General features: G+C 72.3%; 195 protein-coding genes, 2 tRNA genes, 6 rRNA genes and 1 pseudogene (1 of these 204 running past the window's edge). 62 read left to right on the forward strand and 142 right to left on the reverse strand.

Features of this window, described 5'->3' with window-relative positions; translation table 11 throughout:
- Nucleotides 1-4: 4 nt before the first annotated feature.
- The 14 genes from AB5J54_RS17655 to AB5J54_RS17720 all read right to left on the reverse strand — a co-directional run bounded on the left by AB5J54_RS17655 (nt 5) and on the right by AB5J54_RS17720 (nt 18,288).
- Complete coding sequence (locus AB5J54_RS17655) at nt 5-1,063, reverse strand: NAD-dependent epimerase/dehydratase family protein (protein WP_369144870.1); 1,059 nt, start codon at nt 1,061-1,063, stop codon at nt 5-7.
- Nucleotides 1,064-1,201: 138 nt separating this feature from the next.
- Nucleotides 1,202-1,300 carry an AURKAIP1/COX24 domain-containing protein gene (locus AB5J54_RS17660; protein ID WP_003948845.1) on the reverse strand — a complete coding sequence of 33 codons (99 nt, stop codon included), beginning with the start codon at nt 1,298-1,300 and terminating at the stop codon, nt 1,202-1,204.
- A 163-nt stretch (nt 1,301-1,463) separates the two neighbouring features.
- Entirely contained in the window at nt 1,464-1,673 is a 210-nt protein-coding gene (locus AB5J54_RS17665; RefSeq protein WP_015034391.1) for a helix-turn-helix domain-containing protein, read from the reverse strand.
- A 127-nt stretch (nt 1,674-1,800) separates the two neighbouring features.
- On the reverse strand, nt 1,801-2,616 hold the full coding sequence (locus AB5J54_RS17670) for a phosphatase (protein ID WP_369144871.1): 816 nt from the start codon (nt 2,614-2,616) through the stop codon (nt 1,801-1,803).
- 94 nt (nt 2,617-2,710) lie between these two features.
- On the reverse strand, nt 2,711-3,886 hold the full coding sequence (locus AB5J54_RS17675; protein WP_369144872.1) for an acetoin utilization protein AcuC: 1,176 nt from the start codon (nt 3,884-3,886) through the stop codon (nt 2,711-2,713).
- Nucleotides 3,855-5,054 carry an MFS transporter gene (locus AB5J54_RS17680; protein WP_369144873.1) on the reverse strand — a complete coding sequence of 400 codons (1,200 nt, stop codon included), beginning with the start codon at nt 5,052-5,054 and terminating at the stop codon, nt 3,855-3,857. The genes AB5J54_RS17675 and AB5J54_RS17680 overlap by 32 nt, the downstream gene beginning before the upstream one ends.
- A 43-nt stretch (nt 5,055-5,097) precedes the next feature.
- On the reverse strand, nt 5,098-5,745 hold the full coding sequence (locus tag AB5J54_RS17685) for an HAD family hydrolase (protein ID WP_369144874.1): 648 nt from the start codon (nt 5,743-5,745) through the stop codon (nt 5,098-5,100).
- 67 nt (nt 5,746-5,812) lie between these two features.
- Nucleotides 5,813-5,929 (reverse strand): 5S ribosomal RNA (gene rrf / locus AB5J54_RS17690).
- Between the two features lie 72 nt (nt 5,930-6,001).
- Nucleotides 6,002-9,120 (reverse strand): 23S ribosomal RNA (locus AB5J54_RS17695).
- A gap of 284 nt (nt 9,121-9,404) precedes the next feature.
- Nucleotides 9,405-10,930: ribosomal RNA gene (locus AB5J54_RS17700) — 16S ribosomal RNA — on the reverse strand.
- A 576-nt stretch (nt 10,931-11,506) separates the two neighbouring features.
- Nucleotides 11,507-11,623, reverse strand: a 5S ribosomal RNA gene (rrf, locus tag AB5J54_RS17705).
- A gap of 82 nt (nt 11,624-11,705) precedes the next feature.
- A 23S ribosomal RNA gene (locus AB5J54_RS17710) occupies nt 11,706-14,824 on the reverse strand.
- 286 nt (nt 14,825-15,110) lie between these two features.
- Nucleotides 15,111-16,636: ribosomal RNA gene (locus AB5J54_RS17715) — 16S ribosomal RNA — on the reverse strand.
- The 16S, 23S and 5S rRNA genes sit together here, the layout of an rRNA operon.
- Before the next feature lie 635 nt (nt 16,637-17,271).
- On the reverse strand, nt 17,272-18,288 hold the full coding sequence (locus AB5J54_RS17720) for a GlxA family transcriptional regulator (protein ID WP_369144875.1): 1,017 nt from the start codon (nt 18,286-18,288) through the stop codon (nt 17,272-17,274).
- Nucleotides 18,289-18,362: 74 nt separating this feature from the next.
- On the opposite strand from AB5J54_RS17720, the gene AB5J54_RS17725 reads away from it, so the two are divergent.
- Complete coding sequence (locus AB5J54_RS17725) at nt 18,363-18,953, forward strand: cysteine hydrolase family protein (protein ID WP_369144876.1); 591 nt, start codon at nt 18,363-18,365, stop codon at nt 18,951-18,953.
- Between the two features lies 1 nt (nt 18,954).
- On the opposite strand, the gene proC is transcribed toward AB5J54_RS17725, so the two are convergent.
- The 5 genes from proC to AB5J54_RS17750 form a co-directional block, all read right to left on the reverse strand.
- On the reverse strand, nt 18,955-19,764 hold the full coding sequence (proC, locus tag AB5J54_RS17730) for a pyrroline-5-carboxylate reductase (RefSeq protein ID WP_369144877.1): 810 nt from the start codon (nt 19,762-19,764) through the stop codon (nt 18,955-18,957).
- A gap of 84 nt (nt 19,765-19,848) precedes the next feature.
- Nucleotides 19,849-20,586 (reverse strand): ABC transporter permease, encoded by a 738-nt coding sequence (locus AB5J54_RS17735; protein ID WP_369144878.1) that lies wholly within the window; start codon nt 20,584-20,586, stop codon nt 19,849-19,851.
- Nucleotides 20,583-21,389, reverse strand: a complete 807-nt coding sequence (locus AB5J54_RS17740) for an ABC transporter ATP-binding protein (RefSeq protein WP_369149376.1) — start codon at nt 21,387-21,389, stop codon at nt 20,583-20,585. Before AB5J54_RS17740 ends, AB5J54_RS17735 begins: the two co-directional genes overlap by 4 nt.
- Nucleotides 21,390-21,642: 253 nt before the next feature.
- The gene (locus AB5J54_RS17745) at nt 21,643-22,137 is read right to left on the reverse strand and encodes a hypothetical protein (protein WP_369144879.1); all 495 of its coding nucleotides are present in this window, start codon (nt 22,135-22,137) and stop codon (nt 21,643-21,645) included.
- Between the two features lie 35 nt (nt 22,138-22,172).
- The gene (locus tag AB5J54_RS17750; protein WP_369144880.1) at nt 22,173-22,445 is read right to left on the reverse strand and encodes an SH3 domain-containing protein; all 273 of its coding nucleotides are present in this window, start codon (nt 22,443-22,445) and stop codon (nt 22,173-22,175) included.
- Between the two features lie 150 nt (nt 22,446-22,595).
- Between AB5J54_RS17750 and AB5J54_RS17755 the strand changes: the two genes are divergently transcribed.
- Nucleotides 22,596-24,764 (forward strand): protein kinase, encoded by a 2,169-nt coding sequence (locus tag AB5J54_RS17755; protein WP_369144881.1) that lies wholly within the window; start codon nt 22,596-22,598, stop codon nt 24,762-24,764.
- A gap of 80 nt (nt 24,765-24,844) precedes the next feature.
- On the opposite strand, the gene ilvD is transcribed toward AB5J54_RS17755, so the two are convergent.
- From ilvD to AB5J54_RS17775, 4 genes are all read right to left on the reverse strand, one after another.
- Entirely contained in the window at nt 24,845-26,698 is a 1,854-nt protein-coding gene (ilvD, locus tag AB5J54_RS17760) for a dihydroxy-acid dehydratase (protein ID WP_369144882.1), read from the reverse strand.
- Nucleotides 26,699-26,911: 213 nt separating this feature from the next.
- The gene (locus AB5J54_RS17765; protein WP_369144883.1) at nt 26,912-27,523 is read right to left on the reverse strand and encodes a TetR family transcriptional regulator; all 612 of its coding nucleotides are present in this window, start codon (nt 27,521-27,523) and stop codon (nt 26,912-26,914) included.
- Nucleotides 27,520-28,383 carry a sugar phosphate isomerase/epimerase family protein gene (locus tag AB5J54_RS17770; protein WP_369144884.1) on the reverse strand — a complete coding sequence of 288 codons (864 nt, stop codon included), beginning with the start codon at nt 28,381-28,383 and terminating at the stop codon, nt 27,520-27,522. The genes AB5J54_RS17765 and AB5J54_RS17770 overlap by 4 nt, the downstream gene beginning before the upstream one ends.
- Nucleotides 28,384-28,530: 147 nt before the next feature.
- On the reverse strand, nt 28,531-29,463 hold the full coding sequence (locus tag AB5J54_RS17775) for a Ppx/GppA family phosphatase (RefSeq protein ID WP_369144885.1): 933 nt from the start codon (nt 29,461-29,463) through the stop codon (nt 28,531-28,533).
- Nucleotides 29,464-29,594: 131 nt separating this feature from the next.
- On the opposite strand from AB5J54_RS17775, the gene AB5J54_RS17780 reads away from it, so the two are divergent.
- A complete protein-coding gene (locus AB5J54_RS17780) occupies nt 29,595-30,392 on the forward strand; it encodes a hypothetical protein (RefSeq protein ID WP_369149377.1) in 798 nt (265 codons plus the stop codon).
- Here AB5J54_RS17780 and AB5J54_RS17785 read toward each other — a convergent pair.
- Entirely contained in the window at nt 30,389-32,158 is a 1,770-nt protein-coding gene (locus tag AB5J54_RS17785; protein WP_369144886.1) for a hypothetical protein, read from the reverse strand. The genes AB5J54_RS17780 and AB5J54_RS17785 overlap by 4 nt on opposite strands.
- A 173-nt stretch (nt 32,159-32,331) precedes the next feature.
- Here AB5J54_RS17785 and radA point away from each other — a divergent pair, with 173 nt between their 5' ends.
- Nucleotides 32,332-33,738 (forward strand): DNA repair protein RadA, encoded by a 1,407-nt coding sequence (radA, locus tag AB5J54_RS17790; RefSeq protein ID WP_369144887.1) that lies wholly within the window; start codon nt 32,332-32,334, stop codon nt 33,736-33,738.
- Between the two features lie 218 nt (nt 33,739-33,956).
- On the forward strand, nt 33,957-35,015 hold the full coding sequence (gene disA, locus AB5J54_RS17795; protein ID WP_369149378.1) for a DNA integrity scanning diadenylate cyclase DisA: 1,059 nt from the start codon (nt 33,957-33,959) through the stop codon (nt 35,013-35,015).
- A 29-nt stretch (nt 35,016-35,044) separates the two neighbouring features.
- On the opposite strand, the gene AB5J54_RS17800 is transcribed toward disA, so the two are convergent.
- A complete protein-coding gene (locus AB5J54_RS17800; RefSeq protein WP_369144888.1) occupies nt 35,045-35,884 on the reverse strand; it encodes a hypothetical protein in 840 nt (279 codons plus the stop codon).
- 224 nt (nt 35,885-36,108) lie between these two features.
- Here AB5J54_RS17800 and AB5J54_RS17805 point away from each other — a divergent pair, with 224 nt between their 5' ends.
- From AB5J54_RS17805 to cseC, 6 genes are all read left to right on the forward strand, one after another.
- Nucleotides 36,109-36,792, forward strand: coding sequence for a phosphatase PAP2 family protein (locus AB5J54_RS17805; RefSeq protein ID WP_369144889.1), 684 nt, complete (start codon nt 36,109-36,111; stop codon nt 36,790-36,792).
- A 33-nt stretch (nt 36,793-36,825) separates the two neighbouring features.
- On the forward strand, nt 36,826-37,752 hold the full coding sequence (locus AB5J54_RS17810; RefSeq protein WP_369144890.1) for an A/G-specific adenine glycosylase: 927 nt from the start codon (nt 36,826-36,828) through the stop codon (nt 37,750-37,752).
- Nucleotides 37,753-37,947: 195 nt separating this feature from the next.
- Complete coding sequence (locus tag AB5J54_RS17815) at nt 37,948-38,520, forward strand: SigE family RNA polymerase sigma factor (RefSeq protein WP_369144891.1); 573 nt, start codon at nt 37,948-37,950, stop codon at nt 38,518-38,520.
- 41 nt (nt 38,521-38,561) lie between these two features.
- On the forward strand, nt 38,562-39,254 hold the full coding sequence (locus AB5J54_RS17820) for a hypothetical protein (protein ID WP_369144892.1): 693 nt from the start codon (nt 38,562-38,564) through the stop codon (nt 39,252-39,254).
- Nucleotides 39,255-39,338: 84 nt separating this feature from the next.
- Complete coding sequence (gene cseB, locus AB5J54_RS17825) at nt 39,339-40,040, forward strand: two-component system response regulator CseB (protein WP_369144893.1); 702 nt, start codon at nt 39,339-39,341, stop codon at nt 40,038-40,040.
- Between the two features lie 9 nt (nt 40,041-40,049).
- The gene (gene cseC, locus AB5J54_RS17830; protein ID WP_369144894.1) at nt 40,050-41,366 is read left to right on the forward strand and encodes a two-component system sensor histidine kinase CseC; all 1,317 of its coding nucleotides are present in this window, start codon (nt 40,050-40,052) and stop codon (nt 41,364-41,366) included.
- 56 nt (nt 41,367-41,422) lie between these two features.
- Here the strand turns inward: cseC and AB5J54_RS17835 are convergent, their stop codons facing one another.
- On the reverse strand, nt 41,423-43,006 hold the full coding sequence (locus AB5J54_RS17835) for an MDR family MFS transporter (protein ID WP_369144895.1): 1,584 nt from the start codon (nt 43,004-43,006) through the stop codon (nt 41,423-41,425).
- A gap of 101 nt (nt 43,007-43,107) precedes the next feature.
- Here AB5J54_RS17835 and AB5J54_RS17840 point away from each other — a divergent pair, with 101 nt between their 5' ends.
- Complete coding sequence (locus tag AB5J54_RS17840) at nt 43,108-43,662, forward strand: TetR/AcrR family transcriptional regulator (RefSeq protein ID WP_369144896.1); 555 nt, start codon at nt 43,108-43,110, stop codon at nt 43,660-43,662.
- 14 nt (nt 43,663-43,676) lie between these two features.
- On the opposite strand, the gene AB5J54_RS17845 is transcribed toward AB5J54_RS17840, so the two are convergent.
- On the reverse strand, nt 43,677-44,378 hold the full coding sequence (locus tag AB5J54_RS17845; RefSeq protein ID WP_369144897.1) for a M23 family metallopeptidase: 702 nt from the start codon (nt 44,376-44,378) through the stop codon (nt 43,677-43,679).
- A gap of 476 nt (nt 44,379-44,854) precedes the next feature.
- Between AB5J54_RS17845 and AB5J54_RS17850 the strand changes: the two genes are divergently transcribed.
- Entirely contained in the window at nt 44,855-47,818 is a 2,964-nt protein-coding gene (locus AB5J54_RS17850; protein ID WP_369144898.1) for an NACHT domain-containing NTPase, read from the forward strand.
- Nucleotides 47,819-47,886: 68 nt separating this feature from the next.
- On the opposite strand, the gene AB5J54_RS17855 is transcribed toward AB5J54_RS17850, so the two are convergent.
- Entirely contained in the window at nt 47,887-50,409 is a 2,523-nt protein-coding gene (locus AB5J54_RS17855) for an ATP-dependent Clp protease ATP-binding subunit (protein ID WP_369144899.1), read from the reverse strand.
- A gap of 461 nt (nt 50,410-50,870) precedes the next feature.
- On the opposite strand from AB5J54_RS17855, the gene AB5J54_RS17860 reads away from it, so the two are divergent.
- Nucleotides 50,871-51,458 carry an SCO3374 family protein gene (locus AB5J54_RS17860; RefSeq protein ID WP_369144900.1) on the forward strand — a complete coding sequence of 196 codons (588 nt, stop codon included), beginning with the start codon at nt 50,871-50,873 and terminating at the stop codon, nt 51,456-51,458.
- Here AB5J54_RS17860 and AB5J54_RS17865 read toward each other — a convergent pair.
- The 10 genes from AB5J54_RS17865 to AB5J54_RS17910 form a co-directional block, all read right to left on the reverse strand.
- Nucleotides 51,437-51,772 (reverse strand): Lsr2 family protein, encoded by a 336-nt coding sequence (locus AB5J54_RS17865; RefSeq protein WP_030324199.1) that lies wholly within the window; start codon nt 51,770-51,772, stop codon nt 51,437-51,439. The genes AB5J54_RS17860 and AB5J54_RS17865 overlap by 22 nt on opposite strands.
- A 154-nt stretch (nt 51,773-51,926) precedes the next feature.
- Nucleotides 51,927-52,445 (reverse strand): amino-acid N-acetyltransferase, encoded by a 519-nt coding sequence (locus tag AB5J54_RS17870; protein ID WP_369144902.1) that lies wholly within the window; start codon nt 52,443-52,445, stop codon nt 51,927-51,929.
- A gap of 15 nt (nt 52,446-52,460) precedes the next feature.
- Nucleotides 52,461-52,880, reverse strand: coding sequence for a BlaI/MecI/CopY family transcriptional regulator (locus AB5J54_RS17875; protein ID WP_369144903.1), 420 nt, complete (start codon nt 52,878-52,880; stop codon nt 52,461-52,463).
- Between the two features lie 113 nt (nt 52,881-52,993).
- Nucleotides 52,994-53,164 (reverse strand): hypothetical protein, encoded by a 171-nt coding sequence (locus AB5J54_RS17880; protein WP_369144904.1) that lies wholly within the window; start codon nt 53,162-53,164, stop codon nt 52,994-52,996.
- 14 nt (nt 53,165-53,178) lie between these two features.
- Complete coding sequence (locus AB5J54_RS17885) at nt 53,179-53,751, reverse strand: hypothetical protein (RefSeq protein WP_369149379.1); 573 nt, start codon at nt 53,749-53,751, stop codon at nt 53,179-53,181.
- Nucleotides 53,752-53,866: 115 nt separating this feature from the next.
- Nucleotides 53,867-54,673 (reverse strand): type III pantothenate kinase, encoded by an 807-nt coding sequence (locus tag AB5J54_RS17890; RefSeq protein WP_041129832.1) that lies wholly within the window; start codon nt 54,671-54,673, stop codon nt 53,867-53,869.
- Nucleotides 54,673-55,692 (reverse strand): carboxylating nicotinate-nucleotide diphosphorylase, encoded by a 1,020-nt coding sequence (gene nadC, locus AB5J54_RS17895; RefSeq protein ID WP_369144905.1) that lies wholly within the window; start codon nt 55,690-55,692, stop codon nt 54,673-54,675. Before nadC ends, AB5J54_RS17890 begins: the two co-directional genes overlap by 1 nt.
- The gene (locus AB5J54_RS17900; RefSeq protein ID WP_369144906.1) at nt 55,693-57,387 is read right to left on the reverse strand and encodes an L-aspartate oxidase; all 1,695 of its coding nucleotides are present in this window, start codon (nt 57,385-57,387) and stop codon (nt 55,693-55,695) included.
- Nucleotides 57,384-58,454, reverse strand: a complete 1,071-nt coding sequence (gene panC, locus AB5J54_RS17905; protein WP_369144907.1) for a pantoate--beta-alanine ligase — start codon at nt 58,452-58,454, stop codon at nt 57,384-57,386. Before panC ends, AB5J54_RS17900 begins: the two co-directional genes overlap by 4 nt.
- Entirely contained in the window at nt 58,451-59,416 is a 966-nt protein-coding gene (locus AB5J54_RS17910) for a Rossmann-like and DUF2520 domain-containing protein (protein ID WP_369144908.1), read from the reverse strand. Before AB5J54_RS17910 ends, panC begins: the two co-directional genes overlap by 4 nt.
- 126 nt (nt 59,417-59,542) lie before the next feature.
- On the opposite strand from AB5J54_RS17910, the gene AB5J54_RS17915 reads away from it, so the two are divergent.
- Nucleotides 59,543-60,715 carry a low specificity L-threonine aldolase gene (locus tag AB5J54_RS17915; protein ID WP_369144909.1) on the forward strand — a complete coding sequence of 391 codons (1,173 nt, stop codon included), beginning with the start codon at nt 59,543-59,545 and terminating at the stop codon, nt 60,713-60,715.
- A gap of 71 nt (nt 60,716-60,786) precedes the next feature.
- Here AB5J54_RS17915 and AB5J54_RS17920 read toward each other — a convergent pair whose 3' ends face one another.
- Nucleotides 60,787-60,990, reverse strand: coding sequence for a hypothetical protein (locus AB5J54_RS17920; RefSeq protein WP_369144910.1), 204 nt, complete (start codon nt 60,988-60,990; stop codon nt 60,787-60,789).
- A 132-nt stretch (nt 60,991-61,122) separates the two neighbouring features.
- On the opposite strand from AB5J54_RS17920, the gene AB5J54_RS17925 reads away from it, so the two are divergent.
- Nucleotides 61,123-62,211 carry a DUF5937 family protein gene (locus AB5J54_RS17925; RefSeq protein WP_369144911.1) on the forward strand — a complete coding sequence of 363 codons (1,089 nt, stop codon included), beginning with the start codon at nt 61,123-61,125 and terminating at the stop codon, nt 62,209-62,211.
- 114 nt (nt 62,212-62,325) lie between these two features.
- Here AB5J54_RS17925 and AB5J54_RS17930 read toward each other — a convergent pair whose 3' ends face one another.
- Nucleotides 62,326-63,000 carry a response regulator gene (locus AB5J54_RS17930; protein WP_369144912.1) on the reverse strand — a complete coding sequence of 225 codons (675 nt, stop codon included), beginning with the start codon at nt 62,998-63,000 and terminating at the stop codon, nt 62,326-62,328.
- A 22-nt stretch (nt 63,001-63,022) separates the two neighbouring features.
- On the reverse strand, nt 63,023-64,225 hold the full coding sequence (locus AB5J54_RS17935) for a sensor histidine kinase (RefSeq protein WP_369144913.1): 1,203 nt from the start codon (nt 64,223-64,225) through the stop codon (nt 63,023-63,025).
- Nucleotides 64,226-64,325: 100 nt separating this feature from the next.
- Here AB5J54_RS17935 and AB5J54_RS17940 point away from each other — a divergent pair, with 100 nt between their 5' ends.
- Nucleotides 64,326-65,309: an SAM-dependent methyltransferase gene (locus tag AB5J54_RS17940; protein WP_369149380.1), complete on the forward strand. Its 984-nt coding sequence runs from the start codon at nt 64,326-64,328 to the stop codon at nt 65,307-65,309.
- Between the two features lie 44 nt (nt 65,310-65,353).
- Nucleotides 65,354-66,496: an NADH-quinone oxidoreductase subunit D gene (locus tag AB5J54_RS17945; protein ID WP_369144914.1), complete on the forward strand. Its 1,143-nt coding sequence runs from the start codon at nt 65,354-65,356 to the stop codon at nt 66,494-66,496.
- Between the two features lie 292 nt (nt 66,497-66,788).
- Here AB5J54_RS17945 and AB5J54_RS17950 read toward each other — a convergent pair whose 3' ends face one another.
- The 4 genes from AB5J54_RS17950 to AB5J54_RS17965 all read right to left on the reverse strand — a co-directional run bounded on the left by AB5J54_RS17950 (nt 66,789) and on the right by AB5J54_RS17965 (nt 70,281).
- Nucleotides 66,789-67,784: a hypothetical protein gene (locus AB5J54_RS17950; RefSeq protein ID WP_369144915.1), complete on the reverse strand. Its 996-nt coding sequence runs from the start codon at nt 67,782-67,784 to the stop codon at nt 66,789-66,791.
- 130 nt (nt 67,785-67,914) lie between these two features.
- Complete coding sequence (locus AB5J54_RS17955) at nt 67,915-68,913, reverse strand: ABC transporter substrate-binding protein (protein ID WP_369144916.1); 999 nt, start codon at nt 68,911-68,913, stop codon at nt 67,915-67,917.
- A 5-nt stretch (nt 68,914-68,918) separates the two neighbouring features.
- Nucleotides 68,919-69,593: an ABC transporter permease gene (locus AB5J54_RS17960; protein WP_369144917.1), complete on the reverse strand. Its 675-nt coding sequence runs from the start codon at nt 69,591-69,593 to the stop codon at nt 68,919-68,921.
- Nucleotide 69,594: 1 nt separating this feature from the next.
- Nucleotides 69,595-70,281 (reverse strand): ABC transporter permease, encoded by a 687-nt coding sequence (locus tag AB5J54_RS17965; RefSeq protein ID WP_369144918.1) that lies wholly within the window; start codon nt 70,279-70,281, stop codon nt 69,595-69,597.
- 142 nt (nt 70,282-70,423) lie between these two features.
- Between AB5J54_RS17965 and AB5J54_RS17970 the strand changes: the two genes are divergently transcribed.
- On the forward strand, nt 70,424-71,437 hold the full coding sequence (locus tag AB5J54_RS17970) for an ABC transporter ATP-binding protein (protein WP_369144919.1): 1,014 nt from the start codon (nt 70,424-70,426) through the stop codon (nt 71,435-71,437).
- Here AB5J54_RS17970 and AB5J54_RS17975 read toward each other — a convergent pair.
- A complete protein-coding gene (locus AB5J54_RS17975) occupies nt 71,434-72,546 on the reverse strand; it encodes an alpha/beta hydrolase (RefSeq protein WP_369144920.1) in 1,113 nt (370 codons plus the stop codon). The two genes, AB5J54_RS17970 and AB5J54_RS17975, sit on opposite strands and share 4 nt — an antisense overlap.
- Before the next feature lie 165 nt (nt 72,547-72,711).
- Here AB5J54_RS17975 and AB5J54_RS17980 point away from each other — a divergent pair, with 165 nt between their 5' ends.
- The 6 genes from AB5J54_RS17980 to AB5J54_RS18005 all read left to right on the forward strand — a co-directional run bounded on the left by AB5J54_RS17980 (nt 72,712) and on the right by AB5J54_RS18005 (nt 77,533).
- Nucleotides 72,712-74,547: a phosphatidylglycerol lysyltransferase domain-containing protein gene (locus AB5J54_RS17980; RefSeq protein WP_369144921.1), complete on the forward strand. Its 1,836-nt coding sequence runs from the start codon at nt 72,712-72,714 to the stop codon at nt 74,545-74,547.
- 28 nt (nt 74,548-74,575) lie between these two features.
- On the forward strand, nt 74,576-75,436 hold the full coding sequence (gene folP / locus AB5J54_RS17985; RefSeq protein WP_369144922.1) for a dihydropteroate synthase: 861 nt from the start codon (nt 74,576-74,578) through the stop codon (nt 75,434-75,436).
- Nucleotides 75,433-75,921 (forward strand): nuclear transport factor 2 family protein, encoded by a 489-nt coding sequence (locus AB5J54_RS17990; RefSeq protein WP_369144923.1) that lies wholly within the window; start codon nt 75,433-75,435, stop codon nt 75,919-75,921. Before folP ends, AB5J54_RS17990 begins: the two co-directional genes overlap by 4 nt.
- A gap of 121 nt (nt 75,922-76,042) precedes the next feature.
- Nucleotides 76,043-76,402: a dihydroneopterin aldolase gene (gene folB, locus AB5J54_RS17995; RefSeq protein ID WP_116160313.1), complete on the forward strand. Its 360-nt coding sequence runs from the start codon at nt 76,043-76,045 to the stop codon at nt 76,400-76,402.
- Nucleotides 76,399-76,998: a 2-amino-4-hydroxy-6-hydroxymethyldihydropteridine diphosphokinase gene (folK, locus tag AB5J54_RS18000; RefSeq protein WP_369144924.1), complete on the forward strand. Its 600-nt coding sequence runs from the start codon at nt 76,399-76,401 to the stop codon at nt 76,996-76,998. Before folB ends, folK begins: the two co-directional genes overlap by 4 nt.
- Nucleotides 76,999-77,047: 49 nt before the next feature.
- Nucleotides 77,048-77,533 carry a DUF3180 domain-containing protein gene (locus tag AB5J54_RS18005; RefSeq protein WP_369144925.1) on the forward strand — a complete coding sequence of 162 codons (486 nt, stop codon included), beginning with the start codon at nt 77,048-77,050 and terminating at the stop codon, nt 77,531-77,533.
- 3 nt (nt 77,534-77,536) lie between these two features.
- On the opposite strand, the gene AB5J54_RS18010 is transcribed toward AB5J54_RS18005, so the two are convergent.
- From AB5J54_RS18010 to dacB, 7 genes are all read right to left on the reverse strand, one after another.
- Nucleotides 77,537-78,526, reverse strand: a complete 990-nt coding sequence (locus AB5J54_RS18010) for a hypothetical protein (RefSeq protein ID WP_369144926.1) — start codon at nt 78,524-78,526, stop codon at nt 77,537-77,539.
- A gap of 69 nt (nt 78,527-78,595) precedes the next feature.
- Complete coding sequence (gene folE / locus AB5J54_RS18015) at nt 78,596-79,201, reverse strand: GTP cyclohydrolase I FolE (protein ID WP_369144927.1); 606 nt, start codon at nt 79,199-79,201, stop codon at nt 78,596-78,598.
- Between the two features lie 99 nt (nt 79,202-79,300).
- Complete coding sequence (gene ftsH, locus AB5J54_RS18020) at nt 79,301-81,319, reverse strand: ATP-dependent zinc metalloprotease FtsH (RefSeq protein ID WP_369144929.1); 2,019 nt, start codon at nt 81,317-81,319, stop codon at nt 79,301-79,303.
- 172 nt (nt 81,320-81,491) lie between these two features.
- Entirely contained in the window at nt 81,492-82,031 is a 540-nt protein-coding gene (gene hpt / locus AB5J54_RS18025) for a hypoxanthine phosphoribosyltransferase (RefSeq protein WP_030219931.1), read from the reverse strand.
- Nucleotides 82,032-82,072: 41 nt separating this feature from the next.
- Nucleotides 82,073-83,071, reverse strand: coding sequence for a tRNA lysidine(34) synthetase TilS (tilS, locus tag AB5J54_RS18030; RefSeq protein WP_369144930.1), 999 nt, complete (start codon nt 83,069-83,071; stop codon nt 82,073-82,075).
- Between the two features lie 208 nt (nt 83,072-83,279).
- Nucleotides 83,280-84,419: a zinc-dependent metalloprotease gene (locus AB5J54_RS18035; RefSeq protein ID WP_369144931.1), complete on the reverse strand. Its 1,140-nt coding sequence runs from the start codon at nt 84,417-84,419 to the stop codon at nt 83,280-83,282.
- Nucleotides 84,420-84,478: 59 nt separating this feature from the next.
- Nucleotides 84,479-85,798, reverse strand: coding sequence for a D-alanyl-D-alanine carboxypeptidase/D-alanyl-D-alanine-endopeptidase (gene dacB, locus AB5J54_RS18040; protein WP_369144933.1), 1,320 nt, complete (start codon nt 85,796-85,798; stop codon nt 84,479-84,481).
- A gap of 102 nt (nt 85,799-85,900) precedes the next feature.
- On the opposite strand from dacB, the gene AB5J54_RS18045 reads away from it, so the two are divergent.
- Nucleotides 85,901-86,392, forward strand: coding sequence for an inorganic diphosphatase (locus AB5J54_RS18045; RefSeq protein WP_015034462.1), 492 nt, complete (start codon nt 85,901-85,903; stop codon nt 86,390-86,392).
- A gap of 115 nt (nt 86,393-86,507) precedes the next feature.
- On the forward strand, nt 86,508-88,166 hold the full coding sequence (locus AB5J54_RS18050; RefSeq protein WP_369144934.1) for a threonine/serine exporter family protein: 1,659 nt from the start codon (nt 86,508-86,510) through the stop codon (nt 88,164-88,166).
- 9 nt (nt 88,167-88,175) lie between these two features.
- Here AB5J54_RS18050 and AB5J54_RS18055 read toward each other — a convergent pair whose 3' ends face one another.
- Nucleotides 88,176-88,868 carry a DedA family protein gene (locus tag AB5J54_RS18055; protein ID WP_369144936.1) on the reverse strand — a complete coding sequence of 231 codons (693 nt, stop codon included), beginning with the start codon at nt 88,866-88,868 and terminating at the stop codon, nt 88,176-88,178.
- Nucleotides 88,869-89,019: 151 nt separating this feature from the next.
- On the opposite strand from AB5J54_RS18055, the gene AB5J54_RS18060 reads away from it, so the two are divergent.
- Nucleotides 89,020-89,388, forward strand: coding sequence for a YbjQ family protein (locus AB5J54_RS18060; RefSeq protein ID WP_351177667.1), 369 nt, complete (start codon nt 89,020-89,022; stop codon nt 89,386-89,388).
- A gap of 3 nt (nt 89,389-89,391) precedes the next feature.
- On the opposite strand, the gene AB5J54_RS18065 is transcribed toward AB5J54_RS18060, so the two are convergent.
- Nucleotides 89,392-90,153 carry a MerR family transcriptional regulator gene (locus AB5J54_RS18065; RefSeq protein WP_369144937.1) on the reverse strand — a complete coding sequence of 254 codons (762 nt, stop codon included), beginning with the start codon at nt 90,151-90,153 and terminating at the stop codon, nt 89,392-89,394.
- 136 nt (nt 90,154-90,289) lie between these two features.
- Here AB5J54_RS18065 and AB5J54_RS18070 point away from each other — a divergent pair, with 136 nt between their 5' ends.
- A complete protein-coding gene (locus tag AB5J54_RS18070; RefSeq protein ID WP_369144939.1) occupies nt 90,290-91,573 on the forward strand; it encodes an ion channel protein in 1,284 nt (427 codons plus the stop codon).
- 22 nt (nt 91,574-91,595) lie between these two features.
- On the opposite strand, the gene AB5J54_RS18075 is transcribed toward AB5J54_RS18070, so the two are convergent.
- From AB5J54_RS18075 to AB5J54_RS18105, 7 genes are all read right to left on the reverse strand, one after another.
- Nucleotides 91,596-92,657 (reverse strand): exo-alpha-sialidase, encoded by a 1,062-nt coding sequence (locus tag AB5J54_RS18075; RefSeq protein ID WP_369144940.1) that lies wholly within the window; start codon nt 92,655-92,657, stop codon nt 91,596-91,598.
- Nucleotides 92,658-92,916: 259 nt separating this feature from the next.
- On the reverse strand, nt 92,917-93,681 hold the full coding sequence (locus AB5J54_RS18080) for an ABC transporter permease (protein WP_369144941.1): 765 nt from the start codon (nt 93,679-93,681) through the stop codon (nt 92,917-92,919).
- Nucleotides 93,678-94,628, reverse strand: a complete 951-nt coding sequence (locus tag AB5J54_RS18085; RefSeq protein ID WP_369144942.1) for an ATP-binding cassette domain-containing protein — start codon at nt 94,626-94,628, stop codon at nt 93,678-93,680. The genes AB5J54_RS18080 and AB5J54_RS18085 overlap by 4 nt, the downstream gene beginning before the upstream one ends.
- Nucleotides 94,629-94,717: 89 nt before the next feature.
- Entirely contained in the window at nt 94,718-95,332 is a 615-nt protein-coding gene (locus AB5J54_RS18090) for a PadR family transcriptional regulator (RefSeq protein ID WP_369144943.1), read from the reverse strand.
- Nucleotides 95,333-95,371: 39 nt separating this feature from the next.
- Nucleotides 95,372-95,914: a DinB family protein gene (locus tag AB5J54_RS18095; protein WP_369144944.1), complete on the reverse strand. Its 543-nt coding sequence runs from the start codon at nt 95,912-95,914 to the stop codon at nt 95,372-95,374.
- Between the two features lie 92 nt (nt 95,915-96,006).
- Nucleotides 96,007-97,464, reverse strand: coding sequence for an aldehyde dehydrogenase family protein (locus AB5J54_RS18100; protein WP_369144945.1), 1,458 nt, complete (start codon nt 97,462-97,464; stop codon nt 96,007-96,009).
- Nucleotides 97,465-97,526: 62 nt separating this feature from the next.
- Nucleotides 97,527-98,399: a helix-turn-helix domain-containing protein gene (locus AB5J54_RS18105; protein ID WP_369144946.1), complete on the reverse strand. Its 873-nt coding sequence runs from the start codon at nt 98,397-98,399 to the stop codon at nt 97,527-97,529.
- A gap of 340 nt (nt 98,400-98,739) precedes the next feature.
- On the opposite strand from AB5J54_RS18105, the gene AB5J54_RS18110 reads away from it, so the two are divergent.
- Nucleotides 98,740-99,237, forward strand: a complete 498-nt coding sequence (locus AB5J54_RS18110; protein ID WP_369144947.1) for an ATP-binding protein — start codon at nt 98,740-98,742, stop codon at nt 99,235-99,237.
- A gap of 65 nt (nt 99,238-99,302) precedes the next feature.
- On the opposite strand, the gene AB5J54_RS18115 is transcribed toward AB5J54_RS18110, so the two are convergent.
- The 4 genes from AB5J54_RS18115 to rpmG form a co-directional block, all read right to left on the reverse strand.
- Nucleotides 99,303-99,515, reverse strand: coding sequence for a DUF397 domain-containing protein (locus AB5J54_RS18115; RefSeq protein WP_063992029.1), 213 nt, complete (start codon nt 99,513-99,515; stop codon nt 99,303-99,305).
- A 197-nt stretch (nt 99,516-99,712) separates the two neighbouring features.
- Complete coding sequence (locus tag AB5J54_RS18120; RefSeq protein WP_369144948.1) at nt 99,713-100,843, reverse strand: GTP-binding protein; 1,131 nt, start codon at nt 100,841-100,843, stop codon at nt 99,713-99,715.
- Nucleotides 100,843-101,097 carry a type B 50S ribosomal protein L31 gene (locus AB5J54_RS18125; protein ID WP_369144949.1) on the reverse strand — a complete coding sequence of 85 codons (255 nt, stop codon included), beginning with the start codon at nt 101,095-101,097 and terminating at the stop codon, nt 100,843-100,845. The genes AB5J54_RS18120 and AB5J54_RS18125 overlap by 1 nt, the downstream gene beginning before the upstream one ends.
- Before the next feature lie 8 nt (nt 101,098-101,105).
- Nucleotides 101,106-101,270, reverse strand: coding sequence for a 50S ribosomal protein L33 (rpmG, locus tag AB5J54_RS18130; RefSeq protein ID WP_369144950.1), 165 nt, complete (start codon nt 101,268-101,270; stop codon nt 101,106-101,108).
- Between the two features lie 63 nt (nt 101,271-101,333).
- Here rpmG and rpmB point away from each other — a divergent pair, with 63 nt between their 5' ends.
- Together rpmB and rpsN are read left to right on the forward strand one after the other, a co-directional pair.
- Nucleotides 101,334-101,570 (forward strand): 50S ribosomal protein L28, encoded by a 237-nt coding sequence (rpmB, locus tag AB5J54_RS18135; RefSeq protein ID WP_369144951.1) that lies wholly within the window; start codon nt 101,334-101,336, stop codon nt 101,568-101,570.
- Complete coding sequence (rpsN, locus tag AB5J54_RS18140) at nt 101,570-101,875, forward strand: 30S ribosomal protein S14 (RefSeq protein ID WP_369144952.1); 306 nt, start codon at nt 101,570-101,572, stop codon at nt 101,873-101,875. Before rpmB ends, rpsN begins: the two co-directional genes overlap by 1 nt.
- Nucleotides 101,876-101,899: 24 nt before the next feature.
- Here rpsN and AB5J54_RS18145 read toward each other — a convergent pair whose 3' ends face one another.
- From AB5J54_RS18145 to AB5J54_RS18170, 6 genes are all read right to left on the reverse strand, one after another.
- Complete coding sequence (locus AB5J54_RS18145) at nt 101,900-102,625, reverse strand: hypothetical protein (RefSeq protein ID WP_369144953.1); 726 nt, start codon at nt 102,623-102,625, stop codon at nt 101,900-101,902.
- Nucleotides 102,622-103,206 carry a SigE family RNA polymerase sigma factor gene (locus AB5J54_RS18150; RefSeq protein WP_369149381.1) on the reverse strand — a complete coding sequence of 195 codons (585 nt, stop codon included), beginning with the start codon at nt 103,204-103,206 and terminating at the stop codon, nt 102,622-102,624. The genes AB5J54_RS18145 and AB5J54_RS18150 overlap by 4 nt, the downstream gene beginning before the upstream one ends.
- Before the next feature lie 82 nt (nt 103,207-103,288).
- Nucleotides 103,289-103,876, reverse strand: coding sequence for a hypothetical protein (locus AB5J54_RS18155; RefSeq protein WP_369144954.1), 588 nt, complete (start codon nt 103,874-103,876; stop codon nt 103,289-103,291).
- A 96-nt stretch (nt 103,877-103,972) separates the two neighbouring features.
- Nucleotides 103,973-106,039 carry an FUSC family protein gene (locus AB5J54_RS18160; RefSeq protein WP_369144955.1) on the reverse strand — a complete coding sequence of 689 codons (2,067 nt, stop codon included), beginning with the start codon at nt 106,037-106,039 and terminating at the stop codon, nt 103,973-103,975.
- A 56-nt stretch (nt 106,040-106,095) separates the two neighbouring features.
- A complete protein-coding gene (locus AB5J54_RS18165; RefSeq protein ID WP_369144956.1) occupies nt 106,096-107,211 on the reverse strand; it encodes a DUF2786 domain-containing protein in 1,116 nt (371 codons plus the stop codon).
- Nucleotides 107,208-107,600, reverse strand: coding sequence for a winged helix-turn-helix transcriptional regulator (locus AB5J54_RS18170; protein ID WP_369144957.1), 393 nt, complete (start codon nt 107,598-107,600; stop codon nt 107,208-107,210). Before AB5J54_RS18170 ends, AB5J54_RS18165 begins: the two co-directional genes overlap by 4 nt.
- A gap of 145 nt (nt 107,601-107,745) precedes the next feature.
- Between AB5J54_RS18170 and AB5J54_RS18175 the strand changes: the two genes are divergently transcribed.
- The 4 genes from AB5J54_RS18175 to AB5J54_RS18190 all read left to right on the forward strand — a co-directional run bounded on the left by AB5J54_RS18175 (nt 107,746) and on the right by AB5J54_RS18190 (nt 112,048).
- Nucleotides 107,746-108,567 (forward strand): NAD(P)H-binding protein, encoded by an 822-nt coding sequence (locus AB5J54_RS18175; RefSeq protein ID WP_369144958.1) that lies wholly within the window; start codon nt 107,746-107,748, stop codon nt 108,565-108,567.
- Between the two features lie 87 nt (nt 108,568-108,654).
- A complete protein-coding gene (locus AB5J54_RS18180; RefSeq protein WP_369144959.1) occupies nt 108,655-109,422 on the forward strand; it encodes an ABC transporter ATP-binding protein in 768 nt (255 codons plus the stop codon).
- Nucleotides 109,416-111,524, forward strand: coding sequence for an FtsX-like permease family protein (locus AB5J54_RS18185; protein WP_369144960.1), 2,109 nt, complete (start codon nt 109,416-109,418; stop codon nt 111,522-111,524). Before AB5J54_RS18180 ends, AB5J54_RS18185 begins: the two co-directional genes overlap by 7 nt.
- A 227-nt stretch (nt 111,525-111,751) precedes the next feature.
- Nucleotides 111,752-112,048 (forward strand): hypothetical protein, encoded by a 297-nt coding sequence (locus AB5J54_RS18190; RefSeq protein ID WP_369144961.1) that lies wholly within the window; start codon nt 111,752-111,754, stop codon nt 112,046-112,048.
- Here the strand turns inward: AB5J54_RS18190 and AB5J54_RS18195 are convergent.
- On the reverse strand, nt 112,036-112,599 hold the full coding sequence (locus AB5J54_RS18195; protein WP_369149382.1) for a GNAT family N-acetyltransferase: 564 nt from the start codon (nt 112,597-112,599) through the stop codon (nt 112,036-112,038). The two genes, AB5J54_RS18190 and AB5J54_RS18195, sit on opposite strands and share 13 nt — an antisense overlap.
- 29 nt (nt 112,600-112,628) lie before the next feature.
- A complete protein-coding gene (locus AB5J54_RS18200; protein WP_369144962.1) occupies nt 112,629-113,555 on the reverse strand; it encodes an NADP-dependent oxidoreductase in 927 nt (308 codons plus the stop codon).
- Between the two features lie 148 nt (nt 113,556-113,703).
- Here AB5J54_RS18200 and AB5J54_RS18205 point away from each other — a divergent pair, with 148 nt between their 5' ends.
- Nucleotides 113,704-114,948 (forward strand): LuxR C-terminal-related transcriptional regulator, encoded by a 1,245-nt coding sequence (locus AB5J54_RS18205; RefSeq protein WP_369144963.1) that lies wholly within the window; start codon nt 113,704-113,706, stop codon nt 114,946-114,948.
- A 347-nt stretch (nt 114,949-115,295) separates the two neighbouring features.
- Nucleotides 115,296-116,987, forward strand: a complete 1,692-nt coding sequence (locus AB5J54_RS18210) for a bifunctional 3'-5' exonuclease/DNA polymerase (RefSeq protein WP_369144964.1) — start codon at nt 115,296-115,298, stop codon at nt 116,985-116,987.
- A 46-nt stretch (nt 116,988-117,033) separates the two neighbouring features.
- Here the strand turns inward: AB5J54_RS18210 and AB5J54_RS18215 are convergent, their stop codons facing one another.
- Together AB5J54_RS18215 and AB5J54_RS18220 are read right to left on the reverse strand one after the other, a co-directional pair.
- Nucleotides 117,034-118,305: a hypothetical protein gene (locus tag AB5J54_RS18215; protein WP_369144965.1), complete on the reverse strand. Its 1,272-nt coding sequence runs from the start codon at nt 118,303-118,305 to the stop codon at nt 117,034-117,036.
- A gap of 48 nt (nt 118,306-118,353) precedes the next feature.
- Complete coding sequence (locus AB5J54_RS18220; protein WP_369144966.1) at nt 118,354-118,863, reverse strand: SigE family RNA polymerase sigma factor; 510 nt, start codon at nt 118,861-118,863, stop codon at nt 118,354-118,356.
- Between the two features lie 121 nt (nt 118,864-118,984).
- On the opposite strand from AB5J54_RS18220, the gene AB5J54_RS18225 reads away from it, so the two are divergent.
- A complete protein-coding gene (locus AB5J54_RS18225; RefSeq protein WP_369144967.1) occupies nt 118,985-119,365 on the forward strand; it encodes a DUF6479 family protein in 381 nt (126 codons plus the stop codon).
- Nucleotides 119,366-119,444: 79 nt separating this feature from the next.
- On the opposite strand, the gene AB5J54_RS18230 is transcribed toward AB5J54_RS18225, so the two are convergent.
- The 8 genes from AB5J54_RS18230 to AB5J54_RS18265 all read right to left on the reverse strand — a co-directional run bounded on the left by AB5J54_RS18230 (nt 119,445) and on the right by AB5J54_RS18265 (nt 128,466).
- Nucleotides 119,445-120,083: a pyridoxamine 5'-phosphate oxidase family protein gene (locus tag AB5J54_RS18230; RefSeq protein WP_369149383.1), complete on the reverse strand. Its 639-nt coding sequence runs from the start codon at nt 120,081-120,083 to the stop codon at nt 119,445-119,447.
- Between the two features lie 169 nt (nt 120,084-120,252).
- A complete protein-coding gene (locus AB5J54_RS18235) occupies nt 120,253-121,593 on the reverse strand; it encodes a lysine N(6)-hydroxylase/L-ornithine N(5)-oxygenase family protein (protein ID WP_369144968.1) in 1,341 nt (446 codons plus the stop codon).
- A gap of 28 nt (nt 121,594-121,621) precedes the next feature.
- A complete protein-coding gene (locus AB5J54_RS18240) occupies nt 121,622-122,866 on the reverse strand; it encodes an APC family permease (RefSeq protein WP_369144969.1) in 1,245 nt (414 codons plus the stop codon).
- A 281-nt stretch (nt 122,867-123,147) separates the two neighbouring features.
- Nucleotides 123,148-125,244, reverse strand: a complete 2,097-nt coding sequence (locus tag AB5J54_RS18245) for an FAD-dependent oxidoreductase (protein WP_369144970.1) — start codon at nt 125,242-125,244, stop codon at nt 123,148-123,150.
- Nucleotides 125,237-126,841, reverse strand: a complete 1,605-nt coding sequence (locus AB5J54_RS18250) for a class I tRNA ligase family protein (RefSeq protein WP_369144971.1) — start codon at nt 126,839-126,841, stop codon at nt 125,237-125,239. The genes AB5J54_RS18245 and AB5J54_RS18250 overlap by 8 nt, the downstream gene beginning before the upstream one ends.
- Entirely contained in the window at nt 126,838-127,317 is a 480-nt protein-coding gene (locus tag AB5J54_RS18255; protein WP_369144972.1) for a cupin domain-containing protein, read from the reverse strand. The genes AB5J54_RS18250 and AB5J54_RS18255 overlap by 4 nt, the downstream gene beginning before the upstream one ends.
- Before the next feature lie 47 nt (nt 127,318-127,364).
- The gene (locus tag AB5J54_RS18260; protein ID WP_369144974.1) at nt 127,365-128,264 is read right to left on the reverse strand and encodes a hypothetical protein; all 900 of its coding nucleotides are present in this window, start codon (nt 128,262-128,264) and stop codon (nt 127,365-127,367) included.
- Between the two features lie 4 nt (nt 128,265-128,268).
- Nucleotides 128,269-128,466, reverse strand: a complete 198-nt coding sequence (locus AB5J54_RS18265) for a hypothetical protein (RefSeq protein WP_369144975.1) — start codon at nt 128,464-128,466, stop codon at nt 128,269-128,271.
- Nucleotides 128,467-128,673: 207 nt separating this feature from the next.
- On the opposite strand from AB5J54_RS18265, the gene AB5J54_RS18270 reads away from it, so the two are divergent.
- Nucleotides 128,674-129,837, forward strand: coding sequence for a LuxR C-terminal-related transcriptional regulator (locus AB5J54_RS18270; RefSeq protein WP_369144976.1), 1,164 nt, complete (start codon nt 128,674-128,676; stop codon nt 129,835-129,837).
- A 102-nt stretch (nt 129,838-129,939) separates the two neighbouring features.
- Nucleotides 129,940-130,692, forward strand: a complete 753-nt coding sequence (lepB, locus tag AB5J54_RS18275) for a signal peptidase I (protein WP_369144977.1) — start codon at nt 129,940-129,942, stop codon at nt 130,690-130,692.
- Nucleotides 130,693-130,816: 124 nt separating this feature from the next.
- On the opposite strand, the gene AB5J54_RS18280 is transcribed toward lepB, so the two are convergent.
- From AB5J54_RS18280 to AB5J54_RS18295, 4 genes are all read right to left on the reverse strand, one after another.
- Nucleotides 130,817-130,890, reverse strand: a tRNA-Thr gene (locus AB5J54_RS18280).
- A gap of 85 nt (nt 130,891-130,975) precedes the next feature.
- A complete protein-coding gene (locus tag AB5J54_RS18285; protein ID WP_369144978.1) occupies nt 130,976-132,520 on the reverse strand; it encodes an alpha/beta hydrolase in 1,545 nt (514 codons plus the stop codon).
- A 65-nt stretch (nt 132,521-132,585) separates the two neighbouring features.
- Nucleotides 132,586-133,788 carry a DNA polymerase III subunit delta' gene (locus AB5J54_RS18290; protein ID WP_369144979.1) on the reverse strand — a complete coding sequence of 401 codons (1,203 nt, stop codon included), beginning with the start codon at nt 133,786-133,788 and terminating at the stop codon, nt 132,586-132,588.
- Between the two features lie 81 nt (nt 133,789-133,869).
- Nucleotides 133,870-134,043 carry a hypothetical protein gene (locus tag AB5J54_RS18295; protein ID WP_369144980.1) on the reverse strand — a complete coding sequence of 58 codons (174 nt, stop codon included), beginning with the start codon at nt 134,041-134,043 and terminating at the stop codon, nt 133,870-133,872.
- A gap of 162 nt (nt 134,044-134,205) precedes the next feature.
- On the opposite strand from AB5J54_RS18295, the gene AB5J54_RS18300 reads away from it, so the two are divergent.
- Together AB5J54_RS18300 and AB5J54_RS18305 are read left to right on the forward strand one after the other, a co-directional pair.
- Complete coding sequence (locus AB5J54_RS18300) at nt 134,206-135,390, forward strand: sensor histidine kinase (RefSeq protein ID WP_369144981.1); 1,185 nt, start codon at nt 134,206-134,208, stop codon at nt 135,388-135,390.
- Entirely contained in the window at nt 135,378-136,022 is a 645-nt protein-coding gene (locus AB5J54_RS18305; protein WP_369144982.1) for a response regulator, read from the forward strand. Before AB5J54_RS18300 ends, AB5J54_RS18305 begins: the two co-directional genes overlap by 13 nt.
- Before the next feature lie 10 nt (nt 136,023-136,032).
- Here the strand turns inward: AB5J54_RS18305 and AB5J54_RS18310 are convergent, their stop codons facing one another.
- From AB5J54_RS18310 to AB5J54_RS18375, 14 genes are all read right to left on the reverse strand, one after another.
- The gene (locus AB5J54_RS18310) at nt 136,033-138,456 is read right to left on the reverse strand and encodes an FtsX-like permease family protein (protein ID WP_369144983.1); all 2,424 of its coding nucleotides are present in this window, start codon (nt 138,454-138,456) and stop codon (nt 136,033-136,035) included.
- On the reverse strand, nt 138,453-139,229 hold the full coding sequence (locus AB5J54_RS18315) for an ABC transporter ATP-binding protein (protein WP_369144984.1): 777 nt from the start codon (nt 139,227-139,229) through the stop codon (nt 138,453-138,455). The genes AB5J54_RS18310 and AB5J54_RS18315 overlap by 4 nt, the downstream gene beginning before the upstream one ends.
- Before the next feature lie 87 nt (nt 139,230-139,316).
- Nucleotides 139,317-142,649 carry a dTMP kinase gene (gene tmk, locus AB5J54_RS18320; protein ID WP_369144985.1) on the reverse strand — a complete coding sequence of 1,111 codons (3,333 nt, stop codon included), beginning with the start codon at nt 142,647-142,649 and terminating at the stop codon, nt 139,317-139,319.
- A 103-nt stretch (nt 142,650-142,752) separates the two neighbouring features.
- Nucleotides 142,753-145,596 carry a type I DNA topoisomerase gene (gene topA / locus AB5J54_RS18325; protein ID WP_369144986.1) on the reverse strand — a complete coding sequence of 948 codons (2,844 nt, stop codon included), beginning with the start codon at nt 145,594-145,596 and terminating at the stop codon, nt 142,753-142,755.
- Between the two features lie 272 nt (nt 145,597-145,868).
- The gene (locus tag AB5J54_RS18330; protein ID WP_041129895.1) at nt 145,869-146,066 is read right to left on the reverse strand and encodes a hypothetical protein; all 198 of its coding nucleotides are present in this window, start codon (nt 146,064-146,066) and stop codon (nt 145,869-145,871) included.
- Nucleotides 146,067-146,252: 186 nt separating this feature from the next.
- Entirely contained in the window at nt 146,253-147,071 is an 819-nt protein-coding gene (locus AB5J54_RS18335; RefSeq protein WP_369144987.1) for an ABC transporter permease, read from the reverse strand.
- Between the two features lie 14 nt (nt 147,072-147,085).
- Nucleotides 147,086-147,889, reverse strand: coding sequence for an ABC transporter permease (locus tag AB5J54_RS18340; RefSeq protein WP_369144988.1), 804 nt, complete (start codon nt 147,887-147,889; stop codon nt 147,086-147,088).
- Nucleotides 147,886-149,010 carry an ATP-binding cassette domain-containing protein gene (locus tag AB5J54_RS18345; RefSeq protein WP_369144989.1) on the reverse strand — a complete coding sequence of 375 codons (1,125 nt, stop codon included), beginning with the start codon at nt 149,008-149,010 and terminating at the stop codon, nt 147,886-147,888. Before AB5J54_RS18345 ends, AB5J54_RS18340 begins: the two co-directional genes overlap by 4 nt.
- A gap of 60 nt (nt 149,011-149,070) precedes the next feature.
- Nucleotides 149,071-150,075, reverse strand: coding sequence for an ArsR/SmtB family transcription factor (locus tag AB5J54_RS18350; RefSeq protein ID WP_369144990.1), 1,005 nt, complete (start codon nt 150,073-150,075; stop codon nt 149,071-149,073).
- Complete coding sequence (locus tag AB5J54_RS18355) at nt 150,072-151,637, reverse strand: methyltransferase (RefSeq protein WP_369144992.1); 1,566 nt, start codon at nt 151,635-151,637, stop codon at nt 150,072-150,074. Before AB5J54_RS18355 ends, AB5J54_RS18350 begins: the two co-directional genes overlap by 4 nt.
- Before the next feature lie 135 nt (nt 151,638-151,772).
- Nucleotides 151,773-152,429, reverse strand: a complete 657-nt coding sequence (locus AB5J54_RS18360) for a small secreted protein (protein ID WP_369144993.1) — start codon at nt 152,427-152,429, stop codon at nt 151,773-151,775.
- 161 nt (nt 152,430-152,590) lie between these two features.
- Nucleotides 152,591-154,915 (reverse strand): sodium-translocating pyrophosphatase, encoded by a 2,325-nt coding sequence (locus AB5J54_RS18365; protein ID WP_369144994.1) that lies wholly within the window; start codon nt 154,913-154,915, stop codon nt 152,591-152,593.
- A 135-nt stretch (nt 154,916-155,050) separates the two neighbouring features.
- Complete coding sequence (locus tag AB5J54_RS18370) at nt 155,051-155,509, reverse strand: ATP-binding protein (protein ID WP_369144995.1); 459 nt, start codon at nt 155,507-155,509, stop codon at nt 155,051-155,053.
- A 15-nt stretch (nt 155,510-155,524) separates the two neighbouring features.
- Nucleotides 155,525-155,878, reverse strand: coding sequence for an STAS domain-containing protein (locus tag AB5J54_RS18375; protein ID WP_015034520.1), 354 nt, complete (start codon nt 155,876-155,878; stop codon nt 155,525-155,527).
- Nucleotides 155,879-155,958: 80 nt separating this feature from the next.
- Here AB5J54_RS18375 and AB5J54_RS18380 point away from each other — a divergent pair, with 80 nt between their 5' ends.
- Nucleotides 155,959-158,466 (forward strand): DEAD/DEAH box helicase, encoded by a 2,508-nt coding sequence (locus AB5J54_RS18380; protein ID WP_369144996.1) that lies wholly within the window; start codon nt 155,959-155,961, stop codon nt 158,464-158,466.
- Nucleotides 158,467-158,502: 36 nt separating this feature from the next.
- On the opposite strand, the gene AB5J54_RS18385 is transcribed toward AB5J54_RS18380, so the two are convergent.
- From AB5J54_RS18385 to ssd, 7 genes are all read right to left on the reverse strand, one after another.
- Nucleotides 158,503-158,997 carry an Rv3654c family TadE-like protein gene (locus AB5J54_RS18385; protein ID WP_369144997.1) on the reverse strand — a complete coding sequence of 165 codons (495 nt, stop codon included), beginning with the start codon at nt 158,995-158,997 and terminating at the stop codon, nt 158,503-158,505.
- Nucleotides 158,994-159,350 carry a TadE family type IV pilus minor pilin gene (locus AB5J54_RS18390; protein WP_369144998.1) on the reverse strand — a complete coding sequence of 119 codons (357 nt, stop codon included), beginning with the start codon at nt 159,348-159,350 and terminating at the stop codon, nt 158,994-158,996. The genes AB5J54_RS18385 and AB5J54_RS18390 overlap by 4 nt, the downstream gene beginning before the upstream one ends.
- Nucleotides 159,337-159,543 carry a DUF4244 domain-containing protein gene (locus tag AB5J54_RS18395; RefSeq protein ID WP_369149384.1) on the reverse strand — a complete coding sequence of 69 codons (207 nt, stop codon included), beginning with the start codon at nt 159,541-159,543 and terminating at the stop codon, nt 159,337-159,339. Before AB5J54_RS18395 ends, AB5J54_RS18390 begins: the two co-directional genes overlap by 14 nt.
- A gap of 119 nt (nt 159,544-159,662) precedes the next feature.
- Nucleotides 159,663-160,430, reverse strand: coding sequence for a type II secretion system F family protein (locus AB5J54_RS18400; protein WP_369144999.1), 768 nt, complete (start codon nt 160,428-160,430; stop codon nt 159,663-159,665).
- Entirely contained in the window at nt 160,427-161,305 is an 879-nt protein-coding gene (locus AB5J54_RS18405; protein ID WP_369145000.1) for a type II secretion system F family protein, read from the reverse strand. Before AB5J54_RS18405 ends, AB5J54_RS18400 begins: the two co-directional genes overlap by 4 nt.
- Nucleotides 161,302-162,489: a TadA family conjugal transfer-associated ATPase gene (locus AB5J54_RS18410; RefSeq protein WP_369145001.1), complete on the reverse strand. Its 1,188-nt coding sequence runs from the start codon at nt 162,487-162,489 to the stop codon at nt 161,302-161,304. Before AB5J54_RS18410 ends, AB5J54_RS18405 begins: the two co-directional genes overlap by 4 nt.
- On the reverse strand, nt 162,486-163,568 hold the full coding sequence (gene ssd, locus AB5J54_RS18415) for a septum site-determining protein Ssd (protein ID WP_369145002.1): 1,083 nt from the start codon (nt 163,566-163,568) through the stop codon (nt 162,486-162,488). Before ssd ends, AB5J54_RS18410 begins: the two co-directional genes overlap by 4 nt.
- A gap of 573 nt (nt 163,569-164,141) precedes the next feature.
- Between ssd and AB5J54_RS18420 the strand changes: the two genes are divergently transcribed.
- The gene (locus tag AB5J54_RS18420) at nt 164,142-165,008 is read left to right on the forward strand and encodes an HAD family hydrolase (protein WP_369145003.1); all 867 of its coding nucleotides are present in this window, start codon (nt 164,142-164,144) and stop codon (nt 165,006-165,008) included.
- A 480-nt stretch (nt 165,009-165,488) separates the two neighbouring features.
- Here the strand turns inward: AB5J54_RS18420 and AB5J54_RS18425 are convergent, their stop codons facing one another.
- Complete coding sequence (locus AB5J54_RS18425; RefSeq protein WP_369145004.1) at nt 165,489-166,331, reverse strand: oxidoreductase; 843 nt, start codon at nt 166,329-166,331, stop codon at nt 165,489-165,491.
- Nucleotides 166,332-166,433: 102 nt separating this feature from the next.
- Here AB5J54_RS18425 and AB5J54_RS18430 point away from each other — a divergent pair, with 102 nt between their 5' ends.
- Nucleotides 166,434-167,420 (forward strand): ATP-binding protein, encoded by a 987-nt coding sequence (locus tag AB5J54_RS18430; RefSeq protein WP_369145005.1) that lies wholly within the window; start codon nt 166,434-166,436, stop codon nt 167,418-167,420.
- Between the two features lie 91 nt (nt 167,421-167,511).
- Here AB5J54_RS18430 and AB5J54_RS18435 read toward each other — a convergent pair whose 3' ends face one another.
- Entirely contained in the window at nt 167,512-168,816 is a 1,305-nt protein-coding gene (locus AB5J54_RS18435; RefSeq protein ID WP_369145006.1) for a hypothetical protein, read from the reverse strand.
- A gap of 308 nt (nt 168,817-169,124) precedes the next feature.
- Between AB5J54_RS18435 and AB5J54_RS18440 the strand changes: the two genes are divergently transcribed.
- From AB5J54_RS18440 to AB5J54_RS18465, 6 genes are all read left to right on the forward strand, one after another.
- On the forward strand, nt 169,125-171,584 hold the full coding sequence (locus AB5J54_RS18440) for a SulP family inorganic anion transporter (RefSeq protein WP_369145007.1): 2,460 nt from the start codon (nt 169,125-169,127) through the stop codon (nt 171,582-171,584).
- Nucleotides 171,585-171,777: 193 nt separating this feature from the next.
- The gene (gene acs / locus AB5J54_RS18445; RefSeq protein ID WP_369145008.1) at nt 171,778-173,733 is read left to right on the forward strand and encodes an acetate--CoA ligase; all 1,956 of its coding nucleotides are present in this window, start codon (nt 171,778-171,780) and stop codon (nt 173,731-173,733) included.
- Nucleotides 173,734-173,968: 235 nt separating this feature from the next.
- Nucleotides 173,969-175,360, forward strand: coding sequence for a Na+/H+ antiporter NhaA (gene nhaA / locus AB5J54_RS18450; protein WP_369145009.1), 1,392 nt, complete (start codon nt 173,969-173,971; stop codon nt 175,358-175,360).
- Between the two features lie 75 nt (nt 175,361-175,435).
- Nucleotides 175,436-175,921: a phage holin family protein gene (locus tag AB5J54_RS18455; protein WP_369145010.1), complete on the forward strand. Its 486-nt coding sequence runs from the start codon at nt 175,436-175,438 to the stop codon at nt 175,919-175,921.
- Nucleotides 175,918-176,853, forward strand: a complete 936-nt coding sequence (locus AB5J54_RS18460; protein WP_369145011.1) for an alpha/beta fold hydrolase — start codon at nt 175,918-175,920, stop codon at nt 176,851-176,853. The genes AB5J54_RS18455 and AB5J54_RS18460 overlap by 4 nt, the downstream gene beginning before the upstream one ends.
- 121 nt (nt 176,854-176,974) lie before the next feature.
- A complete protein-coding gene (locus AB5J54_RS18465; RefSeq protein ID WP_369145012.1) occupies nt 176,975-177,166 on the forward strand; it encodes a hypothetical protein in 192 nt (63 codons plus the stop codon).
- Between the two features lie 52 nt (nt 177,167-177,218).
- Here AB5J54_RS18465 and AB5J54_RS18470 read toward each other — a convergent pair whose 3' ends face one another.
- The 3 genes from AB5J54_RS18470 to nth all read right to left on the reverse strand — a co-directional run bounded on the left by AB5J54_RS18470 (nt 177,219) and on the right by nth (nt 180,349).
- The gene (locus tag AB5J54_RS18470) at nt 177,219-178,418 is read right to left on the reverse strand and encodes a MarP family serine protease (protein WP_369145013.1); all 1,200 of its coding nucleotides are present in this window, start codon (nt 178,416-178,418) and stop codon (nt 177,219-177,221) included.
- 79 nt (nt 178,419-178,497) lie between these two features.
- Entirely contained in the window at nt 178,498-179,202 is a 705-nt protein-coding gene (locus tag AB5J54_RS18475; RefSeq protein ID WP_369145014.1) for a CoA pyrophosphatase, read from the reverse strand.
- An 82-nt stretch (nt 179,203-179,284) separates the two neighbouring features.
- Entirely contained in the window at nt 179,285-180,349 is a 1,065-nt protein-coding gene (gene nth / locus AB5J54_RS18480; RefSeq protein WP_369145015.1) for an endonuclease III, read from the reverse strand.
- 185 nt (nt 180,350-180,534) lie between these two features.
- Between nth and AB5J54_RS18485 the strand changes: the two genes are divergently transcribed.
- Complete coding sequence (locus AB5J54_RS18485; protein ID WP_015034542.1) at nt 180,535-181,209, forward strand: Crp/Fnr family transcriptional regulator; 675 nt, start codon at nt 180,535-180,537, stop codon at nt 181,207-181,209.
- Between the two features lie 83 nt (nt 181,210-181,292).
- Here AB5J54_RS18485 and AB5J54_RS18490 read toward each other — a convergent pair whose 3' ends face one another.
- From AB5J54_RS18490 to AB5J54_RS18510, 5 genes are all read right to left on the reverse strand, one after another.
- On the reverse strand, nt 181,293-182,177 hold the full coding sequence (locus AB5J54_RS18490) for a prohibitin family protein (RefSeq protein WP_369145016.1): 885 nt from the start codon (nt 182,175-182,177) through the stop codon (nt 181,293-181,295).
- Between the two features lie 90 nt (nt 182,178-182,267).
- Nucleotides 182,268-183,098, reverse strand: coding sequence for an MBL fold metallo-hydrolase (locus AB5J54_RS18495; protein WP_369145017.1), 831 nt, complete (start codon nt 183,096-183,098; stop codon nt 182,268-182,270).
- Entirely contained in the window at nt 183,095-183,991 is an 897-nt protein-coding gene (locus AB5J54_RS18500; protein WP_369145018.1) for an NUDIX hydrolase, read from the reverse strand. Before AB5J54_RS18500 ends, AB5J54_RS18495 begins: the two co-directional genes overlap by 4 nt.
- Nucleotides 183,992-184,077: 86 nt before the next feature.
- Nucleotides 184,078-184,548 carry a RidA family protein gene (locus AB5J54_RS18505; protein ID WP_369145019.1) on the reverse strand — a complete coding sequence of 157 codons (471 nt, stop codon included), beginning with the start codon at nt 184,546-184,548 and terminating at the stop codon, nt 184,078-184,080.
- Nucleotides 184,545-184,703 carry a DUF4177 domain-containing protein gene (locus AB5J54_RS18510; protein WP_015034547.1) on the reverse strand — a complete coding sequence of 53 codons (159 nt, stop codon included), beginning with the start codon at nt 184,701-184,703 and terminating at the stop codon, nt 184,545-184,547. The genes AB5J54_RS18505 and AB5J54_RS18510 overlap by 4 nt, the downstream gene beginning before the upstream one ends.
- A gap of 122 nt (nt 184,704-184,825) precedes the next feature.
- On the opposite strand from AB5J54_RS18510, the gene AB5J54_RS18515 reads away from it, so the two are divergent.
- Both AB5J54_RS18515 and AB5J54_RS18520 read left to right on the forward strand, forming a co-directional pair.
- A complete protein-coding gene (locus AB5J54_RS18515) occupies nt 184,826-185,788 on the forward strand; it encodes an ArsA family ATPase (protein WP_369145020.1) in 963 nt (320 codons plus the stop codon).
- Between the two features lie 185 nt (nt 185,789-185,973).
- Complete coding sequence (locus AB5J54_RS18520) at nt 185,974-187,254, forward strand: ArsA family ATPase (protein ID WP_369149386.1); 1,281 nt, start codon at nt 185,974-185,976, stop codon at nt 187,252-187,254.
- Between the two features lie 99 nt (nt 187,255-187,353).
- Here AB5J54_RS18520 and AB5J54_RS18525 read toward each other — a convergent pair whose 3' ends face one another.
- From AB5J54_RS18525 to AB5J54_RS18535, 3 genes and pseudogenes are all read right to left on the reverse strand, one after another.
- Nucleotides 187,354-187,698, reverse strand: coding sequence for a WhiB family transcriptional regulator (locus AB5J54_RS18525; RefSeq protein ID WP_181924596.1), 345 nt, complete (start codon nt 187,696-187,698; stop codon nt 187,354-187,356).
- Between the two features lie 455 nt (nt 187,699-188,153).
- Nucleotides 188,154-188,564, reverse strand: a complete 411-nt coding sequence (locus AB5J54_RS18530) for a hypothetical protein (RefSeq protein WP_369145021.1) — start codon at nt 188,562-188,564, stop codon at nt 188,154-188,156.
- A gap of 58 nt (nt 188,565-188,622) precedes the next feature.
- Nucleotides 188,623-189,810: pseudogene (locus AB5J54_RS18535) on the reverse strand (IS110 family transposase).
- A 481-nt stretch (nt 189,811-190,291) separates the two neighbouring features.
- On the opposite strand from AB5J54_RS18535, the gene AB5J54_RS18540 reads away from it, so the two are divergent.
- Complete coding sequence (locus tag AB5J54_RS18540) at nt 190,292-192,529, forward strand: transglycosylase domain-containing protein (protein WP_369145022.1); 2,238 nt, start codon at nt 190,292-190,294, stop codon at nt 192,527-192,529.
- 68 nt (nt 192,530-192,597) lie between these two features.
- Here the strand turns inward: AB5J54_RS18540 and AB5J54_RS18545 are convergent, their stop codons facing one another.
- On the reverse strand, nt 192,598-193,062 hold the full coding sequence (locus tag AB5J54_RS18545) for a GatB/YqeY domain-containing protein (protein ID WP_369145023.1): 465 nt from the start codon (nt 193,060-193,062) through the stop codon (nt 192,598-192,600).
- Nucleotides 193,063-193,136: 74 nt separating this feature from the next.
- Between AB5J54_RS18545 and AB5J54_RS18550 the strand changes: the two genes are divergently transcribed.
- The 3 genes from AB5J54_RS18550 (at nt 193,137) to AB5J54_RS18560 (ending at nt 194,942) form a co-directional block, all read left to right on the forward strand.
- The gene (locus AB5J54_RS18550) at nt 193,137-194,075 is read left to right on the forward strand and encodes a metallophosphoesterase (protein WP_369145024.1); all 939 of its coding nucleotides are present in this window, start codon (nt 193,137-193,139) and stop codon (nt 194,073-194,075) included.
- A 17-nt stretch (nt 194,076-194,092) separates the two neighbouring features.
- Nucleotides 194,093-194,830: a Pr6Pr family membrane protein gene (locus AB5J54_RS18555; RefSeq protein WP_369145025.1), complete on the forward strand. Its 738-nt coding sequence runs from the start codon at nt 194,093-194,095 to the stop codon at nt 194,828-194,830.
- A gap of 38 nt (nt 194,831-194,868) precedes the next feature.
- Nucleotides 194,869-194,942, forward strand: a tRNA-Pro gene (locus tag AB5J54_RS18560).
- A 210-nt stretch (nt 194,943-195,152) separates the two neighbouring features.
- Here AB5J54_RS18560 and AB5J54_RS18565 read toward each other — a convergent pair.
- From AB5J54_RS18565 to AB5J54_RS18630, 14 genes are all read right to left on the reverse strand, one after another.
- A complete protein-coding gene (locus AB5J54_RS18565) occupies nt 195,153-196,469 on the reverse strand; it encodes an MFS transporter (protein ID WP_369145026.1) in 1,317 nt (438 codons plus the stop codon).
- Nucleotides 196,470-196,548: 79 nt separating this feature from the next.
- A complete protein-coding gene (locus AB5J54_RS18570) occupies nt 196,549-197,805 on the reverse strand; it encodes an ATP-grasp domain-containing protein (RefSeq protein ID WP_369145027.1) in 1,257 nt (418 codons plus the stop codon).
- Nucleotides 197,802-198,821 carry a methyltransferase gene (locus tag AB5J54_RS18575; RefSeq protein WP_369145028.1) on the reverse strand — a complete coding sequence of 340 codons (1,020 nt, stop codon included), beginning with the start codon at nt 198,819-198,821 and terminating at the stop codon, nt 197,802-197,804. The genes AB5J54_RS18570 and AB5J54_RS18575 overlap by 4 nt, the downstream gene beginning before the upstream one ends.
- A 61-nt stretch (nt 198,822-198,882) precedes the next feature.
- Entirely contained in the window at nt 198,883-199,077 is a 195-nt protein-coding gene (locus AB5J54_RS18580; RefSeq protein WP_369145029.1) for an MbtH family protein, read from the reverse strand.
- Complete coding sequence (locus AB5J54_RS18585; protein WP_369145030.1) at nt 199,074-199,802, reverse strand: DUF6875 domain-containing protein; 729 nt, start codon at nt 199,800-199,802, stop codon at nt 199,074-199,076. The genes AB5J54_RS18580 and AB5J54_RS18585 overlap by 4 nt, the downstream gene beginning before the upstream one ends.
- Nucleotides 199,799-201,682: an amino acid adenylation domain-containing protein gene (locus tag AB5J54_RS18590; protein ID WP_369145031.1), complete on the reverse strand. Its 1,884-nt coding sequence runs from the start codon at nt 201,680-201,682 to the stop codon at nt 199,799-199,801. The genes AB5J54_RS18585 and AB5J54_RS18590 overlap by 4 nt, the downstream gene beginning before the upstream one ends.
- Nucleotides 201,679-203,022 (reverse strand): cytochrome P450, encoded by a 1,344-nt coding sequence (locus tag AB5J54_RS18595; protein ID WP_369145032.1) that lies wholly within the window; start codon nt 203,020-203,022, stop codon nt 201,679-201,681. The genes AB5J54_RS18590 and AB5J54_RS18595 overlap by 4 nt, the downstream gene beginning before the upstream one ends.
- 1 nt (nt 203,023) lies before the next feature.
- Nucleotides 203,024-203,923 (reverse strand): phytanoyl-CoA dioxygenase family protein, encoded by a 900-nt coding sequence (locus AB5J54_RS18600; RefSeq protein WP_369145033.1) that lies wholly within the window; start codon nt 203,921-203,923, stop codon nt 203,024-203,026.
- Between the two features lie 29 nt (nt 203,924-203,952).
- Entirely contained in the window at nt 203,953-208,605 is a 4,653-nt protein-coding gene (locus tag AB5J54_RS18605; RefSeq protein WP_369145034.1) for an amino acid adenylation domain-containing protein, read from the reverse strand.
- Nucleotides 208,602-211,625: a type I polyketide synthase gene (locus AB5J54_RS18610; RefSeq protein WP_369145035.1), complete on the reverse strand. Its 3,024-nt coding sequence runs from the start codon at nt 211,623-211,625 to the stop codon at nt 208,602-208,604. The genes AB5J54_RS18605 and AB5J54_RS18610 overlap by 4 nt, the downstream gene beginning before the upstream one ends.
- A complete protein-coding gene (locus AB5J54_RS18615; RefSeq protein WP_369145036.1) occupies nt 211,622-217,858 on the reverse strand; it encodes an amino acid adenylation domain-containing protein in 6,237 nt (2,078 codons plus the stop codon). The genes AB5J54_RS18610 and AB5J54_RS18615 overlap by 4 nt, the downstream gene beginning before the upstream one ends.
- Before the next feature lie 107 nt (nt 217,859-217,965).
- The gene (locus tag AB5J54_RS18620; RefSeq protein WP_369145037.1) at nt 217,966-218,709 is read right to left on the reverse strand and encodes a thioesterase II family protein; all 744 of its coding nucleotides are present in this window, start codon (nt 218,707-218,709) and stop codon (nt 217,966-217,968) included.
- Nucleotides 218,710-218,974: 265 nt separating this feature from the next.
- Nucleotides 218,975-219,169: a hypothetical protein gene (locus AB5J54_RS18625; RefSeq protein ID WP_369145038.1), complete on the reverse strand. Its 195-nt coding sequence runs from the start codon at nt 219,167-219,169 to the stop codon at nt 218,975-218,977.
- Between the two features lie 100 nt (nt 219,170-219,269).
- Nucleotides 219,270-219,641, reverse strand: coding sequence for a hypothetical protein (locus tag AB5J54_RS18630; protein ID WP_369145039.1), 372 nt, complete (start codon nt 219,639-219,641; stop codon nt 219,270-219,272).
- 140 nt (nt 219,642-219,781) lie between these two features.
- Between AB5J54_RS18630 and AB5J54_RS18635 the strand changes: the two genes are divergently transcribed.
- The gene (locus AB5J54_RS18635; protein WP_369145040.1) at nt 219,782-220,783 is read left to right on the forward strand and encodes a LuxR C-terminal-related transcriptional regulator; all 1,002 of its coding nucleotides are present in this window, start codon (nt 219,782-219,784) and stop codon (nt 220,781-220,783) included.
- A 17-nt stretch (nt 220,784-220,800) separates the two neighbouring features.
- Here the strand turns inward: AB5J54_RS18635 and AB5J54_RS18640 are convergent, their stop codons facing one another.
- Entirely contained in the window at nt 220,801-221,499 is a 699-nt protein-coding gene (locus AB5J54_RS18640) for a 4'-phosphopantetheinyl transferase superfamily protein (protein ID WP_369145041.1), read from the reverse strand.
- 82 nt (nt 221,500-221,581) lie between these two features.
- Nucleotides 221,582-222,460 (reverse strand): glycosyltransferase family 2 protein, encoded by an 879-nt coding sequence (locus tag AB5J54_RS18645; RefSeq protein ID WP_369145042.1) that lies wholly within the window; start codon nt 222,458-222,460, stop codon nt 221,582-221,584.
- A gap of 233 nt (nt 222,461-222,693) precedes the next feature.
- Between AB5J54_RS18645 and AB5J54_RS18650 the strand changes: the two genes are divergently transcribed.
- Nucleotides 222,694-223,776 carry a protein kinase gene (locus AB5J54_RS18650; RefSeq protein WP_369145043.1) on the forward strand — a complete coding sequence of 361 codons (1,083 nt, stop codon included), beginning with the start codon at nt 222,694-222,696 and terminating at the stop codon, nt 223,774-223,776.
- Nucleotides 223,777-223,791: 15 nt separating this feature from the next.
- On the opposite strand, the gene AB5J54_RS18655 is transcribed toward AB5J54_RS18650, so the two are convergent.
- The gene (locus tag AB5J54_RS18655; protein WP_369145044.1) at nt 223,792-224,073 is read right to left on the reverse strand and encodes a hypothetical protein; all 282 of its coding nucleotides are present in this window, start codon (nt 224,071-224,073) and stop codon (nt 223,792-223,794) included.
- Nucleotides 224,074-224,246: 173 nt separating this feature from the next.
- On the opposite strand from AB5J54_RS18655, the gene AB5J54_RS18660 reads away from it, so the two are divergent.
- Nucleotides 224,247-226,085 carry an alkyl/aryl-sulfatase gene (locus tag AB5J54_RS18660; RefSeq protein WP_369145045.1) on the forward strand — a complete coding sequence of 613 codons (1,839 nt, stop codon included), beginning with the start codon at nt 224,247-224,249 and terminating at the stop codon, nt 226,083-226,085.
- Nucleotides 226,086-226,130: 45 nt separating this feature from the next.
- On the opposite strand, the gene AB5J54_RS18665 is transcribed toward AB5J54_RS18660, so the two are convergent.
- A complete protein-coding gene (locus AB5J54_RS18665; protein ID WP_369145046.1) occupies nt 226,131-227,138 on the reverse strand; it encodes a YdcF family protein in 1,008 nt (335 codons plus the stop codon).
- A gap of 68 nt (nt 227,139-227,206) precedes the next feature.
- Nucleotides 227,207-227,998 carry the 3' portion of a tetratricopeptide repeat protein gene (locus AB5J54_RS18670; protein WP_369145047.1) on the reverse strand. 645 nt of this gene lie beyond the right edge of the window, so 792 of the gene's 1,437 nt are visible here — the last part of the coding sequence; the start codon falls outside the window, past its right edge; the stop codon is at nt 227,207-227,209.

Genomic DNA, 227,998 nt, shown 5'->3' on the forward strand with positions numbered 1-227,998 from the left:
CTCCTCAGGCGCCGTGGTGAAGGGTGGAAGCGTCAGTGGTGCCGAGCCGCCCGGCGAGCCGGTCCACCGCCCCGGCGAGCAGCTCGGGCGGCAGCAGCCCCGGTCCCCGCCCCCGCGCGAAGTCCGCGAGCGCCTCCGCGGTCGAGTAGCGCGGCGAGAAGCCGAAGACCTCCCGCGTCTGGACGGTCGAGACGACCCGGCCGTGGGTGAGCAGCCGGATCTGCTCGGGCGCGAAGTCGGTGATCCCGACCGTACGGAGGGCGGTGCCCACCCAGGTGACCGCGGGCAGCAGCACCGGCACCGTCGGCCGCCCGAGGCGCCGCGCGCACTGGGAGAGCAGCAGCACCCCGTCCCCGGCCACGTTGAACGTGCCGCTGTTCTGGGTCGCCCTGCGGGGTTCGTGCGCCGCCAGGCGCAGGACGTCGATCACGTCGTCCTCGTGGACGAACTGCAGCCGCGGGTCGTAACCGAGGACGGTCGGCAGCACCGGCAGCGCCAGGTACTCGGCGAGCGGGGAGTCGATCCGGGGCCCGAGGATGTTCGCGAACCGCAGCACGCACACCGCCACGTCCGGCCGGCGCCGGGCGAAGCCCCGGACGTACCCCTCGACCTCGACGGCGTCCTTCGCGAAACCGCCGCTCGGCAGGGACTTCGCGGGCGTCGTCTCGGTGAAGACGGCCGGGTCCCGGGGCGCGGAGCCGTAGACGCTCGTACTGGACTTGATCACCAGGCGCCGGATCCGCGGCGACTTCTGGCAGGCGCCGAGCAGCTGCATGGTGCCGATGACGTTGGTCTCCTTGACCGACGTCCGGCCGCCGCCGCCGAGCGCCGTACCGGTGACGTCCAGATGGACCACCGTGTCGACGTCGTGCTCGGCGAGGACCTTGGCGATCTCCGGCCGGCGGATGTCCGCCCGTACGAACTCGGCGGCGCCGAGCTGGTGCGCGGGGTCGACCGCGTCCACGGCGATCACCCGCTCCACCTCCGGGTCCCGCTGGATCCGCCGCACGAAGCGGCCGCCCAGATGCCGGGCGGCACCGGTGACGAGCACGACCTTGCCCAAAGCAGCGCCTTCCGTCCGTCACTCCCGTTGGTCGACACCGTAGCGCCTCGACATTTCCACGGGATAAAAGCGTGGCCCTCCACCGCGAACGGTGAAGGGCCACGCCTGACGCACGAACGCTGCGAAGCAGCTGTCGCCTTACTTCTTGTTGCGACGCTGAACGCGCGTGCGCTTGAGCAGCTTGCGGTGCTTCTTCTTCGCCATCCGCTTGCGCCGCTTCTTGATAACAGAGCCCACGACTACCCTCGCTCACTTCTCGGAACATCCCCGCCTCCCGGCGGGGATCGGTGCGGGGCGTCTGGGCCCACACGACCTACGTCGGCCTAGCCTACCGTCCCGAGCACCGCGCAAGTAATCCGAGGGCCGGACTCCGCTCACCAGCTGTTCGGCCGCGCGCTCGCTACGCGGTCCCCACCCCCACGAAGGACTCCCGCAGGTACTCGTGAACGGCCTGTTCCGGCACCCGGAAGGACCTGCCCACCCGGATCGCCGGCAGATGACCGCTGTGCACCAAGCGGTACACGGTCATCTTCGAGACGCGCATCACCGAGGCGACTTCCGCCACGGTCAGAAACTTGACCTCGTTGAGAGGTCGTTCGCCAGCAGCCATGACCCACCTGTACCTTCCGCCGCGACGCCCACCGGCTTCCCCTCCGGTGACTCTTCGTCGCCGAGCGCTCACGCTCCAGACTAGGGGCGGGTGGTACGAGTGGGGAAGAGGAGCTGCCATCGGCCGTTTACCGTGACAGACACGCTCGATTGAGTACATAGCGCGTCAGCGGGAGGTACGAGTCGGAGCGCACGCCGTCATCAAGCGGAACGGCCACCGACACCTGCCCCTCCGCCTCACCGACGAACAGCGCCGGATCATCCGTATCGGCGAGACCGATGGCCTCGATACCCAGCTGACCTGCCCCGCAGACCCATCCGTGGTCCCCCACCACGAGCTCCGGCAACGGCCCGCCACACTCCGCGGCGCTCTCCAGCGCGGCCCTAACCGGCAGCGGCGAATGGGAGTGCGCCCCCGGCGCGCGCCCGTCCCCGGTCGGTCCGGGTTCCCGTACCAGGGCGACCCCCCGTACGTAGTCGAGGAGGTACGTGCGTACGCCGAACCGGGTCGTTATGTCGACACATCGCCCCTGCGCCGGTGTGAGGACAAGACATCCCGCCGCCGACAAGGCGTCTGCGAGAGCGACGTAGAAACCGAGCAGACGGTGCGGATGCCCCGTCCCCAGAAGCACCGGAACCCGCCGCGCCGCCGCCGCGCCCAGCCGCGCCGCGAAGGCGTCGAGCCCGCGCACCGTACGCTCCGGATCGATGACGTCCGGCCCCGACCGGTGCGCCGGATCCCCCGACACCCCGCACTTGTCGGCCATCAGCCGCAGCAGCCCGGCCTCGTCCCACCCCCAGGCCGGGTCGAGCCCCAGCAGCACCCGCGGATCACGCGCGGCGAAGAGCCGATAGCTCCGCAGGTTCTCCTCCCGCGAGGTCGCCACCCTGCCCGCCAACCCCGCGTCCAACAGATGCGCCCGCAGCGCCCCGGTACTCAGCACCCGTCCGATGCTGCCCGAACACCGCCGGCCGGGGATCCAAACCTCCCCGACACCCCACCGTCGGCGTAACGCCCAGGAGAACGTTCTAGACCGCCTAGGCCAGCAGCCCCCGCAGCGGAAAAGCCGCCTTCCGCGTCGCGAGCACGGCCTGGTCGAGCCGGTCCGCCGGGTCGTACCCCTCGGCCCAGTCCCGGAAGCCCACCGGCCACCGCCCGTCCGTCATCCGCGCCGGCCCCAGCTGCCGGGTCCGCGCGTACACCTCGTCCCGCCACGAGGCCGGGATCACCGACTCCGGATCCACCGGAGCGTGCGCCGCGATCCCCACCAGATGCGTCCACGACCGCGGTACGACGTCCACCACCGCGTACCCCCCACCCCCGAGCGCCAGCCACCGCCCCTCCGCGTACGCGTGCGCGAGCTCGTGACAGGCCTCCTGCACCGCCCGCTGCGCGTCCAGCGACACCGCCAGGTGCGCCAGCGGATCCTCGAAGTGCGTGTCCGCCCCGTGCTGCGTCACGAGCACCTGCGGCCGGAAGTCCGCGAGCAGCTCCGGTACGACCGCGTGGAAGGCCCGCAGCCACCCCGCGTCCCCCGTCCCCGCCGGCAGCGCCACGTTCACGGCCCCGCCCTCACCGGCCCCCGCCGCACCCGTCTCCTCGGGCCACCCCGTCTGCGGGAACAGCGTCCGCGGATGCTCGTGCAGCGAGACCGTCAGAACCCGCGGGTCCTCCCAGAACGCCGCCTGCACCCCGTCCCCGTGGTGCACGTCCACATCCACGTACGCGACCCGCTCCGCGCCCAGCTCCAGCAGCCGCGCGATCGCCAGCGAGGCGTCGTTGTAGATACAGAACCCGGAAGCCGACCCCGGCATCGCGTGGTGCAGCCCGCCCGCGAAGTTCACCGCGTGCGAGGCCTCCCCCCGCCAGATCGCCTCCGCCGCCCCCACCGACTGCCCGGCGATCAGCGCCGACACCTCGTGCATCCCGGCGAACGCCGGATCGTCGACCGTGCCGAGCCCGTACGCCTGGTCGGCACGGCGCGGATCCGCCGACGCCGCCCGCACCGCCGCCACATAGTCCTCGCGGTGCACGAGCCGCAGCGTCGAGTCCCCGGCCGGCTTCGCCGCCACCACGTCCACCGCCCGGTCGAGCCCATAGGCCCGCACCAGCGACATCGTCAGCGCGAGCCGTACCGGATCCATCGGATGCTCGGACCCGAAGTCGTACTGCGTGACAGCTTCATCCCACATCAACAGTGCGCGGCCGCTCATGCCCGCCACCGTATCGGGCCTCCCGCGAACCGAACGACGTGGCATACACCACCGTCACCAGGACCAGCGCCATCGGCACCACCATGGCCCCCCGATAACTCCACGCGTCCCCCAACGCCCCCACCAGCGGCGACCCGACGAGAAACCCGACGTAGTTGAAGACATTGAGCCGCGCCACGGCCGCGTCACTGTCTCCCGGGAACAACCGCCCCGCCGCGGCGAACGTCTGCGGCACGATCACGCTCAGCCCGAACCCGAGCACCGTGAACCCGGCGATCCCCGCCCACGCCCCCGGAGCCACCGCGACCACCGCGAACCCGAGACCCGCGAGCACCGCCCCCGCCCGGACGACCACGACGGCCCCGAACCGCCGCACCCCGAAGTCCCCGACGGCCCGCCCGAGCAGCGTCGTCACCATGTACGCGTTGTACGGCACGGTCGCCAGCTCCTCCGAGCTGTGCAGCACGTCCTGGAGGTACTTGGCACTCCAGTTGGAGACGGTCGAGTCCCCGATGTACGCGAAGGTCATCACCAGACAGAGCGGCAGCAGCAGCTTGAAGACGACACCGCTCCCCTTGGCGCCCTCGGCCTCCGCCACCGGCTCGCCCCCGCCGGCCACGTACCAGCGGCTGCCGACGAACGCGACGGGCAGCAGCACGGCCACCACCGGCAGGTACGACACGAACAGCGACAGATGCCAGTGCGCCCCCACCCAGGCCAGCGAGGCCCCCGCGATCCCGCCCAGGCTGTACGAGGCGTGGAAACCGAGCATGATGCTCCGCCCGTACGCCCGCTGGAGGCTCACCCCGAGCATGTTCATCGAGGCGTCCAGGGCACCCACGGCAAGACCGAAGAGCCCGAGGGCGATCGCGGCGTGCCAGAGCTCGGACCCCAGCCCCACGGCGAGAAGGGCAAGCAGAACGAAGGGCTGCGCCCACCGCAGGACCACCGCGGGACCGACCCGGGCGACGACCTTCTCGGTCACCACACTCGCGACACCCGCCAGGATCGGCACAGCAGCCAGGAAGGCCGGCAGCAGCCCGTCCGAGATCCCGTACTGGTCCTGGATCGCCGGTATTCGCGTCACGAGCAGGGCGAAGGTGACCCCCTGCACGAAGAAACTGACCGCCAGGGATCCCCGCCCACGCCTCAACCGCGCATCCGTCATGGCGGCACAGCGTACGGCCGGAACCTACCGCTGGGTAGATGGATCACGACCCCAAAATCGCGAGAAGCTCGTCCATCTCCCTGAAGAACCCCTTGGCCCCCCTGAGCTTGGGCTCCGGCGTCATCGCCGTGAACCCGTACACGTCCATCCCGGCCGCCAGGGCGGCCTGGACCCCGGGCCCGCTGTCCTCGACGACCACGCACCGCTCCGGGGCGACCCCCATCCGCTCGGCGGCGTGCAGAAACAGGTCGGGCCACGGCTTCCCCCGGCCGACGTCCTCGGCGCTGAAGACGACCCCGTCCCTGAAATGCACATCGAGCCCGGTCTTCCGGTGCCCGACCCGGATCCGCTCATGGCTCCCCGAGGAGGCCACACAGTACGGAACGCCGGCCGCGGCCAGCCCCTTGAGCACGTCCCCGGCCCCGGCCACGGGCTCCAACTCCGCCTGGAACGCGGCGAACACGCGCGCGTGGAAGACGTCATCGAAGTCCTCGGGCAGCCTCCGCCCACTCCGCTCCTCGACCAGCTCATGGATGCGGTGCATGGCGGACCCCATGTAGTCCCGCACCGACTCCTCGTACGTGGTGGGATGCCCGAGCTCCGTCAGATAGCCGGCCAACAGGGTGTTGGAGATCGGCTCGCTGTCCACGAGCACACCGTCGTTGTCGAAGATGACCAGGTCGTATCGCATGGACACAGCGTAGAACGCAAAAAAGCCTCAACCCCCGGACGATGTCCAGGGGTTGAGGCTAATAATTGTTCGGCGGCGTCCTACTCTCCCACAGGGTCCCCCCTGCAGTACCATCGGCGCTGAAAGGCTTAGCTTCCGGGTTCGGAATGTAACCGGGCGTTTCCCTAACGCTATGACCACCGAAACTCTATGAAGTTGAACTCAACCGGCAAGGGAGTTCATTGCTTCAGAACTAACACAGTGGACGCGAGCAACTGAGGACAAGCCCTCGGCCTATTAGTACCGGTCAGCTCCACCCATTACTGGGCTTCCACATCCGGCCTATCAACCCAGTCGTCTACTGGGAGCCTTACCCTCTCAAGGAGGTGGGAATACTCATCTCGAAGCAGGCTTCCCGCTTAGATGCTTTCAGCGGTTATCCCTCCCGAACGTAGCCAACCAGCCATGCCCTTGGCAGGACAACTGGCACACCAGAGGTTCGTCCGTCCCGGTCCTCTCGTACTAGGGACAGCCCTTCTCAATATTCCTACGCGCACAGCGGATAGGGACCGAACTGTCTCACGACGTTCTAAACCCAGCTCGCGTACCGCTTTAATGGGCGAACAGCCCAACCCTTGGGACCGACTCCAGCCCCAGGATGCGACGAGCCGACATCGAGGTGCCAAACCATCCCGTCGATATGGACTCTTGGGGAAGATCAGCCTGTTATCCCCGGGGTACCTTTTATCCGTTGAGCGACGGCGCTTCCACAAGCCACCGCCGGATCACTAGTCCCGACTTTCGTCCCTGCTCGACCCGTCGGTCTCACAGTCAAGCTCCCTTGTGCACTTACACTCAACACCTGATTGCCAACCAGGCTGAGGGAACCTTTGGGCGCCTCCGTTACCCTTTGGGAGGCAACCGCCCCAGTTAAACTACCCATCAGACACTGTCCCTGATCCGGATCACGGACCGAGGTTAGACATCCAGCACGACCAGAGTGGTATTTCAACGGCGACTCCACCATGACTGGCGTCACGGCTTCAAAGTCTCCCACCTATCCTACACAAGCCGAACCGAACACCAATATCAAACTGTAGTAAAGGTCCCGGGGTCTTTCCGTCCTGCTGCGCGAAACGAGCATCTTTACTCGTAGTGCAATTTCACCGGGCCTATGGTTGAGACAGTCGAGAAGTCGTTACGCCATTCGTGCAGGTCGGAACTTACCCGACAAGGAATTTCGCTACCTTAGGATGGTTATAGTTACCACCGCCGTTTACTGGCGCTTAAGTTCTCAGCTTCGCCCTGTCGAAACAGAGCTAACCGGTCCCCTTAACGTTCCAGCACCGGGCAGGCGTCAGTCCGTATACATCGCCTTACGGCTTCGCACGGACCTGTGTTTTTAGTAAACAGTCGCTTCTCGCTGGTCTCTGCGGCCACCCCCAGCTCACGGAGTAAATCCGATCACCAGGCGTGGCCCCCCTTCTCCCGAAGTTACGGGGGCATTTTGCCGAGTTCCTTAACCATAGTTCACCCGAACGCCTCGGTATTCTCTACCTGACCACCTGAGTCGGTTTAGGGTACGGGCCGCCATGAAACTCGCTAGAGGCTTTTCTCGACAGCATAGGATCATCCACTTCACCACAATCGGCTCGGCATCAGGTCTCAGGCTTAATGTGTGACGGATTTGCCTATCACACGCCCTACACCCTTACCCCGGGACAACCACCGCCCGGGCTGGACTACCTTCCTGCGTCACCCCATCGCTTACCTACTACCACCTTGGGTCGACGGCTCCACCACTTTCCTTTCCCCGAAGGGTCCGGAACGGCTTCACGGCCTTAGCATTAATGGGCTCGATATTGGGCGTTTCAAAGCGGGTACCGGAATATCAACCGGTTGTCCATCGACTACGCCTGTCGGCCTCGCCTTAGGTCCCGACTTACCCTGGGCAGATCAGCTTGACCCAGGAACCCTTAGTCAATCGGCGCACACGTTTCTCACGTGTGTATCGCTACTCATGCCTGCATTCTCACTCGTGAACCGTCCACAACTCGCTTCCGCGGCTGCTTCACCCGGCACACGACGCTCCCCTACCCATCACAGCGGGCGTTGGCCCTCATGCTGCAATGACACGACTTCGGCGGTACGCTTGAGCCCCGCTACATTGTCGGCGCGGAATCACTTGACCAGTGAGCTATTACGCACTCTTTCAAGGGTGGCTGCTTCTAAGCCAACCTCCTGGTTGTCTCTGCGACTCCACATCCTTTCCCACTTAGCGTACGCTTAGGGGCCTTAGTCGATGCTCTGGGCTGTTTCCCTCTCGACCATGGAGCTTATCCCCCACAGTCTCACTGCCGCGCTCTCACTTACCGGCATTCGGAGTTTGGCTAAGGTCAGTAACCCGGTAGGGCCCATCGCCTATCCAGTGCTCTACCTCCGGCAAGAAACACACGACGCTGCACCTAAATGCATTTCGGGGAGAACCAGCTATCACGGAGTTTGATTGGCCTTTCACCCCTAACCACAGGTCATCCCCCAGGTTTTCAACCCTGGTGGGTTCGGTCCTCCACGAAGTCTTACCTCCGCTTCAACCTGCCCATGGCTAGATCACTCCGCTTCGGGTCTTGAGCGTGCTACTGAATCGCCCTATTCGGACTCGCTTTCGCTACGGCTTCCCCACACGGGTTAACCTCGCAACACACCGCAAACTCGCAGGCTCATTCTTCAAAAGGCACGCAGTCACGAGATACAGCAAGCTGTATCCGACGCTCCCACGGCTTGTAGGCACACGGTTTCAGGTACTATTTCACTCCGCTCCCGCGGTACTTTTCACCATTCCCTCACGGTACTATCCGCTATCGGTCACCAGGGAATATTTAGGCTTAGCGGGTGGTCCCGCCAGATTCACACGGGATTTCTCGGGCCCCGTGCTACTTGGGTGTCTCTCAAACGAGCCGTACAGATTTCAGCTACGGGGGTCTTACCCTCTACGCCGGACCTTTCGCATGTCCTTCGCCTATCCATACGGTTTCTGACTCGTCTCACAGCCGGCAGACTGTGAAAGAGAGATCCCACAACCCCGCATGCGCAACCCCTGCCGGGTATCACACGCATACGGTTTGGCCTCATCCGGTTTCGCTCGCCACTACTCCCGGAATCACGGTTGTTTTCTCTTCCTGAGGGTACTGAGATGTTTCACTTCCCCTCGTTCCCTCCACATGCCCTATGTGTTCAGGCATGGGTGACAGCCCATGACGACTGCCGGGTTTCCCCATTCGGAAACCCCCGGATCAAAGCCTGGTTGACGGCTCCCCGGGGACTATCGTGGCCTCCCACGTCCTTCATCGGTTCCTGGTGCCAAGGCATCCACCGTGCGCCCTTAAAAACTTGGCCACAGATGCTCGCGTCCACTGTGTAGTTCTCAAACAACGACCAGCCACCCGTCACACACCACCTAAGCGGTGCTTTACCGGGGCCGGCATCCTCGAAGGCATGACCTTACGGCCGTACCCTCAGACACCCAACAACGTGCCAAGCACACTCTTCAGAACTCTCGTCACGTTCCACGCCGAAGCAGTACTTGTGAAGGAGACATCCGAGTGTGCCAACTAATCAACGTTCCACCCATGAGCTGACCGTGCAGAACGTTTGCCTGCAATCGGTACTGTGCTCCTTAGAAAGGAGGTGATCCAGCCGCACCTTCCGGTACGGCTACCTTGTTACGACTTCGTCCCAATCGCCAGTCCCACCTTCGACAGCTCCCTCCCACAAGGGGTTGGGCCACCGGCTTCGGGTGTTACCGACTTTCGTGACGTGACGGGCGGTGTGTACAAGGCCCGGGAACGTATTCACCGCAGCAATGCTGATCTGCGATTACTAGCAACTCCGACTTCATGGGGTCGAGTTGCAGACCCCAATCCGAACTGAGACCGGCTTTTTGAGATTCGCTCCGCCTCACGGCATCGCAGCTCTTTGTACCGGCCATTGTAGCACGTGTGCAGCCCAAGACATAAGGGGCATGATGACTTGACGTCGTCCCCACCTTCCTCCGAGTTGACCCCGGCGGTCTCCTGTGAGTCCCCATCACCCCGAAGGGCATGCTGGCAACACAGGACAAGGGTTGCGCTCGTTGCGGGACTTAACCCAACATCTCACGACACGAGCTGACGACAGCCATGCACCACCTGTATACCGACCACAAGGGGGGCACTATCTCTAATGCTTTCCGGTATATGTCAAGCCTTGGTAAGGTTCTTCGCGTTGCGTCGAATTAAGCCACATGCTCCGCTGCTTGTGCGGGCCCCCGTCAATTCCTTTGAGTTTTAGCCTTGCGGCCGTACTCCCCAGGCGGGGAACTTAATGCGTTAGCTGCGGCACCGACGACGTGGAATGTCGCCAACACCTAGTTCCCAACGTTTACGGCGTGGACTACCAGGGTATCTAATCCTGTTCGCTCCCCACGCTTTCGCTCCTCAGCGTCAGTAATGGCCCAGAGATCCGCCTTCGCCACCGGTGTTCCTCCTGATATCTGCGCATTTCACCGCTACACCAGGAATTCCGATCTCCCCTACCACACTCTAGCCTGCCCGTATCGGATGCAGACCCGGGGTTAAGCCCCGGGCTTTCACACCCGACGTGACAAGCCGCCTACGAGCTCTTTACGCCCAATAATTCCGGACAACGCTTGCGCCCTACGTATTACCGCGGCTGCTGGCACGTAGTTAGCCGGCGCTTCTTCTGCAGGTACCGTCACTTTCGCTTCTTCCCTGCTGAAAGAGGTTTACAACCCGAAGGCCGTCATCCCTCACGCGGCGTCGCTGCATCAGGCTTTCGCCCATTGTGCAATATTCCCCACTGCTGCCTCCCGTAGGAGTCTGGGCCGTGTCTCAGTCCCAGTGTGGCCGGTCGCCCTCTCAGGCCGGCTACCCGTCGTCGCCTTGGTAGGCCATTACCCCACCAACAAGCTGATAGGCCGCGGGCTCATCCTTCACCGCCGGAGCTTTCCACCGCAGGAGATGCCTCCCGCAGTCGTATCCGGTATTAGACCCCGTTTCCAGGGCTTGTCCCAGAGTGAAGGGCAGATTGCCCACGTGTTACTCACCCGTTCGCCACTAATCCACCCCGAAGGGCTTCATCGTTCGACTTGCATGTGTTAAGCACGCCGCCAGCGTTCGTCCTGAGCCAGGATCAAACTCTCCGTGAATGTTTACCCGTAATCGGGTCAGACACTCGCGTTGAGCGGGACAGTCATGCCGGAATATGGCCGACCGTCCACAGCGTCCTCGCTGTAGTGTGCCACCCCGAGGGGTGGACTTTTTCAAAGGAACCTCGACCATCCGAAGATGGACGGGGTATCAACTAATCTGGCGTTGATTTTTGGCACGCTGTTGAGTTCTCAAGGAACGGACGCTTCCTTTGTACTCACCCTCTCGGGCTTTCCTCCGGGCTTTTCCCTTCGTTCCGAAGTCTATCAGATCTTTTCGACCCGATTTCCTCGGTGCTTTCCGGTCCCTTTTGCTTTCGCTCCGGGCCCTTCCGGCTTGTCCGACTCTATCAGATCCTCGCGGTCCTGATTTCCTCGGTGCTTTCCGGTTCCTTCGCTTGCGCTCCGGTCCCTTCCTGCGTCTACGACTCTACCAGATGTTTCGGGTCCCGATTCCCACTCCGGCGGGCGGCCGGCGGGCCCTGGTGCCGGCCCGAGCTGGGCTCGCCGGCGTGAATGGTCCCGGAACGCAGAAAAGCCCCGCACCATGAGGTGCGGGGCTTTCCCACAATGATTGTTCGGCGGCGTCCTACTCTCCCACAGGGTCCCCCCTGCAGTACCATCGGCGCTGAAAGGCTTAGCTTCCGGGTTCGGAATGTAACCGGGCGTTTCCCTAACGCTATGACCACCGAAACTCTATGAAGTTCACGAACCGCCGCACCCCGCAGGGGGCGTGTTCGTTGCTTCAGAACTAACACAGTGGACGCGAGCAACTGAGGACAAGCCCTCGGCCTATTAGTACCGGTCAGCTCCACCCATTACTGGGCTTCCACATCCGGCCTATCAACCCAGTCGTCTACTGGGAGCCTTACCCTCTCAAGGAGGTGGGAATACTCATCTCGAAGCAGGCTTCCCGCTTAGATGCTTTCAGCGGTTATCCCTCCCGAACGTAGCCAACCAGCCATGCCCTTGGCAGGACAACTGGCACACCAGAGGTTCGTCCGTCCCGGTCCTCTCGTACTAGGGACAGCCCTTCTCAATATTCCTACGCGCACAGCGGATAGGGACCGAACTGTCTCACGACGTTCTAAACCCAGCTCGCGTACCGCTTTAATGGGCGAACAGCCCAACCCTTGGGACCGACTCCAGCCCCAGGATGCGACGAGCCGACATCGAGGTGCCAAACCATCCCGTCGATATGGACTCTTGGGGAAGATCAGCCTGTTATCCCCGGGGTACCTTTTATCCGTTGAGCGACGGCGCTTCCACAAGCCACCGCCGGATCACTAGTCCCGACTTTCGTCCCTGCTCGACCCGTCGGTCTCACAGTCAAGCTCCCTTGTGCACTTACACTCAACACCTGATTGCCAACCAGGCTGAGGGAACCTTTGGGCGCCTCCGTTACCCTTTGGGAGGCAACCGCCCCAGTTAAACTACCCATCAGACACTGTCCCTGATCCGGATCACGGACCGAGGTTAGACATCCAGCACGACCAGAGTGGTATTTCAACGGCGACTCCACCATGACTGGCGTCACGGCTTCAAAGTCTCCCACCTATCCTACACAAGCCGAACCGAACACCAATATCAAACTGTAGTAAAGGTCCCGGGGTCTTTCCGTCCTGCTGCGCGAAACGAGCATCTTTACTCGTAGTGCAATTTCACCGGGCCTATGGTTGAGACAGTCGAGAAGTCGTTACGCCATTCGTGCAGGTCGGAACTTACCCGACAAGGAATTTCGCTACCTTAGGATGGTTATAGTTACCACCGCCGTTTACTGGCGCTTAAGTTCTCAGCTTCGCCCTGTCGAAACAGAGCTAACCGGTCCCCTTAACGTTCCAGCACCGGGCAGGCGTCAGTCCGTATACATCGCCTTACGGCTTCGCACGGACCTGTGTTTTTAGTAAACAGTCGCTTCTCGCTGGTCTCTGCGGCCACCCCCAGCTCACGGAGTAAATCCGATCACCAGGCGTGGCCCCCCTTCTCCCGAAGTTACGGGGGCATTTTGCCGAGTTCCTTAACCATAGTTCACCCGAACGCCTCGGTATTCTCTACCTGACCACCTGAGTCGGTTTAGGGTACGGGCCGCCATGAAACTCGCTAGAGGCTTTTCTCGACAGCATAGGATCATCCACTTCACCACAATCGGCTCGGCATCAGGTCTCAGGCTTAATGTGTGACGGATTTGCCTATCACACGCCCTACACCCTTACCCCGGGACAACCACCGCCCGGGCTGGACTACCTTCCTGCGTCACCCCATCGCTTACCTACTACCACCTTGGGTCGACGGCTCCACCACTTTCCTTTCCCCGAAGGGTCCGGAACGGCTTCACGGCCTTAGCATTAATGGGCTCGATATTGGGCGTTTCAAAGCGGGTACCGGAATATCAACCGGTTGTCCATCGACTACGCCTGTCGGCCTCGCCTTAGGTCCCGACTTACCCTGGGCAGATCAGCTTGACCCAGGAACCCTTAGTCAATCGGCGCACACGTTTCTCACGTGTGTATCGCTACTCATGCCTGCATTCTCACTCGTGAACCGTCCACAACTCGCTTCCGCGGCTGCTTCACCCGGCACACGACGCTCCCCTACCCATCACAGCGGGCGTTGGCCCTCATGCTGCAATGACACGACTTCGGCGGTACGCTTGAGCCCCGCTACATTGTCGGCGCGGAATCACTTGACCAGTGAGCTATTACGCACTCTTTCAAGGGTGGCTGCTTCTAAGCCAACCTCCTGGTTGTCTCTGCGACTCCACATCCTTTCCCACTTAGCGTACGCTTAGGGGCCTTAGTCGATGCTCTGGGCTGTTTCCCTCTCGACCATGGAGCTTATCCCCCACAGTCTCACTGCCGCGCTCTCACTTACCGGCATTCGGAGTTTGGCTAAGGTCAGTAACCCGGTAGGGCCCATCGCCTATCCAGTGCTCTACCTCCGGCAAGAAACACACGACGCTGCACCTAAATGCATTTCGGGGAGAACCAGCTATCACGGAGTTTGATTGGCCTTTCACCCCTAACCACAGGTCATCCCCCAGGTTTTCAACCCTGGTGGGTTCGGTCCTCCACGAAGTCTTACCTCCGCTTCAACCTGCCCATGGCTAGATCACTCCGCTTCGGGTCTTGAGCGTGCTACTGAATCGCCCTATTCGGACTCGCTTTCGCTACGGCTTCCCCACACGGGTTAACCTCGCAACACACCGCAAACTCGCAGGCTCATTCTTCAAAAGGCACGCAGTCACGAGATACAGCAAGCTGTATCCGACGCTCCCACGGCTTGTAGGCACACGGTTTCAGGTACTATTTCACTCCGCTCCCGCGGTACTTTTCACCATTCCCTCACGGTACTATCCGCTATCGGTCACCAGGGAATATTTAGGCTTAGCGGGTGGTCCCGCCAGATTCACACGGGATTTCTCGGGCCCCGTGCTACTTGGGTGTCTCTCAAACGAGCCGTACAGATTTCAGCTACGGGGGTCTTACCCTCTACGCCGGACCTTTCGCATGTCCTTCGCCTATCCATACGGTTTCTGACTCGTCTCACAGCCGGCAGACTGTGAAAGAGAGATCCCACAACCCCGCATGCGCAACCCCTGCCGGGTATCACACGCATACGGTTTGGCCTCATCCGGTTTCGCTCGCCACTACTCCCGGAATCACGGTTGTTTTCTCTTCCTGAGGGTACTGAGATGTTTCACTTCCCCTCGTTCCCTCCACATGCCCTATGTGTTCAGGCATGGGTGACAGCCCATGACGACTGCCGGGTTTCCCCATTCGGAAACCCCCGGATCAAAGCCTGGTTGACGGCTCCCCGGGGACTATCGTGGCCTCCCACGTCCTTCATCGGTTCCTGGTGCCAAGGCATCCACCGTGCGCCCTTAAAAACTTGGCCACAGATGCTCGCGTCCACTGTGTAGTTCTCAAACAACGACCAGCCACCCATCACCCTGATCCAAAGAACCAGGTTCACTGGGGCCGGCATCCTCGAAGGCATGACCTTACGGCCGTACCCTCAGACACCCAACAACGTGCCAAGCACAGTCCGTTCCTCGAATCCCGTGTTCCACGCCGAAGCAGTACTAGCGGTTTCTCGTCACTGACTGTGCCAACTAATCAACGTTCCACCCATGAGCTGACCGTGCAGAACGTTTGCCTGCAATCGGTACTGTGCTCCTTAGAAAGGAGGTGATCCAGCCGCACCTTCCGGTACGGCTACCTTGTTACGACTTCGTCCCAATCGCCAGTCCCACCTTCGACAGCTCCCTCCCACAAGGGGTTGGGCCACCGGCTTCGGGTGTTACCGACTTTCGTGACGTGACGGGCGGTGTGTACAAGGCCCGGGAACGTATTCACCGCAGCAATGCTGATCTGCGATTACTAGCAACTCCGACTTCATGGGGTCGAGTTGCAGACCCCAATCCGAACTGAGACCGGCTTTTTGAGATTCGCTCCGCCTCACGGCATCGCAGCTCTTTGTACCGGCCATTGTAGCACGTGTGCAGCCCAAGACATAAGGGGCATGATGACTTGACGTCGTCCCCACCTTCCTCCGAGTTGACCCCGGCGGTCTCCTGTGAGTCCCCATCACCCCGAAGGGCATGCTGGCAACACAGGACAAGGGTTGCGCTCGTTGCGGGACTTAACCCAACATCTCACGACACGAGCTGACGACAGCCATGCACCACCTGTATACCGACCACAAGGGGGGCACTATCTCTAATGCTTTCCGGTATATGTCAAGCCTTGGTAAGGTTCTTCGCGTTGCGTCGAATTAAGCCACATGCTCCGCTGCTTGTGCGGGCCCCCGTCAATTCCTTTGAGTTTTAGCCTTGCGGCCGTACTCCCCAGGCGGGGAACTTAATGCGTTAGCTGCGGCACCGACGACGTGGAATGTCGCCAACACCTAGTTCCCAACGTTTACGGCGTGGACTACCAGGGTATCTAATCCTGTTCGCTCCCCACGCTTTCGCTCCTCAGCGTCAGTAATGGCCCAGAGATCCGCCTTCGCCACCGGTGTTCCTCCTGATATCTGCGCATTTCACCGCTACACCAGGAATTCCGATCTCCCCTACCACACTCTAGCCTGCCCGTATCGGATGCAGACCCGGGGTTAAGCCCCGGGCTTTCACACCCGACGTGACAAGCCGCCTACGAGCTCTTTACGCCCAATAATTCCGGACAACGCTTGCGCCCTACGTATTACCGCGGCTGCTGGCACGTAGTTAGCCGGCGCTTCTTCTGCAGGTACCGTCACTTTCGCTTCTTCCCTGCTGAAAGAGGTTTACAACCCGAAGGCCGTCATCCCTCACGCGGCGTCGCTGCATCAGGCTTTCGCCCATTGTGCAATATTCCCCACTGCTGCCTCCCGTAGGAGTCTGGGCCGTGTCTCAGTCCCAGTGTGGCCGGTCGCCCTCTCAGGCCGGCTACCCGTCGTCGCCTTGGTAGGCCATTACCCCACCAACAAGCTGATAGGCCGCGGGCTCATCCTTCACCGCCGGAGCTTTCCACCGCAGGAGATGCCTCCCGCAGTCGTATCCGGTATTAGACCCCGTTTCCAGGGCTTGTCCCAGAGTGAAGGGCAGATTGCCCACGTGTTACTCACCCGTTCGCCACTAATCCACCCCGAAGGGCTTCATCGTTCGACTTGCATGTGTTAAGCACGCCGCCAGCGTTCGTCCTGAGCCAGGATCAAACTCTCCGTGAATGTTTACCCGTAATCGGGTCAGACACTCGCGTTGAGCGGGACGGTCATGCCGGAATATGGCCGACCGTCCACAGCGTCCTCGCTGTAGTGTGCCACCCCGAGGGGTGGACTTTTTCAAAGGAACCTCGACCATCCGAAGATGGACGGGGTATCAACTAATCTGGCGTTGATTTTTGGCACGCTGTTGAGTTCTCAAGGTGCGGACGCTTCCTTCGTTCCTGTTTCCAGGCCCTCCGGGCGCTTCCTTCGTTTCCGACTCTATCAGATCTTTCCGATCCGATTTCCTCGGTGCTTTCCGGTCCCTTTTGCTTTCGCTCCGGGCCCTTCCGGCTTGTCCGACTCTATCAGATCCTCGCGGTGTCTGATTCCCAGTCAGGGGGCTTGTCTTTCCGGCTGTTGGGCCGTTCCGACGAGTGAGACTTTAGTGGATTCCCTGCCCTCGACGCTAATCGAGGGGGCTGCGCTCAAACCTTCGAACGCGGATTCCTCATTTCGCAAAAACGCACGGAAAGCATGACGGCACGACAAAGCGCCGGTTGTTTCTGTGGATCTTGCGGAATGGTTGTCCGGGGCCGACCGGAGTCGGTGCTCACGTCGGACAACTCGGAGAACCTTACGGATCGGGGGGTTCCGTGTCAACCCTGGTCCGTGGGGGTTCCTCTGCTCGGGTGACGGAAGGCGTGGCGGTAGTCGCGGGGGCTGGTGCCCAGGTGGGAGGCGAAGTGCTGGCGCATCGTGACCTCGCTGCCGAAGCCCGCTCGGCGGGCCACCTCGGGGAGGGGGTGGTCGGTCCGTTCGAGGAGCTTCTGGGCTGCCGCGACGCGCTGGGTGATGAGCCAGTGGAGGGGGGTCGTTCCCGTCGTCGCCTGGAAGTGGCGGGCGAAGGAGCGGGGGGACATGCCGGCGAGTGCGGCCAGGCTCGCGATGGTGTGGGGTTCGGCGAGGTGGGCCAGGGCGTGGGCGCGTACGGCGGCGAGGGCGTCGGCGTCCCGGTCGGCGCGGGGTGTGGGGTGCTCGATGAACTGGGCCTGGGTCCCCGTGCGGAAGGGGGCGGTGACCATCGAGCGGGCGACCGTGGCGGCGGCTTCGGCTCCGTGGGCGGTGCGGACGAGGTGGAGGCAGAGGTCGATGCCCGCTGCCGTGCCGGCCGAGGTCCAGATGCCGGTGTCCTCGACGAAGAGGGCGTCCGGTTCGACCTGGACGGACGGGTGGAGGGCGGCCAGGGTGCTCGCCAGGTGCCAGTGGGTGACGGCTCGGCGGCCGTCCAGGAGGCCCGCGCGGGCGAGGACGAAGGCGCCGGCGCAGAGCGAGGCGACCGGGATGCCGGCGGTGTGCGCGCGGCGGAGGGCGTCGAGGACGGGGTCCGGGAGGTCGGCGTAGGGGTCCTCGATGCCGGGGACGACGACCAGGTCGGTGGGGGTGAGGTCGTCGAGCCAGCTGAGCGGGCGGTCGGGGGTGAGGGTGAGGCCGCCGCGCAGGGGGATGGGGGTGTGCGGGTCGGTGGCGGTGCGGCGGAGTTCGAAGGGCGGGACGCCGCGGAGGGTGCGGTCGCTGTCCCAGACCTCGGTGATGACGGAGATGTCGAAGGCTCTGATGCCGGGGAAGGCGAGGAGCGCGATGCGTTGGCGGTGGGGTGGCGGCGTCCGTGACACCTTGGCAGTAAAGCATCGATCGCTGGCTTTCGTACCTCTGGGAGCCGGCTGTCTCCGGCGGGAGGATCGTTGTCATGGAGATCAACGAGAACGCAGCGCTGGTGGTCGTCGACGTGCAGAAGGGCTTCGAGCAGGAGTTCTGGGGGCGGCGGAACAACCCTGAGGCCGAGGCGAACATCGCGGCTCTGATCGATGCCTGGCAGGAGACGGGGCGTCCGGTCGTCTTCGTACGGCACGACTCGCTGCAGGCGGGTTCGCCGCTGGAGCCGGGGACCGAGGGGAACGAGTTCAAGGACTTCGTCGAGGAGCGGCGGGGGAAGGGGTCCGGCCCGGAGCTGTTCGTGACGAAGTCCGTGAACTCCGCCTTCTACGGGGAGCCGGATCTGGATGCCTGGCTGAAGGGGGCGGGGGTCGGGCAGTTCGTCGTGGTCGGGATCCAGACCAACATGTGCAACGAGACCACCGCCCGGATGGGCGGGAACCTCGGGTACGACGTGCTGTTCCCGCTGGACGCGATGCACACCTTCGACCTGGCCGGGCCGTTCGGCTGGGCGCAGACGGCGGAGGAGCTGACCCGGGCGACGGCGGTGTCGCTGCACGGCGGGCGGTTCGCCCGGGTCGTGACCACGGAGGACGTGCTGAAGGGTGCGGCCGCGGCCGCTTAGGTCAGCTGTTGCCGGAGGCGAGCTCGCGGCTGCGGTCGCGGGCCGCTTCCAGTGCGGCGATCAGGGCGGCCCGTACGCCGTGGTTCTCCAGTTCGCGGATGGCGCTGATGGTGGTGCCGGCCGGGGAGGTGACCGCCTCGCGGAGCTTGACCGGGTGCTCGCCGCTGTCGCGGAGCATCACGGCGGCGCCGATGGCGGCCTGGACGATGAGGTCGTGGGCCTGGGCGCGGGGCAGGCCGAGGAGGATGCCGGCGTCGGTCATGGCTTCGACGAGGAAGTAGAAGTAGGCCGGGCCCGAGCCGGAGAGGGCGGTGGCCGCGTCCTGCTGGGACTCGGGGACGCGGAGGGTCTTGCCGACGCCGCCGAAGATCTCCTCCGTGTGGGCGAGGTGCTCGGGGGTGGCGTGGCTGCCGGCCGAGATGACGGACATGCCCTCGTCGACGAGGACGGGGGTGTTCGGCATGACGCGGACGACGGGGGTGCCGGCGGTGAGGCGGTCCTCGATGAAGGAGGTGGGGATGCCCGCCGCCGCGCTGATGACCAGGCGGTCCGCGGTGACGTGGGGAGCGAGCTCGTCGAGGAGCCGGCCCATGTCCTGGGGCTTGACGGCCAGGATGAGGGTGTCGGCGCGCTTGGCGGCCTCGGCGTTGGTGACGGTCTCGACGCCGTAGCGGGTGCGGAGTTCCTCGGCGCGTTCGGCGCGGCGGGCGGTGACCAGGAGGTTCGCGGGGCGCCAGCCCGCGCGGATCATGCCGCTGAGGAGCGCTTCACCGATCTTGCCGGTGCCGAGGACTGCGACGGTCTGGGTCATGGGTCTGTTCACCTCGCCGGAGGGGGCCTTTTCGACATCCTTTCACCGGTGGGGCCCGGGGTGCGTGGGGTGTCCGAGGGGCGGTCAGGCGGTGCGGCGGCGGAGGGTGGCGGCGCCGAGGCCGAGGACGAGGACGGCGCAGCCCGCGACGACGAGGGCGTCGCGGACGAAGTCGGGGGTCATGTCGGGGTGGTGGAGGACCTCGTTCATGCCGTCGACGGCGTACGACATGGGGAGGACGTCCGAGAGGGCCTCCAGGGCGGGGGCCATGCGGTCGCGCGGGGTGAACAGGCCGCAGAGCAGGAGCTGGGGGAAGATCACGGCCGGCATGAACTGGACGGCCTGGAACTCGGACGCCGCGAAGGCGGAGACGAAGAGTCCGAGGGCGGTGCCGAGCAGGGCGTCGAGGAGGGCCACCAGGAGCAGGAGCCACGGGGAGCCGATGACGTCGAGGCCGAGGAACCAGAGGGCGAGGCCGGTGGCCAGGAGGGACTGGAGGACGGCGACGAGCCCGAAGGCGAGGGCGTAGCCGGCGATGAGGTCGGCCTTGCCGAGGGGCATGGCGAGGAGGCGTTCCAGGGTGCCGGAGGTGCGTTCCCTGAGGGTGGCGATGGAGGTCACCAGGAACATCGTGATGAGCGGGAAGATGCCGAGGAGCGAGGCGCCGATGCTGTCGAAGGTGCGGGGGCTTCCGTCGAAGACGTAGCGGAGCAGGAAGAGCATCAGGCAGGGGACGAGGAGCATCAGGGCGATCGAGCGCGGGTCGTGGCGCAGCTGGCGCAGGACGCGGGCGGAGGTGGCGAGGGTGCGGTTCGCGTTCACGGTCGCTCCTGGTGGGCGGCGGTTCGGGCGGCTCGGGTGTTCGCCGCGTCCACGAGGTGCAGGAAGGCCTCTTCGACGGTGGCCGTGTCGTTGCGGCGGCGGAGGTCGTCGGGGGTGTCCTCGGCGAGGATCTCGCCCTCGCGCATGAGGAGGAGCCGGTGGCAGCGCTCGGCCTCGTCCATGACGTGGGAGGAGACGAGGAGGGTGGTGCCGCGGTCGGCGGCGAGGCGGTGGAAGAGGTTCCACAGGTCGCGGCGGAGGACGGGGTCGAGGCCGACCGTGGGCTCGTCGAGGACGAGGAGTTCCGGGGTGCCGAGGAGGGCGACGGCGAGGGAGACGCGGCTGCGCTGTCCGCCGGAGAGCCTGCCGGCGAGGGAGCCGGCGTGGTCGGCGAGGTCGACGTCCTCGATGGCCCGGTCGACGGCGGCGCGGCGGTCGTGGCGGTGTTCCCGGCCGCGGCCGGGGAGCAGGACGGCGGCGAAGTAGTCGAGGTTCTGGCGGACGGTGAGGTCGTCGTAGACGGACGGGGCCTGGGTGACGTAGCCGATGCGGGAGCGGAGGGTGGGGTCGCCGGCGGGGCGGCCGAGGACCTGGAGGGTGCCGGTGATCTTGGCCTGGGTGCCGACGATGGCGCGCATGAGGGTGGTCTTGCCGCAGCCGGAGGGGCCGAGGAGGCCGGTTACCTGGCCGGTGGGGACGGTGAAGTCGATGCCACGGAGGGCCTGGCGGTCGCCTCGTGTGGCGGTGAGGTTCTGGGCGGTGATGGCCGGCGTGTCCGTGGCCTCGCCCGCCGGGTTATTCATCATGCGATGAATAGTGGGGCTGGGGGTGCGGGGCGTCAAGGACCTGGGCGGGGTCGGTGGGCTGCCGTCGGTGGGCTGCGGGAGTGCGGAATCGCGCCGCGCTCGTGGTGCGGGTTCGGGCGCGGAACGCGGAGGCGCCGCTGGGCGCGCCGTCCCGTGTGCCCACCCTCCCCCCAAGCTCTCGGCTTCTCTCTAGCAGGGGGGACCCACACGCCCCAGCGGGACGATTGTCCACACGGGGGTGGGCAAGGTGTTACTTGCGCTTCGGCTTCTTGCGGGTTGCTGGGTTGCCCGTGCGGGTGTTGCGGCGCTTCTCGTACTGCGCCACGGCCGTCTCGTGCTCCGTGCGGTGCAGTTTTTCGCCCGGGGCCTCTACGAGGCAGCGGGCCGCGTAGGCGAGGAGGGCGCCGATGAAGCCGATCGCCTTCAGGCTGCGGAGGGACTCCTCGCGGGCCGGGTCGGCCGGGCGGCGGACGAAGCCTTCCCAGGTCTTGGCGAAGGCGATGGCGCTGCAGATGGCGAACATGAGGACGACGAGCGTGTTGACGATGCCGCCGACGTCGGCGATCTGCAGGCCCTCGTAGGCGAAGCGCAGCACGAAGCAGGCCGCGACGGCGGCGGCGAGCGCGCCGGCGGCGAGGCCGGCGCGGCGCAGTGCGTAGTGGCCGCTGTGGTCGACCCAGGTCGTGCCGAAGAAGCGGATCTCCTCCGGCTGCGGTCCGGTCTTCGTCTGCTCTTCGTCGCTCACAGGGTCGATTATCCCCGGGCGGTGGTGGTGCGGGCTCAGATGCAGCGCGGTGCGACCATCTTGTCGCTGCCCGTGTGGACGTAGGCGTCGGAGACGTACTCGCCCGGCGCGATGCTGTCCCAGATGTTCGTCGTGCCGTACGGGCCGCTGACCCACTCGCCGTACTTCTGGCACTGGATGGCGACGGTGACTCCCTGCGCCAGGACCCGGACGATCGGGTACTTGGTGCTCGGTCCCGAGCGCACGTTGACCCGGTACCCCGGTGCGACCTCGTAGCGCGTGGTCATGGTGTCCTCCCCCTGTGGCACGAACGGTGGCGCAAAAGCGCCCCGCCGAGTTTCACTCTCCGCGACGCGCAGGCTAGCAAGCCCCACCGACATCGCGGGTGCCATGGACTAGGCTCCGGCGTGTTCGCGCGCACGTGCGCGCGATGTGACGGGGACTCACGGGGGTGGGCGATGCCACCGTTGCGCGGTACCGGTGCCGACCGGGAAGCGGAGGAGCCCGAATACGCGGGCGACTACCGCCTCCAGGCATGTCTGGGGGCCGGCGGCATGGGCGTCGTGCACCTCGCGTCCTCCGCCTCCGGGCTGCGGCTCGCGGTCAAGGTCGTGCACGCACGGTATGCGGAGGACCCCGAGTTCAGGGCGCGTTTCCGCCAGGAGGTCGCGGCTGCCCGCCGGGTCAGCGGGGCCTTCACCGCGCCGGTCGTCGACGCCGACCCCGATGCCGTACGCCCCTGGATGGCGACCCTCTACGTGCCCGGCCCCACCCTCGCCGACCAGGTGAAGCGGAACGGTCCGCTGTCCCCGGCCGAACTGCGCCGGCTCACCGCCGGGCTCGCGGAGGCGCTGCGCGACATCCACCGGGCCGGGGTCGTCCACCGGGACCTCAAGCCCAGCAACGTCCTGCTGACCGACACCGGCCCGAAGGTCATCGACTTCGGGATCTCCCGGCCCGTCGACAGCGATCTGCACACGGAGACCGGCAAGCTCATCGGCTCGCCGCCGTTCATGGCGCCCGAGCAGTTCCAGCGGCCGCGCGAGGTCGGGCCGGCGGCGGACGTCTTCGCGCTGGGCTCGGTGCTCGTGCACGCGGCGACCGGGCACGGTCCGTTCGACTCGGACAGCCCGTACATCGTGGCGTACCAGGTCGTCCACGACGAGCCGGACCTGACGGGGGTGCCGGCGGACCTGGCGCCGCTCGTCGCCCGCTGCCTCGCCAAGGAGCCGGTCGAGCGGCCGACCCCGGCCCAGATCATGCAGGCGCTGCTGCCTCCCTCGTACGCGGCCGACGCCTTCATACCGGCACAGCGGCGGCGGCCTTCCCTGCCGGAGGGCGACAGCGGCCCCGCGCCCGCGTGGGACGCGGACACGCCCGTACGGGCCGCCACGCCGGCCCCGCCCCTCCGCCGGCCGCGCTTCGGCGGGCGGATCCGGCCGCGCCCGACGATCGCCGTCGCCGCCGCGCTCGCGCTGACCGCGGCCGGCCTGTACGCGGCACTCAGCCGGCCCGCGGACCGCGGGCCCGAGACCCCCACGCGCCCGGACGAGGTGGCCACCTCCTTCGCCGGCTGGCACACCCCGCTCCAGGAGCACGGCCCGGCGGCCGCGCCCGCCTGCGCCCACGACGCGGGCGCGCTGTACTGCGCGGCCCGGGGCATCGGCATCGCCCGGCTCGACCCGGTGACCGGGCAGATCCTCTGGTCGCGGACCGCGCCCGTGCAGGAGACCCCGGACGCCCCCGTGTTCCTCGCGGACGGACTGGTCGGGGCCGCCGATCCGACGGCTCCCCTGCGGGCGTACGCGGCCGGCGACGGCACGCCCGGCTGGACCGCGGGCGGGAAGCTCCCCGAGGTGTACCGGCCGGCCGGTACCGCCGTCGTCCTGGCCGACGGCGTCGGCGGCATCCGGGCGATCGACGCCCGGAGCGGCAAGGAGCTGTGGCGGCACGGCCTGACCGGTTTCACGGCCCCCCTCCTGGGGTCGTACGACGCGCCGTCCGGGCTCCTCACGGTGTCCGAGAGCTCCCTCGACGGGACGCGCACGCGGGTCGGCGCGATCCGGCCCGCCACCGGCGAGCTGGTCCGGCAGTGGAACCTGGACGGCGACCTCGACCCGCTGGGCCGCAGCGGCGACGGCACGCTCGTCCTCGCGTCCCTCTACCAGTCCACGCTCGTCGACTCCCTGGTCCTCGTCGGACCCGGCGACGGCGACGACGCCCCCGTGCGCAAGGTGCACCTGCCGTACCGGATCGACCTCCGGGGCATGGCCGTGCGCGGCGCCGTCGTCCATCTGCTCGACGCGGCCGGGCGCCTCACCGCCGTCGACACCGCCGCGCCGAAGGGCCGGGTGCTGTGGGATCTGGAGACGGCCGCGGGCAACGTCTCCACGCCGGTCCTCGGACCGGGCGACCGGCTGTACTTCTCCGTCCAGGACGGCCGACTGATCGCTGTGGACACCGCGCGCGGGGCGATGATCGGCCAGACCAGGCCCCGGATGCAGAACGGCCGCCTCGGGTACGCGCCCCTGGTGCCCGCGCCGCTCGTCGCCGGGGACCGGGTCTTCGGGACGGCGCCGGACGGCTCCGTGTTCGCGGTGGACGCGCGCGACCCGGCGTCCTGGTGAAGGCCGACTGACACGTACGTACGACGGAGGGGAGCGGGCTCCGGGCCCGCTCCCCTCCGTCGTGCGTCTCCCTGCCGGGGTCAGCCCAGCTTCGTCACGTCCCGGACCGCGCCCTTGTCGGCGCTCGTGGCCATCGCCGCGTACGCCCGCAGCGCCGCCGACACCTTGCGCTCACGGTTCTTCGGCGCGTACACGCCACCGAGGGCCTCGCGGCGGGCCGCGAGGGTCTCGTCGTCGACGAGCAGCTCGATCGAGCGGTTCGGGATGTCGATGCGGATGCGGTCGCCGTCCTCGACGAGCGCGATCGTGCCGCCCGAGGCCGCCTCCGGCGAGGCGTGGCCGATGGAGAGGCCCGAGGTGCCGCCGGAGAAGCGGCCGTCGGTGACGAGCGCGCACGCCTTGCCCAGGCCGCGGCCCTTCAGGTACGAGGTGGGGTAGAGCATCTCCTGCATGCCGGGGCCGCCCTTGGGGCCCTCGTAGCGGATGACGACGACGTCGCCCTCCTTGACCTCCTTGAGGAGGATCTTCTGGACGGCCTCGTCCTGCGACTCGCAGACGACGGCCGGGCCCTCGAAGGTCCAGATCGACTCGTCGACGCCGGCGGTCTTCACGACGCAGCCGTCGACGGCGAGGTTGCCGTGCAGGACGGCGAGGCCGCCGTCCTTCGAGTACGCGTGGGCGGCGTCGCGGATGCAGCCGCCGGCCGCGTCCACGTCGAGGGCCTCCCAGCGCTCGGACTGGGAGAACGCGGTCGCGGAGCGGACGCAGCCGGGGCCCGCGTGGAACAGCTCGACGGCCTCGTCGGAGGCGGCGCCGCCGCGCACGTCCCAGGTGTCCAGCCATTCCTTGATGGAGCGGGAGTGGACGGAGTGGACGTCCTCGTTGAGCAGGCCCGCGCGGTACAGCTCGCCGAGGATGGCCGGGATGCCGCCGGCCCGGTGCACGTCCTCCATGTAGTACGTGCGGTCCTTGGCGACGTTCGGGGCGACCTTCGACAGGCAGGGCACCCGGCGGGAGACCTCGTCCATGTCCGGCAGGCCGTAGTCGACCTCGGCCTCCTGGGCGGCGGCGAGCAGGTGCAGGATCGTGTTGGTCGAGCCGCCCATGGCGATGTCGAGGGCCATGGCGTTCTCGAAGGCGGCTCGGGTCGCGATCGAGCGCGGCAGGACGGAGGCGTCGTCCTCGTCGTAGTAGCGACGGGTGATGTCGACGACCGTGCGGGCCGCGTCCTCGTACAGCCCCTTGCGGGCGGTGTGGGTGGCGAGCAGCGAGCCGTTGCCGGGGAGGGAGAGGCCGATGGCCTCGGTCAGGCAGTTCATCGAGTTGGCGGTGAACATGCCGGAACAGGATCCGCAGGTCGGACAGGCGTTCTCCTCGATCCGGAGCATGTCCTCGTCCGAGATCTCGGGGTTCACGGCGTCGGACATGGCGTCGACCAGGTCGAGCGTGCGGACCGTGCCGTCGACCAGGACCGCGCGGCCGGCCTCCATCGGACCGCCGGAGACGAAGACCGTCGGGATGTTGAGGCGGAGGGCCGCCATCAGCATGCCGGGGGTGATCTTGTCGCAGTTGGAGATGCAGATCAGGGCGTCGGCGCAGTGCGCCTCCACCATGTACTCCACGCTGTCGGCGATCAGGTCGCGGGAGGGCAGGGAGTAGAGCATGCCGCCGTGGCCCATGGCGATGCCGTCGTCGACGGCGATCGTGTTGAACTCGCGGGCGATGCCGCCGGCGGCGGTGATGGCGTCGGAGACGATCCGGCCGACCGGCTGGAGGTGGGTGTGGCCGGGGACGAACTCCGTGAAGGAGTTGGCCACGGCGATGATGGGCTTCCGGCCGATGTCCGCGCCGGGTACACCGGAGGCGCGCATAAGGGCGCGGGCGCCCGCCATGTTGCGGCCGTGGGTGACAGTGCGGGACCTCAGCTCGGGCATCGTCGCTCGCTCCTCGTGATGGGTGTGCTTGCATTCGAGCGTACGCCGACGCTCCAAGATCCGGACATGGTGTCCGACATTCGGGACGGGTGTTCAGGTCTCGGACGGTCCGCCGACCGGGGGCCCGCTTCGGACGGTCGGCCGGCGCGGGGGGTCGGGCTTCGGACGGTCGGCCCGCTCGGGGCCGGGGTTCTGACGGTCGCCCGCTCGGGGTCAGGCTTCGGTCAGGTAGCGCTGGAGGGTCGGGGCCACCTGCTCGACGATCCGCTCCGGGTCCGCCGAGGCCAGCGGCTCGACCTGGATCACGTACCGCATGATCACGATCCCGATCATGTGGGAGGCGGCCAGCTCCGCGCGGAAGCCCGGGTCCGGTACGTCGAGCTCGGCCGCGATCCGCTCCAGGAGCCGGCGCAGCACGAAGGTCCGCAGCACCTTGGCCGCCGCCTCGTGGGTGAGCGCGGAGCGGACGATCGCGAGGAGCGGGGCGCGGGACGCCGGGTTCTCCCAGACGCCGATGAAGAAGCGCGCGAGCCGTTCGCCGATGGCCTCGCGGGGGCCGCCGAGGATGGCCGGGACGACGGCCGTGGGCTCGAAGGAGACCTCGATGGCGGCGGCGAAGACCTCGTCCTTCGTGCCGAAGTAGTGGTGCACGAGCGCCGGGTCCACCCCGGCGGCCTTGGCGATGCCGCGGACCGAGGCCTTGTCGTAGCCGCGCTCGGCGAACTGGGCGCGGGCCGCCTCCAGGATGCGTGTCCGCGCGCCCGGACCGCTCTCCTCCTCGGTACGGGACGGGCGGCCGCGCCGGCGCGGGGCCGGGTCGGTCATGGGCGGGGGGCCCGTTCGGTCGGGCGGGCGGCCGTGCCCGGGGCGGGGCGCGCGGCCGGCGAGGCGAGGTGGAGCCGGGTGAAGGCGAGGGCCTCCGCGAGGTCGGCCTCGCGTTCGGCGGCTGACATCGCGCGCCGGGTGTTGACCTCGATGACGACGTGCCCGTCGAAGCCGGTGAGCGCGAGCCGCTCCAGAAGTTCGGCGCAGGGCTGGGTGCCGCGCCCCGGGACGAGGTGCTCGTCCTTGGCTGAGCCCTTGCCGTCGGCGAGGTGGACGTGGCCGAGCCGGTCGCCCATGCGGTCGATCATCGCGAGGGCGTCGGTGCGGGCGGTCGCGGTGTGCGAGAGGTCGACGGTGAAGTGCCGGTAGTCGTCCTTGGTGACGTCCCACTCGGGGGCGTACGCGAGCATCTCGCGGTCCTTGTACCGCCACGGGTACATGTTCTCGACGGCGAACCGGACGTCCGTCTCGTCCGCCATCCGCCAGATGCCGGTCACGAAGTCCTTGGCGTACTGGCGCTGCCAGCGGAACGGCGGGTGCACGACGACCGTCGACGCGCCGAGCTTCTCGGCCGCCGCCTGCGCGCGCTGGAGCTTGACCCACGGGTCGGTGGACCAGACGCGCTGGGTGATGAGGAGGCAGGGGGCGTGCACGGCCAGGATCGGGACCTGGTGGTAGTCCGAGAGCCGGCGCAGCGCCTCGATGTCCTGGCTGACCGGATCGGTCCACACCATGACCTCGACGCCGTCGTACCCGAGGCGCGCGGCGATCTCGAAGGCCGTCGCCGTCGACTCCGGATAGACCGAGGCCGTCGACAGGGCGACCTTCGCATCCGGGATGCGCACCACTGGTTCTGCCACGGGGAACAGCGTACGGGGCGGGCCGGGGGGCCGGGGGGTGGTTCCGGTCACGCCCGGGCCCGTACGTGACGCGGCTCGCGGGTGCTCCCGGCCGTGCCCGGCCCGTGCTCCGGGACTGTTGCCGGCAGTGCTGCGGGACCGTTGCCGTCAGTGCTCCGGCAGGTGGTCCAGGCGGCGCAGGATGACGCCCTCGCGCAGGGCCCAGGGGCAGATCTCCAGCTCCTCGACGCCGAGCAGGTCCATCGCGCCCTCCGCGACGAGCGCGCCCGCGAGGACCTGTCCGGCGCGGCCCTCCGAGACGCCGGGCAGGGCGGCCCGCTCGGGCACGGTCATCGCGGCGAGGCGCGGGACCCACTCCTCCAGGGCCTTGCGGGACAGGATCCGCTGGACGTAGAGGCCCTCGCCGGAGCCGGGGGCGCCGGCGATCCTGGCGAGCTGCTTGAAGGTCTTGGAGGTGGCCACGACATGGTCGGGGCGGCCGAAGCGGCTGAACTCGCCGACCGTACGGGCGATCTGCGCGCGCACATGGCGGCGCAGGGCCTTCACGTCGGCGGTGTCGGCGGGGTCGCCGGGCAGCCAGCCCGCCGTGAGGCGGCCGGCGCCGAGGGGGAGGGAGACCGCCGTGTCCGGGTCCTCGTCGATGCCGAAGGCGACTTCGAGGGAGCCGCCGCCGATGTCGAGGAGGAGCAGTTTGCCGGCGGACCAGCCGAACCAGCGGCGGGCGGCGAGGAAGGTGAGCCGGGCCTCCTCCTCACCGGTGAGGACCTGGAGGTCGACCCCGGTCTCGTCCTTCACGCGCGCGAGGACCGCGTCGGCGTTGCTGGCCTCGCGCACCGCGGAGGTCGCGAAGGGCAGCACCTCCTCGCAGCCCTTGTCCTCGGCGGCCAGGAGCGCGTCCCGCACGGTCGCGATGAGCCGCTCGACGCCGTCGGGCGCGATCGCGCCCCGCTCGTCGAGCAGTTCGGCGAGCCGCAGCTCCGCCTTGTGCGAGTGGGCGGGCAGCGGCCGGGCGCCGGGGTGGGCGTCCACCACGAGCAGGTGCACTGTGTTCGAACCGACGTCGAGGACTCCGAGTCTCATGGGCGGAACGCTACTGCGCGGAGCCACATACGCTTGGTGTTGTGCCAAAGACGAAGAAGGCGAAGCAGGACAAAGACCGTGGCGGCGACGGCGGCGTGCAGGCGGCCAGGACCGCGCACGCGGCGAAGGCCGTGAAGGCGGTCAAGGTCGGGAAGCAGAAGCGGGCCGAGGCCGAGGAGCCCGACGAGAAGGGCCTCGACTTCGCGCGCGCGTGGGTCGAGTTTCCCGATCCGGCCGACGAGGAGCAGGTCTTCCGCTGTGACCTGACCTGGCTGACCTCCCGCTGGACCTGCATCTTCGGCAACGGCTGCCAGGGCATCCAGGAGGGGCGCGCCGACGACGGCTGCTGCACGCTGGGCGCGCACTTCTCCGACGAGGACGACGAGAAGCGGGTCGCGGAGCACGTGGCGCGGCTCACCCCTGAGCTGTGGCAGTTCCACGACGTCGGCGCGGAGTCGGGCTGGGTGCAGCTCGACGAGGACGGCGACCGGCAGACCCGCCGCTGGGAGGGGTCCTGCATCTTCCAGAACCGGCCCGGTTTCGCGGGCGGTGCGGGCTGCTCGCTGCACATCCTGGCGATGAAGGAGGGCCGGGAGCCGCTGGAGACCAAGCCGGACGTGTGCTGGCAGCTGCCGGTGCGGCGGACGTACGACTGGATCGACCGCCCCGACGACAGCAAGGTGCTCCAGGTGTCGATCGGCGAGTACGACCGGCGCGGCTGGGGTCCGGGCGGTCACGACCTGCACTGGTACTGCACGACGGCGTCGTCGGCGCACGTCGGCGGTGAGCCGGTCTACGTCTCGTACCGGCCGGAGCTGGTCGAGATGATGGGCGAGGAGGCGTACGGGGTCCTGGCCGGGCTGTGCGAGGCGCGGCTCGCCTCGCAGCTGCCGCTGGTGGCTCCGCATCCGGCGGATCCCGCCCCCTAGGAGGGTGGTCCCTCCGTCGACGGCGGGGTCGTGCCCGGGTCCGAGGTCGTGGGCGGGGGTTCCTCGGTCGTCGGGGGCGGGGTGGTCGGTTCCGTCGTCGGCTCGGTGGTCGGCGGCGGGGTCGTGGGCTCGGTCGTGGGCGGGGTCGTCGGCTCCGTCGTGGGCGGGGTCGTGGGCGGTGTCGTCGGTTCCGTGGTGGGCGGGCTGGTCGGCGGGGTCGTCGGTTCCGTCGTCGTGACCGGCGGGGGTGTGATGACCGGGCCGGTCGGCGGCTTGGCGGGCCGGTAGCCGTCGATCCTCACCTCCGCGCCCGAGGGGTTCACGCCCACGCGCGCGCTCCAGGGGCCGACGGGTTCGCGGGCGTGGTCGACGCGGACGGTGATGGTGATCTTCTCGCCGGGGTGGAGCGTGCCGGAGGCCCGGCTCACGTACAGCCAGGGGGCGTCCGTCCACAGCGACCAGTCGACGGGCGAGCCGCCGGAGGCGGTGAGCGTGAGCACGGTGAGGTCGCCGCGGCCGGTGGCGGCGACGGTGATCCAGCCGGCGGCGGCTTCGCCGGGCCGGGCCGGGCCGGTGGGGCCGCCGGGGCTGACGACCTCGACGGAGACGTCGGGGGCGCGGCTGCCCTGGGTGAAGCGGGGCTCGGGGGTGGTGCGGGAGTTTCCCGCGTTCTCGTAGCGGTCGCCGTCCGGGCCCACCGGTTCGTCGGCCTCGCGCGCACTGATCCTGCGTCCGTCGTGGCCCGCGGTGTCCGTGTCCGGGGTGCCGCGGTAGGAGGTCCAGAGGGCGAGGACGGGGGCGGCGACCACGGCGGCGACGACGGTGGTGGTCACCGCTCGGGCCCGCATCCGGTCGCGGCGGGCGACGTGGTCCTTCGGGTCCATGGGGAAGCCGGTCGGCGCGAAGCGCGGGGCGCCGGCACGCGCGCGCGGGACGTGCAGCATCGCCATGTACGCGGCGGCCCGGGGCGCTTCGACGAGGGGCAGCCGGTCCGCGGGGAGGGCCGAGGCGCCGGGCCAGGGGCCCGCGGCGCCGACGCGCTCGGCGGCGCGGCGACAGCGGGGGCAGTCGTCGACGTGCCGGACGAGTTCGGCGCGCAGGGCGGCCGAGAGGAGCACCTGGTGGTCGCCGGTGAGCCGGGCGACGGTGGGGCAGCTGCCGGTCTCGACGACGGCGAGGGCGGCGCGGGTGCGCTCGACCTCGCAGCCGGCGGTGGCGAGGAGTTCGCGGGCGGCGAGCGGGTCGAGGGAGAGCACGGCGGCGACCTGGCGGTGGCTGAGGCCGTGCCGCACGGCGAGCTCCAGGGCCTCGCGCTGCTCGGGCGTGGTGCCGGCCGCCTCGGGCCAGGCGAGCTGGGCGAGCTCGGCGCGGCGGCGCTCGGCGGTCTCCTCGGAGACCCGGGGCGGCTCGGGGGCGGTGACGGCCGGGCGGCCGGTGTGGGCGCCCTGTCGCTTGCGGCGCTGCTCGCCGAGGCTGCGCAGGCAGGCCCAGCGGGCGAGGGCGTACAGCCAGGCCGTGCGTCCGTCCTCGTCGGAGGGGCAGCGGCCGTGGTGGCGCTCGGCGACGGCGAGGACGTCGCCGAGGACGGCGGTGGCCGTGTCGTGGTCGCAGAGCACGGAGAGGCAGTACGTGAAGAGGCCGTCGAGGGCGGCCTCGTAACGGGCGGGGGGACGCCGGCCGAGCGTGCGCGGTCCCTGGTCCGTGGCGCGGTGCGCCCGGTGTGCGCCGGTGGTGCGTGCGGGGGATTCCAGCCTGCTGCTCGTCACTGGGTGACCGTAGGCAGGGCGGGGGGCACTCTTCGTACCGGTTGCTCCATTCTCATTCTTACGGGTGAAGGTATCGCTCGAAAGGGGACAGGAACCCGGCGTTCCGGTGCCGGCGGGCTCCCCCTGTGGACGGCCAGGGCCCGTTGTCGGTGGCGGCGGATACGGTGTCGCTCATGGCTGCCCGTACGAAAACCGCCAAGGACCGGCCGTCCTACCGCTGCACCGAGTGCGGCTGGCAGACGGCCAAGTGGCTCGGCCGCTGCCCCGAATGCCAGGCCTGGGGGACGGTCGAGGAGTACGGCGCGCCCGCCGTCCGGACCACCGCGGCGGGGCGCGTCTCCACCGCCGCGGTTCCCATCGGCCAGGTCGACGGCCGGCAGGCGACCGCCCGGTCGACCGGCGTCGACGAGCTGGACCGGGTCCTCGGCGGGGGCCTGGTGCCCGGCGCCGTCGTGCTGCTCGCGGGCGAGCCCGGCGTCGGCAAGTCCACGCTCCTGCTCGACGTGGCGGCCAAGGCGTCGAGCGACGAGCACCGCACGCTGTACGTCACGGGCGAGGAGTCCGCGAGCCAGGTCCGGCTGCGCGCCGACCGGATCAACGCGCTCAGCGACCATCTGTACCTGGCGGCCGAGACCGATCTGTCCGCCGTCCTCGGGCACCTCGACGCCGTGAAGCCCTCCCTGTTGATCATGGACTCGGTGCAGACCGTCGCCTCCCCCGAGATCGACGGCGCGCCCGGCGGCATGGCCCAGGTCCGCGAGGTCGCGGGAGCCCTCATCCGGGCCTCCAAGGAGCGCGGCATGTCGACGCTCCTCGTCGGCCACGTCACCAAGGACGGCGCCATCGCGGGCCCGCGGCTCCTGGAGCACCTGGTCGACGTCGTGCTGAGCTTCGAGGGCGACCGGCACGCGCGGCTGCGCCTGGTCCGGGGCGTGAAGAACCGGTACGGGGCGACCGACGAGGTCGGCTGCTTCGAGCTGCACGACGAGGGCATCACGGGGCTCGCCGACCCCTCCGGGCTCTTCCTGACCCGGCGCGACGTGGCCGTGCCCGGCACCTGTCTGACGGTCACCCTGGAGGGCCGCCGTCCGCTCGTCGCCGAGGTGCAGTCGCTGACGGTGGACTCCCAGATCCCCTCCCCGCGCCGGACGGTGTCGGGTCTGGAGACCTCCCGGGTCTCGATGATGCTGGCGGTCCTGGAGCAGCGCGGCCGGATCAGCGCGCTGGGCAAGCGGGACATCTACAGCGCGACCGTCGGCGGGGTGAAGCTCACCGAGCCCGCAGCCGACCTGGCGATCGCGCTCGCGCTGGCCTCCGCCGCGAGCGACACCCCGCTGCCGAAGAACCTGGTCGCGATCGGCGAGGTCGGGCTCGCGGGCGAGGTGCGGCGGGTGACGGGGGTGCAGCGGCGGCTCGCCGAGGCGCACCGGCTCGGGTTCACGCACGCGCTGGTGCCGGGCGATCCGGGGAAGGTGCCGGCGGGGATGACGGTGACGGAGGTGGGGGACGTGGGGGACGCGCTCCGGGTGTTGCCGCGGAGCCGTCGGGCGAAGGCGCCTCAGGAGACGCCGGGCCACTGAAACAGGGCACGCCCCTAGGGGCGGAGGCGCAGGACGGGGAGCCGTTCCGGCGGGGGCGCCCGTCCTCCCCCTGACTCCGTCCGGGGGGACCCCCACACCCCCGAGGAACGCATGCCCACAACCCCCGCGGGGTGGTGTCGCTAGACTTTGCCCTGGTCTCGCCCATCCGTACGAGCCGGAGGAGTGCAGTGGCAGCCAAGGACGGCACCGAAGCGCTGATGCGCGCCGCCCTGAGCGCGGTCGCGCCGGGTACCGCGCTGCGCGACGGCCTGGAGCGGATCCTCAGGGGAAACACGGGCGGTCTCATCGTGCTCGGCCTGGACAAAGCGGTCGACTCGATGTGCACCGGCGGCTTCGAGCTGGACGTCGAGTTCACCGCCACGCGCCTGCGTGAGCTGTGCAAGCTCGACGGCGCGCTCGTCCTCGACAAGGACATCACCAAGATCCACCGCGCGGGTGTGCAGCTGGTCCCGGACGCCTCCATCCCCACGGAGGAGACCGGCACCCGCCATCGCACCGCGGACCGGGTCTCCAAGCAGTGCAAGTTCCCGGTCGTCTCCGTCTCGCAGTCGATGCGCCTGATCGCGCTGTACGTGGGCGGTGAGCGCCGCGTCCTGGAGGAGTCGGCCGCGATCCTGTCCCGCGCCAACCAGGCGCTCGCGACCCTGGAGCGGTACAAGCTCCGGCTCGACGAGGTGGCCGGCACGCTCTCCGCCCTGGAGATCGAGGACCTGGTCACGGTCCGGGACGTCACCGCGGTCGCGCAGCGCCTGGAGATGGTCCGCCGGATCGCCACCGAGATCGCCGAGTACGTGGTCGAGCTCGGCACCGACGGGCGACTGCTCTCGCTCCAGCTCGACGAGCTGATCGCGGGCGTGGAGCCGGAGCGCGAGCTGGTGATCCGGGACTACGTGCCGGAGCCGACGGCGAAGCGTTCGCGGACGGTCGCCGAGGCGCTCACCGACCTGAACGCGCTCACCCACACCGAGCTGCTCGAACTTCCCGTGGTGGCGCGGGCCCTCGGCTACAGCGGTTCGCCGGAGACCCTCGACTCGGCGGTCTCGCCGCGCGGCTACCGGCTCCTGGCGAAGGTGCCGCGGCTGCCCGGCGCGATCATCGAGCGACTCGTGGAGCACTTCGGCGGGCTGCAGAAGCTCCTCGCGGCGAGCGTGGACGACCTGCAGACCGTCGACGGCGTCGGCGAGGCCCGGGCCCGCAGCGTCCGCGAGGGCCTGTCGCGGCTCGCGGAGTCCTCGATCCTGGAGCGGTACGTCTAGGGCCTGTCTTCCGGATCAGCCCGCACCGCTCAGTCCTTCGCGAGCCTGAACGAGGCCGGGGGCACCTTCGTACCCGGCATCGTGGCTTCCGCCAGGTACGTGCCGGGGCCGACCTGGCCCGCCGGGGCGCTCGCGCACTGCGGGGCGCTGCGGCCGCGGTCCCATTCCACGGTGTGGGTGATGGTGGCGTGCGCGGGGACGCGCAGCAGGACCGGGTCGCCGGGGCGCGGGCAGTCGGCGGTGGACCAGACCTCGTCGTCCCGGTCGTCGCTGATCGTCAGAACCGCGCTGCGGGGCCCGAAGTCGGCCTTGCAGGTGGTGTTCGAGGTGTTCTTGGCGACGAGGTGGAAGCGGGGCTTCTCCCCTGCCTCGTAGGCGAGCTTGCTGGTGCGGAGCGTCAACTGCAGTGCTCCCGCAGGGCAGTTCGGGAGCGGGGAGTCGGCCGGGACCTGCTGGCCCGCGCCGGTGCCCGCGCCTCCGTCGCCACCGGCTCCGTCGGTGTCGCCGTTCTTGCCGGTGCCCGCGGTGGTCGAGCCGCCACCCGCGTCCGTACCGGCGTCGGCGCCCGCGCCGTCGTCCGTACCGGAGCCCGCGGAACCGCCGTTGGCGCCGGAGTCTCCCGACTCGTCGCGTCCGCCGGGCTGTTGGCTGATCGCCGGGCCGGTGCCGGAGGGTCCCGGGGTGATCGAGGGCGGGGTCGGCGACGAGCCGTTGGCGGCGTCGTTCGCCTTCTTCCCGCCGCCGTCACCCGAGGTGACGGCCCACACGGCGAGCAGCGCGAGAAGCGCAACGAGGCACAGCGCCACCGCCCTCCGTCGCCAGTAGATGGTGGAGGGAAGCGGCCCGACCGGATTGCGCAAAGATCCCACGACCCGAACCTTACGAGAGATCCGGCCCAACTCCCGCCCCACCCGCCGCCCGAGACCTCAAGTTTTGCCGATGATCACATCCGTGGGTTCCGGGAACTTTTCCCGCGACCCCGCCGGAAACCGTAGGCAACCGGCGCGAATCGCAGCCCCCCACTTTCGTCGGGGGTCGCTCTGGCCGTTGGCCCGGGGCGGCGGACTCCGGATTCCGGTTAGCGTCATGCACCATGAACACGCTCCTCGACCTCTCCGACCGTCTGTATCTCGACGTCGCCGACTTCGCCCACTCCACGCCCCACTGGTTCCAGTGGCTCGCCGAGGTGTGGACGGAGCTCGGGCTGCTGCTCTTCGGCGTGCTGTTCCTCGCCGGCTGGTGGCGCTCCCGGGAGGGGTCGAGCCGGGCGATGGCGCTCGCGCTGCTCGCACCGGTCGCGACCGGTTTCGGTTATGTGGTGAGCGAGGCCCTGAAGTCGCTGGTCGACGAGGAGCGTCCGTGCCGGGCGGTCGCCGGAGCGCCCGTCTCGCTCGTCGCCTGCCCGCCGCACGGCGACTGGTCCTTCCCCAGCAACCACTCGGCCATCGCGGGCGCCGCCGCGATCGCGCTCGCCCTGTCGTGGCGGGGGATCGTCTGGCTGACCGTGCCGATGGCGCTGCTCATGGCCTTCTCGCGGGTCTTCGTGGGTGTCCACTACCCGCACGACGTGACCGTCGGTCTGCTGGTCGGCGCCCTGGTCGCCTTCCTCGTGATGCGGCTGGCGGAGCGGCCCGTACGGGCTCTGGTGGAGACGGCCCGGTCGAGCCGCAACGCGTCCGTGGTGTGGTGCGCGGGGCGCGGGCCGAGTGCGCACGCCTCCGCGCACGCCCCCGCGCGCTCCGAGCGGCGCTCGCGGGCACGCCACGGCGCGTACTGATCCCGCCGGGGACGTGCCAGGATCGGGGGTGCCATGACTTCCATCGACACTCCCCCCACGTCCGAGGCCCCCGTCCCGCCGGCGCTCCCCGCCGAGCTGCACGGGCCCGTCCTCGCCTGGTTCGACCGGCACGCCCGCGACCTGCCCTGGCGCCGCCCCGAGGCCGGTGCCTGGGGCGTCATGGTCAGCGAGTTCATGCTCCAGCAGACCCCGGTCGTCCGGGTCCTCCCGGTGTACGAGCAGTGGCTGGCGCGCTGGCCGCGCCCGGCCGACCTGGCCGCCGAGGCCCCCGGCGAGGCGGTCCGCGCCTGGGGCCGGCTCGGCTATCCGCGCCGGGCGCTGCGGCTGCACGCGGCGGCCGTCGCCATAACGGAACGGCACCACGGCGACGTACCCCGTGACCACGGTCAGCTGCTCGCGCTGCCCGGCATCGGCGAGTACACGGCGGCGGCGGTGGCCTCCTTCGCGTACGGGCAGCGGCACGCCGTCCTGGACACCAATGTGCGCCGGGTCTTCGCGCGGGCGGCAGCCGGCGTCCAGTACCCGCCGAACGCGACCACGGCCGCCGAGCGGCGGCTCGCCCGCGCGCTGCTGCCGGAGGACGAGTCGACGGCGTCCCGCTGGGCGGCCGCGTCCATGGAGCTGGGCGCGCTGGTGTGCACGGCGAAGAACGAGGACTGCGGGCGCTGCCCGATCGCCGAGCGGTGCGCCTGGCGGCTGTCGGGGAAGCCGGCGCACGACGGGCCGCCGCGGCGGGGCCAGACGTACGCCGGGACCGACCGGCAGGTGCGCGGCCGGCTCCTCGCCGTACTGCGGGAGTCGGCGGAGCCGGTGGCGCAGGCGGCCCTGGACGCGGTCTGGGACGAGCCGGTGCAGCGGGCCAGGGCCCTGGACGGCCTGGTCGCGGACGGTCTCGTCGAGCCGCTGGACGGCGGCCGGTACCGGCTCCCGCTGTCCTGATCCGCCGGGTGGGCTCCCGAGGCCCGTTCTCCTCGGGACAGGGCGCCGAAACCTTCTCCTCCCCCGCTGTTACACAACCGATGGGTAGCCGTGCGTCGACCGACGGCTGCCCCGCACAGCCCCGTGACAACCGCTCCGTAGCGTCATCGACGACACGAGGAACGAAGCAGGTCACGGGGATCGGAGGCGGTTCGGATGAGGCACGGCGAGGTGCTCGACTTCGAGGAGTACGTACGCACGCGGCAGGACGCGCTGCTGCGCAGCGCCCGCCGTCTCGTGGCCGACCCCGTCGACGCCCAGGACCTCCTCCAGACGGCCCTCGCCCGGACGTACGGCCGCTGGGACGGCATCGCCGACAAGTCCCTCGCCGACGCCTACCTGCGCCGGGTCATGATCAACACCCGGACGGAGTGGTGGCGCTCCCGCAGGCTCGAAGAGGTGCCCACCGAGCAGCTGCCCGACGCGAGCATCGACGACCCGACCGAGCAGCACGCCGACCGCGCCCTCCTCATGGACGTCCTGAAGGTCCTCGCGCCCAAGCAGCGCAGCGTCGTCGTCCTGCGGCACTGGGAGCAGATGAGCACGGAGGAGACGGCGGCGGCGCTCGGCATGTCGACCGGTACGGTGAAGTCGACGCTCCACCGCGCGCTCGCCCGGCTCCGCCAGGAGCTGGAGAGCCGTGACCTCGACGCCCGTGCCCTGGGGCGGACCGGGGAGCGGGCGACCGTACGAGGTGACGAAGGGGGGCGGGAGCGGTGCGCGGCCTAGACGGCGAACCCGACGGCAGATCACACGCGGACCATCACGGGGTGAGCGGCGGCGACGACCGGTACGAGACCGGCCGCCGCCGCCGGCGCCGTACCGTCAAGGCGGCGAGCGTCACGGCGACGGCCGGGCTCGTCGCCGTCGGGCTGTCCCTGGCCGCCTGCTCCACCGGCGGCACCGGCTCCCGCGACGAGGGCGCGGCCCGCACCGACGGGATCGCCGCCGCGGCGCCCACGCCGTCCGTCTCCGCCACCGCGGGACCGCAGTCGGCCGAACGGGTGGATCCGATCGCGCTCCTGAAGGCCGATCCGAAGATCGGGCAGCGGTTCAAGAGCGATCTGAAGCCGTGCGTCGCGGACGCGTACCCGGTGGACGCCTCCTACGGCAACCTCACCAACGCCCCCGCCCCCGACGTCGTCGTCAACGTGATGACCTGCGGTGACGCCGTCGGCATCGGCACGTACGTCTACCGCAAGCAGAGCGACCGGTACGAGAACGTGTTCATGACGGAGGACGCGGCGGTCTACGCCACGATCGACCGGGGCGATCTCGTCGTCACCAAGCAGGTGTACGCGAAGGGCGACCCCGTCGCGTACCCCTCGGGCGAGGACGTGATCACCTACCGGTGGTCGGGCAACAGGTTCACCCAGCACGACTGGGTGCACAACGACTACAGCCAGGCCGTCGGCGACGGCGAAGGCACGCAGCCCGCGCCGAGCGCGCCGCCCGCCGGCTGAGCCGTGGACCGGGAGGCCGACCCGACCGGGAGGCCGACCGAGCCGTGGCACGAGAGAACGCACCGACCCCGAAGGGCACGCACGATGGCCGAAACCCATGTCCTGTTCGTCGAGGACGACGACGTCATCCGTGAGGCCACCCAGCTCGCCCTGGAGCGGGACGGCTTCCGGGTGACCGCCATGCCCGACGGGCTCTCCGGCCTGGACGCCTTCCGGGCGCAGCGGCCCGACATCGCCCTCCTCGACGTGATGCTGCCGGGCATGGACGGCGTCAGCCTCTGCCGCCGCATCCGCGACGAGTCGACCGTGCCGGTCATCATGCTCTCGGCGCGCGCCGACTCGATCGACGTCGTGCTCGGCCTGGAGGCCGGGGCCGACGACTACGTCACCAAGCCCTTCGACGGCTCGGTCCTGATGGCCCGCATCCGGGCCGTGCTGCGCCGCTTCGGACACGCGGGCGGGGTGGGCGCCGGTGAGAGCGAGGAGTCTGCGGACGCCGGCGGGCTGCTCTCCTTCGGCGACCTGGAGGTCGACACCGAGGGCATGGAGGTCCGTCGGGGCGGGGCGCCGGTGGCGCTCACCCCGACCGAGATGCGGCTGCTCCTGGAGTTCTCGTCGGCGCCGGGCACCGTGCTGTCCCGGGACAAGCTCCTGGAGCGGGTCTGGGACTACGGCTGGGGCGGGGACACCCGGGTCGTGGACGTCCATGTGCAGCGGCTGCGCGCCAAGATCGGCCAGGACCGGATCGAGACCGTGCGCGGCTTCGGCTACAAGCTCAAGGGCTAGCCGGTGCAGGTGAAGCTGTTTCCGCTCCGTACCGGGGTCCGCTGGAAGATCGCCGTCGCCATCGCGGCGGTCGGCGCGCTCATCGCGGTCACCCTGAGCGTCGTCGTGCACAACGCCGCCCGCATCTCGATGCTCGACAACGCGCGCGAGGTGCAGATGGAGCGGCTGCTCTTCGCCCAGCGGATGTACGAGACGTCGAAGCCGAAGGAGCCCCGCTTCGGCACGAAGATCAACGATCCGGCGCTGCCGCCGCAGCTCGACCAGCTGATGCGGGACAAGCGGCGCGGGACGTATGTGCAGGAGCACCGGCACGGCGGGCCGCCGGACGTGTGGGCGGCCGTGCCGCTCGCCAACGGCGACGTGCTGTCCCTGCACATCCCCTTCGCCGACCGCAGCGCGACGATCATGAACGATCTGGACCGGGCCCTGGTGATCGGCTCGGTGTCGGTGGTCTTCGGCGGCTGCGCGCTCGGCGTGCTCATCGGCGGGCAGCTGTCGCGGCGGCTGCGGAAGGCCGCCGTCGCGGCCGGCCGGGTGGCCCAGGGCAATACGGACGTCCGGGTGCGGGATGCCGTCGGCGGAGTCGTACGGGACGAGACGGACGACCTGGCGTGGGCGGTGGACGCCCTGACCGACGCCCTGAACGAGCGGATCGAGGCCGAGCGCCGGGTCACGGCCGACATCGCGCACGAGCTGCGCACCCCCGTCACGGGGCTGCTCACGGCGGCCGAGCTGCTGCCGCCGGGGCGTCCGACCGAGCTCGTACGGGACCGGGCGCAGGCCATGCGGACGCTGGTCGAGGACGTTCTGGAGGTGGCCCGGCTCGACAGCGCCTCGGAGCGGGCCGAGCTCCAGGAGATCGCGCTCGGCGAGTTCGTGGAGCGGCGGGTGCGGGCGCTGGACCCGGAGGTCGAGGTCCGGGTCGTGCACGAGTCCTGGGTGAACACCGACCCGCGCCGCCTGGAGCGGGTCCTGGGCAATCTCCTCGCCAACGCGGCCAAGCACGGCAAGCCGCCGGTCGAGGTCACCGTCGAGGGCCGGGTGGTCCGGGTCCGCGACCACGGTCCGGGCTTCCCCGAGGCGCTCCTCAAGGAGGGCCCGAGCCGCTTCCGTACGGGGACGAGCGACCGCGCGGGCCAGGGCCACGGCCTGGGTCTGACGATCGCGGCGGGTCAGGCCCGGGTGCTCGGCGCCCGGCTGACCTTCCGGAACGTGGCAGCGGAGGGGGCTCCGGGCGGGGTGGGCGGCGCGATCGCGGTGCTCTGGCTGCCGGACCACGCGCCGACGAACACGGGCAGCTTCCCGATCCTGCGGCTTCCGGAGTGACGACGCGTGGGGCCGGTCCTGGACAGGACCGGCCCCACGCCTCTCCGTACGAGCGGTCAGACCGTCTCGGCGACCTTCGGCGCGTCGTCGCCGGACTCCGCCTTCGGGGCCGCGGCCGGTCCGGCGCCGCGGAGCGCCACCTCCTTGACGAAGAAGGCGAGGGCGAAGCCCAGGACGGCGACGGCGGAGGCGACCAGGAAGGCGCCGTGGGTGCCGGAGGCGACCGCGTGCTGGTAGGCCTCGCGGAGCGCGGCCGGCAGCTTGGCGAGGCTCGCCGCGTCGAGCTGGGCGGTCCGCTCGGTGAGCCCGCCGCCGCCGCGGGACGCCATCTCGTCCTGGACGCGGCTGGTGAAGAGCGCGCCCATGATCGCGACGCCGAAGGAGGAGCCGAGCGTCCGGAAGAGGGTGGTGGAGGAGGAGGCGACGCCCATGTCCTTCATCTCCACGCTGTTCTGGGCGACCAGCATGGTGATCTGCATGAGGAAGCCCATGCCGGCGCCGAGGACGGCCATCCAGACCCCGGAGACGAGGCGCGAGGTGCCGGTGTCCATGGTGGAGAGCAGGAAGAGGCCGGCGACCATGAGCGCGCCGCCCAGGATCGGGAAGATCTTGTACTTGCCGGTGCTGGTGGTGAAGCGGCCGACGAGCAGCGAGACGACCATCATCGACATCAGCATCGGCAGGAGCAGCAGGCCGGAGTTGGTGGCCGAGGCGCCCTGGACGGACTGCTGGAAGATCGGCAGGTAGAGGACCGCGCCGAACATGACGAAGCCGGTGATGAAGCCGATCAGGGACATCAGGGTGAAGTTGCGGCTGCGGAAGATGTGCAGCGGCATGATCGGGTCGCTCGCCCGCGTCTCGACGAAGAGGAACGCGGCGAGGGCGGCGGCGCCGCCGATCGCGAGGCCGACGATGGTGGCCGAGCCCCAGGCGTACTCCGTGCCGCCCCAGGTGGTGACGAGGACGATCGCGGTGATGCCGGCGGTCAGCAGCCCGGCGCCGAGGAAGTCGATGCGGGTGCCCGTGACGCGCTGCTTCTTCGGCAGGTGCAGGACGGTGGTGAGCATGGCGAGGGCGACGGCGCCGAGCGGCAGGTTGATGTAGAAGGACCAGCGCCAGCCCCAGTGGTCGGTGATGGTGCCGCCGACGAGGGGGCCGCCGATCATGGCGAGGGCCATGATTCCGGCCATCATGCCCTGGTACTTGCCGCGCTCGCGGGGCGGGATCAGGTCACCGATGATCGCCATGACGCCGACCATGAGACCGCCGGCGCCGAGGCCCTGGACGGTGCGGAAGCCGATGAGCTGACCCATGTCCTGGGCCATGCCGCTGAGCGCCGAGCCGATCAGGAAGATCACGATCGAGGTGAGGAAGACGCCCTTGCGGCCGAACATGTCGCCGAGCTTGCCCCAGAGGGGAGTGGAGGCGGCGGTGGCCAGGGTGTAGGCCGTGACGACCCAGGAAAGGTGCTCCAGACCGCCGAGCTCGCCCACGATCGTCGGCATCGCGGTGCCGATGATCATGTTGTCGAGCATCGCGAGGAGCATCGCGATCATGAGGGCGAGAAGGACGACGCGTACGCTGCGCGGCTGCGGCGCAGCCTCCCCCTCCGCTGTTTGAACGTTCTGTTTCGTCGCCATGTCCATCCCTTACTTGCCGCCCGGCTAGTTACTACACTGAGGAAGGTAGGCCGGTAACTAGCCGGGCGTCAAGTAAGTTTTCTGGAAAGCGGAGACCCGTCATGGCCCGAGGCAACACCCGCCAGCGCATCCAGGACGTGGCTCTCGAACTCTTCGCCGAGCAGGGGTACGAGAAGACCTCGCTGCGGGAGATCGCGGAACGTCTGGACGTCACGAAGGCGGCGCTCTACTACCACTTCAAGACCAAGGAAGACATCATCATCGGGATCTTCCAGGACCTCACGCGCCCGATCGACGAACTGGTCGCCTGGGCGGGCGAGCAGCCCCGCACCCTGGAGACCAAGCAGGAGATCCTGCGCCGCTACCAGAAGGCCCTGCGCGCCGCGGCCCCGCTCTTCCGCTTCATGCACGAGAACCAGGCGACCGTGCGCGACCTGAGCATCGGGCTCACCTTCAAGGAGCGCTTCATCGCGCTCAACCAGTTCATCCAGGAACCCGACGCCCCGATCAAGGACAAGGTCCGCGCCGTGAGCGCGATCTTCACGCTGCACGCCGGGACCTTCTTCATGGAGAACGTCGAGGGCGACCTCGAGGAGAAGCAGGAAGCCGTCCTCGAGGTCGCCCTCGATCTGATCGAGCAGGCTCAGCAGGCCTGAATCGATGGGGTGCGTCAGACGCCGACGCCGTGGGCCCGAAGGAAGGCCATCGGGTTGACGGCGGAGCCGTAGTTCGGGGTCGTACGGATCTCGAAGTGCAGGTGGGGGCCGGAGGAGTTGCCGGTGTTGCCCGAGAGGGCGATCTGCTGGCCGGCGGCGACCTTCTGGCCGATGTAGACCTTGATCTTCGACAGGTGGGCGTACTGCGAGTACGTGCCGTTGGCGTGCTTGACGACGATCGCGTTGCCGTACGCGGGGCCGTCGCCGCCGCCGTTCGGGCCGGCCTTCACGACGGTGCCCGCACCCGCGGCCTTGACCGGGGTGCCGACCGGGACGGCGAAGTCCTGGCCGGAGTGCTTGTGGGCCCACATGGCGCCGCCCTGGTTGAAGCTGGCGCTGAGGGTGTACGCGGTGACCGGCTTGACCCAGGCCGGGGTCGCCTTCTTGACGGCCTTCACGGGCGCGGCCTTGACGACGGCGACCTTCGCGGCGGCGGCCTTGGCGGCCGCGGCCTTCACCTGGGTGGCGAGGTGCGCCTGGGCGTCGGCCTGGGCGGCGACGGCCGCAGAGGCGGTCAGGGCGACCGGGGCCGCGGCGACCTTGCCCTCGGCGGCGAAGGCGGACCCTGCTCCGGCCACCAGCGTCGCTCCCAGACCCGCGGCGGCGAGAGCAACGGCGGTGATACGGGCGGCGGGGTTCATAACGCGCTTCGACATACGGGGGAAAACCTCCGGGACGTACGGGACCCGACGCGGACGGTGCGCTGCGTCGGGCTTGCTCATCCTTGGTAACCCGGACCCCCAGCCATCCCAAAACACCCCATCTACGACATAGCGTCGTAGCGATCTCCAGGGAAGTTCACCCCTTGACGAGCCCGGAGAGGGCTCGCGAAAACGGACATACCGACACAAGAGAATCGGTTTACGCGCACGTCGCGGGGGGCCGGAAGTGCCCGAAACGCCGCCCGGCGCCCGGTTCGGGACCCTCTAGGGCCTAAGTCCCTACGATTCACACCTGAACGTCCCGAATCGACACCAAAGGTCGCCACTATTCCAGTTAGTACCCCTCGAAACGCCTGTGCGCCTTGTCACCAGCGCCCCGCCCCCAATGGGACCTGGGTCACGCAACCGAGCCGCCCGGAACCCCGTCCCGCACTACGCTGACCGCTTCGGGAATCCACGGGGGGACACACATGGAACCGGCACTCATCGGCACCCGCCTCGCCTCGGCCGCGATCGGCCCGCTGCTGAAGAAACTGCTGGTCAGCGACGGCCCGGGCGCCGGACTCACGGGACCGTCGGACAAGATCCGGCTCTCCTCCCTGGTCTCCTTCCGGGGCGAGAAGCGCACGCTCACGGAGAAGGACGTCCGGAAACTGGCCGCCACCCTCGTCGGACGCTCGACGGGCGGCCCCGGCGAGGCCCCCTTCCCCGCCGACGAGACCGAGGCGGTCACCGACACCCTCGCGACGACCCTCCTCGCCCTCGGCGACCTCGACATGGACGACGTGCAGGCCGTCCGCCTGGGCCACCGCGACCTCGCCCGCCGCCTGCGAGCGGCGGCCCCGGCCCCCGACGGCCTCTCCACGGACTCGGTCCTCTACCTGGAGTCGATGACCGAGTGGGCCTGCCTCCACCTCCTGGAGTTCTTCACCCAGCGCTCGACCTTCATCGCCCGCAGCCTGGTGGAACAGACCCGCGCCCAGGCCGAGCTCATCGCCAAGGTCGACGAAGTGGTCCGCAGGACACCGCGGGCCGACACGCAGGACGCGGAGTTCGAGCGCCGGTACCTGGAACACCTGGCCAAGAACCACGGCCGTCTCACGATCTACGGCATCGACCTGCACCACTCCCCGGACCGATGGCCGCTCGACCTCGCCTATCTGTCCCTGGAGGCGACCGGCGAGGCACCCGCGCCGGACGAGGTGGCCCCCTTCGCCCCGCACCAGCGGGAACAGGCCGTCCGCGCCGACCTCGCCCTCGCCCGGCACGACAGGGTCCTGCTGCGCGGCCTCGCGGGCTCGGGCAAGACGACCCTCGTCCAGTGGCTGACGGTCTCGGCGGCGACGGAGGGACGGCCCGGGGGCGCCGCCGGCGACGGGCGCGCGGACGGAATGACGTACCTCAGGGGCCGCATCCCCTTCGTCCTCCCCCTGCGCGCCCTCACCCGCCACGGCGAGCGGCTCCCCGCCCCCGGCCATTTCCTGCCCGCCGCCGGCTGCCCGCTCACCCCGCCCGACGGCTGGGCCGACCGGGTCCTCGCCGCCGGCCGGGCCGTCGTGCTCGTCGACGGCATCGACGAGATCCCCGAGGCGGAACGCGGCCGGGCCCGCGACTGGCTCCGGAGCCTCCTGGACACCTACGAGGGCAACCGCTGGCTCGTCACCTCACGCCCCACCGCCGTACGCGACGACTGGCTGGCCGGGGACGGCTTCACCGAGCTGACCCTCTCCCCCATGACCCGCGCCGAGGTCGCCACCTTCGTACGGCGCTGGCACCGGGCCGCGGGGCCGGAGGCGGAGCCGTACGAGCAGCCGCTCCTCGACGCGCTGCGCACCGCCGAGCACGTCGCCCAGCTCGCCACCAACCCCCTCATGTGCGGGCTGATCTGCGCCCTCCACCGCGACCGGCGCGGCTTCCTGCCCCGCGGGCGCAAGGCCCTGTACGAGGCGGCCCTGTCGATGCTCCTCGTGCGGCGCGACCGCGAGCGGGACATGGGGGACCCGACGGGCATCGCCCTCGACGAGGCCCCGCAGATCCAGCTGATCCAGCGCCTCGCGTACTGGCTGACGCTCAACGGCCGCACCCAGCTGGACCGGGCCCACGCGGAATCCCTCGTACGGGAGGCGGTGCCGGCGATCCACGAAGCCGCGCAGTATCCGCCGGAGAGCGTCTTCACCCACCTCCTCCAGCGCAGCGGCCTGCTCCGCGAGCCGACCTCGGACACGGTCGACTTCATCCACCGCACCTTCCAGGACTACCTCGCCGCCAAGGCCCTGGTGGACCACTGGGACATCGGCGTCCTGGTCCGGCACGCCGCCGACGACCAGTGGGAGGACGTCATCCGCATGGCGGTGGGCCACGCGCGGCCGCGGGAGTGCGAGGAGATCCTGCGGGAGCTGCTGACGGAGGCGGATTCCGCCGAGGACCGCCGCGACCAGCTGCGCATCCTGATGGTCGCGGCGACCGCGCTCGACAGCGCCACGGAGGTGTCCCCCGACGTGCGGGACGAGATCATGGCCCGTACCGCCGAGCTGATCCCGCCCCGCTCGGAGAGCGAGGCCCGCGGGCTCGCGCTGGGAGGCCCGACAGTGCTCCGGCTGCTGGGCGGACCGGAGGAGCTGAGCGAGGAGCACGCGTACCACTCGGTGATCACGGCCTCTCACATCACGGTGGACGCGGCGCTCCCCTATCTGGCCCGCTTCGCCGATCACTCCTCGCTGCGGATCCGTGCCCAGCTGATGCACGCCTGGCCCCGCTTCGAGCCGAGCCCCTACGCCGAGGAGATCATCGCGCGACTCGATGCCGGCCTGCTCCGGTACTTCGTCCAAGGCGACGAGCACGCGGACGAGCTCGTCCGGCTCGGCCTGCGTCCCGACCTGCTGGAGGTCAGTGAGTCCGTGTCGGACGAGGGCCTCGCCCGGCTCCTCGCCGCATGCGATCCCGTGGCCCTCCGGCTGCGGCGGTCGGGCCGCCGGCCCAGCCTCTCCGCGCTGTCCGCACTGACGCGGCTGGAGTCCCTCACCCTCGGCCTCGACCCCCGTGCCGGGTGGTCCGCCGCGGACCTGCCGGCAGGCGCGCCCCTCGACCTCCTACAGCTGCCGCACACCTGGCCCGAGGACGGGCTGGAGACACTCGGACGGCTCCGGAGCCTGACCTCGCTGAACCTGTGGAAGGCACCGTATGTACGTGCCGATTCATGGCGGGTGCTCGCGGGCCTCTCCGCGGTGCGCACCCTCTGGATCGACGAGGGGGACCTCGTCGAGTGCCCGGAAGGGATCACCGTGGAGTCGGTGCGGACCGTCCGCCTGACACACGAGCACGAACCGGAGCTCCGCCGGATCGAGGCGATCTTCCCCTCGCTGGACACGCTCGAACTGACGAGTTCGAGCGGCGAGGACCAGCTCCGACGGCTTCTCCTTCCTGAAGGCACATGAAAAAGGGGCGGCCCCGGAACCATCGGGTTCCGGGGCCGCCCCTTACCGCTCAGCGCTCGGCGCGTGCGTCACGCGTCCTTCGAGAGGTTCGGGCCCGTGCCGCCCGTCGCCTCGATCGGCGGGGCGTCCGGCAGGGCCGTCTTCTCCTCGCCGCGGAAGGTGAACGTGCGCTCCTCGCCCTCGCCCTCCGTGTCCACGACCACGATGTGACCGGGGCGCAGCTCGCCGAAGAGGATCTTCTCCGAGAGCGTGTCCTCGATCTCGCGCTGGATCGTCCGGCGCAGCGGCCGGGCGCCCATCACGGGGTCGTAGCCCTTCTTGGCGAGCAGCTCCTTCGCGGACTGGGAGAGCTCGATGCCCATGTCCCGGTCCTTGAGGCGCTCGTCGACGCGGCTGATCATCAGGTCGACGATCTGGAGGATGTCCTCCTGCGTCAGCTGCGGGAAGACGATGATGTCGTCCACACGGTTGAGGAACTCCGGGCGGAAGTGCTGCTTCAGCTCGTCGCTGACCTTCGCCTTCATCCGCTCGTAGTTGGACTTCGTGTCGCCCTGGGCGGCGAAGCCCAGGTTGAAGCCCTTCGAGATGTCCCTGGTCCCGAGGTTGGTGGTCATGATGATGACCGTGTTCTTGAAGTCCACGACCCGGCCCTGGGAGTCGGTCAGGCGACCGTCCTCCAGGATCTGGAGAAGGGAATTGAAGATATCGGGGTGGGCCTTCTCGACCTCGTCGAAGAGGACGACGGAGAACGGCTTGCGGCGCACCTTCTCGGTGAGCTGGCCGCCCTCTTCGTAGCCGACGTATCCGGGCGGCGAACCGAAGAGGCGGGAAACCGTGTGCTTCTCGCTGAACTCCGACATGTCGAGGGAGATCATCGCGTCCTCGTCGCCGAAGAGGAATTCGGCGAGAGCCTTCGAAAGCTCGGTCTTACCGACACCGGACGGGCCGGCGAAGATGAACGAGCCACCGGGGCGCTTCGGGTCCTTCAGACCCGCACGGGTACGGCGGATGGCCCGCGAGAGGCCGATGACGGCGTCCTTCTGGCCGATGACGCGCTTGTGGAGCTCGTCCTCCATGCGGAGCAGACGCGAGGACTCCTCCTCGGTCAGCTTGAAGACCGGGATGCCGGTGGCGGTCGCGAGGACCTCGGCGATCAGCTCGCCGTCGACCTCGGCGACGACGTCCATGTCGCCGGCCTTCCACTCCTTCTCCCGCTTGGCCTTCGCGGCGAGGAGCTGCTTCTCCTTGTCGCGCAGGGACGCGGCCTTCTCGAAGTCCTGCGAGTCGATCGCGGACTCCTTGTCGCGGCGGACGCCGGCGATCTTCTCGTCGAACTCGCGAAGGTCCGGCGGCGCGGTCATCCGGCGGATGCGCATCCGGGAGCCGGCCTCGTCGATCAGGTCGATCGCCTTGTCCGGGAGGAAGCGGTCCGAGATGTACCGGTCGGCCAGGGTCGCGGCCTGGACGAGGGCCTCGTCGGTGATGGAGACCCGGTGGTGGGCCTCGTACCGGTCACGCAGACCCTTGAGGATCTCGATGGTGTGCGGGAGCGACGGCTCGGCGACCTGGATGGGCTGGAAGCGGCGCTCGAGGGCCGCGTCCTTCTCCAGGTACTTCCGGTACTCGTCGAGCGTGGTGGCACCGATGGTCTGGAGCTCACCGCGGGCCAGCATCGGCTTGAGGATGCTGGCGGCGTCGATCGCGCCCTCGGCGGCGCCCGCACCCACGAGGGTGTGGAGCTCGTCGATGAACAGGATGATGTCGCCGCGGGTGCGGATCTCCTTGAGGACCTTCTTCAGGCGCTCCTCGAAGTCACCGCGGTAGCGGGAGCCGGCGACCAGCGCGCCGAGGTCCAGGGTGTAGAGGTGCTTGTCCTTGAGGGTTTCGGGCACCTCGCCCTTGACGATGGCCTGCGCCAGGCCCTCGACGACGGCGGTCTTGCCGACGCCGGGCTCGCCGATGAGGACCGGGTTGTTCTTGGTGCGGCGGGACAGCACCTGCATGACCCGCTCGATCTCCTTCTCGCGCCCGATGACCGGGTCGAGCTTGGATTCGCGGGCCGCCTGGGTGAGGTTCCGGCCGAACTGGTCGAGGACCAGGGACGTCGAGGGGGTGCCCTCGGCAGGACCGCCGGCCGTGGCGGCTTCCTTGCCCTGGTAGCCGGAGAGCAGCTGGATGACCTGCTGCCGCACCCGGTTGAGGTCGGCGCCCAGCTTCACGAGGACCTGGGCGGCGACGCCCTCGCCCTCGCGGATCAGGCCGAGCAGGATGTGCTCGGTGCCGATGTAGTTGTGGCCGAGCTGGAGGGCCTCCCGGAGCGACAGCTCCAGGACCTTCTTGGCACGAGGGGTGAAGGGGATGTGCCCGGACGGGGCCTGCTGGCCCTGGCCGATGATCTCCTCCACCTGCTGCCGGACCGCCTCGAGCGAAATCCCGAGGCTCTCCAGGGCCTTAGCGGCGACACCCTCACCCTCGTGGATAAGGCCCAGAAGGATGTGCTCGGTGCCGATGTAGTTGTGGTTGAGCATCCGGGCTTCTTCCTGAGCCAGGACGACAACCCGCCGCGCGCGGTCGGTGAACCTCTCGAACATCGTTAATCGCTCCTCAGAGCGGTCAGTCAGTTAGGGGTCGATCCCCTCCCTGTCCTTCCGCAGCTTAGTCCCGCAAGCGGGGACCGCTCATTCCAACTGCCGACATCCGTCCGGATCACCCCCTCTTCAGCGGGGAGACCTGCTGCCGAACAGCCGACAAATGCTCCAACCCGATGGTGCGAGACGATGTTCCCGCAGGCCAAGTAGTTACCCGCGCCATCAGTACGCCGATGGCGAACGTGAGACGCCGAAGCCCGCGAGTCGCCCCTCTCCACTAGGAATGTCTTACCCGTAAGCACTGACACTCCATGCGGCACACCCCGGTTCCCTCCGCTACCAGCGAACACCCTTGCGCTGCCGAATGCACGCGTACGCCCCATCACGGACACCTTGCGCGTTCGGCGGGGGACGGTGTGTCACCGCGGGCGTAACCAACGGGCCCCCGCGGGAGTTCCCCGGGCATGGCTTTCACCGTCCCGCTTCCCCGCACGCCGTCCGACGGAGGGATCGCGCGGTGGTACGAGGACGAGCTCGGCTGGGCCGCGGTGGCGGGCCCGCCGGCGGAGCTGGTCACGGGGCTGCGCTTCGACGTCCTGGAACTGCCCGCCGCGGCCGGCCGGGGCGTGCTGCGCCGGTTGGGCGCGGTGACGGGGCCGGTGGCCCTGATGGGGCGCCGGATGGGGCTGCTCGTGGCCGCGGGGAGCGCGGAGGAGCTACCGGGACTGCTCGACTGGCTGGAGTGGGGCGGGATCTCGCTGGATCTCGCGATCCGTGGTGCCGGCGGCCGGACGACCGCACCCCTTCCCCCGGGGTGGAGCGGTTCCGGCGCGCCGGGCGACGCGGTGTGGCTGCGGGCGCCCGCGCCGGGTCGCGAGGTCGAGTCCTCGCTGCCGGCGCTGCGGTCCGCGCCCTGGGGCGTTGCGGGCGCCCCCTGTCTGGTGCGTCTCGTGGCGGCCGCCGCGGCGGAGTGCCACCGGGTACGGCTGCTGAGTGCCCGTACCCGTGGGGCGGCTCAGCAGCTGTCGCCTCAGCGGTTCGCGTCCTCGTAGGCGGCCTTGATGTCGGCGGGGACACGGCCGCGGTCGTTGACGTTCATGCCGTTCTCCTTGGCCCACGCGCGGATCTTCGCGGTGTCCTGGCTGCCCGTCGCCACGGCGCGGCCCTTGCCGCGTCCGCCGGTGGTGCGGCCGCCGGTGCGACGGCCACTCGTGGTGTACGGCTCGAGCAGGCCACGGAGCTTTTCCGCGTTGGCGGTGGTGAGGTCGATCTCGTAGGTCTTGCCGTCCAGCGCGAACGTCACGGTCTCGTCCGCCTCGACGCCGTCGAGGTCGTCGACAAGAAGGACCTGAACCTTCTGTGCCACCGGATTTCCTTTCATCGAAAATGCAGTACGCGGAAAGGAAACCGCTTTTCCCGGAAAAACACAAACCCCTGGGAGAGGTTCAGATCCCCGGCAACGCGGGAAACGTGCGCGATTCGGACATAGGGTTCCGCGAGAGGATCGCCGGGCTTCCGTCTCACAGGTGCAGAAGCATCCGGCTGTTGCCCAAGGTGTTCGGCTTCACTCGTTCGAGACCGAGGAACTCGGCGACTCCCTCGTCATAGGAACGCAGGAGCTCGCTGTAGACATCTCCGTCGACCGGGGTCTCGCCGATCTCCACGAAGCCGTGCTTCGCGAAGAAGTCGACTTCGAAGGTCAGGCAGAATACCCGCCGCACCCCGAGCCATCGGGCGGTGTGCAACAACTTGTCCAGCACCTGATGTCCGACGCCGGCTCCCTTGAAGTCGGGATCGACGGCGAGAGTACGGACTTCGGCGAGGTCTTCCCACATGACGTGGAGTGCGCCGCAGCCGACCACGACGGCGTCCTCGTCGCGTTCCGCGACCCAGAACTCCTGGATGGACTCGTAAAGCGTCACGGTCGCCTTGTCGAGCAGGATGCCGCGCTGCACGAAAGGATCGACGAGACGGCGGACCGCGGGCACATCGCTGGTGCGGGCCCTGCGTACGGTGACGGCTTTGGCGGAGGTCGACATGGGGGGACGCTATCGCTACGGGCGGGGCGTCCCCTCGTCCCCCTCGGCCTCGCGCGGGGGAGGGGGGAGCGGGTTGTCGCGCTGGACGATCCGGATGGCGTCGTTCAGCGACTCCCGCTGTTCCGGCGACATCATGCCGAAGAAGGCGACGAGTGCGGCGGCGGGGTTGTCGCTCTGCGCCCAGGCCTCGTTCATCAGCGCGGCGGAGTAGGCGGCGCGGGTGGAGACCGCCGTATATCGATAGGCCCGGCCTTCGACCTCCCGGCGGACCCAGCCCTTCTGATGGAGATTGTCCATGACGGTCATGACGGTGGTGTAGGCGATGGACCGTTCCTGCTGAAGGTCCTCAAGGACTTCCCGGACGGTGACCGGGCGGTTCCATTGCCAGACGCGCGTCATGACGGCGTCTTCGAGTTCTCCCAAGGGGCGGGGCACAATGCCACCCTAGTGGGAGAAACGCCAATAAACGCCTATTGCCGCCGAAGAAGGACGAAAAGGGTGCACGACCGGTAGCGGTCGTACACCCTTGGCGTTGTCGTACGGGCGGGCTAGGAGCCGTCCGCCTGGCGGGCGGCCTCGGCGCGGGCGAGGGCGGCGTCGACGACCGCGTCCTCCTTGGCCTTGTTCGGGCCGCCCTGGCTCTTGACGATCACGGTGACGAGGGCGATGAAGAACGCGGCCATCACCACGGGAGGCAGGAGCGCGGATACGTATTCCATGGCGTCCAGAGTAGCTATCCGGCGACCCGCTCCTCCGGTGGGGGCGGGGGGACGGGGCGTCGGCGTGGCGGGAAGACCTCGGAGGGCTTGGGGACCGGACGTTCGGCCGGGGCGGGCGGCTTCGGCTTGGGCTCGTCGGCCGCCGCGCGTCCGCCGGGCAGGGCGAGCAGTCGGGCCCGGGAGACGGAGGGCGCGGTCGAGGCGGTGGCCTGGGAGACCCGGGCCAGGCGCGCACGTACGGAACGCTCGGCGAGGACCTGGCAGCGGGCGAGCAGCTCGGCGGCGGCCGGGTTGCGGCGCAGCGCGCGCAGGGCGGCGAGGTCGTCGGCGCCGGGGTCGTAGCCGGCGGCCAGCGCGTCCCGGAGCAGCTCCACATAGCCGCTGAGGGACCCGGGCAGCGCCTCGCGGTACCGGGCCAGGTCGTCGAGGAGGAAGGCGCGCAGCCGGCCGGCCTCGCGTACCGCCTCGTCCACGGTATCGGCCAGGCGCAGGCAGTCCTGGACGTCCTCGTCCTGGAGGGGGGCAGGGTGGAGGGCGATGGCAAGGGCGCGACGGAGCACACGCAGCTCGTCCGCGCTGAACGCCATGCCGCCGCGGGATCCGTATGGCGTGGGCATGGGGCGACGATACGCGCTAATCGGACAATTTTCTCTTAGCGATCATTCCGGCGCGCCGGAATGATCACCCCCCGCGGTACCCGCCTCACATGCGCGAGACGTTCCGCTCGTAGACGAGGCGCAGTCCGATCAGGGTCAGCCAGGGCTCGTGCTCGTCGATCTCCTTCGAGTCGGCGAGGACCATCGGGGCCAGGCCGCCGGTGGCGATCACCGTGACGTCGGAGGGGTCGCCCTTCGGGCCGACCAGTTCGCGCTTCATCCGGGCCACCACGCCGTCGACCTGGCCGGCGTACCCGAAGACGATGCCCGACTGCATGGCCTCGACCGTGTTCTTGCCGATCACGCTGCGCGGGCGGGCCAGCTCGATCTTGCGGAGCATGGCGCCCTTGACCCCCAGGGCCTCGACCGAGATCTCGATGCCCGGGGCGATCGCCCCGCCCGCGTACTCGCCGCGGACGGTGATCGCGTCGTACGTCGTCGCCGTGCCGAAGTCCACGACGATCGCCGGGCCGCCGTACAGCTCGACGGCCGCGACCGCGTTGATGATGCGGTCGGCGCCGACCTCCTTGGGGTTGTCCGTGAGGATCGGCACCCCCGTCTTGACGCCCGGCTCCACGAGGACCGCCGGCACGTCCCCGTAGTACCGGCGGGTCACCTCGCGCAGTTCGTGCAGCACCGAGGGGACCGTCGCGCAGATGGCGATCCCCTCGATGCCGTCGCTCAGCTCGACGCCGAGCAGCGGGTGCATGCCCATGAGGCCCTGGAGCAGGACCGCCATCTCGTCGGCGGTACGGCTCGGGTCCGTGGAGATCCGCCAGTGCTCGACGATCTCCTCTCCGTCGAAGAGACCGAGCACCGTGTGCGTGTTGCCGACGTCGATGGTGAGCAGCATCAGGAGCGCACCTCGCGCAGGTCGAGGCCGATGTCGAGGATCGGGGAGGAGTGGGTGAGGCCGCCGACCGCCAGGTAGTCGACGCCGGTCGCCGCGTACGCCGCCGCGTTCTCCAGGGTCAGCCGGCCCGAGGACTCCAGGACGGCGCGGCCCGCGACGATCGCGACGGCCTCCTCGGTCTCGATCGGGGTGAAGTTGTCGAGCAGGATCAGGTCGGCGCCCGCGTCCAGGACCTCGCGGACCTGGTGCATCGTGTCGACCTCGACCTCGATCGGCAGCTCGGGGAACAGCTCGCGGACGGCCTTGAAGGCCTCGGCGACGCCGCCGGCCGCCACCACGTGGTTGTCCTTCACCAGCGCCGCGTCGGAGAGCGACATGCGGTGGTTGACGCCGCCGCCGCAGCGGACCGCGTACTTCTCCAGGGCGCGCAGGCCCGGCGTCGTCTTGCGGGTGTCGCGGACCTTGGCCTTCGTGCCCTCCAGGACGTCCGCCCACGCGCGCGTGGCGGTGGCGATGCCGGAGAGGCGGCACAGGATGTTGAGCGCGCTGCGCTCGCCGGTCAGCAGGTCGCGGGTGCGGGCGGTGACGCTGAGCAGCACCTGCCCGGCCTCGACCCGCTCGCCGTCCTCGACGTGCCGCTCGACCTCGAACTCGTCGGTGCAGACGATCGACAGGACGGCCTCGGCGACCCGCAGGCCGGCGACGACACCCGCCTCGCGGGCGGTGAAGTCGGCGGTCGCGACGGCGTCCTCGGGGACGGTCGCCACGGTCGTGACGTCCACCCCGCCGTCGAGGTCCTCGGCGATCGCGAGGTGGGCGATGTCCTCGACCTGGACGGGGTCGAGACCGGCGTCGGCGAGCAGCTGCGCGAGGGCGGGGTCGAGCCCGCACTCGAACTCCTCGCCGCCGCCGCAGCCGCAGCCGTCGCCGCAGCCGCCGGACTCCTCGGAGGAGACCGTGTTGATCTGGATGAGAGGGACGTCCACGGGCTCGGGACGGGCTTCCTCGGGCGTGCTCACTTACGGCTCCCTGGGGGCGTCGAGGGTGGGGGGAAAGTCGGAGGTGTCGGTGGTGCGGACGTCGAGGGTCCGCTCATGGGTCAGATGGACGACGAGGTGCTTGCGCCACTCCGCGTCGTCCCGCTCGGGATGGTCCTCGCGCCAGTGGCAGCCGCGGGTCTCCTCGCGGCGCAGGGCCGCGGCGACCAGGACCCGTGCGACGCACAGCAGGTTCGTGGTCTCCCAGGAGTCCACGCCCGGCTCGGCCGCCTTGCTGTCGTCGTCGCCGCCCGCCACGGCGTCGCTGTGCAGGGCTTCGAGGGCCTCGGCGGCCTCCCGCAGGCTGGCTTCCGAGCGGAGCACGCCCGCGCCGGCCGTCATGATCCGCTGGATACGGGTCCGGGCGCCGGACACGGGCAGCGGCAGGGTCACCGGGGCCGGGTGCGGCACCGGGGCGCCCGGCACGCGCGGGGCGGCGGCCGTGATCTCCTCGGCGATCCGCTCGGCGAAGACCAGGCCCTCCAGGAGCGAGTTCGAGGCCAGCCGGTTGGCGCCGTGGACGCCCGTGCAGGCGACCTCCCCGCACGCGTACAGCCCCGGCACCGTCGTCCGGCCCCGCAGGTCCGTGCGGACGCCGCCGGAGGCGTAGTGGGCGGCGGGGGCGACCGGGATGGGCTCCGTCACCGGGTCGATGCCGTGGGCACGGCAGGCCGCCAGGATCGTCGGGAAGCGCTCCGCCCACATCTCGGCGCCGAAGTGACGGCCGTCGAGGTACATGTGGTCGGTGCCCTGCTCCTGCATCCGGCGGGTGATCGCCTTGGCGACGATGTCGCGGGGCGCGAGCTCGGCCAGCTCGTGCTGCCCGAGCATGAAGCGGACCCCGTCGGCGTCGACCAGATGGGCGCCCTCGCCGCGTACCGCCTCGGAGACCAGCGGCTGCTGGCCCTCGGAGCCGGTCCCGAGGAAGAGCACCGTGGGGTGGAACTGGACGAACTCCAGGTCGGAGACCTCGGCCCCGGCGCGCAGCGCGAGCGCGACGCCGTCGCCGGTGGAGACGCCCGGGTTGGTGGTGGCGGAGAAGACCTGGCCCATGCCGCCGGTGGCCAGGACCACCGCGGGCGCGTGGACGGCGCCGACGCCGTCGTGCTGGCCCTCGCCCATGACGTGCAGGGTCACGCCCGCCGTGCGGCCCTCGCCGTCCGTCAGGAGGTCCAGGACGAGGGCGTGCTCGATGAAGCGCACGCCCCGGTCCCGTATCGCCTCGACCAGGGCGCGGGAGATCTCGGCGCCGGTCGCGTCCCCGCCCGCGTGGGCGATCCGGCGGCGGTGGTGGCCGCCCTCGCGGGTCAGCGCGATCTCGCCGTCGGAGGTCTTGTCGAAGTCGGCGCCGGTCGAGATCAGGCGGCGGACGGCGTCCGGGCCCTCCGTGACCAGGGCCCGCACGGCCTGCTCGTCGCACAGCCCGGCACCGGCGACGAGGGTGTCGTCGAGGTGCTGCTCGGGGGTGTCGCCCTCGCCGAGCGCGGCCGCGACGCCGCCCTGGGCCCAGCGGGTGGAGCCGTCGTCGAGCCGCGCCTTGGTGACGACGACCGTACGGAGCCCGGCGGCGGTGCACCGCAGGGCGGCGGTGAGGCCCGCGACGCCGGAGCCGACCACGACGACGTCGGCGTCGATGGCCCAGCCCGGCGCGGGCGCGTGCAGCCGTATTCCGGTCACTTGGTGGCTCCGAAGGTCAGAGGGATGTTGTCGATGAGCCGCGTGCTCCCCACGCGTGCGGCGACGGCGAGGATCGCCTCCCCGTCATGGCCGTCGGCGACCTCGGTGAAGTCGGCCGGGTCCACGAGGGCCAGGTAGTCCAGGGTGAGCGGCGGCTCGGCCTTGGCCGCGTCGTCCAGGACGGCGCGGGCCGCGGCCCGTACGGCATCGGCGCAGCCGCCCTCGGCGGCCTGCGCGACCGCGTGGGCGTCGGCGGCGGCCCGCGCCTCGCCGATCCGGGACAGCGCCTCGGCACGGTTCTCGGCCCGGCCCTGGGCGCCCGGCAGCGAGGCGGCACGCGCGCGCAGCGCCTCCTGCGCGGCGAGCCGCTCACGGGCCGCGAAGAGCGCGCGGGACAGCGACAGGGCCGTCCGCCGCTCCCCGGCCGACAGGTACCGGTTGCGGCTGGACAGGGCCAGGCCGTCGGTCTCGCGGACGGTCTCCACGCCGACGATCTCGACGGGGAAGTTCAGGTCCTTGACCATGCGGCGGATCAGGGCGAGCTGCTGGGCGTCCTTCTGGCCGAAGAAGGCCAGGTCGGGCGCGGTGAGGTGGAGCAGCTTGGCGACGACCGTCAGCATGCCGTCGAAGTGGCCGGGCCGGGAGGCGCCTTCGAGCCGCTCGCCCATGGGACCCGCGGTGATCCGGACCTGGGGCTCTCCGCCCGGGTAGACCTCGTCGACGGAGGGCGCGAAGACGGCGCTCGCGCCCGCGTCGAAGGCCAGCTCCAGGTCGGCGTCGAGGGTGCGGGGGTAGCGGTCGAGGTCCTCGCCGGCACCGAACTGGAGCGGGTTCACGAAGACGGTGACGACGACGAAGCCCTTGGCGCCCACGCGCTCGCGTGCGGCCCGGATCAGGGTGGCGTGGCCCTCGTGGAGGGCGCCCATGGTCATCACGACGGCGTTGCGGCCGGGAGCGCCGTGGTGCGCGACCGCGTCCTTCAGCTCCTCGACGTCGGAGACCAGCCGGGCCGGCTCGTGGCGGGCGGGACGGCCGCCTTCGGCGCTCTCGCGGGCGGACAGGCTCATCGGTCGTCTCCTTGCGGCCCGTCGGTGGGGTCGGCGGGGTGGGTGGCTCCGCTCGACGGCTCGGCGAGCACGCCCAGCAGGTCCTCGGCCAGCTCGGGCTTGAGCAGGCCGTGCGCGAGCGCCCGGTCGGCGGTCGTGCGGGCCATCGCCAGATAGCCGGCGACGGTGCCGGGCGCGTGCTTGCGCAGCTCGGCGACGTGGGCGGCGACCGTACCGGCGTCACCGCGCGCGACGGGGCCGGTGAGGGCCGCATCCCCGGACCGCAGGGCGTTGTCCAGGGCGGCGCCCAGGAGCGGGCCCAGCATGCGGTCGGGGGCGGCGACGCCGGCCTTGTGGAGCAGCTCCATCGACTGGGCCACCAGGGTGACCAGGTGGTTCGCGCCGAGGGCCAGGGCCGCGTGGTAGAGCGGGCGGGCCTCCTCGGCGATCCACTCGGGCTCGCCGCCCATCTCGATCACGAGCGCCTCGGCGGCGAGCCGCAGCTCCTCGGGCGCGGTGACCCCGAAGGAGCAGCCGGCGAGCCGCTGGACGTCGACGGCGGTGCCGGTGAAGGTCATGGCGGGGTGCAGGGCGAGCGGCAGGGCGCCGGCCCGGCGGGCGGGGTCGAGGACCCGCGCCCCGTACCGCCCGGAGGTGTGCACGAGCAGCTGGCCCGGCCGTACGGCTCCGGTGTCGGCGAGGCCCTCGACCAGGCCCGGCAGCGCGTCGTCCGGCACGGTCAGGAGGACCAGGTCGGACAGGGCCAGGACACGGGCGGGCTCGACGACGGGGACGTCGGGCAGGAGCTCGGCGGCGCGGCGCCGGGAGGCGTCGGAGACCGCCGAGACGGCGACGGGGCGGTGCCCGGCGAGCCGGAGCGAGGCGGCGAGGGCGGGGCCGACCCGGCCGGCGCCGACGACTCCGACGGTGAGCCGGGCGGGTCGGTCCTCGGCCCGGGGCTCCGGCGCTGTTGGTGCGTTCACGGTGGGGACGGCCTTCCGTTCCAGTCCTCGGCGGGTACCGGACGATTTCTGGTCATGCTACGCCAGCGTTTCGTGCCGCCTCCGTGGCTGTCCACAGGGTGTGGGCGGTGGTGTGATGATCGGCTCATGAATCCTGTGACTCCTGTGGAGACCCCTGTGGACGAGGAAGCGGCCCGGCTCCACCGGGCGAAGGTGTGGGGCGGCGCCGAGCGCAGGCTGTGGAACACCTCCGTGGACGGCACGGTCGGGGAGCGGCTGCGCGAGCTGGCCGCCTGGGCGGAGGCCGCGGGGCACGAGGAGGCCCCGCTCGACACGTACGGGAACGGGCTCGTCGAGGAGCTGGAGCGGCGCGTCGCCGAGGAGCTCGGCCTCCCCGCCGCCGTCTTCTTCCCCACCGGCACGATGGCCCAGCAGGTGGCGCTGCGCTGCTGGGCCGGGCGCACCGGCAGCCCCGTCGTCGCCCTCCACCCGCTCGCCCACCCCGAGGTCCATGAGAACGGGGCGTTCGGCGCCGTCTCCGGACTCCGTACGGTCCACCCGACCGACGCGCCCCGGCTGCCCACCGCCGAGGAGGTACGGGACCACCCCGAGCCCTTCGGGACGCTGATGCTGGAGCTGCCGCTGCGGGACGCCGGCTTCGTGCTGCCGTCCTGGGAGGAGCTCACCGAGGTGGTGGCGGCGGCCCGGGAGCGGGACGCGGTCGTCCACTTCGACGGGGCCCGGCTGTGGGAGTGCACGACGCGTTTCGGCCGCGGGCTCGCGGAGATCGCGGAGCTCGCCGACAGCGTGTACGTCTCGTTCTACAAGTCCCTCGGCGGCATGTCCGGGGCCGCGCTCGCCGGCCCCGAGGACCTCGTGGAAGAGGCCAGGATCTGGCGCCACCGGTACGGGGGGATGGTCTTCCAGCAGTACCCGGCGGCGCTCTCCGCGCTGCGGGGCCTGGACATCGAGCTGCCCCGGCTGCCCTCGTACGTGGCACACGCGCGCGTGGTGGCCGACGCGGTCCGGGAGGCGCTCGCGGAGGCGGGCACCGGCTGGTCCCGGATCCACCCCGAGACCCCGCACACGCACCAGTTCCAGGTCTGGCTGCCGTACGACCCGGACGTCCTGACGGCGGCGGCCCTCGCCCAGACCGAGGACACCGGCGCCGCGTTCTTCCGCCGCTGGTTCTCCCCGGGCGCGGGCGGCCCGCCGGGAGTGGCGGTCACGGAGCTGACGGTGACCGAGCCGGGCCTGGAGTGGACGGCGGAGGACGTCAAGGAGGCGGTACGGGACTTCCTGGCGCGCGTGGAGGGGTGACGGCCGGCCCTGGTCGGCCGCGTCAGACCGGCTGACGGCCGTGGTCGGCCGGGGGCGGCCGGCTGACGGTCCTAGTCGGCCGGGTGCAGCCAGCGGTGCAGGGCCGCGCGGACGGTGCCGCGCGGGCGGCGGTCGGCCGTCGCGCGTTCGAGGCGGCGGCGGTCGCGGACGGCCCGGAGCACGGCGACGTCCTGCGTGCCCGGCGCCGGGGGCATCGGTTCGCCGAGCCGGGCGGCGCGGTAGGTGTCGAAGAGGTACTGGTGCAGCGCGTTCATGGCCTCACCGTGCGCCGCGCCGCCGCGGCCCGGCGCCCGGATTGACGGCGCCCGTCAATCCGGGCCCCGTCGATTGACGACCCCCGTCAAACGGGACGACAGCTCCCCCGCCCCACCCCGCACCATGGACGGGTGAGCGTGACGATCGACATCACCGGACTGCCGCACGAGCGGATCACCTTCTGCCCCTCGCCGCTGGCCGAGCTGGGCGCCGCCCTGCACGCCCTCGCCGAGCCCACGCACCACCCCCGGCTGCACGCCTGGACCACCACGACGACCGCGGCCCTGAAGCCGGAGCTCGCGGACCGGCTCCACGAGGCCGACTTCATGTGGAACTCCACCCGCTCGGACATCCTGCTGCCGGCGCGGCCCCGGGAGACCCTCGCGGAGGAGCTGGACGACCTCGACCGCATGGACGACGAGCAGTTCGTCGGCTCGGCCCTGGAGATCTCCTGCAACAGCCACTACAGGGACGGCGCCCCCTCCCCGCTCGTCGACGAGCGGATGCGCCGCCGCGCCCAGGACCTGGCGGCCGCGCGCGGCCCGCGCCAGGCCGCGTTCGTGGAGCGGATGCTGACCGACCCGCCCGGCACGCGCGCGTGGGTCCGGCGGCTCATGGAGGACTGCGACGAGGCCTTCTTCGCGGACACCTGGCGCCGTGTCCGGATCCAGCTCGCCGCCGACGCCCGGCACAAGACCGAGCTGATGCGCCGCAAGGGGCTGGCCGAGGCCGTCGCCGACGCCTCCGCCGCGATGATCCTGGAGGAGGACGAGCAGGGCTCCCGGATCGTCGTCGACAAGCTCATCCAGGGCCGGACCAGCGCCGAGGGCTCCGCGGTGACGTTCCTGCCGACGGCCTTCGGCTGGCCGCACCTCTTCGCGCTGTACACACCCGGCTGGCAGCCCGTCATCCAGTACCCGATCCCCGCCCGCGACCTCGGCGGCGCGGCCTCCGTCGAGGCGGTCAAACTGCGCCTGGAGGCCGTCGCCCACCCCATGCGGATGCGCCTCTGCCGCAGTCTGGCGCGCGGCTCCAGCACGACGAGCGAGCTGGCCGACGCGTACAACATCACCGCCCCCGAGGTCTCCCGCCACCTCGCGGTCCTCAAGAAGGCCGGGCTGATCACCACCCAGCGCCGCGGCCGGTACGTGCTCCACCAGCTCGACGTGGCCGTCGTCGCCCGGCTGGGCAGCGACTTCCTGGAGTCGGTGCTCCGGTAGGGCGAAGGGGGCTGGACCGGAGGTGCTCCGGTAGGGCCGAGGGGGCTGGACCGGAGGAGCTCCGGTAGGGCCGAGGGGGCTGGACCGGAGGTGCTCCGGTAGGGCCGAGGGGGGCTAGACCGCCCCGCCGCCCGCCCGGACCAGGCCCGTCTCGTACGCCAGGACCACGACCTGGACCCGGTCGCGCAGGCCCAGCTTGGTCAGGATGCGGCCCACGTGCGTCTTCACCGTCGCCTCGGAGAGGACCAGCCGGGCGGCGATCTCGCCGTTCGACAGGCCCTGCGCGACCAGCATCATCACCTCGCGCTCCCGGTCCGTCAGCCGCTCCAGCTCCTTGTGCTGCGGCTCCTTCCCGGAGGACGGCAGCATCGGCGAGAAGCGGTCCAGGAGCCGGCGCGTGGTCGACGGCGCCACCACCGCGTCACCGCTGTGCACCGAGCGGATCGCACCGAGCAGCTCCGCCGGCGGCACGTCCTTCAGCATGAAGCCGCTCGCGCCCGCCTTCAGGCCCGAGAACGCGTACTCGTCGAGGTCGAAGGTCGTCAGGATCAGCACCTTCGGGGCGCCCGGCTCCGAGCAGATCCGCCGGGTCGTCTCCACCCCGTCCAGCTTGGGCATGCGCACGTCCATCAGGACGACGTCGACCGCCGTGGAACGCAGCACTTCCAGGGCCTCGACCCCGTCGCCCGCCTCGGCCACGACCTCCATGTCCGGCTGGGCGGCGAGCACCATGCGGAAACCGGTCCGCAGCAGCACCTGGTCGTCGACGAGCATCACGCGGATGGACATCAGGTCAGTTCCTTAGGGGTCGTCAGTGAGCGGGCTTGAGGGGGAGCAGGGCGCTGATCCGGAAACCGCCGCCGGGCCGCGGCCCCGCGTCCAGGGTGCCGCCCACCATGCCGACCCGCTCCCGCATGCCGATCAGACCATGGCCCCGCCCGTCGGCGCCGCCGTCCTCGTACATCTCCTGCGGAGCGCCCCGGCCGTCGTCCTCGACGAGCAGACCGAGACCGTCGTCGAAGTAGACGAGCCGCACGCTGGCGCCGACGTCGGGACCGCCGTGCTTGCGCGTGTTGGTGAGGGCCTCCTGCACGATCCGGTACGCGGTGAGCTCGACGCCGCTGGGCAGCGGGCGGGGGCTCCCCTCGATCGCGAAGTCGACGGTGAGACCGGCGCCCCGCACCTGCTCGACGAGGTCCTCGATCTGCTGGACGTCGGGCTGCGGCACGTACTCCCCGGCCTCCTGGTGCTCTCCGGTGCGCAGGATCCCGAGGAGTCTGCGCATCTCGGCGAGCGCCTGCCGGCCCGTGGTGGAGATCGTCTCCAGGGCCTGCTTGGCGGTCTCCGGGGAGGAGTCCATGACATAGGCGGCGCCGTCGGCCTGGACCACCATCACCGACACGTTGTGCGCGACGACGTCGTGCAGCTCGCGGGCGATCCGGGCGCGCTCGGCGGCGACCGCGACCTTCGCCTGGGCCTCGCGCTCCTGCTCCAGGCGGGAGGCCCGCTCCTCCAGCTGCGCGAAGTAGGCGCGGCGGGTGCGGAGCGAGTCGCCCAGGACCCAGGCGAGGGCGAACGGCACGGTCATGATGATCGTGAAGAAGACCTTGGCGGCGCCGGAGTCCGAGCCCTCCATGGGCCATCTGAGCTGGGAGAGCGTGGAGGCGCCGAGTCCGCCGATGAGCGCGAGACGGGACGCCCAGCGGGGGCCGTCGTGCGCCGCGACCGTGAAGATGATCACGAGCATGGCGAAGTCGGCCAGGAACGGCACCAGGCCGAGGGCGAGCTGGGCAAGCCCCAGGGCGACCGCGAGCAGCAGCATCCTCTCCGGCGCCCGTCGCCGCAGGGCCACGACCAGGGAGAAGAGCAGGGCGACGAGGCCGTACCCGAGGCCGCTGCCGCCCACCGTGCCCGCCGACACCACCCACAGCAGGGAGAACCCGAGGAGGACGACGGCCCAGAAGGTGTCGACGCCCGTCGGGTGTCTGCGAATGAAGTCGTAAAGGCGCTGCACGTCACCCAGAGTAGGGAAGAGAGATAGGTGCAGGGATCAACCGTGGGGCCGATCCTTGGCTCGGGACCCGTACTCCCCGAGGTGGAGACTGGGGCCCGTGATGGATGAGACGTGTCAGTGGCAGGGGTGGCGGGAGGCCACGGAGCGGGCGCTGTACGGCCCCGGGGGCTTCTATCTGCGCCCCGAGGGACCGGCGGGGCACTTCCGCACCTCGGTGCACGCCTCCCCGCTCTTCGCGGCGGCCGTGGCCCGGCTGCTCGGCGAGGTCGCGGAGGAGCTGGGGACGGCCGAGGTCGACCTGGTGGACGTGGGCGCGGGGCGCGGCGAGCTCCTGACGGCGGTGCTCGCGGCCGTCGGGTCCTCGCTCTCGGTACGGGCGTACGCGGTCGAGCGCGCCGCCCGCCCGGACGGGCTCGACCCGCGGGTGGAGTGGACGGACCGGGTGCCGCGGGGCGTGCGGGGGCTGCTCTTCGCGAACGAGTGGCTCGACAACGTGCCGGCGGACGTCGCCGAGGCGGACGAGGCGGGCACGGTCCGGTACGTGGAGGTCGCCCCGGACGGCACCGAACGGCTCGGCGCCCCCGTCACCGGCCCGGACGCCGACTGGCTGGCCCGCTGGTGGCCGCTGTCGGAACCGGGCACGCGGGCCGAGATCGGGCGGCCCCGAGACGAGGCCTGGGCGGCGGCGGTCGCCTCCCTCGCGGCGGGCCGCGCGGTGGCCGTGGACTACGCGCACGTACGGGCCTCCCGGCCGCCCTTCGGCTCCCTGACCGGCTTCCGCGCGGGCCGCGAGGTCCCGCCGGTCCCGGACGGCGGCTGCGACGTCACGTCCCATGTGGCGCTGGACGCGTGCGGGGCCGCGCCGGGAGGCGGCCTGCCGGTCGCCGAGCTGGTCACGCAGCGGGAGGCGCTCGGGCGGCTCGGGGTGTCCGGGGAGCGGCCGCCGCTCGCGCTCGCCTCGACCGACCCCGCCGGTTACGTCCGCGCGCTCGCCTCCGCCGGCGAGGCGGCCGAGCTGACCGCCCGCGGCGGTCTCGGCGACTTCCTCTGGCTGACCCAGCGGGTCCCGGGCGCCGTCCGCTGACCCGAGGAGGCCGGGGCCCCCGGGCCTCGGGGGATACTGGCCGCATGACGGAGACGACGGTCGGAATCGGCGGCGCGGCGGAGAGCACCGACATGGTGCTGAACATCGGCCCGCAGCACCCCTCGACCCACGGCGTGCTCCGGCTCCGGCTCGTGCTCGACGGCGAGGTCGTCCGGCACGCGGAGCCGGTGATCGGCTATATGCACCGGGGCGCCGAGAAGCTCTTCGAGGCGCGGGACTACCGGCAGATCATCATGCTGGCCAACCGCCACGACTGGCTGTCCGCGTTCTCCAACGAGCTCGGCGTCGTCATGGCCGTCGAGCGGATGCTCGGCATGGAGGTCCCGGAGCGGGCCGTGTGGACGCGGACGCTCCTCGCCGAGCTGAACCGGGTCCTCAACCACCTGATGTTCCTCGGCTCGTACCCGCTCGAACTGGGCGGGATCACGCCCGTCTTCCACGCCTTCCGGGAGCGTGAGGAGCTCCAGGCCGTGATGGAGGAGGTCTCCGGCGGCCGGATGCACTACATGTTCAACCGGGTCGGCGGCCTCAAGGAGGACCTGCCGGCCGGCTGGCTGGGGCGGGCGCGGCAGGCCGTCGCGGACGTGCGGTCGCGGATGGACGTGTACGACCGGCTGGTCCTCGGGAACGAGATCTTCCGCGGCCGTACGCGCGGGGTCGGGGTCCTGAGGCCGGAGACCGTCCACGCGTACGGGGTGTCGGGGCCCATCGCCCGTGCCTCGGGCGTCGACTTCGACCTGCGCCGCGACGAGCCGTACCTCGCGTACGGGGAACTCCAGGACACCCTGAAGGTCGCCGTGCGGCAGGAGGGCGACTGCCTCGCCCGGTTCGAGTGCCTGCTCGACCAGACGCACAACTCCCTGGACCTGGCGGACGCCTGCCTGGACCGGATGGCCGAGCTGCCTCCGGGGCCGATCAACCAGCGGCTGCCGAAGGTGCTCAAGGCGCCGGAGGGGCACACGTACGCCTGGACCGAGAACCCGCTGGGCGTCAACGGCTACTACCTGGTGTCCAAGGGCGAGAAGACCCCGTACCGGCTGAAGCTGCGCTCGGCGTCGTTCAACAACATCCAGGCGCTGGTGGAACTGCTGCCGGGGACGCTGGTCGCGGACATGGTGGCGATCCTGGGCTCGCTGTTCTTCGTCGTCGGCGACATCGACAAGTAACCCGGCCCCGTTGTGGGCTGCGCCCGCGCCCGTGTGGGCAATCGTCCCGCAGGGCGGGACGGGTGGGCACACGGGACGGCGCCCTCCCGCGGCGCCTCCGCGTTCCGCGCCTTGCCCCGCACCCCGATGCGCGGCGCACGACTGGTGCGGGACCAGGGCGCGGAAGCCTCTGGCGCCGGCAGGGGCGCCGTCCGTTGTGCCCACCCTCCCCCAAGCTCTCGGCTTCGCTCGAGCAGGGGGGACCCCCATCGCCCCTTGCGGAACGCCTGCCCACAACGGACGGGGCGCACCGTCAGGAGTTGACCGCGCCGCGGAGTTCCGCCACGTCCAGTTGTTCCGTTTCGTCGTGGGCCGTCAGGTCGATGACCTGGCCGACCGCCCGGGGCGCCGCAAGGGCCAGGACCTCCTCGCCCACGACGTCCGCGAGGTCGGAGTTCTGCACGGCCTCGATGACCGCCTCCGCCTTCTGCGTACCGAAGAAGTCGAAGCCGCCCTCGGGCCGCGGGACGGGCCTGCGCGCCGCGTACGGCACGATCGCGGCCGCGACCGGCACCGCCGGCAGGGCGGTGGAGGCGGGCGGGAGCGCGGGAGCGGTGGCGGCCGTACGGGTGTGCTGCTCGGTTCCGGCGGCCGCCGCGTGCTTCCCCTGCGGCTCCTCCGTCTCCTGGGCGCGCTCGGCGAGGTCGCGGGCGCGGGCCGCCTCGGCCGTGCGGCGCGCCTGCTGGGCCGCGGCGTTGCGGGGGAGGTCGCGCAGCGCCTGGGCGGCGCGGCGGTACGCCTCCGGGGTGGGCGTGGAGCCGCCGGCGGGCAGCGCCTTCGTCTCGGTCGCGGTGCTCGTCTCCAGGGCGAGGACGCGGCGGCCTTCGAGGGCGCTGGCCCGCTCCGTCTCCGCGGTGGCGTACCGGCGGAGCAGGTCGGCGTGCTCGCCGCGCAGCCCGGCCAGCTCCACGCGCTTGGCGCGGAGCTTGGCGTCGAGCCGGGCGCGGAGCGCGCGGGACTCCTCCAGGTCGGCCTCCAGCTCGGCGGTCCGCTCCTCGGCCTTCCACACCTCGGCGGCGCGCGCCCGGTCGAGCTCGGCGACCTTCAGACCGGCGCTCCGGTCCCAACTGCGCATGAGGACGGCACCGGTGATGGCGGCGGCCGCCGCCGCGGCCGCGAGCAGCCGCGCGATCACCGGGTCGCCGGGCAGCCAGGCGGCCGCGGCGCACACGACCGCGGCGCCGGCGACCGCGGAGGGCGGCAGCAGCTTGTGCAGAGGCGGGGAATGGCGGTGGCGTCCACGTGGCATGGCCTGAAATTTACCGTGCGTAGGCGCCATGTGGGGCGTCAGCCCGGCAATCTCTTGGCCACTTCTCGCCATCAGAAGTGGATATCGATGGTTCCGGTTCCGTTTCGGGCCGACTCCCCTCCCCCGCCGCCTACTTCTTGAGCAGCCCCTTCGTCTCCAGATACTCCTTGGCGACGTCCTCGGGCTTCGCCCGCTCGGCATCCACCTTGCGGTTGAGTTCGGCGAGATCCGCTGTGGTCAGCACCTTGGTGATCTTGTCGAGGGCGGCGGCTATCTCCGGAGAACCGGCGTCCTTGGCGTTGACGACCGGCAGCACGTTGTCCGCGTTCTGCAGGTGCTTGTCATCGGTGAGGAAGACCAGGCCGTACGTGTCGATCGTGGCGTCCGTGGTGGTCGTCAGGACCAGCTGGTCCACGCCGTCCTTGACCGCCTGCTTGGCCTGCGGCGTACCGACGCCCTTGGGGTCGATCCCGGCCACGTCGATCCCGTACGTCTTCTTCAGACCGGGCGCGCAGAAGGGCCGCACCGCGCATTCGTCACCGGCGGCGATCTTCACCTTCAGCTTCGAGGCGCCGAGATCGGAAAGCGTCGTCAGCTTGTTCTTCCCGGCGAATTCCTTCGTCACCGCGAAGGCGTTCTGATCGACGGCCTCTCCCGCCGCGAGCACCTTCAGACCGCGCGGTTCGGCGAGCTTCCGCAGCGCGTCGACGGTGGCCGTCACGTCGCCCGAGGCGACCGGCTTGTCCTCGGGCGCCTTCGGCCCGTTCACCTTCGCGTTGAGGAATTCCGCGATCGTCGCCGCGTATTCCGGGACGACGTCGATCTCGCCCTTCTCTAGGGAGGGTTCGTACAGCTCGCGATTCTTCACCGTGGTGATGGACACCGAGTATCCGGCGGCCCGCAGCGACTGCGCGTACAGCTCGGCGAGGACCTTGGCCTCGGTGAAGGCGGCCGCTCCGACGACCAGCGAGCCCTTCTCCCCGCCGCCGGAGGCGCCGGAGCTCCCGGAGTCCTTCTTCTTGCCTTCCTCCAGGCTGTCACCGCCGCACGCCGCGAGGGCGGCGGTCAGCGCCGCCGTACCCAGCAGCGCGCCCGCGATACGCGAGACCCTGTTCACGAGATCACCCATCCCAGTCAGCGTTCAACAAGTCTTCTGTGTCGGTCGAAAAGCCGGTCCGCGCCCACCAGGACGCCCTCCACCAGGAGGGCGAGCAGCGCCACGAGCACGGCGCCCGCGACGACCCGCGCGGTGTCGTACGTGGCGAAGCCGGCCGTGATGATCCGGCCCAGGCCGCCCTGTCCGACCATCGCGGCGACCGTCGCCGTGGCGACCACCTGAACGGCGGCCGAGCGGACCCCGGTCATCACCACGGGCCGGGCCAGCGGGAGTTCGACTCGCAGGAAGAGCTGGCCGCCCGTCATCCCCATGCCCCGCGCGGCCCGGACCGCGGCCCGGTCCACCTCCCGCACCCCCACGTACGCGTTGGTGAGGAGCGGGGGTATCGCGAAGAGCACCAGGGCCACCACGGTCGGGACATAGCCGGCGTTCCGCAGGGGCGACACCATGAACAGGGCGAGCACCGCGAAGACGGGGATCGCCCGCCCCACGTTCGACACGTTCACCGCGAGTGCCCCGCCCCGGCCGAGGTGGCCGAGCCACAGGCCGAGCGGCAGCGCGAGCGTCGCGGCGATCAGGAGCGCGGCCCCGCTCACGTACACGTGCTCGGCGAGCCGCTGCCCGATGCCGTCCTCGCCCGTCCAGTGCGCGCCGGTGGTGAGCCAGCCCCAGGCGTCCGTCACGATGCCCATCTCACCCACCCCCCGGCGCGGTCCGTATCCGGGTCCACGGCGTCAGCAGCCGCTGGAGGCCCAGGAGCAGCAGGTCGGCGGTGACGGCGAGCAGCACACACAGCACCGAGGCGGCGAGCATCTGCGCCTTGAAGAAGGTCGGCAGCGCGTCCTCGATGAGATTGCCCAGACCGCCGCGGCCGACGACCGAACCGACCGTCGTCAGCGCGATCGTGGAGACCGTCGCCATCCGTATGCCCGCCATCAGCACCGGGAGCGCGAGGGGGAGTTCGACCTGCCAGAGCATCCGCAGCGAGCCGTACCCCATGCCCCGGGCGGCCTCCCGCGTCTCGGCCGGCACGGCGGCGAGCCCCGCCAGGGTGTTCCGCACGAGGATCGTCAGCGCGTACAGCACGAGGCCGGTCACGACGAGCGCCGCCGAGAGCCCGAAGAAGGGCAGCAGCAGCGAGAACATCGCGAGCGACGGCACCGTGTAGAGCAGGGTGGTCAGACCGAGGACCGGGCCGGCGAACCGGGGCCGGGCGCGGACGAGCAGTGCGAGGGGCACCGCGACGGCGAGCGCGATCAGCACGGACACGACGGTGATTCCCACATGCTGGAGCAGCGCGTCCGTCAACTCCTCGCCGCGCGTGCGCAGATACTCACCGCAGATCCAGTCGTTCGTGACCAGACAGTTCGGCGCGCTCATCGTCCCTCCCCCCGGCTCGTCGACCTCCCGAACGCTTGTGTGACGACCCTAACCCCCGCCACCGACAATCCCCGAGACCCGCCACAATGCGGCAACACGCCCTTCACACACCCCCGGCGCCCAGGGGACAGAATGGGGAACCATGATCCGGTTCGAGCACGTGACCAAGCGGTACGACGACGGCACGACGGCGGTCGACGACCTCTCCTTCGAGGTCGCCGAGGGCGAACTCGTCACCCTGGTCGGCCCGTCCGGCTGCGGCAAGACGACCACGATGATGATGGTGAACCGGCTCGTCGAGCCGACCTCCGGCCGCGTCCTCGTCGACGGGAAGGACATCGCCGGCGTCGACCCGGTCGCCCTGCGCCGCAAGATCGGCTACGTCATCCAGCAGGTCGGGCTCTTCCCGCACCGCACGGTCCTCGACAACACCGCGACCGTCCCCGCCCTCCTCGGCTGGAAGAAGGCCGCCGCACGCGCGCGTGCGGCCGAACTCCTCGACCTCGTCGGCCTCGACCCGGCCGTGTACGGCTCCCGCTACCCCGCCCAGCTCTCCGGCGGCCAGCGCCAGCGCGTCGGGGTCGCCCGCGCCCTCGCCGCCGACCCGCCCGTCCTCCTCATGGACGAGCCCTTCGGCGCGGTCGACCCGGTCGTCCGCGAGCGCCTCCAGAACGAGTTCCTCGCGCTCCAGGCCACCGTCCGCAAGACCGTCCTCCTCGTCACCCACGACATCGAGGAGGCCGTCCGCATGGGCGACCGCATGGCCGTCTACGGGCACGGACGCATCGAACAGTTCGACACACCCGCCACCGTCCTCGGCTCCCCCGCCACCCCGTACGTCGCGGACTTCGTCGGCAGCGACCGCGGCCTCAAGCGGCTCGCGGTCACCCCCGTCACCGAGGCCGACCTCGATCCCGTACCCGGCACCGGCCCCGGCAAGGACCTGGACGGCACCCGTGTACCCCTCGGGACCTCCCTCAAGGACGCCCTCGCCGAGCTCCTCCAGCACGACACCGGCCGGCTCACCGTCACCGGCGAGGACGGCCAGCCGCTCGGCGTCCTCACCCCCGCCGGCGTCCACCGCGCCCTGCGCCGCGCCTCGGCACCCGACGACGCCCCAGAGCCGTCTTTTCCGGATCCGAAAGAGACTGCCTAGTCCGCGCGGAGCCTCTCGCCCAGCCACACCAGGCCCGGCGGGATCTCCCGGTTCCACGTGTTGAAGTTGTGGCCGCCGCTGTCCAGGACGATCGACGAGACCTGCGCCGGGCTCCTCACCTTCCGGATGAACTCCCGCGTGCCCTTCAGGTTGCCCTCGCCCTTCTTCGACGTCGTCACCAGGAACGAGGTGTTCCCCGCCTTCCCGTGGTCCAGGCTCCACAGCAGGTCGCCCCGCCTGCGCAGCGCGGCGTCCCCGTGGAACAGGTCCCCGGTGGTGACGTCCTCCGCCGCCTTGTAGTACGCCGAGAAGCCCGCACCGGCCGCGAACCGGTCCGGGTGGTGGAGGGCGATCTTCAGCGCGCAGTAACCACCCGTCGAGTTCCCCATGAAGCCCCAGTTCCGCGCCTTCGTCCCCACCCGGTACGTCTCCGAGACCGCCTTCGGCAGGTCCTCGGCGAAGAAGGTCTCCACCCGCGGGCCCCCGGGGATGTCCACGCACTCGGTGTCCCGCGGCGGCGCCACCGTCGGACGCAGCATCACCAGGATCATCGGCTGCATCCGCCCCTCCTTCGCCTGGAGGTACGCCGTCCGGGGGTACTTGAGGCCCTTGATCAGGTTCTCCGCCGTGCCCGGGTAGCCCGTGAGCACCACGGCCGCCGGGAACGTCCGCTTCGCGTACTTCTCCTGGAAGTACTCCGGCGGCAGGTACACGTAGGCCTGCGAGGCGATCCCCGACCGCTCCCCCTCCACCACGACCTTCTGGATCTGTCCGCCGACCGAGGGACGGCCGCCGCCGGGCACGTCGACCGCCTGCGTCCCCACCACCCGTACGTCCTTCGAACCGGCCGCGTGGTCGACGACCACCCCCATCTCCTGCTCCTGCCCGAACAGGTCGGCCCACGAGCCGTAGAAGAGGAACGAACGATTCGCCGCGAGGCCCACCGCCGCGAACAGCGCCACCTGGGTCACGAGCAGCAGCCCCACCCGGCCCACGACCGGCCGCCAGCCGCGCCGCGCGAGCCGCGGCCACAGCCAGACGGTGGCCAGGAACAGCACCACGGCCAGCACCACGGCCGACACGAGGACTTTGTCGCTGGTGAGACCCATGAGACGACCGAGCCTTCTTTCCGAGATTTTCCTGTGGACGAATGAACCCGACCCCGCGCGCCTTCGTCATAGAAGGCGCACCGGCCGGAACGGCCCGCCGAACGCGCCGCAGGGCCCGACCGGAGTCAAAGACCCTGCGCAGGACCACGGGAAGTACAGGAAGCCATGTCTGTCACGGTAGATGGGGACAAATCAGGATTGGTTCCGGTTCGGGTCCGACGGATTCTCCGCGGCCCCCGTCCCGAGAAGGTCCCGGCCCTCGTCGGCACGGCCTGCACCCTCATCGGCCTCATCGACATCGCCGCCGGGGTCTTCCCCCGCTTCCGCGCCAGTCGCATGCACGCCGTCGCCGAAGTCCTCCCGGGCACCCTCGGCCCCCTCTCCGCCGCCCTCTCCCTGAGCGTCGGCGTCCTCCTCCTGCTCCTCGCCCACGGCCTCAAGAGGAACAAGCGCCGCGCCTGGCGCGCCGCCGTGGTCCTCCTCCCCCTCGGCGCCGCCGCCCAGTTCGTCTGGCGTCACTCCGTCCTCGGCGCCCTCCTCTCCCTCGTCCTCCTCACCCTCCTCGTACGTCACCGGGACGAGTTCGCCGCCCTCCCCGACCCCCGCAGCCGCTGGCGGGCCCTCGCCAACTTCGTCGTCATGGGCGCCGGATCCATCGCCCTCGGCCTCGTCATCGTCAGCGCCCACCCCCGCCGCGTCGTCGGCAGCCCCAGCCTCGCCGACCGACTCGAGCACGTCCTGTACGGACTCCTCGGCATCGAAGGCCCCGTCGCCTACACCAAGGGCGTCGACTGGACCGTCGGCTACTCCCTCGGCGCCCTCGGCATGCTGACCGCGCTCACCACCATCTACCTGGCCTTCCGCCCCGAGCACCCCGCCGCCCGCCTCACCGACGACGACGAGACCCGGCTCCGCACCCTGCTCGACCAGCACGGCGGCCGCGACTCCCTCGGCCACTTCGCACTCCGCCGCGACAAGGGCGTCGTCTTCTCCCCCAGCGGCAAGGCCGCCGTCTGCTACCGCGTCGTCTCCGGCGTCATGCTCGCCAGCGGCGACCCCATCGGCGACGTCGAAGCCTGGCCCGGCGCCATCGAACGCTTCATGGACGAGGCCAAGGCCCACTCCTGGACCCCCGCCGTCATGGGCTGCTCCGAGACCGGCGGCCAGGTCTGGACCCGCGAGACCGGCCTCGACGCCCTCGAACTCGGCGACGAGGCGGTGGTCGACGTCGCGGATTTCTCCCTCTCCGGCCGGGCCATGCGCAACGTCCGCCAGATGGTCAAACGCATCGAACGCAACGGCTACACCACCCAGGTCCGCCGGGTCCGTGACCTCGACGACGAAGAACTCGAACGCGTCCGCCGCGCCGCCGCCGACTGGCGCGGCACCGACACCGAACGCGGCTTCTCCATGGCCCTCGGCCGCATCGGCGCCCCCGGCGACGGCGACGCCGTCATAGCGACCGCCCACAAGGACGACGACGCCTCGCCCTACGGCGACCTCAAGGCGGTCATCCACTTCGTGCCCTGGGGCCCCGACGGCATGTCCCTCGAACTCATGCGCCGCGACCGCTCCGCCGACCCCGGCATGAACGAGCTCCTCATCGTCGCCGCCCTCCAGGCCTCCCCCGACCTCGGCATCACGCGCGTGTCCCTCAACTTCGCCATGTTCCGCGCCGCCCTCGCCCGCGGCGAGAAGATCGGCGCAGGGCCCGTCCTGCGGATCTGGCGCGGCCTCCTCGTCTTCCTCTCCCGCTGGTTCCAGATCGAGTCGCTCTACAAGTTCAACGCCAAGTTCCGGCCACGCTGGGAACCCCGCTTCGTCGTCTACCGCAAGAGCCGCGACCTGCCCCGCATCGGCTTCGCCGCCATGCAGGCCGAAGGCTTCGTGAACGTCTCCCTGCCCCGGCCCTTCTCCCGCAGGCGCCCCGCGCCGGCCCCCCGCCCCTGCGCCCACATCGTCCCCGCCCAGACGGCCGACCGTGAGGTCCGCGCGGCCTGATATCGCCCCTGGGCCCTACGCTGGACACATGAGTACGACGATCGACCGGGGCACGGCCCAGGGCCTGCCGGAGTGGGACCGCTGCGCGGTCATGGGCGTGATCAACGTGACCCCCGACTCCTTCTCCGACGGCGGCCGCTGGTTCGACACCACGGCCGCCGTCAAACACGGCCTCGACCTGGTCGCCGAGGGCGCCGACCTCGTCGACGTCGGCGGCGAGTCCACCCGCCCCGGCGCCACCCGCGTCGACGAGGACGAAGAGCTCCGCCGCGTCATCCCCGTGGTCCGCGGCCTCGCCGCCGAAGGCGTCACCGTCTCCGTCGACACCATGCGCGCCGCCGTCGCCGCCCGCGCCGTCGAAGCCGGCGCCGTCCTCGTCAACGACGTCAGCGGCGGCCTCGCCGACCCCGGCATGGTCCCCGCCGTCGCCGCCGCCGAAGTCCCCTTCGTCGTCATGCACTGGCGCGGCTTCAGCGAGAACATGAACAGCCTCGCCGTGTACGACGACGTCGTCGGCGAGGTCGTCGGGGAACTCCGCACCCGCATGGAGGCCGTCGTCGACGGCGGCATCGCCCCCGAACGGATCGTCATCGACCCCGGCCTCGGCTTCGCCAAACTCGCCCCGCACGACCTGGCCCTCGTCGCCCACCTCCCCGAACTCCGCGCCCTCGGCCGCCCCCTCCTCGTCGCCGCCTCCCGCAAGCGGTTCCTCGGCCACGTCCTCACCCGCGAGGGCGCCACCCCGCCGCCCGCCCGCGAGCGCGACGCCGCCACCGCCGCCGTCTCCGCCATCGCCGCCCACACGGGCGCGTGGGCCGTCCGCGTCCACGAGGTACGGGCCACCGCCGACGCCGTACGGGTCGCCAGAGCCGTCGAGGGAGCCGCGTGAGCCGCACGGACCGCGGCACCGACGAGGCAGCCGTCGAAGCCGCCAACACCGCCTTCTACGGGGCCATGGAGACCGGCGACTTCGAGAGCCTCTCCGGACTCTGGCTCGACGACGGAGCCACCCCCATCACCTGCGTCCACCCCGGCTGGCCCGTCCTCACCGGCCGCGGCGAGGTGCTCCGCTCGTACGCCCTGATCATGGCGAACACCGACTACATCCAGTTCTTCCTCACCGACCTGCGGATCTCCCTCGCCGGCGACACCGCCCTCGTCACCTGCACCGAGAACATCCTCAGCGGCGGACCCGCCGAGGACGGCGCCGAGCTCGGCCCCCTCGTGGGCCAGCTCGTCGTCGCCACCAATGTGTTCCGCCGCACACCCGCGGGCTGGCGGATCTGGTCCCACCACGCCTCCCCCGTCCTGGGAGACACCGAGGAAACGGGCGGTCCCGAGGACGGCCCCGAGGCTTCGAATCCACCCGTCTGACCCGCCCCCGGCCCCCCAAGGGCAAGCGCTGTCGGTCCCCGCAGGTAGATTCGAAGTGGACACCCGGCCGTCCGCACCCGGCTGCGTGGCCACCCGAACTACGACAGCAGGAGTGATTCGCGTGGATCGTGTCGCGCTGCGCGGCCTCAAGGCCCGGGGCCACCACGGCGTCTTCCCCAAGGAGCGCGAGGAGGGTCAGACCTTCATCGTGGACCTGGTCCTCGGCCTGGACACCCGCCCGGCGGCCGCCGAGGACGACCTCACGAAGACCGTGCACTACGGCATCGTCGCCGAAGAGGTCGTCGACGTCGTCCAGGGCGAGCCCGTCGACCTCATCGAAACCCTCGCCGAGCGCATCGCCCAGCAGTGCCTCAGCCACGCCGGGGTACAAGAGGTGGAGGTCGTCGTCCACAAGCCGGACGCGCCCATCACCGTGCCGTTCGACGACGTGACCATCACGATCACCCGGAGCCGACGATGAAGCCGACGCAGAGCGACCCCACCGTCCAGCCCGTGCCGGCCTCCGTCGTCGAGACCGTCGACGCCGCCGACACCACCCTCTCCAACCCCCGCTGGGCCGTCCTCGCCCTCGGCGCCAACCTCGGCAACCGCCTGGAGACCCTCCAGGGCGCCGTCGACGCCCTGGGCGACACCCCCGGCCTCCGGGTCAAAGCCGTCTCCCCCGTCTACGAGACGGCCCCCTGGGGCGTCGAGCCCGGCACCCAGCCCTCGTACCTCAACGCCGTCGCCCTCGTGAAGACGACGCTGCCGCCCTCCTCCCTCCTGGAGCGGGCCCACGCCGTCGAGGAGGCCTTCCACCGCGTCCGCGAGGAGCGCTGGGGCGCCCGCACCATCGACGTCGACATCGTCGCCTACGCGGACGTGATCTCCGAGGACCCCGTCCTCACCCTCCCCCACCCCCGCGCCCACCAGCGCGCCTTCGTCCTCGCCCCCTGGCACGACGTGGACCCCGAAGCACAGCTCCCCGGCCACGGCCCCGTGGCCGACCTCCTCGCCGTCCTCGGCCACGAAGGCGTCACTCCCCGTGCCGACCTGGAACTCCGTCTCCCGGAGTAGTCGTTACGCTCGTGCCAGACCGCCCCAGCGACGACACGAAGGACATCCGGTGAAACAACTGCGGCTGAAGGTGCTCACCGGACTGTTCCTCGTGGCCGGCATCCTCTCCTGGGGAGCCGCCCGGCTCTGGGACGCGGTCGGCACCCTCCCCAGCGTGCCGATCGCCGCACCCATCGTCCTCGCCGTGATCGCCGTGGTCCTCACCGCGACCGCCCTCTCGATCCGCGCCCGCCTCAAGGCCCAGCGCGAGCGCCGCCCCGGCGCCAAGGGCGTCGAACCCCTGATGGCGGCCCGCGCGGTGGTCTTCGGCCAGGCGAGCGCCCTGGTCGCCGCCCTCGTCGCCGGCATGTACGGCGGCACGGGCGTCTTCCTCCTGGGCTCCCTCGACGTCCCCGCCCGCCGCGACCAGGCCCTCTACGCGGCCTTCTCGGTCGCGGCGGGCATCGCCGTCATCGCCGCCGCCCTCTTCCTGGAGCGCGTCTGCAAGCTCCCGGAGGACGACGACAACGACAAGGGCCGCGCTCCGACCGCCTGACCCTCACCAGGGCTCCCGCACGAGGTGCCCGTTCACCAGGAAGGTGGGGTACGGGGCCAGCCGGTAGCTGTAGAAGGTGAAGGGCTTGGCACCCAGGGCGGTACGGGGGCGGACCTCGTGGACCTTGATCCAGGTGGATTCCGGGGGGCTGATCCGGTGGTGCTCGGGGACGAAGGTGCCACGGCCTGCCCAACGGTCCGACACACAGAGTCGCGAGGCTCCCGCACTTGCCGGGGTGAACCGGGCCCCGATGACGGGAGCGAGCTCGGCCAGGAAGGGAACGTTGGCGCTCGTCATCACGCGCCCGCGCCATTGCCTGCTGCGGTAGCCGTCACCTTCGATGTATCCGTCGAGGAACCCTTCGACGGTATCGATGTCCCGCAGCACCACGCGCGGAAATCGCTGCCGCATGTGGTGTGGATCCCCGCCCACGTAGTGCCGCATCGCATCGGACAGGTACGAGGAGACCACCCGGACCCTGAAACCCGGCAGGTCGCGCTTCAGATAGCCGGAGGGGCGGCTCACCGCTTCCAGGCGGGCGGGCAGACCCGTACAGGCGGTCAACGCGGTCGCGTACCGGGAGGCGAAGTCCTCCTCGTTCACGACCAGCGAGACATAGTTCTTGCCGACCGTGCCGTCGGCGCACGTGGCCCCGACGAAGTAGCCGAACTCGTATCCCGGCTTGATCGTCAGCCGTTCCCGGCACAGCTTCTTCGCGTGCGTCCAGGCGATCGCCGCCCCCGCAGCGTCCGCCGCCGGCGCCCAGCCGTCCGTAGTGAGCAGGAGCAGGTCCGGGCCGGCGGTGAAGGTCATGTGGTCCGTGACCACGTCGACGGCCTGCCGCCCCTTCACCGCCGTCACGTCCACGACCGTGGTCTGCACCGTCCGGTCGCCGTCCAGCGTCCACATCGCGCTGCCCGGAGCCACGTTCTTGGCCTGCACGCAACCGTCCACCAGGTTGACCAGCATCTTGCTGGTCGGTCCGTACCCCATACCGCCCCCTTGATCAGCGATGAACTCCGCTGATCAAGGACGCTATGGAGCAAGGCGGACAGTCCGCTACTAACGGGCCAATATCAGGGACATAGCCTCAGCACGTGTAGTAGCGTCACGAAGTTGGCCACGTACCGCCGAGGTGGTCGTCTTCGCGCCCGGCTTGCGGATGCCGCGCAACGACATACACATGTGCTCGGCCTCGATCACGACGATCGCGCCACGGGCCTCAAGGATCTTCATCAGCGAATCGGCGATCTGAGTGGTCAGCCGCTCCTGGACCTGCGGGCGCCGCGCGAAGACGTCGACCAGACGCGCCAGCTTCGAGAGTCCAGTGATCTTGCCGCTTTCCGCCGGAATGTAGCCCACATGGGCCACGCCATGGAACGGGAGCAAATGATGTTCGCAGAATGAAACGAGTTCAATGTCCTTCACGAGGACCATTTCGTCGTGACCGAGGTCAAAAGTTGTGGTCAAGACATCCTCGGGCTCCTGGTGCATCCCCGCCAGCAATTCCCTGTATGCACGTGCAACGCGTGCAGGGGTCTGCTGCAGTCCCTCGCGGTCCGGGTCCTCACCGACCGCGATGAGGAGCTCCCGTACGGCGTTCTCGGCGCGCTTCTCGTCGAACTCGCCGATCATGCCCTCGCCGTCCAGCGTCACCGGGTCGGTCATCCTGTCCTCGTTCCGTCTGACTGTGTGCGCGCGAAAGAGCCGCGCCCCCACAGGCTAGAACCTGTGGGGGCGCGGCTTCCATTCCGGGGTGCCCGGGCGTCAGTCCTCGGGGGTGTCCACCGGGGCGATGTCGATGCCCTTGGTGGTGTCCACCGCCGGGGCCGCCGTGCCGTTCGCGCTGTTCGTCAGGGCCAGCTCCTTGGGGGAGAGGACCGGCGGGCGCGTGGACGGGGTGCGGCGGGCCGAGCCCGTCCAGGCCGGGCGGGCCGGGCGCTTGACGATGGGGGCGAAGATCTCGGCGATCTCCTCCTTGCCCAGCGTCTCCTTCTCCAGCAGGGCGAGGACCAGGTTGTCGAGGACGTCGCGGTTCTCGACCAGGATCTCCCAGGCCTCGTTGTGCGCGGTCTCGATGAGCTTCTTGACCTCTTCGTCGACCAGCGCCGCGACCTCTTCCGAGTAGTCGCGCTGGTGCGCCATCTCACGGCCGAGGAAGGGCTCGGTGTTGTCGCCGCCGAACTTGATGGCGCCGAGCCGCTCGGTCATGCCGTACTGCGTGACCATCGCGCGGGCCGTGCCGGTGGCCTTCTCGATGTCGTTGGCCGCGCCCGTGGTCGGGTCGTGGAAGACGAGCTCCTCGGCCGCGCGCCCGCCCAGCATGTACGCCAGCTGGTCGAGCATCTCGTTGCGCGTGGTCGAGTACTTGTCCTCCTCCGGGAGCACCATCGTGTAGCCCAGGGCACGGCCGCGGGACAGGATGGTGATCTTGTGGACGGGGTCGGCGTTCGGCGAGGCCGCCGCGACGAGGGCGTGGCCGCCCTCGTGGTACGCGGTGATCTTCTTCTCCTTGTCCGACATGATCCGGGTCCGCTTCTGCGGGCCCGCGACCACACGGTCGATCGCCTCGTCCAGAGCCTTGTTGTCGATCAGCTTCTGGTCGCTGCGGGCGGTGAGGAGCGCCGCCTCGTTGAGGACGTTGGAGAGGTCCGCGCCGGTGAAGCCGGGGGTGCGGCGGGCGACGGCACTGAGGTCGACGTCCGGCGCGACCGGCTTGCCCTTCTGGTGGACCTTGAGGATCTCCAGACGGCCCTGCATGTCCGGGCGGTCGACGGCGATCTGCCGGTCGAAGCGGCCGGGGCGCAGGAGGGCCGGGTCGAGGATGTCGGGGCGGTTCGTGGCGGCGATCAGGATGACGCCGCCCTTCACGTCGAAGCCGTCCATCTCGACGAGGAGCTGGTTGAGGGTCTGCTCGCGCTCGTCGTGGCCGCCGCCGAGGCCGGCGCCGCGGTGGCGTCCGACGGCGTCGATCTCGTCGACGAAGACGATCGCGGGAGCGTTGGCCTTGGCCTGCTCGAAGAGGTCGCGGACCCGGGAGGCGCCGACACCGACGAACATCTCGACGAAGTCGGAGCCGGAGATCGAGTAGAACGGCACGCCGGCCTCGCCGGCGACGGCGCGCGCGAGGAGCGTCTTGCCGGTTCCGGGCGGACCGTAGAGCAGGACGCCCTTGGGGATCTTGGCGCCGACGGCCTGGAACTTCGCGGGCTCCTGGAGGAACTCCTTGATCTCGTGGAGTTCCTCGACGGCCTCGTCCGAGCCGGCGACGTCGGCGAACGTGGTCTTCGGCGTGTCCTTGGTGATGAGCTTCGCCTTGGACTTGCCGAACTGCATGACGCGGGAGCCGCCGCCCTGCATCTGGTTCATCAGGAAGAGGAAGACGACCACGATGAGGACGAAGGGGAGGAGCGAGAGCAGGATCGAGACGAAGGGCGACTGCTTCGTCGGGGAGACGGTGTAGCCCTTCTCGATCTGCCCGGCCTCGAACTTCTCCTGGAGCTTGTCGGCGAGGTCCGCGCCCTGGGTGCCGATGTAGCTGGCCTGGACCTTGCTGCTCTTGTCGATCTTCTGGCCGTCGACGAGCTCGATCTTGATGATCTGCTCGTCACCGGTGGTGAGCTTTGCCTGCTTGACCTGGTTCTTGTCGATCGCCTGGACGACCTGGCCGGTGTCCACCGTCTTGTAGCCCTCGGACGAGCCGACGACCTGCATCAGCACGACCACGGCGAGGACGGCCAGCACGATCCACATGACCGGCCCACGGAAGTATCGCTTCACGTCCATCCATACGGAGCGAGTACGCCCCGTCCCTCCTGCCCGTAGGAAAATGCTGCTGTGAGAGCTGCTGTGTGAAAAAGCTGTTCTTCGGACGGTACCTCAGCATCGTCGCCCGCGACCGCCTTCCCGTGGTTCAACGGAGGGAAGGCGGTGCGGGTTCCCCGTGAGGCCGGGGGACTCAGCCGCCGTAGACGTGCGGGGCGAGCGTGCCGACGAACGGCAGGTTCCGGTACTTCTCCGCGTAGTCGAGGCCGTAGCCGACGACGAACTCGTTGGGGATGTCGAAGCCGATCCACTTGACGTCGATGGCGACCTTCGCGGCCTCCGGCTTGCGCAGGAGGGTGCACACCTCGAGGGAGGCGGGCTCGCGGGAGCCGAGGTTCGACAGCAGCCAGGACAGGGTCAGGCCGGAGTCGATGATGTCCTCGACGATCAGGACGTGCTTGCCCTTGATGTCGGTGTCGAGGTCCTTGAGGATCCGGACGACGCCGGAGGACTGGGTGCCGGCGCCGTAGGAGGAGACGGCCATCCAGTCCATGGTGACGGGGGTGGACAGGGCGCGAGCCAGATCCGCCATCACCATCACCGCGCCCTTGAGGACGCCGACGATGAGCAGGTCCTTGCCCGCGTATTCCGCGTCGATCTTCGCGGCCAGCTCTGCCAGCTTGGCGTCGATCTCTTCCTTGGTGATGAGCACCGACTGGAGGTCGGTGCCCATGTCCTTCTCGTTCACCCGGGTCACTTTCGTTGCAGCGTGCGTCAGCCTTGCCGGATGACCAGTCTGCCACCCTGACGGCGCGCTTCGACGCGGCCGGGCAGGTTGATGGCCCCTTGACCACGCCATCCGGTGATGAGCCGGTCGACTTCTTCGATGTGGCGGGCGAAGAGGGAGCCGGCGGGGGCGCCCTCGGCGATGACGGCGCGGCGCAGGACTCGGCGGCGTACGGCGGGGGGCAGCCCGAAGAGCTTGGCGCATTCGAGGGCGCCCGCCTCGTCGCGTACGGCGGTCTCGGCGTCGGCGGCCCAGGTGTCGAGGGCGTCGGCGTCGTCGCGGGAGAGCTGGGCCGTTCGGGCGAGGGCTTCGACGACGCCCTTGCCGAGGGCCTTCTCGAGGGCGGGGAGGCCCTCGTGGCGGAGGCGGGAGCGGGTGTAGGCGGGGTCGCTGTTGTGCGGGTCGTCCCAGACGGCGAGTTCCTGGGCGATGCAGGCCTTGCGGACGGTCTGGCGGTCGAGCTGGAGGAAGGGGCGCCGGTAGCGGCCGGAGGTGCCGGAGACGGCGGCCATGCCGGAGAGGGAGCGGATGCCGGAGCCGCGGGCGAGGCCGAGGAGGACGGTCTCGGCCTGGTCGTCGCGGGTGTGGCCGAGGAGGACCGCGGTGGCGCCGTGGCGCTCGGCGGCGGCGTCGAGGGCGGCGTACCGGGCGTCGCGGGCGGCGGCCTCGGGTCCTCCTTCGCGGCCGACGGTGACCGTGACGGACTCGACGGGGGTGAGGCCGAGGGCGGTCATGCGTCCGGCGACCTCGGCGGCCCGGGTGTCGGAGCCGTCCTGGAGGCCGTGGTCGACGGTGATGCCGCCGGCGCGTACGGGGAGTTTGCGGGCCTCGAAGGCGAGGGCGGAGGCGAGCGCCATGGAGTCGGCGCCTCCGGAGCAGGCGACGAGGACGAGCGGTTCGGAGCCGGTCGTGTTCTCGGTGATGACGTCGTGGAGTACGCGGCGGACCGCCAGGCGTATCGCCGCGACCGCAGGATGGGGACCCATGTCCGGTGCCCTTCGTGAATGGGGTGGGGTGCCTCGGTCGGAGTCTTAACGGTCGGAAAGGGGGGTTCGGTCACTCAGAGTGCGTCGATGGTGACAGAAACCCGGCCGTTACCCGAGCATTGCACGCCTCACCCCATGCCCAGGGTCCCTCGGATGGGTGATTGGTGGGGGGTTCCGAGGTGTTCCTGTGTCGTGTGCCGCTCCTGTCTCAGGAGTCTGCCTTACGGTGCACCCTCGCGATCCAGTCGGCGGGGGCGGCGATCTCGGTCTTGGTGGGGAGCGTGTTGGGTGAGGTCCAGACGCGGTTGAAGCCGTCCATGCCGACCTGGTCGACGACGGCGCGGACGAAGCGCTCGCCGTCGCGGTACTGGCGGAGCTTGGCGTCGAGGCCGAGGAGCCTGCGCAGGGCGAGGTCGAGGCGGGAGGCGCCGCGGGCGCGGCGGGCCTGGAACTTCTCGCGGATCTCGGCGACGGAGGGGACGACCTGGGGTCCGACGCCGTCCATGACGTAGTCGGCGTGGCCTTCGAGGAGCGACATGACGGCGGTGAGGCGGCCGAGGATCTCGCGCTGTTCGGGGGTCTGGACGAGTTCGACGAGGGAGGGGGAGGGTTCGCCCTCCTCACCCTCGGGGCGGCCGCCGGCGAGGGTCTGGGCGGCTTCGCGGAGGCGTTCGACGACGGTGCCGGGGTCGACGTCGGTGGCGGCGAGGAATGACTGGATCTCGCCCTGGAGGTGGTCGCGGAGCCAGGGGACGGCGGTGAACTGGGTGCGGTGGGTCTCCTCGTGGAGGCAGACCCAGAGCCGGAAGTCGTGCGGGGAGACGTCGAGTTCGCGTTCGACGTGGACGACGTTCGGGGCGACGAGGAGGAGGCGTCCGCCGCCGTTGGCGCCGGCGGGGAGGTCGCGGGTGGCGGGGGCGAAGGTCTCGTACTGGCCGAGGATGCGGGAGGCCAGGAAGGACAGCAGCATCCCGAGTTCGACGCCGGTGACCTTGCCGCCGACGGCGCCGAGGAGGGCGCTGCCGGCGTTGCCGGAGCGGCGCTCCTGCATCTTGCCGAGGAGCGGGGTGAGGAGTTCGCGGAAGCCGGCGACGTTGGCCTTGATCCAGCCGACGCGGTCGACGACGAGGACGGGGGTGTCGTGCGGTTCGGCGCCCTCGGGGATCATCCGGGTGTAGGCGCGGACGTGTTCCTCGGAGGCCTTGGCGTGCCTGCGGAGTTCGGCGACGACCTCGCGGGCCTCGTCGCGGCTGACTTCGGGTCCGGGCCGCACGAGGCGGGTCGCGGTCGCGACCGCGAGGTTCCAGTCGACCATCCCGGATGTGCCTGCGCCACCGATGCTCGTCATGCGTCAACCGTACGGGCTCGGCGCCTGTTCGGTGAGGGTTCGAAGCGGGGCGTGTGGGCTCACTTCCGGCCCGCGAGGGCGGCGGAGAGCCGGTCGAGGGCGGGCTGTGCCTCGTACGGGGAGGGGGTGCGGCCGGCGAGGAACGCGAAGGCGAGGAGACGTCCGTCGGGGGTGACGACGGTTCCGGCGAGCGTGTTGACGCCCGTGAGGGTGCCGGTCTTGGCGCGGACGAGCCCGGCGCCGGCGGGGGCGCTGTCGAAGCGGCCGGCGAGGGTGCCGGTGAAGCCGCCGACGGGCAGTCCGGTGAGGAGGGGGCGCAGGGCGGGGCGGGCGGGGTCGGCCGCCCGGGTGAGGAGTCCGGTGAGGAGGGCGGCGGAGACGCGGTCGCGCCGGTCGAGTCCGCTGCCGTCGGCGAACCGGGCCCCGGCGACGGGGACGCCGAGCCGGGCGAGCTCGTCGCGCACGGCCTTCTCGGCGCCCTGGAAGCTCGCGGGCTGCCTGCGGGCGAGGGCGGTCTGCCGGGCGAGGGCCTCGGCGAGGTCGTTGTCGCTGTTCGTGAGGGTCCGCTCGACGAGGTCGGCGAGGGGGGCGGAGTACGTACGGGCGAGGGGGGCGCCCTGGGGGGTGCGGCCGGGGGCGGGCTCGCCGGTGACCTTGATCCCGGCCTCGGTGAGGAGGCCGGCGAAGGCGGTGGCGGTGTCGCCGGCCGGGTCGGCGGTGCGGGGGGCGGGGCCGCTGCGGCTGTCGTCGAGGCGTCCTTCGCGGGTCATGAGGGCGACGACGGGGGCGATGTTCTCGTTGGGGCCGATGGGGTGGAGGGCGGGGCCCTTGTAGAGGCTCGTGTCGTGGGCGAGGCGTACGGAGGTGCGGCCGCGGGCCTTGAGGGCGCGGGCGGTGTCGGCGGCGAGGGCCTTGAGACGGGCCCGGTCGAGGGTGGGGTCGCCGCCGCCGGTGAGGGTGACGGTCCCGCCGTCGGGGGAGGCGGTGACGGTGGTGGGGATGCGGTGCTCGGGGCCGAGGGCGGAGAGCGCGGCAGCGGCGGTGGCGATCTTGACCGTGGAGGCGGGCGTCATGGGGGTGCTCGCGCCCTCGCCGTAGAGCTGCCCGCCGGTGGCGGTGTCGACGACGGAGGCGGTACGGAGCGGGCCGAGGCCGGGGTCGGCGAGGAGCGGGACGAGGAGGGCGGCGAGGTCGGCGTCGCGTCCCCGGGGGGCCGGGGCGTGACGCGTGCCACCCGTCGTGGGGGCGGCGGCGAGGGCCCGCTCGGCCGTACGCTGGCCTCCGTCCCATGGTCCGGCGGCGGTGACGGCCGCGGCGGCCAGGACGAGACCGAGGGCGGCGGAGCCCGCCGTGAACTGCCACGTCCTCGGCTCCGGCATTGCTGACCAGCCCCTTTCGCGATCACACACGTGCGTGAGGGACACTTAATCACCGCGCGCCGTCGCGAGCATTCACTTGTGTTGATTCAGGAGGAGCCACCCGTGGAGTTCGACGTTCTCATCGAGATCCCGAAGGGATCGCGGAACAAGTACGAGGTCGACCACGAGACCGGTCGCATCCGCCTGGACCGTCGCCTCTTCACGTCGACGGCCTACCCGACCGACTACGGCTACGTCGAGAACACCCTCGGCGAGGACGGCGACCCGCTGGACGCGCTCGTGATCCTCGACGAGCCGACCTTCCCGGGCTGCCTGATCAAGTGCCGCGCCATCGGCATGTTCCGCATGACGGACGAGGCCGGCGGCGACGACAAGCTGCTGTGCGTGCCGGCGACGGACCCGCGCATGGAGCACCTGCGCGACATCCACCACGTGGCCGAGTTCGACCGCCTGGAGATCCAGCACTTCTTCGAGGTCTACAAGGACCTGGAGCCGGGCAAGTCCGTCGAGGGCGCCGACTGGGTCGGCCGCGCCGAGGCCGAGGCCGAGATCGAGAAGTCTTACGCGCGCGCCAAGGAGCAGGGCGGCCACTGAGCCCCCGCTCGCGTGACATGTGAAGGCGGTGCACCTCTTGGGGTGCACCGCCTTTCGCACATCCGTCGCACCTTCATACTGGAATCCACGATTCCCTGGGGATGAGGCGGAGAGAGTGGTGGCGGAGCCGGAGGGCCCCGAGGAGGCTCCTGAGGACCGGAAGCCGCAGTCGGACGAGGCGCGGAGCGCGTTCGTGCCGCCGGCCGGGGTGGAGCAGCCCGCGCCGCCCGAGGAGGATCAGCCGACCTCCGAGTTCGCCCTTCCCCCGGGCCTGACGACGGAGCCGGTGCAGGAGCCGGAGGGTTCGGCGTTCGCCCCGCCCGCCACATACTCGGCCAAGGACTCCCCGCCCGCGTTCACCCCGGCGTACGGGGTGCCGCTGGTGCGGCTCCCGCAGGACGCTCCGTGGCAGGACCGGATGCGGACGATGCTGCGGCTGCCGGTGGGTGAGCGGCCGGTGCCGGAGGCGCCGCGCAAGGAGGACGAGTCCGGGCCCTCGGTGCCGCGTGTGCTCGACCTGACCCTCCGCATCGGCGAGCTGCTGCTCGCGGGCGGGGAGGGCGCGGAGGACGTCGAGGCGGCGATGTTCGCGATCTGCCGCTCGTACGGTCTGGACCGGGTCGAGCCGACGGTGACGTTCACCCTGTTGTCCGTCACCTACCAGCCCTCGCTCGTGGACGACCCGATCACGGCGAACCGGACGGTACGGCGCCGGGGCACGGACTACACGCGGCTCGCGGCGGTGTACCAGCTGCTTGCGGACATCAACGCGCAGGCACACGAGGTGACGCCGGAGGAGGCGTACCGGCGGCTGGCTGAGATCCGGCGGAACCGGCACCCCTACCCGGGCTGGGTCCTGACGGCGGCGGCCGGCGTCCTGGCCGGTGCGGCCTCGGTGCTGCTCGGCGGCGGTCCGACGGTCTTCTTCGTGGCGGCGCTCGGCGCGGTCCTCGGCGACCGGCTCGCGTGGCTGTTCGCGGGGCGCGGGATGCCGGAGTTCTACCAGTTCCTGGTGGCGGCGATGCCGCCGGCGGCGATGGGCGTGCTCCTGACGATGCTGCACGCGGACCTGCGTCCGTCGGCGGTGATCACGGGTGGCCTGTTCGCGCTGATTCCGGGGCGGGCGCTCGTCGCGGCCGTGCAGGACGGTCTGACCGGCTTCTACATCACGGCCTCGGCCCGGCTCCTGGAGGTCGCGTACTTCTTCGTCGCGATCGTGGTGGGCGTGCTGTCGGTGCTGTACATCGCGGTGCAGTTCGACGCGCAGCTGAATCCGGAGGGGGCGCTGCGGGCGGTGGAGCGGCCGGTGACGCAGACCCTGGCGTCGATGGTGCTGTGCGCGACCTTCGCGATCCTGTTGCAGCAGTCGCGGGGCACGGTGCTGTTCGCGACGCTGAACGGCGGGGTGGCGTGGGTGATCTACGCGTCGATCGCGGTGACCGCCGAGGGTTCGACGGTGATGGCGACGGCGGTGGCGGCCGGTCTGGTGGGCCTCTTCGGGCAGCTGATCGCCCGCTATCACCACACCTCGTCGCTGCCGTACGTGACGGCCGCGATCGGTCCGCTGCTGCCCGGTTCCGCGACGTACTTCGGGGTGCTCGCGATCGCCCAGAACAACCTGGACCAGGGCTTCGCCTCGCTCGCGAAGGCGGCGGCGCTCGCCCTGGCGATCGCGATCGGCGTGAACCTGGGAAGCGAGCTGGCCCGCCTCTTCATGCAGGCCCCGGGCGCGGCGGCGGCGCGGCGCGCGGCGAAGCGCACCCGGGGTTTCTAGGTCCGGTTCCTACCGCTTGGCGTGACGGCCGCGCGGGTTCGGGGTGCCGGGGGCGTCGTGGTCGCTGTGCTGCGGGTTCTTCTTCGACTGGGAACGGGCCCGGAGGAGCTCGATCACGACGGGGATCACGGAGATCAGGACGATCCCGACGAGGATCATCTCGATGTGCTTGTGGACGAACTCGATCTTGCCGAGGGAGGCGCCGAGCAGGGTCACACCCGCGCCCCACAGCACGCCACCGATGATGTTGAACGTGATGAACGAGCGGTAGTTCATCTTGCTGACGCCCGCGATGATCGGCGTGAACGTCCGGATGATCGGGACGAAGCGGGCCAGGATCAGCGACTTGGGGCCGTGCTTCTCGAAGAACTCGTGCGCCTTCTCGACGTTCTCCTGCTTGAAGAGCTTGGAGTCGGGGCGCTTGAAGAGGGACGGCCCGACCTTGCGGCCGAAGAGATAGCCGACCTGGTCGCCGACGATGGCGGCGGCCGCCACCAGGGTGCACACCAGCCACAGCGGCGTGTCCAGCTTGTTCGTGGTGACGAGCAGGCCGGTGGTGAAGAGCAGCGAGTCGCCGGGCAGGAAGAACCCGATGAGGAGGCCGGACTCGGCGAAGACGATGACCAGGACACCGATCAGACCAAAGGTCTGGATCAGATAGTCCGGGTCCAGCCAGCTCGGTCCGAGGGCAAGCGTGTTCACGGGTTCCGGGCTCCTGCGGTCGGTGGGGGTTCGGGGGACGGCTGGCCCCAAGCTATCAACGCGGGCAGGAGGCCCCCGGTTCCACCCGGCCCCCACGGGATGCGGACCCGGCCCGCCGGCCCGAGGCTTGGGGGTCAGGAGGTGCATGCCGATGGGCATCGACGAGTACGGGGGCGGCCAGGGGCCGCACCCCGAAGTGCTGGTCGTGACGACGAACGACGTGCCGGGCTACGAGGTCCGGCAGGTCATCGGCGAGGTCTTCGGACTCACCGTCCGGTCCCGTCATCTGGGCAGCCAGATCGGCGCCGGCCTGAAGTCGATGATCGGCGGCGAGCTGAAGGGGCTGACGAAGACCCTCGTGGAGACCCGCAACCAGGCGATGGAACGCCTGGTGGAGCAGGCCAGGGCGCGCGGCGCGAACGCCGTGCTCATGTTCCGCTTCGACGTGACGGAAGCGGCGGACGTGGGCACGGAGGTGTGCGCCTACGGCACGGCGGTGGTGATCGGGCCGCGCGCCTGAGGCTCAGGCCGTCCGACGTGCGGCGTTCGCCCGGACCGCCTCCCTCAGGTGCTCGGGGAGGCCCGGGTGGATCGACTCGTAGAACGCGTGGAAGTTCTCGTCGGCGACGTACATCTCGGCGAGCTCCACATGGGTCCTCGGGTGGCACTCGAAGAACCAGGTGGTGAGGTGCCGGCGGTGGGCCTCGGCGAGGTCCATCGCCGCCTCGGACCCGGGGTCCGCGCCGCCGGCCATGAGGGCGGCGTAGGCGGCGCCCCAGGCGTCCACCTCGTCCTTCATCCGCTGCCACTCCTCCTTGCCGTACCCGGCGGCACGGGCCCGGGCCTGCTCGTGGGAGTGGGAGCCGCCCCAGCGGCGGGCGGTCTCCTCCGCGAACCGTTCGGGGTCCTTGTCCCCGAACACCTCGAACTTCTCCTCGGGGGTGAGGTTGATGCCCATCTTCTTCGCCTCCATGGCGTGCTCGACGGCCGCCGCCATCCTCCGGAGCTCCCCGATCCGCGCGGTCAGCAGCGTGTGCCGGCGCCGCAGGTGCTCCTGCGGGTCGGCGTGCGGGTCGTCGAGGAGGACGGCGACCTCTTCGAGGGGGAAGCCGAGCTCCCGGTAGAACAGGATCTGCTGGAGCCGGTCGAGGTCCTCGTCGTCGTAGCGGCGGTGCCCCGCCGTACTGCGGCCGCCCGGCGAGAGCAGCCCGATCGCGTCGTAGTGGTGCAGGGTGCGCACCGTGACCCCGGCGAAGCCGGCCACCTGTCCCACGGAGTAGCCCATCGGCCGTCCGCCCTTCTCTGTCGGTACGCCGTTCAGCCTGGGTCCTGACGCGACGTGAGGTGCAAGTGCCGCACCGGGGGTTGCCACTCGCGCCGTTCGGGATGTTGCGTCCCTTTTGCTCACATATGGTGGGGCGGTGGCCACCGATCATGCTCCGCCTCCCGCCGCCCCCGTGGAGGCGTCCGCCCGGCTCCTGCTCCCCCAGATCCTCCCCGCGCTCGTCGTCGGCGTGGGCGCGAGCCTGCTCTTCCTCGGGATCAGCGCCCTCGCGGAGAAGTTCCAGCACGTGCTCTGGAACGACCTGCCGGACGCGCTCGGCATCGGCGGCTACTCCTCCCTCTGGATCATCGTCATGCTCACGGCGACGGGCGTCGCCGTGGGGCTCGTCGTGTGGAAGGTCCCCGGACACGCCGGACCCGACCCCGCCTCCGAAGGGCTCGGCGGAGCACCGCTCGCCCCGGGCGTGGTGCCGGGCCTCCTCGTCGCCAGCACCCTCTCGCTGGCCGGCGGCGTCAGCCTCGGCCCCGAGAACCCGATCATCGCCGCCAACATCGCCCTCGCCTTCTGGCTCGGCAGCAAGGCGGTACCCGCCCTGCCGGGCGCGGCCTGGGTCGCGCTCGCCTCGGCCGGCACCATCGGCGCCCTCTTCGGCACCCCCGTGGCGGCGGCCCTCGTCCTCTCCGAGGCCCTGACCTCGCAACCGGGCCGCGGATCCCTCTGGGACCGGCTCTTCGCCCCGCTCGTGGCGGCCGGCGCCGGCGCGCTGACCACCGAGCTGATCTCCGAGCCGAGCTTCGACGTGGGGCTCCCGCCCCTGACCCACCCCGGTTACGGCGACATCCTCGCCGCCCTCGTCATCGCCTCCGCCGCGGCCGTCTTCGGCCTCGCCTCCTGCTACCTCTTCCCCTACGTCCACGCCGTCTTCCACCGGCTGCGGCACCCCATGCTGATGCTGCCCCTCGGCGGCCTCGTCCTCGGCCTTCTGGGCGCCCTCGGCGGGCACCTGACCCTGTTCAAGGGCCTGGCGGAGACCAAGGACCTCACCGCCGGGATCGGCGGCTGGTCCTCCGGCGAGCTCGCCAAGTTCGCCGTCGTCAAACTCCTCGCCCTCGTCGTCGCCGCCTCCTGCGGATTCCGGGGCGGCCGGATCTTCCCGGCCGTCTTCATCGGCGCCGCCTTCGGACTGCTCGCCCAGGCCCTCGTCCCCGAGGTCCACCCGGCCGTCGCCGTCTCCTCGGCCGTCCTCGGCGTTCTGCTCGCGACCACCCGGCAGGGCTGGATCAGCCTCTTCACCGGCGCGGTCCTGGCCTCCTCGCCCGCGATGCTCGCCCTCCTCTGCCTGGCCTCGCTCCCCGCCTGGCTCATCGTCACCGGCCGCCCCCAGCTCGAACTCGACCACCAGGGCAACGCCCTGCGCTGACCCCCGCCGCCGGCCCCGGGTCTCAGGGCTCCTCGTCCCCGCAGGCGAGCCGGAACTCCGACCACCGCACCCCGTCCGCCGTCAGCGCGTACCGACAGCGGGACCCCTGGCGCAGCAGGCCCAGCGGGGTCCGGCGGACGACGTGGGTGCCGTCCTTCAGGTCCACGAAGCCGCGGCCGCCGTCCACGCTCCCGTACCCCGACAGCTCCCCCGCGATCTCCACCCGCCCCCCGGGCCCCGGCACCGGCAGCCCCATCAGACTGCGGGGCTCCTCGACCGGCCCCGTGGTCCACACCCGGCTCCAGCTCCTGCCCCCGTCCACCGAGCGATGCAGCGCCCGCAGCCCGTTCTTCACGGGGTCGCCGCCCGTCAGCTCCCCCATCTCCGCCGCGTACACCGCGTCCTGACCCACCGCCACCGCCGCGTACCGCCCGGGCCCCTTCGCCGCGCTCGGCAGCCGGGCCGCCGTCCAGCCGCGGCCCCCGTCCCGGGAGACGGCGACCGCAGGACCGCCGGAGAGCGGGTCCGTGCCCGAGACCCACCAGGACCCGTCGGGCTCCCGCTGCTCGGCCGGCCGGGGATGCGCGCCGAGGAGCGGCCCCCGGGCGAGGGCCCGGCGCCGACCGTCCTGCGGCGAGACCACCACGAGCCGCTCCCGTTCGCACGCGTCGGGCAGGGCCCCGGCCGGGGCGGCGCAGTCGGTGGTGAGCACCGCCCCGACGGGTATCTCCGGGACCGTGCCGACCGTGCGCCGGTCGCCCGCGCGCCAACTCCGGCCGCCGTCCCGGGTGAACCACGTCCGCCCGCCGGGCCCCGCGCCGCCCTCCTCGACCAGCGCCCGGCCGGGCCCGAGCACCAGCAGGTTCGCCGAGACGCCCTCGTCCGCCGGTATCTCGGGCAGCGGGGAGCGCCGCAGCACCCACTCCTCCGCCCCGGCGTCCCGCACCGCCACGTGCTGCCGGCAGAAGCCGCTCCCCGGCGCCGCCGGCTCGGTCACGCACTCGGCGAGGAGCGCGAACCCGCTGCCGTCCCGCGCGAACCCCAGGCCGTGCGCCCAGCCGGGCAGCCCCGGCCCGGACGGCATCCGGGGCGGCGCCCCGAAGGCGCCCGCGCCCTCCCCCGTCGACCCCGGCCCCGTCGCCCCCGAGCCCGGCGCACCCGAAGCCGCCCGGTCCGTCCCCGACCCCGTACATCCGCTCAGTACCGTCAACACCAGCGCCACGACGGCGCCGGCCGCTCCCGCGAGCCTGCGCATCGGTCCCCCCTACCCCCTCGGGCGGTCCGCGGTGAACCGCTGCCTTCAGTACACCGCTCGCCGCCCCCGGGTTCCCAGCTCCGCGCCGCTACTTTCCGAGCCGCCCGAACTTCCGTACCGCCAGCGGGAAGAAGAGCCCCAGCAGCACCAGCGGCCACACCACCGCCGCCGTGAGGTGCCCCGGCTCGCCGCCCGGGTTGCCGAAGAGCTCGCGCACCGCCGTCGCGGTCGCCGACATCGGGTTCCACTCCACGACCGCCCCGAGCCAGCCCGGCATCGCGTCCGGCGAGGCGAAGGCGTTGGAGAGGAAGCCCACCGGCCAGACCAGGATCTGCACGGCCTGCACCAGCTCCGCCCGCCCCGCCACCAGGGCCAGGAAGATCCCGATCCACAGCATCGCGAAGCGCAGCAGGAGCAGCAGCCCCAGCGCCCCCAGGGCCGCCGCGGGGCCGCCCTCCGCCCGCCAGCCGATCGCGTACCCCACGCCGACCATCACGAGCAGCCCCACCGTCGACTGGAGCATGTCGGCGGCCGCCCGCCCCACGAGCACCGCCCCGTCGGCCATGGGCAGGGACCGGAACCGGTCGATCACGCCCTTGTCCAGGTCCCGCGTCACCGCCGTCATCGTGCCTTCGAGGCCGAAGACCATGGTCAGGGTGAGCATCCCGGGCACCAGGTAGTCGACGTAGGCGCCGTCGACGGTCCGCCCGCCGCCGACCAGGTAGCCGAACATCAGCAGCACCATCACCGGGAACACCAGCCCGACCAGGACCTGCACCGGCTGCCGCGCCCAGTGCGCGAGTTCGCGCCGGGTCATCGTCCAGCAGTCGCCCACCACGTACGCGGCGCTCATGCCGCCACCTCCCCGGCCCGCGCGGTCAGATGCAGGAACACCTCGTCCAGCGTCGGCCGCCGCAGGGCGATGTCCTCCGCCTCGATCCCGGCCGCGCCGAGCGCCCGTACGGTCTCGGCCAGTGCGGCCATCCGGTCCGTGACCGGTGCGCTGAGCCGCCGCCGGTCGGCGTCCAGGCCCACCTCCGCCCGGGGCACGGGCAGCAGCCCTGCCGCCTCGTCGAGCCGTGCCGCGTCCCGGACGACCACGTCGATGCGATCGGCACCCACGCGCGCCTTGAGCCGGTCGGGCGTGCCGTCGGCGACGACCTTCCCCCGGTCCACGACCGAGATCCGGTCGGCCAGCTGGTCGGCCTCCTCCAGGTACTGCGTGGTGAGCAGCACGGTCGTGCCCCCGCCGACCAGGGAGCGCACCGAGTCCCAGACCTCCCTGCGCCCGCGGGGGTCGAGTCCGGTCGTCGGCTCGTCGAGGAAGAGCACCTCGGGCTCGGTGATCAGCGAGGCCGCCAGGTCGAGCCGCCGTCGCATGCCGCCGCTGTACTGCCGGACGGGCTTGCGGCCGGTGTCCCCGAGGCCGAAGCGCTCCAGGAGCTCGTCGGCCCGGATGCCGGCGCGCCGGGCGCCCAGGTGGTGGAGCCGGCCGAACATCTCCAGGTTCTGCCGGCCGCCGAGCTCCTCGTCGAGGGCGGCGTGCTGGCCGAGGAGCCCGATCCGCCGCCGTACCTCCCGGGCCCCGGTCCGTACGTCGTGGCCCGCGACGCGCACCAGGCCCTCGTCGTGCCGCAGCAGGGTGGCCAGGATCCGTACGGTCGTGGTCTTGCCCGCGCCGTTGGGGCCGAGCAGACCGTGGACGGTCCCCCGTCCGACGGCGAGGTCGAGCCCGTCCAGGGCGCTCTTCTCCCCGTACCGCTTGCGCGCGCCCTCCACGAGGACCGCTTCCGATGCCATCCGTTTCCTCCCGAAAGACCTTAGTCAAGTTTGACTAGCAGCTCGCGACGGAGGACGGTATGCCCTCCCGAGGCATTAATCAAACTTGATCAGCTCGCGTACGGGTTCTCCTGGCCCTCCGCGAGGACCCCCACGAAGGGGTCCCCCTCACCCGCGAACACGTACGCCCCGCCCTGGATCCGCTCGATCAGGCCGAGCGTCCACTCCTTGCCCGCGTCCGCCGAGTGGACCCACATGTGCATGATCTCGCCGATGTGCCCGAGCTGCTCCGGGCCGCCCTCCGGCGTGTAGTACTCCGTGACCGCCGCCCGCCACTCGTCGAGCGCCGACACCCGCCGGCGCAGCAGCTCCGCGGCCTCCTCGCGCGGCAGGTCCACCATGAAGCCGATGGCCGCCGACAGGACGTCCATCTTCTGGTCGTACGTGGTCAGCGCCTCGCGCAGCAGCGCGAAGTACTCCTCCGTACCGCGCTCCGTCAGCTCGTACTCCACGCGCGGCGGCCCGCCCACGGCGCTCGGCGCGACCTCGTGCGCGTGCAGCAGTCCCTGCTTCGCCATCTGCTTCAGCGCGTGGTAGATCGAGCCGGGCTTGGCGTGGGACCACTCGTGGGCGCCCCAGTACTCCAGGTCGTTGCGCACCTGGTAGCCGTGGGCGCGGCCGTGCTGCTTGACCGCGCCCAGGACGAGAAGACGGATGGCTGACATGCCCCGATGTTAGTCAACCTTGACTAAGAGAGGCGGTGACTAGGCGGCGCCGTTCTCCTCCGCGATCAGCTCGAAGGAGGTCTTCCCGTCCAGGGACTCGCGGACGATGTCCGCGTGACCGGCGTGCCGCCCCATCTCCTCGACCAGGTGCAGCAGCATCCAGCGCATCGACACCCGCCCGTCCTTCGGGAACCAGGGTGCGGGCGGCAGCGGGAAGGTGTCGTCCAGGCTCGGCACGGACCGTGCGAACTCCTCGGTCTCCTTGGCCACGCCCGCCCAGAAATCGAGCAGTTCCGGGATCGTCTCGCCCTCCACGAGCCGGAAGCCGTCCCCCCAGGTCTCCTGGGTGCGCTGCCGCTCGTTCGGCCGCTGCTGCGCCATCCGCAGCCAGTTGAGCTCCATCTCGGCGACATGCTTGACCAGGCCGGAGAGGCTGAGCTCGCTGACGCTGGGCCGGCTCGCCGCCTGCTCCTCGGTCAGTCCGAGGAGCGAGCGGCGGAGCGCGGCACGCTGCGTCTCGACGAAGTCGAGGAACGTGCCGCGCTCGTCGCTGTGGGCCTCCGTGGGAACAAGGGCAACCATGATGTCCGCCTTCCGTGCGTCCGTGTCCGTCGACCTTCTCGACACCGACCACGCTACGGACGCTTGCGGACAACTACTGTCCGCAAGGCGGATCAGAACGGGAAGCGGCTGCGGCCGTGCTGGATCGAGATCCACTTCTGGGTGGTGAAGGTCTCCACCATCGCCTCGCCGTTGAGCCGCCCCACGCCCGAGTGCTTCTCGCCGCCGAAGGGGACGATCGGCTCGTCGTGCACGGTGCCGTCGTTGATGTGGATCATGCCGGTGTGGATGCGCTTGGCGATCCGTACGCCCCGCTCGACGTCTCCGGTGTGGACGGCGCCGCTGAGCCCGTACGGGGTGTCGTTGGCGATCCGTACGGCCTCCGCCTCGCCGTCGAAGGGGACGATCAGCGCGACCGGGCCGAAGATCTCCTGGCTGAGGACCGGGGCGTCGGCGGCGATGCCGGTGAGGACGGACGGGGAGACGAGGTTGCCCTCGACCGTGCCGTGCAGCAGCGCCGTCGCGCCGGCCGCCACGGTCTGGTCGACGACCGAGGAGACGGCCTCCGCCTGCTGGGAGTTGATGAGGGGACCGATGTGGGTGGCGGGGTCGGCGGGGTCGCCGACGCGCAGGGTCTTCACCTTCGCCACGAACTTCTCGGTGAACTCCTCCTCCAGGGTGCGGTCCACCAGGATGCGGTTGGCGGCCATGCAGACCTGCCCCTGGTGCACGAAGCGACTGAAGACGGCCGCGTCCACCGCGTAGTCGACGTCGGCGTCGTCGAGGACGATCAGGGCGCTGTTGCCGCCGAGTTCGAGGACGGCGTGCTTGAAGTTCTGCGCGCAGACCGTGGCGACGTGGCGGCCGACCTTGTCGGAGCCGGTGAAGGAGATGACCTTCGGGACCGGGTGGGTCAGGAGCGCGTCGCCGATCTCGGCGATGTCGGTGACGACGACGTTCAGCAGGCCGGCCGGCAGACCGGCCTCCTCCAGGACCTTCGCGACCAGCGTGCCGCCGCAGATCGGGGTGTTCTGGTGCGGCTTGAGGACGACGGCGTTGCCGAGCGCGAGCGCGGGCGCGACCGACTTGATCGAGAGGAGGAAGGGGAAGTTGAAGGGGGAGATGACGCCGACGACGCCGACCGGGACGCGGTAGACGCGGTTCTCCTTGCCGTCGACCGGGGAGGGCAGGATGCGGCCCTCGGGGCGCAGCGCCAGCTGGATCGCCTCGCGCAGGAACTCCTTGGCGAGGTGCAGCTCGAAGGCCGCCTTGAGGCGGGTGCCGCCGAGCTCGGCGACGATCGTCTCGGCGATCTCCTCCTCGCGGTCCTCGATGATCCGCAGCGCGCGCTCGAAGACGAGCCGGCGCGTGTACGGGTTGGTCTCGGCCCACTCGGTCTGGGCGCGCTCGGCGGCGCGGTAGGCGCGGTCGACCTCATCGGCGGTGGCGACGGTGATCGACGCCAGCTTCTCCCCGGTGTACGGGTTGAAGTCGATGATGTCCCACGAACCGCTGCCGGGCTTCCACTCGCCGTCGATGTACTGGTGGGCCAGGTCGGTGAAGTGCGACATGGTGGAGACCCCTCTACCCGCTACCTGCAGTGCGACTGATGTGGCGTCATCGTACTGATGTATCAGGAGAGTTGAAGGAGGCCTCGGAGAAGGTCCCGGCTTTCGGCCGGATCCGGACCGTCCTTCTGGAGCTTCTCCATCACCCGCTCGTACTGGGCGACCTCCTCGCGCTTGTCGAGATAGAGGGCGCTGGTGAGCTGTTCGAGGTAGACGACGTCGGAGAGGTCGGACTCGGGGAAGCTCAGCATCGTGAAGGCGCCGCTCTCGCCGGCATGACCGCCGAAGCTGAAGGGCATGACCTGGAGCGTGACGCCCGGGTGCTCGGAGATCTCGATGAGATGCCTCAACTGCCCCTGCATGACCGACCGGTCGCCGTAGGGGCGGCGCAGCGCGGCCTCGTCCAGGACGGCGTGGAACTGCGGGGCGCGCTCGGAGACGAGGACCTTCTGGCGCTCCAGGCGCAGGGCGACCCGGCGGTCGATCTCGGCGCACGGGGCGTCGGGCATGCCGCGGGTGACGACGGCGTGGGCGTACGCCTCGGTCTGCAACAGGCCGTGGATGAACTGGACTTCGTAGACGCGAATGAGGGAGGCGGCGCCTTCCAGGCCGATGTACGTCTGGAACCAGCCGGGCAGGACGTCACCGAAGCTGTGCCACCAGCCGGCGACATTGGCCTCGCGGGCGAGTCCGAGGAGCGCGCCGCGCTCGGTCTCGTCCCCGACCCCGTAGAGGGTGAGCAGATCCTCGACGTCCCTGGCCTTGAAGCTCACCCGTCCCAACTCCATACGGCTGATCTTGGATTCGGACGCACGGATCGAATAACCGGCAGCCTCGCGGGTGATCCCGCGCGACTCGCGCAGCCGCCTCAGCTGGGAGCCCAGCAGGATGCGCCGCACCACGCTCCCGCTCGCTCCGCTCGATTCGCCTGCGGTCACGGCTCTTCGCCTCCCCTTTACGGTGTCGAGCCCCCGTCGAGCCCCGGATTCTGCCATCAAACGCTTCAGCGCGTACACATTCGATTACGGAAAGGCGGCGAGTTCCGGGCATCCAGGCGCACATCACGGGCACAGTGCGCGCGGATCCGGGGAAGTTCCCCTCATCGTGTGGACGACTTATGCACAGATTCGGCACGTGGACGGACAGGTCCGGCGCGTGCACGTGCATCTGCCCTTGCATCCAGTGCACGCATTCGGAACCATGGAGCCCGCGCAGCCGCGTACTCGTTCGTGTTGTCGTGTTGTCGCACCACAGTCGCGATTCCCGGGAGTGCCTCGCATGGGGACGAATGGATCGACCGTGCTCGAGCCGTTACGGCAGGGCCTTCCGCCGATCGATCCCGGCGCCGTCTCCACCTCCGCCTCCTGCGCCCTGCCCGCCCGGTACGAAGCCGTGCGCGGGGCCCGCAAGTTCACCAGCGCGACGCTCGACCGCTGGGAGCTGACGGAGCGCTTCGACGACGTGGCCCTGGTCGTCTCCGAACTCGTCACCAACGCGCTGCGTCACGCGGTGCCCGCCGACGCGCCGCAGGAGGACGGCCAGAACCCGCCGGTCCGGCTGCACCTGATGCGCTGGGCCTCGCGCCTGGTGTGCGCCGTGCGCGATCCCAGCCGGGAGAGCCCGGAGGCACGCGGCGGCGAGGAGGACTTCGCCGCCGAGTCGGGGCGCGGTCTGTTCCTGGTGGACTCCTTCAGCGACAGCTGGGGCTGGCACCCGCTCGCCGGCACGCTCCAGGGCAAGGTGGTGTGGGCGCTGTTCCGGATCGGACCGGAGTAGCGCGCACGAGCATGGAAAGGGCCCCGACGGCAACCGTCGGGGCCCTTCCCGCGTCTCACCCACCGTCACACCAGGTGGTCGAACTCCCCGTCCTTGACGCCCAGCAGGAGAGCCTCGATCTCCGCGGGCGTGTAGACGAGAGCGGGCCCGTCGGGGTGGCGCGAGTTGCGTACGGCGACGTCGCCTCCGGGCAGCTTGGCGAACTCCACGCAGGATCCCTGGGAGTTGCTGTGCCGGCTCTTCTGCCACACGACTCCTCGCAGCTCCGTGGCCGCCATGCCGTTGTACGCGTGATGCGCATGATGCACTGGTAGCTCCCCGAGTTGCTTGGTGCAGGTGTCAACTTCCTCGGATCATAGCTGTGTTCATATGCAGATGCATGAGCAGATGCACGTGCACAAGGGGTGGCGTAGCGACTACGCGACTCAGCGTGCTACCGACTGGTAGAGCCTGCCTGACAGGCCATCGGCGGAGGTCAGGCGTCCAGGAAGGCGTCGAAGGCCGAAGCGAGCCCCTTCCAGGAGTCCCGGCCCGCCGCGTACTCGGCGTCCGTGAGGAGGCAGGAGCCGAGCAGCTCGGCCAGACCGTCACGGTCCAGGCCGGGCGAGGTGAAGACCAGGTGCTGGCAGCGGTCGCCGTGCTCCGGGTGCCAGTCGAGGGCGGCCGCCGCTCTCCGTACCGCCGGGAGCGTCTCCCAGGCCGCGTCGGGCAGCGAGGCCAGCCAGGGCCCCGCGCTCTCGACGCAGAGCGCGCCGCCCGCCGCGTCCCAGGCGAGCAGGGTGTCGGGCCGGTCGGCCAGGTAGAAGCGGCCGCGGCTGCGGGCGGCGGCGCAGGTCAGACCCTCCAGAGCGGCGTACAGCCGGCCGGGATGGAAGGGCCGGTGGTGGCGCCAGACATACGTGGCGACCCCGTGCTCGTCCGCCTCCTGCGGCAGCAGCGCGCAGGCCGGATGCTGGGCGGCGGCCGCGGCCTCCACGTCGAAGCCGGCGAAGACCGCCCGCGCGAGGGCCGCCCCGTCCTCGACGGGGACGCGCAGGGCGGTGGGGTGGAGCTGGTCGAGCAGCGCCCGGTCCTCGGCGTCGGTCGCGGGGCTCGCGGCGACGGCGAGCACGGGCGCGTACTCCAACTGGCGGGCCCAGGTGTCGGCGATGGTGCGGCGGTCGGTGGTGGCCGCGGCGAGCGCGGCGTCGGCGAGGTCGTCGCCGTTGCCCAGGTACGGGAGGAGGAGTGCGGGGTCGACGGCGGTGACGACGGCGCCGATCCTGAACCCGGCGGCCGCGACGACCTCGGCCATCGCCTTGGGCTCGACGGAGTCCCAGAGCTCGACGACGGCGAGCCGGGTGAGACCGGCGGCGCGGAGCCGTTCGAGCTCGGGCACCAGGTCCTCGCGCAGGGCGCAGCAGGCGCAGTCGTCGACGAGCGGGGCCTCACCGGCGGAGAGGAGGCCGGTGGCGTCGCGGACGGTACGGGCGACGGTCCCGGTCGCCGGGGCCGTCGCGAGGTCGTGGTGGAGCGCCACGCTGCCGGGGACGACGGCCAGGAGCCGGTCCACGGCAGCGCGGCGGGCGTCGGAGTGCAGGCCTCCGACGAGGGCGACGGAGAGCATCAGGGCGCCTCGCGCCGTCCGTAGCGCTTCTCGAAACGCTCGACCCGGCCGGCGGTGTCGAGCACGCGCGCGGTGCCGGTGTAGAAGGGGTGGCTCGCCGAGGAGATCTCGACGTCGACCACGGGATAGGTGCGGCCGTCCTCCCACTCCACGGTCCGCTCACTGGTGAGCGTGGAGCGGGTGAGGAAGGCGAAGCCGCCGGCCTTGTCGCGGAAGATGACGGACTCGTACGTGGGGTGGATGCCGGGCTTCATGGGGTGGGTCAGCGCTCCTCTCGGAAGTCGACGTGCCGGCCGGCGACCGGGTCGAACTTGCGCAGGCTCAGGCGGTCGGGGTCGTTGCGGCGGTTCTTGCGGGTGACGTAGGTGAATCCGGTTCCGGCGGTGGAACGGAGCTTGATGACGGGGCGGAGTTCATTGCGTGCCATGGTGTGTAGAGTAAATGAAAATGAATCCCATTGCCAACAACTCTGTGGAGAGGTAGGTCACCCTTGTCCGCCCACTGCCAGCTGACCGGAGCACGCCCCGGATTCGGCAACCGGATCTCGCACTCCCACCGGCGCACCTCGCGCCGCTTCGACCCGAACGTCCAGAACAAGCGGTACTGGCTGCCGAGCGAGCGCCGGTACGTACGGCTGACGCTGAGCGCCCGGGCGATCAGGACCGTCGACTCCATCGGCGTCGAGGCCGCCGTGGCCCGCATCCGCGCGCGCGGAGGAAAGGTCTGATGGCCAAGCGCAGCAAGATCGCCCGCAACGAGCGGCGAAAGACCGTCGTGGCCCGGTACGCCCGGCGGCGGGCCGAGCTGAAGGAGATCATCCGGCGCCCCGAGACCCCGGCGGCCGAGCGCGAGGCGGCGGTACGCGAACTGGCCCGCCAGCCCCGGGACGCGAGCGCGACCCGCCTGCGCAACCGGGACGCCGTGGACGGCCGCCCCCGCGGCCACCTGCGGAAGTTCGGCCTGTCCCGGGTACGGATGCGGCAGCAGGCGCACGCGGGGTTCCTGCCGGGGGTACGGAAGACGTCCTGGTGACGGGGACCTCCCGGGCTCGCTTCGTCAGCCCGGGAGGTGGGCGAGGCGCCCGCCCGCACGGTCGTAGAGCGTGACCCCGGACTCCCCGTCCCCCGGGCCGGTGCGCGCGAACCAGACGCCCCAGCCCGGGCGGCCCGGCAGTTCCAGCAGCGTGGCGAGGACGGTGCGCCCCCCGGGGCCGGTGAGCTCGACGCGGCCCGCCGCCCGGGTCCCGTAGTAGACGCCCGAGTGGAACGTCCCCGCCGGGCCTCCCTCGCTCTGGTGGCTGATGCCGGGCTCGTCCCTGTCGAGGTTCCCGTCGACCACGCTGCGGAAGTTCTCGTAGCCGTCGGGGCCCGCCCAGTGCTTGCCGTCCCCGGTCAGCCAGACCTTCCACCCGCCGCCCGCGGCCACCCGCTCCCCCGGGGCCACGGACCGGACCGGAGGCGGGGTCCGCGTCGGGCCGACGGCCGGCGGCGAGGTCCGGACGGCGGACGGCGGGGCGGCGACGAGCACGGGGGCCGGCGGGGACTGCCGTACGGGAACCAGGGCGACGACCGCCGCCACGGCCGTCGCCGCTCCGAGCACCGTGAGCGCCGACAGGCCCGCGGTCCGGCGCCGGCGCCACGTCCGGCCCGCGCGCCGGACGGCGGCCAGCGGCACCGGGCTCGGGGTGACATCGAGGGCCACGCGCGCGAAGACGCCCCGGACCTCGGTCTCGCCGCGGTCGGACGAGGGCGGGCCGGGGTCCGGCAGGGGCGTGGGGTTCATCGGCGGGCTCCGGAAGAGGCGGGGACAGGGATGACGGGGAGCGGCGTGGCGGCGGCGAGCCGGGGGTGTGCGCGCAGGGCCGCGAGACCGCGGCGGGCGTGGGACTTGACCGTGCCGAGGGAACAGCCGAGCACGCTCGCGATCTGCGGCTCGGTCAGGTCCTCCCAGTAGCGGAGCACCATCACGGCCCGCTGGCGGGCGGAGAGGTCCGCGAGCGCGGCCAGGAGCGCGGCGCGTTCCTCGACCGCCTCCGCGTGGCCCGCCGCGGTGTGGCGGAGCGACTCCGGCAGCACCGGGGTGAGGAGGTGGACGACCCGCTTGCGCCGGATCCTGCTCAGGTTGTTGTTGATCAGCGCGCGGCGCACATAGAGGTCGATCTCGGCGCGGGGAACCCGCCGCCAGCGCCCGTAGACCTTGGCCAGCGTCGTCTGCACCAGGTCCTCGGCCTCATGGAAGTCCCCGGTCAGGAACTGGGCCGTGCGCACGAGGCGCGGCCAGGCGGCGACGGCGAACTCGGCGAAGCCGTCGTCCTCGTCGCCCTCGGTGGCGGAGGGGGCGGAGGGGGCGGATTCGTGCGGCACGGTGTCGGGCCTCGCGATCTGTCGGTGGGACACGGGGGTGACGGGGCCCGGGGCGGGCCCCGTCACGGTGACGTACGCCGGGTCAGCGCTTCCAGACCGGAAGGTCGGCCAGGAGCGCGCCCGCACGGTCGTACAGCGCCACGGCCGGGCTGCTGCTCTTGGAGTCCGGCCCCGTCACGGCGTACCAGACGCCCCAGTCGGGGTGGCCCGGGAGCGCGAGGAGCGTGGCGACGGTCTTGTGGCCCTCGGCGTCGGTCAGTTCGACGCGGCCCGCCTTCCGCGTCCCGTAGAAGAGGCCCGAGTGGAAGGTCCCCGCCTCGCCGCCCTCGCTCTGGTGGCTGACGCCGGGCTGCGAGCGGTCGATGTTGCCGTCGACGACGCTGCGGAAGTTCTCGTAGCCGTCCGGGCCCGCCCAGTGCTTGCCGTCCTCGGTCAGCCACAGCGTGTACCCGAGCCCGCCGTCCACGCGCTCGCCGGAACGGACGGTGTGGATCCGGGGGGCGGCAGCGGCGGGAGCGGCGGCCGGCTCGGCGAGGGGTGCGGTGGCCGGCCGGGACACGGGTGCGGTGGCCGGCTTCGCGGAGGTCTCCGTGGACGCGCCCACGGCCGACGGTGCCGCGATCACCGCAGCGGCCACCACACCGGCGGCCGCGAGCAGGTACTTCTTCATCCGGTTGCTCCTGGGATCTCGCGGGGCCGCGACCGTTCGCGGCCCTCATCCCTCTCAACCCCGGCCCGTCCTCCGCCGGATGACACCCCGTCGACATCAGTGGCCGCGCTTCGACTCCGTCAGGGCCGTCGTCAGCTCCTCCAGGGTCTCCAGGAGCAGCACGGCGCCCTTGTCGAGCAGGAAGTGGTCCGGTGGTTCGACGGACCAGGCGGTGACCGTCTCGCGCAGGTCGTCCCAGTGCGGCTCCCTGCGCTCCCGCACCTGCTTCGCGCCCCGTTCCGTCGACCGGTGCAGGGACTCCGCGAGGGCCGCGGCGGCGGGTACGGGCGGGGCGCCGCGCTCCGGCAGGTGCGCCTCCAGGAGCATCGCCACCCGGCCGAACTCGGCGAGCGCGTGCTCGGCCTGCTCCACCGCCGCGTGCGAGAGGCCCCGGTGCCGGACCGGTTCGTGGGCCGCCCGGGCCACCGCCTCCTGCCAGGCGACGCGGGCGGCGCGGGTCCTCAGGAGCGCTTCCCGTACGTCGGGGCTGGCCGGCCCGGCCGGGTCGGCGTACCGCGCGACGACGACGGCCGCGTACGCGCCGACCGCCGCCAGCCAGTCCGCGAGCCGCCCGCGCAGCCGGGGCGTCTCCCAGGCCGGGTAGACGGCGTACGACAGCATCGCGAGGACCCCGCCGAGGAGGGTCAGCAGGACCCGTTCCCGTACGGTCTGGGTCAGGCCCGCGCCGGCCATGCCGAGCAGGAAGACGACGTACGCGGAGACGAAGACCTGGCCGGCCGCGTACCCCGTCCGCATCAGCAGGTACATCCCGAACGCGCAGACCACCGCGAGCGCGGCGGACAGGTACATGCCCGGGTGCGCCGACTGCACCACGGCCGTCGCCAGGGCCACGCCGACGAGGGTGCCGCCGAAGCGGGCCACCGAGCGCGCGTACGTCTGCGAGAAGTCCGGGCGCATCACCATCACCGAGGCCATCGGGGCCCAGTAGCCGTGGCCGAACGGCAGCCAGGTCCCCAGCAGGTAGCCGGCGGCCGTGACCGCCGAGACGCGGACCGCGTGCCGGAGGACCGGGGAGTCGGGGCGCAGTTCGGCCCGTACCTTCGCGAGGACGAGGGGGGCGAGGCGGACCAGGGTGGGGCGGGTGCGGGCCCCCTGGGCGTACGGCTCCGACGTCTCCGTACGGGGCTCCGCCGTCTCGACGACGTCGCCCAGCAGCGCCGCCAGGCGGAGGGCCGCCCGGCGGGACGGGCCCCTGAGGATCGCGCCGGTGTCCGGGGTGCGGAGGGCGGCGAGCGCGGGCGCCGGCAGGACGACCGGTTCGCCGTGCCGGATCGCGTGCGCGGCGGCGTCCAGGACCTCGGCCGCCGCGCCGAGCAGCTCCCGCACCCGGGCCCGCTCCGGACCCTCCTCCGGCACGCCCACCGCCGGGTCCGCGAGCGAGGCCAGGACCGGGCGGATCCGCTCCGCGAGGCCCCGCGCGCCGTGCAGCTCCGCCGGGCGGGTGCGGGCCTGGCGGGGCGTCACGGCGGCGGCGTTGCGGGCCGTCATGAGGGGTACGGGGTCGAACGGAGCGACCGGGTCGTGGCGGAGCCGGCGGGCGTAGTCCGCCTCGGCGGCGAGCGCGTCCGCGAGGGCGTCGCGCTGGGCGCCCCAGCGGCGGACCGGGAGGAGCACCACCAGGGCCGCCTGGACGACACCGCCCGCGAAGATCATGGCGGCGTGGCCGGCGGCGGTGGCGACGGAGGTCGGGAGGGTGACCGTCACCAGCATGATCGCCACGTTGGAGGAGGCGAGGATGCCGGCGGTCGGGCCCGCGGCCCAGGCGAGCCCGGAGAGGAACGTCCAGAGGAGGAGCAGGGCGAGGAAGAGGGCGGTGTGGGCGCCGGTGAGATAGCCGAGGAACGTCGACACGGCGAGGCTGGCGCCGGAGGCCAGGGCGAGGGTGGGGCGGGGGCGCCAGGAGCGCTGGAAGGTGGCGATGGCCGCCTGGAAGGCGCCGAAGGCGGAGGAGGCGGCGACGGCGGGGCCGAAGAGGGCGAGCGAGAACCCGACGACGAGGGCGAGGCCGAGGGCGCCGCGTGCCGCGACGGCGGGTTCGAGTCGCCGCCGCTCCATGGTGAGGCCGGAGCGGGCGGTCTCCTTCAGCGCCCGGAGCCAGCTCATGCGCTGAGCGTATCCACGAACCTCCCCGAACCGGGCATTTCCCCCGCTCCGGTGGCTTACGGCAAGTGCGGGCGGTCCGGGTGGAGGCCCGCCCGGTCGGCGGCCGTCGCGCCGTGGGTCCAGCCCGCCTCGTCCCAGGCCGCCCGGACCCGCGTCGTGCGGGTTTCCGGGAAGAGTTCGTCCGTGCGGGCGGTGACCGCCAGTTCGCGCGAGGCGAGGGCCGGCAGCAGCGTCGGGGCCTCGGCCGTCACCCGGCGGGACGTCGCCGCGAGCCGGGCGCCCAGCCGGTTCGCGTACGCGAGGAAGAACGACTGCCGGAAGGACTTCGTGCGCTTGCGGCCGCCCGCCCGCTGCTCCGCCTCCGCCCGCGTCATCGCCGCCGTCCCCTGCACGAGCAGCGAGGTGTGCAGCAGCTCCACCGGGTCCAGGTCCGCCTCGAAGCCGACCACGGTCGAGAAGCCGTACGCCTCGTTCCACACCGCCCGGCAGTGGTTCGCCGTCGCCACCGCGTCGAGCAGGATCGCCTTCGCCTGCTCGTACGGCGGCTCCACCCCGATCCGGATCGCGCCCGGCGTCTCCGGGGACGGCGCGCCCGCCGCGAGCGTCGCCTCGTCCAGGCTGTGCCGGGCCATCAGCTCCTGGGCCTTGGCCGTCAGCGCCTCCGCCTCCTCCGGGTACCCCGTCGCCTCCGCCTTCGCGAGCAGCGCCCTGATCCGGGTCAGCATCCGGGGCTCGCCCGCCACCGCCGGCGGCAGGGCCTCCCCCGGCACCGGGCCGACCGCGTCCAGGCGCGGCAGCCGGACGAGCAGCCGGTACAGCTCCAGGACGGTCGTCGCCCGCGAGAATCGGTCCGTCGGGCGCCCCTCCGCCGTGTCCAGGTCGTCCAGCTGCGCCTGCCAGCGGTGCGGGAGCCGCTCGTAGGCGGCCGTCTCCGTCCTGATCAGCCCCGCCAGGAGCCGTACGTGCTCGTCCGGCAGCTCGCGCCGCGCCATCCGCACCAGGTCTGCCGGCTGCCAGCCCCGCACCCACAGCGTCCGGACGAACTCCTCGCCCCGCCGGGCCAGTTCCGCGTCCGTGCCCGGGGCGGCGGCCAGCAGCGAGGCCGCCAGGTCGAGGGAGCCGTCGTCGGTCGCGTACAGCGCCTCGAAGGCCTTGTCGATGGTCGTGCTCACGCCGTGCCCCTCGCGTCCCATGCCTCGCGCGACCGGGCGATCACCGCGCGGTGGTCGAGCGACCAGTCGATCAGCTGCTTGATCAGGTGCGTCATGCTGTGCCCGGTCTCCGTCAGCGCGTACTCCACCTGCGGCGGGGTCGTCGGGTACACCGTCCGCGAGACCAGCCCGTCCCTTTCGAGGCGGCGCAGCGTCAGGGTCAGCATCCGCTGCGAGATGCCGGTGACGAGCCGCTGGAGCTCCCTGAACCGCCTGGCCCCGGCGGCGAGTTCGACGACGACGTGCACCGTCCACTTGTCGCCGAGCCGGTCCTGGACGTCCCGTACCCCGCAGTCCTCGGCACAGCTGACCAAGGGCTCGGTGGTTACCTCCGTGTGCCCCTCTGACATCAATGTGCCTCCTTCCGCACGACCGCCCACCCGTTCACGATGGTCCTAGATCGTTCCAAACCGCTCGCGATTCGTTCTCAACCGCTCGCGATCGTTCCCGATCGCTCTCGATGGTCTCAGCCGTCACGGCCCCTGGGGGAATTCCATGCTGCTCGTCACCGGCGTCTCCGGCGCCCTCGGCTCTCTCGTCGCCGCACGGCTCGCCGGCCGCGACGACGTCGTCCTCGGCACCCGCGCCGGGCTTCCCGGCACCCGCCGGCTCGACTTCGACGCGCCGGAGACCCTGCCGGAGGCCTTCGCCGAAGTGGACACCCTGCTCCTCATATCCGCCGGGTACGGCGAGGACGACGTCGTCGTCGCCCGCCACGAGGCCGCGATCTCCGCCGCCGAGGCCGCCGGCGTCCGGCACGTCGTCTACACGAGCCTCTCCGGCGACGGCGACCACCTCACGTACGCGCTCGCGCACCGCTGGACCGAGCGGCGGCTCAAGCGGTCCACGACGCTCGACTGGACGATCCTCCGCAACGGCCTCTACGCCGAGCTCCTCACCTGGATCGCCTCCCCCGACGCCGAGCACCGCATCACCGGCCCGCTCGGCGAGGGCCGGCTCGCCGCCGTCGCCCGCGAGGACCTCGCGGACATCGCCGTCTCCGTCGCCACCGATCCGGCCGCCCACCGCAACCGGGTGTACGAGCTCGTCGGCGAGCGCGCCCTCGGCGGCGCGGACCTCGCGGCGGCGCTGGGCGCCGCGTACGCCCCGGGGACGCTCGCGGAGGCCCGTACCGCCCTCGCCGCGTCCGGGGCCGTGCCCTTCCAGGTGCCGATGCTGGCCAGCACGTACTCGGCGATCGCCCACGGCTTCCTGGACGGCACGGGCGTCGACCGCAACGACCTGCGGGCGCTGCTCGGCGGGCGCGACCCCCTCGACGCGCTCGACGTGTTCGTGAAGGCCGTACGGGAGGGGTGAGCCGAGCCCGGGGGTAGGGCCAGGCATACCGCCGGAACGCCCGCTGGTGGTCGTGATCGGGACGCGCCGAAACGGTTGGCTCGGACCATGACCTCGAACCCCGCCGTACGGCTCCGCCGGCTGACCCGGCACCACCGCGACGTCCGCGCCCTCGACGGCGTCGACCTCGACTTCGCCGCCGGGACCTTCACCGCCGTCATGGGGCCGTCCGGCTCCGGCAAGTCCACGCTCCTCCAGTGCGCCGCCGGGCTCGACCGGCCCGGCTCCGGGACCGTGGAGGTCGGCGGCACGGCGCTGGAGGGGCTGAGCGAGCGGCGCCTCACGCTGCTGCGGCGGGACCGGATCGGCTTCGTCTTCCAGTCCTTCAACCTGCTGCCCTCCCTGACCGCCGCCCAGAACGTGGCCCTGCCGCTGCGGCTGGCCGGCCGGCGGCCGTCCCGTACGGAGATCCGGGAGGCACTCGCGCGCGTGGGGCTCGCCGGACGGGAACGGCACCGGCCCGGCGAGCTGTCCGGCGGCCAGCAGCAACGGGTCGCGATCGCCCGGGCGCTGATCACCCGGCCGGCCGTCCTCTTCGGCGACGAACCGACCGGCGCGCTCGACTCGACGACGAGCCGCGAGGTGCTCGCCATGCTGCGGGACCTGGTCGACCGCGACGGCCAGACGATCGTCATGGTCACCCACGACCCGGTGGCGGCGTCCCGCGCGGACCGGGTGGTCTTCCTGGTCGACGGCAGGGTCACCGCCGAACTGACGGACCCCACGATGGAGACGGTCGCGGCGCGGATGACGGCGCTTGAGACGGGCGACCGGGCTGCCGGCGCCGGCGTCCCGGTGGGGAGGGCCTCGTGCTGACCGTCGTCCTCTCCGGGCTCCGGGACCGCTGGGCCTCCTTCCTCGGCGGCTTCGTCGCGCTCGCGCTCGGCGTCGGGCTGCTCGCCACCATGGGACTCGGGCTCTCCGCCACTTTTCACGCCCCCGAGCGTTCTCCCCAGCGGTTCGCCTCCTCGCCCGTCGTCGTCCGGGGCCAGGACCGGCTGACCCTCGACGTGCGGCGCGGGCCCGACACCGTGCCCGTGGAGCAGCGGCTCGACCGTCCACAGCCTGTGGACGACGAACTGCTCCGGGAACTCCGCGCCCGCTGGACCGTCACCGCCTCCGGCGGCCCCGACGCCGTCGGCCTCGACGCGCCCGCCGCCGAGGTCAGGGCACTCGTCGGCGACCGCGCCCGGGTGCTCACCGGGGCCGAGCGCGCCCAGGCCGACCCCGACCCCGAGCGGGACGCCCGCGCCCTCGTCGGCCTCAACGCCCTCCTCGGCACCTCCGGCGGCGTCACCGCCTTCGTCTCCGTCTTCGTCGTCGCCTCCACCTTCGCCTTCGCCGTCGCGCTGCGCCGGCGCGAGTTCGGGCTGCTCCGCACCGCCGGGGCCACCCCCGGCCAGATCCGGCGACTCCTCCTCGGCGAGGCGGCGGTGCTGGGCGTGCTCGCGTCCGCCGCCGGGTGCGCGCTCGGTGCCCTCGGCGCGCCCGTCCTCGCCCGGACGCTCGTCGACGGCGGCCTCGCGCCCGCGTGGTTCACGATCGGCGGGCCGTCCTGGCCCTTCCACGCGGCCTTCTGGACAGGGGTGACGGTCGCTCTCGCCGGGGCCGTCGCCGCGTCCCGGCGAGCCGGGAAGGTCGGCCCCACGGCCGCGCTGCGGGAGGCGGACGTCGACGCGGACGCCCTGCCCCTCGGCCGGGCCGTCCTCGGTGCGGGCCTGGTCGTGGCCGGGCTCGGACTCCTCGTCTGGACCTGCGTCACCGATCCGTCCGCGCTGCTCAAGCGGAAGACGTACACGACCCTGCCGATGCTCCTGATCACCGGCGTCGCGCTGCTCTCCCCGCTCCTCGTCCGGCCGGCGGCACGGCTGCTGCGGGCGCGCGGGGCGGTGGGGACGCTGGTACGGGAGAACAGCGCGGCCGCCGTCCGCCGTACCGCCGCCGTCGCCGGGCCCGTCCTCGTGACCGTGGCGCTCGCCGGGACGCTGTTCGGCTCGGCGACGAGCGTCACGCGCGCGAAGGAGGCCGAGGCGCGGGAGCAGACGGCCGCCCAGTACGTGGCGAGCGGCGCGGACCTGCGGCCGGTGGCGGCGCCGCCCGGAGCCGTGGTGTCCGCCACCGGGGCCACGTCCGTCTTCGTACGGGACGGGGACGAGGCCGTCGTGAAGTACGGGGCGCGGGCGGTCGCCGACCCGGCGGCCTTCGCGGAGCTGGCCCGGCTGCCGGTGACCGCCGGGGACCTGCGGGACCTGGACGACCGCTCGATCGTCGTGAGCGAGGAGTTCGAGCGGCACCGGGTCGGCGGGACGGTCGAGGTGTGGCGGGCGGACGGGAGCGGTCCGGTGCGGCTCCGGGTCGTGGCCGTCCTGGCGCTCGGGACCGGCGACAACGGGCCGTACGTCACCCGGGCGAACGCACCGGGCGCCGCGCTCGACCGGATCGACGCGCGCGGGGGCGGGGCGGGGACGGTGCGGGCCCTCGCGGCGAGCGGGGGGACGGTGCGGGCCGCCGCCGAGCGGCAGGCGACGGGGAGCACCGCAAACCCCCGGAGCCGCCTGGGCATGGTCCTCGTCCTGGGCATCGCCCTCGTCTACACGGTCATCGGCCTGGCCAACACCCTGCTCATGGCGACGTCGGTACGGGGCGGGGAACTGGCCTCGCTGCGGCTCGCCGGAGCGACCCGGGCCCAGATCCTGCGGGTGGTGACCGGCGAGGCGGTGCTGGCGGTGGCGATCGGGACGCTGCTGGGCCTGGTGGTGACGGCGATCGTCCTGGGCACCCTGGGCGCGGGCCTGGCGGCGCTGTCGGCCCCGGTGGTCCTGGCCCTGCCGTGGGCGCAGGTCGGCGCGGCGGCGGGGGTGTGCGCGGCGGTCGCGGTCGCCGCCTCGATGGTCCCCGCGTGGCGGCTCACGCGCTGAGCGGCGATGGTGGGACGACGGGACGGTGACCGGGGTCGGAGCCGGGTCACCGTCCCGCCCTACGGGTGACGCGCCGCGCGTGCGGCGCGTCACGCGCGTGCGGCACCCGTGCGGGCTGCCCCGCGGAACGGCGCTCCGGCCCACCCCCGTGCGGCCGGCATCCGTTCCCGGCGTGCGCCGCCCCGTCCACCCTTGTCGGGCGCGGGGCGGGCCGCCATGCTGGGCGCATGCCCGGACAGCGGAAGAGGAAGAAGCGGCAGCGTGAGGCCCTCGCCCGGCACAGGGACCGCTTCGGTCCGGACGCGGGCCACTGGGAGGTGGTGTGCTCCCCCCAGGACGAGACCGCGCTGCGGGCCGAGATGCGGCGCCTGCGCGCCGAGCGCCCGGACCTCGACGAGGACGCGGTCCGCGTGGACATGCTGTGCGGGCGCCTCGTCCACCCCACCACCTACCGGCTGAGCGTCTTCGTCCCCTTCGACGCGGACGCGGAACAGCTCGACGCCGAACAGCCTCAGGAGGCCTGACCCGACGCCTTCCGCCAGTCCGGGGCCAGGACCGCCCAGATCTCCTCGTCGTGGCGCTTGCCCCGGTAGTCGTAGCTCTCCCGCAGGACCCCGTCCCGCGTCATGCCCAGCCGCCGCGCCACCGCGATGCTCGGCTCGTTGTCCGAGGAGACCACCCACTCCACCCGGTGGATGCCCCGTACCGAGATCGCCCAGTCGATGAGCGCCCGCGCCGCCCGCGTCACCAGGCCCTTGCCGACGCCCGCCGGCTCCAGCCAGACGCCCGCCTCCGCCGTGCCGCCCGTCGGGTCGAACTTTCGGAGGATCACCGCGCCGACGAGCGTGCCCCCGGACCAGATGCCGTGGATGCGTCCGGTGTCGGCCGCCGCCCGCTCCGCGTACGCCCGGAGGAAGGCCCGGCTCGACTCCAGGTCCGTCACCACGTCCGGGAGCCCGTTCCGCGCGCCGATGAACTCCCGTCCCCGGTCCATGTGCGCGAGGAACTCCTCGGCCTGCCACGGTTCGAGCGGGCGCAGCTCCGCGCCGTCGTCGCCCAGGGACATCGTGTACATCGGCATCGCCTTCCTCCGTCATCGCCCCACTACGGGATCAGGACGATCTTCCCCCGCACATGGCCCGACTCGCTCAACTCCTGCGCCCGCGCGGCCTCCTTCAGCGGCAGGGACTCGGCCAGGCGGACCGCGAGCGCGCCCTCCGCCGCCAGGCGGGCCTGAGCGGTGAGCCCGGCCCGTACCTCCTCCGGCGCCCCCGTGACGCCCGAGAAGACGATGCCGTGCTCCGCCGCGTCCGTCGCCGCGATCGTCACGATCCGCTCCTTCGCCGCGTCGCCGCCGCCGAGCAGCTCGATCGCGACCGGCAGGACCCCGTGCCCGGCCGCGTCGAAGACCGCGTCGACGCCCTCCGGGGCGGCGGCCCGCACCCGGTCGGCCAGCCCGTCCCCGTACGCGACGGGGATCGCCCCGAGCTCCCGCAGGTACGCGTGGTTGGACTCCGAGGCGCTGCCGATCACCGTGATCCCGGCCGCGACCGCGAGCTGCACGGCCACCGAGCCGACGACGCCCGCCGCACCGTGCAGGAACAGGGTCTCGCCCTCCCGCACCCGGAGCAGGTCCAGGACGCGCTGGGCGGTCTCGCCGGCCACCGGCAGGCTCGCGGCGGCCTCCCAGGAGAGCCCGGCGGGCTTGGGGGCGACGGTGCCGGCGATGGCGTACTCGGCGTAGGCGCCGGTCTTCGTCCAGCCGAGGACCTCGTCGCCGACGGCCACGTCGGTGACGCCCTCGCCGAGCGCGTCCACGGTCCCCGCGAACTCCAGGCCCGGGACGGCCGGGAAGGTCGTCGGGTAGAACTCCTCCACCCAGCCGTAACGCCGCTTCCAGTCCACCGGGTTGAGCCCGACCGCGGCCACCTTGACCCGCACCTCGCCCGGGCCCGGCTCCGGCTTCGCGACGCCGGTCTCGTGGCGCAGCACCTCGGGGCCGCCGAACTCCTCGTACACGATCGCTTCCATCCCGGCCTCCACTGCCGCCCGTTCCCGCTCGATCTTCGACGTCCCCATCCTGCGCCGCGGGGCACCCGGCCCCCGCCCTCCCAACGGCCAGTCCCACCTGTCCGAAAGACGGGCCGTCAGCTGTCCGTCCCGGACTACGCTGAGCCGCATGGACGCGCTCACGCTGACCACCGCGTACGAGATCATCCGGCAGCCGCTCGGGGAGATCCTCCCCGAGGTCTCCGCCGCCCTCGCGCCGCTGGTCCCGCACGTGGACGCGGCCGAACTCTCCACCCACTGCGCCCACTCCCCCTTCAAGGCGCTCGGCGGTACGGAGCTGCTGACCGCCGCCGAACTGACCCCGCTGCTCGCGGCCGGCGTCCCCGGCGCGCCCTGGCAGGGGCGCGCGACGATCGGCGGCCGGGAGCGCGAGGTCGTCGCCGTCACCAGTCACGCGACCCGGCGCGGGGCGGTCCTCGTGCTCGTACGGGAGGACGGCGCCGCCCCCGCCGACGCGGCCGCGCTCACCGTGGCGCAGGCGCTGTGGGACCTGGTCACCGGGCACTTCGACCGCTTCGCGACGGAGGCGGTGCCGGGCGCGCTGGCCCGTTCCCGCGCGGCGGCCGACACCCGGGCGCGGGTGATCGCCGAACTCACCGCCTCGCACGCGGCGGCGCTGTCCGGGGTCCTCGGAGTGCTGCGCAGCCGGGCCCTCGACGACACGACGGCCCGGACCACCGCCACCGACCTGGCCGCGTCCGCGCTGATCGAGATGCGGGCCGAGCAGCGGCGGGACCGGGCGCTCGCCGAGGAGCCCGCGGAGGACGCCTTCGAGCGGCTCGCGGGCGAACTCCGGCCGATGCTCCGGCACAGCAAGGTCCGGCTCGAACTCGGCGCGCCCGACTCGGCGCGCTCGCTCGCGGCCGACGTCGCGCACAGTGCGCGGGCCATCGTCCGGTCGCTGCTCCTCATCGTCCTGGAGCAGGACTCCGTGCGGCGGGTCCACGTCGGCTGGCAGCTGACCGAACACGAACTGCGGGCCTCCGTGCGCGACGACGGCGCGGGCGCGCTCGCCCCCTGCGACCTGGGCGCCGGCACGATCCGCGACCGGCTCGACGTGCTCGGCGGGCGGCTCGACATGGACGCGGTCCCCGGCTGGGGCACGACGATCACGGCCGTCCTCCCCCTGGCCACCCCGGAGGCCCCGGTCGAGGCCGCCCACCCGCTGACCGGGCTCGGCGAACGGGAGGTGGAGGTCCTGCGGCACCTGGCGCTGGGGCACCGGAACCGGCGGATCGCGGAGGAGCTGCACATCAGCGAGTCGACGGTGAAGTTCCACGTGGCGAACATCCTGAACAAACTGGGCGTCGACTCCCGGGGCGAGGCGGCAGCCCTCTTCCACGCGGCGGCGTAGGCCCCACCCCGTTGTGGGCAGGCGTTCCGCAAGGGGCGGAACGGGTGGGCACAACGGAACGGCGCCCCTGCCGGCGCCAGAGGCTACTGAGCCTGGACCCGCACCCCGTGCGCAGTGCACTGGTGGTGCGGGTCCAGGCGCGTAAGGCGGAGGCGCCGCGAGAGGGCGCCGTCCCGTGTGCCCACCCGTCCCGCCCCAGCGGGACGATTGCCCACACGGGCGGGGGCACCGCCCAGCGCGGGCGCGGGCACACGCGGGGGTGGGCGGGGGCACCGCCCGGCGCGGGCGGGGGCCCGCGCGGGCGTGGTGTGGGGGCGCTGTCAGTGGGGGGTGTCAGACTCGCGCACATGAGCGAGAGGTGGGCGCTGGGCGTCGAGGGCGAAGGGGACGGCGCCCTGCTCGCACCCCTCGCCCCCGACGGCCGCCCCACCGGCCCCGTGCGCCGCGAGCCCGATCTCGTGGCGGCCGTGCGGGCGCGGCCCGACGTCGCCCGCTGGGTGTGGCGGTCGACGGCCGAGGTCTATCCGCGGCTCCTCGCCGCCGGCGTCCGCGTCGAGCGCTGCTACGACATCGAGGACGCCGAGCAGCTCCTCCTCGGCCACGAGGGCCGGCTCGGTGAGCCGCGCTCGGCGGCGGCCGCCCTGGCCCGCCTGCACCACGCCCCCGTACCCCCGGATCCCCCGCAGCGCGCCGCCGAGCCCGGTTCGCAGGACTCGCTCTTCGAGCCCCGCCCCACCGCCTCCGTGCCCTTCGAGGGGCTCCTCGGCGTCTACGCGGAGCAGCTGCGCCGCCATGACCGGGCCGAGCACCCCGGCCGGATGCGGCTGCTCACCGCCGCCGAGTCGGCCGGGATGCTGGTGGCCGCCGAGATGCACCGGGCCGGGCTGCCGTGGCGCGCGGACGTGCACCGGGAGCTGCTGAACGAGCTGCTCGGCGAGCGGTACGCGGGCGGTGGCGAGCCGCGCCGCCTCGCGGAGCTCGCCGACGAGGTGTCGGCGGCGTTCGGGCGCCGGGTGCGGCCCGATCTGCCCGCCGACGTGGTGAAGGCCTTCACGCAGGCCGGGATCCGGGTCAGGTCCACGCGCCGCTGGGAGCTCGCCGAGATCGACCACCCGGCCGTGGAGCCGCTCATCGCGTACAAGAAGCTGTACCGGATCTGGACGGCCCACGGCTGGTCCTGGCTGGCCGACTGGGTGCGCGACGGCCGCTTCCGGCCCGAGTACCTGCCCGGCGGCACGGTCAGCGGGCGCTGGACGACCAACGGCGGCGGCGCCCTGCAGATCCCGAAGGTGATCCGGCGGGCGGTCGTCGCCGACGAGGGCTGGCGGCTCGTGGTCGCCGACGCCGACCAGATGGAACCGCGCGTGCTGGCCGCGATCTCCCGCGACCCGGGTCTGATGGAGGTCGCGGGGCACCCCGACGACCTCTACACCCGGCTGTCCGACCGCGCCTTCTCCGGCGACCGCGACCACGCCAAGATCGCGCTGCTCGGCGCGATCTACGGGCAGACCAGCGGCGACGGCCTGAAGAACCTCGCGGCCCTGCGCCGCCGCTTCCCGCGCGCGGTGGCCTATGTCGACGAGGCGGCGAAGGCGGGCGAGGAGGGCCGGCTCGTACGGACCTGGCTGGGCCGGACCAGCCCGCGGGCGGTCGGCTCGGGCGAGGACGAGGAGGCCGGGATCCCGCAGGAGGGCGCCGAACCGGAGCCGGAGAGCGGCGAGTTCGTCCCCGGGTACGCCTCGGGGAACGCCCGGGCCCGCGGCCGGTTCACCCGTAACTTCGTCGTCCAGGGCAGCGCCGCCGACTGGGCGCTCCTGATGCTGGCGGCGCTGCGGCGCTCCCTGTCGGGGATGCGGGCGGAGCTGGTGTTCTTCCAGCACGACGAGGTGATCGTGCACTGCCCCGCGGAGGAGGCGGAGGCGGTGACGGAGGCGATCCGGGCGGCCGGGGACGAGGCCGGGCGGATCGCGTTCGGGGAGACGCCGGTCCGGTTCCCGTTCACGACGGCGACCGTCGAGCGGTACGCGGACGCGAAGTAGCCGGTGACACGGAGCTCCCCGTGCCACCGGCCGTCTTTCGGGCCCCCTACTTCAGCGGCAGCTTCCGCCACTTCGGGCTCAGCGCCAGCGCCTTCAGCTGCTCCATGGTCAGCGCGGGCTCGGCGCGCGTGGCGGCCTCGTGCTGCGCGCCCGCGTTGAAGGCGGAGACCCCGACCCGGAATCCCTGCGGGCTCAGGGTGTCGACGCTCCACCACACGACCCCGGCGCCGCCCTTCTCGCCGGGCTGCTGGGTGGCCCGCACCTTGGTGCCGTCGGGCAGGGTGACGACTCCGGCGCCGGTGAAGAGCTCGGCGACGGCCTTCCCGGCATCGGGCTGGACGTCGACCCCGACGAGGCTCTTGCCCTTGCCGTCGTCGACGACGACGTAGCCGTGGCCGTCGTCTCCGCCGTGGGAGACCACGGTGGCGCCCTTCGGCAGCAGGGAGCGCAGGGTGGCCTGGACGGCGGCGGCGCTCGGCACTGCGGGCAGCGGGTTCGGGACGGGATCGGGCTTCGGCTGCGCGGCCAGCTGCTTGAGCAGCGGCCGCCAGCCCTCGGCCGTGACGAGGGCCTTCAGCTGGGTACCGCTGAAGGGCGGGTCCTCGCGGGTGATCGCGGCGCCCTTCTCGGCGGGGGCGTTGTACTCGTTCGCGTCGACGAGGAAGCCGTCCTTGGTGAGCAGCACCGCCCGCCAGTTCTTGGTCTCCTCGCTCCTGTCGGCGTACTCGTACCCCTGGAGGATCATGAGCCGGTCGCCGCCCGGCAGCCGCTGGCTGGCGCACCTGTCGTAGCGGACGACCACCCTGTCGGGGCAGGTGACCTGATCCACGCCGGCCTCGGGACTGTCGCCGGCCCGGAAGAGGCCGACGCTGACGCCCGCCTTGCCGTGGCCGTCGTCGTAGACGCCGGTGACGGACTCGCCCTTGCCGTCCAGGTTGTCGAACTGCCACTGGCCGGCCGGGGTGTTGGCCTTGAGGACGGCGGCGAGGTCCTCGACCGGGAGCACCGGAACGAACTTCCACTTCCCCGGCGTGCCGTCGGCTGCGCCGGTCACCGGCGGCGCCGCAACGGAGGCAGTCGTCGCCGGCCCCTCGGGGCCGAGCAGCGAGCCGCCGTACACGCCGCCGATGCCGACGGCCGCGAGCGCGAGGACGCCGCCGGTCACCGCGAGGCGGCGGCGCACCAGGCGGCGCCGGCCGCGCTGGAGGCCGCCGGCGATCAGCTCGCGCCGGTCGTCGGCGGAGAAGCCGTCGCCGGCGCTGCGCAGGACCGCGCCGAGCTCCTCCTCGAAGGGCTGGGTTTCTTCGTTCTGGGGCATGCCGAGATCACCGTCTCCGGTCGGTAGGAAAGCGGGAAAAGTACGTGGTCAGCGGGTGGCGAACGCGGCGACGCTGCCGCCGAGCCGTTCCCGCAGCGTGGCGAGCGCCCGCACGGAGCGGGTGCGTACGGCGGCGGAGCTGACGTGCAGGGCGTCGGCGGTCTCCTCGATGCTGCGGTCCTCCCAGTACCGCAGGACGACGACCGCCCGGTCCTTCGGCGCGAGGCCGGCGAGCGCGTCGAGCAGCGCGATCCGCAGGGCCGGGTCCTCGCCGTACTCGGGGGCGCGGTCGGGCAGCTCGCCGAGCGGGCGCTCGGTGGCCGAGCGGCGCCGCTGGTGGGTGAGGAAGGTGCGTACGAGCACGGTCTGGGCGTACGCGGCGGGGTTCCCGACCCGCGCCATGCGGCCCCAGTGGGCGTACATCCGGCCGAGGGTCTCCTGGGTGAGGTCCTCGGCGAGGTGCGTGTCTCCGCTGGTCAGCAGGCATGCCGAGCGGAAAAGGTGCCCTGTTCGTGCGGCGGCGAACTCCAGGAACTCGTCCGCGCGGGACTTTCTCATGCCCCTCCTCTCCCTCGCGGTCACGGGGTGTGGCCGGCGTACACCCCATTGACGCGACGGGGGAACGGAAATGTTTCAGCCCGACGTATCCGAAGAAGCGGAAGCGGGTAATCCTGTTGGTATGAACACTCTCAGCGCAGCAGAGAACCTGGCCGCTGGGGTTTGGCAGTCAGGTCTGGCCCAGGTCATCGGCGGGCTCGTCGTCGTCTTCGTCCTCATCGGCGCCTTCTGGCTGGGCATCCGGATCAACGCCCGCGAATCGAAGAAGCCGAAGCCGGAGGAACAGCCGCACCGGCCCGACACGGACGCACTGCCCGGCGAGGTGGAGGAGTACCGCCAGCCGGCCGAGATGCCCCAGACCGACGGCGAGCACCGGCTCATGCCCTACCAGCTCAAGAACGCCGGAGAGGCCTCGACCGAGCCACCCTCCGAGGAGAAGCGCAAGTGGGGCGGCATCTCCAGCGGTGGCTTCGGCAGCGGAGGCACCGGACACGGCGACTGACGCCGGACCCCGACACCTGGCCCCTGACCCAGAAAAGCCCAGCCGTCATCGGCTGGGCTTGGTCCGGCTCCGGTTCCGGCTACACCTGGGCGGGTTCGCCGCCCAGGATCCGGCCCGCGCGCGAGGCGATGTGCGCCGGCGGGGCGAAGTCCGCGGGGAGGACCGGGTCGGTGACCGGCTCGCCGAAGGTGGTCACCACCGGGAGCACGCCGGCCCACAGGCCGAGCGCCGCGTCCTCGGAGTCGCCGTCGTCCGGCGGGCCGTCGGCGGTCTTCACGGAGGCCTCGGTCAGGTCGAGCGCGAGGAGCGCGGTCGCGGCCAGCTCCTTGCGGCTGGGCTGCCGCGCGTACTCCCACTGGCCCGGGGAGCTCTGCTCGGTCAGGGCCCGCAGCCCGCGGAGCTTCTCCTCCGGGTCGGTCACGATCTCGGGGACGCCGTAGATCATCGCGCAGCGGTAGTTCACCCCGTGCTCGAAGACGGAGCGGGCGAGGACGAGGCCGTCGACGTGCGTGACCGTGACGCAGACGGTGGTGTCCGGGGCCTGGACCAGGCTGCGGCTGGCGACCGAGCCGTGCAGATAGAGCCGGTCGCCGTCCACGCCGTACGCCGTGGGCACCACCATCGTCGTGCCGTCGACGGTGACGCCGAGGTGGCAGAGGAAGCCGGCGGCGAGCACGGCGTCCAGGTCGGCGCGCCGGTGGCTGCCCTTGTGGCGCATCCGGCGCAACCGGGTCCGCTCCGTGACGGCCAGGTCGGCCGCGGCCTGCTCCGTGACGGCCGGGTCGGCCGCGGCCGGCTCCGTCGCGGCCGGCTCGTCGCCGAGCGCTGTGGTGGTGCTGCTCATGAGGACCTCTCGTTGCGTGCGGGTGTAGGTGTTGTACGGGGGATCAGCCCGTCACCGCCACCGACTTCCGCCTGTCGGAACGCCGCCCGTCGTGACGGCCCGCCACCAGGGAGTCGCAGATCTCGCCGGCCCGGACCGCCGCCATCGAGAGCAGGTTGGCCGTGATGCCGTGCGAGTGCTCGGTGCCGCCCATCAGATAGATCCCGGCCTCCACCTCCGGCGCGGTCTCCACCCGGTAGTCGCGGCGGACCCGCAGTCGGCCGTCCTCGTCGCGCGCGCAGGCCGCGTCGAGCGCGCCGAGCAGCCGGCCCGGGTCGGGCTCGGAGTAACCGGTGGCGTAGACGACGGCGTCCGCCTCCATCGTCTCCGTCTCGCCGGTGGCAAGGTTCCGCACCTGGACGCGGACCCCGTCGGGGCCTTCCACGGCCTCGGTGAGCCGGGTGACGCCGAGGATCCGCAGCCGCTGCTCGCCGCGGACCTTCTCCTGGTACGAGCGTCGGTAGAGCTCCTCGATGAGGTCCATGTCGACGACGCCGTAGTTGGTGTTGCGGTGGTAGTCCATGAGCGTCCGGCGGACGGACGGCTCGGCCCCGTGGTAGAGGTCGACGGCCTCCGGGTCGAAGATCCGGTTCGCGTACGGGCTGTCGTCGGCCGGGCTGTAGCCGTACCGCGTGTGGACGGCGACGACCTCGGCCCCCTCGTACGTCCGGTGGAGGTGGTCGGCGATCTCGGCGGCGCTCTGCCCGGCCCCGGCGACGACGAACCGGCGCGGGTTCCCGGTGGGCAGGGCGGCGAGCCGGTGCAGGAACTCGCTGCTGTGCCAGAGGCGTTCGGAGGACGTGACGCCCTCGGGGAGCCGGGGGACGAGGCCGGTGCCGATGACGAGGTTCCGCGCCCGGTACGTGACGGCCTCGGCCTCCCCGACGGCGGCGACGTCGACCTCGACGACGGGTCCGGCGGCCCCCGCGGGACGGATCGCGGTGACTTCGAGCCCGTAACGGACCATGTGGTCCACGCCGTTGGCGGCCCACTGGAGGTAGTCGTGGAACTCCTCACGGGTCGGGAACAGCAGCTTGTGGTTGATGAAGTCGACCAGACGGCCGCGGTCGTGGAGGTACGGCACGAAACCGAAGCGGCTGCGCGGATTGCGCATCGTGGCCAGGTCCTTCAGGAACGAGACCTGCATCGTGGCGTCCGGCAGGAGCATGCCCCGGTGCCAGCCGAAGTTCGGCTGCTTCTCCAGGAAGACGGCCGTGAGCCGCTCGTCGGGCGCGGCCTGCTCGTTGTACTCCTCGATGGCGATCGCGAGGGCGAGGTTGGCGGGCCCGAAGCCGACGCCGACGATGTCGTAGACGGGAGTGGTCTCGTTCGTGGTCGCGTTCATGGCTGACTGCCTTTCGGTGGGCGGAGGTTCAGGAGGTACGGGTGCGGCCGGCGAGGGCGGCGCAGCCGGCGGCGAGGAGCAGGGCGAGCAGCAGCCCCGTACCGGCGAAGGAGAGGAAGACGGCCGCGATCACCAGGGTCACGACGGCGGTCGCGCGCAGGGCGCGGCCGGTGCCGCGGGCCCGCAGGGCGGCCGCGGCGGCGGCCACGTACAGGAGCAGGAAGGCGCTGCTGGTGACGACGAGCACCAGCTCCTCACCGGTGCCGGTGAGGGTCAGGGTGCCCAGGACGGCCGCGTACGCGAGGGCGAGGGCGACGGTCGCCGGCACCGGGCGGTCGGCCAGGGCGTGCGGCAGGATCCGCTCGCGGGCGGCGGCCCGGACGACCCGGGTCGCGCCGAGGACCCAGGCGTTGGTGGCGACCACCGCGAGCCCGAGGGCGAGGAGATCGCCGGCGATCGCGCCGCCGTCGCCGAGCGAGGCGCCGAGGAGGGCGGTGATGACGACGGGCTCGTCGCCGGGGACGGCCAGGTAGGCGGCCGTCACCGCCGCGTACAGCAGCCCGACGATCGGCACCGCCCAGCGGATCGCGCGGCGGTAGCTGCGGGCCGGGTCGTCGACCTGCTCGGCGAGGGTCGAGACGTTCTCCCAGCCGAGGAAGGAGAAGAAGGCGGTGACGACGGCGATGCCGACGCCGCCCCAGCCGTGCGTGAGGAACGGGGTGTACTGCCCCGCGTCGAACCGCGGCACCGCGAGCACCACGGCCCCGCCGAGGCCGAGCAGCAGCACGACCAGGGCGGCGGCCTGCACCCGGGCGCCGGCCGTGAGGCCGAGCAGGGTGAACGCGGCGGACAGCGCCATGAAGCCGATCGCGATCGGGTACACGGGCCCGTCCGGCTGGCCGATCAGTCCCAGCAGACAGCGGGCGGACACGATGCCCATCACCGGATTCCCGATGACGTACGTGGCGACGAGGAGCAGCGCCGCGGCCCGCCCGGGGCGGCGGCCGAACCCGGCCTCCACCATCGCGGCGAGGCCGGAGGCGTCGGGGCGCCAGGCCGACATCTCCGCGAAGAAACGCGCGAAGGGGTACGAGCTGAGCGCGAGCGCCAGCCAGGCGAGCAGCGCGGCGGGGCCGGCCTGCCGCTCGGTGAGACCCGGCACCAGAAGGATGCCGGTCCCGACGAGACTGCTGACGTAGAACACGACGAGCGCGCGCACGCCCAGGGCGGTGGGTCGCTGTGCGGCCCCGGGCCGCTGCAGCAGATCGGTCATGGTGTCACCTCCAGTGACGAGTTGTTGGCGACGCCCACCCGGTTGTGGGCCCGCTTCCGCCCGTTGTGGGCAATCGTTCCGCTGGGGCGGAACGGGTGGGCACAACGGACGGCGCCCCTTGCCGGGCCTAGGCTTCCGCGCCCTGACCCGCACCGGATGCGCCCCGCGGCTCGTGGTGCGGGTCCAGGCGCGGAACGCGGAGGCGCCGTGGGAGGGCGCCGTCCCGTGTGCCCACCCGTCCCGCCCTGCGGGACGATTGCCCACACGGCGGGGGCGCCGGGTCACGCGCCCCCCAGGACGTCCAGCGCCTCCGCCGCCGCCAGTTCCGCCGCCGCCGGCGCCGTCTTGAAGCCCGCGCCCGACCACCCCGTCGCGAGGACGATCCGGCTGTCGGCCCGTTCGCGGCCCAGGTGCGGGCGGGAGTGCGGTGTGTAGAGGTCGACGCCCTGGCGGCCGCCGAGGAAGCGGGTCGCGGGGTCGGCGAGCCACGGCCACCGCGCGGCGGCCCCCTGGCGGATGTACGCCACGTGCTCGTCGGTCAGCGTGGCGAGCCCGCCCGGGGGCACGTCCCACTCGTCGACCGGCCGCCCCGCCATGTAGCCCCCCGCCGCCTCCCCGGTGAGCTGCGGCCGCCCCCACACACCGCTCACCATGTCGACGACGGTCGGCAGACCGGCCGTGGCGGGGTGGTGGAAGAAGCCGTACCGGATGGCCTTGGTCCGTCCGGCGTCCGCGCCGCTCAGCCGGTGCCCGGCGATCTCCCCGGTGCCGCCGCCGGCCGCGAGGACGACCGCGAAGGCCTCGACGGGTCCGCCGGGTTCGAGGAGGACGCGGACCCGGTCGGCCCCGGGCGGGGCGTCGAGTTCCCGGACCCGGGCGGGCAGCAGCCGGGCCCCGTGGGCGAGGGCGCGGTCGCGGTAGACCCGCGCGGTGCGGGGCGGGTCGGCGTAACCGGCCTCGGGTTCCCACACGGCGGCGGTGACGCCGTCGACGGAGAGGCCGGGGAAGCGGGCCCCGAGGACGTCCGGGTCCAGCAACTCCGCCGGTACGCCCGCTCCGTTGAGCTCGGCAACGCCCTTCTCGGCCTGTTCCAGGTCGGCGTCGCCGCAGAGGACGAGCGACCCGGTGGTCATGAAGCCGTACGGTCCGGGTGCGAGCGCGGCCGGCCCCCAGGCGAGGTGGTGGCTGCGCAGGGCGAGCCCCCGCAGGTACGGGTCGGCCTCGAAGGACCGGACGAGCCCGCCGGACCAGGCGGTGGCGTGGTCCTGGCGCCCGTCCATGGGCGCGACGAGCGCGACCCGGGCGCCGTGCCGGGCGAGTACGGACGCGGTGGCGGCGCCGACGACCCCGGCGCCGACGACGATGACGTCGTACGCCCGCCCGTGCCGTCCGGCGGTACGGGTACGGGGCGCGGCGGCCTCCGGCACCGGCACGAAGTCCCAGCCCACGCTCCCGGCCTCGGGTTCGCCGAGCGCGGTGAACCCCCGGTCGGCGAGGGCCCGTACGGCCGCGAGGAGGGTGCGTCCGGTGCGCCCGGCGTCCTCGGAGAGCGCGGCGGTGGCGGCCGCGAAGGCAGCGTCCACGTGCGCTTCGGGCCCGCCGCGCATCCGGGCCACGGAGGCGGAGCCGGCGGGCGGCCCGAGCAGTTCCGCGAACTCGTCCACCGCGCAGTCGTCGGTGAACCAGAACGCCCCCTCGTACCCGCCCTGCCGCCACTCCCGGCCCACCCGCGCGGCCCCGTGGTGGGTCCCGCAGACGACGAGCGCGGTGACGTCCCGGCCTCCGGGCCCGTCGAGGACGTCGAGCGGAGGAGCTTCGGCCAGGACGGCCGGCACCGGCACTCCGCCCGTCGCGGGCCCGCTCCCGTCGGAGACCACGGGCCCCGACGGCAGGGCGGGCCGGGTGACCGCCGACGCCTCCCGTACGAGCAGCGCAAGGCGTTCCCCGTACGCGCTGCCGTCGTGCGTCACGGCGACCCGGGCGTGGCCCGCCTCCCGTACGGACGCGAGCAGGTCGACCGCCTGGGCCCGGTCGTCCGGGCACCAGCGGAGCATCGTGCCCGCGCTGTCGGCGAGGAGGCCGGGCGTGGTGGCCAGCGGGAGGAGGACGGGGAGTCCGGCCGCCCGGTAGACGGGGAGGGCCGCCGCGGCGCCGGCGCTGTTGAAGTGCCCGACGACCAGCGCGTGCCGGCCCTCGGCGACGACCGCCTCGGCGATCTGCCGGGCCGTCTCGGCCTCACCCCGGTCGTCGTACAGCTCCCAGTTCACCGCGGTCCCGTACCGCTCGGCGGCCCGCTCCAGGTGCTCGCCCCAGGCCGCCCGGGGCCCCGAGAAGGGCCCGACGACGGCGCCGCGCGGAAGGAGCTCCCTGTCAGGCACTGAAGACCGCCCCGGGCCGGGCCGCCACCGGCGTCCCCGGGGCGAGCGGCGCGAGGGCCTCCGCGTCGACCCGGCGCGGTTCCGGCGCGAGGCCGAGGAGCGCGGCGAGCCGGGCGGAGCCGTACGGGAGGGCGGGCGCGGCCCAGGCGGACAGGGCGGCGGCGACGGCGAGCTGGGCGGAGAGCGCGGAGCGGTATGCGGAGGCGCCGTCCGGACGCTCGCCCTCGAAGCCGTTCACGTACCCGAAGTCCTCGGCGAGGCTCACCACTTCGTCGAGCAGCGCGACCGCGCGCCGCACGTCGTAGCCCTCGACGCCGTAGGCCTCCCGCAGCTGTCCGACGGTCTCGGTGAGCCGGGCACGCAGCCGCTCCCACGCGGGACCCCGCGGCGCCTCGGCGGGGGCGAGACCGTCGGCGGACTCGGCGACGGCGGTGAACAGCCGGCCGAGCCAGCCGTCCCAGCGCTCGGCGAGCCGCTCGCGGCTGACGGCGAGGGCGGCCGGACTGAAGCTGGTCTGGCGGCCGTTGGGCCGGTCGGAGAGGACGTGGTAGCGCAGGACGTCCGCGCCGGTCCGGGCGAGTTCCTCGTGCGCCCAGATGGCGTGGCGCCGGCTGGTGGAGAACTTGAGCCCTTCGAGCCGGTAGAACTCGTTGACGACGAAGGCCCGGGGCAGCGCGATCTCGGGGTCGTACGCCCGGAAGGCGGCGGGGAACAGCAGGGCGTGGAAGTAGCCGTTGTCGAAGCCGAAGAACTGGACGGGCGCGGGGGCGGGTTCGGTCTCGCCGGCGCCGGTCCACTCCAGGAGGTAGCCGGGGGCCATCTCGAACCAGACGTAGATCCGCTGGTCGGTGAAGCCGGCGACCGGGACCGGCACGCCCCATTCGGAGGGGTGGCTGACGGCGATCTCGGGGAGGCCCGCGGCGCGCATCCGCTCGCAGAGGGAGCGCAGGTGCGGCGGCATGTCGACCCGGTCCCAGAAGGCGGTGAGTTCCTGCTCCCAGGGGGCGAGGGGGAAGTAGAGCCGCTCGCAGTCGCGGAGTTCGGGGGTCGCGCCGCAGCCGGTGCAGACGGGGTCGGTGAGGTCGGCGCAGTCGTTGGGGCGGCCGCAGGGCTCGCAGGCGTTGCCGTTGGAGCCGGAGCCGCAGTGCGGGCAGTCGCCCTTCAGGTAGGCCTCGTACAGCCAGCGCTCGCAGTCGGTGCAGTACGGCAGCGGTCGCGTCCGGGCGACGATGTGCCCGGCGTCGTACAGGCGGCTGAAGAAGTCCTGGACGGCCGACTGGTAGCCGACGTCGCGGCGCGGGCGGACGATCGCGTCGAAGTCGGCGCCGGCCTGCCGCCACACGGACTCGATGGAGGCGCCGTAGCCGTCGGCGACCTCGTCGCCCTTGCGTCCGCCGTCGTTCAGGCCGCGGACGGGCACGTAGCTCTGGTGGTCGTCGAGGCCGGTGGTGTAGCGGACGGGGCCGGTGCCCTCGGCGGCGAGGAAGCGGCGCAGGACGTCGCCGGCGAGGTAGGGCCCGGCGAGGTGGCCGATGTGGAGGTCGCCGTTGGGGGTGGGCGGGGTGGCGGTGATCCAGTGGGCGGTGGTGTCGCTCATGCCGCGACCTCCTCGTTCTCGGTACGGACGGCGGGCTCGCGCAGCGGCCAGTAGAGGGAGACCCAGCTCAGCTCGACGTCGCCGGTGTTGTGGACGACGTGCTCCTGGTTCTTGGGCAGCACGACGATGTCGCCGGCGCGGAACGGCGGCTCCAGGGTGCCGTCGAGGGTCACGCTGCCGGTCCCGGACAGGATGATCATGACCTCGTCCTGGTTGTGGCAGTCGGGGTCGGAGTCCCCGCCGGGCTTCAGGAAGCAGGCCATCGCGCCGACGGGCGGCTCGGCGTCCCCGCCGGGCCACGGGATGAGCCGCTGGCAGGCGAGACCGAACTCCTCGGTGGCGGCACTGCGGTCGATACGGAAACGGCGATCGGCCATGGGGGCGGCTCCGGGGCTCGGTTGCGGGGGGAGGTCGCGGTACGGAGTGGCGGCGAGGGCCGGTTCTCCGGGCGGCAGGATGGGCGAGGTGAAGGGCATACGGGTCTCCTGGAAGGGCGAGCGGGACGCTTCGTCCGCGGGCGGCCTCAGAAAGCGGTGTCCGCCTCGAGACCGGTCACCGACGTCACCGGGATGCGGGCGAGGCCGGCCATGACCTGGCGGGGGCCGGCCCCCCACCCGTACCGCCGCTTGAGCGGCGCGACGTGGGTGGCGATGAGCGCGAGGAGCGGCGCGAGGTCGGTGGGTGTGGCGCCGAGGAGGGCCAGCAGTTGCTCGGTACGGGTCAGGCCGGCGCCCGGGCCGATCCCGTGCACGGCGGCGTCCTGCCAGGTGGCGCCGGCGCTCCCGGCGACGACGGTGTTGTGCAGGGCGAAGCCCTGGTTGTCGTGGGCGTGGATGCCGACGGGGGCGGACACGGCGGCGCGGGTGGACTGGACGAGTTCGATGACGCGCTCGGGGCGGAGCGAGCCGAGGGAGTCGACGAGGAAGACGGCGTCGAGCGGGCCGAGTGCCGCGCTCTCGCCGAGGCAGCGGTCGAGCTCCGGGTAGGAGGCGAGGTCGATGTGGGTGAGGAACAGGCAGACGCCGAAGCCGGCTTCGCGCAGGCGGTGCAGCGGGGCGGCGGCGCGGGCCACCCGGTCGTACCGGACGGCGAGGCGGATCAGGCCGACGGGCACGGCGGCGGCGCCGGCGGCGAGTTCCTCGGCGATCCGCCCGGCGGAGGCCGTGGCGGCCGCGTCCGTGCCGGGCAGGTCCGCGGTGTCGAGGAGGACGGAGAAGCGGGGGCCGTAGCGCTCGGGGAGCGGGACGGGAAGGAGCGCGCCGTGCGGGGCGGAGCGGTCGGCGGGGTCGTGGACGCTGCCCAGCTCGATGACGTCGATGCCGAGCCGCGCGCAGACCGCGAGGTAGTCGGCGGCCAGCGCGGGGGGTACGGATCCGCCGGTGAGCCGTCCCCCGGTGCGCAGGGTGCAGTCGAGCAGGGTCATCGGGTCACCCCCAGCCGGTGTCGTTCGTGCCGGTGCCGGCGGCCGGGGCGCCCCAGCCGGTGTCGTAGGTGCCGGTGAGGACGGCCGCGCCCCAGCCGGTGTCCTCGGTGCCGGTGGTGATCCGGTCGGTGGTGACGGTGGCGAGGCCGGCGAGGCCGACGACCAGGGTGGTGAGGAGGGTGCTGCGGATCCGCCGCTTCATGTCGAGTGCTCTCTTTCCGCTTCCGCGAGGAGTAAGTCGTGGTTTTCCGTGGGGGATTGCGAGCTTCGCGGGCTGTGCGAGCTTGGTGCGCTTTGACCTTGTGGGCGGTGATACGAACGTAGCGAGGGCTGCATGGCTATGGGGCGGACCGCATGGCTCATTAGGCTGCATGGCAGCAAGAGGACGCCGTCATAAACGGGGGAAAAGGTGGCGATACAAGACATCGAGCAGGCCCAGGGAGACGCCGGGAGGGCGGAAGCGACCGCCCTGGCCGCGATCGCGGCGGCGGCCCCACCGGCCCCCGCGCCGCCCTCGGAAGCCACCGGGAACTCCGGAGGCACAAGGAACTCCGGAAGCACAGGGAACTCCGAGTCCCCCGACGACCCCCTGACCCGCGTCTACACCACCCTCCTGGCCCGGGACCCGGCCCGGCCGCCCGCGCACCCCGCCGACCTGGCGGCGGAACTGGACCTGCCGCTCGCCCGGGTGGAGTCGGCCGTCTCGGCCCTCCTCGACATGGGCCTGCTGCGCCGGACCCCGGAGCGGGCCGTGCTCCCGGTCGCACCCGACGAGGCCGTCCAGCGCACCCTGGGCCCGCTGGAACGGGAGATGCGCGCCCGCCGCCAGCACATGGAACGCACCCGCGAGCAGCTGATGGCCTTCATGCCGCTGTACGAGTCCCACCTGCTCCGGCTGACGCATCTGCGGCAGGCGGAGTACGTGGAGCTGCTCACCGACCTGCGGGCCGTACGGGAGGCCATCACCGAACTGGGCCGGACCTGCGAGCGCGAGGTCATGACGGCGCAGCCGGGCGGCGGCCGGCGCGCCGAGGTCCTGGAGGAGGCGGTGGCCCGCGACGAGGAACTGCTGCGCCGCGGGGTCCGGATGCGCGTCCTCTACCAGCACACGGCGCGTTTCTCCTCGGGGACGTGCGCCTATGTGGAGCGGGTCGGCAGGCTGGGCGCCCAGGTCCGCACCCTGGACGACGAGTTCATGCGCATGCTCGTCTTCGACCGCTCGACGGCGGTCATCCCGGTCCCCGACGACCCGCACGCGGCGGTCCTGATCCGGGAGCCGCACGTGGTCGCGTTCATGGTGGGCGCGTACGAACGGCTGTGGCTGGAGGCGCTGCCGTTCGAGACGGAGTGGGACCGGCAGACCATCATGGACATCTCCGACGAGCTCAAGCAGACCATCGTGCGTCTGCTCACCGAGGGCCTGACGGACGCTGCCATCGCCCGCCGCCTGGGCCTCTCGGTCCGCAGCTGCCGGCGGCACGTGGCCGACGTGATGGCCGCGCTGGGCGCCGAGAGCCGTTTCCAGGCGGGCTACCTGCTCGCGCAGCAGGACCGTGAGCAGCCGAGTCCCTGAGGTCACCCGTACGGGGTGAAGAGCGGTCGCGGCCACCTGCCGGACACCACCGGGGCATAGGGTCCGTGCAGACAACACAGAGCGGACGAAGTCAGGGTGGACATGAGCGACTTGGCGACCGGGGAGCGATCGGACCGGGAGGACCCCGAGGAGACCCCTCCGGGCCTTGCGGACAAGGCGTCCCCGAAACGGCGCCGCCCCTTCTGGGTCGAGCTGCCGATGCTCGCCGGGATCGCGCTGGTGCTGGCCTTCCTGATCAAGACGTTCCTGCTCCAGGCCTTCCTGATCCCCTCGGGCTCGATGCAGAACACCCTTCAGGTGGACGACCGGGTCCTGGTCGACAAGCTCACCCCGTGGTTCGGCTCGGAGCCGGACCGGGGCGAGGTCGTGGTCTTCCGCGACCCCGGCGACTGGCTGGCGGGGCAGCCGGTGAAGCAGCCGACGACGGCCCAGAAGGCCCTGGGCTTCGTCGGGCTGATGCCGGCGGCGGGCGAGAAGCACCTGATCAAGCGGGTCATCGGGGTGGCCGGTGACACGGTCGAGTGCGCGGGCGAGGGCCCCCTGAAGGTGAACGGCAAGCCGCTGACGGAGCCGTACGTCTTCGCGGGGAACACGGCCTGCAGCACGGACCCGGGCGGCCGATTCAAGGTCACGGTGCCCGCCGGCAGCCTCTGGGTGATGGGCGACCACCGCCAGGCCTCGCAGGACTCCCGCTACCACCAGGACGACTCCCGGGGCGGCATGGTGCCCGTGACGGACGTGGTGGGCCGCGCCGTCGTCGTCGCCTGGCCGATCCCCCACTGGTCGACCCTGCCGGTCCCGGACACCTTCGACCAGCCGGGCCTCGCCCACTGACCGACGGCCCGGGCCGGGCACGTCCTCGGTGGCAGCTCCCCGAACGGGAGCCGCCACCGAGGACGCCCGCGAGCAGGCAACAGAAAAGGCCAGGTCAGAATTCATCTGACCTGGCCTTCTTCTGAGCCGCCTTCGGGATTCGAACCCGAGACCTACGCATTACGAGTGCGTTGCTCTGGCCAACTGAGCTAAGGCGGCGCCGCTGTGCAGACACATCGTGGTGCAGCAGCGTCGCCAAGTCTACACAGTTTCCCGAGGTGCTCCGACCACCCCCGGATCAGGCCTACGAGCAGCGCTTTCCGTCCGCCGGAGGGGTGCCTTCGAGGAGGTAGGCGTTGATCGCGGTGTCGATGCAGTCGCTGCCCCGGCCGTACGCGGTGTGGCCGTCGCCCTCGTAGGTCAGCAGGGTGCCGGAGGAGAGCTGCTCGGCGAGGGACTGGGCCCAGTGGTACGGGGTGGCCGGGTCGCGGGTGGTGCCGACGACGAGGATCGGGGCGGCGCCCTCCGCGGTGATGCGGTGCGGCCGGCCGGTGGGCGGGGTGGGCCAGTAGGTGCAGTTGAGGGCGGCCCAGGCGAGGCCCGCGCCGAAGACCGGGGAGGCCTTCTCGAAGGACGGGACGGCCTTCGCGGCGCCCTCGGGGCCGGTGTAGGCGGGCGGCAGGTCCAGGCAGTTCACCGCGGCGTTGGCCGACATGAGGTTGGCGTACGTGCCGTCCGACTCGCGCTCGTAGTAGCTGTCGGCCAGGGCGAGGAGGCCCGAGCCCTCGCCGGCCATCGCCCGGCCGAGGGCCTCGCGCAGCTGGGGCCAGGCACCCTCGTCGTACATGGCGGCGATCACACCGGTGGTGGCGAGGGACTCGCCGAGCGCGCGGCTCTCGCCCGTGGGCACCGGCTTGGCGTCCACGTCGCGGAAGAACTTCTTCATCGCCTCCCCGGCGGCGGCGACGGACCGGGTGCCGAGCGGGCAGTCCGACGTGCGGATGCAGTCGGCGGCGAAGGCCTTGAAGGCGGTCTCGAAGCCGCCGGTCTGGTCCCGGTTGAGGTCGAAGGCCGAGAGCGAGGGGTCCATCGCCCCGTCGAGGACGAGCCGGCCGGCCCGGTCGGGGAACAGCTCGGCGTACGTGGCGCCGAGGAAGGTGCCGTACGAGGCCCCCACATAGGTGAGCTTCGCGTCGCCGAGGACCGCCCGCAGGACGTCCATGTCGCGGGCCGTCTCGACGGTGGAGACATGGGCCAGGACCTGCCGCGACCTCTTCGCGCAGCCGGCCGCGAAGTCCTTGAACGCCGCGCTCAGCGCATGGGTCTCCGCCGTGTCGTCGGGGGTCTGGTCGACCTGCGTGTACGCGTCCATCTGCGGGCCCGTCAGACACTCGACGGGCTCGCTGCGCGCCACTCCGCGGGGGTCGACGGCCACCATGTCGTAGCGGGCGCGGACCGGCGCCGGGTAGCCGATGCCGGCGTACCCCTGGAGGTAGCCGACGGCGGAGCCGCCGGGGCCGCCCGGGTTGACCAGGAGCGAGCCGAGCCGCTTCCCGGGGCCGGTGGCCCGGATCCGGGAGACCGCGAGCTCGACCTCCTCCCCGTCCGGCTTCGCGTAGTCGAGCGGGGCGCGCAGGGTGGCGCACTGGAAACCCTCGACGCCGCAGTCCCGCCACGTCAGCTTCTGCTCGTAGAACTTCTTCAGCTTCGGCGCCTGCGACGGCGAGGAGGGCGCCGGCGCCGCCTTCCGCGGCGCGGCGGCGTCGCTCCCTCCCGAGCAGCCGGAAAGGATCAGCCCGGCTGCCGCGAGGGCCGTGGCGGAGGTACGGAGCAAGCGCCTGGAATCCATCCCCGGAGCGTATCCGGACCGGTACGGACCGTGTCCAATCGCTGTACGGGGCCTGCGCACCGGCATCAGCCCCGCAGCGCCATCGTCATCGCCTCCACCGCGAGCAGCGGCGCCACGTTCCGGTCGAGGGCCTCGCGGCAGGCGAGGACCGCCTCGATGCGGCGGAGGGTCCGCTCCGGGGTGGTGTCGCGGGCGACCCGCTCCAGGGCGTCCCGCACGTCCGTGTTCGCCAGGGCCGAGCGGGAGCGGAGCTGGAGGGCCAGGACGTCGCGGTAGAAGCCGGTCAGGTCGGTGAGCGCGAGGTCCAGGCTGTCGCGCTGGGTCCGGGTCCTGCGCCGCTTCTGCCGGTCCTCCAGCTCCTTCATCGCCCCGGCCGTGCCGCGCGGCATCCGCCCGCCCTGCGCCGCACCGAGGGCCGCCTTCAGCTCCTCGGTCTCCTTGACGTCGATCTCCTCCGCGACCTGCTTGGCGTCCTCCGCGGCCGCGTCGACCAGTTCCTGCGCGGCCTTGAGGCAGCCGCCGACGTCCTCGACCCGCAGCGGCAGCTTCAGGACGACGGACCGGCGCGCGCGGGCCCGCTCGTCGGTGGCGAGCCGCCGGGCCCGGTCGATGTGCCCCTGGGTCGCGCGGGCGGCGGCCTGCGCCACCTCCGGCTCGATCCCGTCGCGCCGCACGAGCACGTCGGCGACGGCCTCCACCGGCGGCGTGCGCAGCGTCAGGTGGCGGCAGCGGGAGCGGATCGTGGGCAGCACGTCCTCCAGGGAGGGCGCGCAGAGCAGCCAGACCGTGCGCGGCGCGGGCTCCTCGACGGCCTTCAGGAGCACGTTCCCCGCGCCCTCGGTGAGCCGGTCGGCGTCCTCCAGGACGATGACCTGCCAGCGGCCGCCCGCCGGGGACAGCTGGGCGCGCCGGACGAGCTCGCGGGTCTCCTTCACGCCGATGGACAGCAGGTCCGTACGGACGATCTCGACGTCCGCGTGCGTGCCGACGAGGGTCGTGTGGCAGCCGTCGCAGAAGCCGCAGCCGGGAGATCCGCCGAGCGCGCGGTCGGGGCTCACGCACTGCAGCGCGGCGGCGAAGGCCCGCGCGGCGGTCGCACGGCCGGAGCCGGGAGGGCCGGTGAAGAGCCAGGCGTGGGTCATCTTGGAGGCCTCGGGGGCCGGCTCGCCGGCGGCGTGGGCGGTCACGAACGCGTCGGCGTCACGCGCGGCGGCGGCGAGCTGCTCCTCGACCCGGGTCTGTCCGACCAGGTCGTCCCATACGGCCATGTCTGCCCCTCCTCAGGTACGTCCTCCATTGTGGGGCAGTGCTCCGACAACCCCGGCCGGGCTGTGGAAAACCCGCTGGCCTCAGGCCTCGCCGCGCGGCCGGGTCAGCCACAGGCCGACCGCCGAGCCGAGCAGGACCGCCCCGGTGGAGACGCTTCCGGTGGCCCGGAGGCCGCCGGTCCAGCCGGCGAAGGTGCCGATGTAGACGTTGGCGAGGACGCTCGCGGCGAGCAGCAGCCAGAGAAGGGCGCGCATGGGATGCCTCCGTGGAGTGAGTTCGGGGTGGCCCGCCGGGGCGTTCCCGGCGGCTCTTCCATCCTGGTCTCCGCCGCGTCCGCGCACAGCCGTGCCCACCCCCGGAGCGAGGGTGTAGCCCGCTCCACCGTCTTCCCCGTGATCGCCGCCTACGCTGGCCCCATGCGCGAGGCGATCAGGGAAGCGGCCAGGGCGTGGCTCCATCTCACGATCGGTGCCGCGGTCGCCCTCCTCTGCTACCTGATGGTGGGCGTGGCCCTCTTCACCGCCTGCCTCACCCTCACGGTCATCGGCGCCGGGGTGCTGCCCGAGAGCGTGCTGCTGCTGCGCCGCCTCGCCGGCTGGGAGCGGCGCCGCACGGCCGCGTGGACCGGGAGGCCCGTCCCCGAGGCGTACCTGCCGCTCCAAGGCCCCCTCCCCGCGCGCGTGCGGACCGCGGTGACCGACGCGGGCACCCGGCAGGACCTGCTCTGGGCCGCCGCGCAGCTGCTGTACGGCCTGGTCCTCTGGTACCTCTCGCTGATCCTCGCGGTGCCCGCGCTCCTGGTCGACGGCGTCTGGACCGGGCTCGCCGGACGGCGGCCGGTGCTCCTGCCGCTGGTCGGCCGGCTCGCCGGGCTGGCGGCCGACTGGTCGCGGGCGCTGCTCACGCCGGCGCCGTCGGCGGCCCGGGACGCCGCCCTCGCCGCCCGTATCGAGCAGCTCACGGCCACCCGGGCGGGCGCGATCGCCGCGCACGGCGCGGAACTGCGGCGGATCGAGCGCGACCTCCACGACGGCGCGCAGGCCCACCTGGTGGCGCTGTCCATGCGGATCGGTCTCGCCCGGCGCGCGTACGACTCCGATCCCGTGACCGCGCGGAAACTCCTCGACGACGCCCAGACGCAGGCCGAGGCGGCTCTGGCGGAGCTGCGGCACGTGGTCCGCGGCATCCACCCGCCGATCCTCACCGACCGCGGCCTCGCCGGAGCGGTGCGGGCCCTGGCCGCGAGCAGCGGCCTGGAGGCGGCGGTCTCCCTGACCGGCCTCGGCGACCAGGCGCAGGACGGCCCCCGCGCCCCGGCCGCCGTCGAGGCCGCCGCGTACTTCGTGGTCGCCGAGGCGCTCACCAACGCCGCCAAGCACAGTGGCGCCGCCCGCGCCTCCGTCTCCCTGACCCGTGAACCGGCCTCCCTGCGCGTGCGCGTGCAGGACGAGGGCCGCGGCGGGGCCGAGGCGGGCGAGAGCGGCGGCTCCGGCCTGACGGGCATGCGGCGCCGGGTCGCCGCGCTCGACGGCACCGTACGCCTGACCAGCCCCGAGGGGGGCCCGACCGTGATCGAAGTGGAGCTTCCGTGCGTGTGGTGATCGCCGAGGACAACGCCCTCCTCAGGGAGGGTCTGGTGCTGCTGCTGACCTCGTCGGGACACGAGGTCGCCGGGGTCGCGGCCACCGGCCCCGAGATCCTGCCGCTGCTCCTGGAGCACCGGCCGGACGTGGCCGTCCTCGACGTGCGGCTGCCGCCCGGCTTCCGCGACGAGGGGCTGCGGGCGGCGCTCGCGGCCCGTGAACAGCTGCCGGATCTGCCGGTGCTCGTGCTCTCGCAGTACGTGGAGGAGACGTACGCGGCGGAACTCCTGGGCGGCGGCGCGCGGGGCGTCGGCTACCTCCTGAAGGACCGGGTGGGCCGGGTGGACGAGTTCCTGGACGCCCTGGAACGGGTCGCCTCCGGTGGTACGGCCCTGGACCCGGAGGTCGTCACCGAGCTGATGGCCCGCCGCCGCGACGACCCGCTGGACGCCCTCACGCCCCGCGAGCGCGAGGCCCTGGAGCTGATGGCCCAGGGCCACGACAACGCCACGATCGCCCGCTCGATGGTGGTCACCGAGCGGGCCGTGCACAAGCACATCGGGAACGTCTTCCTGAAGCTCGGGCTGCCGCCGACCGACAGCGGCGGCCACCGCCGGGTCCTCGCCGTCCTCGCCTACCTGAACGCGTAAGGCGCCTACCTCAACGCGTAGGGCCTGTCCGCGCGGACACCGGCAGGAACACCCCCGCCGTGACGGTGACGAGGACGACGCCCGCGATCAGGCCTGCCTGCGCGGGCGGCAGATACGGCAGCCCGCCGGTGAGCGCCCAGGCGAACGCGGTCAGCGGCAGCGCGCCCACCACGAGCCCCACGAGGAGGCCCGTCGTGGTCAGGAACCCCGCCTCCAGGCCGAGCATCCGGCGCAGCTGGCCGGCCGAGGTGCCGACCTGGCGCAGGAGTTCCAGCTCGCCGCGCCGCCCGGCGCCGATCAGGGCGAGGGTGCTCAGGACGGAGAGGAGGGTGAGCCCTCCGATCGCGGCGACGATCCCTGCGGAGACGAGCGAGTTCAGCTCCACCCCGGGGGGCGTCACCGACTCGGGGACGACAGGAGACGTTCCGCGCTTCCCCGCCGCCAGGACGCGCGCGGGGTACGGATCGCTCATGTGCGGGGCCAGTTCGGCCTTCGGCAGCAGGAACTCGCCGAGAGCGAGCGACCGTTCGTACACGGCGACCACCCTCAGCCGCTTCGGTGTCCCGTCCCCGAGCCGGAGCTCCACCGTCGAACCGGGCTTCACCTCAAGGGACTCGGCCATGTCCGCGCCCACCGCGACCGTGCCGGCCCGGCCGAGTCCGGACAGGTCGCCGGCGACGACGCCCGGGTCGAGCGTGCCCGCCAACCCGTCGGCGTCCACGCCGAGGACCGGGAGCCGGTCGAGGCGCGGCGTGCCGACCTCCGTGCGGGCCAGGACCACCGAGGAACGCAGCACGTCCGTGGCCGTCTCCACCCCCGGAAGCGTCCGCACCCGCTCCGCCGTCGTGCCGGTGAACGCGAGTCCGGCGGTCGTCGCGGCCCGCGCCTGCGCGACCGCGGCCCGCTCCATGGTGGCGCCCGCCGAGAGCTGCACCAGGGCGAACGCGGTGACGAGGACCACGGGGACGAGCGCGGCCCCGAGCCGGCGCGAGTGCGCGGCGGCACCGGCGGCCGTGAGCCGTCCGGGCGCGCCGCCGAACCGCCGGAACGGCCGGTCGAGGAGCGCCATCGCCGCCCCCGCGATCCACGGCCCGAGCAGCGCGCACCCGGCGACCAGCGTCACCGTCGCCGCACCGGCGGCGGCGGCGGCCGCGTCGCCGCCCTGGAGCGTGGCCGTACCGGCCGAGCCCACGCCGAGCACGAGCAGCACGAGCCCGGCGACGCGTCGGGCGCGGGCCTTCCCCGGGCGGCCCGGGCGACGGGCCGCGAGCAGGACCACGAACCGGGCGATGCCCACCACGAGGGCGGCGGCGACGAGCACGGCGGCGAACAGCCACGGCGGGGTGGGGAGTTCGAGGCCCTCCGGTACGACTCCGGTACGGGCCCGCAGCGCCGACCACAGCAACAGGAACGCAGGTCCGGACGCGAGCGCGCCGAGCAGCGCGGCCGCGCCCGCCACCCGGGTCACCTCCCGTCCTGCCGCGCCCCGCACCTGACGGGGCGTCGCGCCGACCGAGAGCAGCAGGTCCCGCTCGGCGGCGCGCTGCTGGAGGGCCTGCGCGACGAGCGAGGCGAGGACGAGGACGGCGACCAGGACCACGTTCGCGGAGACGGCGGCGAGCATCATGAGCAGCTCCGCGCGCGCGGGCGGCGCGCCGAGGTGTTCGGCGCCGCCCCGGCCGTCCCCGGTGAGGGCCCGCAGCGGCTGCCCCGCGGCGGTGTCCTTCAGCCCGGCCCGGTCCAGGGCGGCCCGTACGCGCGCGTGGAGGGTGTCCACGGGTACGCCGGGCTCGGCGAGGACCCCGACGGCGTCGACGGCACCGGGGTGCCCGGCGAGCCGCCGCGCCTCCCCCGCCGTGACGTACAGCGCGGCCGGCCCTTCGGCCACGCCGACGACCTCGCGGCCGGCCACGGTGTCCCCGACGGCGGCGCCGAGGCCTGCGCCGACGACGGCCTCCCCGGCCTGCCGGGGCTCCCGCCCGTCGGTCAGCCGGTACGGGGCGAGCCGGGCCGCGTCCCAGGAGCGGCCGGGGTACGCGCGCGTGCCGTCCGCTCCGGTGGCCGCCGCCTCCCGTACGACGAACGTGTGGTCCGGGACCGCTTCCCGTACCCCCGGCACGGCCCGCAGGACGTCGACGGCCGCGGCGGGGACCCGTACCCGCTCGGTCAGGCCCACCGTCTCGGTCCTCGGCTCGCTGCCCCACGGTGCGGTCGTCCAGCGGACCTCCTGGTCGCCGGCGACGACGACGGGCGCGGCGGCGTACCGCTCCACGCGCGCGTGGCCGAGCCCGGCGGAGCCGAGCGCGAGCGCCAGCGCGCCGAGCAGCGCGGAGGTGACGGCGACGGCCGCGAACACGGCGGCCCACGCCTTGCGATGGACCCGCAGCGACCGGGCGGCGAGCAGCCGCACGGCGGGATTCCCGACGCGGCTCATCCCGCCACCGCCAGGTGACGCGCCGCCTCGCCGAGGCCGCCGAGTGCCTCCCGTACGCCCGCCTCGTCCGGACGGTCGAGGCGGCCGACGATCCGGCCGCGCTCCAGGAACACCGCCTCGTCCGTCCAGGTGGCGGCGGTCGGGTCGTGGGTGACGAGGACGACCGTGCGCCCCCGCTCGTCGACCGCACGCCGCAGCAGCGCGAGGACCCCGGCCGCCGTGACCGGGTCGAGGGCGGCGGTCGGCTCGTCGGCGAAGACGACCTCGGGCTCGTTGACGAGGGCGCGGGCGATCGCCACCCGCTGCCGCTGGCCGCCGGAGAGGTTCTCGGGCCGGTCCTCGGCCCGGTCGGCGAGCCCCACGGCGTCGAGGCCGGCCAGGGCGCGGGCGTCGAGCTCCGTGCCCTCGCGGGCCCCGGCGAGGAGCAGCGGCAGGGTGACGTTCTCGCGCACGTTCAGGGCGGAGACGAGGTTGAGCGACTGGAAGACGAAGCCGATCCGGTCCCGTCGGAGCCGGGTCAGCCCGGCCGGCCGCAGGGTGGCGAGGTCGGTGCCCCCGATCCGTACCCGCCCGGCCGTCGGCCGTTCGAGCCCGGCCGCGCAGCGCAGCAGGGTGGACTTGCCGGAGCCCGAGCGGCCCATCACGGCCAGGAAACGCCCGCGCGGCACCCTCAGGTCGACCCTGTCGAGCGCGGGCGCCCCTCCGCCGTACACGCGGCTCACCCCGTCCAGGGCGAGGGCGGCGCCGTTCTCCGTCACTGCTGTCGTCGTCATACCGGTAACGCTAGAAAAGCGCAGGTCACAGCAGTATGGGGCTGGCTGCCGGAGTGGGGGTGGAGCTAGCTCCACCCCCCAAGGGACTCAGCGGCGGCGGCGCGGGCCCTCGTCCTCGTCCTCGTGCGGGCCGAACAGCTCGTCCGCGAGGGTCGGGAGGTCGTCGAGCGGGGTCTCCTCGGCCCAGTCGGAGCGGCGGCGGGGGCGGCCGTTCTCGTCGAGCTGGGGCAGCTCCCGGGTCCGGTCGTTCGCACCGTGCGGCTCGTGCGGTGCGTCGCGGAAGATGCCCTGCGGCACCCGGTCGGCGGGGTCGGACGTCCCGGCGTCCCGTACGGGAGGCAGCACGGCGGTCTCATCGGCGCCCCGCTCGTCACGGATCTGCGGCAGCACGGCGGTCTCCGCCTCGGGCCGGGGAGACGCCTCCGGCTGCACGATCGGCGTCGCCACCGTGACCTCGTCCGGCGAGACGGTCGGCGCGTCCGGCCGCACGACCGGGGTCGGCACGGTGACCTCGTTCGCCGACACCTCGGCCGTACGCGAGGCACGCGCGGCCCGCTCGGCCGCGGCCTTCTCCGCGGCAGCCGCCCGCTCGGCAGCAGCCCGCTCGGCAGCAGCCCGCTCCGACGCGGCCGTCCGCTCGGCCGCGGCCTTCTCCGCGGCCTCGCGCTCCCGCGCGGCCTTCTCCCGGGCGGCCTTCGCCGCCTCGGCACGCTCCGCGGCGGCGAGCTCCGCCGCGGCGCGCTCGGCGGCCGCCCGCTCCGCCGCCGCCTTCGCGGCGGCCTCGGCGGCGAGCTTCTCCGCGGCGGCCTTCGCCGCTGCCTCCTCCGCGGCCTTCGCCGCCGCGGCGGCCTCGGCCATCCGGCGGGCCTCCTCGGCGCGCAGCAGGGCCTCCTCGGCCTTGCGCTGCTTCTCCAGGCGGCGCTCCTCGGCCTCGGCCCGCAGCCGGGCCTCCTCCTCGGCCTCCTTGCGGAGCCGCTCCTCTTCCTCCTGGCGGGCCTTCTCCTCGGCGGCGAGGCGCTTGCGCTCCTCCTCGGCCGCGATCCGGGCCTCCTCGGCCCGGCGACGGGCCTCCTCCGCCTGCCGTTCGGCCTCCAGGCGGCGCGCCTCTTCCTCCTCGCGCCGCTTGCGCTCCTCCTCCTCGGCGCGGAGCTTGGCGAGCTGCTCCTGGCGCTCGCGCTCCAGACGCTCCTCCTCGGCCTTGCGCGCGGCCTCTTCCTCGGCGAGGCGGCGGGCCTCCTCCTCGGCCTTCCGGCGGGCCTCCTCCGCGGCCTTCACCTCGGCCTCGGAGAGCGGCAGCATCCGGTCGAGCCGGTGACGTACGACGGTGGTGACGGCCTCCGGCTCCTGGCCGGCGTCGACGACGAGGTAGCGGCTGGGGTCGGCGGCGGCGAGGGCGAGGAAACCGGCCCGTACGCGCGCGTGGAACTCCGGCGGCTCGGACTCCAGCCGGTCGGGCGCCTCGGTGAACCGTTCCCGCGCGGTCTCCGGGGAGACGTCGAGGACGACGGTCAGGTGCGGCACGAGGCCGTCGGTCGCCCAGCGCGAGATGCGGGCGATCTCGGTCGGGGACAGGTCGCGGCCCGCGCCCTGGTAGGCCACGGACGAGTCGATGTACCGGTCGGACAGGACGATCGCGCCCCGCTCCAGGGCCGGCCGGACCAGCGAGTCGACGTGCTCGGCGCGGTCCGCCGCGTACAGCAGGGCCTCGGCGCGGTTCGAGAGCCCCGCCGACGACACGTCGAGGAGGATCGAGCGGAGCCGCTTGCCGATCGGCGTGGCGCCCGGCTCGCGGGTGACGACGACCTCGTGGCCCTTGGCGCGGATCCACTCGGCGAGGGCCTGGACCTGCGTGGACTTCCCGGCCCCGTCGCCGCCCTCCAGGGCGATGAAGAAACCGGTCGGGGACGGCGCCTGGACCGGGTCGGAGCCGCGCAGCGCGTCGCGCAGGTCGCGGCGGAGCGGGACGCCCGCCCGGTCGTCGGTCTTCGCGAGGACCAGCGCGGCGACCGGAAGCAGCAGCGCGCCGACGAGGACGAGCGTGAAGGCGGCGCCGCCGTGCGCGAAGACGAAGTCCCCCGAGGCGAGCCGGTGCGGCCCGATCGCGGCGGCGAGCAGCGGCGCGGCGAGCGCCCCGAGGCCCATGGCCAGGCGCGCGGTGGCCTGGAGGTGCTCGGTGGTCCGGGCCCGGCGGGGCTCCTCGGTCTCCTGGTCGATCAGGGTGTGGCCGGTGTTCGCGGCGACCCCGGCGGCGTACCCGGCGAGGACGGCGAGGAACAGCACGGTCGCCGTGTCCGGGACCAGGCCCATCGCGATCAGGGCGACGCCGGTGACGGCGGTCGCGAGGGCGAGCAGCCGCCGCCGGGACAGCACCGGCAGGACCGAGCCCGCGGTGCGGATGCCGACGGCGGTGGCGCCGCCGAGCGCCAGGATCAGGAGGGCGTACGTGACGGGCCCGCCGCCCAGGTCGTACGCGTGGAGCACGGCGACCGACGCGGCCGCGGCGATCGCCCCGGCGACGGTGGCGGAGGTGAGGACGAGCAGCGGCAGGGCGCCGGTGCGGCCCTTCCCCTCGCCCTCGCCGGCCTTCGGGGTCGGCCGGCGCAGGCCCTCCAGGGGCGAGCGGGGCCGGGGCGTCTCCTCGCCGGGCAGCGCCATCGCGTACAGGACGGTGACGGAGGCGGCGAACAGACCGGCCGCGACGTACGAGCCGAGGGCCGCCTGGTGCAGCGAGAACCAGTCGAGTCCGACACCCAGCAGGTTCCCGACGAGGGTGGCGACGAGCAGCACGGCGGCCGCGGCGGGGACGGCGAGGAAGCCGGTCCGCAGCGACAGCCGGCGCAGCGCGCCGAGGTGGTCGGGCAGAGGCCGTACGGCGGCGCCCTCAAGGGGAGGGGCGGGCAGCAGCGCGGGCGCGGCGCCCTCGCGGCCGATGGTCCACAGCCGCTCGGCCGCACCGGCGACGAAGACCGTGCCCAGCAGGTACCAGAGGGCACTGCCCGGGAGCCAGTCGATCCACAGCGGGGCGATGATGAGCAGCGCGATCCGCAGCCCGTCGGCGCCGATCATGGTCCAGCGCCGGTCCAGCGGGCCGGACGGCCCGGTGAGCGCGGTCAGCGGCCCGAGGAGGACGGCCCCGAAGAGGACCGCGGCGAGCAGGCGGGCGCCGACGACCGCCGCCACGGCGAACGCGGCTCCCCGGTAGCCGCCCCCGAGCGCGCCCTCGGTGACGGCCGCCTGGAGGCCCAGGAGGACGAGGACGAGGACGGCGAGGGCGTCGCCGGTGCTGCCGACCAGATGGGCGCTCCACAGCCGGCGCAGCGGCTGATGGCGCAAGAGGGCGCGTACGGCGCGCTCCCGGGAATCCGCGACGAGTGCGGCGTCGGAATCGCCCAGGCGGTCTGGCTGCTCTGCTCGCGTCATCCGTCCACCCTATCCGGACGGCCTTGCTCCCCGCGGCCCGCGCCCGAACAAACGTGGGAGGGCGGGAGCACCGCTCCCGCCCTCCTCCGCGTACACCGTGTGACTACTCCGGCTTGGCTGCCGCCGTCTTCTTGGCGGCGGTCTTCTTCGCCGTGGCCGTCTTCGCCGTCGTCGTCTTCTTCGCGGCGGTCTTCTTGGCGGCGGTGGTCTTCTTCGCCGCCGTCTTCGTGGCCGTCTTCTTCGCCGCGGCCTTCTTCGCCGGGGCCTTCTTGGCGGCCTTCTTCGCCGGCCCCTTGGCCCGCTTCTCGGCGAGCAGCTCGTAGCCGCGCTCGGGCGTGATCGTCTCCACGCTGTCGCCGGTGCGCAGGGTGGCGTTGGTCTCACCGTCCGTCACGTACGGGCCGAACCGCCCGTCCTTGACGACCACGGGCTTCTCGCTGACCGGGTCGGTGCCCAGCTCCTTCAGCGGCGGCTTGGCCGCGGCCCGGCCCCGCTGCTTCGGCTGGGCGTAGATCGCGAGCGCCTCTTCGAGGGTGATCGTGAAGAGCTGCTCCTCGTCCGTCAGCGACCGCGAGTCCGTGCCCTTCTTCAGGTACGGGCCGTAGCGGCCGTTCTGCGCGGTGATCTCCACGCCCTCGGCGTCGGCGCCGACGACCCGCGGCAGGGACATCAGCCGGAGCGCGTCCTCCAGGGTGACGGTGTCGAGCTCCATCGACTTGAAGAGGGAGGCCGTGCGGGGCTTCACCGCGTTCTTGCCGGTCTTCGGGGTGCCCTCGGGCAGGATCTCCGTCACGTACGGGCCGTAGCGGCCGGCCTTGGCGACGATCTGGTGGCCGCTGACCGGGTCGGTGCCCAGCTCGAAGTCGCCGCTCGGCTTGGCGAGCAGCTCCTCGGCGTGCTCGACGGTCAGCTCGTCGGGCGCCAGGTCGTCGGGCACGTCGGCCCGCTGGTGGCCTTCCTGCTCCTTCTCGCCGCGCTCGACGTACGGGCCGTAGCGGCCGACGCGCAGCACGATGCCGTTGCCGACGGGGAAGGAGGAGATCTCGCGCGCGTCGATCGCGCCGAGGTCGGTGACGAGCTCCTTGAGGCCGCCGAGGTGGTCGCCGTCGCCGTTCCCGGCGTCCGCCGCGCCGCCCGCTCCGCCGGACTCGCCCTCGCCGAAGTAGAAGCGCTTCAGCCACGGCACGGACTGGGCCTCACCGCGGGCGATGCGGTCGAGGTCGTCCTCCATCTTCGCGGTGAAGTCGTAGTCGACGAGCCGCCCGAAGTGCTTCTCCAGGAGGTTGACGACGGCGAAGCTCAGGAAGGACGGGACGAGCGCCGTGCCCTTCTTGAAGACGTAGCCGCGGTCGAGGATGGTGCCGATGATCGAGGCGTACGTCGACGGGCGGCCGATCTCGCGCTCTTCCAGCTCCTTGACCAGCGAGGCCTCGGTGTAGCGGGCCGGCGGCTTGGTCGCGTGGCCGTCCGCCGTGATCTGCTCGGCGGTCAGCGCGTCGCCCTCGGCGACCTGCGGCAGCCGCCGCTCGCGGTCGTCGAGCTCCGCGTTCGGGTCGTCGGCCCCCTCCACGTACGCCTTCATGAAGCCGTGGAAGGTGATCGTCTTGCCGGACGCGCTGAACTCGGCGTCACGGCCGTCGGCGGCCCGGCCGCCGATCTTCACGGTGACCGAGTTGCCGGTCGCGTCCTTCATCTGGGAGGCGACGGTCCGCTTCCAGATCAGCTCGTACAGCTTGAACTGGTCGCCGGTGAGGCCGGTCTCCGCCGGGGTGCGGAAACGATCACCCGAAGGCCGGATCGCCTCGTGCGCCTCCTGCGCGTTCTTGACCTTGCCCGCGTAGACGCGCGGCTTCTCCGGCAGGTAGTCCGCGCCGTACAGCTGCGTGACCTGCGCCCGCGCCGCCGCGACGGCGGTGTCGGAGAGGATCGTGGAGTCCGTACGCATGTAGGTGATGAAGCCGTTCTCGTACAGCTTCTGCGCCACCTGCATGGTCGCCTTCGCACCGAAGCCCAGCTTGCGGCTCGCCTCCTGCTGGAGGGTGGTGGTCCGGAAGGGGGCGTACGGGGAGCGGCGGTACGGCTTCGACTCCACCGAGCGCACCGAGAACGAGGTCTCGGCGAGCGCGGCGGCGAGCGCCCGCGCGTTCGCCTCGTCCAGGTGGAGCACGCTGTCGGTCTTCAGCCGGCCGTCGGCGCCGAAGTCACGGCCCTGCGCGACGCGCTTGCCGTCGACCGTCGCGAGGCGCGCGACCAGCGAGGACGGGTCGGAGGCGTCACCCGGGCGGCCGGTGCCGAAGGTGCCGGTGAGGTCCCAGTACTCGGCGGAACGGAACGCGATGCGCTCGCGCTCCCGCTCGACGACGAGCCGGGTGGCGACGGACTGCACGCGGCCGGCGGACAGCCGCGGCATGACCTTCTTCCACAGGACCGGCGAGACCTCGTAGCCGTACAACCGGTCGAGGATGCGGCGGGTCTCCTGGGCGTCGACCATGCGCTGGTTCAGCTCGCGCGGATTGGCGACGGCCTCGCGGATCGCGTCCTTGGTGATCTCGTGGAAGACCATCCGGTGGACCGGGACCTTGGGCTTCAGGACTTCCTGGAGGTGCCACGCGATGGCCTCGCCCTCGCGGTCCTCATCGGTGGCGAGGAAGAGCTCGTCGGACTCGGCGAGGAGCTCCTTGAGCTTCCTGACCTGCGCCTTCTTGTCGGCGTTGACGACGTAGATCGGCTGGAAGTCATGCTCGACGTCCACCCCGAGGCGGCGCACCTCGCCGGTGTACTTCTCCGGCACCTCGGCGGCGCCGGAGGGGAGGTCGCGGATGTGCCCGACGCTCGCCTCGACGACGTAGCCGGGGCCGAGGTAGCCCTTGATCGTCTTCGCCTTGGCAGGCGACTCGACGATGACGAGTCGGCGGCCGCCGTGTGCGGTCTCGCTGGTCGGGGACAACTTCGCTCTTCTCTCCGGATCGACACTCTCTGGGCACGTACGGCACTGGCACGCACGGCAGCGGCACGGACGGTGACGCTCCCGTCGCTGCGGAGTGTGACGGTACAACCCGCCCCCGTGTCAAACGGCAAAAGCCCGCAACGGCCACTCGAACGGTAACCCGAGTCCTGGCATTCCTGCCGCCCGGACTCCCGGTCGGGCGGGGCGGGGGTGTGAGCCGGAAAGATCGGAAAGAGAGCGGAAGGGGATCGGACGCCGGAACGGAAGCGGATTCAGAGCCGGCCGAAGCACCAGAGGCCGAGGGCCAGGAAGGCGGCACCGGAGAGGCTCGTCAGCGCGACCGCGGTGCGCGGGGCGACCCCGTGCGCCACGGGCTCACGGTGCAGCGTCCGCACGGTGGTCCACAGCAGCAGCGCGCCTCCGAACAGCGTGAACGCCGCCCCCGCGAAGATCGCCGGCCCGCTCTCCATGCCCGTACCCCGTTCCGTTCACGTGCGGCGTTCGCCTCTCGCCGCCGAGGCTGGCACCTCCGGGCATCGGGGGCGCGAACTCCGGGTGAACGGCGTGGGCCGACTCGCACGGTTCTCGCACGGGTTCACGAAGATGGCCGGTAGTCGTCCCGCTCCGGCGGCCCTCCCCTTTCTCCTCCCGACCGGTCACATCGTGTCGAGCGTGGCGCGGCGCCGGCTGCCCCGCTCGAAGACGGCGAGGAGGACGACGGCGAGCAGCCCCCACCCCGCGCCGACCGCGAGTTCGGCCCCGAGCAGGTGCCCGTCCAGACCGTCGCCGGCGGTCAGGGCGCGCGCCGCGTCCGCCGCGTGCGTGAGCGGCAGCAGCTCGCCGGCCACCCGCATCCACTCGGGCAGCGTCTCGCGCGGCACGGCGGCGCCGGTCAGGAGCAGCAGCACCGAAGTGGCCACGTTCGACACCAGGAACACATCACGGAAGCGCAGCCCGAGCGCCCCGAGCGCGAGCCCGAAGGCCGAACAGGCGGCCGCCGCGGTGAGCAGCACCAGACCGAGCCCGGGCAGCGCCCCGGCGGGCACGGGCAGCCCGAGGACGAGCGCGGCGGCGGTGAGCACGAAGGCGCTGACGAACAGCCCGTTGAGGACGTACGGGAGAGCACGTCCGAGCCAGAGCGGAACCCGGCGGCGGGGCGAGAGCAGGACGGCCCCGAGGGTGCCGTACCGGCGCTCGTTCGCGACGGCCATCGTGCCGCCGTACACGCAGGAGGCGGAAGCTGCGAGGACGGCGTTGCCCACGAGGTGGAAACGATCGTCGGCGACACCGAGTTCCCTGCCGAGGAAGACGAAGAAGAAGACCTGGAGGAGCGGTCCGACCAGCAGTGTTCCGATGAACATGGGCGGGGTCGTCCAGTTGAACAGGGCGCGGTACGAGATCGCCCCGCCGACCACGAGCAGCCGGGAGGTGGCGTGGAAGCGGAAGCCGATGAGTCGGCTGCGGAAGCGGAACATCCGACGGTGGCCTTTCAGGCGAGGGCGAGGGTGGCGGCGGCGCGGGCCCGGCGCTCCACCCGGCCGAGGACCAGGACGGCGGCGAGGGCGTAGCCGGCGCCGAGCGCGAGGGCGACGAGGAGGGGGGTGAGGACCTCCCCGGTGGAGGGCCCTCCGGAGGTCGCCGCGTGCACGGCCCGCGCGCCCCAGGTGGTGGGCAGCGCCCAGGAGATCGGGTGGGTCCAGGCGGGCAGCACGGTGACGGGGACGAGCAGCCCGGACAGCAGCCAGACGGGCGTGTCGAGGGGGTTGGCCAGGGCGTTGGCGTTGCGCAGCAGGACGAAGGTCGCGGCGAGCAGCAGCCCCATCATGCCGAGCGCGAGGACGCACACCGGGACGGCGAGGAGGAAGAGCAGCGGGTGGGCGAAGTCGAGCGGCACGCCGTAGAGCAGGACGCCCCACAGGACGGTCGCGCCCATCGCGTACGTGCCGATGACGGCGGTCGCGAGGGTGATCGGCAGGAGGACCAGCGCGAGCGGGGTCGGCGCCACGACGAGGGTCTCCAGGGTGCCGAGCCAGCGCTGGTTCTGCACGGCGCCGCCCGAGCCGAACAGGACCGAGCCCCAGATGCCCATGAGTCCGGCGCCTACGGAGGCGGTGAGCAGCCGGTCGGGGTCGCCGGCGGCGCGGAACAGGTAGACGGCGAGGGTCGCGTAGACGAGCGGGACGAGGACGGCGAACGTGATCTCGATCGGGGAGCGCGACATGTACGAGACGTGGGTGCGGACCCCGACGCCGATCAGGCGCAGGACGCGGACCGGGCCGGTCGGGCGGATCACGCCGGCACCCCGTCCGGCTCGGTGGAGGACACCGGCGTGGTGGACGCCGTCGTGGTGGACGCCGAGGCGGTGGACGCCGTCGCGGTGGACGCCGAGGCGGTGGACGCCGTCGCGGTGGACGCCGACGCGTTGGACGCCGACGCGTTGGACGCCGTCGCCTCCTCCACGATCGCGATGTAGGCGTCCTCCAGGGACGGTTCGCGGCTGACGACCCGTCCGACGCGGACGCCGTCGAGGGCGGCCAGGACCGGCGCGTGCAGCTCGGCGCCGCGGTCCGTCTGGACGCTCACGGTCTGGACCGTGCCCCGGTCCTCGGCGGACACTCCCCGTACGCCGGGCACCCGTCGTATCCGGTCGAGGACCTCCTCGTCCGCCCCGTACGCCTCGATGTCGAGGACGTCCCGGTCCCCGACGCGGGACTTGAGGCTGTCGGGGGTGCCGAGGGCGCGGATCCGGCCGCCCGCGATGACGGCGATCCGGTCACAGAGCTCGTCGGCCTCGGCCATGTAGTGGGTGGTCAGCAGGACGGTCGTGCCGGCGGCGGCCAGGTCCGCGACGGTGCGGCGCAGGTCGCGGGCGGCGACCGGGTCGACGCCGATGGACGGTTCGTCGAGGAAGAGGACGTCGGGGCGGTGGAGCAGTCCGCGGGCGATGTGGAGGCGCTGCCGCATGCCGCGCGAGTACCCCTCGACGCGCTCCTTCTCCCGTCCCAGCAGGCCGACGAGGTCGAGGAGTTCGGCGATGCGCCGCTTCTGCTCGCGGGCGGGGACGCCGTACAGCTCGGCGAAGTAGCGGAGGTTGTCGAGCGCGGAGAGCCGGTCGTACAGGCCCCGGTCGCCGCCGAAGACGTACCCGATCCTGCGGCGTACGGCGACGGGGTCGCGGGCCACGTCATGGCCGAACACCCGGGCCGTGCCGGAGGTCGGCAGGAGCAGGGTGTTGAGCATCTTGATGGTGGTGGTCTTGCCGGCGCCGTTGGGCCCGAGCAGCCCGAACAGCTCTCCCGGCGCCACCTCGAAGGTGACCCCGCGGACGGCCTCGGTCTCGGTCCGCCGGGACCGCGGCCAGCCGGTCCTGCCGGTGTAGGTGCGGCGCAGCGCGTCCGCCTCGATTGCGAGCATGCGCCGGACGATAGGAGCAGGTGAGAGGGCCGGACCATCGATTCGGGAGGCCCCGAATCGTCAGGCGACCGCGTGCAGGACGTCCTCCCCGGCGAGCAGCGCGAGCAGCGAGCGGCCCGTGTCCGTGAGCTGGTAGTACACCGAGCGTCCGACGCGGTGGCGGGTCACGACCCCGGCTTCCGCGAGGACCGACAGGTGCTCGGAGACCGTGCTGGCGGCGAGGCCGAGCCGGTCGGCGAGGCCGGCCGTGGTCAGGGGCCCGCCCAGTTCGCGCAGGACGGCCGCCCGGCCGCGGCCGAGCATCAGCCCGAGCCGGTCCTCGGCGAGCGACTCCGCCGGTTCGCGCAGGGCGGCGGCGCCCCGGGCCTGGAAGCTGAGCGCGAAGACCTCGGGGTCGTCCGTGGAGTAGAGCCGGCAGCCCTCGGCGAAGACCAGGGGCACGAGGACGAGCCGCCGCTCCCCGGGCGCGTAATCGGCGTCGATGTGCTTGGTCAGTTCGAGTACGGGCGGCCGCCAGCTCCCCCGGGCCTCCAGGCCCGCGAACAGCGCGTCGACGCCCTCGGTCGCGAACGTCCTGGCCCGGACGAGCACTTCGTCCTCGACGAGCCGGCGCATCGTCGGCCAGTACGGCTCGATCGCGCCCTCCCAGTAGGCGGCGTAGGCGTCGGCGAGCGCCGCACAGGCGGCCTCCGGGTCCTTCAGGTACGGCTGGAGGAAGGGCGCGTCCGCCATGCCGGGGTAGCAGACGGCCGCCTGTTCGCGGACGAACGCCGGGTCGGTGCCCCGCAGCGCGGCGAGCTCCTCGTGGACGTGGACCGTGCCGAACGGCCGGGGCAGCAGGAAGTCCGAGGTCTCGCGCCGACCCACCCCGAACAGCTCCCACAGGGGGCGGAGCCGGTCGTCCTCGCGCCACACCTCGCGCGCCTGCCCGACCCACTCCAGGTACGGCCAGGAGGGGTGGCGGTGGGGCAGCGCGAGGTGCATCGCGCAGAACGCGTCGCGGAGCGGGCTGATCGCGATCCGGGTCGCCCCGAGCGAGGCCTCGTCCAGCTCGATCCGTATCAAGCGCCGCTCCCTCCGGTCCCGGACGGCTCCGCCCCCGGCAGCAGGGAGCCGGGGATCAGGAAGCCCTCCTCGACGAGGAGCCGGATCGCCTGCGGGGTGCGGTCCCGCAGCATGACCGGGTCCTCGCCCATCAGCTGGCCGATGGCGTCGAGGATGCGGCCCGCGCTGAGCGTGCCGTCGCAGACGCCGGCGAACCCGGCGCCGACGTGGTCGACCTTGGTGGCGCGGCGCATGCCCCGGTTCTGCCGGAGGACCACGTGCTCGGGGTCCTCGGCGCCCGGCAGCCCGACCTGCTCCTGCACCACCTCGGGCGCGAGGGTGAAGCTGTCGGAGAGGAGCGCGGCGTCGTCGTGGCCGCGCAGGTAGTCCTGGCGCTCGAAGTGGGCGCGGACGGTGGGGCCGAGGGGCTGCTCGACGGGGTGCGGCCACTCCTCGATGACGATCGAGGGCTCGACCGCGCCCGAGGCCACGGCCTCGCTCCGCCGGACGGTGATCCAGCCGAAGCCGACCGCGCGGGTCTTGCTCTCCTCGAACTCGTCGAGCCAGCGGTCGTACGCCGCCCGGTAGGCGTCCGGGTCGCCGCGGTGGTCGCCGCTGTCCCGCAGCCACAGCTCGGTGTACTGGGTGATGTCCTGGACCTCGCGCTGCACGATCCAGGCGTCGCAGCCGCGCGGCACCCAGGACCGGAGCCGCTCCTGCCACTCCTCGCCCTCGACGTGCTGCCAGTTGGCGAGGAACTGGGCGTATCCGCCGTCGTTGAGCCGCTCCCCGGCCTGCTGGACGAGCGTGCGGCACAGGTCGTCGCCGCTCATCCCGCCGTCCCGGTAGGTGAGTCCGGCGCCGGGGGAGATCACGAACGGCGGGTTGGAGACGATCAGGTCGTACGTGTCGCCGTCGACGGGCTCGAAGAGCGAACCGGTCAGCAGCTCGGCCTCGCGGGCCCCGGAGAGGGCGAGGGTGAGCCGGGTGAAGTCCAGGGCGCGCGGGTTGAGGTCGGTGGCGGTGACCAGGGTGGCGTGCTGGGCGGCGTGCAGCGCCTGGATGCCGGAGCCGGTGCCGAGGTCGAGTGCGGAGGAGACCGGCGTACGGACCGTGATGCCGGCGAGGGTGGTGGAGGCACCGCCGACGCCGAGGACGACTCCTTCGTCCTTCTTCCCGATCCCGCCGGCGCCACCGACGGCGCAGCCCAGGTCGGAGACGATGAACCAGTCCTCGCCGTCCGGTCCGCCGTACGGCCGGACGTCGACCGTGGCGAGCACGGTGCCGTCCTCGCGGACCACCCAGCCGTCGGCGAGGGCCTCGTCGAGCGGGAGCGCGGCGGCGGCCCGGTCGTCGGCGACGGGCTCCTGGAGCAGGAAGAGCCTGACGAGGGTCTCCAGCGGGGAGCCGCCGCGGGTGGCGCGCAGGGCGGGCACGGTCTCGCTGCGGGCGAGCGCCGCGTAGGCCGGGGCGCCGAGCAGGTCGAGCAGGCCGTCGGCGGTGAAGTCGGCGGCGAGCAGTGCCTCGCGCAGACGGGTGGCGTGCGCGGGCACCGGGAGGCGGGAAGACAGGGTCGTACTCACCGCTCCATTGTGACGGCCGCCACCGACATCCGGGCGGCCGACCCGGCGGGGTGCGGCCGATCGCCGCCACCGCCGGGCCGATCGGCCCGGCGGTGCTGCCCGCCCAGGCCTTCGTGCCCGCCTGGGCTTGCCCGCCTAGGCCTTCTTGCTCGGCGTGGCGGACGGCTTCTTGTTCGGGTCCGAGGAACCGGAGTCGGAGTCCGAGGTGGAGCCGGCCTTCGGGGAGGCGGAGGTCTTCGGCGGGACCGAGGCCGTGGGCTTCTGGCAGCCGGGCTGCTTGGCCATCGCCTGGCCCAGCTCGCCGTCCTCCAGCTTGGACAGGGCGTTCTGGTCCATCTTCTCGATCTTGGTCAGGCCGTCGGCGACGCCCTGGAGGCCGTCCGCGAACTTCTGCTGGTTCGTCGGGTCCAGCGCGTCGACCTGCTTCTTGAGCCCCTCGTAGGCCACCGCGGTGGCGTTGAGCTCCTTGATCGCGTCCTGCTGGACCTTCTCGCCGTTCTCGACGGGCGGGGCCCCGGCGGCCTCGACGGCCTTGGCGAGGGCGCGGTCGGCGTCCGCGATGTCCTGGAACGCCTTCGAGTCGGCCGCCTGGATCTCGGCCGGCTTGCTGTCGGCGGCGGTCGAGATGATGATCTGGTGGGCGTCGGCCCGCTTCTGGATCTGAGGCTTCGCCTGGTCGCAGAAGGTCTTCGCCCAGTCACCCACCTTGTCGCCCTCGTCACTGCTGCAACCGGACAGCGCGAGCACCAGTACCGCGCCGCCGGACAGTGCGGCCGCAAGCTTCTTGTTCAACGGATCGGTCCCTTCCAAGGCTCTCGGCCCCGGAACATACACGCCGAACGGGCTACTTCCACCTTTCGTGCGACGCATTCCTCCCACATTGCAGCCTTTTGAACCAAGGGATGAACCTCACGCCGACTCCGTGAACAACCGGAAATGAGACGGACGCCACGTCAGGAGACGGCCACCGAACGCCTCTTGGAGGCGCGGACCGCGCCGACCACGACGAGGAGCGCGACCGCCGCGACCGCGGCCCGCAGCCCGGCGCTCGCGTCGCTGCCGTAGCTGAACCGCACGACCGCCGGGGCGATCAGCAGCGCGACCAGGTTCATCACCTTCAGGAGCGGGTTGATCGCCGGGCCCGCCGTGTCCTTGAACGGGTCTCCGACCGTGTCCCCGATGACGGTCGCCGCGTGCGCCTCACTGCCCTTGCCGCCGTGGTTCCCGTCCTCGACCAGCTTCTTCGCGTTGTCCCAGGCGCCACCGGAGTTGGCGAGGAAGACCGCCATCAGCGCGCCCGCCCCGATCGCCCCGGCGAGGTACGCGCCGAGCGGGCCCACGCCGAGCGTGAAGCCGACGGCGATCGGGGCCATCACGGCGAGCAGCCCGGGCGTGGCGAGCTCGCGCAGCGCGTCCTTGGTGCAGATGTCGACGACCCGCCCGTACTCCGGCTTCTCGGTGAAGTTCATGATCCCGGGGTGTTCGAGGAACTGCCGCCTGACCTCGTAGACGACCGATCCGGCGGACCGGGACACGGCGTTGATCGCGAGGCCGGAGAAGAGGAAGACGACCGCGGCGCCGAGGATCAGCCCGAAGAGGTTGTTGGGCTGGGAGATGTCCATGGAGAGTGTCACCTCGCCGAGCACCCCGGCCTTCCCGGACTCCCCGACGTCGGCGACCGCCGTCGCGATGGCGTCCCGGTACGAGCCGAAGAGCGCCGACGCCGCCAGGACGGCGGTGGCGATGGCGATGCCCTTGGTGATGGCCTTCGTGGTGTTGCCGACGGCGTCGAGGTCGGTGAGGACCTGCGCGCCGGACCCGGTGACGTCCCCGGACATCTCCGCGATGCCCTGGGCGTTGTCGGCGACCGGGCCGAAGGTGTCCATCGCGACGATCACGCCGACGGTGGTGAGCAGCCCCGTCCCCGCGAGGGCCACCGCGAACAGCGCCAGGATGATCGAGGTGCCGCCGAGCAGGAACGCCCCGTAGACGGTGAGCCCGATCAGCAGGGCCGTGTAGACGGCGGACTCCATGCCGAGCGCCACGCCCGCGAGGACGACGGTGGCGGGGCCGGTCAGCGAGGACTTGCCGATGTCCCTGACCGGCCGCCTGCTCGTCTCCGTGAAGTAGCCGGTGAGCTGCTGGATGAGCGCGGCGAGGACGATGCCGAGGGCGACCGCGACCAGGGCGAGGACCCGCGGATCGCCGCCGTGGCCGTGGATGCCGGGCTCGGTGACGCCCGCGAGCTCGGCGTACGAGGACGGCAGGTACGCGAAGGCGGCGACGGCGACGAGCGCCAGCGAGATCACCGCCGAGACCAGGAACCCGCGGTTGATCGCGCTCATCCCGCCGCGGTCGGCGCGCCGCGGGGCGACCGCGAGGATGCCGATCACCGCGGTGACCACCCCGATCGCGGGCACCATCAGGGGGAACGCGAGACCGTGGTCGCCGAAGGCCGCCTTGCCGAGGATGAGCGCGGCGACCAGGGTCACGGCGTACGACTCGAAGAGGTCGGCCGCCATGCCGGCGCAGTCCCCGACGTTGTCGCCGACGTTGTCGGCGATGGTGGCGGCGTTGCGCGGATCGTCCTCGGGGATGCCCTGCTCGACCTTGCCGACGAGGTCGGCGCCGACGTCGGCGGCCTTGGTGAAGATGCCGCCGCCCACCCTCATGAACATGGCGATGAGCGCGGCGCCGAGCCCGAATCCCTCCAGGACCTTGGGCGCGTCGGCGGCGTAGACGAGGACGACGCAGGAGGCCCCGAGCAGTCCGAGGCCGACCGTGCACATGCCGACGACCCCGCCCGTACGGAACGCGATCCGCATGGCCCGGTGGGCGACCTCGTTCAGGTCCTTCGCGGGTTCGCCCGGCGCGGGGGTGGCCTCCCGGGCCGCGGCGGCGACCCGCACGTTGGCCCGTACGGCGAGCCGCATGCCGAGGTAGCCGGTGACCGCCGAGAACAGCGCTCCGACCAGGAAGAACAGGGAACGTCCGGCGCGCTGCGACCAGTTGTCGGCGGGCAGCAGCATCAGCAGGAAGAACACGGCGGCCGCGAAGACGGCGAGGGTCCGCAGCTGCCGCGCGAGGTAGGCGTTGGCGCCCTCCTGCACGGCGGCGGCGATCTCCTTCATCCTCTCGGTGCCCTCACCGGCCGCGAGCACCTGGCGGACGAGGAGCCGGGCGACGACCAGCGCGGCGAGGGCGACGACCGCGATGACGACCACGATCGTCCGGTTCCCGCTCGTGAGCACCGCCGCGGCGAGAGATGTGGGGTACATGGGGACGGATCATAGGGAGACGAACCGGTACAGACCGGGATGCACCAATTCGTGGGCGAGGACGCCCGGGGCGCACCCGGAAAAGCGATGAGGCCCTGCGCTGCAGGGCCTCATCGCTTCGTACGTGTGTACGACTCAGGACAGGACGTCCGCCGAGCTCACCGGCCAGCTCATCCGGATGGTGCCGCCGTCCTCGCCGGCGCTGACCTCGACGTCGTCGACGAGCCCGCGGATCACCGCGAGACCCATCTCGTCCTCGCCGTCGGCGTCGTCGAAGTCCTCGGCCGGGGCCGAGGCCCGCGCGCCGGGGACACCGGCGGCATCGGCCGCCGCCACCCCCGCACCCGGCACCTCGTCGCCGACCTCGATGGAGAACGTCTTCTCCTCCTCGGTCAGGACGACCCGGATGGGGGTCGTGACGTCGTTGCTCCGGTGCAGCCCGACCGCGCGGGAACAGGCCTCACCGACAGCGAGACGCACCTCGTCGAGGACCGCCTCGTCCACACCCGCCCGGCGCGCGACCGCGGCCGCCACCAGACGGGCCGTGCGGACGTGCTCCGGCTGAGCACTGAAGCGGAGTTCAACGGTGGCCATGCGAACCCCCTGGGCTCAGTCGACGGCGTTGACGGCCTCGTCGACCGAGGTGTGGATCGGGAACACCTTGGTGAGACCCGTGATCCGGAAAATCTTGAGAATGCGCTCCTGGTTGCACACCAGACGCAGCGAGCCCTCGTGCGCGCGAACACGCTTCAGGCCGCCGACGAGCACACCGAGGCCGGTGGAGTCGAGGAAGTCCACGCCCTCCATGTCGACGACCAGGTGGTAGCTGCCGTCGTTCACCAACTCGACCAACTGCTCGCGCAGCTTGGGCGCGGTATACACATCAATCTCGCCACCGACCTCGACGACCGTACGGTCACCACCAGCGCCGGACACATTGCGAGTCGACAGGGACAGGTCCACGGATCCTCCAGCACCTTGCTATCGGGCGATCGTCCCCTCGGGTCTCCGGGGCGGAGCCGAGGAACGGAACGCCAGCCGCGATGGCATTCAATCACTTACCAGCAGCCATGCACGACGCCTTGGAAGCATTGTCCGTCATGGCAGTGACACACTCGGTGCCGATGGCCAAGAATCACCACCCCCGTCGTCCGGCCGGGGAAACGGGCAGCCGCCCCTCTCCCGGCATGGTCCTCGACCGGCTCTCCTCGGGCGAGAGCCGGGCCGCGCGCATCACTCATACGGAGCACATGCCCGCCCGGGAGGGCCGCCATGCCGTCTGGCCGCACCTCATCCGTCCGGAGGTGATCGCGGCGATCCGGACGGCCGGGATCGAGCACCCCTGGGCGCACCAGGCGGAGGCCGCCGAGCACGCTCTGGACGGCGAATCCGTGGTGATCGCCACGGGCACCGCCTCGGGCAAGTCGCTCGCCTACCTCGCCCCGGTCCTCAGCACCCTCCTGGACGGCTCGGAGGCCCCGAACGGCCGCGGCACCACCGCCCTCTACCTGGCGCCCACCAAGGCCCTCGCCGCCGACCAGCGGCGCGCCGTGCGGGAACTGGCCGCCCCGCTCGGCAACCGGATCCGCCCCGCCGTCTACGACGGCGACACGCCGGTCGAGGAGCGCGAGTGGGTCCGCCAGTACGCGAACTACGTGCTGACCAACCCCGACATGCTCCACATGGGCATACTCCCCTCCCACCCCAGGTGGTCCTCCTTCCTGCGCTCCCTGCGCTACGTCGTGATCGACGAGTGCCACACCTACCGGGGCGTCTTCGGCTCCCACGTCGCCCAGGTGCTGCGCCGTCTGCGCCGGATCTGCGCCCGGTACGGCTCCGAACCGGTCTTCCTCCTCGCCTCGGCCACCTCCGCCCAGCCGGCCCTGGCCGCCGGCCGCCTCACCGGCCTGCCGGTCACCGAGGTCTCGGACGACGCCTCCCCACGCGGCGAACTGGTCTTCGCCCTCTGGGAGCCGCCGCTGACCGAGCTCCACGGCGAGCGCGGCGCGCCCGTACGCCGCACCGCCACGGCCGAGACCGCGGACCTGCTGACCGACCTGACCCGGCAGGGTGTCCGCTCGGTCGCCTTCGTCCGCTCCCGGCGCGGCGCCGAGCTGATCTCGGTGATCGCCCAGGAACGGCTGGCCGAGACCGACCGCGCGCTGGCCCGCCGCGTCGCCGCCTACCGGGGCGGCTACCTGCCCGAGGAGCGCCGCGCCCTGGAGCGGGCCCTGCACTCCGGCGAGCTTCTCGGCCTGGCCGCCACGACCGCTCTGGAGCTGGGCGTGGACGTCTCGGGCCTGGACGCCGTCGTGATCGCCGGCTACCCGGGCACCCGGGCCTCCCTGTGGCAGCAGGCGGGCCGCGCCGGCCGTTCGGGCGAGGGCGCCCTCGCGATCCTGGTCGCCCGGGACGACCCGCTGGACACCTTCCTCGTCCACCACCCGGAGGCGATCTTCGAGCAGCCGGTCGAGACGACCGTCCTGGACCCCGACAACCCCTACGTCCTCGCCCCCCATCTGTGCGCCGCGGCCGCGGAGCTCCCGCTGACCGAACCGGACCTGGCCCTCTTCGGCCCCGCCGCGCCCGGCCTGATGCCCCAGCTGGAGGGCGCCGGCCTGCTGCGCCGCCGCGCCACCGGCTGGTACTGGACCCGCCGCGAGCGGGCCGCCGACCTGGCCGACATCCGGGGCGGCGGCGGCAGCCCCGTCCGGATCGTGGAGGCCGGCACCGGCCGCCTCCTCGGCACGGTCGACGAGGCCGCCTCCCACACCGCCGTCCACGAGGGCGCCGTCCACCTCCACCAGGGCCGGACCTATCTCGTGCGGGAGCTCGACCTCAAGGACTCCGTGGCCCTCGTCGAGGAGGCCGTCCCCCCGTACTCCACCACCGCCCGCGACACCACCTCCATCACCGTCCTCGAAACCGACACCGAGATCCCCTGGGGAGCCGGCCGCCTCTGCTACGGCTCCGTCGAGGTCACCAACCAGGTCGTCTCCTTCCTCCGCCGCCGACTGATCACCGGCGAGGTGCTCGGCGAGACCAAGCTCGACCTGCCGCCCCGCACCCTGCGCACCCGGGCCGTGTGGTGGACGGTCACCGAGGACCAGCTCGACGCCGCCCGCATCAACCCGGAGATCCTCGGCGGCGCCCTGCACGCCGCCGAGCACGCCTCCATCGGCATGCTGCCGCTCTTCGCCACCTGCGACCGCTGGGACATCGGCGGCGTCTCCGTACCGCTCCATCCCGACACCCTGCTGCCCACCGTCTTCGTGTACGACGGACACCCGGGCGGCGCGGGCTTCGCCGAACGCGCCTTCCACACCGCCCGCGCCTGGCTGACGGCCACCCGGGAGGCCATCGCCTCCTGCGAGTGCGAGACGGGCTGCCCGTCCTGCATCCAGTCCCCGAAGTGCGGCAACGGCAACGACCCGCTCCACAAACGAGGCGCCGTCCGCCTCCTCACCGAACTCCTCCGCGCGGCCCCGGAACCACCCCAGGAGCCCGCTCCGGGGTCTGAGCCGCCTCAGGAGGGCCGCCGGGAGCCCTGAGCCGCCACGGGAGGCCTCATCGGGGTCCGAGCCGCCTCAGGAGGGCTCGCCGGGAGCCTGAGCCGCCACGGGAGGCCTCGTCGGGGTCCGAGCCGTCTCAGGGGCCTCGTCCGGAAGCGGGGCCGCCTCAGGAGCCCGCTCCGGGAGCCGAGCCGTCTCAGGAGGAAGCGGGGCCTGCTCCGGAGGGCCCGCGCGCGACCTGACCTCCGGGCGGTACGGGCCGCGCACGACCCGGGCGGTCACCTCCGAGACCCCGTCCCGGACCGCGCACCGCGCCAGCTCGGCGCCCTGCGCGACGGCCACCCGCGAGGCGGCGGCGCAGGCCTCGACCTCGCCCCACAGGGCCCGGTCGGCGGCGGCGAGCGCAGCCAGGTCGGCCGCCCCGCCGGCCCGATGCCGGGCGGCCACCGCCTGCCCGAGCGCGAGCACCACCCCGAACACCACACACAAGGCGCACGCCGCGAACGCGGCCCACACGGTCGCCGCCCCGCGATCACCACCCCGGGCGGCCCGGGCCTCGGCACTCTTCATGGTGTCCCCCCGCCGACCGTGTCCTCCGCGAGGGCCGCCGCGCCGGCTCGCAGGGTGACTCCCATGCCGCCGGGGCCCGGGGCCGCCGCCTCCACCGTCACCCGCCACAGCTCGCCCTCCCTCGCCACCGACACCCGGGCCCCCTCGGGCGCGGCGGCCCGGGCGGGCGCTTCCGCGGAGGCCACCGGTTCCGAGCGGGCCGCCGCCCTCGCCCCCGCCCGCGCCGCGTCCACGCACCGGATCTGCGCGGCGGCCGCGGCCAGCGCCCAGAGCAGGGTCACCGTGAAGAGCGCGAGGACGGGAAGGACCAGCGCCGCTTCGACGGTCACGAAGCCCCGGTCAGAACGGCGCATCGAGGGCCTTCCCGATCACCGACTCCAGCGCCCCCGAGACCGCCCCGCTGGTCACGATCTTGTAGAGCACCGCGGCGAACGCCGCCGCCGCGATCGTCCCCACCGCGTACTCCGAGGTGGTCATTCCTTCGTCACGGCGCGCCGCCGTCCGCCCTGCCCGCCACCAGCCACGCAGCCGCTCCCGCACGGTCATGCCAACCTCCTCGTCCCGTCCCGGCCCGTCCTGACGTGCCTCGTCGTGCTGTGCCTCGTCGTGCTGTGCCATGTCGTCGCTCCTCGTTCGTTTCTCGTCGTGTCGTCGTGTCGTCGTGTTCATCCGTCCAGCAGCCCCGTCGCGAGGCCGATCACCACCGGAGCAACACCCACCGCCAGGAAGGCGGGCAGGAAGCAGAGCCCCACGGGGGCGCTGATCAACACCTGGGCCCTTCGTGCCGCGGCCGCCGCGGCGCGTGCGCGTCCGGCGCGCAGGGCTGCCGCGTGCCGGGCGACCGCCTCCGCCGCCGGCGCTCCCGAGGAACCGGCCCGCTCCATGCAGCGGGCCAGTCCTTCGGCGCCCGGTATCGCGCCGAACCTGCCCCACACCTCCGCCGGTTCACCGCCGAGCCGCAGCTCCGCGGCCGTGCGGGTCAGCCGCTCGCCGAGCGGACCGCCGAGCGACCGGCCCACCGCTTCCGCCGCCTCGCCGGGCCCGGCTCCGGAGGCGGCGCAGGCCGCCAACAGATCGGCGGCGAGCGGCAGGTGACGCGTCGTCTCCTCGTCGTCGGCCCGAGACACGGGGCGCCTCGCGGCCCTCCTCCGCAACCCGGCCGCCACCAGGGCACCGACGCAGACGCCGCCGACCGCGCCGAACAGCACCCAGCCGACACCGACTCCCACCAGGGGCGGCAGCCGGCGCCCCACCCACGAGGGCAGCCCGCCGCGGGCCTTCCGGGGCCGTGGTTCCGGGCTCGCGAGGAGGGTCCCTGCCCGCCTCCGTGTCCGGCGCGCCCGCAATCCGCGCAGCGCCTCCAGGGCGCCCTGCGCGCAGAGGACCACCGCCAGGGCCAGGAGGCCCGCCGCCCGAACGACGTCCGGTGTCATGCCCGCTCCCCTCCCCGTACGATCCGCGCGGCCCACCACAGTCCGGCCGCCTCCAGCGCCCCGCCCACGAGCAGGTAGCCCAGGCCGGCCGGCGTGTGCAGCAGCACCTGCAGCGGATCGGCGCCCAGGGCGGCACCGAGGGCGAGTCCGGCCGCCGGGAGCAGCGCGAGGACCGTCACCGTGGCCCAGGCGCCGGCCAGTTCGGCCCGGAGTCGGTCGCACTGCTCGCGGTGGTCGCGGAGGGCGGCCTCCAGCCGGTCGAGCCCGGCGGCCAGGCCCGCGCCGCCGTCCACGGCCACCTGCCAGCAGGCCGCCATGCCCGCGAGCCCGTCGGCGCCGTCCTGCCGGGCCGCCCACCGCAGCGCCTCCGGCACGTCCCCGCCGAACCGGGCCGCCGCGAGCACCGGCGCCTCCGCCTCGCCGAGGGCTCCCGTCTCCCGGGCCGCGAAGGACAGGGCCTGCGCGGGCTGCCATCCGGCCCTCAACTCGCCGACGACCGCGGCACACAGGGCCACCACCCGCTCGGCTCGCGCCTCCCGTTCCTTCCGGCGCCCGGCGGCCCGCAACCGTCGCCCCACCAGCGGCACCGCGAGCGCCCCGGCGACCAGCGGCAGCGGTGACTCGCCGAGCAGGGCGACGGCTCCCGACGCGGGCAGGCACAGCCACGCGCGCCGGCCCCGCAGCGCGGCCCACCATCGCGCGGCCGCCTCGGGCCACTCCCGGTCGCCGCGCCCGTCGGGGACGCCGCCCGCGAGCACCGCCCGTGCCCGGCCCGCACCGCGCCGCCGCTCGACCGCCCACCACAGGGCGAGCAGCGCGCAGAGCGCCGCCGCGCCATGTGCCGCGCCCCGCACCGGCACCAGATCCACCGTCACCGCGATCCCCCTCCGATCAGCGCGCTCAGCCGCTCCCAGCCCCGCTCCCGCCCGAACCCGCCCGCGCCCCACCGCAGCGCCGGCACCGTCCGGACCAGACCGTCCCGGTCCCGCTCCAGGACGTGTGCCTCGGCGATCCGCCGCCGCCCGTCCCGGTCCCGTACGACGTGCAGCACGACCGACAGGCCCGCGCCCAGCTGGCTGTGCAGGGCGGCCCGGTCGAGCCCGGCCGCCGTCCCCAGGGCTTCGAGCCGCGCCGGGACGTCCGCCGCCGTGTTGGCATGGACCGTCCCGCAGCCGCCTTCATGGCCCGTGTTGAGGGCGGCGAGCAGGTCGACCGCCTCGCCGCCTCTGACCTCGCCGACCACCAGCCGGTCGGGGCGCATCCGCAGCGCCTGGCGGACCAGGTCCCGCAGCGTGACGAGCCCGGCGCCCTCCTGGTTCGCGGGCCGCGCCTCCAGACGCACCACGTGCGGGTGGTCGGGCCGCAGCTCCGCCGAGTCCTCGGCGATCACGATCCGCTCCCGCTCCCCCACGAGCCCCAGGAGCGAGGCGAGGAGCGTGGTCTTGCCCGTGCCCGTGCCACCGCTGACGAGGTAGGACACACGGGCGTCGATCAGGGCCCGAAGGATCGGCGCGCCGCCCGGCGGCACGGTGCCCGCCGCGACCAGCTCCTCCAGGGAGAAGGCGCGGGGGCGGACCACCCGCAGCGACAGGCAGGTCGAGCCGACCGCGACCGGCGGCAGCACCGCGTGCATCCGGGTGCCGTCGGGAAGCCGCGCGTCGACCCAGGGCCGGGCGTCGTCGAGCCTGCGTCCGGCCACCGCCGCGAGCCGTTGCGCGAGCCGGCGGACGGCGGCGGCGTCGGGGAAGGACACCGGGGCCCGTTCGAGCCCGGTGCCCCGGTCCACCCACACCCGGTCGGGTGCGGAGACCAGGACGTCGGTGACCGCCGGGTCGGCGAGGAGCGGCTCCAGCGGGCCGGTGCCGATCAACTCGCACCTCAACTCCTCGGCCGCGCCGAGCACTTCCGCGTCGCCGAGCAGTCGCCCCTGGGCTCGCAGCGCCGCCGCCACGCGCGCCGGGGTGGGTTCGGCCCCGCTCGCCGCGAGCCGCTGCCGCACGGCGTCGAGGAGCCCCGCGCCGTCGCCCGCACCCCGGGCCATCAGCGTCGCCCCGGTCATGCCGCACCTCCGGGCGCGAGAGCGCGCTCCCAGAAGGCGGCGCAGAACCGGCCGAGGGGCCCACGGGGCTCGGCACCGGGCGGCACTCCCGCGTCCTGGTCGGCCACGATCCCCGGGTCGTAAGGGAGTTCACCGGCGAGCGGCAGTCGGAGCGCGTCGGCGACCCATCGCTCGTCGAGCCCCACCGCGTACGGCCCGCGGACCACGGCCCGCAGGTCGCGCACGGCCGGACCGATCGCCGCGGCCATCCGGTCGGCGGCCGCGACCGCCCTCAACTCCGCGGGGACGACGAGCAGTCCGAGGTCCAGCTGGGCCAGCGCCTCCGTGACCGAGGGGTCGGTCCCGCGCGGCAGGTCGACCACCACGGCCCCGCCCCGGCGCCGCGCGGCGGCGAGCACGGACCGCACGGCCTCGGGCGGCACCGGCGCCGTCGCGTCCCGACCCCAGCTGAGCACCCGGACCCCGCGCACCGACGGCAGGGACTCCTCCAGGGCGCCGCCGGCCAGACGGCCCTTCGAGGCGGCGAAGTCGGGCCATCGTCTGCCCTCCTCGCGCTCGCCGCCGAGCAACACGTCGAGCCCTCCGCCCAGCGGGTCGCCGTCCACGAGCAGCGTCCGCCGCCCGGCCCTCGCGGCGGCCAGCGCGAGGCCGCAGGCCAGGGTGGAGGCCCCCGCGCCGCCCCTTCCGCCGACGACGCCGACGGTCAGCGCCGCCCTGCCCACCCCCTCGGCCGCGTCCGCGAGACGGTCGACGAGGAGGCTCTCGGCACCCGGCAGGCTCAGCACGCTCTCCGCGCCGATCTCGACCGCCAGCCGCCACAGCCCCGGATCGTCCTGGTCACGGCCGACGAGGAGGGTCCCCGGCCGGCGCACCGCTCCTCGACAGCGGGCCGCGGCGTCGTCGCCGACCAGGACGAGCGGCGGATCGGTCCAGCTCGCCCGCCGCTCCGGCACCCGGTGATGCACCTCGGGCTCGACCCCGGCGGCGGCGCACAGCCGCAGGAGGTCGTCGAGCAGCCCGAGGTCCTCGGTGACGATCAGCGGACCGGCCCGGCGCGCCCCTTCCGCCGCCGGGCCCACCGCCGCCGGCGTTCCCGCTCCCCGCGATCCCGCCCTCCGCGACTCCAACTCCCACGGATCCCGCCCCCACGACGCCGAACCGCGTGCCTCACCCCTGGCCCCGGAAGTCCTGGATGTCTCCACGACACACACCCCTCTCGTGATTCCTGCCGTCCGCGAACTTCGCGACAGGAATCACCGTGGGGCCGTCCAGGAAATCGTGCCGATCTTGCCGAAAAACTGTGGATAAGCGAGGGGCTGTGAATAACTTCGCCACCCCTCCGGGGCCTGTCCGGAACGCAGCCCAACGATTACTGTGAGTGACGGATCGAGGGTCGGGCGGGGCCCTGGTCGACTCACGACCGGAGAACGGAAGGAAGGGAGCGAGCGATGGCACGCAGGGCCGAAATGGCTCCGGACATGCGACGACCCCCGCCGGGGGGGAGAGCGGGGGTCGTCTCTCCGGCCGACTCGGGGGGGGAGGAGCCGGACCGGGTTAGCACGGTCGCGAACGATCCGTGACTTCCATGGTGTACCCGAGAGCCTTCTCAGGCAAACCCACGCGCCCGAGCGTACGCCGAATGGCGGGCACCTATGCTCGGGCTTGTGGAAAACCACTCCTTGCCGCGCACAGCCGCCTTCTTTGACCTGGACAAGACGGTCATTGCGAAGTCATCGACGCTGACCTTCAGCAAGTCCTTCTACCGGGGCGGACTGATCAGCCGCCGCGCCGCCCTGCGGACGGCCTACATCCAGTTCGTCTTCCTGGCGGGCGGAGCAGATCACGACCAGATGGAGCGGATGCGTGAATATCTTTCCGCGCTCTGCAAAGGCTGGAACGTCGCCCAGGTGAAGGAGCTCGTCGCCGAGACCCTTCACGATCTGATCGACCCGATCATCTACGACGAAGCGGCCTCGCTCATCGAGGAGCACCACGCCGCCGGCCGCGACGTCGTGATCGTCTCGACCTCCGGCGCCGAGGTGGTCGAGCCGATCGGCGAGATGCTCGGTGCCGACCGTGTCGTCGCCACCCGGATGGTGGTCGGCGAGGACGGCTGCTTCACGGGGGAGGTGGAGTACTACGCCTACGGGCCGACGAAGGCGGAGGCCGTACGGGAGCTCGCGGAGTCGGAGGGCTACGACCTCTCGCGCTGCTACGCGTACAGCGATTCGGCGACCGACATCCCCATGCTGGAGGCCGTCGGCCACCCGTACGCGGTCAATCCCGACCGGACGCTGCGCCGCGAGGCGGTGGCCCGGGAGTGGCCGGTGCTCGCCTTCGAGAAGCCGGTGCGGCTAAAGCAGCGGCTGCCCGAATTCCGGATGCCGCCCCGCCCCACGCTCGTCGCCGCGGCGGCGGTGGGAGCGGCAGCCGTCGGGGCCGGGCTCGTCTGGTACGCGGCGCGGCGCCGGCAGGCCGCCCTCGCCCAGCGGCCAGCCGGTGACTTTGCCCGGATTTGAGCAATCGACCCGCGAAGGGGAGCCAGCACTTTCGCTTCCCCCCGGACAGGAGTAGAAAGGAATCAGGCCCGCGAGACCGAGGACATCCGAGAGGATCACCTGTTGAGCATGAAGGCCCCACGGACCTAGCACTGAAACCGGGCACCCACGCGACGTCGACCCGTCGATTACGGGCCAGCCGCACCAGGCCACGGGCAAAGTTCCCGGCCTGATGGGCACATATCGAGGACGCTTGGTAACTGGGTGGACGTGCCAGCGGCGGTACCAGGACTGGTGCCGCCGCAACCCATGTCGGGACCCGGCCACGCCTCCGCGAGAGCAGGGCCGTCATGAGAGCCGCGCCTCCGCGAGAGCAGGGCCGTCGCGGGAACCGCGCCTCGCCTCGCGAGAGCCGCGGGCCGTCGCGAGAGCCGGGCCCTCGCGAGTGACCCCGGCGCCGGCCCCGCCCCGCCCGGCCCCGCCCCCGCTAAGACCAGCCCCTCAGGCCGCGCCGCGCTGGAGTGCTTCGCAGACCGCCGTCGATTCGCGGACTCCCAGCTCGACCGAGCGGCCGCAGTGCGCGATCCAGGCTCCCACGCCTTCCGGGGTGCCCGAGAGGTACCCCTCGAAGGCGGCGAGGTAGGCGGCTCGGCCCTGTTCCGCGTGGCCGACCTCCGCCGGGCAGATCGCCTTGGGGTCGAGGCCGCTGCCGACCAGGGCGATCCGCTCCGCCGCCCGGGCGACCAGCCCGTTGTACGAGGTGAAGGGGCGCAGTGCGAGCAGTTCGCCGTGCACGACGGCGGCCGTCACGAGCGCCGGGGCCTCGCTGCCCGCGACGATCAGGTCGGCGAGGCTGTCTAGCCGGCCCGCGACCTCGGCGGGCGTCGGCAGCGGGGCGTTGATCAGCGGTTCGTCGACCGTCTCGCCGTCCAGCCGGGGCCGGCCCACGGAGTCGGCGACGCCGGCACCGCCCGGGACGCCCGCGTCGCCGGAGGCGACCAGGTGAAGCCGGGCGAGTACGCGCAGCGGCGACTGGCGCCAGATGGAGAGCAGCTGCCCGGCCTCGGCACCCAGTCGCAGGGCGGCGCCGACCGTGCGGGCCTCGGCGTCGGCGCTGAAGTCGGTGCGCCGGCGGACCTCCTCCAGGGCCCAGTCGGCACCGGACAGGGCGGCCGAGCCGCGCGCGCCGCGCAGGGCCGCCTCGGAGGAGATCTCGTTGCTGCGGCGGCGCATCACGCGGTGGCCGTAGACCCGGTCGACGGCCTTGCGTACGGAGTCCACCGCTTCGGCGACGCCCGGCAGGGAGCCGAGGGCGGCCAAGGGGTCAGAGGCGTGCGTACTCATAAGTAGGGAGGCTACGCGCCTCGGCGGCCGTCCCCACGATGGAGTGGTCTTCTTCACGGAGCTTGACCACGGGCCGCGATCGTGCCGCTACCCTAGGTGAACATGAAGATCGCTTTCGTGGGGAAGGGCGGCAGCGGCAAGACCACGCTGTCCTCGCTCTTCATCCGCCACCTCGCCGCCAATGAAGCGCCGGTCGTCGCCGTCGACGCCGACATCAACCAGCACCTGGGCGCCGCGCTCGGTCTGCCCGAGGCGGAGGCCGCCGCGCTGCCCGCGATGGGCGCGCATCTGCCGCTCATCAAGGAGTACCTGCGGGGCAGCAACCCGCGGATCGCCTCCGCCGACACGATGATCAAGACCACGCCGCCCGGGGAGGGTTCGCGGCTGCTGCGGGTCCGCGAGGAAAACCCGGTGTACGAGGCGTGCGCGCGGGCGGTGCGGCTCGACGACGGGGAGATCCGGCTGATGGCGACCGGGCCGTTCACGGAGTCGGACCTCGGGGTCTCCTGCTACCACTCGAAGGTCGGGGCGGTGGAGCTCTGCCTCAACCACCTGGTCGACGGGGCCGACGAGTACGTGGTCGTCGACATGACGGCGGGTTCGGACTCGTTCGCGTCCGGTCTCTTCACCCGCTTCGACATGACGTTCCTGGTCGCCGAGCCGACCCGCAAGGGCGTCTCGGTCTACCGCCAGTACAAGGAGTACGCGCGGGACTTCGGCGTGGCGCTCAAGGTCGTCGGCAACAAGGTGCAGGGCCGGGACGACCTCGACTTCCTGCGCGAGGAGGTCGGCGAGGACCTGCTGGTGACAGTGGGGCACTCGGACTGGGTCCGCGCGATGGAGAAGGGCCGCCCGCCGCGCTTCGAGCTCCTGGAGGCGGAGAACCGCATGTCGCTCCAGGCCCTCCAGGACGCGGCGGACGACTCGTACGCCCACCGCGACTGGGAGCGCTACACGCGCCAGATGGTCCACTTCCACCTGCGCAACGCGGAGAGCTGGGGCAACGCCAAGACCGGGGCCGACCTGGCGGCGCAGGTCGACCCCGGGTTCGTACTGGACGAAGGGCTCAGCGCCGTACAGCTGGCTTAGTGGCTGACCGCTGCGCCAGTGCCGTACAGCCGGCTTAGTGGCTGACCGTTGCGTCGGTGCCGTGCAGCCGGCTTGGTGGCCGGCCGCTGTTTCAGTGCCGTGCGGCCGGCTTGGTGGCGGGGGTGCCTGCCGGGGCAGCGGGTGGCTGGGCCGAGAGGAAGGTCTGCCAGCCGCCCTGCGGCGCCTCGCCCACCTTCAGGGTGCGCATCTTGGCGATGACGTCGGGGTCCTGGGCGTCGAGCCAGTCGGCGAGCTGGCGGAAGGAGACGCACTTGACGTCCTTCTGCACGCAGACGTTGGCGATGGTCTCCTCGATGGCGCGCATGTACGTGCCGCCGTTCCAGGACTCGAAGTGGTTGCCGATGATCAGCGGCGCCCGGTTGCCCCGGTAGGAGCGCTCGAAGGCCTGCACCAGGCCGTCGCGCATCTGGTCGCCCCAGTACTCGCGCCGGGACGGGTCGCCCTGGGTGGTGCCGGGGGACTGGTTCACCAGGAAGTTGTAGTCCATGGAGAGCGTCTGGAAGGCGCGGCCCGGGACAGGCACGAGCTGCATCGACAGGTCCCACAGGCCCAGGTCCTTCTTGGGCCAGATCTGGTCGTTGACGCCGCTGGTGTCGTAGCGGAAGCCCATCTGCGCCGCCGCCCGGACGAAGTTCTTCCGGCCCTCCAGGCAGGGGGTGCGGGCGCCGACGAGCTCCTTGTCGTAGTCGAAGGGCAGCGGCTGCTCGGCGCGCAGGCCGGCGTTGGTCTTCCAGTGCTTGACGAAGGACTTGGCCTGGTTGATCTCGCTCTTCCACTCCTCGACGGACCAGTCCCCGACGCCGCCGTCGGCGCCGCAGAAGTGGCCGTTGAAGTGGGTGCCGATCTCGTTGCCCTCCTGCCACGCGCCGCGCAGTTCGCGGACGGTGGCGCGGATGCCCTCGACGTCGTTGAAGCCGATGTCGGAGCGGCCGGCGCTGTGCTGCGGCGGGTCGTAGAGCTCCTTCTTCTCCTCCGGCAGCAGGTACACGCCGCTGAGGAAGTACGTCATGGTGGCGTCGTACTTCTTGCCCACCGCACGGAAGTGGGAGAACAGCTTCTGGCTGTCCTCGCCCGCGCCGTCCCACGAGAAGACCACGAACTGCGGCGGCGCCTCGCCCGGCTTGAGCTTGTGCCAGACGGGCTGGTGGGGCTGGGCGCCGGTGAAGGCGGTCGAGCCGTCGCCGATCAGACGGGGGGCCTGCGGGGCCGCGGCCGGGCCCTTCCTGGCGCCGCCGCCCGTGCCGCCCGGCGCGCCCTTGGTGGCGGTGCCGTCGGAGCCCGAGCAGCCGGCGAGGCCGATGGCGAGAGCGAGGGTGAGAGCGCCGACGGTGAGCGCCTTCCTCCGGACAGTGGTCGTTCTGCGGGCGACTGACATCCGCACACCTCTCCTCAGATCCTCGGATTTCCGTACAAGGGATTTCCGTACAAGCGGCGTCAACGTCGCACCACGGGGACCGGGGAGCGTCAACGACAAGCGGCGTGCGCACGTTCTGTCACCGGAACCGGTGAATCATTGCCCTGTTTGCCCCGAAAATAATGCCGCAGTCTTTACTCTCCATTACGATCCATTTACTGAGCGTCGATCCTCCATGCGAACTGCGAACACTCCGGAGGGTCGTGCCGCCATCCCGCCGCTGCACCCCGCACGAGCCGCGACCGCGCTGCCCCGGAGGAGACGGGACCATGACTCTCTGCACCCCTGCCCGCACGACCAACCGGCCCCGGATCCAGCGGCCTCACAGCCCGCCGGAGGGGCCCCGACGCCGCTTCCGTCTCGCCGGCGCGGACCTCTCCGCGTCCGTCGCCGTCTTCCTGATCGCGCTGCCGCTCTCGCTCGGCATCGCGCTCGCCACCGGAGCCCCGCTCCAGTCGGGCCTGGTGGCCGCCGCCGTCGGCGGCCTCGTCGCCGGCCGGGTCGGCGGCTCCCCGCTCCAGGTGAGCGGCCCCGCCGCCGGACTCACCGTCGTGACCGCCGAGCTCATCCAGCGGTACGGCTGGCGCACCACCTGCGCCATCACCGTCCTCGCGGGTCTCAGCCAACTCGCCCTGTCGGCCCTGCGCGTGGCCCGTTCGGCGCTCGCCGTCTCGCCCGCGATCGTGCACGGCATGCTGGCCGGCATCGGCGTCACCATCGCCCTCGCCCAGCTCCACATCGTGCTGGGCGGCACTCCGCAGAGTTCCGCCGTCGACAACGTCCTCGGACTGCCGGCCCAGTTGGCGCACGCCCATCCGGCCGCGCTCACCATCAGCGCCCTCACCGTGGCCGTACTGCTCTGCTGGTCCCGGCTGCCGGGCCGGGCGGGGCGGCTCGCGCGGAAGGTCCCGGCCGCGCTCGTCGCGGTGGCCGGGGCGACGGCCCTGGCCACCTTCGCCGGACTGGCCGTGCCCCGCGTGGACCTGCCGTCCTGGAGCAGCCACGCGCTGCCCGGCCTGCCCGAGGGACCGGTCCTCGGGATCGCGGCCGGCGTGCTCACGATCACCCTCGTCACCAGCGTGCAGTCGCTGCTCTCGGCCGTCGCGGTCGACAAGCTGGTCGCCTCCCGCGCGGACCGCGGCCGGGGCGTTCCCCGCTCCGACCTCGACCGCGAGCTCGCCGGACAGGGCGCGGCCAATGTGATCTCCGGGGCGCTCGGCGGCCTCCCGGTCGCCGGGGTCGCGGTCCGCAGCGTCGCCAACGTCTCGGCGGGCGCGGTGAGTCGCGCCTCGACCATGCTGCACGGCCTGTGGATCGTGCTCGCGGCCCTGCTGCTCGTGCCCGTGCTCGACCTGATCCCGCTGGCCGCGCTCGCCGCCCTCGTCATGGTGGTCGGCATCCAGATGGTGAGCATCACCCACATCCGTACGGTCACGCGCCACCGCGAGGTCGTGGTCTACGTGGTGACGCTGACCGGTGTCGTCCTCGTCGGCATCCTGGAGGGCGTCGCCCTCGGCATCGCCGTGGCCATCGCGGTCGCCCTGCACCGGCTCGCCCGCACCCGGATCACCCGGGAGGAGCGGGACGGGCGGCAGCTGCTCCACGTCCGGGGCCAGCTGACCTTCCTGGCCGTGCCCCGGCTCAGCCGGGCCCTGCACCAGCTGCCGCAGGGATCCGACGTGGTGGTCGAGCTCGACGGCTCCTTCATGGACCACGCGGCGTACGAGACGCTGAGCGACTGGACCGCCGGGCACCTCGCCCACGGCGGGACGGTCGAGACGACCGGGCCCTCCGGGATCCGGATCGCCGAGCCCGCGCCGGTGACCGCCTCCGCCGCGCACCCCTGCTGCCGCCCCTGGACTCCCTGGCACAACCACCAGTGCGGTGAACAGCCCCCGGAGACCCCCGAGACGACCGGGACGACCGGGACCACCGGGACCACCGGCGCCAACGCCAACGGCGCCACCGGCACCGAAGCCGGGCGGACCACGGGGCTGCATCTGGCGAGCGGCATCGGCAAGTTCCAGCGGAACACCGCCCCGCTCGTGCGGGACGAGCTCGCGCGGCTCGCCCGGGAGGGGCAGCGTCCCTCTCAGCTCTTCCTGACCTGCGCCGACTCCCGTCTCGTCACCAGCATGATCACGTCGAGCGGCCCCGGTGACCTCTTCACCGTGCGCAACGTCGGCAACCTCGTCCCGCTGCCCGGCGAGGAGAGCGGGGACGACTCGGTGGCGGCGGCGATCGAGTACGCGGTGGAGGTGCTGCGGGTCTCGTCGATCACCGTCTGCGGCCACTCGGGCTGCGGTGCGATGCAGGCCCTGCTCAACGGCAGCCCGGACGACCCGCCGACCCCGCTGCGGCGCTGGCTGCGCCACGGCAGACCCAGCCTGGAGCGGATGGCGAGCCGGCGGCACGCCTGGGCCCGGATCTCCGGGCGGCTTCCGGCCGACGCGGTCGAGCAGCTCTGTCTGACGAACGTGGTCCAGCAGCTGGAGCACCTCCGGGCGTACGAGCCGGTGGCGCGCCGGCTGGCCGAGGGCACGCTCTCGCTGCACGGCGTGTACTTCCACGTGGGCGAGGCGCAGGCGTACCTCCTCTCGGGGACGGACGAGGTGCACAGCTACGACGACGTCTTCACCCAGGTCATGCCGACGGATCACCAGGTCGCGCCGGCGAATCACCACGTCATGCCGACCGGTCGGCTCGCCGGGGCGGCGCGCGCGTCCTGAACCTTCCGGCCGCCCCGGCCGTGAGACTGTGTGGCCCCTTCTCCCACCGCTCGGGAAGAAGGGGCCACCGCACGTCAAGCCACTCACAGGTCTAAACCAATTTCCTGGAGGCTCTTGTCACCCGGGCTTCCGGCTGGTGAGCTATGACGCGGGACACATACGCACAGAGGACGCCCTGGGAAAGGGAGATGTCGTGAGCAACGAATCCTTGGCCAACCTGCTCAAGGAAGAGCGGCGGTTCGCGCCGCCCACCGAGCTGGCCGCGGACGCCAATGTGACGGCGGAGGCGTACGAGCAGGCCAAGGCGGACAGGCTGGGCTTCTGGGCCGAGCAGGCCAAGCGCCTCAGCTGGGCCACCGAGCCGACCGAGACCCTCGACTGGTCGAACCCGCCGTTCGCCAAGTGGTTCGCCGACGGCGAGCTGAACGTGGCGTACAACTGCGTCGACCGGCACGTCGAGGCCGGTCTCGGCGACCGGGTCGCCATCCACTTCGAGGGCGAGCCCGGCGACAGCCGCGCGATCACCTACGCCGAGCTCAAGGACGAGGTCTCCAAGGCCGCCAACGCCCTCACCGAGCTGGGCGTCCGCAAGGGCGACCGGGTCGCGGTCTACCTGCCGATGATCCCCGAGGCGGCCATCACGATGCTGGCCTGCGCCCGTGTCGGCGCCGCCCACTCGGTGGTCTTCGGCGGCTTCTCCGCCGACGCCGTCGCCTCCCGCATCCAGGACGCCGACGCCAAGCTGGTCGTCACCGCCGACGGCGGCTACCGCCGCGGCAAGCCGAGCGCCCTCAAGCCGGCCATCGACGAGGCCGTCGCCAAGTGCCCGCAGGTCGAGCACGTCCTCGTGGTCCGCCGTACGGGCCAGGACACCGCCTTCACCGAGGGCCGGGACGTCTGGTGGGACGACATCGTCGCCCGCCAGTCCACCGAGCACACCCCCGAGGCGTTCCCGGCGGAGCACCCGCTCTTCATCCTCTACACCTCCGGCACCACGGGGAAGCCGAAGGGCATCCTGCACACCTCCGGCGGCTACCTCACCCAGGCCGCGTACACCCACCACGCCGTCTTCGACCTCAAGCCGGAGAGCGACGTCTACTGGTGCACCGCCGACATCGGCTGGGTCACCGGGCACTCGTACATCGTCTACGGCCCGCTGGCCAACGGCGCGACGCAGGTCATGTACGAGGGCACCCCGGACACCCCGCATCAGGGCCGGTTCTGGGAGATCGTGCAGAAGTACGGCGTCACGATCCTCTACACGGCGCCCACCGCGATCCGCACGTTCATGAAGTGGGGAGACGACATCCCCGCGAAGTTCGACCTGTCCAGCCTCCGGGTGCTCGGCTCGGTCGGCGAGCCGATCAACCCCGAGGCCTGGGTCTGGTACCGCGAGCACATCGGCGCGAACAGGACCCCGATCGTGGACACCTGGTGGCAGACCGAGACCGGCGCGATGATGATCTCGCCGCTGCCGGGCGTCACCGAGACCAAGCCGGGCTCCGCCCAGCGCCCGCTGCCGGGCATCTCCGCCACCGTCGTGGACGACGAGGCGAACGAGGTGCCGAACGGCGGGGGCGGCTACCTGGTCCTCACCGAGCCGTGGCCGTCGATGCTCCGCACCATCTGGGGCGACGACCAGCGCTACATCGACACGTACTGGTCCCGCTTCGAGGGCAAGTACTTCGCCGGTGACGGGGCCAAGAAGGACGAGGACGGCGACATCTGGCTGCTCGGCCGGGTCGACGACGTCATGCTCGTCTCGGGCCACAACATCTCGACGACCGAGGTCGAGTCGGCCCTCGTCTCGCACCCGTCCGTCGCCGAGGCGGCCGTCGTCGGCGCCGCCGACGAGACGACCGGTCAGGCGATCGTCGCCTTCGTCATCCTGCGCGGCACGGCGAGCGAGGACGAAGGCCTCGTCGCCGACCTGCGCAACCACGTCGGCGCCACCCTCGGCCCGATCGCCAAGCCGAAGCGGATCCTGCCGGTCGCGGAGCTGCCGAAGACCCGCTCGGGCAAGATCATGCGCCGTCTGCTGCGGGACGTCGCGGAGAACCGTGAGCTGGGTGACGTCACCACCCTGACCGACTCCTCGGTCATGTCGCTCATCCAGACCCAGCTGCCGGCCACGTCCAGCGAGGACTGACCGGCCCGTACGGCCCGAACGCCCGCCCCGAAGACCTCGGGGGCGGGCGTTTTCCCTTGCCCGACCCCGACGGGACGAACCGTATAAATCTCCCTAAAGTGAATCTCGCCGGACACAACTCGGGCTCGTTAGGTAAAGTAAGGATCGCGTCAGGAACGCGACAGAAAGACCTAGGTGCGCCGGGAAGTCTGGTCGGCATGTGCTTCGCCCTGCCTGCCCGACGGAGGTCTGCCCCGTGTCCGTGCCCACCGACCGCAAGTTCCTCGGCCGACTCTCGCTGCCCGAGCGGCGGTACATCGCCGACGCCCTGCGGACCGAGACCGTCGGTGGCGTCCTGCTGCTCCTCGCCGCCGTCGCCGCCCTCGTCTGGGCGAACTCCCCGCTGAGCGCGAGCTACGAGACCGTCAGCGACTTCCACATAGGCCCCGCCGCCCTCGGCCTCGACCTGTCGATCCAGCACTGGGCCGCCGACGGACTCCTCGCCGTCTTCTTCTTCGTCGCCGGCATCGAGCTCAAGCGCGAGCTCGTCGCGGGCGAGCTGCGCGACCCCAAGGCCGCCATGCTCCCCGTCGTCGCCGCGCTCTGCGGCATGGCGGCCCCCGCCCTCGTCTACACCCTGGTCAACGCCATCGGTGACGGCTCCACGGCCGGCTGGGCCGTGCCCACCGCGACCGACATCGCCTTCGCGCTCGCCGTCCTCGCCGTCATCGGCACCTCGCTGCCGTCCGCCCTGCGGGCCTTCCTGCTCACCCTCGCCGTCGTCGACGACCTGTTCGCGATCCTGATCATCGCGATCTTCTTCACCAGCGACCTGAACTTCGCCGCGCTCGGCGGCGCCCTCGCCGGCCTCGTCGTCTTCTGGGTACTGCTCCGCAAGAATGTCCGCGGCTGGTACGTGTACGTGCCGCTGGCCCTGGTCATCTGGGGCCTGATGTACAACAGCGGCGTCCACGCCACCATCGCCGGCGTCGCCATGGGCCTGATGCTGCGCTGCACCACCCGCGAGGGTGAGGAGCACTCCCCCGGCGAGCACATCGAGCACCTGGTCCGGCCGCTCTCGGCCGGACTCGCCGTGCCGCTCTTCGCGCTGTTCTCCGCCGGTGTGAGCGTCTCCGGCGGCGCGATCCACGACGTCTTCACCCAGCCCGTCACCCTCGGCGTGGTCCTCGGCCTCGTCGTCGGCAAGGCGGTCGGCATCTTCGGCGGCACCTGGCTCGCCGCCCGCTTCACCCGGGCGGAGCTCAACCCGGACCTGGCCTGGCCGGACGTGTTCGCCGTCGCCACCCTCGCCGGGATCGGCTTCACCGTGTCGCTCCTCATCGGCGAACTCGCCTTCGCCGGGGACGCCGTGCTCACCGACGAGGTGAAGGCCGCCGTCCTGATCGGCTCGCTCGTCGCGGCCGTCCTCGCCTCCGTCCTGCTGAAGCTGCGGGTCCGCAAGTACCAGGTCCTCGTCTCCGACGAGGAGCGCGACGACGACGAGGACGGCATCCCCGACATCTACGAGCAGGACAACCCGGAGTACCACCTGCGGATGGCCGAGATCTACGAGAGGAAGGCCGCGGAACACCGGCAGCGCGCCCAACTGGCGGGGGCATCGCGCGACGGGGCCGACCGTCCGGCATGATCTGATTCGGACCGTGGAAGAGGACTCGCACCGTAGAAGAGGACCTCGGACCGCAGAAGAGAAGAGGGAGCAGCGATGAGCGACCCGTTCGACGGAACCGAGCGCAGCCTCGGCCAGCTGGTCGCCTCGGCGACCGCCGAGATGTCCGCGCTGGTGCACGACGAGATCGCCCTGGCCAAGGCCGAACTGCGGCAGGACGTGAAGCGCGGTGCGCTCGGCAGCATCATGGGGATCGGCGCCCTCGTGGTGCTGCTGTTCTCGCTGCCGATGCTGAGCTTCGCGCTCGCGTACGCCATCAACACCTGGACCGGCGGGCACAACGGCAACGGGGGCTGGAACCTCGTCTGGTGCTTCCTGCTGTCCTTCGCCTTCAACGTGCTGCTCGCGGGCCTCCTCGGGCTGATCGCCGTCGCCAAGTTCAAGAAGGTCAAGCCGCCGGAGAAGTCCATCGCCTCCGCCAAGCAGACGGCGGCCATCATGCAGAACGCGAAGCCGCACCCCCGTCCGGCGCAGCGTCCGGCCCTTGAGAAGGCCTCCGCTGTGGGACGCTCGTCCGTATGACCCTCCCCGAGAGCAGCAACGGCAACGGCGGGCCCGTACGGCTCGACGGGCCGTGGACCCACCGTGACGTGGCCGCCAACGGCGCGCGCTTCCACATCGCCGAGATGGGCGACGGCCCGCTGGTGCTGCTCCTGCACGGCTTCCCGCAGTTCTGGTGGACCTGGCGCCACCAGCTGCCCGCCCTGGCCGAGGCCGGGTTCCGGGCGGTCGCGATGGACCTGCGCGGGGTGGGCGGCAGCGACCGCACACCACGGGGTTACGACCCCGCCAACCTGGCCCTCGACATCACCGGCGTCGTCCGCTCGCTCGGCGAGCCGGACGCGGCGCTCGTCGGGCACGACCTGGGCGGCTACCTCGCCTGGACGGCCGCCGTGATGCGGCCGAAGCTGGTGCGCCGGCTCGTGGTCTCCTCGATGCCGCACCCGCGCCGCTGGCGCTCGGCGATGCTCTCCGACTTCGCCCAGTCGCGGGCCGGCTCGCACATCTGGGGCTTCCAGCGGCCGTGGCTGCCGGAGCGTCAGCTCGTCGCGGACGACGGGGCGCTCGTGGGCGAGCTGATCCGGGACTGGTCGGGTCCGAAGCCGGTCGACGAGGAGGCCGTCGAGGTCTACCGGCGGGCGATGTGCGTGCCGTCGACGGCGCACTGCTCGATCGAGCCGTACCGCTGGATGGTGCGATCCCTGGCCCGCCCGGACGGCATCCAGTTCAACCGGCGCATGAAGCGGCCGGTGCGGGTGCCGACGCTCCATCTGCACGGCTCCCTGGACCCGGTGATGCGGACCCGCAGCGCCGCGGGGTCCGGCGAGTACGTGGAGGCGCCGTACCGCTGGCGGCTCTTCGACGGCCTCGGGCACTTCCCGCACGAGGAGGACCCGGTGGCCTTCACCTCGGAGCTCGTCAACTGGCTGAAGGACCCCGAGCCCGACCGCTGAGCCGCCGTCAACTCCGTCCCGGCGTACAGGCGTCCTTCGAACGGCCATGTGCCCCGCGCATACTCCAATTGGCGGGCCCGGAGGCGGTTACCGACCTTGGCCCCCGGGCAGACGTCGAGGTATGGGCTGGACGCACGACTACGGTGACACGACAGCACGCGACCGCCGCACGGCCACCGGGCCGGGCTCCCGCGAGAGGGGTGGCCCGCCGGACCAGGGCCCCGCGGCGCAAGGGGTGGGGATCTCGCGCATCCTGCGCCGCCGGGCCCGCTGGGTATCGGCCCGGCTCCGGCACCCCAGAGACACCGCCTAGGCCGCCCAGGGCCTGTCCGGCCTGAGCCGCCGGACAGGCCCTGGGCCCGGAATCAGAGGGCGCAGGCCTGGGTGTCGACCTGCTGGTCGGCCGTCCGGCCGTGCTCGATGTCCTCACGGATCTCGTCGACCGTCAGGGCGTATCCGGTGTTCGCGTCGTCGAGGGAGCGGGCGAAGATCACGCCGTACACCTCGCCGTCCTCGGTGAGGAGCGGGCCGCCGGAGTTGCCCTGGCGGACCGTCGCGTACAGCGAGTACACGTCCCTGCGCACCTCGTCGCGGTGGTAGATGTCGGGGCCCTTGGCGCTGATGCGGCCCCGCACGCGGGCGGAGCGCACGTCGTACGAGCCGTTCTCCGGGAATCCGGCGACGATCGCGTTGTCGCCGCTGCGGGCGTCCTCGTCGGTGAAGGCCAGCGGCGTGGCCCTGAGGTCCGGGACGTCCAGGACGGCGATGTCGCGCTGCCAGTCGTAGAGGACGACCTTGGCGTCGTAGAGCTTGCCCTCGCCGCCTATCTGGACGGTCGGCTCGTCGACGCCTCCGACGACATGGGCGTTGGTCATGATGCGGCGGTCGGCGAAGACGAAGCCGGTGCCTTCGAGGACCTTGCCGCAGCTCTGCGCGGTGCCGACGACCTTCACGATGGAGCGCTGCGCGCGGGCGGCGACCGGGCTGTCGGCGAGCGCCGGGTCGGGCGGGGTGACCGGGGTGATCGGCTCGTTCGCGAAGGGGCTGAAGACCTGTGGGAAGCCGCTGCGGGCCAGGGTGGAGCTGAAGTCGTCGAACCAGCCGGAGGCCTGATCCGGCATCACCTGCTCGACGCCGAGCAGCACCTTGGAGTTCCGTACCTCCTTGCCCAGGGTGGGCAGCGAGGTACGGGCGAGCGCTGAGCCGATCAGCCAGGCGACGAGCAGCATCGCGACGACGTTGACGAGGGCGCCGCCGGTGGCGTCCAGCGCGCGGGCCGGCGACCAGGTGATGTGGCGGCGCAGCTTGTTGCCCAGGTGGGTGGTGAAGGCCTGTCCGACGGAGGCGCAGACGATGACCACCATCACGAAGACGACGGTGGCGGTGGTCGACACCTCGCTGTTGTCGGTCAGCTGGTCCCAGAGGATCGGGAGCAGCAGAACGGCGACGAGACCGCCGCCGAGGAAGCCGATCACCGAGAGGATGCCGACCACGAATCCCTGGCGGTAACCGATGATCGCGAACCACACGGCGGCGAGCAGCAACAAGATGTCCAGCACGTTCACCGTCAATAGCCTCGCAGATTCGTTTCCGGTCGCCCGGGGCCGGTCGGCCCGAAGGCCGGCCCGCCCGGAGGTCAGCCTGTCATGAGCGCCAGTCGAGCGGGACCTGCTTGGACCGGTCCCAGGGGCGCTCCCAGTCGGCATAGTGGAGCAGCCGGTCGATGACCCCGGCCGTAAAACCCCAGACCAGGGCAGACGCGACGAGGAACCCGGGACCTTGGTGGCCGCTCGGGTGGACGGCGGTCGCGCGGTTGGCGGGGTCCGTGAGATCCGCCACGGGGACGGTGAAGACGCGGGCGGTCTCGCCGGGGTCGACGACGCCGACCGGGCTGGGCTCGCGCCACCAGCCGAGGACGGGGGTGACGACGAAGCCGCTGACCGGGATGTAGAGCCGGGGCAGGACGCCGAAGAGCTGCACGCCCCGCGGGTCGAGGCCGGTCTCCTCCTGGGCCTCGCGCAGGGCGGCGCGCAGCAGTCCGCCGTCCTCGGGGTCGCCGTCCTCGGGGTCGAGGGCGCCGCCGGGGAAGGAGAGCTGTCCGGCGTGCGAGCGGAGGCTGCCGGAGCGCTCCATGAGCAGCAGCTCGGGTCCGCGCTCGCCCTCGCCGAAGAGGACGAGGACGGCGGACTGGCGGCCGGCGCCGCTCTCGGGCGGCAGGAAGCGGCTCAGCTGCTCGGGCCGGACCGTGCGGGCGACCCGGTCGACGGGCCCGAGCCAGTCGGGCAGTCCGTCCCGGCTGAGCAGGCCGGCCGTGCCGGGTCCGTGGATCTCTTCGTCAGTGCGCGTCATTGGCACCCCCGTGGTTCACAACGCGATCGATGGACGGGTTCGTTCCCGGTGGTCCCGCCGGCCCGGGCTCCCGCGGCCGGGCTCAAGCGTCGCCGCCCAGCGGGGGCGCCGGGCGGCCCGGGTAGCCGGCGGGCGGGTTGAGTCGCTGGCCGGGGAGGCCGCCCATCTCATACTTGAGCAGCTTCCGCGCCTTCTCGGGGTCGGTCTCGCCCTCTCCGTACGAGGGGCAGAGGTGGGTGATCGGGCAGGCGCCGCAGGCGGGCTTGCGGGCGTGGCAGATCCGGCGGCCGTGGAAGATCACCCGGTGCGAGAGCATCGTCCACTCGCTCTTGGGGAAGATCGTGGCGACCTCGGCCTCGATCTTCACCGGGTCGTCGGACTCGGTCCACCGCCAGCGGCGGGCGAGGCGCATGAAGTGGGTGTCGACGGTGATGCCGGGGACCCCGAAGGCGTTGCCGAGGACGACGAAGGCGGTCTTGCGGCCGACGCCGGGGAGCTTGACGAGGTCCTCGAGGCGGCCGGGGACCTCGCCGCCGAAGTCGTCCCTGAGGGCGGTGGCGAGACCCATGATCGACTTGGTCTTGGCGCGGAAGAAGCCGGTCGGCCGGATCAGCTCCTCGACCTCCTCGGGCACGGCCGCGGCGAGGTCCTCGGGCGTCGGGTACTTCGCGAAGAGGGCGGGGGTGGTCTGGTTGACCCGCAGGTCGGTGGTCTGGGCCGAGAGGACCGTGGCGACGAGCAGCTCGAAGGGGTTGCGGAAGTCGAGCTCCGGATGGGCGTACGGGTAGACCTCGGCCAGCTCGCGATTGATCCGGCGCGCCCGGCGCACCATCGCGAGCCGCGACTCGGGCTTGGCGGGCTTGGCGGACTTCACGGCAACAGTCGGCTCGGCGGGCTTTACGAGCTTCGCGGGCTTCACGGCGGCAGTCGGCTCGGCGGGCTTCGCGGGCTTCACGGCAGCAGTTGGCTCGGCGGGCTTTGCGAGCTTCGCGGACTTCGTGCTCCCGGTGGCCCCGGCAGGCTTCACAGCCTTCCCTTTTGCACCCTTTGCCCGTTTCGACACGCCGTGTTCGCCCACAGCGGAATTACCTTCGCCCGACACTCTTTCAGCCCCCTTGGCCTGCGCTCTCACCGGCGAGTTGGACACCCGGCCAGCCTAGGCGCCGCCGCCGACATCCGCCCCGGGCGTGGCCGATCGGAGCCCAATCGGGCCCCTGACGTACGGACGGGCGGCTCGGTACGTCAAACTTGTTGTGATTGATCGCACTGTTTTGTGCGTCCGGCATCATGGGACCCAGGTCCTTTGAGCAGGTCGACAGTAGGAGAGAACTCGTGGACGACGTTCTGCGGCGCGCCCCGCTCTTCGCGGCGCTCGATGACGAGCAGGCTGCCGAGCTGCGCGCCTCGATGAGTGAGGCGACGCTCGCCCGTGGCGACGCGCTCTTCCACGAGGGCGACCCCGGCGACCGCCTGTACGTGGTGACCGAGGGCAAGGTGAAGCTGCACCGCACCTCCCCCGACGGCCGCGAGAACATGCTGGCCGTCCTCGGCCCCGGTGAGCTCATCGGCGAGCTGTCCCTCTTCGACCCGGGCCCGCGCACCGCCACCGCGACCGCGCTGACCGAGGTCAAGCTGCTCGGCCTGGGCCACGGCGACCTCCAGCCCTGGCTGAACGCCCGCCCCGAGGTGGCCACCGCGCTGCTCCGCGCCGTCGCCCGCCGGCTGCGCAAGACCAACGACCAGATGTCCGACCTGGTCTTCTCCGACGTCCCGGGCCGTGTCGCCCGCGCGCTCCTCGACCTGTCGCGCCGCTTCGGCGTGCAGTCGGAGGAGGGCATCCACGTCGTCCACGACCTCACCCAGGAAGAGCTGGCCCAGCTGGTCGGCGCCTCCCGCGAGACGGTCAACAAGGCGCTCGCCGACTTCGCCCAGCGCGGCTGGCTGCGCCTGGAGGCCCGCGCCGTGATCCTGCTGGACGTGGAGCGCCTCGCGAAGCGCTCGCGCTGAGCACCACCGCACGCGTCTCCGTACGCACGGAAAGGCCGCCCCGGTCCGACGACCGGGGCGGCCTTCCGCGTCCTACGGGACGGTCAGCGCTTCGAGCCGTCCACGATCACCGGGGCGGAACCGCCGCTCCCGCAGGGCACCGCGTAGACCGGGTTCTTCGCCGCGGCCTCCTTGTAGGCGTCGATGCACTGGTTCATCAGGACCTTGTCCGTCAGCGAGTCGTTGAGGATCTTGTTGGCGCGGGCGATGCCCTCCGCCTCGATGCGGCGCCGGTCGGCCTCGGCCTTGGCGGTACGGGAGGCCTCGGTGGCCCGCTCCGTGGCCTGCTGCTGCTGGATCTTGCGGTCGATCTGGCCCTGGAGGGCGTCCGAGGGCTTCACGTTGCGCAGGTTGACCGTGGTCACGTCGATGCCGCGCGGGGCCAGGCGCTCCTTGATCAGGGCGTTGATCTCGGCGCTGATCCCCTCGCGGTCGGAGGCGTACCCCTGCTCGCTGGTGTGGCGGGCGAAGACGTTGCGGACGATCTCCCGGCTGTCCGGGTAGACCAGCCGCTGCTGGATGGCGTCCTCGCTGCCCGCGAGCTTGTACAGCTCGACGGCCTTGGCCTGGTCGACGGACCACTTCACCGTGACCTCGGCGTACATGACGCCGCCCTGCGAGGAGCGGACCTCGACCACGTCCTTGTCGGAGAGGTTCAGGTCGACCGGGCGGGTGGAGAAGGTCGTGACGTCGGTGAACGGCGACTTCATGTGCATGCCCGAGGTCATCGGCGAGCCGACCTTGCCGAAGGCGACCGGCACACCGACCTCGTACGCGCTGATCACGTACGTCATGCTCGCTATCAGCGAGAAGAGGCCGGCCAGGAGCGCGCCGACGGCACCGAACTTCAGGCCCGTGGAGCCGTTGGAGCGGCCGACGAGAAAGAGCACCACTGCGGCTATGACCAGCAGGATGGCGATGACGAACACGGGCTTCCCCCCGAGAGCTACGGCCAGATGTAAGCGGAGCGTAAGACACGGGGGGAGGCCCCGTCGGTTCCGGGTCCCTTCGGCGGACGCTCAGACCAGGCCGCGCTCCCTCAGGTACTCCAGCTGCGCCCGCACGGAGAGCTCGGCCGCCGGCCACAGCGAGCGGTCCACGTCCGCGTACACATGGGCGACGACCTCGGCCGCCGTCCGGTACCCGGCCTCGACCGCCGTCTCGACCTGGGCGAGCCGGTTCGCCCGGTGCGCCAGGTAGAACTCCACGGCCCCCTGCGCGTCCTCCAGGACCGGCCCGTGCCCCGGCAGGACCGTGTGCACCCCGTCGTCGACGGTCAGCGAGCGCAGCCGCCGCAGCGAGTCCAGGTAGTCCCCGAGCCGCCCGTCCGGATGCGCGACCATCGTCGTCCCGCGGCCCAGGATCGTGTCGCCCGTCAGCACCGCCCGGTCCGCCGGCAGGTGGAAGGAGAGCGAGTCCGAGGTGTGCCCGGGCGTCGGGACGACCCTCAGCTCCAGGCCCCCGACCGTCACCACGTCCCCCGCGCCCAGCCCCTCGTCGCCGAGGCGCAGCGCCGGATCGAGGGCCCGCACGGCCGTCCCGGTCAGCTCCGCGAAGCGGCCCGCGCCCTCCGCGTGGTCCGGGTGGCCGTGGGTCAGCAGGGTCAGCGCGACCCGCTTGCCGAGCTTCTCGGCGGTGTCGATCACATGCCGCAGATGGGCCTCGTCGAGCGGCCCCGGGTCGACGACGACGGCGAGGCCGGAGCCCGGCTCGGAGAGCAGCCAGGTGTTGGTGCCGTCGAGGGTCATCGCGGACGGGTTCGGCGCCAGGACGTTCACGGCGCGGTCGGTCGCGGGCCCGGAGACCACGAGCCCGCGCGGCTGGCCGGGCAGGGCGGCGGCGTCGCTCATCGCTCACCCCCGACAGAGATGATCTTGGTGAACTCCTCGTGCCCCGGCCAGCTCAGGACCAGCTCGTCGCCCTCCAGGCGCGCCTGCGCGAGCACCGGGGCCATGTCCTGCTCCCCCGCCGCCGCCAGCGCCTCGGCGGCCGTCCCGTACGGCTCCAGGGTGCGCAGGGTCGAGATCGTCGGCGGCATCATCGTCAGTTCGCCCCGGTCGTAGCCGGCGGCGGCGTCCGCGGGGCGGATCCACACCGTGCGGTCCGCCTCCCCGGAGACGTCCCGGGTGCGCTGGCCGGCCGGGAGGGCCGCCACGAAGAACCAGGTGTCGTACCGCCGCTGCTCGAACTCGGGGGTGATCCAGCGGGCCCACGCACCGAGCAGGTCCGAGCGCAGGACGAGCCCGCGCCGGTCCAGGAAGTCGGCGAAGGACAGCTCCCGGGCGACGAGCGCCTCCCGGTCCCGCTCCCAGTCCTCGCCGGTCGTGTCGCCGACGACGCCTTCCTCGGTCTCCCCGGCGAGCAGCACGCCCGCCTCCTCGAAGGTCTCGCGCACGGCGGCGCAGACCACGGCCTGGGCCTGTGCCGGGTCGTCGAGGCCGAGCCGGGTCGCCCACGTCTCCAGGGAGGGGCCCGCCCAGCGCACCGGCTGCTCGTCGCGCGGGTCGACTCCGCCGCCGGGGTAGGCGTACGCACCGCCCGCGAAGGCCATCGTGGTGCGGCGGCGCAGCATGTGGACGTCGGGCCCGGCGGCCCCGTCCCGCAGCAGCAGGACGGTGGCGGCGCGCCGGGGCGTCACCGGGGTGAGCTCACCGGCGGCGAGGGCGCGGATGCGCTCGGGCCACTCCGGCGGGTACCACTGGCCGTTCGACTGCTTCGCCTGCTTCGGCTGACCATTCGACATGGCCGGATGCTATGCGCAAGCATCGGAATGCACGAGAGCCGGTTTCCCCGGGCTGTGGAAAACCGGCTCTACGGGTGCCTTCGGTGTCAGGCCTCGACGAGCTCGACCTGGACCTCGACCTCGACCGGCGCGTCGAGCGGCAGCACGGCGACGCCGACGGCGCTGCGGGCGTGCACGCCCTTCTCGCCGAGGATCTCGCCGAGCAGCTCGCTGGCGCCGTTGATGACGGCGGGCTGGCCGGTGAAGTCGGCGGCGGAGGCGACGAAGCCGACGACCTTCACGACGCGCTTGATGCGGTCGAGGTCACCGGCGACCGACTTCACGGCCGCGAGGGCGTTGAGCGCGCAGGTGGCGGCGAGCTGCTTGGCCTCCTCGGGCGTGACCTCGGCGCCGACCTTGCCGGTCACCGGAAGCTTGCCGGCCACCATCGGGAGCTGGCCCGAGGTGTACACGTACACGCCGGACTGCACGGCCGGCTGGTAGGACGCGATCGGCGGCACGACCTCGGGCAGGGTCAGGCCGAGTTCGGCGATCCGCGCCTCGACGGCCCCGCTCACGACTTGGCCCGCTTCAGGTAGGCCACGAGCTGCTCGGGGTTGTTCGGCCCGGGCACGACCTGGACGAGCTCCCAGCCGTCCTCGCCCCAGGTGTCCAGAATCTGCTTGGTCGCGTGCACCAGAAGCGGCACCGTGACGTACTCCCACTTGGTCATGGGCCCGACTGTATCCGCTGCCGCGGGGCTCCTCTCCGAGGCGGCCCCCACAGGCCCCCTAGGGGGCTTCTCCGGGGCAGCCTCCTGATTGCGCGCGGCCGCCAGTGGTTAGGCTCGACTGCGTGAGCAGGCTCCAGGTCGTCAGCGGCAAGGGCGGTACCGGTAAGACGACGGTCGCCGCCGCCCTCGCCCTCGCCCTCGCGACGGAGGGGAAGCGGACCCTCCTCGTCGAGGTCGAAGGCAGACAGGGCATCGCACAGCTCTTCGAGACGGAAGCCCTTCCGTACGAGGAGCGCAAGATCGCCGTCGCGCCGGGCGGCGGCGAGGTGTACGCGCTGGCGATCGACGCCGAGCGCGCGCTCCTCGACTACCTCCAGATGTTCTACAAGCTGGGCACTGCGGGGCGGGCCCTGAAGAAGCTCGGCGCGATCGACTTCGCGACGACGATAGCGCCGGGCGTCCGGGACGTGCTGCTGACCGGCAAGGCGTGCGAGGCCGTCAGGCGGCGGGAGAAGGACGGCCGTCCCGTCTACGACCACGTGGTCATGGACGCGCCGCCCACCGGCCGCATCACCCGCTTCCTCAACGTGAACGACGAGGTGGCGGGCCTGGCCAGGATCGGCCCGATACACAACCAGGCGCAGGCCGTCATGCGGGTCCTCAAGTCCCCCGAGACGGCGGTGCATCTGGTGACCCTCCTGGAGGAGATGCCGGTCCAGGAGACCGCGGACGGCATCGCGGAGCTGAGGGCCGCCGAACTGCCGGTGGGCAGGGTCGTGGTGAACATGGTCCGGCCGCACGTCCTCGACGAGGCGGCGGTACGGGCCGCCTCCGGCGACCACCGGGACGCGATCGCGCGGACCCTGGCCTCGGCGGGCGTCACGGGCGGCACGCGCCTGGTCGAGCCGCTCCTCGACCAGGCGGCCGAGCACGCGCGGCGGGTGGAGCTGGAGCGGACGCAGCGCGCGGTCCTGGACGGCGTCGGCGTCCCCGCGTACGAACTGCCCTTCCTCGGGGACGGGGCGGACATCGCCGGGCTCTACCGGCTGGCGAAGGAACTGCGGAGGCAAGGGGTGGGCGCGTGACGGAGAAAGCAGGTGCCGAGCCGGAGGGCGGGCTGACCGACGCGACCGACGCCGGCGCGGCCGGTGCCGGAGCCGATGCCGGGGCGGGCGCCGGAGCCGGAGCCGATGCCGGGGCCGGGGCCGGGGCGGCAGCCGTTGCCGATGCCGGGGGCGACTCCGACTCCGGGCTCGACCGCGTCCCCGAGCTGGAGCTCGACCCGCTGATCGACGACCGGGGCACCCGGATCATCGTCTGCTGCGGCGCGGGCGGGGTCGGCAAGACGACCACGGCGGCGGCCCTCGGCGTGCGGGCGGCGGAGCGCGGCCGGCGGGTCGTCGTGCTCACGATCGACCCGGCGCGCCGGCTCGCCCAGTCCATGGGCATCGACTCCCTCGACAACACGCCTCGCAAGGTCGACGGGATCAAGGGGTCCGACGGCGGCGAACTGCACGCCATGATGCTGGACATGAAGCGGACCTTCGACGAGATCGTCGAGGCGCACGCGGAGCCCGAGCGGGCGCGGGCGATCCTGGAGAACCCCTTCTACCAGTCCCTGTCGGCCGGATTCGCCGGTACGCAGGAGTACATGGCGATGGAGAAGCTGGGGCAGCTCCGGGCCCGCGACGAGTGGGACCTGATCGTCGTCGACACCCCGCCGTCCCGGTCCGCGCTGGACTTCCTGGACGCGCCGAAGCGGCTCGGCTCCTTCCTCGACGGAAAGTTCATCAAGCTCCTGATGGCCCCGGCGAAGGTGGGCGGCCGGGCCGGGATGAAGTTCCTCAACGTCGGCATGTCGATGATGACGGGGACCCTGGGCAAGCTGCTCGGGGGTCAGTTCCTCAAGGACGTGCAGACGTTCGTGGCGGCGATGGACACGATGTTCGGCGGTTTCCGGACCCGCGCGGACGCCACGTACAAGCTGCTCCAGGCCCCGGGCACGGCCTTCCTCGTGGTCGCGACGCCGGAGCGGGACGCACTGCGCGAGGCCGCGTACTTCGTGGAGCGGCTGGCCGCCGAGGAGATGCCGCTCGCGGGTCTCGTCCTCAACCGTGTCCACGGCAGCGGCGCCGCCCGGCTGTCGGCAGAGCGGGCGCGGGCAGCCGCGGAAAATCTTGACGAGGGGCGCATTGTGGATCAGGGGGGCGGGAAGGCTGGACTGGGTGGCTCCCCGGCCACCGAGCCCGAACCCGAGCACGAGCCGAACGATCTCGCCACCGCCGCCGCACATCCCGTACCCGAGGCTGCCCCCACAGCCGATCCGGCACAGGAAACAGACGTACGTCTTCTCACCGCGGGACTTCTGCGCCTGCATGCCGAGCGCATGCGGGTGCTCGCGCGTGAGCAGCGCACGCGCGACCGCTTCACCGCGCTCCACCCCGAGGTGGCGGTGACCGAAGTGGCCGCCCTGCCCGGCGATGTGCACGACCTCGCCGGGCTGCGGGCCATCGGTGACCGGCTCACGGCGGGGCGGACGCCCTCGGCCTGAGCCGTCTCGCGTACGCGCGCACCCGCGTACGAGTACCCGTATCCGTACTCGTACCCGTGTCGCGTCACCCGTGTCGTACGGGTCGTCGTACGGGTCGGGCTAGCCGACCGCTGCGTACGCCTCGTACGTCGCGTCGTCGTCGATCGCCACGGGCAGCAGGCCCGCTCCCCGCTCGTACTCCGTGCGCGCGGTCTCCAGGAGCCGGCGCCACGAGGTGACGGTCGGCCTCCGGCGCAGCAGTGCACGGCGCTCGCGCTCCGTCATGCCGCCCCACACGCCGAACTCCACGCGGTTGTCGAGGGCGTCGGCGAGGCACTCGGTCCGCACCGGGCATCCGGTGCACACCGCCTTTGCCCTGTTCTGCGCCGCTCCCTGCACGAAAAGTTCATCCGGATCGGTAGTGCGGCAGGCCGCCTGCGCACTCCAGTCAGCTACCCAGCCCATACCGGCGCCGTCCTCTCCCGAATCGAGGCTCCCCCACGGCGGCAGCGGCATATTCACCGCTGCCAGTTGGGACGTTACGGAAGGCGGGCACAGCGCAACACCCCCTTCGGGCCCAATCTTGAATGGTCCGAACGGACTATGCGTGCGCGTCAGATCACCCAGGGGAGTGATCGAAGGACATGCGTGTCATAGCGGACATATCTCGCAGATATGCCCTTCTTCGGCGGGGCCACTTCGGGCACCGTGTGACGCATGAGCCGGAATCGGACACGAGCTTCCCGTGTTTCGGGGTCACGGGAATTCATACCGATGTCACGCACGGGTCTTGATGCGAGACCACACTGCTGTGACAGTTGGGAGCAGCTTAGGCCAAGGCATATACGTGTGTCCGGCGAATGAGAACGTAGACGCCTCACGTTGCTATGCCGTCAAGTCAGGCCACGTGAGTGGTGAGGTCAGACGCCTTCGTCGTCGAACAGGGCCTCTCCGATTTCGACGAGTTCATCGTCGGTCAGCTGCGGCGGGCTCCAGTTCCGGCTTCGGGCATGCTGGACGAACCGCTCGTCCAGGGTGACGTGGTAGCGCTCGACGTAGTGGGCGAGGTCCGAGTACCAGAACCACTGGCCGTCGGTGAGCAAGGACAGTCCGCCGATCAGCTCGTGCTCCGGGCTGAGGACGTCGTAAAGCCTGGTCCCGGTGACAGCAAGGACCCCTCCTTCACGCAGGTAACGCGCGAGGGACTGCTCATCCGGGTCTCCTTCGTCACGTACAGCAGCATGGAGCGAGGGCCCGTCACGTCGGCCGTGCCCGAGTTCCCGGAAATCGCCGACGAAGCGGCCTGAGATGGAGGACTGGTCGCTGCTCATGGCTCGGGAGCCTAGCCACGCGAGCCATAGCTCCCTTGCCCCTTTCCAATGGCCAGGACTATGCAGCCTGCGCTGCCTCCTCGACCCCTGTCGGGAAGGCGACTGACTCGTCGAAACGCTGTCCGTGCTGGAGGCAGTGGTAGAGCTGGCCGATCATGCGGTTGAAGAGGTTGCGCTGGGCGGCCGCGTGCCAGTCGCCCTGTTCGCGTCGGCGTCGGTAGTGGGCGTTGGCCCCGGTGGACGCCCGGAGCGCGGCGAAGGCCCAGAGGTAGCCAGCGTGGTTGAGCCGGTCGTTCTTCACCCAGCGTCTGGTGATGGCGGACTTCTTACCGGAGGCGCGTGTGATGGGTGAGGAGCCGGCGTAGGCCTTCAGGCCACGGGCGTCGGCGAAGCGGGTGCGGTCGTCGCCGATCTCGGCCAGGACGCGGGCGGCGAGCTGGATGCCGAGGCCGGGGAAGCTCAGCAGGATCTCGGCGTCCGGGTGCTGTGGGAAGGCGTCTTCCACCGCTTCGGCGAGCTGGTCGGCGGCGGTGCAGGCGGCGTCCAGTTGGATGAGGAGGGCGAGCATCTGCTTGCCGAGCGCGTCCTCGACCAGCGGCGGCTGGTGGGCCCACTCGCCTCGGAAGACCTCGCGGAGGCGTTCGGCCTCGGCCTCGATGCCGCGCTGGCGGCCGGCACGCTTGAGCGCGGCCTGGATCTGGGTGCGGGTCAGACGCGCGGCCCGCGTCGGGGTGGGGGCGGTCTTGAGCAGTTCGCGGGCCTCGGGCCGGCACAGGCCGTTGGTCCAGGTAGCGAAGGCCGCCAGGGCCGCGGGGTAGTACTCGCGCAGCAGGGACCGGAGCTGGTTGGACGGTGATCGCGCGGCCGAAGTCGCTGTCGTCGGGCAGGGGCCGGTGGGCGTGCATGGCGGTGCGGAGGATATTCGCCAGGACCAGAGCGTCGCCGGGGTCGGACTTCTTGCGCGAGACGGAGTGCCGGTCGCGGTAGCGGGCGGCGGCCATCGGGTTGATGGCGAAGACCTTGCGCTCGCCGGTCCGCAGCACCGCGACCAGCAGGCCGCGGGAGGTCACGATCGCGACCGGGATCGGGTTCTCGGCGGTGTCGCCGTACTCGGCGAGCAGTTCCAGCAGGATCTTGTAGCCGGCCGCGTCGTCGGTGACGTGCCGCTTGGCGAGCAGCTGGCCGGTGTCATCGACCAGAGCGACGTCGTGGGTTCTTCCGCCCAGTCGATTCCGCAGTAGATCAAGATTCCCTCCCCAGAGTTCGACGTTTGCGCTGGTCACGAGCGCATGCGGGCCACGCAGCGACCTAATCCCAGGCCTCTACCGCACCGCGGCAGGGCCGCCACCTCACTAGCCGTTCGTGGCACCAGCGCGCCCCACGCGCCTCGGTCTAGCCGGGAGCTCCTGGCTCGGGCATAACGAGAGGTCACCCTGCGGCGGGCTCGCACCACGAACATCAACGGCGCTTCGAAGCGGGCGGTGGCGGCCGGGTAGACGCTGAAGGGCGCCGATCTTGGCCGAGGTCTCAAGGACCCAGTCTCTCGAAGGCCATTCGCTTCAGCGCCCGCCTGGCCGCCACCACCCTGAGCCCCAGGCCCGTGCATCGATCTACGTTGAGGCCTCCGTGGGGCCCGGCTGCACCTGGATGTCACGGTCTGGTACTCGAACGCTCCGAGAAGCACCCGCTCCTGCGGATCGCTCATAACTACGGATTAGGCTGCCCCCATGCCAAAGAAGCGCTCGGGCGGTGGTCTGACCGGGACCCAGCAGGCCGCCAAGTTCCTCGGTGTCAGTGTGCTCGCGGGAGCCGTGCTGGCGGGCATCGCCCTGCCCGCGGCCGGTGCACTCGGGCTGGCCGCGAAGGGCACGGTGGAGGGGTTCGACGAGATCCCCTCCAACCTGAAGACCCCGCCGCTGAGTCAGCGCACCACGATCCTGGACGCCGAGGGCGGTCTCATCGCCACGGTGTACTCGCGGGACCGGAAGGTCGTGCCGATCGACAAGATCTCGCCGTACATGCAGAAGGCGATCGTCGCGATCGAGGACGGGCGCTTCTACGAGCACGGGGCGATCGACCTCAAGGGCGTGCTGCGCGCCATCAACCGCAACGCGCAGTCGGGCGGGGTCGCGCAGGGCGCGTCCACGCTGACCCAGCAGTACGTGAAGAACGTCTTCGTCGAGGAGGCCGGTGACGACCCCGAGAAGGTCGCGCAGGCCACCCAGCAGACCATCGGCCGCAAGGTCCGCGAGCTGAAGTTCGCGATCCAGGTCGAGGAGGAGCTGGGCAAGAAGAAGATCCTGGAGAACTACCTCAACATCACGTTCTTCGGGCAGCAGGCGTACGGCATCGAGGCCGCCTCCCAGCGGTACTTCTCCAAGCGCGCCGCCGACCTGGACCTGGGCGAGGCGGCGATGATGGCCGGTCTCGTCCAGTCGCCGAGCCGCTACGACCCGATCAACGACATCCAGGAAGCGACCAAGCGCCGCAACACGGTCCTCCAGCGGATGGCCGACGTGAAGGACATCAGCCAGGCCGAGGCGGACGCCGCCAAGGCCAAGCCGATCAAGCTGAAGGTGAAGACGCCGAAGAACGGCTGCATCACCGCCGTCAGCGGCGCCGGCTTCTTCTGCGACTACGTCCGCAAGACGATCCTCAACGACCCGACCTTCGGCAAGACGGCCGAGGAGCGGACGAAGCTGTGGAACCTGGGTGGCCTGACCATCAAGACCACGCTCGACCCGCGCGCACAGGCCGCCGCCAACGAGGCCGCCATCGCGAAGGTGAACAAGGACGACCCGGTCGCCGCCTCCGTGGTGCAGGTCCAGCCGAAGACCGGCCGCATCCTGTCGATGGGCCAGTCCCGCCCGTACGGCCTGGACCAGAAGCAGCACCAGACGACGCTGAACCTCGCCGTCGGCAGCAAGATGGGCGGCACGACGTACGGCTTCCAGGTCGGCTCGACCTTCAAGCCGATCACGGCCGCCGCGGCGCTCGAGAAGGGCATCAGCCCGGCGACGAGCTTCAACGACCCGGCGCAGATCAACATCTCCGAGAGCGACTACACCCGCTGCGACGGCAAGCCCGCGGGCTACGCGAACTGGGAGGTGAACAATGAGATGAAGTCGGAGAAGGGCGTCTTCGACATGACCAGCGCCCTCGGCAAGTCCATCAACACCTACTTCGCCAAGCTGGAGCAGATGGCCGGCCTCTGCGAGACGCTGACGATGGCCAAGAACGTCGGCTACGAGCGCGAGCTGGGCAAGCCCATCAAGCAGAGCCCCTCCGTCACCCTCGGCAGTATCGAGAGCACCCCGCTCGACATGGCGTCCGTCTACTCGACCTTCGCCAACCGCGGCATCTACTGCACCCCGATCGCCATCGAGTCGATCAAGGCCGCCAACGGCGACAAGCTGAACGTGCCGCAGACGAAGTGCACGCGCGCCATGACCGACCGGACCGCCGACACCATCAACCAGATGCTGAAGGGCGTGGTCGAGGACGGCACCGGTACGCGGGCCGGTCTCAGCGACCGTGACAACGCGGGCAAGACCGGTACGACCAACGACCGCAAGGACGCCTGGTTCGTCGGCTACACCCCGAACCTGTCCACCGCCGTCTGGGTCGGTGACGACGTCGGCGAGAAGAAGTCGATGTTCGACATCACCATCGGCGGCGAGTACTACGACAAGGTCTGCGGTGGCTGCCTCCCCGGCCCGATCTGGAAGATCGCGATGACGGGCGCCCTGGACGCCGGCCAGACCCCGAGCTTCGTCCCCGTCTCCGTGCCGCGGGCCGAGAAGCCCAAGGACCCGGAGAAGGAGGGCGACGAGGGCCCGAACAAGCCCCGCAAGCCCGGCGACGGCAAGCCCTCCGACCCGACGAACCCGATCCCCGGGATCACCTTCCCGACCGACCTGCTCGGCGGCGGAGACGGGCGCGGCAACCGCAAGCCCGGCCACTGACGTACCGATACGAGAGAGGGCGCCCCACCTGACCGGTGGGGCGCCCTTCCTCGTGTCCGGCGAGCCGATCAGCCCGCGAGCAGCTTCTTCACGGCGGCGGCGACGCGGCCGCCCTCGGCCTGGCCCGCCACCTTCGGGTTCACGATCTTCATGACGGCGCCCATGGCACGCGGCCCCTCGGCGCCCGCGGCCTTCGCCTCCTCGACGGCCGCCGCGACGATGGAGTCGAGCTCCTCGTCGCTGAGCTGCTTCGGCAGGTAGGCGTCGAGGAGGAGGCCCTCGGCCTTCTCGCGCTCGGCGGACTCGGGGCGACCGCCCTTGGCGAAGGCGTCCGCGGCCTCGCGTCGCTTCTTCGCCTCCTTCGCGATCACCTTCTGCACCTCGTCGTCGGAGAGTTCGCGCTTCGTCGTGCCCGCGACCTCCTCCTTCGTGATCGCGGTGATGGTGAGCCGCAGGGTCGAGGAGCGCAGTTCGTCGCGCTCCCGGATCGCGGCGTTGAGGTCGTCCTGGAGCTTCGCCTTGAGCGTGGTCATGGGGTCAAGTGTGGCAGGTGCGCCACCCGTACCGCCCGCGCATTTCGGCTCAGCGGGTCTGCGACGATGGGGGGATGCGCGCACGGTACGGGATCCCCCTGAAGATCACGGCAGGCCTCACGGCGACGGCTGCGGCCGGACTCGTCTACGCGGCAGGCTTCGAGGCCCGCTCCTTCCGGCTCCGCCGGGTGACCATCCCCGTCCTCCCGCCCGGCATGCGCGACCTGCGGGTCCTTCAGGTCTCCGACATCCACATGGTGAGCGGCCAGCGCAAGAAGCGCGTCTGGCTCCAGTCGCTCGCGGGCCTCCGTCCCGACTTCGTCGTCAACACCGGCGACAACCTCTCCGACACCGAGGCCGTCCCGGAGCTCCTCGACGCGCTCGGGCCGTTGATGGAGTTCCCCGGGGTGTACGTCTTCGGCTCCAACGACTACTACGGGCCCCGGATGAAGAACCCGGCCCGCTACCTCATGGAGAGGGCCCAGGGCCGGTACGGGCTCAACGGCAACAAGCCCGTCGTCGGGGCCGTGCACAACCCCTGGGAGGGGATCCGGGACGCCTTCGACGCGGCGGGCTGGGTGAACCTCACCAACACCCGCGGCAGCCTCAAGCTCCCGCAGGCCGACCTCGCCTTCACCGGCCTGGACGACCCGCACATCAAGCGGGACCGGTACGAGCGGGTCGCCGGCGGCCCCGACGCCTCGGCCGACTTCACGGTGGGCGTCGTCCACGCCCCGTACCTGCGCTCGCTCGACTCCTTCACGGCCGACGGCTACGAGCTGATCCTCGCCGGCCACACCCACGGCGGGCAGCTGTGCGTCCCCTTCTACGGGGCGCTCGTCACCAACTGCGACCTCGACACGGACCGGGTCAAGGGGCTCTCCACGCACACGGTCGCCGACCGGACCTCCTATCTGCACGTCTCGGCGGGCTGCGGCACCAACCGGTACACCCCGGTCCGCTTCGCCTGCCCGCCGGAGGCCACCCTGCTCACCCTGACGGCGCGCCGCTGAGCACTTACGGTGGGGGCATGCTCACGCCCCACACCGCGGCCGTGCCGGCCTCCGCCGTCATACCTCCCGCCCACCGCCGCCCCTGGGCGGCGGCCTTCCGGGGCCTGATCGCCCTGTGCGCGGCGACGGGGATCGTCATCGAGTGCGTCTACGGGGACGTGCTCGTCGTCCTGAGCTTCTTCACCATCTGGACCAACATCCTGGTCGCCGTCGTCCTCGGCCTGGGCGCCGTCCGCGCCTGGACCCGCCGCCCGCCGCTGCCGGCCGTGTGGACCGGCGGGGCGCTGCTCTGCATCGCGGTCGTCGGCCTCGTCTTCCACCTGGTCCTCGACAACGAGGCGAGCGAGTTCAACCAGGCCGCCGAGATCGCCCGGCTCACCGGCGCGAAGGCCGTCGCCAACCAGCTGCTGCACACCGTGACCCCGATCGGCACGGCCCTCGACTTCCTGCTGCTCACGGCGCCCGGGGCCCTCCGGTGGCGGCACGCGGCCCAGTGGCCGGCGGCGCCGGGCCTCTACTTCGCCTTCGCCCTGATCCGCGGCGAGCTGATCTCCCCCGACGCGCCGACCCGCTACACGTACCCGTTCCTCGACGTGACGGTCCACGGCTACGCCGGTGTCCTCACCAACGCCGTCGTCCTCGGCGCGGCCTTCTACGTCCTCGGTCTCGCGATCGTCGGCCTGGACCGCATCCGACCTGCGCCGCGGTCCCCCGAATACCGGATTTCGTCTGAGCGCGCGCGTGGGCTAAAGTAATCGATGTCGCCGCGACGTGAAGAACAAAGCAGCGACATCGGGGTGTAGCGCAGCTTGGCAGCGCGCTTCGTTCGGGACGAAGAGGTCGTGGGTTCAAATCCCGCCACCCCGACAGCCGCAAGACCCTCAGGGGCCTGATCCGCGAAAGCGGGTCGGGCCCCTGAGGCGTTTCCGGGGACCTACGGAAGCCTCCCGGGGATCTACGGAAGCTCCCTGGGACCTTCAGAAGCCCCCCGGGGGCTTTCGGTGCGTGCGTCGGGGCCACCTCCTCGGCCGTGGGCGGCGGGAGGTGGCCCCGAGACGTGGGGGGAACGGCGCCGGTTCAGGCCGCCGGGGTGGGGGCGGTGTCGGTGTCACCGGCCGGGGCGGGGACCTTCCCGGTGTCGTCGGCCGGGGTGTCGTCCGACTCGGGGACGGCCTGCGTGCTCAGGCTGCGGGCGTCCTTGCTCAGCGCCATCGTGATGCCGACCAGGAGCATCGGCAGGGCGGCCATGAGGAAGCCCCAGCGGACGCCGACCGTGACCAGCAGGCCCATGAGGGCGAAGGAGACCGGCTCCAGGACGACCCTCGGGAGGCTCATGATGCTGTTGATCCGGCCGAGGAAGTCGGCCGGCGTCCGGGTCTGGATGTACGTCGGCAGCGCCACGTCGCTGGAGTAGGCGACGCCGACGCCGAGCACCGCGAGGAGGGTGGCCGCCGCCCACGGGGTGGGCAGGAAGCCCAGGGTCGCGAAGGCCAGGCCCTCGCACAGGGTCATGCCGATGATCAGCAGGCCCCAGCGGCGGGGCAGACCGGTGACCGCCGCGGCGATCGTGCCGGCGAGCTGGCCGAGACCCCAGGAGGAGATGAGCAGACCCAGCGTGAGCGCGCTCTCCGAGAAGCTCTTCGAGAGGGCGGGGAGGCCGACCGAGAACAGACCGCTGTAGCTGAGCGCGGCCGCCGAGATGAGCAGCAGGATGGAGCGCACCTCGCGGCTCCGGCGGGCGTAGCGCAGGCCCGAGACGATCTCCGAGCGGATCTGCGCGATCGACGGCGACGCCGCCTCCGGGTCCGCGGGCCGGGCCGGGACCGCGCGCAGGCTCAGTGCCGCCAGGAAGAAGGTCGCGGCGTTGAAGAAGATCGCCGTGGTGGCACCCGCCGACGCGACCAGGGCGCCGCCGAGGACCGGGCCGAGCAGCCGGGCGCCCTGCTCGTTGAAGCCGGTCAGCGCGTTGGCGCGGGCCAGGTCCTCCTTCTCCACGAGGGAGGGCACGATGCTGTCGCTGGCGGGCCAGAAGAACGCCTCCGCGGTGCCCATCACGACGGCGATCGCGTAGAACTGCCAGGTCTGCACGCCGTCGAAGACACTCGCCAGGCCGAGGGCCACCACGGCGGTGCCCCGCGACAGATGGGTCGCCAGCATGACGGTGCGGGGGGACAGGCGGTCGGTCATCGCCCCGCCGATCAGCATCAGGACGCCCCGCGGGATGGCCTGGGCCAGTACGACGCCCGCCAGCGTCGCCGCCGAGCCGGTCTCCTGGAGCACCAGCCAGATGAAGGCGACCTCGAAGCTCAGGTCGCCGAGGATGGAGATGCCCTCGCCCGCCCAGACCAATCGGAATCGCCGGGAACGCAGCGGCTGCCGCAGCTGATCCAGCATCACTTGCCTTTCTTTCGCGGCACGCCCGGCGCACCGTCGGTGTGGGGGGCCGGCCGGTGCGGCCGGCCCCTGTTCGTCGTCAGACCCCGGTCCGGTAGCCCGCGACGAAGGTGCGTGCCACCCGGTCCACGAGGTGACGCAGACCGGTGTGGTCGGGCGCGTGGCCGTGCACGAGCCCGAGCATCTGGTTGCCGATCCGCCAGTCGACCGCCTGGCCCGGCCGGGCGAGGACGTCGACGGCGGTGATCCCGTCGAGGGCTCTCACCTCGTCCACGCCGTCGAGGGCCGTCAGTTCGCGTGCCTCGACGGGCGGGAGGAGCACCCATTCGAAGGTGACCCCGGAGAAGTCGAAGGAGGGCGCGGCGGGCCGTCGGCCGAGTGCGAGGTCGAGCGCGAAACGCACCAGGCTGTCCTGCGAGGCCCTGGGGAGGAGATCCACCACGTGTCCGCCGACGCGGCCGTTGACCTCGATGATCCGGGGGCCGGACGGGGTCAGTTTCACTTCGGTGTGGGTCACCGAGTCCCGGATGCCGAGCGCCCGCACGGCGGCCGCGGCCAGCTCCTTCACCTCGTCCGCCAGCGCCGGGGGCAGCGTGGAGGGGAGGAAGAAGCCGGTCTCGCGGAACGGCTCGGCCAGCGGCAGCTTGCCCGACACACAGGAGGCCAGCACCTCCCCCCGGTACACCAGGCCCTCCACGGACACGTAGTCGCCCCACCCTTCGCCGGCGGCCGAGGGGTCCCCGACGAGGCACTCCTCGACGACGAACACCCGGTCCTGGCCGACGTCGCCCGACATCACGGCGGGCAGTTCGCGGGCGGCCTGCTCGGCCGAGTCCAGCCGGACGGTGTTCCGGCTGCCGGCGCCCGTCCGGGGCTTGACCACGACCGGGTAGCCCAGCTCCGCGGCCGCCTCCAGCACCCGCTCGGGGGAGTCTGCCAGCCGGCATCCGGTGGCGTCCACGCCCGCGGCGGCCAGCGCCGCGCGCTGTGCCAGCTTGTCGGTGAGCAGCCTCGTGGTCTCGGCGCCGTGGTACGGGAGGCCGAGCCGTTCCGCGAGTTCCGAGGTCAGGCCGAGGCAGTACTCGCTGAAGGTCACGATGGCCTCGGGCGCTTCCGCGCGCACCGCGGCGGCGGCCTCGTCCGGGCCGAGGCCGGTGATGTCGCAGACCGTGGCGCGCCGGCGCAGTCCGCGGAGCAGCGGTGCGACGCCCGGCTTGGCCGTGTCGCACACGAAGAACACCTCGCACAGGCCCTTGGCGTCGGCCAGGACCGTGCCCGGTCCGACCGAGCCGTCGGCGTACACGACGGCGACGCGGGGCAGCGGCTGTTCCGTCATCGGGCCACTTCCACCTCGGACAGCGACCACTGGGGCCGGCCCGGGACGGGGATCGTGTCCGTGTCCGAGAACCTCAGCCCGGCGGCCGACAGCAGCACGGTCAGCTCCGAGCGGCTGCGCAGCTTGCCGCCGAAGTGGACGAGGGCGTGCAGGTCGCCGATCGGGGCGAAGGAGCCGGCCGTGACGCGCTCCGGCATGTCGGCGTCGACGATGAGCAGCCGGGCCTCCGGGGTCATCGCGGCGGCGCAGTGGCGCAGGATCCGCAGGGCGTCCTCGTCGTTCCAGTTGGGCAGCACCCGGACCAGGAGGTAGCGGTCCGCGCCCGGGACGATGCCGTCGAGGAAGGATCCGGTCGTCGTGCGGGCCCGGCCCTCCAGGGCGGGGTCGTCGAGCCGCCGGCGGGCCTCCTCGATCACGTGCGGGATCTCCTGGAGGGTGCCCTCCAGGTGCGGGCGGGCGAGGAGGAGCTCGGCGAGGGTGGTGCCGTTGCCGCCGCCGATGTCCGCGACCGAGCCGGCCGTGGTGAAGTCGTACGCCTCGGCCAGCGCGTCGCCGAGGCCGTCGACGGCGATGATGGTGTTGTAGTGGGCCGCCAGTTCGGGGTGGGAGTCGAGGAAGCCGTAGAAGTCGGTCCCGTGGCGGTCCTGGAAGCCGCTGCCGTCCGTACGGAGGAGGTCGTGCAGCGAGTCGAACGAGGGGGCGCTCACCGCGCCGAAGTAGATGGCGGCGCTGTGCAGCGAGTCCTCCGCGTCGCTGCGCAGGGGCTCGGCGAGCGGGGTCGTCCCGAACGTGCCGTCGGGGTGGCTCTCCAGCAGGCCGACCGCGACGAGCGCCCGGAGGATCTGGAGCAGCCGGTCGGGCCGGGTCCCGGTCCGTTCGGCCAGCGGGCCGAGCGCGACGGGCCCCTCCGCGAGGAGATCGGCCAGGCCCAGCCGGGCGGCGGTGGTCACGAGGGCGGTGGCCCGGTAGCCACCGATCATCTCCAGGAGCCCGGAGCGGGCTTCGCCGGCGTCCATGTGTGCGTTCCTCTCTGTGCGTCGGTTCCCGGCACCGGTCTCGGTTCGGGTGTGCGGGGGGTCAGGACCGGGCGGTGCGGAGCGATTTGGGGGTCATGTCCGTCCACTCGTCCTCGATCCGCAGCAGGCAGTTCTCGCGGCTGGCCGCGGCGCCGCTGGTGCGCCAGCCGAGCGGGACCTCGTGGTGGGTGGGCCAGATCGAGTACTGCTCCTCGTCGTTGACGACGACGTGGAAGAGGTCCTGGAAGGGATTCATCGGGTGGCTCCTTCGTCGAGGGTGAGGGCGGGCAGCTCGTACCGGTCCACGGCGGCCTGGTAGAGCTCGCGCAGCAGGGGGTCGCGGACCCTGCCGCGCTCGTAGTGGGAGCGGAAGGTGGTGTCGTACTTCTCGAACCAGTCCCGGCGGCCGGTCAGGAAGAGCACGTCGTGCGGGGCCATCCGGCGCATCGCGAGAAGGCCGATCGGGGCCACCGAGACCCGGAAGCCGGTGTTGCGCACGGCCCGTTCGTCGCAGTTCGGGTGGAACTGGCCGATCATCAGGCCGGCCTCCACGGCGAGGTTCTTCAGCGACTCGTAGGCGTCGTCGAGGCGCTGCCAGCCGTCCGGGCCGGTGTGCGGCATGACGACGAGCCGGCATTCCAGCGAGGCGCCGGACTTGGGCTGCGGTTCCATCGTCAGGGCGAAGTCGACGAGTTCCTCGGTGAGCGCCTCGGTGATGCCCGTCGTGGTGGAGCCGTCGACGTCGTAGCGGAAGTGGAACTGCACGGCCTGGTCGTTGAGGGCCGGCGGGACGAACGGGCAGACCGGGCCGGTCCTGCCGAGCTGTTCGTGCGAGCCGCCCACGTAGTCGCGCAGCCAGGCGTCGACGACGGCGAGGTCCGCGGCGAAGACGTGGCCGGCGGGCTCGGTGCGGATGTGGAGGCGGCGGCGCTCGGCCGGCACTCTGCGGGTGGCCGTGGCGGGGGCGGTCGTCGTGCTCACGCGGCGGCCTCCGTGCCGAGCAGGTCCTCGACGAGACCGGCCAGCTCTCCGTACGACTCCAGGGCGTAGACCTCGGCGAAGTCCAGCTCCACTCCGATTCCGGTGCGGACGTCCTCGACCAGGCGCATCAGGTCGAGCGAGCTGCCGCCGTCGGCGAAGAAGTCGGAGTCGGGTCCGGGCACGATCCCGGTGTGCCGCTGCCAGAGCTCCGCCAGCGCGGGAAGGGGCGTGGTGAGGGCGGGCTCCGGTGCGGTCGCGAGCCCGGCGGGGACCTGCGGCTCGGGAGAGGTCTGCGGATCGGGCGAGGTCTGCGGCCCGTCCGAGGTCCGCTGCTCGGGGCGGGCGGTCGGCTCCGCCAGTCGGCGCAGGGCCTCGCGGTCCACCTTTCCCGTCGGGCCCAGCGGGAGGGCGTCGACGGCGAGGATCCGCTCCGCCACCAGATGGCGCGGTACGCGCAGGCAGGCCCGCTCGCGCAGGGCCGCGGTGTCGAGCCCGGCCGGCGTGACGAAGGCGAGCAGGGTCGCGCCTTCCCCGGTCCGCTCGGCCAGCACGGCCACGTCGGCGACCTCCGGGTCGGCGGCCAGCACGGCCTGCGCCTCGGCGAGGTCCACCCGGAAGCCGCGGACCTTCACCTCGTCGTCCGTCCGGCCCAGGAACTCCAGGGCGCCGCTGGGCAGCAGCCGGGCGCGGTCGCCCGTGCGGTACATGCGGGCGCCGGGGGTCGCGGCGAAGGGGTCGGGCAGGAAGCGCTCGGCGGTGGCGGCCGGGCGGTCGAGGTAGCCGCGGGCCAGCCGGTCGCCGCCGACGAACAGCTCGCCGGACGAGTCGCCCGTCACGGCGTCCAGCCGCTCGTCCAGGACGTAGCAGAGGGTTCCGGGGTAGGCGTACCCGATCGGCAGCGTCGCGGACTCCGCGCGGTCGCGTCCGGTGACCGGGCCCAGCGTGCTGAAGGTGGTGTTCTCGGTGGGCCCGTAGCCGTTGAGGAGCGTCGTCCCGGGGTGGGCGGCGGCGAAGGCGTCGGCCACGTCGGGGAGGACGACGTCTCCGCCGACGGTCAGCCGGCGCAGGGTGCCGAGCGCCTCCGGGTGATGGCGTGCCATCAGATGGAAGACCGCGGCGGTCAGCCAGGCCGTGGTGACCTCGGGGCGGGCGAGCTGCGCGGCGAGCTCGTGCAGCGCGAGCCGGGCCCGCGGTACGGCGACCACCCGGGCGCCGGCGAGGAGGGCGTTCCAGATCTCGAAGGTGGAGGCGTCGAAGGCCAGGGTGGAGTGCAGCAGGGTGCCGTCCTCCGGGCCGAGCCGCAGGGGCCCGGCACCGAGGGCGAGGCCGGTGACGCCGCGGTGGGTCACGCCCACCGGCTTGGGCTCACCGGTGGTCCCCGAGGTGAACATCACGTAGGCGAGGTCGTCGGGGCCGGCCGCCGGAGCGGGCAGTCGGCCGTGGCCCTCGCCGCGGCCCTCGCCTTGGCCCTCGCCGCGGCCCTCGCCGCGGCCGAGCTCGTCGACGGCGCGGGTGGTGAGACCCGGTACCGCCGGGGTCCGCTCGTCGGCGCTCAGCTGGAGCACCGCGCCGGAGAGCCGTGCCATCAGCGCGGTGCGCTCGGCGGGGAAGGACGGGTCCACCGGTACGTAGTGGGCGCCGGCGAACAGGACGGCCAGCATGCCCAGTACGGCGGACCGGCCGCCGTGGCCGGTGAGCAGCACGGCGTCGCCGGGCCGCACACCGAGCGCGCCGAGCTCCGCGGCCGCGGCACGGGCGCGGGTCAGCAGCTCGCCGTAGGTGTACGCGCCGTCCCCGTCCACGATCGCGGTGTGGTCCGGCTGCCGTTCCGCGACGGCGGCGAACGCGTCCTCGACGCGTCGGCCGGTCGGGCTGGTCATCGGGTGTGCTCCTGTCCGTGGGCGGTGAAGACGGCCTGGGGGTTCGGGTCGGGGGCGAGGGCGATGTGGGGGCGGAGCGTGGTCACGGGCTCCGGGTCGAGGAGCCCGAACAGGCCGTGCCGGAGCACGGTGGCGGCGACCAACTGCGCTTCCAGGAGCGAGTACTGGCGACCCAGGCACTGGTGGGGGCCCGCACCGAAGGGCAGGTACTGCTGGGCCGGCGGACGGTCGCCGAGGAAGCGCTCCGGACGGAACTCCTCGGGGGCCTCCCAGAGTTCGGGATCGTGGTGCATGACGTAGGTGGCGGCGAGCACCACGTCGCCCGGGACCAGCTCGATCCCGGCGGCCTCCAGCGGCTCCTCGATGGTGCGGACCAGGGCCCAGGCCGGCGGGGTGAGCCGCAGCGACTCCTCGACCACGGCCCGCAGATAGGGCAGCGACCCGTTCGGGGCCGAGGGCAGCGCGGCCAGCGCGTCGAGGTCCTCGGCGCGGACCTCCGCCAGGCTCCGGCTCAGCGCCTCCGGGGAGTGCGCCAGATTGTGGAAGATCCAGGTCAGCAGGGTGCCCATGGTCTCGACGCCCGCCACGAAGACCGAGAGCAGCTCCTCGCGGAGCACCTGGTGGGGGTCCTCGCCGGCGGCGGCCTCCTCGCCGAGGGCGGCGACGATCTCGGCCAGCACGCCGGGCTCGGAGGCGGGGCAGCCGAACTGTCCGGCCCGCCCGGCGATGAAGGTCTCCAGCACCTCGCGGCGCTTGAGGAAGGCCTCGTAGTCGCCCTCGTCGACGGTGTCCGGGAGGAACAGCCGGTGGTCCAGGTACTCCACGGCCTCCTGGAGGGCCTCGGTGAGCTCCAGGAGTTCGGGTCCGTCGAGCGCCGGGTCGACCGAGCGCAGGATCACCTGGACGCTGAGCCGCTGCATGGTCGTCGCGAGGTCCATCAGCTGCCCGGTGCCGCCCAGCAGCTCGCGCCGGACGAAGTCCTCGGCGGCGCGCAGGACGACGCCGTGGCCGGCGGCGACCGCGCGGGGCGTGAACATCGGGCGGAGCAGGTTCCGGCGGCGGCGCCACCGGTCACCGGTGGCGGCCACGAACAGGCCGCTGCCGACCAGCTGGCGCAGCAGCTCCCGGTGGGTGCGCAGGCCGTGCACCAGGGCGGCATTGGCCAGCGCGGGCTCGGTGGTGATGAGGATGCGCTGTTCGCCCTTGCCCTCGCCCTCGTCGTACGGGATGACGCAGACCGTTCCTTCGGCGCGTATCCGGGTCAGGGTGCCGAGCGGGTCGCTGCGCATCCCCTGGTTGAACCCGTCGAGGTCGACGGGGCTGTCGGTGACGGTCGCCATCTCAGCCACGCTCCCCTGCGGTGGTCTCGGCGGCGTCCCCGGCCGCCGGGATGATCTGCTGGGCGTACTCGCTCATGACCCAGCCCTCCTCGGTCCGCACCGAGGTCCGCTGGCGCTCCTTGAAGCCGCCGTCGTTCTCCTGGTGCCAGGCGAACGGCGGGCGGAGCAGCCGGCGCTCGACCGGCGTCCAGTCGTCGGAGTCGACGTCCTCGGGCACGGGGGCCGGCGAGGTGTGCTGGACCATCCCGGCGGTGTAGCGGCAGAAGACCACGCGCCGCTCGAAGTCGGCCTCCCAGGGCCAGCTGCCGTGGGTCGCGGTGTCCGCGAAGAGCACCACGGAACCGGCCTTCACCGGCACCCGGCTGACGAAGTCGCCGGTCTTCTCCCAGGCGGCGTACTCGTCGGGCATCGGGAAGTGCGACTTGTGGCTGCCCGGCACGACGGCGAAGCCGCCCTGGTCGGCGAGGGCGTCGGTGAGGCAGAAGGCCACGATCAGGTGGCCGGCGTAGATCTGGCCGTCGCGGACCTGGTAGCTCAGCGGCGGGTACTCCCAGGGGGTGTTGCCGTTGTGCAGGACGAGCGCGCCGGCGCCCTTGCGGGAGAAGAGGACCTGGCCCTCGTCGTAGCGCAGGTCGGCGCCGAGGAGCTCCTCCAGGTACGGCAGCACCTTGGGGTGCGCGAGCAGGTCGCGGACCGGGCGGTCCGTCGTGTGGAGGGGACCGGCGTTGGCGATGAAGGGGTTGTACTGCTTGAGCAGCCCGAAGTCGTGCTTGTTCTCGCCCTCCCAGAGGCCGTGGCCGTCCAGGGCGGAGTTCAGCGCGGCGAGCTCGTCGGCGTCCAGCACGCCCTCCAGGACGAGGTAGCCGTTCAGGTCGAAGCGGTACTTCTCTTCCTCGTTCATGTCTTCTCCTCGTGGAAGTGGTGTCGGTTTCAGGCGGCCCAGCGGCCGAGGGCCTCGGTGAGCTCGGCCAGTGCGGTGCGCAGGGCGGTGGGGTCGAAGAGCCGTGTGTCGCCGGAGAGCAGCAGCCCCCTGGTGCCGTCGGGTCCGGGCTCCACGTGGAGCACCAGGTCGAGGTCGGACCAGTGCTCGGGCACAGCGTGGCCGGGCGTCGGAGCGGGTGCCGGGTCGCCGGAGGCCGCAGCGGGTGCCGTGTCGTCGGGCGTCGGAGCGGGTGTGCTCTCCGGGACGCCGTCGTAGTCGTGCGTGAGCAGGGCCGCCGCGCAGACCGGCGGGCGCACGGCCGGGTCGACCGGGTCCACCAGCTCGGCGATCCGCTCCAGCGGCAGGTCGGAGCCGCCGAGCGCGGTGAGCAGGGCCCGGTGGGCGTCCGCCGGGTCGCCCCCGGCGGAGAGGACCACCGGAAGCATGTCCACCGCCCGGCCGACCAGGCCGGCCTCGGCGGTGCCGGACCGGTGCCCGACCGGTGTGCCCACGACCACCCTGTCGGCCCCGGCGATCCGGGCGACGAGACCGCCGAGGGCGGCCAGGAAGGGGGCGGCCGGGGCCGTCCCGAGCTCGGTGCAGCGGGCCCGCAGACGGGCGTCCAGCTCGGCCGGCAGGCTCATGCGGACGCCCGCGTTGCGGAACCCGCGGCCGCTCGTCCGCAGAGCGGCGAAGGGGTCGCCGGGCAGCGCCGCCAGGGTCTGCGTCCAGTACCGCTCCAGCTCCGCGCGGTCGCGCTCCCGGCGGAGGGCGCGCTCCCGGAGGTGCTGCCGGTAGCTCGGCGCGGGACCGGCCGGTTCCCGCCCGGCGAGCAGCAGGGACAGCTCCTCGGCGAGCACGCCCGCCGAGGGCCCGTCGGCCCGGTTCCTGGCCAGGAGCAGCAGCAGCCGTGTCGTCCCGGCGGCCCCGCGCAGCAGAACGGCCTGCAGGCCGGGGTGGCCGTGGGGCAGCCGACGCTCGATCAGTTCGGCGGGCCAGTCGAGCAGTTCGGGCCCGCCCGGCAGCTCCTCCGTGACACAGGGCCGCCAGTCGTCGGGGGCGGTCGCGCCGGGCAGCGGGCGGAGCGCGTCGTGTCGTTCGACGAGACGGCGGACGGCGTCCGCCACCCGCTCGGGACCGGGGTCGGCCGGGAGGTCGAGCAGGACCGGGACCGGCGGGGAGGGACGGCCGAGCAGCCGCTCCAGTGCCAGTACGTGCCGCTGCTCGGGCCCGGGGACCTCGTCGCCGAGGGGCTCTCCGTCCTCCGACCGCTCTCCGTCCGTCGCCGGTACGGCGAGGCCGGGGCCGGTCGCGCCTCGGGCGCCGAGGGCCGTGGCCAGGTCGGCCGCGCGGGGGTTGCCGAGGACGAGGCGGACCGGGACCTCGGTGCCGAGGCGCGTGGTCAGTTCGGCGGCGATCCTCGCGGCGCCGAGCGAGGCCCCGCCCAGGTCGTAGAGGTCGTCGTCGGGGGCGGCGGAAGGCAGTTCGAGGACGGCGGCGAAGGCGTCCAGGACCGCGGCGAGCACGGGGTCGTCCGCTCGGGCGGCGGCCGGCCGGCCCTCGGGGCGGCCCGCGGCCAGCTCCGTGAGCGAGCGCCGGTCGGCCTTGCCGTTGGCGGTGGTCGGCAGCCCGGCCAGGACGCGCAGTTCGGCCGGGACCATGTACGCGGGCAGGGCGGCGGCGAGCCGCTCCCGGACGGACTGCGGGTCCAGGTCCGGCTCTCCGGCGAGGAAGCCGACCAGTCGGCGGAACCGCTCGCCCACCACGACGACCGCGGCCTCCCGCACACCGGGCACCGCGAGCAGGGCCCGGTCCACCTCCTCCAGCTCCACCCGGTGGCCGCGGATCTTCACCTGGTTGTCGGCCCGGCCGAGGAACTGGAGGGTGCCGTCCGGGTTCCAGCGGGCCCGGTCCCCGGTGCGGTACATCCGCGCGCCGGGCGGGCCCGCCGGGTCCGGCAGGAAGCGGGCGGCGGTCTCCGCGGGACGGCCCGCGTAGCCCCGGGCCACACCGAGTCCGCCGATGTACAGCTCGCCGGGCACGCCGACCGGCAGGCGGCGCAGCGCGGGGTCGAGGACGTGCAGCCGGACGCCGCCGATCGGCCGGCCGATCGGCACGGTGCCGTCGGCCGCCGGCCCCTCGCCGTACCGGTGGGACGTGGCGTCGATGCAGGTCTCGGAGGGGCCGTACTGGTTGTACAGGGTCCCGGAGCCCAGCCTGCGGTAGCGCTCGGCCTGCGCGGCCGGGAGCGGCTCGCCGCCGCAGAACACCACCCGGGCCGGCAGCCGCCGCAGGTCCTCGTCGTCCAGCGCCGCGAGCAGCGAGGGGACCAGGTCGACCACGGTGGCGCCGTGGGCGAGCGCCAGGTCCACCACCGCACCGGGGGTGGCGTCCGGGTCCGTGCCGGGGAAGACCACTCCCGCGCCGGCCGCCAGCGGGCCGAAGCACTGCCAGAACGCCGGGTCGAAGGCGAGCGGGATGGTCTGCAGGACACGGTCCCGCCCGTCCAGGCCGATGGCGGCGCGCCGCCAGGCGAGCTCGTTGGCGAGCGCCCCCTGCGGCACGGTGACGCACTTGGGCGTGCCGGTCGTGCCCGAGGTGAAGACCGCGTACGCGAGATCGGCCGGGCGGAGGGCGGCCGGCGGCGGCGCGGGGCGGCCGGTGCGGGCGAGTTCCCCGACGGCGAGTTCGGCCACCCCGGGCAGCTCCACGGCGGGCGCGTCGGCGCGCCGCACCAGGAAGGCGGCTCCCGCGCCGGTCAGCAGGGTGCGCAGCCGGTCCCGCGGGTCCTTCACGTTCAGCGGGACGGTCCAGCCTCCGAGGTGCCAGACCGCGAGGGTGACCGCCAGGTAGTCGCTGGACCTGGGGAGGCAGACCGCGACGGCGCTGCCGGACCGTACCCCGGCCTCGTGCAGGCCGACGGCGAGGGACTCCACCCGGTCGGCGAGTTCGCGGTAGCCGAGCCGCCGGGTCCGGGCCGTGACGTCGGCGCGATCAGTACCGAACACATCGGCACCGAACACATCGGCACCGGAAGCATCGGTACCGGAAGCATCGGTGCCGGGAGCGAGGTCGTCCGAGGTGGCGAAGGCCTCCGGGGTCCGCTCCACCCAGTGGCGGAACGCCTCGTAGGGCAGGCCGAAGGAGGGCGCGGCCGGCTCCTCGGCCGAGGCGGCGAGCAGCGTCCGCGTCTCCTCGTCCAGCAGGTCGGCGGCGGCCAGCGGGGCGGCGGGGTCGGCGAGCAGCGTGTCCAGGCAGCGCAGATAGGCGTCGCCCAGCCGGTCGAGGTCCGCGGCACCGTAGCGGCCGGGGGCGGCGGTGAGCACGCCGGACACTCCGTCGGGCCGCTCCACCAGCTGGACGGTGAGCTCGTTCTGCGTCCCTCGGACGCGGATCGGCAGGGTCTCGACGGTGAGACCGCCGGGCATCTCACGGCGGGAGCCCTCCCCGGTGAGGACGAACATGGCGGCGGGCGCGGGAAGCGCCGGGCCGTCGAGCGGCACCACCGCGTGTCCGGAGCCGTCGAGGAGCGCCTCGGTCGCCCGGCGCACCAGGTCGGTGAAGCTCTCGGCGGGATGGACCTCCAGCACCAGCGGCAGCGTGGCCACGAAGGCCCCGACTGCGCCGTCCCAGCGGGCCTCGGCGCGGTTGGCCGCGGGCACCCCGATCGGGACGGCCCGGGCGCCGGTGGCCAGGTGCCAGGTCGCCGCGAAGGCGGCGAGCCAGACGGCGTGCGTCGTCGCCCCGGCCCGCCGGGCCAGCTCGGCGACCCGTGCGTCCAGGCCGGCGGGCGGCACGAAGACCGAGGCCCGTTCGGCGCCGTCGTTTCGGTCGCCCGAGGACGTGCCGTCGTGCCGCGGTCCTCCCGCGAAGGGGAGTTCCGGCGGGTCCGCCGGTCCGTCGTGGCGGTCCGCCCAGTAGGCGCCGTTCCGGGCCAGCCGGTCGCGGCCCTCGGCGGAGTGCTCCCACCGGGCGTAGTCGAGGTGCTGCGCGGTCGGCGCGGCGGGCAGGGCGGGCGCGCCGGGTGCCCCGTACGCCTCGAAGAGTTCCCGGATGAGGACCTCCAGCGACCAGCCGTCGCAGAAGGCGTGATGCAGCGTCAGGACGAGGACCGCGGTGTCCGGGCCGGTGTGCAGCAGCAGCGCGCGCAGATGCGGTGGCCGCAGCAGCGAGAAGGAGCGCGCGGCCTCGTCCCGCAGGGCGCGGTCGAGGGCGGCCTCGCCGCCGTCGAGCGTCCGCTCCTCCAGCGGGATCCGCGCGGGCAGGTCGAAGCGCTGCCGGGGGGTCCCGGCCTCCTGGACGATCCTGGCGCGCAGCGCCAGATGGCGGACGGCGAGCAGGTCGAGGCAGGACCGGAGGCGTGCGGTGTCCAGCGGGCCCTCGATGCGCAGGGCCACCGGCACGGTGAAGGCGGCCGAGGGGCCGTGGGCCTGCTCGGCGAGCCAGAGGCGGTACTGGGTGTCGGAGAGCGGATGGCTGCCCGCGTGGCCGTCCGGAGCCGGGGCCCAGGCCCCGGCCCGGTCCCGGTCCTGGTCCTGGTCTCGGTCCCGGTCTCGGTCTCGGTCCCGGTCCCGGGACGGTGCGGTCCTGCGGCCGCCCAGCCGGCGTTCGAGTTCGGCCCGCTGCTCGGGGGTCAGTCGGTCGAGACGTGCGGTGTTCACAGGGCCCCCTCGGCCTCGGCTACCAGCTGCTGGATCAACAGGTCCTCGACCAGCGCGACATGACCGTCGACCGTCCGGACGGCCAGCAGGTCGCGCACCGGCACGTCCACTCCGAACACCTGGCCCATCCGGCGGGCGAGGCGGGTCACGGTCAGCGAGTCCCCGCCCAGCTCGAAGAAGTCCGCCCCGTCCCGTATCCCGTCGAGGCCCAGCTGCTCGGACCACAGCTCGTGGACCAGCTCCACCGGACCGCGCGTCTCCTCCTCGGGCGCGAGGTGCTCCTCCGCCCCGGCGAGGGGCTTCTCCGGAGCCGGAGCCGGGTCCGCCACGGCGGTGACGCGCCGGCGGGGCAGGGGCCAGCGCGGCCCCTCGAAGGGGTACGCCGGCAGGTGGCGGGCCCTGCCCGGGCCCGCCAGCCGCTCCACGGCCACCGGCTGGCCCGCGGCCCAGAGGCGGCCGAGGGCGGCGGACACCGAGCGGTCCGCACCTTCGGCGGACACCTCCCGGCAGAGCGGCGTGGCGTCGAGGCCCGCGGCCTCGGCGAGCGCGGACAGCACCCGTCCGGGACCGACCTCCACCGCGAGCGCGCCGGGGAACGCGGCCGTCAGCGTGGCGATCCCGTCGGCGAAGCGGACCGGCCGGCGCAGCTGCTCCGCGAACCGCTCGGCGGTCACGACCTCGCCGGCCGGGACGAGCGCCCCGTCGGTGTTGCCCGCCCAGGGCACTTCGGCGGGCGCGGGCCGGATCCCGGCCAGCACCTCCCGCAGTCCGGCGGCGGCCGGGTCCATCAGCGCCGAGTGGAAGGCGTGGCTGGTGCGCAGCCGGCGGCTGCGGTGCCGGTCGCCGAGCCATGCCGTGAAGGCGTCGATCTCCGCGAAGGGCCCGGTGAGGACGGTGTCCGTGGCGGTGTTGACGGCCGCGATCTCCAGGCCCGCGCCGGACTCGGCGAGCAGCCGCTCGGCCTCCGCCGCCGAGCAGGTCACGGCGAGCATCGCGCCCGGTTCGCAGTCCTGCATCAGCCGGCCCCGGTGCTCCACAAGACGGGCCGCGGTGGGCAGGTCGAGGGAGCCGGCGAGGCAGGCGGCGGTCAGTTCGCCGAGGCTGTGCCCGATCAGCGCCGAGGGCCGCAGGCCGAGCCCGATGAGGGCGGTGGCGGCCGCGTACTCCACGGCGAACAGGGCCGGCTGGGCGAGCCGGGTGGCCTCAAGGCGCTCGGCGGGGAAGGTCTCGTCGTGCAGCGCCTCGGCCAGCTCGGCGGCGAGCGGGGGCTCGAAGGCCCGCAGACAGGCGTCCAGGGCGTCGGCGAAGCCGGGCAGCGCCCGGGTGAAGGGCTGCGCCATGCCCGGTGTCTGGGTGCCCTGGCCGGGCAGCAGGAAGACCAGCGGAGCCGGTACCGGCTCGGCGGCCACCGCTTCCGGGGCCGCCGCGCGCAGGCCGGCGGCGAGTTCGGCGGCGGTCGAGGCGACGACGGTGCCGCGGTACGGGAGCGGGGCCCGCCGCGCGAGGGTGCGGGCCACGTCGGCGACCGTCTCGGGGACGGCGTCCAGGTGGTCCGCGAGCCGCGCCTTCGCCCGCCGCAGCGCGGCCGGATCGGCGGCCGACAGCACGACCAGCCGGGCCGCTCCGGGTGCTTCGGCGGCCGGCGACAGGTCCTCGGCGGTGTCGGACGGCTGCGCGGGCGGCTGGGCGGACGGCTGCGCGGGCGGCTGGGCGGACGGCTGCGCGGGCGGCTGTTCCACCAGGACGTGCGCGTTGGTGCCGCCGATGCCGAAGGAGCTCACGGCCGCTCGGCGGGGCTCGGGGCCCTCCCACGGGCCGGCCGCCGACGGCAGCGCCAGCGGTGAACCGTCCAGATCGAGGAGCGGGTTGGGGCCGGTGAAGTTCGCGAGCGGGGGGACGGTGCCGCGGCCGACCACCAGGAGGGCCTTCACCAGACCGGCGAGCCCGGCGGCGGCGTCGAGGTGTCCGATGGTGCCCTTGACGGCGCCCACCCGGACCTGGCCGGGGGCGGCCCCGAGCTCTTCCAGGACGGCCGAGGCGGCGGACCACTCGATCGGGTCGCCGACACGGGTCCCGGTGCCGTGCGTCTCCAGGTACCCGAGCGAGGAGGCGTCGATGTCGGCGGCCGCGAGGGCCTCCCGGATCACACGCTCCTGGCCCGCCGCCGCGGGGGCGGAGAAGCCGGGCTTGGCCGCGCCGTCGTTGTTCACGGCCGAGCCGAGGAGGACGCCGTGCATCGGGGCGGCCTCGTCGACGGCGTCCTGGAAGCGGCGCAGCACGATCCCGACCACGCCCGAGCCGCCGACCGCGCCGTCGGAGTCCGCGTCGAAGGGGCGGCAGACGCCGGAGGCGGAGAGGATGCCGCCGGGGATGTGGACATGGCCGGCCTGGGGGGCGTTGGCGGAGGCGGCGACCACGAGCGCCTGGTCGCACTCGCCGTTGTTCAGCGCCTGCATGGCGAGGTGCACGGCGACCAGCGAGGACGAACAGGCCGTCAGTACGGCCATGGCGGGGCCGGTGAGGCCGAGCTTGTAGGCGATCCTGGTGGCGAGGAAGTCCCGCTCGTTGGCGACGATCGCCTCGTCGAACTCGGGGTCGTCGAGCTCGCCGCCGGCCAGCAGCGCCCGCAGGTGCTCGCTGCTGCTGGCGGCCGCGTAGACGGCGGTACGGCGGGTGTCCGGCGCGCGCAGCGGGTGGCCGGCGTCTTCGAGGGCGGACCAGGCGCACTCCAGCATCAGGCGCTGCTGCGGGTCGAGCAGCCGGGCCTCGCGGGGGCTCACGCCGAAGAAGGCGTGGTCGAAGCGGTCGGCGTCGTCGAGGCGGCCGTGCACCGGCACGTAGGCCGGATCGTCGGCGAGTTCCGCCGGGATCCCGGACTGCTCCAGCTCTTCCGGGGTGAGCCGGTGGAGCAGGGTGCGGCCCTGGGCGATCGCCTCCCACAGCCGGGCCACGTCCGGGGCGCCGGGGAATCGGCCGGCCATCCCGGTGACGGCGATGTCCAGCGAACGGTCGCGGCTCATCGGTTTCCTTCCTGGGCTTCTCTGGACGCCTCGGGCCGGACTCGGCGCAGGCGCATCTGCCGGGAGGCGTCCCGGCGGGAGGGGGCGGGGGGCACGGCCGCGTCGGCGGAGGACCCGCCGGAGGCTCCGGAGGCTCCGGAGGTCGCCCCCGTCGGGGTCCGGCGCAGGCGGGACGCCATGTCGCCGACGGTGCTGTGCCGGAAGAGGTCGAGGATCGGCACCCGGACTCCCGTACGCCGGTGCAGCGCGTCCTGGAGCAGGGGCATCAGGAGCGAATGGCCGCCCGCGTCGAAGAAGTTGGCGTCCACGGGCACGTCCGCGACGCCCAGCACCTCCCGCCAGGCCTCGACGACCTCGGCGTGTTCGGGGCGTACCCGGGTGCCGGGCGCGGCCGCGGGTACCCGGCGGTCCGCCTCCTCGGCGAGCCGCCTGCGGTCGACCTTGCCGTTGGTGGTGAGCGGCAGCCGCTCGACCACGTGCACCGCGCCGGGGACCATCACGGCGGGAAGCCGGTCGACGGCCTCCTGGCGGACCCGGGCCGGGTCGGCGGCGCCCGTGACGAAGGCGGCGAGCCGGCCCTGTCCGTGGGCCACGACGGCGGCCTCGCGGACCCCGGGCGCCTCCCGCAGCACGGTCTCGATCTCGCCCGGCTGGATCCGGTGGCCGCGGATCTTCAGCTGGTCGTCGGCCCGGCCGAGGAAGGCCAGGCCGCCGTCCCCGGTCGGCCGGACGCGGTCACCGGTGCGGTACATCCGCGCACCGGGCCGCCCGTCGAAGGGGTCCGGCAGGAAGACCGCGGCGGTGTCGGCCGGCCGGCCGAGGTAGCCGCGGGCGACGCCGGGCCCGCCGACGTACAGCTCGCCGGGGACACCGGGCGGCACCGGCCGCAGCGCGTGGTCCAGTACGTAGAGGGAGTAGCCCGGCACCGGACCGCCGATGTCGATCGGACCCGGCGCCCGGTAGCGGCGGTAGCTGGACCAGACGGTCGCCTCGGTCGGGCCGTACTCGTTGACCAGCTCCACCCCGGGGAGAAGGGCGAAGTGAAGGTCCATCACCTGCTCGGGGAGCGGCTCGCCGGCCACCACGGCCCGGCGCAGGGAGCGCAGGGCGGCCGTGGCGCCGGCCCGCCGGGCCTCGCCGAGCACCACGCCGTGCAGCGAGGGCACGCACAGCAGGTCGGTGACGGCGTGGTGTTCGATGAGACCGATGAGCCGGGCGGGGTCGCGGACGTCGTCCGGTCCGGCGACGACGAGCCGCCCGCCGGCCGTGAGGGTGCCCCAGATCCCGGCGACGGAGGAGTCGAAGGCCAGCGGGGAGAGCAGCAGGAACACCGGCTCGCCCGGGTAGACCGCGCGCCGTGCCGCGGTCGAGGCCGCGAGGCCGCCGTGCTCGACGACGACGCCCTTGGGGCGGCCCGTACTGCCCGAGGTGAAGATCATGTAGGCGGCGTCCCGCTCCCCTCGGGGCGGGAGGGCCGGGGGGACGGCCGGTTCCGGCAGCGCGGTCAGGTCCAGGGCGGTGAGTCCCAGGGACCGGCCCCGGGCCACCGTCTCCGCCGTGCCGAGCAGCACCGTGGCGCCGCAGTCCGCGAGTGCCGCCCTCAGCCGGGCGTCCGGGTGGTCCACGTCGAGCGGGACGGCGACCGCGCCGGCCAGATGGGCCCCGAGCAGTGCGGTGATCATGGCCGTCGAGCGCGGGGCCAGTACGGCCACCCGGTCGCCCGGGGCGACTCCGGCCCCGGTGAGGGCGGCGACCGCGGCGAGCGCGCCGGAGCGCAGCCGGCCGTAGCTCAGCCGGTCCTCGCCGCAGACCACGGCCGCGCGGTCCGGGTCCGTGTCGGCGATCCGCTCGACCAGCCCGCCGACCTGGGTGTACGTCTCCGGCAGCGGCGCCGGGCGGCGCAGTACGGCACCGTCCTCCACCGGCACCCGCGCCGGGGCGTCCGGCTCGCGCGTGAGCAGGACCAGGGTGTCGCGGAGGGCGGCGGCGAGCCGGCCGGCCTGGGCCTCGCTGTACCGGCTGTGCCGGAAGGCGATCTCGACCTCGGCGGCCGAGCCGCTCCCCGCCGTGCCGCCGGTCTCCCGCAGCACGATCTCCAGGTCGTACTTGGCCACCTCGGCCGGGATGTCGACCGGCCGCACACCGAGCCCGGCGGGGGCCGTGGCCCGGGCGGCCGGCTCGTGGTCGACGAGGGCCTGGAAGAGCGGGGTCCGGCCGGGCTCGGCGCGCAGGCCGAGCTCCCGGATCAGCTCGTCGAAGGGCATGTCGCGGTGGGCGTGGGAGCGCAGCAGCGCCTCGTGCGCCCGGCCGAGCAGCCCGCCGCCGGACAGCTCGGGGTCGACCCGCAGCCGGACCGGCACCGGGTTCACGAAGAGCCCGACCACGTCCTCGAATCCGGGCGGCCGGACGTCCATGGTGGTGCCGGCCACGACCTCGCCGGCGGCGCCGTGGCGGTCCGCGGTGAGGGCGAAGGCGGCCAGGGCGAGGACCAGCGGGGTGGTGCGGTGGGCGCGCGCGGTCTCCAGGGCCCGCTGCCAGTCGGCCGGCGTGAGGGCCGCCCGTACCGAGCCGACCCGTTCCGGGTGCTCCTCGGTGCCGGGCCCGCCCAGGTCGATCCCGGGCGCCGCGGCGGCCTCCGCCAGCTCGGCGGTCCAGAACGCCCGTGTGCTCTCGGCCCGTTCCGGGGTCCGGGCCGGGACGTCCCGGTGGGCGCGCCGGGGCGCCGCGACCGGGCGGCCGTCGAGACGGGCGTACAGCTGCTCGGTGATCAGCTCCACCGAGCGGCGGTCGAGGACGAGGTGATGACCGGTCAGCAGCAGGACGTGCTCGTCCGGCCGGTCGGAGAGGGAGATCAGTTCGAGCGCGGCCAGCGGTTCGCCGAAGATGTCGAAGACCTGCCGGGCCGCCGCGCGGAGTTCGTCGTCGAGCCGGGCCTCGGGCAGCGTCCGGGTGCGGAGCGCGAACTCCTCGGCCGCCCAGGCCGCCCGGCCGGGTTCGCCGGCACCGTCAAGGACGCGCAGCCGCAGCTCGCCGTGGGTGTCGACGACCTCCCGCCATGCCTCCGCGAGCAGGTCCCGGTCCAGTGCGCCGCGCAGGCGCACGGCCCAGTGGACGGTGAACTCGGGGCTCTTCGGGTCCAGCAGGTGCATCAGCCACAGCCGCCGCTGGGCCGGCGAGAGGCCGGTGGCCGGGGAGGACGCGCCCGCGTGGGAGGGGCCGTCGGCCGGTTCCGTACCGCCCGTGCTCGTCTCCAGCTGGTGCCGCAGGCCGCGCAGGGTCGGCTCGGCGAAGAACACGGCGAGGTCGATCTCGGCCCCGTACGCCTGGTTGACCGAGGCCACGAGGCGGGCGGCGTCCAGGGAGCTGCCGCCGCAGGCGAAGAAGTCCTCGTCGTCCGAGGCCGCCGCCGCACCCGCCGTGTCCTGCCAGAGCCGGGTCAGCTCGTCCTGCGCGGCCTCGGCCGCGGGGGTCGCCGGGGACGGGGCGGGCAGGGCCTGCTCGTCGAGCTTGCCGCCGGGCGACAGCGGGAAGGAGTCGAGGACGAGGACGTGGGCCGGTACGGCCGCGGGAGCCAGGCGCCGGGCGCAGGCCGTCCGCAGCCCGGCCGGGTCGAGGGACGGTCCTTCGCGGTCGGGCAGCACGTAGGCGAGCAGTCCGTTGGAGGTGCCGGGGGCCCGGCGCGCCACGTACGCGTCCCGGACGCCGGGCAGATCGCGCAGCACGTTCTCGACCTCCACCGGGTCGACCCGCTGGCCGCGGACCTTCAGCTGGTGGTCGGCGCGCTCCAGATAGACGAGGCAGCCGTCCTCCGCCCTCCGCACCCGGTCGCCGGTGCGGTACATCCGCGCACCCGGCAGGCCGGAGAACGGGTCGGGCAGGAAGCGGTCGGCGGTCACTCCCGGCGAGCCGAGGTAGCCGCGGGCCACCTGCGGTCCGGCCACGTACAGTTCGCCGGCCACGCCGGTCGGCACCGGCAGCAGGTCGGGTCCGAGGACGTACGCCGAGACGCCTTCCAGCGGCCGGCCGATGCCCGGGGTGTCCCGCTCGCCGAACGCGCAGACCGTGACGCAGATGGTGGTCTCGGTCGGCCCGTAGGCGTTGACCCCGTCGACGCCGAGCTCCCGGAGCAGCTGCCAGGTCGGCTCGTCCAGGGCCTCGCCGCCGAGCAGCAGGGTGAGCCCGCCGCGCCGCAGCACGTCCTCGAAGCCGAAGTTCCGCATGGCGCCGAACAGCGAGGGCGTGAGGCCCAGGAAGCGGAGGTCCTGCTTCTCGACCCAGTCCACCAGCGTCTGCGGATTGCGGTACGTGTCCTCGTCGGCGACCACCAGGCAGGAGCCGGTGAAGAGGGCGAGGAACTGGAGGTAGAAGAGGTCGAAGGAGACCGAGCTCACCAGGCCGGACCGGGCCGCGCCGCGGCCGGCCGTGAACACCTCGGTGAAGGCCGCGTACGAGGCGTGGTCGACGAGCACGCCCTTGGGGAGGCCGGTGGTGCCGGAGGTGTGGACGACGTAGGCCGGCCGGGACGCGTCGGGGGCGGGTGCGGTGAACGCGTCCGCGCCGGGGGCGGTCGTCCCCCGCCCCTCGGGCAGCTCGACGACCCGGGCCGTGCCCGTGCCGCGCCCGCGCAGGGAGGGGCTGCGCAGCACGATCCCGGCTCCGCTGTCGGCCAGTACGTAGGCGATCCGGTCCTCGGGGTGGAGCGGATCGAGCAGCACCGTGCAGCCGCCCGCGCGCCAGACGGCGAGGACGGCGGCGACCAGGGCGACCCCGCGCTCCGCGAGGATGCCGACGGTGTCTCCCGGTGCGACTCCGTGCTCGGCCAGCCGGGCCGCGAGGCCGTTCACCAGGGCGTCCAGTTCGGCGAAGCCGGTGTCCCCGGCGGGGCAGCTGACAGCCGTGCGCTCCGGGTGCTCGCGTACGAGCTCGGCGAACCGTTCCATCACCGGGACGGCCTGCGCCGCGGGCCGGGCGCGCACGAGTGTGGGGGACTCGATCGCGGTCAGCGGCCCGGAGCCGAGGAGCGGGGCGCCCGGCTCGCCGGCCAGCCGGAGCAGGGTCGCGCGGTAGTCGGCGAGCAGCCGGGCGGCCGCCTCGGCCGTGGTGCCGCCGGCCAGCCGGCGGGTCAGGGCGAGCTCGCCGCCGTCGGGGCGCAGAGAGAGGTCGAACTCCAGGTCGTTGCGTACGGTCCCGGCGCCGTCCTCGGACAGCGCCCGCACCTCGACGCCCGCGAGTCCGGGCGCCGGCAGCGGGCCGTGCGCCTGGAAGGCGACGGTGACGCCGGGCTCGACCGCGCTGAACAGGTCGGCGGCCTCCCGGATCGGTTCGGCGAGACGGCCCAGCGCCTTGGCCATGGTCCGCCGGACGGCGGTGACCAGGGCCGCGCCGCTGTCACCGGCCGCCCAGCGCTGGCGCAGCGGCACCACCCGGGCCAGGCAGCCGACCGCCTCGGCGGTGTCGGGGGTGCGGCCCGCGAAGGGCGTGGCCACCATGACGTCCCGCCGGCTGCCGTGCGCGGCGAAGGTGGCGTACAGCGCGGCGAGGCCGAGCATGTGCGGGGTGGCCCGCAGGCTCCGGGCCGCCGTCCTGAGCAGTTCGGTCTCCGCGGCCGTGAGCGGCAGCAGGGTGGTCTCGGCCTCGGGGGTGCGCGGTCCGGGGGTGCGGGGCAGCGACCCGGGCCACTCGGCCTCGGCCAGCTGCTCCGTCCAGTAGCCCGTCGACGGCGTCGGGGCCGGCGGCAGCGGGTCCGCGGCCGGCGGCAGGGCGGGGCCGCCCGCCGTCCGGCAGGCGTACGCCGCCGCGATCTCCGCGAGGAGGATCTCCAGGGACAGCCCGTCGCAGGCGACGTGGTGGATCAGGAGGGAGAACAGATACCGCTGCGGTCCCCGGCGCAGCAGCCCGGCCCGTACGGGGCACTCGGCGGCGAGGTCGAAGCGGTGGGCGCCCTGTTCGGCGCGCCAGGCGGTCTCGTCCGGCGCCTCGCCGGCCGTCGACCAGACCGGCACGGCCTCCCCCGCCGCCCAGAACGGGCCCTCGCCGTCCTCGCGCAGCCGTCGACCGAAGACCCGGTGGCGACCGGTCACTTCGGCCACGGCGGCCCGCAGGGCCTCCTCGTCCAGGTCGCCCTCGATCTCCCAGACGCGGTGGATGTTGTACGCCTCCGGGTGCCGGCGGCTCGCCAGCCAGATCCCGAACTCGGAGGAGGACAGCGCCTCCTGAGGTGTGCTCTGCCGCATGGATCCGCCCCTGCCGTCCGTCGATCGAATCTCCGCGAACGTTTCTTCAGCCGCCTCCGCGACCGTTTCGCCGGCCGTCCGCGCGGCCGTGCTCCGCCCGTCCTTCGTCATCGCGCCGCCTCCCGCCGCCAGTCCGCGAGGAGCCGCGGGTAGTGGGCGTCCAGGAAGAAGTGGCCGCCCGACAGCTCCTCGACCGTCGCGCCCGCTCCCGCGACAGCGGACCAGCCCGCCACCGCCTCGGCGCCGACCAGCGGGTCCTCGCTGCCGTACAGCACGCCGAGCGGGCTTCGCAGCAGCCCGCCCGAGCAGTGGTGGGCGGCGATCATCGCCAGGTCCGCGCGCAGGGCCCGGCTCACGATCTCCAGCAGCTCCGGCGACTCGAAGACCTCCGGCGGGACCCCTCCGAGCAGCCGCATCAGCTCCTCGGGCCGACGGGACGCCACGGCCGACCAGCCCGCGTCGCGCGGGGCGGCCGTCCCGGCCACCACAACGCGCAGCGGCCGTCGGGCGCCGTGCGCCTGAAGGCGGAGGGCGGTCTCGTAGGCGAGCAGTCCGCCCATGCTGTGCCCGAGCAGGACATAGGGCGTCTCGTCCCGGGCCAGGAGCGGAAGGAGCTCCTCGGCCACCGCCTCGACGACCCGGTCCAGGTCCTCCGCGAACGGTTCGGCGATCCGCGCCTCACGCCCCGGCAGCAGCACCGCCGTCACCGCGCTGTCGCGGCCCGCCGCCCTCCGGAGCGCGGAGAACGAGCTCGCCGCGCCGCCGGCCGGCGGGAAGCAGACGACGTGCAGCCCGGGGGCCTCGTGCGCGCCGCCCGTGCGCAGCCAGCGACCGGGTGCATTTCGGCGCACCTGACTCGCAGCGGAAACGCTCACAGGACCGGACCTTCCTCGAAAAAGCCCGCGACGAAGCGCCCTCGGATATGAGGGTGCGGCCGCCGGGAAAGCGGAAACGGCAGGGATAAGGCCCATGAGATCGGGGCCGGTTACGGGTTCGGAGTCGTCACGTACCCGAGATGAATCAATTCTCGATTCCCGTGGGAGGGCTTCGCCGCTCCGCTGACGGAAATTCAGTTCCATTCTCCGTGCGGCGAACCGCCGCCCGGGCCGGGGTGGTTCACGGACCCCAGGTGATGTCGTTCACCGACGTCGTGCCGGTCGTCGTTCCGGACGGCGCCGCGGCGGCCTCGATCCGGACCTGCGGCGCGGTCGTGCCGGGGTCCGTCGCGACGACCGCGGCGGCCGCGGCGCAGAGGCCGGCACCGGCCAGCAGGACGGCGGCGACGTGCTGCGCGATGCGCTTTCCAAGCATGGTTCTTCCCCCTGGAGCAACCGGAGAAGGTGCGGCGGCCAGGGTTCTCCGACCCCGCTCTTCCCGTTGATCGACTTGATGACCTCAGTCTGTCCACGGCTCAGAAGTCGAGGAAGGGGTTTCCGCTGTCATGATCCGGCCTTGGCATAACCTGTCCAGGGCCGTCCCACCCGAACATTCGGTCGAAGTACGGGCCGACCAGCCTGCCCTCGCAGCCGAGCAGCAGGAAGCCGCTCAGTTCCCTGCGGGTCCGCAGCGCCCTCCCGCACACGGCCGCCCCGATCTCCTCGGCCTGCTCCAGGGAACGGGCGAGCAGGAAGAGGCCGACGACCGGGCCGACGGGCGTATCCGGATGCACGACGACGTACTCGACGGATTCACCGGGCTTTGCACTTCCCCGGAAGATTTCCGAGGCACCGCCCGGCAACGATTCGCTTGATTTCGCGGCCAGTTGAGCGTGGACCATATACATGGCCCCAGGCTCGCATCTCCGGCAAACACTGCAGGAGAGGGCGGATTGGCCGCTTTATGCCATTGCCTGAACCTGCACGCTCGGTGATACTTGCGTCCGACTCGGTCAGAGGAAAACACCGGTTAGTTCAAGGGGGAACGGTGCTCGAGCCACTGGGCCTGGATTCCGCGGCGGAACAGCTCTACAAGTCCATGCTGGCCTATCCGCAGGATGACCTGGCCACGCTCTCCGCCCGTCTCGGCGTCGACGAGCAGGACGCCCACCGGAGCCTCGACTCGCTCAGCACCCTCGCCCTGGTCCGACCCGCGCTGCGGGAGGGAGGCGGTTACCGCGCCGTCAGCCCGGAGATCGCCATGGAGCTGATCCTCTCCCGGCAGCAGGCGGACCTCGCCGCCCAGCAGCTCCGGATCGAGACCTCGCGTGCCGCCGCCGCCCAGCTCATCGCCGAGTGCTCGGCGCTGACGAACACCGCCGCCACCTCCGGCGAGGACGCCGAGCGGCTCATCGGCGTGGACGTCATACGGGAGCGGCTGGTCCTCCTGGCGGCCCAGGCGGAGCAGGAGATCACCACCTTCGCTCCCGGCGGCGCCCACCCGGCGGCCGACCTGGAGGCCAGCCGCCGGCCGAACGGCGCACTGCTCGACCGGGGCATCCGGATGCGGACGATCTACCTCGACAGCGTGCGCAACCACGCCCCGACCCTCGAGCATGTGAACTGGCTGAGCTCCCGCGGCGGACAGGTGCGCACCGCGGCCACGCTCCCGGTCCGCATGGTCATCATCGACCGCCGCCAGGTGGTCCTGCCGCTCGACACCTCCGACGCGCGGACCGGAGCGGTGCTGCTCAAGGGCGAGGGGATCGTCACCGCGCTCTACGCGCTCTTCGAGAGCACCTGGGCCGCGGCGACTCCGCTGGGCACCCCGCCCGTCGTCGACCAGAACGACCTGAGCAACCAGGAGGTCGAGATCCTCCGGCTCCTCGACACCGGGCTCACCGACGAGGTCATCGCGAGGCGCCTCGGCGTCTCCGCCCGGACCGCCCGCCGGCTCACCGCCCTCCTCATGGAGCGGCTGGGGGCCCGCAGCCGCTTCGAGGCGGGCGCCAACGCCGTCCGCCAGGGCTGGCTCTCGCTCACCCGCTGACGCGGCCGCCGGGGAACTCAGCCCGGCAGGCCCCGGTGGACGCGGACCTCGTACGGTGCCGGGGAGGCGACCGCGACGGCGGCCGCGTGGCCGGGGCCCACGGCGAGGTCGGTGAGGTGCCAGCCGGGGAGCGGGCCACGGACGTCGTCCGCATCCAGATCGCGGCCGAGGCCGGTGCCCAGGCCCTTGAGGTACGCCTCCTTGCGGGCCCACAGCCGCGCGAAGACGGCCGGCCGGTCCTGCGGGGACGCGGCCTCGACCTCCTGGCGCTCCGCCGGGTGCAGCACCTTCGCGAGTTCCTCCGCGGTCCCGGCCTTCGGTAGGGGCTCCGCGTCGACGCCGACGGGGACGGGCGCGACGCCGATCACGACCAGGCCCCGGGTGTGCGACAGCGAGAACTCCGGTGCCGCCGCCGACCGCAGGACGGGCCGCCCGTGCGGACCGTCGCAGCACGGGCAGGGGGCCCGGTCGAAGCGCAGCGCGCCGGGTGCGATGCCGGTCAGGGCGGCCAGGACCGTCCGGAGCGCGATGTGGGCGAAGCCGTAGAGGTGCCGGTCCTCGTCCCGGACGAAGGCGGCCGCCCGACGGCGCTCCTCCTCGTCCAGGACGCCCGGGTCGAGCGCGGCCGACGGGGGCGGGACCGGCAGCGCCCACACGCGCACGTCGAGCGTGTCGTCGGCTCCGGTGCCCCGGGACGGAGTCAGTGACGTTCCCATGGGCGTCATGCTGACAGACGGGTGCCGGGTCCTGTCCGGCGGATCGGCGCCGCGGACCCGGACGTGATCCGCCGGGGCGTGCCTAGATCACCGGCGGGCGGCCCAGGCGGGTCATGTGGAGGACCGTCGTCCAGCGCATCGGGGTGCGGGGGCCGCAGGAGCGGCGGACGCCCTCGGCGAAGCCGCCGAACCAGGCCTTGAGACCCGGCAGGGAGCGGGTGCGGGCCAGGGTCAGCAGGGTCCACACGCCCAGGTAGACGGGGACGAGGAGGGCCGGCAGGTTGCGCTTGGCCAGCCAGACGCGGTTGCGGGCGGTCATCCGGTAGTAGACGGCGTGCCGGGCCGGGCTGGTCCTCGGGTGCTGGAGGAGGAGCTCCGGCGCGTACAGGACCTTCCAGCCCGCGTCGAGGGCCCGCCAGGCGAGGTCGGTCTCCTCGTGGGTGAAGAAGAAGTCCTCCGGCCAGCCGCCGATCCGGTCGAGCATCGGCATCGACAGGCCGTGGCCGCCGCCGAGGAAGGTGGTGACCTCGCCGCCGCGCAGCGGGTCCTTCGCCCCGAGGCGCGGAACGTGCCGGCGCTGGGTCTCGCCGGTCTCGTCGGCGATGCGGAACGACACGATGCCCAGGGCCGGGTCCGCCTCGTACAGGTCGGCGAGGCGGCGGAAGACGTCCTCGTCGACGAGGAGGCCGTCGTCGTCGAGGTCCACCACGATGTCGACGTCGCCGAACGCGCGCAGCGTCTCGATCGCGACGTTCCGGCCGCCCGAGACGCCCCGGTTCTCGGGGAGTTCGACTCCGGTCACGCCCTCGGGCAGGGCGGGGAGCGAGCCGGTGCCGTTGCCGACGACGACGATCCGGGCGGCGGGCTCGTCCTGGCCCGCCACGGCGTCGAGCAGGGCCCTCAGCTCGGCGGGGCGCGTGCCCATCGTCAGTACCGCCACACCCACACGAGGTCGCGCCACGACCCACTCCGTCCCATGTCCGCCGGAACTCGCTCCGGGCCGCGATGCTAACCGTCCGGGGACACCTTCCGTTCACCAGGACCACGGGTGTCGTGCACCGGACGGGAGCCCCGAGGGGGGCGCGCGACGAGGGGGGCCGCCGGGCGGCTCTACGCTGGTTCCCTTCCGTCAGGTTGATCGATCGTCGAAAGGGTGGTCTCCAGGTGCTGGTCGCGGACCGATATCGGCTTCATGTGTGTATCGGCCGGGGCGGCATGGGCGAGGTGTGGCAGGCCACCGACGAGGTCCTGGGCCGGGCCGTGGCCGTGAAGCTGATGCTGGCCCAGGCGACCGACCCCTCCGCCGGTGACCGCTTCCGGCTGGAGGCGCAGACCGCCGCGCGGCTGAGTCACCCGCACGTGGTGGGCGTCTTCGACTTCGGCACCTGGGACGGAAAGCTGTTCCTGGTCATGGAGTTGGTGGAGGGCGACAGCCTTCAGGGGAACCCGGCCGACCCGCTGGTCCTGACCGCCGAGCGGGTCGCCGTGGTCGCCGCGCACGCCGCCGCCGGACTCGCGGCCGCGCACCGGCAGGGCGTGGTGCACCGGGACATCAAGCCGGGGAACCTGCTCGTCGACGCCGAAGGCACGGTCAAGCTGGCCGACTTCGGCATCGCGCGGTTCGTCGACGACCCCTCGGCCGCGCTCACGACGACGGGCCAGATCGTGGGCACGGGACTCTACCTCGCACCCGAGCGTGCCCTCGGGCAGCCCGCGTCCCCCGCCTCCGACGTGTACTCGCTCGGCTGTGTGCTCTACCAACTCCTCACCGGAAGACCGCCGTTCCGCGCGGACACCGCGACGGCCCTGCTGTACCAGCACATCGACACCGCGCCGGTGCCGCCGAGCCGGCTCGGCGCCGCGCTGCCGGCCGAGTTCGAGACGTACCTGCTGAGCCTGCTCGCGAAGCAGCCGGAGCAGCGGCCGTCGGCGCAGGCGATCTCGGACTGGTTCTCCTCCGGCGCCTGGCGCTCCTACCCCGGGGCCGCCCCGGTCCGGCCTCAGGCTCACCATCAGCCCCCCGCACCCCATCAGCCCGCCGGGGCGGCGCCCCTGCCCATGCCCGCGCCGGTCCACACGCCCGCGCCGACCCCGCCGCCGATGAACCGGCCGCCGACGACCCGCTCCGCGCCCGCCGCCCGGCGGCGCCAGAGCCAGCCGAGCACCGGCGGCGCACTCGCCGAGCTGTCCCGGCGCCGGCCGCGCAAGACGGCCGCCGTGGCCGGGGCCATCGCCTTCGTCGTCTTCCTGATCATCGGGATGGCCTGGCTGTCCTGACCGCCCGGGAGGCACTCAGTACAGTCTGGGCGCCATCACGTGCGGTTCCCCGTCCGCCTCCGCGAGGAGCAGGCAGCGCGGTACGCCGGGCCCCGGGGTCGCCCGTACGGCCACCGGCGTCGGCGGGTCCGTCGGCAGCTCGATCTCCAGGGTGACCGGCCGGTCGTCGTGGGTCGTGGCGTGGCCGGTCTCCTTGCCGTCGACGAGCACCTCGACGACCGGGGTGTGCCCCGTCTGCACGGTCGCGGAGACCGAGTGACCGAGGTAGTCGATGTGGAAGTGGTGGCGTGCCCTCATGGGCCACCTCCGAACCGCGTGAGTGGTGCGCGTGCCCCGCGAGCGGACGCGTACCTCCAGCCTAGGCACGGTCCGGCGGTCCCGCCCGCTCCGAAGTGCGGCCGTAGTACCCCGGTGTTCAGATGGACCGGTACGCCGATCACCGCCCGCAAGCGGAACGGAGCACCAGGCACATGAGCGACACCCTGCCCTCCTTCGAGGACACGACCGACTTCGACGACGCCGACCGGGGCTTCCTCGGCGCGCTCGTCCCCGGTGTGGTGACGGCCGCCGACGGCCGGGTGATCTGGGACAACGACGCCTACGGCTTCCTCAAGGGCGACTGCCCGGACACCGCGCACCCCAGTCTGTGGCGGCAGGGTCAGCTCTCCGCCCGACAGGGCCTGTACGAGGTCACCGCGGGCATCTTCCAGGTCCGCGGCCTGGACATCTCCAACATGACGCTCGTCGAGGGCGAGCGCGGGGTGATCGTCATCGACCCGCTGATCTCCGTGGAGACGGCGGCCGCCGCCCTCGCGCTGTACCGGGAGCACCGGGGCGACCGGCCGGTCACCGGAGTGATCTACACCCATTCGCACGGCGACCACTTCGGCGGGGTCCGGGGCGTCCTCCCGCACGGCACCGAGGAGGGCGTCCCGATCCTCGCCCCCGCCGGCTTCCTGGAGCACGCGGTCAGCGAGAACGTGTACGCGGGCACGGCGATGACCCGCCGGGCGAGCTACATGTACGGCGTCGGGCTCCCGAAGGCCCCCGACGGCCAGATCGGCGTGGGCCTCGGTCAGGGCACCTCCACCGGCACCATCAGCCTGATCCCGCCGACCGTGGACATCACGGAGACCGGGCAGCAGGAGACGGTCGACGGCGTGCCGATCGTCTTCCAGCTGACGCCGGGCACCGAGGCCCCGGCCGAGATGAACTTCCTCTTCCCCGACCACCGCGCCCTGTGCCTGGCGGAGAACGCCACGCACAACATGCACAACGTGCTCACCCTGCGCGGCGCGGTCGTCCGCGACTCCCGGATCTGGGCGCACTACCTGGACGAGGCGATCGAGTACTTCCACGGGCAGTACGACGTCGGCTTCGCCTCCCACCACTGGCCCACCTGGGGCCACGACAACGTGGTGCGGTTCCTGGGCGAGCAGCGCGACCTCTACGCGTACCTGCACGACCAGACCCTCCGCCTGCTCAACGAGGGCTGGACGGGCGTCGAGATCGCCGAGCGGATCGAGCTGCCGCCCGCCCTGGAGAAGGCCTGGCACGCCCGCGGCTACTACGGCTCCCTCAGCCACAACAGCAAGGCGGTCTACCAGCGGTACCTGGGCTGGTACGACGGCAACCCGGCCCACCTGTGGGAGCACCCGCCGGTGGAGCTCGCGCAGCGGTACGTGGACGTGGCGGGCGGCCCCGCCGAGGCCCTCGCCAAGGCCCGCCGGTACGTCGAGAGCGGCGATCCGCGCTTCGCCGCGACCCTCCTGAACCACGTGGTCTTCGCCGACCCCGGGAACGAGGAGGCGAAGCAGGCCCTCGCCGCCGTGTACGAGGAGCTCGGGTACGGCGCGGAGAACGCCACCTGGCGGAACTTCTATCTGCGCGGCGCCCAGGAGCTCCGGCAGGGCATCACGGGCGACATGGTCGACATGACCAACCCCGAGATGGCGATGGCCCTCACCGTCCCCATGCTGATCGACTCCCTCGCCGTCGCGATCGACGGGCCGCGCGCCTGGGACGAGGACCTGACGATCGACCTCGTCCTCCTCGACGTCCCCACGGACGCGGGCGAGCGGCACCGGCTCACCCTGCACAACGGCGCCCTCACCCACCGGGTGGTCGCCGAGCCCCGGACGCCCGCCGGACTGACCCTCACCCTCGGGAAGGCCCAGCTGCTCGGCCTGCTCGCCGGGAAGAGCCTCCAGGAACTCGGGATCGGGGTGGAGGGCGACCCGGCCCTGCTCGCCCGCCTCTTCTCGTACGTGACGAAGCCGGACGCCCAGTTCCCGATCGTCACCCCCTAGACCATCCGTGCAGACCGTCCGTGAGGAGGCCCCGATGGACCGTGCTCAGCGCACCGTCCACGCCAGGACGCCCAGCAGGATCAGCATCAGGCAGATTCCGAGGTTGACCACCTTGTACTGGAGGAAGACCGCGACGAACTCGCGGATCGTCGCCGAGGGCCAGAAGTAGGCGGCGGTCGGCGAGCCCACCACCTGTCCGTCGATCCCCGCCCTCCGGGCCATCAGGGCGGCCCGGAAGGCGTGGAAGTTGTTGGTGACGATCACGCAGGAGGAGCCCGGCCGGTCCCGCTCCATCAGCTCCTTGCTGAAGAGCATGTTCTCCTCGGTCGTGCGCGAGCGGTCCTCGCGCACGACCGCCCCGGCCGGGAAGCCGCCGTCGGTCAGGTAGTCGGCCATCGCGTGGGACTCCGGCAGCTCCTCGTCGGGCCCCTGCCCGCCCGAGGTGATGAGGACGGGCGCGTCCCCGCCCCGCGCCGCCAGCGTCTCGTACACCTGCCGGCCCCGGTCCAGCCGGCTCGCGAGCAGCGGAGGCACCCGACGACCACCGATCAGACCGGAGCCGAGGACCACGACGTAGTCGGCGTCGCGGCGGAGCCGCATCCGGCCGTACAGGTACGCGTAGCCGACGAAGCAGAGGAAGAGGAACGAGACGTAGCCGAGGACCAGCAGGGTGGTGCTCGTGAGCAGGCCCAGGATCCGCGAGCCGGTGGCGGCCGTCGCCACCGCCAGGCCCATCACCCCGAACATGCCGAGTCCCGCGAGCAGCGCGAGCAGGTTGGCCGGGCGTCTGCCCTCCTTGCGGACCATCTTCACGCCGTTCGCGCAGAGCAGCCCGGCGAGGACGACCGGGCCGAGACCGAGCACGAGCAGCACGAGCACCATGAGGGTCTCGGCGAGCCCGGGGCGGGCCTCGTCGATCCCGAAGAGGAGACCGATCCCGAGGAAGGTGACGGCGAGACCGAGGTACACGGCGTTGCCGAAGCGGCGCCGGTCGCGCAGCACACCCACCCCGAAGAGCAACAGAAAAACGGCAGCTGCGACGAAGGCGAACATTCCGACATCGTAGGCATCCGGACCGACAACGGAACGGCCGCGGACCCCGCCCTGTGGAAAACCCGGCGCTAGATCTCTCCCGCCAGAGCGAACAGGCCGCGCCTCGCGCCCTCTTCGTACGCGCTCCGCAGCTCCGGGTCGACGAGCAGCGCCCCGAGGGCCTCCTCGCCCCGGGTCCGGGTGACCACGCAGTACTCCGCCGGCCGGTACGAGGAGTCGAAGGCCGAGGTCCGCAACAGGTCGACCGCGCCCAGGAGATGGGCCGCCGCGTCGTGCTTCCCCTCCATCGCCCGCATCTGCGCGAGGAGTTCCGCCGCGCAGGCCGCGCCCACCGCGGAGCCGAGCCGCAGATGCTCGCGCAGGGCCCGCCTGGCGTACTCCGCGGCCCGCTCCCGCTCCCCGTCCCAGGCGCCGAGTTCGGCCCGTACGTGGTACGCCCAGGCCTCGGCGAACATGTCACGGCCCACCCAGGCCCCCCGGCTCTCGCGGTCCAGATCGCCCTGGTCCAGCGCCTCCTGGGCGGCCTCCGGGTCGGAGCGGCACAGGGAGAGCGCGAGGCCGACCCAGCAGGCCCGACGGCTCGGCCCGAACTCCGGGTGCTCCTCCATCAGCGCGAGCGCCTCCCGGAATTCGGCCGCCGCCGCACGCGTACGCCCCTGGTAGAGGGCGGTCGCGCCGCGCAGATGGGCCAGGAGCGCCAGACAGCGCTCGTCGCCGTCCCGTACGGCCGCCGCCCACGCCTTGGCGAGGAGCGGGTCGGCGTCCTCGGGACGGCCCGACTCCAGCTCCAGGAAGGCCGCGAGCCACAGGGCGCGGGCGGACGGCGGTCCGGCGTGCAGGCTGAGGGCGTGCCGCAGCCG

Origin of the sequence: Streptomyces sp. R44, from assembly GCF_041053105.1 — a bacterium.
GTDB lineage: Bacteria > Actinomycetota > Actinomycetes > Streptomycetales > Streptomycetaceae > Streptomyces.

Coding starts and splice junctions, on each gene's coding strand:
- AB5J54_RS17665 (WP_015034391.1), bottom strand. CDS start 1,673: ATGGCTGCTGGCGAACGACCTCTCAACGAGGTCAAGTTTCTGACCGTG.
- AB5J54_RS17675 (WP_369144872.1), bottom strand. CDS start 3,886: ATGAGCGGCCGCGCACTGTTGATGTGGGATGAAGCTGTCACGCAGTAC.
- AB5J54_RS17680 (WP_369144873.1), bottom strand. CDS start 5,054: ATGACGGATGCGCGGTTGAGGCGTGGGCGGGGATCCCTGGCGGTCAGT.
- AB5J54_RS17685 (WP_369144874.1), bottom strand. CDS start 5,745: ATGCGATACGACCTGGTCATCTTCGACAACGACGGTGTGCTCGTGGAC.
- AB5J54_RS17725 (WP_369144876.1), top strand. CDS start 18,363: ATGGAGATCAACGAGAACGCAGCGCTGGTGGTCGTCGACGTGCAGAAG.
- proC (WP_369144877.1), bottom strand. CDS start 19,764: ATGACCCAGACCGTCGCAGTCCTCGGCACCGGCAAGATCGGTGAAGCG.
- AB5J54_RS17740 (WP_369149376.1), bottom strand. CDS start 21,389: ATGAATAACCCGGCGGGCGAGGCCACGGACACGCCGGCCATCACCGCC.
- AB5J54_RS17755 (WP_369144881.1), top strand. CDS start 22,596: ATGCCACCGTTGCGCGGTACCGGTGCCGACCGGGAAGCGGAGGAGCCC.
- ilvD (WP_369144882.1), bottom strand. CDS start 26,698: ATGCCCGAGCTGAGGTCCCGCACTGTCACCCACGGCCGCAACATGGCG.
- AB5J54_RS17765 (WP_369144883.1), bottom strand. CDS start 27,523: ATGACCGACCCGGCCCCGCGCCGGCGCGGCCGCCCGTCCCGTACCGAG.
- AB5J54_RS17775 (WP_369144885.1), bottom strand. CDS start 29,463: ATGAGACTCGGAGTCCTCGACGTCGGTTCGAACACAGTGCACCTGCTC.
- radA (WP_369144887.1), top strand. CDS start 32,332: ATGGCTGCCCGTACGAAAACCGCCAAGGACCGGCCGTCCTACCGCTGC.
- disA (WP_369149378.1), top strand. CDS start 33,957: ATGCGCGCCGCCCTGAGCGCGGTCGCGCCGGGTACCGCGCTGCGCGAC.
- AB5J54_RS17805 (WP_369144889.1), top strand. CDS start 36,109: ATGAACACGCTCCTCGACCTCTCCGACCGTCTGTATCTCGACGTCGCC.
- AB5J54_RS17810 (WP_369144890.1), top strand. CDS start 36,826: ATGACTTCCATCGACACTCCCCCCACGTCCGAGGCCCCCGTCCCGCCG.
- AB5J54_RS17815 (WP_369144891.1), top strand. CDS start 37,948: ATGAGGCACGGCGAGGTGCTCGACTTCGAGGAGTACGTACGCACGCGG.
- cseB (WP_369144893.1), top strand. CDS start 39,339: ATGGCCGAAACCCATGTCCTGTTCGTCGAGGACGACGACGTCATCCGT.
- AB5J54_RS17835 (WP_369144895.1), bottom strand. CDS start 43,006: ATGGCGACGAAACAGAACGTTCAAACAGCGGAGGGGGAGGCTGCGCCG.
- AB5J54_RS17840 (WP_369144896.1), top strand. CDS start 43,108: ATGGCCCGAGGCAACACCCGCCAGCGCATCCAGGACGTGGCTCTCGAA.
- AB5J54_RS17845 (WP_369144897.1), bottom strand. CDS start 44,378: ATGTCGAAGCGCGTTATGAACCCCGCCGCCCGTATCACCGCCGTTGCT.
- AB5J54_RS17850 (WP_369144898.1), top strand. CDS start 44,855: ATGGAACCGGCACTCATCGGCACCCGCCTCGCCTCGGCCGCGATCGGC.
- AB5J54_RS17855 (WP_369144899.1), bottom strand. CDS start 50,409: ATGTTCGAGAGGTTCACCGACCGCGCGCGGCGGGTTGTCGTCCTGGCT.
- AB5J54_RS17860 (WP_369144900.1), top strand. CDS start 50,871: ATGGCTTTCACCGTCCCGCTTCCCCGCACGCCGTCCGACGGAGGGATC.
- AB5J54_RS17870 (WP_369144902.1), bottom strand. CDS start 52,445: ATGTCGACCTCCGCCAAAGCCGTCACCGTACGCAGGGCCCGCACCAGC.
- AB5J54_RS17880 (WP_369144904.1), bottom strand. CDS start 53,164: ATGGAATACGTATCCGCGCTCCTGCCTCCCGTGGTGATGGCCGCGTTC.
- AB5J54_RS17885 (WP_369149379.1), bottom strand. CDS start 53,751: ATGGCGTTCAGCGCGGACGAGCTGCGTGTGCTCCGTCGCGCCCTTGCC.
- AB5J54_RS17890 (WP_041129832.1), bottom strand. CDS start 54,673: ATGCTGCTCACCATCGACGTCGGCAACACGCACACGGTGCTCGGTCTC.
- panC (WP_369144907.1), bottom strand. CDS start 58,454: ATGAGCCTGTCCGCCCGCGAGAGCGCCGAAGGCGGCCGTCCCGCCCGC.
- AB5J54_RS17915 (WP_369144909.1), top strand. CDS start 59,543: ATGAATCCTGTGACTCCTGTGGAGACCCCTGTGGACGAGGAAGCGGCC.
- AB5J54_RS17920 (WP_369144910.1), bottom strand. CDS start 60,990: ATGAACGCGCTGCACCAGTACCTCTTCGACACCTACCGCGCCGCCCGG.
- AB5J54_RS17930 (WP_369144912.1), bottom strand. CDS start 63,000: ATGTCCATCCGCGTGATGCTCGTCGACGACCAGGTGCTGCTGCGGACC.
- AB5J54_RS17940 (WP_369149380.1), top strand. CDS start 64,326: ATGGATGAGACGTGTCAGTGGCAGGGGTGGCGGGAGGCCACGGAGCGG.
- AB5J54_RS17945 (WP_369144914.1), top strand. CDS start 65,354: ATGACGGAGACGACGGTCGGAATCGGCGGCGCGGCGGAGAGCACCGAC.
- AB5J54_RS17950 (WP_369144915.1), bottom strand. CDS start 67,784: ATGCCACGTGGACGCCACCGCCATTCCCCGCCTCTGCACAAGCTGCTG.
- AB5J54_RS17955 (WP_369144916.1), bottom strand. CDS start 68,913: ATGGGTGATCTCGTGAACAGGGTCTCGCGTATCGCGGGCGCGCTGCTG.
- AB5J54_RS17960 (WP_369144917.1), bottom strand. CDS start 69,593: ATGGGCATCGTGACGGACGCCTGGGGCTGGCTCACCACCGGCGCGCAC.
- AB5J54_RS17965 (WP_369144918.1), bottom strand. CDS start 70,281: ATGAGCGCGCCGAACTGTCTGGTCACGAACGACTGGATCTGCGGTGAG.
- AB5J54_RS17970 (WP_369144919.1), top strand. CDS start 70,424: ATGATCCGGTTCGAGCACGTGACCAAGCGGTACGACGACGGCACGACG.
- AB5J54_RS17975 (WP_369144920.1), bottom strand. CDS start 72,546: ATGGGTCTCACCAGCGACAAAGTCCTCGTGTCGGCCGTGGTGCTGGCC.
- AB5J54_RS17980 (WP_369144921.1), top strand. CDS start 72,712: ATGTCTGTCACGGTAGATGGGGACAAATCAGGATTGGTTCCGGTTCGG.
- folP (WP_369144922.1), top strand. CDS start 74,576: ATGAGTACGACGATCGACCGGGGCACGGCCCAGGGCCTGCCGGAGTGG.
- folK (WP_369144924.1), top strand. CDS start 76,399: ATGAAGCCGACGCAGAGCGACCCCACCGTCCAGCCCGTGCCGGCCTCC.
- AB5J54_RS18010 (WP_369144926.1), bottom strand. CDS start 78,526: ATGGGGTACGGACCGACCAGCAAGATGCTGGTCAACCTGGTGGACGGT.
- folE (WP_369144927.1), bottom strand. CDS start 79,201: ATGACCGACCCGGTGACGCTGGACGGCGAGGGCATGATCGGCGAGTTC.
- ftsH (WP_369144929.1), bottom strand. CDS start 81,319: ATGGACGTGAAGCGATACTTCCGTGGGCCGGTCATGTGGATCGTGCTG.
- hpt (WP_030219931.1), bottom strand. CDS start 82,031: ATGGGCACCGACCTCCAGTCGGTGCTCATCACCAAGGAAGAGATCGAC.
- tilS (WP_369144930.1), bottom strand. CDS start 83,071: ATGGGTCCCCATCCTGCGGTCGCGGCGATACGCCTGGCGGTCCGCCGC.
- AB5J54_RS18035 (WP_369144931.1), bottom strand. CDS start 84,419: ATGACGAGCATCGGTGGCGCAGGCACATCCGGGATGGTCGACTGGAAC.
- dacB (WP_369144933.1), bottom strand. CDS start 85,798: ATGCCGGAGCCGAGGACGTGGCAGTTCACGGCGGGCTCCGCCGCCCTC.
- AB5J54_RS18060 (WP_351177667.1), top strand. CDS start 89,020: ATGGGCATCGACGAGTACGGGGGCGGCCAGGGGCCGCACCCCGAAGTG.
- AB5J54_RS18065 (WP_369144937.1), bottom strand. CDS start 90,153: ATGGGCTACTCCGTGGGACAGGTGGCCGGCTTCGCCGGGGTCACGGTG.
- AB5J54_RS18075 (WP_369144940.1), bottom strand. CDS start 92,657: ATGCCGTCCGGGCCGGGGCTGCCCGGCTGGGCGCACGGCCTGGGGTTC.
- AB5J54_RS18080 (WP_369144941.1), bottom strand. CDS start 93,681: ATGAGCGCCGCGTACGTGGTGGGCGACTGCTGGACGATGACCCGGCGC.
- AB5J54_RS18085 (WP_369144942.1), bottom strand. CDS start 94,628: ATGGCATCGGAAGCGGTCCTCGTGGAGGGCGCGCGCAAGCGGTACGGG.
- AB5J54_RS18090 (WP_369144943.1), bottom strand. CDS start 95,332: ATGTCAGCCATCCGTCTTCTCGTCCTGGGCGCGGTCAAGCAGCACGGC.
- AB5J54_RS18095 (WP_369144944.1), bottom strand. CDS start 95,914: ATGGTTGCCCTTGTTCCCACGGAGGCCCACAGCGACGAGCGCGGCACG.
- AB5J54_RS18100 (WP_369144945.1), bottom strand. CDS start 97,464: ATGTCGCACTTCACCGACCTGGCCCACCAGTACATCGACGGCGAGTGG.
- AB5J54_RS18110 (WP_369144947.1), top strand. CDS start 98,740: ATGGGGACGAATGGATCGACCGTGCTCGAGCCGTTACGGCAGGGCCTT.
- AB5J54_RS18115 (WP_063992029.1), bottom strand. CDS start 99,515: ATGGCGGCCACGGAGCTGCGAGGAGTCGTGTGGCAGAAGAGCCGGCAC.
- AB5J54_RS18120 (WP_369144948.1), bottom strand. CDS start 100,843: ATGCTCTCCGTCGCCCTCGTCGGAGGCCTGCACTCCGACGCCCGCCGC.
- AB5J54_RS18125 (WP_369144949.1), bottom strand. CDS start 101,097: ATGAAGCCCGGCATCCACCCCACGTACGAGTCCGTCATCTTCCGCGAC.
- rpmG (WP_369144950.1), bottom strand. CDS start 101,270: ATGGCACGCAATGAACTCCGCCCCGTCATCAAGCTCCGTTCCACCGCC.
- rpsN (WP_369144952.1), top strand. CDS start 101,570: ATGGCCAAGCGCAGCAAGATCGCCCGCAACGAGCGGCGAAAGACCGTC.
- AB5J54_RS18145 (WP_369144953.1), bottom strand. CDS start 102,625: ATGAACCCCACGCCCCTGCCGGACCCCGGCCCGCCCTCGTCCGACCGC.
- AB5J54_RS18155 (WP_369144954.1), bottom strand. CDS start 103,876: ATGAAGAAGTACCTGCTCGCGGCCGCCGGTGTGGTGGCCGCTGCGGTG.
- AB5J54_RS18160 (WP_369144955.1), bottom strand. CDS start 106,039: ATGAGCTGGCTCCGGGCGCTGAAGGAGACCGCCCGCTCCGGCCTCACC.
- AB5J54_RS18170 (WP_369144957.1), bottom strand. CDS start 107,600: ATGTCAGAGGGGCACACGGAGGTAACCACCGAGCCCTTGGTCAGCTGT.
- AB5J54_RS18175 (WP_369144958.1), top strand. CDS start 107,746: ATGCTGCTCGTCACCGGCGTCTCCGGCGCCCTCGGCTCTCTCGTCGCC.
- AB5J54_RS18180 (WP_369144959.1), top strand. CDS start 108,655: ATGACCTCGAACCCCGCCGTACGGCTCCGCCGGCTGACCCGGCACCAC.
- AB5J54_RS18190 (WP_369144961.1), top strand. CDS start 111,752: ATGCCCGGACAGCGGAAGAGGAAGAAGCGGCAGCGTGAGGCCCTCGCC.
- AB5J54_RS18195 (WP_369149382.1), bottom strand. CDS start 112,599: ATGTACACGATGTCCCTGGGCGACGACGGCGCGGAGCTGCGCCCGCTC.
- AB5J54_RS18200 (WP_369144962.1), bottom strand. CDS start 113,555: ATGGAAGCGATCGTGTACGAGGAGTTCGGCGGCCCCGAGGTGCTGCGC.
- AB5J54_RS18205 (WP_369144963.1), top strand. CDS start 113,704: ATGGACGCGCTCACGCTGACCACCGCGTACGAGATCATCCGGCAGCCG.
- AB5J54_RS18210 (WP_369144964.1), top strand. CDS start 115,296: ATGAGCGAGAGGTGGGCGCTGGGCGTCGAGGGCGAAGGGGACGGCGCC.
- AB5J54_RS18215 (WP_369144965.1), bottom strand. CDS start 118,305: ATGCCCCAGAACGAAGAAACCCAGCCCTTCGAGGAGGAGCTCGGCGCG.
- AB5J54_RS18220 (WP_369144966.1), bottom strand. CDS start 118,863: ATGAGAAAGTCCCGCGCGGACGAGTTCCTGGAGTTCGCCGCCGCACGA.
- AB5J54_RS18225 (WP_369144967.1), top strand. CDS start 118,985: ATGAACACTCTCAGCGCAGCAGAGAACCTGGCCGCTGGGGTTTGGCAG.
- AB5J54_RS18230 (WP_369149383.1), bottom strand. CDS start 120,083: ATGCGCCACAAGGGCAGCCACCGGCGCGCCGACCTGGACGCCGTGCTC.
- AB5J54_RS18235 (WP_369144968.1), bottom strand. CDS start 121,593: ATGAACGCGACCACGAACGAGACCACTCCCGTCTACGACATCGTCGGC.
- AB5J54_RS18240 (WP_369144969.1), bottom strand. CDS start 122,866: ATGACCGATCTGCTGCAGCGGCCCGGGGCCGCACAGCGACCCACCGCC.
- AB5J54_RS18250 (WP_369144971.1), bottom strand. CDS start 126,841: ATGAGCGACACCACCGCCCACTGGATCACCGCCACCCCGCCCACCCCC.
- AB5J54_RS18255 (WP_369144972.1), bottom strand. CDS start 127,317: ATGCCCTTCACCTCGCCCATCCTGCCGCCCGGAGAACCGGCCCTCGCC.
- AB5J54_RS18260 (WP_369144974.1), bottom strand. CDS start 128,264: ATGACCCTGCTCGACTGCACCCTGCGCACCGGGGGACGGCTCACCGGC.
- AB5J54_RS18265 (WP_369144975.1), bottom strand. CDS start 128,466: ATGAAGCGGCGGATCCGCAGCACCCTCCTCACCACCCTGGTCGTCGGC.
- lepB (WP_369144977.1), top strand. CDS start 129,940: ATGAGCGACTTGGCGACCGGGGAGCGATCGGACCGGGAGGACCCCGAG.
- AB5J54_RS18285 (WP_369144978.1), bottom strand. CDS start 132,520: ATGGATTCCAGGCGCTTGCTCCGTACCTCCGCCACGGCCCTCGCGGCA.
- AB5J54_RS18290 (WP_369144979.1), bottom strand. CDS start 133,788: ATGGCCGTATGGGACGACCTGGTCGGACAGACCCGGGTCGAGGAGCAG.
- AB5J54_RS18295 (WP_369144980.1), bottom strand. CDS start 134,043: ATGCGCGCCCTTCTCTGGCTGCTGCTCGCCGCGAGCGTCCTCGCCAAC.
- AB5J54_RS18300 (WP_369144981.1), top strand. CDS start 134,206: ATGCGCGAGGCGATCAGGGAAGCGGCCAGGGCGTGGCTCCATCTCACG.
- AB5J54_RS18310 (WP_369144983.1), bottom strand. CDS start 138,456: ATGAGCCGCGTCGGGAATCCCGCCGTGCGGCTGCTCGCCGCCCGGTCG.
- AB5J54_RS18315 (WP_369144984.1), bottom strand. CDS start 139,229: ATGACGACGACAGCAGTGACGGAGAACGGCGCCGCCCTCGCCCTGGAC.
- tmk (WP_369144985.1), bottom strand. CDS start 142,649: ATGACGCGAGCAGAGCAGCCAGACCGCCTGGGCGATTCCGACGCCGCA.
- AB5J54_RS18330 (WP_041129895.1), bottom strand. CDS start 146,066: ATGGAGAGCGGGCCGGCGATCTTCGCGGGGGCGGCGTTCACGCTGTTC.
- AB5J54_RS18335 (WP_369144987.1), bottom strand. CDS start 147,071: ATGTTCCGCTTCCGCAGCCGACTCATCGGCTTCCGCTTCCACGCCACC.
- AB5J54_RS18345 (WP_369144989.1), bottom strand. CDS start 149,010: ATGCTCGCAATCGAGGCGGACGCGCTGCGCCGCACCTACACCGGCAGG.
- AB5J54_RS18365 (WP_369144994.1), bottom strand. CDS start 154,915: ATGTACCCCACATCTCTCGCCGCGGCGGTGCTCACGAGCGGGAACCGG.
- AB5J54_RS18370 (WP_369144995.1), bottom strand. CDS start 155,509: ATGGCCACCGTTGAACTCCGCTTCAGTGCTCAGCCGGAGCACGTCCGC.
- AB5J54_RS18380 (WP_369144996.1), top strand. CDS start 155,959: ATGGCATTCAATCACTTACCAGCAGCCATGCACGACGCCTTGGAAGCA.
- AB5J54_RS18385 (WP_369144997.1), bottom strand. CDS start 158,997: ATGAAGAGTGCCGAGGCCCGGGCCGCCCGGGGTGGTGATCGCGGGGCG.
- AB5J54_RS18390 (WP_369144998.1), bottom strand. CDS start 159,350: ATGCGCCGTTCTGACCGGGGCTTCGTGACCGTCGAAGCGGCGCTGGTC.
- AB5J54_RS18395 (WP_369149384.1), bottom strand. CDS start 159,543: ATGACCGTGCGGGAGCGGCTGCGTGGCTGGTGGCGGGCAGGGCGGACG.
- AB5J54_RS18400 (WP_369144999.1), bottom strand. CDS start 160,430: ATGACACCGGACGTCGTTCGGGCGGCGGGCCTCCTGGCCCTGGCGGTG.
- AB5J54_RS18410 (WP_369145001.1), bottom strand. CDS start 162,489: ATGACCGGGGCGACGCTGATGGCCCGGGGTGCGGGCGACGGCGCGGGG.
- AB5J54_RS18420 (WP_369145003.1), top strand. CDS start 164,142: ATGCTCGGGCTTGTGGAAAACCACTCCTTGCCGCGCACAGCCGCCTTC.
- AB5J54_RS18425 (WP_369145004.1), bottom strand. CDS start 166,331: ATGAGTACGCACGCCTCTGACCCCTTGGCCGCCCTCGGCTCCCTGCCG.
- AB5J54_RS18430 (WP_369145005.1), top strand. CDS start 166,434: ATGAAGATCGCTTTCGTGGGGAAGGGCGGCAGCGGCAAGACCACGCTG.
- AB5J54_RS18435 (WP_369145006.1), bottom strand. CDS start 168,816: ATGTCAGTCGCCCGCAGAACGACCACTGTCCGGAGGAAGGCGCTCACC.
- AB5J54_RS18440 (WP_369145007.1), top strand. CDS start 169,125: ATGACTCTCTGCACCCCTGCCCGCACGACCAACCGGCCCCGGATCCAG.
- AB5J54_RS18455 (WP_369145010.1), top strand. CDS start 175,436: ATGAGCGACCCGTTCGACGGAACCGAGCGCAGCCTCGGCCAGCTGGTC.
- AB5J54_RS18460 (WP_369145011.1), top strand. CDS start 175,918: ATGACCCTCCCCGAGAGCAGCAACGGCAACGGCGGGCCCGTACGGCTC.
- AB5J54_RS18465 (WP_369145012.1), top strand. CDS start 176,975: ATGGGCTGGACGCACGACTACGGTGACACGACAGCACGCGACCGCCGC.
- AB5J54_RS18475 (WP_369145014.1), bottom strand. CDS start 179,202: ATGACGCGCACTGACGAAGAGATCCACGGACCCGGCACGGCCGGCCTG.
- AB5J54_RS18495 (WP_369145017.1), bottom strand. CDS start 183,098: ATGAGCGACGCCGCCGCCCTGCCCGGCCAGCCGCGCGGGCTCGTGGTC.
- AB5J54_RS18500 (WP_369145018.1), bottom strand. CDS start 183,991: ATGTCGAATGGTCAGCCGAAGCAGGCGAAGCAGTCGAACGGCCAGTGG.
- AB5J54_RS18510 (WP_015034547.1), bottom strand. CDS start 184,703: ATGACCAAGTGGGAGTACGTCACGGTGCCGCTTCTGGTGCACGCGACC.
- AB5J54_RS18525 (WP_181924596.1), bottom strand. CDS start 187,698: ATGGGCTGGGTAGCTGACTGGAGTGCGCAGGCGGCCTGCCGCACTACC.
- AB5J54_RS18530 (WP_369145021.1), bottom strand. CDS start 188,564: ATGAGCAGCGACCAGTCCTCCATCTCAGGCCGCTTCGTCGGCGATTTC.
- AB5J54_RS18540 (WP_369145022.1), top strand. CDS start 190,292: ATGCCAAAGAAGCGCTCGGGCGGTGGTCTGACCGGGACCCAGCAGGCC.
- AB5J54_RS18545 (WP_369145023.1), bottom strand. CDS start 193,062: ATGACCACGCTCAAGGCGAAGCTCCAGGACGACCTCAACGCCGCGATC.
- AB5J54_RS18550 (WP_369145024.1), top strand. CDS start 193,137: ATGCGCGCACGGTACGGGATCCCCCTGAAGATCACGGCAGGCCTCACG.
- AB5J54_RS18555 (WP_369145025.1), top strand. CDS start 194,093: ATGCTCACGCCCCACACCGCGGCCGTGCCGGCCTCCGCCGTCATACCT.
- AB5J54_RS18565 (WP_369145026.1), bottom strand. CDS start 196,469: ATGCTGGATCAGCTGCGGCAGCCGCTGCGTTCCCGGCGATTCCGATTG.
- AB5J54_RS18570 (WP_369145027.1), bottom strand. CDS start 197,805: ATGACGGAACAGCCGCTGCCCCGCGTCGCCGTCGTGTACGCCGACGGC.
- AB5J54_RS18575 (WP_369145028.1), bottom strand. CDS start 198,821: ATGGACGCCGGCGAAGCCCGCTCCGGGCTCCTGGAGATGATCGGTGGC.
- AB5J54_RS18580 (WP_369145029.1), bottom strand. CDS start 199,077: ATGAATCCCTTCCAGGACCTCTTCCACGTCGTCGTCAACGACGAGGAG.
- AB5J54_RS18590 (WP_369145031.1), bottom strand. CDS start 201,682: ATGACCAGCCCGACCGGCCGACGCGTCGAGGACGCGTTCGCCGCCGTC.
- AB5J54_RS18595 (WP_369145032.1), bottom strand. CDS start 203,022: ATGGCGACCGTCACCGACAGCCCCGTCGACCTCGACGGGTTCAACCAG.
- AB5J54_RS18600 (WP_369145033.1), bottom strand. CDS start 203,923: ATGAACGAGGAAGAGAAGTACCGCTTCGACCTGAACGGCTACCTCGTC.
- AB5J54_RS18610 (WP_369145035.1), bottom strand. CDS start 211,625: ATGAGCCGCGACCGTTCGCTGGACATCGCCGTCACCGGGATGGCCGGC.
- AB5J54_RS18615 (WP_369145036.1), bottom strand. CDS start 217,858: ATGCGGCAGAGCACACCTCAGGAGGCGCTGTCCTCCTCCGAGTTCGGG.
- AB5J54_RS18625 (WP_369145038.1), bottom strand. CDS start 219,169: ATGCTTGGAAAGCGCATCGCGCAGCACGTCGCCGCCGTCCTGCTGGCC.
- AB5J54_RS18630 (WP_369145039.1), bottom strand. CDS start 219,641: ATGTATATGGTCCACGCTCAACTGGCCGCGAAATCAAGCGAATCGTTG.
- AB5J54_RS18640 (WP_369145041.1), bottom strand. CDS start 221,499: ATGGGAACGTCACTGACTCCGTCCCGGGGCACCGGAGCCGACGACACG.
- AB5J54_RS18655 (WP_369145044.1), bottom strand. CDS start 224,073: ATGAGGGCACGCCACCACTTCCACATCGACTACCTCGGTCACTCGGTC.
- AB5J54_RS18660 (WP_369145045.1), top strand. CDS start 224,247: ATGAGCGACACCCTGCCCTCCTTCGAGGACACGACCGACTTCGACGAC.
- AB5J54_RS18665 (WP_369145046.1), bottom strand. CDS start 227,138: ATGTTCGCCTTCGTCGCAGCTGCCGTTTTTCTGTTGCTCTTCGGGGTG.